The organism is Variovorax sp. VRV01, from assembly GCF_014852545.1.
GTDB classification, from domain to species: Bacteria; Pseudomonadota; Gammaproteobacteria; order Burkholderiales; family Burkholderiaceae_C; genus Variovorax; species Variovorax beijingensis_A.
This window is the reverse complement of the sequence record NZ_JACVBS010000015.1, coordinates 1-172,622: the sequence shown is the minus strand read 5'-3', so window position 1 is coordinate 172,622 and position 172,622 is coordinate 1. Positions and strand designations below refer to the sequence as shown.

At 64.0% G+C, this 172,622-nt stretch carries 141 protein-coding genes and 5 pseudogenes; 81 read left to right on the top strand and 65 right to left on the bottom strand.

The annotated features are described in order from the left end of the window. Positions 1-383: 383 nt before the first annotated feature. Positions 384-1,079: a hypothetical protein gene (locus tag IB278_RS24430; RefSeq protein WP_192326058.1), complete on the top strand. Its 696-nt coding sequence runs from the start codon at positions 384-386 to the stop codon at positions 1,077-1,079. Between the two features lie 83 nt (positions 1,080-1,162). Here IB278_RS24430 and IB278_RS33930 read toward each other — a convergent pair whose 3' ends face one another. The 5 genes from IB278_RS33930 to IB278_RS24405 all read right to left on the bottom strand — a co-directional run bounded on the left by IB278_RS33930 (position 1,163) and on the right by IB278_RS24405 (position 3,494). After that, a complete protein-coding gene (locus IB278_RS33930) occupies positions 1,163-1,444 on the bottom strand; it encodes a DUF6959 family protein (RefSeq protein WP_164547973.1) in 282 nt (93 codons plus the stop codon). Between the two features lie 64 nt (positions 1,445-1,508). Beyond that, positions 1,509-1,841, bottom strand: a complete 333-nt coding sequence (locus tag IB278_RS24420) for a DUF6572 domain-containing protein (protein ID WP_192326054.1) — start codon at positions 1,839-1,841, stop codon at positions 1,509-1,511. 157 nt (positions 1,842-1,998) lie between these two features. Continuing rightward, positions 1,999-2,454, bottom strand: coding sequence for a GNAT family N-acetyltransferase (locus tag IB278_RS24415; protein ID WP_192326052.1), 456 nt, complete (start codon positions 2,452-2,454; stop codon positions 1,999-2,001). A 74-nt stretch (positions 2,455-2,528) separates the two neighbouring features. Beyond that, on the bottom strand, positions 2,529-2,810 hold the full coding sequence (locus IB278_RS24410; RefSeq protein WP_192326050.1) for a hypothetical protein: 282 nt from the start codon (positions 2,808-2,810) through the stop codon (positions 2,529-2,531). 54 nt (positions 2,811-2,864) lie between these two features. After that, positions 2,865-3,494 carry a DJ-1/PfpI family protein gene (locus IB278_RS24405; protein ID WP_192326048.1) on the bottom strand — a complete coding sequence of 210 codons (630 nt, stop codon included), beginning with the start codon at positions 3,492-3,494 and terminating at the stop codon, positions 2,865-2,867. A 197-nt stretch (positions 3,495-3,691) separates the two neighbouring features. Here IB278_RS24405 and IB278_RS24400 point away from each other — a divergent pair, with 197 nt between their 5' ends. The 5 genes and pseudogenes from IB278_RS24400 to IB278_RS33925 all read left to right on the top strand — a co-directional run. Further along, entirely contained in the window at positions 3,692-4,315 is a 624-nt protein-coding gene (locus tag IB278_RS24400) for a tyrosine-type recombinase/integrase (RefSeq protein WP_192326046.1), read from the top strand. Between the two features lie 301 nt (positions 4,316-4,616). Further along, on the top strand, positions 4,617-5,534 hold the full coding sequence (locus tag IB278_RS24395; RefSeq protein ID WP_192326044.1) for a LysR family transcriptional regulator: 918 nt from the start codon (positions 4,617-4,619) through the stop codon (positions 5,532-5,534). Positions 5,535-5,666: 132 nt separating this feature from the next. Next, positions 5,667-6,989: an arylsulfatase gene (locus tag IB278_RS24390; protein WP_318646703.1), complete on the top strand. Its 1,323-nt coding sequence runs from the start codon at positions 5,667-5,669 to the stop codon at positions 6,987-6,989. A 40-nt stretch (positions 6,990-7,029) separates the two neighbouring features. Further along, positions 7,030-8,007 carry a Bug family tripartite tricarboxylate transporter substrate binding protein gene (locus IB278_RS24385; protein ID WP_192326040.1) on the top strand — a complete coding sequence of 326 codons (978 nt, stop codon included), beginning with the start codon at positions 7,030-7,032 and terminating at the stop codon, positions 8,005-8,007. A 419-nt stretch (positions 8,008-8,426) separates the two neighbouring features. After that, positions 8,427-8,706, top strand: a pseudogene (locus IB278_RS33925) (IS630 family transposase); the annotation flags it as partial. A 24-nt stretch (positions 8,707-8,730) separates the two neighbouring features. Here the strand turns inward: IB278_RS33925 and IB278_RS24380 are convergent. Continuing rightward, positions 8,731-10,659, bottom strand: coding sequence for a WD40/YVTN/BNR-like repeat-containing protein (locus IB278_RS24380; RefSeq protein WP_192326038.1), 1,929 nt, complete (start codon positions 10,657-10,659; stop codon positions 8,731-8,733). A gap of 308 nt (positions 10,660-10,967) precedes the next feature. Beyond that, the gene (locus tag IB278_RS24375; RefSeq protein WP_192326036.1) at positions 10,968-11,891 is read right to left on the bottom strand and encodes an SOS response-associated peptidase family protein; all 924 of its coding nucleotides are present in this window, start codon (positions 11,889-11,891) and stop codon (positions 10,968-10,970) included. Between the two features lie 260 nt (positions 11,892-12,151). Between IB278_RS24375 and imuA the strand changes: the two genes are divergently transcribed. From imuA to IB278_RS24350, 5 genes are all read left to right on the top strand, one after another. Then, positions 12,152-12,901, top strand: a complete 750-nt coding sequence (gene imuA, locus IB278_RS24370; RefSeq protein ID WP_318646702.1) for a translesion DNA synthesis-associated protein ImuA — start codon at positions 12,152-12,154, stop codon at positions 12,899-12,901. Next, on the top strand, positions 12,843-14,201 hold the full coding sequence (locus IB278_RS24365) for a Y-family DNA polymerase (protein ID WP_192326032.1): 1,359 nt from the start codon (positions 12,843-12,845) through the stop codon (positions 14,199-14,201). The genes imuA and IB278_RS24365 overlap by 59 nt, the downstream gene beginning before the upstream one ends. Before the next feature lie 10 nt (positions 14,202-14,211). Continuing rightward, on the top strand, positions 14,212-17,334 hold the full coding sequence (locus IB278_RS24360; protein ID WP_192326031.1) for an error-prone DNA polymerase: 3,123 nt from the start codon (positions 14,212-14,214) through the stop codon (positions 17,332-17,334). 271 nt (positions 17,335-17,605) lie between these two features. Beyond that, a complete protein-coding gene (locus IB278_RS24355; protein WP_192326029.1) occupies positions 17,606-17,947 on the top strand; it encodes a hypothetical protein in 342 nt (113 codons plus the stop codon). A 104-nt stretch (positions 17,948-18,051) separates the two neighbouring features. Then, complete coding sequence (locus tag IB278_RS24350) at positions 18,052-18,324, top strand: hypothetical protein (protein ID WP_192326027.1); 273 nt, start codon at positions 18,052-18,054, stop codon at positions 18,322-18,324. Positions 18,325-18,531: 207 nt separating this feature from the next. Here IB278_RS24350 and IB278_RS24345 read toward each other — a convergent pair whose 3' ends face one another. Further along, positions 18,532-19,323, bottom strand: coding sequence for an SDR family NAD(P)-dependent oxidoreductase (locus IB278_RS24345; RefSeq protein WP_192326025.1), 792 nt, complete (start codon positions 19,321-19,323; stop codon positions 18,532-18,534). A gap of 65 nt (positions 19,324-19,388) precedes the next feature. Beyond that, positions 19,389-20,348, bottom strand: coding sequence for an alpha/beta fold hydrolase (locus IB278_RS24340; protein ID WP_192326023.1), 960 nt, complete (start codon positions 20,346-20,348; stop codon positions 19,389-19,391). Positions 20,349-20,468: 120 nt separating this feature from the next. Here IB278_RS24340 and IB278_RS24335 point away from each other — a divergent pair, with 120 nt between their 5' ends. After that, positions 20,469-21,395, top strand: coding sequence for a LysR family transcriptional regulator (locus tag IB278_RS24335; RefSeq protein ID WP_192326021.1), 927 nt, complete (start codon positions 20,469-20,471; stop codon positions 21,393-21,395). A gap of 200 nt (positions 21,396-21,595) precedes the next feature. Here the strand turns inward: IB278_RS24335 and IB278_RS24330 are convergent, their stop codons facing one another. Beyond that, positions 21,596-22,324, bottom strand: coding sequence for a LysR substrate-binding domain-containing protein (locus IB278_RS24330; RefSeq protein WP_192326019.1), 729 nt, complete (start codon positions 22,322-22,324; stop codon positions 21,596-21,598). On the opposite strand from IB278_RS24330, the gene tnpC reads away from it, so the two are divergent. From tnpC to IB278_RS24310, 4 genes are all read left to right on the top strand, one after another. After that, a complete protein-coding gene (gene tnpC / locus IB278_RS24325) occupies positions 22,220-23,479 on the top strand; it encodes an IS66 family transposase (protein ID WP_318646701.1) in 1,260 nt (419 codons plus the stop codon). The genes IB278_RS24330 and tnpC overlap by 105 nt on opposite strands. Before the next feature lie 28 nt (positions 23,480-23,507). Then, on the top strand, positions 23,508-24,026 hold the full coding sequence (locus IB278_RS24320) for a hypothetical protein (protein ID WP_192326017.1): 519 nt from the start codon (positions 23,508-23,510) through the stop codon (positions 24,024-24,026). 135 nt (positions 24,027-24,161) lie between these two features. Further along, on the top strand, positions 24,162-24,668 hold the full coding sequence (locus IB278_RS24315; RefSeq protein WP_412556335.1) for an IS66 family transposase: 507 nt from the start codon (positions 24,162-24,164) through the stop codon (positions 24,666-24,668). After that, a complete protein-coding gene (locus IB278_RS24310; protein WP_192326013.1) occupies positions 24,665-25,168 on the top strand; it encodes a hypothetical protein in 504 nt (167 codons plus the stop codon). The genes IB278_RS24315 and IB278_RS24310 overlap by 4 nt, the downstream gene beginning before the upstream one ends. Before the next feature lie 102 nt (positions 25,169-25,270). Here IB278_RS24310 and IB278_RS24305 read toward each other — a convergent pair whose 3' ends face one another. Together IB278_RS24305 and IB278_RS24300 are read right to left on the bottom strand one after the other, a co-directional pair. Then, positions 25,271-26,167, bottom strand: a complete 897-nt coding sequence (locus IB278_RS24305) for a LysR family transcriptional regulator (protein ID WP_192326011.1) — start codon at positions 26,165-26,167, stop codon at positions 25,271-25,273. Then, positions 26,161-27,093 (bottom strand): LysR family transcriptional regulator, encoded by a 933-nt coding sequence (locus tag IB278_RS24300; protein WP_192326009.1) that lies wholly within the window; start codon positions 27,091-27,093, stop codon positions 26,161-26,163. Before IB278_RS24300 ends, IB278_RS24305 begins: the two co-directional genes overlap by 7 nt. A 178-nt stretch (positions 27,094-27,271) precedes the next feature. On the opposite strand from IB278_RS24300, the gene IB278_RS24295 reads away from it, so the two are divergent. From IB278_RS24295 to IB278_RS24225, 15 genes and pseudogenes are all read left to right on the top strand, one after another. After that, complete coding sequence (locus tag IB278_RS24295) at positions 27,272-28,096, top strand: transporter substrate-binding domain-containing protein (RefSeq protein ID WP_225613126.1); 825 nt, start codon at positions 27,272-27,274, stop codon at positions 28,094-28,096. A gap of 25 nt (positions 28,097-28,121) precedes the next feature. Further along, a complete protein-coding gene (locus IB278_RS24290) occupies positions 28,122-28,820 on the top strand; it encodes an amino acid ABC transporter permease (RefSeq protein WP_192326007.1) in 699 nt (232 codons plus the stop codon). Between the two features lie 3 nt (positions 28,821-28,823). After that, positions 28,824-29,558 carry an amino acid ABC transporter permease gene (locus IB278_RS24285; protein WP_192326001.1) on the top strand — a complete coding sequence of 245 codons (735 nt, stop codon included), beginning with the start codon at positions 28,824-28,826 and terminating at the stop codon, positions 29,556-29,558. Next, a complete protein-coding gene (locus IB278_RS24280; protein ID WP_192325999.1) occupies positions 29,533-30,261 on the top strand; it encodes an amino acid ABC transporter ATP-binding protein in 729 nt (242 codons plus the stop codon). The genes IB278_RS24285 and IB278_RS24280 overlap by 26 nt, the downstream gene beginning before the upstream one ends. Before the next feature lie 9 nt (positions 30,262-30,270). After that, positions 30,271-31,527 carry an NAD(P)/FAD-dependent oxidoreductase gene (locus IB278_RS24275; RefSeq protein ID WP_192325997.1) on the top strand — a complete coding sequence of 419 codons (1,257 nt, stop codon included), beginning with the start codon at positions 30,271-30,273 and terminating at the stop codon, positions 31,525-31,527. 48 nt (positions 31,528-31,575) lie between these two features. Continuing rightward, positions 31,576-31,956, top strand: a complete 381-nt coding sequence (locus IB278_RS24270; RefSeq protein WP_192325995.1) for a RidA family protein — start codon at positions 31,576-31,578, stop codon at positions 31,954-31,956. Positions 31,957-31,970: 14 nt separating this feature from the next. Beyond that, on the top strand, positions 31,971-33,191 hold the full coding sequence (locus IB278_RS24265; protein WP_192325993.1) for an aminotransferase class I/II-fold pyridoxal phosphate-dependent enzyme: 1,221 nt from the start codon (positions 31,971-31,973) through the stop codon (positions 33,189-33,191). A gap of 28 nt (positions 33,192-33,219) precedes the next feature. Further along, the gene (locus tag IB278_RS24260; protein WP_192325991.1) at positions 33,220-33,894 is read left to right on the top strand and encodes an RraA family protein; all 675 of its coding nucleotides are present in this window, start codon (positions 33,220-33,222) and stop codon (positions 33,892-33,894) included. A gap of 5 nt (positions 33,895-33,899) precedes the next feature. After that, positions 33,900-34,946 (top strand): D-cysteine desulfhydrase family protein, encoded by a 1,047-nt coding sequence (locus IB278_RS24255; protein WP_192325990.1) that lies wholly within the window; start codon positions 33,900-33,902, stop codon positions 34,944-34,946. 60 nt (positions 34,947-35,006) lie between these two features. Next, a complete protein-coding gene (locus tag IB278_RS24250; protein ID WP_192325988.1) occupies positions 35,007-35,999 on the top strand; it encodes a Bug family tripartite tricarboxylate transporter substrate binding protein in 993 nt (330 codons plus the stop codon). Positions 36,000-36,024: 25 nt separating this feature from the next. Continuing rightward, positions 36,025-36,204: pseudogene (locus tag IB278_RS34310) on the top strand (biotin carboxylase N-terminal domain-containing protein); the annotation flags it as partial. Positions 36,205-36,382: 178 nt separating this feature from the next. Further along, positions 36,383-37,318 (top strand): annotated as a pseudogene (locus tag IB278_RS24240) (OB-fold nucleic acid binding domain-containing protein); the annotation flags it as partial. 374 nt (positions 37,319-37,692) lie between these two features. Beyond that, the gene (locus tag IB278_RS24235) at positions 37,693-38,949 is read left to right on the top strand and encodes a hypothetical protein (RefSeq protein WP_192325984.1); all 1,257 of its coding nucleotides are present in this window, start codon (positions 37,693-37,695) and stop codon (positions 38,947-38,949) included. Next, on the top strand, positions 38,939-39,505 hold the full coding sequence (locus IB278_RS24230) for a hypothetical protein (protein ID WP_192325982.1): 567 nt from the start codon (positions 38,939-38,941) through the stop codon (positions 39,503-39,505). The genes IB278_RS24235 and IB278_RS24230 overlap by 11 nt, the downstream gene beginning before the upstream one ends. Further along, a complete protein-coding gene (locus IB278_RS24225) occupies positions 39,493-41,436 on the top strand; it encodes an ATP-binding protein (protein WP_192325980.1) in 1,944 nt (647 codons plus the stop codon). The genes IB278_RS24230 and IB278_RS24225 overlap by 13 nt, the downstream gene beginning before the upstream one ends. 536 nt (positions 41,437-41,972) lie before the next feature. Here IB278_RS24225 and IB278_RS24220 read toward each other — a convergent pair. Beyond that, positions 41,973-42,545 (bottom strand): XRE family transcriptional regulator, encoded by a 573-nt coding sequence (locus IB278_RS24220; protein WP_192325978.1) that lies wholly within the window; start codon positions 42,543-42,545, stop codon positions 41,973-41,975. 261 nt (positions 42,546-42,806) lie between these two features. Here IB278_RS24220 and IB278_RS24215 point away from each other — a divergent pair, with 261 nt between their 5' ends. Next, positions 42,807-43,112 carry a helix-turn-helix domain-containing protein gene (locus tag IB278_RS24215; RefSeq protein ID WP_192325976.1) on the top strand — a complete coding sequence of 102 codons (306 nt, stop codon included), beginning with the start codon at positions 42,807-42,809 and terminating at the stop codon, positions 43,110-43,112. A gap of 227 nt (positions 43,113-43,339) precedes the next feature. On the opposite strand, the gene IB278_RS24210 is transcribed toward IB278_RS24215, so the two are convergent. Together IB278_RS24210 and IB278_RS24205 are read right to left on the bottom strand one after the other, a co-directional pair. Continuing rightward, a complete protein-coding gene (locus tag IB278_RS24210; RefSeq protein ID WP_192325974.1) occupies positions 43,340-44,749 on the bottom strand; it encodes a DUF2130 domain-containing protein in 1,410 nt (469 codons plus the stop codon). Positions 44,750-44,751: 2 nt separating this feature from the next. Next, positions 44,752-46,632: an ATP-dependent nuclease gene (locus IB278_RS24205; protein WP_192325972.1), complete on the bottom strand. Its 1,881-nt coding sequence runs from the start codon at positions 46,630-46,632 to the stop codon at positions 44,752-44,754. Positions 46,633-47,494: 862 nt separating this feature from the next. On the opposite strand from IB278_RS24205, the gene IB278_RS24200 reads away from it, so the two are divergent. Then, the gene (locus tag IB278_RS24200) at positions 47,495-49,774 is read left to right on the top strand and encodes an McrB family protein (RefSeq protein ID WP_192325970.1); all 2,280 of its coding nucleotides are present in this window, start codon (positions 47,495-47,497) and stop codon (positions 49,772-49,774) included. A 5-nt stretch (positions 49,775-49,779) separates the two neighbouring features. Beyond that, the gene (locus IB278_RS24195) at positions 49,780-51,336 is read left to right on the top strand and encodes a DUF2357 domain-containing protein (RefSeq protein WP_192325968.1); all 1,557 of its coding nucleotides are present in this window, start codon (positions 49,780-49,782) and stop codon (positions 51,334-51,336) included. Positions 51,337-51,529: 193 nt separating this feature from the next. Here the strand turns inward: IB278_RS24195 and IB278_RS34305 are convergent. Beyond that, positions 51,530-51,814 (bottom strand): annotated as a pseudogene (locus tag IB278_RS34305) (cupin domain-containing protein); the annotation flags it as partial. A gap of 126 nt (positions 51,815-51,940) precedes the next feature. On the opposite strand from IB278_RS34305, the gene IB278_RS24190 reads away from it, so the two are divergent. The 11 genes and pseudogenes from IB278_RS24190 to IB278_RS24140 all read left to right on the top strand — a co-directional run. Further along, the gene (locus IB278_RS24190; RefSeq protein WP_192326069.1) at positions 51,941-53,041 is read left to right on the top strand and encodes a Fic family protein; all 1,101 of its coding nucleotides are present in this window, start codon (positions 51,941-51,943) and stop codon (positions 53,039-53,041) included. After that, positions 53,041-58,377: a DEAD/DEAH box helicase gene (locus IB278_RS24185; RefSeq protein WP_192325966.1), complete on the top strand. Its 5,337-nt coding sequence runs from the start codon at positions 53,041-53,043 to the stop codon at positions 58,375-58,377. The genes IB278_RS24190 and IB278_RS24185 overlap by 1 nt, the downstream gene beginning before the upstream one ends. A gap of 9 nt (positions 58,378-58,386) precedes the next feature. Then, positions 58,387-61,173, top strand: coding sequence for a helicase-related protein (locus IB278_RS24180; protein WP_192325964.1), 2,787 nt, complete (start codon positions 58,387-58,389; stop codon positions 61,171-61,173). Between the two features lie 102 nt (positions 61,174-61,275). Further along, entirely contained in the window at positions 61,276-65,298 is a 4,023-nt protein-coding gene (locus IB278_RS24175) for an N-6 DNA methylase (protein ID WP_192325962.1), read from the top strand. Further along, positions 65,295-66,743, top strand: coding sequence for an SMEK domain-containing protein (locus tag IB278_RS24170; RefSeq protein WP_192325960.1), 1,449 nt, complete (start codon positions 65,295-65,297; stop codon positions 66,741-66,743). Before IB278_RS24175 ends, IB278_RS24170 begins: the two co-directional genes overlap by 4 nt. Continuing rightward, entirely contained in the window at positions 66,743-68,164 is a 1,422-nt protein-coding gene (locus tag IB278_RS24165; protein WP_192325958.1) for an argonaute/piwi family protein, read from the top strand. The genes IB278_RS24170 and IB278_RS24165 overlap by 1 nt, the downstream gene beginning before the upstream one ends. A gap of 15 nt (positions 68,165-68,179) precedes the next feature. After that, a complete protein-coding gene (locus IB278_RS24160) occupies positions 68,180-69,526 on the top strand; it encodes an AAA family ATPase (RefSeq protein ID WP_192325956.1) in 1,347 nt (448 codons plus the stop codon). Further along, a complete protein-coding gene (locus IB278_RS24155; RefSeq protein ID WP_192325954.1) occupies positions 69,507-70,049 on the top strand; it encodes a hypothetical protein in 543 nt (180 codons plus the stop codon). Before IB278_RS24160 ends, IB278_RS24155 begins: the two co-directional genes overlap by 20 nt. Then, positions 70,046-70,747 (top strand): RNA ligase family protein, encoded by a 702-nt coding sequence (locus IB278_RS24150; RefSeq protein ID WP_192325952.1) that lies wholly within the window; start codon positions 70,046-70,048, stop codon positions 70,745-70,747. Before IB278_RS24155 ends, IB278_RS24150 begins: the two co-directional genes overlap by 4 nt. Next, positions 70,744-71,538 (top strand): HNH endonuclease, encoded by a 795-nt coding sequence (locus tag IB278_RS24145; RefSeq protein WP_192325950.1) that lies wholly within the window; start codon positions 70,744-70,746, stop codon positions 71,536-71,538. Before IB278_RS24150 ends, IB278_RS24145 begins: the two co-directional genes overlap by 4 nt. A 331-nt stretch (positions 71,539-71,869) precedes the next feature. Beyond that, positions 71,870-72,409 (top strand): annotated as a pseudogene (locus tag IB278_RS24140) (tyrosine-type recombinase/integrase); the annotation flags it as partial. Between the two features lie 312 nt (positions 72,410-72,721). Here the strand turns inward: IB278_RS24140 and IB278_RS24135 are convergent. The 13 genes from IB278_RS24135 to IB278_RS24075 form a co-directional block, all read right to left on the bottom strand. Beyond that, positions 72,722-74,065 (bottom strand): lipase family protein, encoded by a 1,344-nt coding sequence (locus IB278_RS24135; protein WP_225613125.1) that lies wholly within the window; start codon positions 74,063-74,065, stop codon positions 72,722-72,724. 2 nt (positions 74,066-74,067) lie between these two features. Next, complete coding sequence (locus IB278_RS24130) at positions 74,068-75,471, bottom strand: MmgE/PrpD family protein (RefSeq protein WP_192325948.1); 1,404 nt, start codon at positions 75,469-75,471, stop codon at positions 74,068-74,070. Between the two features lie 69 nt (positions 75,472-75,540). After that, entirely contained in the window at positions 75,541-76,560 is a 1,020-nt protein-coding gene (locus IB278_RS24125; protein WP_318646700.1) for a phosphoglycerate dehydrogenase, read from the bottom strand. Then, positions 76,557-78,689 (bottom strand): hydantoinase/oxoprolinase family protein, encoded by a 2,133-nt coding sequence (locus IB278_RS24120; protein WP_192325946.1) that lies wholly within the window; start codon positions 78,687-78,689, stop codon positions 76,557-76,559. Before IB278_RS24120 ends, IB278_RS24125 begins: the two co-directional genes overlap by 4 nt. Next, on the bottom strand, positions 78,686-80,362 hold the full coding sequence (locus IB278_RS24115; protein ID WP_192325944.1) for a hydantoinase B/oxoprolinase family protein: 1,677 nt from the start codon (positions 80,360-80,362) through the stop codon (positions 78,686-78,688). The genes IB278_RS24120 and IB278_RS24115 overlap by 4 nt, the downstream gene beginning before the upstream one ends. Continuing rightward, entirely contained in the window at positions 80,355-81,398 is a 1,044-nt protein-coding gene (locus IB278_RS24110; RefSeq protein ID WP_192325942.1) for a LysR substrate-binding domain-containing protein, read from the bottom strand. The genes IB278_RS24115 and IB278_RS24110 overlap by 8 nt, the downstream gene beginning before the upstream one ends. An 8-nt stretch (positions 81,399-81,406) precedes the next feature. Then, positions 81,407-82,660: an MFS transporter gene (locus IB278_RS24105; RefSeq protein WP_192325940.1), complete on the bottom strand. Its 1,254-nt coding sequence runs from the start codon at positions 82,658-82,660 to the stop codon at positions 81,407-81,409. A 118-nt stretch (positions 82,661-82,778) separates the two neighbouring features. After that, a complete protein-coding gene (locus IB278_RS24100; RefSeq protein ID WP_192325939.1) occupies positions 82,779-84,452 on the bottom strand; it encodes an AMP-binding protein in 1,674 nt (557 codons plus the stop codon). A 5-nt stretch (positions 84,453-84,457) separates the two neighbouring features. Then, the gene (locus IB278_RS24095) at positions 84,458-85,519 is read right to left on the bottom strand and encodes an AbrB family transcriptional regulator (protein WP_192325937.1); all 1,062 of its coding nucleotides are present in this window, start codon (positions 85,517-85,519) and stop codon (positions 84,458-84,460) included. Positions 85,520-85,567: 48 nt separating this feature from the next. Continuing rightward, complete coding sequence (locus tag IB278_RS24090) at positions 85,568-86,551, bottom strand: Bug family tripartite tricarboxylate transporter substrate binding protein (protein ID WP_192325935.1); 984 nt, start codon at positions 86,549-86,551, stop codon at positions 85,568-85,570. A gap of 68 nt (positions 86,552-86,619) precedes the next feature. Further along, positions 86,620-86,928 carry a DUF4387 domain-containing protein gene (locus IB278_RS24085; protein WP_145747052.1) on the bottom strand — a complete coding sequence of 103 codons (309 nt, stop codon included), beginning with the start codon at positions 86,926-86,928 and terminating at the stop codon, positions 86,620-86,622. A 3-nt stretch (positions 86,929-86,931) separates the two neighbouring features. Further along, complete coding sequence (locus IB278_RS24080) at positions 86,932-88,347, bottom strand: acyclic terpene utilization AtuA family protein (protein ID WP_192325933.1); 1,416 nt, start codon at positions 88,345-88,347, stop codon at positions 86,932-86,934. Between the two features lie 77 nt (positions 88,348-88,424). Beyond that, positions 88,425-89,513, bottom strand: a complete 1,089-nt coding sequence (locus IB278_RS24075; protein ID WP_192325931.1) for a porin — start codon at positions 89,511-89,513, stop codon at positions 88,425-88,427. 241 nt (positions 89,514-89,754) lie between these two features. On the opposite strand from IB278_RS24075, the gene IB278_RS24070 reads away from it, so the two are divergent. The 4 genes from IB278_RS24070 (at position 89,755) to IB278_RS24055 (ending at position 93,594) form a co-directional block, all read left to right on the top strand. Continuing rightward, on the top strand, positions 89,755-90,555 hold the full coding sequence (locus tag IB278_RS24070; protein ID WP_186454280.1) for a GntR family transcriptional regulator: 801 nt from the start codon (positions 89,755-89,757) through the stop codon (positions 90,553-90,555). Positions 90,556-90,704: 149 nt separating this feature from the next. After that, positions 90,705-91,550, top strand: coding sequence for a MipA/OmpV family protein (locus tag IB278_RS24065; protein ID WP_192325929.1), 846 nt, complete (start codon positions 90,705-90,707; stop codon positions 91,548-91,550). 15 nt (positions 91,551-91,565) lie between these two features. After that, complete coding sequence (locus tag IB278_RS24060) at positions 91,566-92,252, top strand: response regulator transcription factor (protein WP_192325927.1); 687 nt, start codon at positions 91,566-91,568, stop codon at positions 92,250-92,252. Further along, complete coding sequence (locus IB278_RS24055; RefSeq protein ID WP_192325925.1) at positions 92,221-93,594, top strand: ATP-binding protein; 1,374 nt, start codon at positions 92,221-92,223, stop codon at positions 93,592-93,594. The genes IB278_RS24060 and IB278_RS24055 overlap by 32 nt, the downstream gene beginning before the upstream one ends. Positions 93,595-93,625: 31 nt before the next feature. Here IB278_RS24055 and IB278_RS24050 read toward each other — a convergent pair whose 3' ends face one another. After that, entirely contained in the window at positions 93,626-93,811 is a 186-nt protein-coding gene (locus IB278_RS24050) for a hypothetical protein (protein WP_145747059.1), read from the bottom strand. A gap of 378 nt (positions 93,812-94,189) precedes the next feature. Here IB278_RS24050 and IB278_RS24045 point away from each other — a divergent pair, with 378 nt between their 5' ends. The 5 genes from IB278_RS24045 (at position 94,190) to IB278_RS24025 (ending at position 98,057) form a co-directional block, all read left to right on the top strand. Continuing rightward, positions 94,190-94,918 carry a phosphatase PAP2 family protein gene (locus IB278_RS24045; RefSeq protein ID WP_145747060.1) on the top strand — a complete coding sequence of 243 codons (729 nt, stop codon included), beginning with the start codon at positions 94,190-94,192 and terminating at the stop codon, positions 94,916-94,918. Positions 94,919-95,705: 787 nt separating this feature from the next. Continuing rightward, positions 95,706-96,107, top strand: coding sequence for an aspartate 1-decarboxylase (gene panD / locus IB278_RS24040; protein WP_145747062.1), 402 nt, complete (start codon positions 95,706-95,708; stop codon positions 96,105-96,107). A gap of 294 nt (positions 96,108-96,401) precedes the next feature. After that, on the top strand, positions 96,402-96,794 hold the full coding sequence (locus tag IB278_RS24035) for a VOC family protein (RefSeq protein ID WP_192325923.1): 393 nt from the start codon (positions 96,402-96,404) through the stop codon (positions 96,792-96,794). Positions 96,795-96,902: 108 nt separating this feature from the next. Beyond that, positions 96,903-97,304: a DUF2845 domain-containing protein gene (locus IB278_RS24030; RefSeq protein ID WP_225613124.1), complete on the top strand. Its 402-nt coding sequence runs from the start codon at positions 96,903-96,905 to the stop codon at positions 97,302-97,304. Positions 97,305-97,655: 351 nt separating this feature from the next. Continuing rightward, on the top strand, positions 97,656-98,057 hold the full coding sequence (locus tag IB278_RS24025) for a GreA/GreB family elongation factor (RefSeq protein ID WP_145747063.1): 402 nt from the start codon (positions 97,656-97,658) through the stop codon (positions 98,055-98,057). Between the two features lie 44 nt (positions 98,058-98,101). On the opposite strand, the gene IB278_RS24020 is transcribed toward IB278_RS24025, so the two are convergent. Together IB278_RS24020 and IB278_RS24015 are read right to left on the bottom strand one after the other, a co-directional pair. Then, complete coding sequence (locus IB278_RS24020) at positions 98,102-98,752, bottom strand: hypothetical protein (RefSeq protein WP_192325921.1); 651 nt, start codon at positions 98,750-98,752, stop codon at positions 98,102-98,104. A 61-nt stretch (positions 98,753-98,813) separates the two neighbouring features. Beyond that, positions 98,814-101,186, bottom strand: coding sequence for a DNA polymerase II (locus IB278_RS24015; RefSeq protein WP_192325920.1), 2,373 nt, complete (start codon positions 101,184-101,186; stop codon positions 98,814-98,816). Positions 101,187-101,300: 114 nt separating this feature from the next. Here IB278_RS24015 and IB278_RS24010 point away from each other — a divergent pair, with 114 nt between their 5' ends. Both IB278_RS24010 and IB278_RS24005 read left to right on the top strand, forming a co-directional pair. After that, positions 101,301-101,660 carry a copper-binding protein gene (locus tag IB278_RS24010; protein ID WP_192325918.1) on the top strand — a complete coding sequence of 120 codons (360 nt, stop codon included), beginning with the start codon at positions 101,301-101,303 and terminating at the stop codon, positions 101,658-101,660. Between the two features lie 61 nt (positions 101,661-101,721). Further along, a complete protein-coding gene (locus tag IB278_RS24005) occupies positions 101,722-103,182 on the top strand; it encodes a GGDEF domain-containing protein (protein ID WP_192325916.1) in 1,461 nt (486 codons plus the stop codon). A gap of 25 nt (positions 103,183-103,207) precedes the next feature. Here IB278_RS24005 and IB278_RS24000 read toward each other — a convergent pair whose 3' ends face one another. Then, entirely contained in the window at positions 103,208-104,470 is a 1,263-nt protein-coding gene (locus tag IB278_RS24000; protein ID WP_145747068.1) for an MFS transporter, read from the bottom strand. 310 nt (positions 104,471-104,780) lie between these two features. On the opposite strand from IB278_RS24000, the gene IB278_RS23995 reads away from it, so the two are divergent. The 3 genes from IB278_RS23995 (at position 104,781) to IB278_RS23985 (ending at position 107,939) form a co-directional block, all read left to right on the top strand. Continuing rightward, positions 104,781-105,203, top strand: a complete 423-nt coding sequence (locus IB278_RS23995; RefSeq protein ID WP_410000821.1) for a tripartite tricarboxylate transporter TctB family protein — start codon at positions 104,781-104,783, stop codon at positions 105,201-105,203. Positions 105,204-105,213: 10 nt separating this feature from the next. Then, positions 105,214-106,734, top strand: coding sequence for a tripartite tricarboxylate transporter permease (locus tag IB278_RS23990; protein WP_145747070.1), 1,521 nt, complete (start codon positions 105,214-105,216; stop codon positions 106,732-106,734). A gap of 149 nt (positions 106,735-106,883) precedes the next feature. Then, entirely contained in the window at positions 106,884-107,939 is a 1,056-nt protein-coding gene (locus tag IB278_RS23985) for an RNA methyltransferase (RefSeq protein WP_192325914.1), read from the top strand. Here IB278_RS23985 and IB278_RS23980 read toward each other — a convergent pair. Both IB278_RS23980 and IB278_RS23975 read right to left on the bottom strand, forming a co-directional pair. Then, positions 107,906-108,658, bottom strand: coding sequence for an alpha/beta fold hydrolase (locus IB278_RS23980; RefSeq protein WP_192325912.1), 753 nt, complete (start codon positions 108,656-108,658; stop codon positions 107,906-107,908). The two genes, IB278_RS23985 and IB278_RS23980, sit on opposite strands and share 34 nt — an antisense overlap. Positions 108,659-108,739: 81 nt before the next feature. After that, positions 108,740-109,129 carry a hypothetical protein gene (locus IB278_RS23975; protein ID WP_192325910.1) on the bottom strand — a complete coding sequence of 130 codons (390 nt, stop codon included), beginning with the start codon at positions 109,127-109,129 and terminating at the stop codon, positions 108,740-108,742. Between IB278_RS23975 and IB278_RS23970 the strand changes: the two genes are divergently transcribed. Both IB278_RS23970 and IB278_RS23965 read left to right on the top strand, forming a co-directional pair. Continuing rightward, the gene (locus tag IB278_RS23970) at positions 109,128-109,397 is read left to right on the top strand and encodes a hypothetical protein (protein WP_192325908.1); all 270 of its coding nucleotides are present in this window, start codon (positions 109,128-109,130) and stop codon (positions 109,395-109,397) included. The genes IB278_RS23975 and IB278_RS23970 overlap by 2 nt on opposite strands. Beyond that, positions 109,369-109,962, top strand: a complete 594-nt coding sequence (locus IB278_RS23965) for a winged helix-turn-helix domain-containing protein (RefSeq protein WP_192325906.1) — start codon at positions 109,369-109,371, stop codon at positions 109,960-109,962. Before IB278_RS23970 ends, IB278_RS23965 begins: the two co-directional genes overlap by 29 nt. Here the strand turns inward: IB278_RS23965 and IB278_RS23960 are convergent. From IB278_RS23960 to IB278_RS23930, 7 genes are all read right to left on the bottom strand, one after another. Next, on the bottom strand, positions 109,914-111,686 hold the full coding sequence (locus IB278_RS23960; RefSeq protein ID WP_225613122.1) for an SMP-30/gluconolactonase/LRE family protein: 1,773 nt from the start codon (positions 111,684-111,686) through the stop codon (positions 109,914-109,916). The genes IB278_RS23965 and IB278_RS23960 overlap by 49 nt on opposite strands. Positions 111,687-111,768: 82 nt before the next feature. Continuing rightward, positions 111,769-112,761 carry a Bug family tripartite tricarboxylate transporter substrate binding protein gene (locus IB278_RS23955; protein ID WP_192325904.1) on the bottom strand — a complete coding sequence of 331 codons (993 nt, stop codon included), beginning with the start codon at positions 112,759-112,761 and terminating at the stop codon, positions 111,769-111,771. Positions 112,762-112,784: 23 nt separating this feature from the next. Next, positions 112,785-113,783, bottom strand: a complete 999-nt coding sequence (locus tag IB278_RS23950; RefSeq protein WP_225613121.1) for a Bug family tripartite tricarboxylate transporter substrate binding protein — start codon at positions 113,781-113,783, stop codon at positions 112,785-112,787. A 24-nt stretch (positions 113,784-113,807) separates the two neighbouring features. Further along, on the bottom strand, positions 113,808-114,404 hold the full coding sequence (locus IB278_RS23945; RefSeq protein ID WP_192325902.1) for a 2-dehydro-3-deoxy-6-phosphogalactonate aldolase: 597 nt from the start codon (positions 114,402-114,404) through the stop codon (positions 113,808-113,810). Next, positions 114,401-115,312 carry a 2-dehydro-3-deoxygalactonokinase gene (locus IB278_RS23940; protein ID WP_192325900.1) on the bottom strand — a complete coding sequence of 304 codons (912 nt, stop codon included), beginning with the start codon at positions 115,310-115,312 and terminating at the stop codon, positions 114,401-114,403. The genes IB278_RS23945 and IB278_RS23940 overlap by 4 nt, the downstream gene beginning before the upstream one ends. Further along, entirely contained in the window at positions 115,309-116,496 is a 1,188-nt protein-coding gene (locus IB278_RS23935) for a mandelate racemase/muconate lactonizing enzyme family protein (protein WP_192325898.1), read from the bottom strand. The genes IB278_RS23940 and IB278_RS23935 overlap by 4 nt, the downstream gene beginning before the upstream one ends. Further along, positions 116,493-117,413, bottom strand: coding sequence for a dihydrodipicolinate synthase family protein (locus tag IB278_RS23930; RefSeq protein WP_192325896.1), 921 nt, complete (start codon positions 117,411-117,413; stop codon positions 116,493-116,495). The genes IB278_RS23935 and IB278_RS23930 overlap by 4 nt, the downstream gene beginning before the upstream one ends. A 191-nt stretch (positions 117,414-117,604) precedes the next feature. On the opposite strand from IB278_RS23930, the gene IB278_RS23925 reads away from it, so the two are divergent. From IB278_RS23925 to IB278_RS23915, 3 genes are read left to right on the top strand one after another with little or no spacing between them, the layout of a single operon-like run. Then, entirely contained in the window at positions 117,605-119,551 is a 1,947-nt protein-coding gene (locus IB278_RS23925; protein WP_192325894.1) for an ATP-binding protein, read from the top strand. A 9-nt stretch (positions 119,552-119,560) separates the two neighbouring features. Further along, entirely contained in the window at positions 119,561-120,031 is a 471-nt protein-coding gene (locus tag IB278_RS23920; RefSeq protein ID WP_192325892.1) for an AAC(3)-I family aminoglycoside N-acetyltransferase, read from the top strand. Between the two features lie 6 nt (positions 120,032-120,037). After that, on the top strand, positions 120,038-120,826 hold the full coding sequence (locus IB278_RS23915) for a hypothetical protein (protein ID WP_192325890.1): 789 nt from the start codon (positions 120,038-120,040) through the stop codon (positions 120,824-120,826). Positions 120,827-120,838: 12 nt separating this feature from the next. On the opposite strand, the gene IB278_RS23910 is transcribed toward IB278_RS23915, so the two are convergent. Further along, positions 120,839-121,717, bottom strand: a complete 879-nt coding sequence (locus IB278_RS23910; protein ID WP_192325888.1) for an aldo/keto reductase family oxidoreductase — start codon at positions 121,715-121,717, stop codon at positions 120,839-120,841. A 116-nt stretch (positions 121,718-121,833) separates the two neighbouring features. On the opposite strand from IB278_RS23910, the gene IB278_RS23905 reads away from it, so the two are divergent. The 3 genes from IB278_RS23905 to IB278_RS23895 all read left to right on the top strand — a co-directional run bounded on the left by IB278_RS23905 (position 121,834) and on the right by IB278_RS23895 (position 123,564). Then, complete coding sequence (locus IB278_RS23905; RefSeq protein WP_192325886.1) at positions 121,834-122,730, top strand: LysR family transcriptional regulator; 897 nt, start codon at positions 121,834-121,836, stop codon at positions 122,728-122,730. 20 nt (positions 122,731-122,750) lie between these two features. Continuing rightward, the gene (locus IB278_RS23900; RefSeq protein WP_192325884.1) at positions 122,751-123,239 is read left to right on the top strand and encodes a GNAT family N-acetyltransferase; all 489 of its coding nucleotides are present in this window, start codon (positions 122,751-122,753) and stop codon (positions 123,237-123,239) included. 184 nt (positions 123,240-123,423) lie between these two features. Next, positions 123,424-123,564 (top strand): TRIC cation channel family protein, encoded by a 141-nt coding sequence (locus IB278_RS23895; RefSeq protein WP_225613120.1) that lies wholly within the window; start codon positions 123,424-123,426, stop codon positions 123,562-123,564. 25 nt (positions 123,565-123,589) lie between these two features. On the opposite strand, the gene IB278_RS23890 is transcribed toward IB278_RS23895, so the two are convergent. After that, the gene (locus IB278_RS23890; RefSeq protein ID WP_192325882.1) at positions 123,590-124,081 is read right to left on the bottom strand and encodes a RidA family protein; all 492 of its coding nucleotides are present in this window, start codon (positions 124,079-124,081) and stop codon (positions 123,590-123,592) included. Between the two features lie 30 nt (positions 124,082-124,111). Continuing rightward, positions 124,112-124,528, bottom strand: coding sequence for a cupin domain-containing protein (locus tag IB278_RS23885; RefSeq protein WP_145747088.1), 417 nt, complete (start codon positions 124,526-124,528; stop codon positions 124,112-124,114). A gap of 125 nt (positions 124,529-124,653) precedes the next feature. On the opposite strand from IB278_RS23885, the gene IB278_RS23880 reads away from it, so the two are divergent. Further along, positions 124,654-126,198, top strand: a complete 1,545-nt coding sequence (locus tag IB278_RS23880) for a winged helix-turn-helix domain-containing protein (RefSeq protein WP_192325880.1) — start codon at positions 124,654-124,656, stop codon at positions 126,196-126,198. A 359-nt stretch (positions 126,199-126,557) separates the two neighbouring features. Here the strand turns inward: IB278_RS23880 and IB278_RS23875 are convergent, their stop codons facing one another. Beyond that, on the bottom strand, positions 126,558-127,355 hold the full coding sequence (locus tag IB278_RS23875; protein ID WP_192325878.1) for a DUF899 domain-containing protein: 798 nt from the start codon (positions 127,353-127,355) through the stop codon (positions 126,558-126,560). Between the two features lie 149 nt (positions 127,356-127,504). Between IB278_RS23875 and IB278_RS23870 the strand changes: the two genes are divergently transcribed. Continuing rightward, positions 127,505-128,485 (top strand): Bug family tripartite tricarboxylate transporter substrate binding protein, encoded by a 981-nt coding sequence (locus tag IB278_RS23870; RefSeq protein ID WP_192325876.1) that lies wholly within the window; start codon positions 127,505-127,507, stop codon positions 128,483-128,485. A gap of 12 nt (positions 128,486-128,497) precedes the next feature. Here IB278_RS23870 and IB278_RS23865 read toward each other — a convergent pair whose 3' ends face one another. From IB278_RS23865 to IB278_RS23840, 6 genes are all read right to left on the bottom strand, one after another. Next, complete coding sequence (locus IB278_RS23865; protein ID WP_225613119.1) at positions 128,498-128,971, bottom strand: nucleoside deaminase; 474 nt, start codon at positions 128,969-128,971, stop codon at positions 128,498-128,500. Positions 128,972-129,142: 171 nt separating this feature from the next. Then, positions 129,143-129,913 carry an SDR family NAD(P)-dependent oxidoreductase gene (locus IB278_RS23860; RefSeq protein ID WP_192325872.1) on the bottom strand — a complete coding sequence of 257 codons (771 nt, stop codon included), beginning with the start codon at positions 129,911-129,913 and terminating at the stop codon, positions 129,143-129,145. Between the two features lie 20 nt (positions 129,914-129,933). Beyond that, complete coding sequence (locus tag IB278_RS23855) at positions 129,934-131,805, bottom strand: TRAP transporter large permease subunit (RefSeq protein WP_145747093.1); 1,872 nt, start codon at positions 131,803-131,805, stop codon at positions 129,934-129,936. Between the two features lies 1 nt (position 131,806). Then, positions 131,807-132,826 carry a TRAP transporter substrate-binding protein gene (locus IB278_RS23850; RefSeq protein WP_145747094.1) on the bottom strand — a complete coding sequence of 340 codons (1,020 nt, stop codon included), beginning with the start codon at positions 132,824-132,826 and terminating at the stop codon, positions 131,807-131,809. An 18-nt stretch (positions 132,827-132,844) separates the two neighbouring features. Next, positions 132,845-134,248 carry a four-carbon acid sugar kinase family protein gene (locus IB278_RS23845; RefSeq protein WP_145747095.1) on the bottom strand — a complete coding sequence of 468 codons (1,404 nt, stop codon included), beginning with the start codon at positions 134,246-134,248 and terminating at the stop codon, positions 132,845-132,847. A 7-nt stretch (positions 134,249-134,255) separates the two neighbouring features. Continuing rightward, positions 134,256-135,530: a ribulose-bisphosphate carboxylase large subunit family protein gene (locus tag IB278_RS23840; protein WP_192325869.1), complete on the bottom strand. Its 1,275-nt coding sequence runs from the start codon at positions 135,528-135,530 to the stop codon at positions 134,256-134,258. A gap of 134 nt (positions 135,531-135,664) precedes the next feature. Here IB278_RS23840 and IB278_RS23835 point away from each other — a divergent pair, with 134 nt between their 5' ends. After that, a complete protein-coding gene (locus tag IB278_RS23835; protein ID WP_145747097.1) occupies positions 135,665-136,549 on the top strand; it encodes a LysR substrate-binding domain-containing protein in 885 nt (294 codons plus the stop codon). 476 nt (positions 136,550-137,025) lie between these two features. On the opposite strand, the gene IB278_RS23830 is transcribed toward IB278_RS23835, so the two are convergent. The 9 genes from IB278_RS23830 to IB278_RS23790 all read right to left on the bottom strand — a co-directional run bounded on the left by IB278_RS23830 (position 137,026) and on the right by IB278_RS23790 (position 154,379). Continuing rightward, positions 137,026-137,457, bottom strand: coding sequence for a hypothetical protein (locus IB278_RS23830; RefSeq protein WP_192325867.1), 432 nt, complete (start codon positions 137,455-137,457; stop codon positions 137,026-137,028). 400 nt (positions 137,458-137,857) lie between these two features. Further along, on the bottom strand, positions 137,858-138,454 hold the full coding sequence (locus IB278_RS23825; protein ID WP_192325865.1) for a hypothetical protein: 597 nt from the start codon (positions 138,452-138,454) through the stop codon (positions 137,858-137,860). A gap of 45 nt (positions 138,455-138,499) precedes the next feature. Beyond that, the gene (locus IB278_RS23820) at positions 138,500-140,215 is read right to left on the bottom strand and encodes a ShlB/FhaC/HecB family hemolysin secretion/activation protein (RefSeq protein ID WP_192326060.1); all 1,716 of its coding nucleotides are present in this window, start codon (positions 140,213-140,215) and stop codon (positions 138,500-138,502) included. Positions 140,216-140,383: 168 nt separating this feature from the next. Beyond that, positions 140,384-140,605 carry a hypothetical protein gene (locus IB278_RS23815; RefSeq protein ID WP_192325863.1) on the bottom strand — a complete coding sequence of 74 codons (222 nt, stop codon included), beginning with the start codon at positions 140,603-140,605 and terminating at the stop codon, positions 140,384-140,386. 92 nt (positions 140,606-140,697) lie between these two features. After that, positions 140,698-141,078 carry a hypothetical protein gene (locus tag IB278_RS23810; protein WP_192325861.1) on the bottom strand — a complete coding sequence of 127 codons (381 nt, stop codon included), beginning with the start codon at positions 141,076-141,078 and terminating at the stop codon, positions 140,698-140,700. Positions 141,079-141,145: 67 nt separating this feature from the next. Beyond that, the gene (locus IB278_RS23805) at positions 141,146-141,823 is read right to left on the bottom strand and encodes a hypothetical protein (RefSeq protein ID WP_225613118.1); all 678 of its coding nucleotides are present in this window, start codon (positions 141,821-141,823) and stop codon (positions 141,146-141,148) included. A gap of 90 nt (positions 141,824-141,913) precedes the next feature. Continuing rightward, the gene (locus IB278_RS23800; RefSeq protein WP_192325857.1) at positions 141,914-151,966 is read right to left on the bottom strand and encodes a hemagglutinin repeat-containing protein; all 10,053 of its coding nucleotides are present in this window, start codon (positions 151,964-151,966) and stop codon (positions 141,914-141,916) included. 368 nt (positions 151,967-152,334) lie between these two features. Beyond that, on the bottom strand, positions 152,335-152,676 hold the full coding sequence (locus tag IB278_RS23795; RefSeq protein WP_192325855.1) for a DUF2958 domain-containing protein: 342 nt from the start codon (positions 152,674-152,676) through the stop codon (positions 152,335-152,337). 764 nt (positions 152,677-153,440) lie between these two features. Then, on the bottom strand, positions 153,441-154,379 hold the full coding sequence (locus IB278_RS23790) for a LysR family transcriptional regulator (protein ID WP_192325853.1): 939 nt from the start codon (positions 154,377-154,379) through the stop codon (positions 153,441-153,443). 138 nt (positions 154,380-154,517) lie between these two features. On the opposite strand from IB278_RS23790, the gene IB278_RS23785 reads away from it, so the two are divergent. From IB278_RS23785 to IB278_RS23755, 7 genes are all read left to right on the top strand, one after another. Then, on the top strand, positions 154,518-154,889 hold the full coding sequence (locus tag IB278_RS23785) for a DsrE family protein (protein WP_192325851.1): 372 nt from the start codon (positions 154,518-154,520) through the stop codon (positions 154,887-154,889). A 29-nt stretch (positions 154,890-154,918) separates the two neighbouring features. Further along, positions 154,919-155,842, top strand: a complete 924-nt coding sequence (locus IB278_RS23780; protein ID WP_192325849.1) for a pyridoxamine 5'-phosphate oxidase family protein — start codon at positions 154,919-154,921, stop codon at positions 155,840-155,842. A 9-nt stretch (positions 155,843-155,851) separates the two neighbouring features. Next, the gene (locus tag IB278_RS34230) at positions 155,852-156,763 is read left to right on the top strand and encodes a PDR/VanB family oxidoreductase (protein ID WP_192325847.1); all 912 of its coding nucleotides are present in this window, start codon (positions 155,852-155,854) and stop codon (positions 156,761-156,763) included. Positions 156,764-157,269: 506 nt separating this feature from the next. Further along, complete coding sequence (gene yghU, locus IB278_RS23770; RefSeq protein WP_192325845.1) at positions 157,270-158,145, top strand: glutathione-dependent disulfide-bond oxidoreductase; 876 nt, start codon at positions 157,270-157,272, stop codon at positions 158,143-158,145. 219 nt (positions 158,146-158,364) lie between these two features. Continuing rightward, positions 158,365-158,979 (top strand): glutathione transferase GstA, encoded by a 615-nt coding sequence (gene gstA, locus IB278_RS23765; RefSeq protein WP_192325843.1) that lies wholly within the window; start codon positions 158,365-158,367, stop codon positions 158,977-158,979. A 26-nt stretch (positions 158,980-159,005) separates the two neighbouring features. Beyond that, complete coding sequence (locus IB278_RS23760) at positions 159,006-160,097, top strand: alkene reductase (protein ID WP_192325841.1); 1,092 nt, start codon at positions 159,006-159,008, stop codon at positions 160,095-160,097. A 117-nt stretch (positions 160,098-160,214) separates the two neighbouring features. Continuing rightward, positions 160,215-160,559 carry a carboxymuconolactone decarboxylase family protein gene (locus IB278_RS23755; RefSeq protein WP_021004317.1) on the top strand — a complete coding sequence of 115 codons (345 nt, stop codon included), beginning with the start codon at positions 160,215-160,217 and terminating at the stop codon, positions 160,557-160,559. A 78-nt stretch (positions 160,560-160,637) separates the two neighbouring features. On the opposite strand, the gene IB278_RS23750 is transcribed toward IB278_RS23755, so the two are convergent. From IB278_RS23750 to IB278_RS23740, 3 genes are all read right to left on the bottom strand, one after another. Next, the gene (locus IB278_RS23750; RefSeq protein ID WP_018907319.1) at positions 160,638-161,546 is read right to left on the bottom strand and encodes a LysR family transcriptional regulator; all 909 of its coding nucleotides are present in this window, start codon (positions 161,544-161,546) and stop codon (positions 160,638-160,640) included. A 65-nt stretch (positions 161,547-161,611) separates the two neighbouring features. Then, positions 161,612-163,000 carry a glutathione-disulfide reductase gene (gene gor / locus IB278_RS23745; protein WP_192325839.1) on the bottom strand — a complete coding sequence of 463 codons (1,389 nt, stop codon included), beginning with the start codon at positions 162,998-163,000 and terminating at the stop codon, positions 161,612-161,614. A gap of 293 nt (positions 163,001-163,293) precedes the next feature. Then, positions 163,294-164,238, bottom strand: a complete 945-nt coding sequence (locus IB278_RS23740; RefSeq protein ID WP_192325837.1) for a LysR family transcriptional regulator — start codon at positions 164,236-164,238, stop codon at positions 163,294-163,296. 207 nt (positions 164,239-164,445) lie between these two features. Here IB278_RS23740 and IB278_RS23735 point away from each other — a divergent pair, with 207 nt between their 5' ends. The 4 genes from IB278_RS23735 to IB278_RS23720 all read left to right on the top strand — a co-directional run bounded on the left by IB278_RS23735 (position 164,446) and on the right by IB278_RS23720 (position 171,622). Next, entirely contained in the window at positions 164,446-165,621 is a 1,176-nt protein-coding gene (locus IB278_RS23735; RefSeq protein ID WP_192325836.1) for an efflux RND transporter periplasmic adaptor subunit, read from the top strand. After that, positions 165,618-168,824 (top strand): efflux RND transporter permease subunit, encoded by a 3,207-nt coding sequence (locus tag IB278_RS23730; RefSeq protein ID WP_192325834.1) that lies wholly within the window; start codon positions 165,618-165,620, stop codon positions 168,822-168,824. The genes IB278_RS23735 and IB278_RS23730 overlap by 4 nt, the downstream gene beginning before the upstream one ends. Then, entirely contained in the window at positions 168,821-170,338 is a 1,518-nt protein-coding gene (locus IB278_RS23725; protein ID WP_192325832.1) for an efflux transporter outer membrane subunit, read from the top strand. Before IB278_RS23730 ends, IB278_RS23725 begins: the two co-directional genes overlap by 4 nt. A 195-nt stretch (positions 170,339-170,533) precedes the next feature. Then, positions 170,534-171,622: an NADH:flavin oxidoreductase gene (locus IB278_RS23720; RefSeq protein ID WP_192325830.1), complete on the top strand. Its 1,089-nt coding sequence runs from the start codon at positions 170,534-170,536 to the stop codon at positions 171,620-171,622. A 545-nt stretch (positions 171,623-172,167) separates the two neighbouring features. Here the strand turns inward: IB278_RS23720 and IB278_RS23715 are convergent. Beyond that, the coding region (locus IB278_RS23715; RefSeq protein WP_318646699.1) for an enolase C-terminal domain-like protein at positions 172,168-172,622 on the bottom strand (455 nt) is incomplete at its 5' end.

Below are 172,622 nucleotides of genomic sequence, written 5' to 3'. Positions count from 1 at the left end.
GATGGGCTCAACCCACTTCCTCACCAAGACGCTGCCGCACGTGAGCACCGAAATGAGCCTGCACGTGTTGGCATACAACCTGAAGCGGGTGATCGCGATCCTCGGTATTGCCAGAACGATGAAGGCGATCAGGCTGGTGGGGGCGTGAGCACTCTTCAAGTGCCCTTTGCGGCTTGCGCAGCCACGCTCGATCGAACCACCCGCGCGTTTGTGCAACGGGACCACCGGATGACTCGGTGCGCCGAGGACGCCCACATGGGCGCGGGTTCGGCATACTCGCTAGTCAAAGCCGTTTCCACACGGCCTCGGCCGCATCCTGCCACACGTATTCATCTTTGGCAGATCTCGAACCAAGGCCGCCCGTGGCTCGGCTACAGTAAGCCATGGGCGATCCGACAAATGACATCTTCTGGGAAAGTGCTGGGGAGGCCAAGATCAAATTGCGGCCACCGACCCGTATTCCGCTCTCTCAAACCGCTATCAAAGAGACCATCCGCTCGCTCATGCATGGTGTGATGGCGATATATGCGACTTTCGACGAGCACACTCGCGTGTACGAGAGGCTCGCAGAAGTTTCTGTTTTTGACGGGACAGGCGCTACGTTCCATGGCGTATATCTAACAAGCGAGGGACCTCCCACCTACTGCATACGACGGGGCCAGTGGAATGGGAAAAATGAAAGCCTCGAAGGGATGCTTGCCGATTTCTCAGCCCAAGTTCTCTTTTTCGAGGCCAGTTCTCTGGGGGAAGGGCAGTCCACGATCTTAGGATTGGATCCGGCGGAGATTGATGAAGGTGACTTCGTGATCGTTCCTGAGTCTCAACGGACCCGGGGCAACTCAAAGGTCCACTATTTGCTGCTCGATCAGGTAAAGCGGACTCAGCGCTCATATCGGAAAGGGTCGGCCAAGAACGAACGAGTGGAGACGCTGTTCGATGAACTCGGTGCAGTCTTTGCGCAGCTCCAGTCGCCCTCGAACAGGACGCCAGTTCCGACAGAAGTTGAAATCAAATATTCGGCGCACTGTGATCGAGTGCTGCAACAAGCGACCTGCGGCCGGTTTCCTGACCTCACATGAGAAGCACTCCGTAGGCTTTGTCTCATAAAGTCCGGCTATCGATGTCACTGGAGCGAACGACTGGTCCTGGCCGGATGGCGGCGTCAGCCGCTCGACGTATCAGTGAACGGTAGTTTGATCGCGTGGGCTGCGAGCACTGTTTTGTAGTGGTTCAGAAGGCTCTCAAGATGATCTGCAACATCGGCGAGATCTGCAGCAGCCTCCTCGTCGAGGAGATGGGCACTGCGTTGGACGCGACGAACCGACTGCCGAAGACCGTGAAGCGTATCGCCTTGAACCAAGCAGCCGGGAAAGTGACGGTCCGGGTGCCGTAGAACTGCGGCGTTGCTTGTATCGGAATAGATTTCGACCTGCTCTTTTCTCATGATCTAGTGTGTACCGGGAAGGTCAGCTTCTGGCCGACTGTAGCCGGTGAACCGCTACGCAGAATCATCGGCGTAGCCGCCGGTGGACGGAGCCTGACGCAAGGACGCTCCGTAGGTTCGCGACGACACCCGCGGCCTGCCTTAGGAAGCGTTCGGCCTCCACAGTTGGGCGGAACCTCGTGTACACATCGATGACCAACGGACGGCCTTTGGCGTTTGGGTATGAAGCATAGATTTCACCGGACTCGATGAAGCCAAGGTACACGTTGATTTTTTCCTGCAGGAGACGGAGGTGCTCCGTGTCCCAAGGCAGATGGTCGATGATGCTCAGCCGAACCTCGCCGGTCTCCGTGTCGATGCCGACGGCGTCAACGGTTGCGGTGTTTTCAACAGTCATCAGGAGGTTCGCGGGAAGGTCCGGTTGTGGCCGGTGGGGGAAGTCTAGCCTGCGCACCGAAAGCCGTCCTTGCAGGAAATGATGGCCGCTGCCCCCGTTACTGTCTGGCAGCGTGATTCATCTGACCAAGCTCAACGGGCGGCACCGGTCTTTAAGATCAGACCGCCAATAACTTGCTCATATAGACGGTGACGCCATCCATGAATGGCTCCTCGCGATCGATGGCAAAGCCGTGTCGCAGATATAGATCGACGTTCGACTCAAACAGCTTGTTTGTAAAGAGCCGAAGCCCTTTGAGTCGCAGCGCCAGTCCCGTGTCCCGCGCTCGTTCCAAGAGGATACGAGCATAGCCACGGCGCTGGAAAGTCGGTGCGACCGCGAGATTCTCGATGAGTAACCAGTCTGGCTCTGGGATCATCTCGACGAGGGCGGCGAGCTTGCCGTCAACCTCCAATAGGTCGACCAGATGCTCCCTCACCGCTGACTCGTAGTCCGCCTTCATCGGGAGGGGTTCGCGTCCGATCACCGGAACCCACTTCGCATACGCGGCCCGGGTCAGCAAACCGACGGCCGCCGCATCTTTCTCTCCCGCGCGTCTGAATTGCAAGCTCATATGTGAAAAGTCCATGTGAAAGGATCGCGCGAACGCCCGGTGTTGACCGAGATGAGCCGGAACATGCTCCGACATTAGGTCATCGGCGGCGCCGGCAGAGTCGGCACCACATGGCTGTAAAAGTAGCCAACTGCCCTCCAGGTGGCTTCCCACTGCGTCGCCGCTGCGAGAACCTTCTCGTCTTGATAGAAGATGCGTCGATGCCTTTGCTCGAACTCTGCGAGACCGTGAGGGGCGACGATGGTCCACGTCCGGTCGGCGGCTTTCCAGTAGCGCCAGGTTTCGGGGGATGACGTCTTGCCGCCATACCCCAACGTCAGCCATCGCCTCTGATGCCCGTCGGCGTCCATGCTCATGAGTGAACCTCTACATCTATTGGGAGGCTGTCCGACCGTCCGATGTTGGCCGGGTCAAGCCGTGGGCCTTAGGTACGCAGGCGCCTGCGCATGCTTCTCGTATGCTCCGTAGCGAACGGCCGATGGGTAGTACTCCGCTGAGAACTGCACCTTGCCCGCAGCATCGGCGCCGGCCTCGCTTGCGATGAACGCCAGCATGAGGTCAATGCCCGCTGAGACGCCTGCTGATGTCCAGACGGCTCCATCTTTGATGTAACGCTCTTCAACCACCTCCACATCGCCGAGAGCACGCAGGCGGTCAAGAGACCCCCAATGGGTGGTAGCCTTTTTTCCGGAGAGAAGCCCTGCGGCATGGAGGATGAAGGCGCCGGTGCAAACGGAAAGCACCGCCATGCAGGTCTTTGCCTGGGTGGAGACGAATTCGACCAAGGCAGGGTTGCTGACCTCCGTCCGTGTCCCCTGGCCGCCTGGAACCAACAGGTAATCAAGAGCCGGACAGTCCAGAAATGAAAAGTGCGGATTGATTGATAGGCCCTTGGCACACCGCACCGGCCCCGAGGATTGAGCAACCAATAGGCAATTGCTCGGGCCCTCCGCGACTTTGGCCCACATGGTGACCATTTCCCAAGGCCCAACGAAGTCAAGTTCTTCCACGTCATCGAAGACCAGGATGCCGAAATTCATGGAAGAACCCTTTTGGGGCGCGTGCGCGCGACTTTGAGGAAGGATATGACAGCTTCTGGCCGATTGTGCCCTTTGCCGCAGGTCAGGTATAGCCGCGACAGCTGATGCCTTACCCATGGAAAGCAAGCGCTGCATCAAGGGCAACTGCACTCCGGCGCGCGCATGCTGAGGCTCCCTCAACTCGATGGGAGACCATCATGGGATCATCAAACACTGCAACCTGTCGCGGGCCCTGGAACAAGGGCAAGATCGTCGGCCAGAAGGCGCCTTTCAAGCTGAAGGACATTTGGGCGCTGCGAGTGCGGCTGCAACTGGAGGGCCGAGTGCGCGAGCTCGCTCTCTTCAACCTGGGCTTGGACAGCAAACTGCGAGGCTGCGACCTTGTCAGCCTGAAGGTCAGGGACGTGTGCCACGGAGAGCAGGTTGCCCCACGGGCAACCGTGATGCAGCACAAGACGCAGCGTCCGGTGCAGTTCGAGCTCACGCCCGGAACCCGCGAGGCTGTGCAGGCATGGATCCAGCGCACTGGACTGCGATCGGACGACTTCCTGTTCCCGAGCCGATTGCACGACTCGCCGCACCTCGGCACCCGGCAGTACGCCCGGATTCTTGGTGGCTGGGTCAGGGAGCTTGGCTTGGACCCTGCCGACTACGGAACGCACTCGATGCGACGGACGAAGGCGACGCTGATCTACCGGCGGACGAGGAACCTCCGCGCGGTGCAGTTGCTGCTCGGCCACTCCAAGCTTGAGTCGACCGTCAGATACCTGGGCATCGAGGTGGATGACGCCCTGGAGATCTCGGAGCAGACGGAAATTTGAGTAAGCGTCGATTGCGCGACGCAGATCGGTCCGCCTTGCTGCGGCAGTGAGGCGGATCGACGTGCCGCCGGATGGCTCGATTGCAACGCACAGCAGTCATTCAGCGGGCCGCACCGACTGACTGCAACCAGTGTGAAGCCGACCTCGAACTCTGACTTACACGGCTGCCCCCGGCTAGGACCGTACCTCCGTCACTGCGCTCAGATCGTTGGATAGCGCAGCACAATTTCGCACCAACCCGGGTCGAACACGCTCGTAGTTCCAAGTTTCGGCAGACAGTGTGATCAGGCAGACTCGGTAAATGAGCTTCTCTCCAGCCGACATCGCGTATTTCCTCGAAGTGGCCCGTCAGGGCCACGTCGGCCGTGCGGCCGAGGCCGTGGGTGTGACGCAGCCCGCGGTCTCAAAGGCGATCCGGCGGCTGGAAGACGCTGTTGGTGTCGCGCTGTTCGAGCGCGGCGCGCACGGCGCTCGCCTCACCGCCGAGGGCCAGCTCTTCCTCGAATCGGCACGACGCTTCGATTCCGAGCACATGGAACTGATGCGTTCCGCCACCGAGCTGCGCGCGCAGCATGCGGGCCTGTTGCGCGTCGGCCTGACCAACGCTGCGAGCGACGGCCCCGTCGTGCGCGTGCTGTCGGAGATGGTGCGCCATCGTCCCGGCCTGCGCTTGGCGATGGTCATCGGCAAGTCAGATGCGCTCAACGATGCGGTGGCAAAGGCCGAGCTCGACGTGGCCGTCGTGCCGTCCTACCCGGGCATCTCCTTCAGCTGTGACCAGCTGGCCCTGAGCGAGGACACGGTCCGCGTCGCCGCGCGCATCGACCATCCACTCGCACGGCGGACCGCTTTGACGCTAGCCGACCTGGCCGATTGCGCCTGGGCCATGCCGAGCCGACAGAGCGCCGCGCGCCGCCTGGTGATCCAGATCTTCGAGCAGGCCGGCGAGCCCGCGCCGCGCGTCACGTTGGAGGCCGACTACATGTCGGACGCCGCGATGGGACTGATCGCCGGTACCGACCTGCTGGGACTGGTGCCTGCCTCGGTCATGAGCGCCTGGCGCGGGCGTGTGGACGCGCTGCCGTTGCCGATGCTCGAACTGCGGCGCACGCTGGTGCTGCTCACGCGGCCGCAGGCCAGGTGGTCGCCGCTGATGACGACCTTTCGCGATCAACTGCTGGCGAACCGCGTGCCGCCTGCTGTGGCGATCGCCCGCTGATCCTCGCGTCAGTCGTCGTGCGGCGCGCCTGCCTGGCATTCCCACTGGTTATCGGATTCTCCATCCACGGGAATGGCATCTGGCCCCGGTCTCGCTAGATTGAAGTACCCAGAGCTTCAGCGAGAACAGACCGTGAATCCACCCAACATCGTCCTCATCGTCGCCGACAACCTCGGTTGGGGCGAGCTCGGCTGCTACGGCGGCGGCGCGCTGCGCGGCGCACCCACCCCGCGCATCGACGCACTCGCCCGACAAGGCCTGCTGCTGCAGAACTTCAACGTCGAAAGCGACTGCGTGCCGACCCGCTCCGCGCTGATGAGCGGGCGGCATCCGATCCGCACAGGCTGTCTGCAGTCGGTGCCGCCGGGACTCCCGCAAGGACTCACGCGCTGGGAAGTCACGCTTGCCGAACTGTTGTCAGCGCAGGGCTATGCCACGGCGCACTTCGGCAAATGGCACCTCGGCGACATCGAAGGCCGCTACCCGTCAGACCGTGGCTTCGACGAGTGGTACGGCATCCCGCGCACCACCGACGAAAGCCAGTTCACCTCGACGGTCGGCTTCGACCCGTCGGTCGCCGACATCCCGCGCATCATGCGTGGCCGTCGCGGGGAGCCGTCGGAGATCGTGAAGGTCTACGACCTCGACAGCCGCCGCGGCATCGATGCCGAACTCGTCGAACACTCGCAGGCCTTCATGCGGCGCCACCATGCAGCGCACAAGCCTTTCTTTCTGTACCTGCCGCTGGTGCACCTGCACTTCCCAACGCTGCCGCATCCGGATTTCGCGGGGCGCACCGGCGCCGGCGACTTCGCGGATTCGATGGTCGAGATGGACCACCGCGTCGGCCAGATCGTCGACGAGGTCGAGCGGCTCAGCATCGCGGATGACACGCTCTTCATCTTCTGCAGCGACAACGGCCCCGAGTTCCGCGCGCCGTACCGCGGCACCGCCGGCCCGTGGCGCGGCACGTACCACACGGCGATGGAAGGCAGCCTGCGCGTGCCGTTCATCGCGCGGTGGCCGGGCAAGATCGAGCCCGGCCGCATCAGCAACGAAATGGTTCACGTGACCGACCTCTTCACCACGCTGGCGGCCGTTGCCGGCGCGTCGCTGCCGGACGACCGACCCATCGATGGCGTTGACCAGCGCGCCTTCCTGTTCGGCGAGGCGGAGAAGTCGGCGCGCGAGGGCTTTCTGTTCTATATCAAGAACGACCTGCGCGCGGTGAAGTGGCGCGACTGGAAGCTGCACTTCTACTGGGAGCCGGAGGTGAACGAGGGCAAGGGCAAGCTCGAGTCGCCCTACCTCTTCAACATCACGCGCGACCCGAAGGAAGAGACCGACGTGCTGGTCTTCAACACCTGGGTGCTCGGCCCGATCCTGCGCATGGTGCAGGCCTTCAACAAGAGCTGCCAGCAGTTTCCCAACACGCCACCGGGCAAGCCCGACTGAGCGCAGTCGTTCGTCCATTCACCACCTTCAGGAACCTCGCATGTCCACACAGTTCTTCCCTCGTCGCGCGTTCGTGGCCGCGGCCGCCGCACTGTGCCTGTCCGCAACGGTGCTCGCCGCCGGCGACCCGGGCGCCTGGCCTAACGCCAAGCCCATCACCTGGATCGTCGGCTTCCCGCCCGGTGGCACCGTCGACGTGCTCACGCGCGTCGCCGCGCGCAAGCTCGGCGAGAAAACCGGGCAGTCGGTGGTGGTCGAGAATCGGCCAGGCGCCTCGGGCGCCATCGCGCTGCAGGCTGCGGCCAAGGCCGCACCGGATGGCTACACCCTCATCACCGTACCCGGCCCAGTGCTGTACGCGACGCAGCCGCCCGAGGTAGGCAAGGAACTGGTGGCGGTCGCCACGCTGGCGCAGGGGCCGATGGTGCTGGTGAGCGGCATGCCGAACGCGCCTGCGAACCTGAGCGAACTGATTCAGGCGATTAAGAAGAGTCCGGCCACGTGGAGCTATGCGACGTCCGGCAACGGCACGTCGCAGCACCTGGCCGGCGAACTCTTTAACGTAAGCGCTGACACGGCCATGACGCATGTGCCTTACAAGGGCGGCGGCCAGGCGGTGGTCGACGTTGTGGGCGCGCAGATCCCGCTGGGCATGCTCGGCGTGACGCCGGTGCTGCAGCAGATCAAGTCCGGCAAGCTCAAGGCTTATGCGGTCACCACCGGCTACCGCATCGAGAGCCTGCCCGACGTGCCGACCATGAAGGAGGCCGGGCTGAAGGACTACGACGCCGCGCAGTGGTACGTGGTCGCGACACCGAAGGGCACGCCAGCGGCACAGGTGCAACAGCTCAACGTCTGGGTCAACGAGATTGCCGCGTCGGCCGAGCTCAAGCCCTCGCTGGTGGCCAGCGGTTCCATCGCAGGCAAGGGCAGTGCGAAGGAGGCGCAGCAGTTCATCGAGCGCGATACTCAAAAATGGAGGGCGCTTGCAAGTAATGCAAAGCTGGACCTTCAATGAAGTCGGACTGCACACAAACCATCCCCGCGTAGCACGGCCCCCTTGAAGGACCGCTCCGGGTCGGGCGCGATGCCGCTTTGGGCGCCAAGCGGCGCTTAGATTTGGCGGATCTGAAGACCGCAATGCAGCGGTTGCGGTCACTGGGCATAAGTTGACGACTTAGCGTTGACCGGCATCGAGCAGACGTTGGGCGCTGCGGTAGCCACAGCAAAGGCCGATGTCCAATTGCTTCACCCATCTCTTGTCTAATGAATTGGCGTGCCGAGTGCAAGAAGCTCCGCATGCTCGCCAGCGCATCGACGCCAAATTCATGAATCGAGCCAAGGACTGGACGCCGCTACATCAGAAAGCAGTGGCGCGAGGGTTAAGTTGCGTACACATCTGTGAAAAATCCGCGAACACATTTCTGAACATGGACGATCAAGGCCTGGTTGGCGACTCGCCCGCGCTGGCACGTGCACTTCATTCCGACCTAAAGCTCCTGGCTTAATCAGGTTGAATGTTTCTTCGCCCTCATCACCGACAAGAGCACCCACCGCGGCTCATCCTCCCGCGCCCAGCAGCTCGTGCAACCCATCGGGCGCTCCACCACCGCTTACAACCCCCCAATGCCAGCCCTTCGAGTGGACCGCCATCGCCGAGCCGATCCTTGGGAAGCTGCATCGACTTTGCTCATGTATCGACGGAACAGGCCACTAGCGTGCGAGGAGCCGCGAAGCGGATTCAGCGAATGACGAATGCCACATTGGCCAACACATAACCGACGGGCAGGAACACGCCGCCTCCCACGTATTGCAGCTCCAGCGAGTCCTGTTGCCCTCCGGAAATCGACCCGGCCGTGCCGAGGGTGGTCGAAGCGCGACGCGTGCCGAGATGGATGGCTGAGCCCGACTTGGCGGCGGCCACCTTCAGGCCGTCGGCGCTGCTCGCGACCGCAGTCCAGGCACCGGCGTCGCTCGTCGCACGCCAGGTCCGGCCGCTGTCGCTGGACTCGTAGAGGCGACCACCGCTGGTGGCGGCCACGACGTAGCGGCCGTCAGCGGACGTGGCGATGCTTCGCCATTCCCGGTTGACGCTCTGCGCTTCCCACGTGGTACCCGAATCGGTGGAAACCCAGACGGCGCCCGTGTCCACGGTGGCGTACAGGATGCTGCCGTCCGCCGACGACGCCGCCGACCACCAGAATTGGCCGCTCGCGCGCGCGGTCCAGCTCACGCCATAGTCGGTCGAGACATACAGTTGGGCGCCATTGGTGGCCGCCACCAGAACCCGGCCATCGGCCGAAGAGGCCACGGCGCGCCAGGCTCGGTTCGACTCACGCGCAGTCCAGCTGCTGCCGCCGTCCGAGGACGTCCAGATCTGCCCGAGGTAGGCGGTCGCGACCAGGCGCGACCCGTCGGCGGAACTGGCCACCGCGCTCCACGCTCGGGACGATCCGTCGTTGGACCATGTGCTGCCGCCGTCGGTCGAGCGGAAAAGCGCACCGCCGTTGGTTGCGGCGAGCACCGCAAGTCCATCGCTGGAAGAAGCGACGCCACTCCAGGTCTGTCCCGTGAGGCGCAGGCCCCAGGTCGCACCGGAATCGCTCGAGGTGTACAGATCGCCGCTGCTGGATGCTGCCGCCAGACGGGTGGCATCAGCGGACGAGGCGAGGCTGCTCCAGCTGCTGGTGAGCGCCACCGAGCGCCAGTCGAAGTCCGATCCGCCGGGCAGGCCGCGCGTGTCGATGCGCTGCCCCGCGTTCTGCGCGATGGTCCACCCGCCGCTGCCTACCCCCGCAACCTTGATCCAATCGCCCACCGTGGGTGCGGGCGGCAGGGTGAGCGTGACGCCGGTGCCCGAATTCGCCTGATAGCCGGTGTTCGACTCGGTCTGGACACTCGAGGCAGTGACGTTGACCCAGCGCGTGTCGGCCGGCGCGGCCGCGCACACGTAGGCCGTGGCCGTGACCTCTGCGGCGTCGAGCACGCCGTTGGCGTTCAGGTCCAGCCCGGACTGCACGCGTTGACCGCCATAGGTGCAGGTGCCGCCCGGTGCTTCGGCGGCGAATGCGAGCAGGCTGTCGCGGCCATTCGACCCCGCAGCGCCCGTCGCACCCGGCCCACCGCCGCAGACGTAGGCCGAACTGGTCACCTCCGCATCCTCGAGCACGTCGTTGCGGTTCAGGTCCTTGCCGGCCAGCACTTGCGAGCCGCCTTGCGCGCAGTTGCCGCCGGCGGGCTCGGCCCGCATGCGCACCAGCGTGCTGAGGCCATCCACCCCGGCGGTGGCGTTGCAGATGTACTGGGTGGACGTGACTTCGCTGTCCGCGAGCACGTGATTGTTGTCGGCGTCCAGGCCGGCCTCGACGCGTGCGCCGCCCAAGGTGCAGTTGCCGCCGACAGCCTCCGGCTTGACGCGCATCAGCACAGTGGATTCGCCGGATGTGCCGGCGGGCGCAGGAGTGGCGGGCTGCGGCGCGGTGGGAACGAAGAATGCCGCGTTACCCGCGCCACCTCCGCCTCCGCCGCAGGCGAACAGTGCCATAGAGGCGGTCAGCCCTGCGGCGAGGCGGGCATTGCGAATGATGCGGCAGGCGGGTCTGGACGAAGGCATGAGCGGCTGCAATGGATATACGAAGGGACTTGGGGTGCGCGGCGAAACGCAACGCAACGGATTGTAAGAAATTGCTGCCATGCAATGGATCGCAAGGAGTTGGTAAAGGGACGCGCCGCACGTGCCTGGAACGAAGCGTTCGTTGCATCGATTGGAGCCTGGCGCCATCCGACCTTCGCGCAGCGCGCCGCTGAACTTTCGCAAGTTTGTTTTCGCGCCATTGGAACCGCGCGAGTGTGTCGCTCTGGCATCTATCCATGGGCTCGCGACCGGCTGATTTGGGCCCGATTGCGACGTTCATGCGTTGGACCTGAGGACCGGCCGTCAGTGAAAGGGACCTCGGCAAGCGGCGGCCGCGCAGGTTTCTATGCCGCCAACCTGTGCTCGTAATACGGCCGCTCGCGGTCATCGAGGATCGCGTACGAAGCCTCAAGATTCGCGCGATTCGGCTTCAGCCAGGCGTCGACGTTCTCCGGCTTGATCGGGATGATGCAGCGGTCGTGGCCGGCGGCGGCGATCTCTTCCGGCGGTTCATCGGTGATCGCCGCGAACGAGAGCAGGTCCGGCTCGCCCGGTCCCGACCACTCCGACCAGAGGCATGCCACAAGCATGTCCTGCTGCGGCCGCGGCCTGAATTCAAGCACCACATCCTCGCCGTCCCGCTTGACGTGCTCGTAGAAGGCATTGACGACCATGATCCCGTGCGAAAAGCCGAAGACCTCCTTCCAGAACCCCTCCAGGTTGTCGCGCCGGGCGTTGTAGGTGCCCGGATAGAGGATGTCGTATTTCGCCGGCTTGCCGGCGGGTCGGCATTGGTAGCGCATGGGCTTGACCACCCGCTGGCCGTCCTCCCAGATCATCACCGGCGCGTACACCCCCGGAAAGATCCGCGCGTCCCGCGGCTCGAACTCGACCCGCCTGAGATCCGCCAGCTTGCCCAGTCCCCATTCGACCTTCGCGGTGGCGATCCGCAGGTCCTCCGTCGCCTTCTTCGTCGTCTTGACCTGGAGCTTGCGCTCGGCATCGGCCAGGCGTTTGCGCTGCGTGAAGAGGTCCTGCTCGAGCTTGGTGGCCTGCTCGGCATTGAAGGCATCGATCAGGCCCTTGATCTCCCGCTCTTCGTCCGACTCCGGGTCCATGAAGGCCGCGTCCATGGCCTTCGGAATCTTGATCCTGGGATTGCCCTGGCGCTCGTAGTACAGCTTGGCAAAGGCCCGCAGCGACAGGACGCCGCCGAACAGGCGGAAGAACCGCTTGTAGTCCGCACGGATCTGGGCTGAGTAGCACATGCGGCCCATTGTGGCGAGGAGGCCGCTCGGCCGGGACCGGGTTTCATCTAGGCGATCGTCGGGGAGATTTTTTCACCTGGCGAGATCGCGGACAGAATTTGTAAACCTTCTTGCTCACTTCCCGGACCGGAAGGATACTGTATATCCATACAGTTATCGGAGTCCTTGTGGCCATCCCCCTGTCATGGGCCGATGGCAGCGAAGCGCCCTCGCCCGCTCAGATTTCCTCTCGGCCAGCGCAGCCACGGCGTCCGTCGGTCGTGCTGCCCCACGCCATCGAATCCGCGGTCTGGCACGGCGATGCACTCGGCACGCCCGTCACCTCTGCCGTCGGCACGGGCTTCGACCGCCTCGACGCCGAACTGCCGGGCGGCGGCTGGCCGTGCCAGTCCCTGACCGAGGTGCTGCAGGTCCAGCCCTCGGTGCTCGAATGGCGACTGCTCGCCCCCGCCATGCGCACGCTGGTCGCGCAGGGCAAGCAGATCGTGGTCATCGGCCCGCCGAAGGCGCCCCATCTGCCGGGCCTGCGCCACCTGGGCCTCGACGAGCGCCACCTGGTCTGGATCGCCGCCGACAAGCCGGTCGAGCGCCTCTGGGCGACCGAGCAGCTCATCAAGGCCAATGCCGCCGGCATGCTGGTCAGCTGGCTGCCGCAGGCCCGCCAGGAGCAGATCCGCCGGCTGCAGGTCTGCGCCCAGGGCTGCGACGGTCCGGTCATCCTGTGTCGGCCGGCCGCCGCCGAGCACGAGGCCTCGGCCGCACCGCTGCGTTTGCAGGCGCGGTTCGGCATCGACTGGGAACTGCGCATCCACCTGCTCAAGCGCAAGGGGCCGCCGCATGAGGGGGAACTGACGCTTCCCTCGGTGCCCGGCGGTCTCGAGGCCATCCTGACGCCGCGTCTTCGCCATCCGAGCCGCCTGATCGCGGCGCGCCAATCCCGGGAGCTTTCCCATGTTGTGGGCAGCCCTTCTTCCCGACAGCCTGCCAGCCGACCCGCAGCCGCGCACTGAGGCGCTCGATGGCCTCGCGACGTGGTGCCTGCAGTTCACGCCCCGCGTCGCGGTCCTCGAAGCGCTGCTGCAATGCCCGGCCGTCGTCATGGAACTCGAACAGAGCCTGCGCCTGTTCGGCGGCAAGCGCCGCCTGGTCGAGCGCTTGCGCGAGGAATGCCCCGACCTGGGCGTCCGGCAGCTGAGCTGGGCACCCACGGCTCTGGCCGCACTCGCGGTGGCAAGGGCGGGCTTGTCGAATGGCTTCGCCAAGCCGCTCGCCCAGCTGCTCGATGCGCTGCCGATCGAGACCCTGACGCAGGTCGCCGCCCACCAGGCGACGCTCGCCCGCCTCGGCTGCCGGACCTTGGGCCAGGTGCGCGCCTTGCCGCGCGGCGGCCTGAGCCGCCGCTTCGATGCCCAACTGCTCGCGACCCTCGACCAGGCCTACGGGCTGCGCCCGGAGACCTATGCCTGGGCCCAGCTGCCGGAGACCTTCAATGCCAGGCTCGAGCTGATGGCGCGCGTCGAGCATGCGCCGGCCATGCTGTTCGGGGCGCGCCGCCTGATGCTGCAGATGGCCGGCTGGCTCATGGCGAGGCGATCCGGCGTAACCGCCTTCACCTTGCGCTGGTGCCACGACGCGATGCGCGCCAAGGCCGCCGGCGACGGCGGCGAGCTCACCGTGCGTACCGCCCAGGCCACGCGCGACACCGAGCACCTGATGCGGCTGCTGGCCGAGCACCTGGGCAAGGTCGAACTGCTCGCGCCCGTGGGCGACCTGGAGTTGCTGGCGACCGAGGTGCAGTCGCTCGAGGAGAAGAGCCTCTCGATGCTGCCGGAGGCAAGGCAATCGGGCGAGAGCCTGGCGCTCGTGCTCGAGCGCATCGCGGCCCGCCTCGGTCCCGACCGCGTGCTGCGCCCGGTCCTCCTCGAAGACCACCGCCTGGAGTGGATGTGCCGCTGGCGCCCGGCGCCCGAGCCCGCGCCCGCGCCCGCGCCGCGCGCGGCGTGCCGCATGGTCGACGTGCCCCAGCCGACCTTCATCCTGCCCAAGCCGCTGCGGCTCGCGACCCAGCACAACCGTCCGATCTACCAGGGCGTGCTGCAGCTGCTCGCGGGACCGCACCGCGTCGAGGGTGGATGGTGGGACCGCACGACCATCGAGGGCGAGGGGAACACCGGTGCGCAGGAGACCACGCGGCAGGCTTCACGCGACTACTGGGTGGCCGTGAGCGAGCATGCCGGCGTGCTGTGGATCTTCCAGATGCGCCTGGCGCAGGACGAGACGGCGTGGTTCCTGCACGGCACCTTCGCCTGAGAGACATGCCATGGAACTGCCCGACTACGCCGAGCTGCGGTGCGTGAGCAATTTCAGCTTCCTGCGCGGCGCCAGCCAGCCGGACGAGCTCGTCGAGCGCGCCAAGCAGCTGGGCTACTCGGCGCTCGCCATCACCGACGAATGCAGCCTGGCTGGCGTGGTACGCGCGCACGTGGCGGCCAAGGAGCACGACCTCAAGCTGCTGATCGGCAGCCAGTTCCTGGTCGAGCCGGATGAACGCGTCGACGGGGATGCGCCGCCGTTCACGCTCACCGTGCTGGCCTGCGATCTGGCGGGCTACGGCAACCTCTCGGCGTTCATCACCCAGCTGCGGCGCAGCTCGGAGAAGGGAAGCTACAGGCTGCAGCTCGCGGAGATCCGCGGCGCCGAACTCGCCGGCTGCGTGGTGCTGGCCTCGCCCAAGCGCATGGCGATGCCGGCGCAGCTGGCTTGGCTCGGGACCTGGCTGCTGCGGGAGTTCCTCGGCCGCTGCTGGTTCGCCGTCGAGAAGCTGCGCCTGCTGGACGACGAGATGTGGTTGCACCGGCTGGGCGAGGTCAGCGCGGCCACCGCGATCCCGCTCGTGGCCGCAGGCGACGTGCATTTCCATGTGCGCTCGCGCAAGCCGCTGCAGGACGTGATGACCGCGACACGCCTGGGCAAGCCGCTGACCGATTGCGGCCTCGAACTGCAGCCCAATGCGGAGCGGCATCTGCGCACCCGGCTGCGACTCGCGCAGACCTATGCGCCCGAGCTGCTCGCGGAGACGCTCAAGGTGGCGGCGCGCTGCAGCTTCAGCCTCGACGAGCTGCGCTACCAGTACCCCGACGAGGTGGTGCCCGCGGGCGAGACGCCTGCTGGGTACTTGCGCCGCCTCACCTACGAGGGGGCCGGCCGCCGCTGGCCCGATGGCATTCCGGCCAAGGTCCAGGCGCAGATCGAGCACGAGCTCGCGCTCATCGCCGAACTGAAGTACGAACACTACTTTCTCACGGTGGCCGACATCGTGATGTTCGCGCGATCGCGGCACATCCTTTGCCAGGGCCGCGGCAGCGCCGCGAACAGCGTGGTCTGCTACTGCACCGGCGTCACCGAGGTCGACCCCGGCCGGATGAGCGTGCTGTTCGAGCGCTTCATCTCCAAGGAGCGCAACGAGCCGCCGGACATCGACATCGATTTCGAGCACGAACGGCGCGAGGAGGTGCTGCAGTACCTCTATGCCAAGTACGGGCGCGACCGCGCCGCCATCACCGGCGTCGTGATCAGCTACCGGCCCAAGAGCGCGATCCGGGACGTGGGCAAGGCGCTGGGGATGTCGCTGGAGACGGTGGACGCGATCGCCAAAGGGCATCAGTGGTGGGACGGTCGGGCGGTGATGCCTGAGCGCCTGCAGGAGGTGGGCCTGTCGGCGGAGTCGCTGCAGGTGCAGCAGCTGCTGCACCTGACCGCGCAGCTGATCGGCTTTCCGCGGCATCTGAGCCAGCACACGGGCGGTTTCGTGCTCACGAAGGGACCGCTGTGCCGCATGGTGCCGATCGAGAACGCCTCGATGCCCGAGCGCACCGTGATCGAATGGGACAAGGACGACCTCGACGCACTCGGACTGCTGAAGGTGGACTGCCTGGCGCTCGGCATGCTGACGGCGATCCGCAAGGCGCTGGATTTGATCGGGCTGCGCAAGGGCTGCGTGTTCGGCATGCAGGACATCCCACCCGAGGACAGCCCCACCTACGACATGATCTGCAAGGCAGACACGATCGGCGTGTTCCAGATCGAGAGCCGCGCGCAGATGAGCATGCTGCCGCGCCTGAAGCCGCGCTGCTTCTACGACCTGGTCATCGAGGTCGCGATTGTGCGGCCGGGCCCGATCCAGGGTGGCATGGTGCACCCGTACCTGAACCGGCGCCAAGGCAAGGAGCCCGTGGTCTATCCGAGTGAAGCCCTGAAGGAAGCGCTCGGCCGCACCCTGGGCGTGCCGGTGTTCCAGGAGCAGGTGATGCAGATCGCCATCCTGGCGGCGGGCTTCACGCCGGGCGAGGCGGACGGCCTCAGGCGCTCGATGGCGGCCTGGAAGCGCAAGGGCGGGCTGGAACACTACTACGCGAAGATCGTCGACGGGATGACCGCGCGCGGCTACGAGGAGAGCTTCGCGAAGGCCATCTTCGAGCAGATCAAGGGCTTCAGCGAGTACGGCTTTCCGGAAAGCCATGCCGCGTCGTTCGCGCTGCTGGTCTACGCGAGCTGCTGGATCAAGTGCCATCACCCGGCGGAGTTCCTGGCGGCCATGCTGAACTCTCAGCCGCTCGGGTTCTATTCGCCGTCGCAGCTCGTGCAGGACGCGCGGCGCCATGGCGTCGAGGTGCGGCCTGTCGACGTGATGTACAGCGACGTGGACTGCACCTTGGAAGACCTGGCGCATGAACCGGCCGTGCGGCTCGGGCTGCGCATGATCGGCGGGCTCAAGTCCGCCTCGGCCGACCGCATTGTCGAGGCCCGTGGTCACCAGGTCTTCGACAGCACGGAAGACTTGGCGCTGCGCGCGCGGCTCGAACTGCACGAGATGAAGCTGCTGGCTGCAGCCGATGCGCTGATGAGCCTGTCGGGTCACCGGCGCCAGCAGGTCTGGGAAGCCGCGGGGCTCCGGTCGGCGCCCGGGTTGCTGCGCGGCGCGCCGGTCGACGAGGATTTTCTGGAGCTCGATGCGGCGCCCGAGGGCGAGGAGATCGTCTTCGATTACGCCTCGACGGGGCTGACCTTGCGCAGGCATCCGCTCGCACTTCTGCGCGAGCGCCTGGCGCGGCGCGGCCTGATGACGGCGCGGGATCTCGAGGGGATCGAGAACGGCGGGCAGGTGAGCCACTGCGGCATCGTGACCTTGCGCCAGCAACCGGAGACCGCGAAGGGCACGATCTTCGTGACGCTGGAAGACGAGACGGGCGTGGTGCAGGTGATCGTGTGGAAGAGCCTCCGGGATGCGCAGCGCCAGCAACTGCTCGGCGCGCGGCTCATGGCCGTTCATGGCACATGGCAGCGCGAGGGAGCGGTGAAGAACCTGGTGGCGGCGCGGCTGGAGGATCTGACGCCCTTGCTGGGACGGCTGGCGGCGGCGACGGTGAGCCGGGATTTTAGGTAGGGAAACACACCAAAGGTGCGGAGGGCCTGGTAAAGGTCACAGGGACTGCGCTCTCACTTCCGATGGTTTGCGCCGAGCCAATGCCGCCGGGTGACCGGCTCCTATGCAGCGGAAGCCGACCTTCGGGCTATGCTTACATCCGGCCGCTGTCGGCCAAAACCGGTCTGTCGTCACGATTGGCCAATTGTTGTGAAGCGCAGCGCTCGCTCGTCGAGTCCCTAATCGCTACAGTCGATAGAAACGCTGGTTCAGCCGACCTATCGCCACTCTCATGCAATTGATCTTCGGTCCATCGAACTCTCGATACACCTACACCGGGTCGCCAGTCCCACACAACGACTTGGCCTACGAGATTGCGGTCAATACGCTTGGCGAAGCATTGGCTGCTTATGAACTCCGTTTCAACGCAACAATCGTTCCGTTCGCTGGCAGCCCCGATGACCCGCATCTGGCTGAGCCGAAGTACTTCACCTTCCAAGGCAGAGGCCAAGCTGCAAGCAGCTTGGTCGATATCCATATACACCGCGACGGGAAGGAGATCTGCCCAAAGCAAGATCTCAACTTTCGGCTGCTCGCCGGAGATCTTGTCGAACTTGGGCAGCTCATTTGCTGATACGGTCGCGGCCGGCCAGGACCAGCCGCTCGAGCCCGAGGCAGAATTTGCCCGTGAGCGGACGTTCGCCCGCCCAAATCCGAAACTGGCCGAGGAAAAGGCTCATGAACGAGATACCCGCCGAAGAAGTTTCTAGATGCCTTGCGAGGCTTGCCCAGGGCGACAAGCTCCCGTTGTTGCTACGCGAGCTCGGGCAGCGGTACGGCGCAACCAAGTCGGCTCTCGGATTCTTCGTCACTGATCTGGTCAGCGAAGGCCCTTTAGAGGCCGCGCAAGCAGTTTGGACGTGGGACGCCGCCAGCGTAGGCAAAGGACTGAGCGATGATGACCTCGTCGCTGAACTGAATTTCTTGAAGGTGCGTTTTCGCGAGAGTTGACCGGTCGTCGCTATGGCACAGTTCGGCCACAACCTGACATCCTGAGCCGCCTCGGAGTTCCTTCAGGGAACTCAAATGCGGCACGCGCGGAAGGTGATTCATTTGGTCATGGCAAAACCAGCCGACGTCCACCCGCCAAGGAACAGCAAGCCGCAACAGTAGCGCTGACTGACAAGTTCGTTGGCCATGCCATTCATCCTGCCTTCGTCAGAAGGCACTCTTGACGACCCCACCGTCGACACGAAGGGCCGCGCCCGTCGTTGCCGACGCGAGCGGACTTGCCACGTATGCCACGAGCGAGGCCACTTCTTGCGGCGTGGCGAAGCGCTTGATCAACGATGTCGGGCGGATGTGCTGGAAGAACTCTGCCTCGACTTGCTCGAAGCTCTTGTCGCTCGAACGCGCGAGCCCTTCCACGAAGTCACCGACGCCACGCGATCTCGTCGGGCCCGGAAGCACGCTGTTCACGGTGATGTTCGTACCGGCAACCGATTCCGCAAGCCCGCGCGCAACTGCGATCTGCGCGGTTTTCGTCATACCGTAGTGGATCATTTCGGTCGGTATCTGAACTGCGCTTTCACTCGAGATGAAGATGATTCTTCCCCAGTTTGCCCGCTTCATCTCCGGTAGCACGAGCCGCGCAAGGCGCACGCCGCTCAGCACGTTGACGTCGAAAAAGCGCTGCCAGTCTGCATCGGAGATGTCTTCGAAAGCTTTGGCCTCGAAGATGCCCAGGTTGTTGACAAGGATGCCGATGCCGGGGTATCGGCGCACGACCTCTTCGGCCGCGTCGGCGCGGCTGAGGTCACCGGCATAGCCGAACACCGTGCCCTTCGTTTCCGATCGGATGCGCGCCACCGCCTCGTCGACTGAAGTCTGCGATCTGCCGTTGACGACGATGCTGGCACCCTCTTGCGCCAACGTGTGTGCGATGGCGTAGCCGATGCCGGCGGTGCTGCCGCTCACCAGGGCGAGCTTGCCATTGAGTTGAAGTTCCATGTCGAATCCTTTTGGTCGGTTGAATGTGAGTTTCGATTGGGTTCTGCTGTGTGGCGCGTGTGCCCTCAGCCCAGGAAGGTGAGCAACGCCGGGATGACCTGGTCGGGCGCCTCTTCCATCAGCCAGTGTCCGGAACCCTTGATGATCACGCCTTGCACATTGGTCGCGACCATCTTGCCTTGCTCGATCAGGAATGTCCCGCCGGCCTTTTCACCGGAGAGCACCAGCATCGGCATGGGCAGCGGGGTCTTGCCCAGTTCGGCGAACTCGGCGGCGTCCTGCTCGAAGGCCTTGAAGTATTCGAATCCGGCGCGCATGCCGCCGGGTTGGGCGTAGGCCCTGGCATAGAAGCGGCGATCGGCTTCGGGCACCGAATGCCGGGGGTCGGCTGCAAAGTCGTTCCAGAAATGCTCGAAGTAGATGCGCTCGCGCCCACTCACCAGCGCCAGCGGCGTGGCGCCGTGGAAATGAAAATGCCAGAGGTCGCGCAGAAGCCAGACGTGCTGCCAATCGCCGATGCCGGGCAGGAACGCGTCCATGAGTATTACCTTGTCGGTCTCCGCAGGGAACTGGGCGGCATAGGCGTAGGCCACCATCAGCCCGATGTCATGTCCGACGATGCTCACGTTATGGATGCCGAGCGAGCGAACCAGTTCGTGGATGTCCACGGCCATGTTTTTCTTGCCGTAACCCGTCTCGGGCTTTGACGAATCGCCTGCACCCCGGAGGTCGGGCACGACCACGGTGTGCGTTTTTGTCAGCAGCGGCATGAGTGGGTTCCACATGTGTCCGGTCTCGGCATAGCCGTGCAGCAGCACGATGGCCGGTCCGCTGCCGCCGATGCGGTAGTTGATGCGGGTGCCGTTGACCTCCGCGCTGCCTGAGCGGAAGCCGCGCACCGCGTCGGCGGCAGGGGCGGCGTTCGCCGTGGGGGCGATGGCCATGGCGGCGCCGAAGGCGACTGCGCTGGCGATCAGTGCGCGGCGGTTGGGGGTGGGGGTGAAGGTCGCTTGGGTGTCGGTCATGGTGAGTTCCTTTGGGTGGGTTGCTGGGGTGACGTGAATTTATGATTCAGCTTCACTTCCAGAAAGGCTCCAAAAGTGGTTTACTCATTCAGCTTTCCTGAATGATTGGATACGACGCCCATGGACCGATTGCGTGCTTACGAGGTGTTCGTCACCGTGGTCGCGCGTGGCAGTTTCACCAAGGCCGCCGACACGCTGGACACTTCCCCGGCCAACGTGACGCGCTACGTCAGCGAGCTGGAAGCGCACTTGCGCACGCGACTGATCAACCGCACATCGCGCCGCTTGTCACTCACCGAAGGCGGCGAAGCGTTGTTCGACCGGGCCAAATCGATTCTTGAAGAGGTGGCGGAGACCGAGGCGCTGGCGACCACGGCGTCACTACAGCCGCGTGGGCGCCTGCGCATAAACGCGCCACTGAGTTTCGGCAGCCTCGTGCTGGCGCCCCTGTGGCCGAGGTTCATGGCGAAGTATCCCGATGTCGAACTCGACATCGCGCTCATCGACCGCGTGGTCGATATCGTTGAGGAAGGCTACGATCTGGCCATTCGCATCTCGCGGACCACATCCGGAAACCATATTGCGCGCCGCCTGGGCTGTTCGGAAAACCTGGTCTGTGCCTCACCCGAATATCTTGCGATCCATGGCATGCCCAAGGTCCCGGCGGACCTTTCGCGGCACCTGTGCCTGGGCTACACGTACGGTGCGACATCCGATGAGTGGCAATTCGCCGGCCCTGGCGGGACGCTGGAATCGGTACGGGTCCGCTGGGCAATACGGGCCAACAACGGCAGCACCGCTCGCGCGGCGGCCATCGCCGGCGCCGGTGTGATCTGGCAGCCGAGTTTTGTGATTGGTGAGGATGTGCGCGCTGGTCGATTGATCGAGGTCATGCCTGCCTATCGCATGCCTCCCATCGACATCTTGGCAATCTACGCAAGCCGTCGCCACCTCAGCGCGAAGGTGCGGGTGATGGTTGATTTTCTGGTTGATGCCTTGCGGGCCACGCCGCCGCAGGATGGCGAACTGGCACCGCTTCGCCAGTGACCGTCATGGTCGTCAGCAGGGCTGCTTCAGGCTCGTTCCAAGCCTTCGGTTCTAGTGACCGCTTTCGGGGAGGCCCGATGTCCGCAACGGGCGGCCCTAGGCGGACATCGGGCCTTCCCGAGAGCGGTCATGAAAGCAGAAGGCTTGAGATGGCCCGAAGACGCTTGGCCAGTTTGCCGGGTTCGCGGGCAGTTTATGCACTAGATGGCCGTTTCAGTGGTTTTGCACACTGCGGCGGCCCCTCCTAGCAGCCATTCGCGAAATTGCGTCATGGCCGGTGATGGAGCCTTTGACTGCAGTCGAGTGAGCCAGTAGCTGCCCACCCTGACCTCTACGGCGAAGGGCCGAACGAGTCGACGCATCTCCAGATCGTGCTGCAACATGCTCGCCGGAAGCAAGGCAACACCGGCCCCCTGCGCGGCCGCTGCCGCTAGCGCCAGGGAGGAATCGAGCACAGGCCCTCGCATAGTCCTAGGCGATGCGCTCGCTCCTGCCGCGGCAAACCATCGGCCCCACTCGTCGCTGCGATAGGAGCGCAACAGCGTTTCTCCCAAGAGGTCTGCCGGGCTGGCGAGCCGTTGCGCGATCGAGAGGGTACAAAGGGGAGTCAGTGGCGCGTCGAGCAGCAACTCGGCATGCGTTCCGTGCCAAGCGCCCTCGCCAAATCGGATGGCGAAATCCAGGCCCTCTCCCGCTAGGTCGACCTTGTTGTTGTGAGTCATGAGGCGCAGGTCGACAAAGGGATGGTTCTTCTGGAACGACTCGAGTCGGGGCATCAACCAGCCCACCGCAAACGTGGAGACTGCTGCAACAGTAAGGGGAACGTGGTGAGCGCCGCCGCGGGCAACTGCCAGGCCTGCGGCCGCGGTCTTCGCGAGATCGGCCAGGACGTCTCGGAGGTACTCGACTACGAGCCGGGCAGCTTCCATGTCGTGCGCCACGTTCGCCCCAGGCTCGCCTGCACGCGCTGCAGCACGATCACCCAGGCGCCCGCACCAAGTCGCCCCATCGATCGCTGCATGGCCGGCTCCGGCCTGCTCGCGCACGTGCTGGTGAGCAAGTATTGCGACCACACGCCCCTGTACCGGTTGTGCCAGATCTACAGCCGTGAAGGCGTGGATCTGCAGCGCTCGACCCTGGCCGACTGGGTGGCGCAGGCGGCACGCCTGCTGAGCCCGCTGGCCGACGCCATCGGCCGCTACGTGTTGGCGGCTGACAAGATCCACGGTGACGACACGCCGATCCGCGTGCTCGGCGGCGCCGGTGCCAAGGCGCGCACTGGACGCCTGTGGGTGTACGTGAGGGATGACCGCCCCAGCGGCGACACAGCGCCGCCGGCGGTGTGGTTCCAGTACTCGGCGAACCGCAGGGGCGAACACCCCGTGCGCCATCTGCGGCACTTCAAGGGAATCCTGCAAGCGGATGCCTTCGCTGGCTACCACCCCTTGTATGAAGACGGCCGGGTGGTCGAGGCGGCATGCTGGAGCCATGCACGGCGCAAGCTGTGGGACATCCACGAGCGCCAGCACAAGCTCGGCGGAACGCTGGCGCACCAGGCGCTGCAGCGCATCGGCAAGGTCTTCGGGGTGGAAGCCGAGATCCGAGGCAAGCCGCCGCACGAGCGAATGCGGGTTCGCCGGGAACGCACCGCTGCAATGCTGGGCGACCTGAAGGCATGGTTCGACACCGCGCTGTCGCAGGTCTCGGCGAAGTCGCCGATGGCGTTGGCGATCGGGTACTCGCTGAGCAACTGGACGGCGCTGACGCGCTTCGTCGACGACGGCCGGATCGAAGCGCACAACAACGCGGCCGAGCGCGCGCTGCGCGGCGTGGCGATCGGCCGCAAGAACTACCTGCATCTCGGCTCGGACAACGGCGGGCACAGCGCGGCGGTGATTTACACCTTGATCGGCTCGGCCAAGCTCGTCGGCATTGATTCGCAGGCCTACTTGCGCCACGTGCTCGAACGCATCGCCGACCATCCGAGCAACCGTATCGACGAGTTGCTGCCGTGGGCGGTCGCCAGTGAGCTTGCCAAGGCGGCGCCGACGAGCTCACAGCCGACTGACAAGCTCGCGGCCTGAGCGCATCGCCGCTGGCAAAATCGCCAGCATGCGTGTCAAGCAGATCGAAGATCTCCCCATGGCCACCAGCGCTGAGCTGTACCAGCTCAGCTGGGTCATCGAGCAACTCATGGCCGACCCCAGGCGCATCGTGCAGGCGCGCTCGCAGTTGCACATGGGCCAACTGGTGAAGTACTGGGACTGGGGGACCGGCAAGCTGCGCGAGGCTCGCATCGCGGCGATGAAAGACCGGCAGGTCACACTGATCGATGAGCAAAGCAAACAGCGCTTCAGCGTGCTGTATGCGGCCGTCGTACCTGTCGATGATCAGCAGGCAGCCACGTCATCCTCACCCGCGACTGCCGCACCGCTGAGGCCGCCGCCGGAGATCCATCACAAACAGGACTTCCGCGTCGGCCAGCGCGTGAGCTTCACCGACCAAAGCTTCAAGCGCCATGTCGGAGAAATCGTTCGGATCAACCAGCGCACAGCCACCGTCCACTGCGACGGCCGCGCATGGCGCGTGGCGTTCGCTCTGCTTCAGCACGTCACAGACATCACGCCCTAAACCATCCAGCCGTCAACAACGGCCTCGCGCGGACTATTACGGTTGATCCGCGGCTGTATCCGGACCGCTTGGGCGCCGCCTGCGCCGCGCACGCGCGGCCGCAACTTCGAAGAGCTGACGCACGACGGCACCAGCGTGGTGGGCCTGGAGGCAGTGCGTCGCTTCGCGCGCATCTACGGGGTCGAGGCACAGCTCAAAGAGCTCAGCGATGACGAGCGCCGGGCGCAACGTCAGCAACTCGCCAGGCCGCTATGGGAAGAGCTCAAGCACTGGCTACAACTGGAGCGCCGGCTGGTGGCCGACGGCGGCCCGACGGCCAAGGCCATCGACTACACGCTGGGGCACTGGGCCGCGCTGACGCGGCACTTGGATGACGGCGCGGTCGCCATCGACAACAACCACCTCGAGCGCCAAATCAAGCCGTGGGCCATGGGGCGCAAGGCATGGATGTTCGTGGGCAGTGAACTGGCTGGCCAACGCGCCGCCATCGTGATGAGCCTGGTGCAGTCGGCGCGCCTGAACGGCCATGACCCCTGGGCCTACCTGCGCGATGTGCTGCAGCGCCTGCCGACGCAGCGCGCCAGCCAGATCGAGGACTTGCTGCCGCACCGATGGCAGCCAGCGTCCAACGCGGCACCATGACCTTGCTCACGCAGGCCGTGATGGGCCGGGCGAACATCGACGTCGACCGCATGAGCGCGCAACAGAAGGTTGAGCTGGCTGACGAAATCTACGTCCAGCAGCCCAACCTGCTGGCCTCCATTCTTGTGTTGCCTCGCTACGGAGTCGACATGCTGCAGCTTGAGGTGCCGATCCACGTTCTGCTGGTCGCCTTCCAGGCCATGAAGCACTGCGGGCACGCCGTGCCGACGATCTCTGAAGACGTCCAGGAAACCTGCTTGCAGCGGCTGACGGCGACGATGCAGTTCACCGAGGGCGTGCCGCCAGACCTCGTCGCGCAGATGATCACGAAGTTCTGCGTCGACCATCCCGAGCGCTACCTGCTCGCGTTCGTGTACGGCTACCTTGGCGAGCACGACTTGCTGGGCGTGCGAACTGACGCCGAGAAGTTCTTGCTGCTGGCTGCCCTCAACCTCGTGGAGTGCGTTGCCTACGTCGGAGCGCAGCTGCAGTCCAAGTGACCCGCGTGCGGCCGGTCAAGATGGGATGGCTGGACGCTCACGGTGAACTCTTAATTCCTTGTTGATACCCTGCTGCGGGTATCTGCCGATTGAGAGGGACGGTCAACGTGTTTGGTGCGTGAGCGAGAACGAGCGCCGCGCAATGTCCGCCACGCCGTAGCCCAGTGCCGAGTGCAAGTGCTTGAGAAAGCAGAAGTAGTAGAGCACCTGCGGCGCGGCCGGCTCTGTCTGCACCAACTGCAACTGGCCACGCTCGATTTCCTGTGTGAACATCGCCACCGGCAGGCAGCTGATGCCCACACCGGCAGAGATCAGCCCGGCCAGCGCATTGATGTTGTTGCCGCCGTAGATGCGGTCGGGCTGAACCCCCGCGCTTTCCCATAACTGCGCGCACAGTTCCGTGATGATGGAATTGGCGCTCTGCTCAATGACCGTATAGGCTGCCAAATCGCGCAACGGATGTGCAACATTGGGCGCGAAGGTACCGGGCGCCGCGAACCAACCGAAGGGGGCGGCTCCCAGTTGCATGCGAACCAAGCCTTCGACGTTGGGTGGGTCGGGAAGGATCGCGAAGTCTAGCCGGCCCTCCTCCACGCGCTGGCGCAGCAGGGATGACAGGTCGATCTCCGGCTGCACCGTGACGGACGGGTAGATATCCTTCATCGCGCGGATGAAGCGGCCGAACCAGGTCAACGCAGTCAGCTCGGTCAGGCCCACATGCACGATGCGCGCCGCTTGCTGAGTGGCGCCCTTAAGCAGGTCCAGTTCCTCCAGTAGCGCGAAGAGTTGCTCGCACTCCGCCATCATTTCCTGTCCCTTGGGCGTGAGCACGTTCTTGCGCCCGCCGCTCTCGAACAGCGGCGCCGCAGCGATGGCTTCCACCTCCTGCAGCCGCTTGGTCGCGGCCGATTGCGTGATGTAAAGCTTCTCCGCCGCCTTGTTCAAGGTGCCCAGGCGCGCTACCCAGTAGAAGGTCTGGATCTGCTTGATGGTTAACATGGGCCGTCCTCCCGGCACCAGGGGGCCGGCAGCGAGTGGAATGGGGTATCAAAGTCGCAGTGAAGCCGCGCCAGATCGATCACCGCGCGATGGAAGGCGGAGACCATATCAACACGTCCAATGGCCACGTACTGCAAATCGGGCGAATTCACTGGCAACTGCACCTCGCGTAATTGTCCGCGCAATAGCGCGTCAACGGCCACTGCTCGCGGCAAGTGGGCTATGCCCAACCCGGCCGCGGCAATTCCGGACAAGGCGCTAAGGCTGTCGCTCTGAATCACGTTCGCCGGCTCCAACGCATGCGCGCGAAACCACGCATCCAACCGCCTGCCTGCACCGGACGAACTACCCTGCAGCAGCAGCGTCTGACGTTCGAGTTCCTGCAGCGACAGGCTGTGCGCGGCTTTGAAGCCTGGCGCGCAGAACCACCCAGTACTGGCAGTGCCCACCGGGATACGCGCCATCTCGGTGGTGCGTACCACGTCAATAACTATAGCCAAGCTTAGGCGTCCGGCACGTACGTCATCGTGCAACTGGGAGGAGGATTCCACTTGGACCTCAAGATGCAACCGAGGGTAGCGCGCGCGCAGGTGGCCGACGAAGCGCGGGATCCAAGTTACTGCGGCTAGCTCCGTTACGCCCATGCGAAGCGTCGGCGCCACTAGCGCGGCGCTGCAGAAGCGCTCCATCAGCGTGGCGCGCTGACGGAGCGCGGCGCGGGCCACGCGTAGCACCTCCTGGCCAGCCACCGTCAGACGCGCTGCGCGCTGATCGCGTGTAAACAAAGGCAGAGAGAACTGCAACTCGAAGTCTTGGATGAGCCGGGAAACCGCGGACTGCGAGGTGTTCAGGCTGCGGGCGGCGCCCTTAAATGACCCCATCTCCACCACGGCCACAAGGGCCTCGAGTTCACGAAAGGTTGTCACGTTTGGTCCTGGGTTTGCCCTATGTTTGATTCTCAGAAAGGAATAGACAAAGATCTGCAAATATCTCTTTACGGAATATAGACGGTTTTTGACAATACATCCACCCGACAGCGATCCGCCTAAGTCTCCTGCTCAGGCCGCTCAAGGAAACCGCCCGTTCCTCCACCTCTTGAAAGCGATGATCATGAAACTCGGCAAGCTCATTTACTCCCTGGCCATCGTTGGCCTGTTTTCTGCGGTCGGCGTGGCGCACGCGGATCAACTGGCGGATGCCAAGGCGAAGGGCACGCTTACCTGCGGCGTGGTCGGCACGTTGGAACCCTTTGCGTTCCAGGACACGGCGACGCGCGAAGTGGTCGGCTACGACGTCGACTTCTGCAGGGCCGTGGCCGCCAAGATGGGCCTGAAGGCTGAGCCCAAGGTGATCTCGCTCGAAGCACGTATTCCCGAACTCACGCAAGGCCGCGTGGACATCCTGGCCGCCGTGCTGGGCTACAACCCGGCACGCGCCGAGCAGATCGTCTTCTCCAAGGCCTACTTTGTGAGCAACCAATCGATCGCCGCGAAGAAAGGCGCCTTCAAACAGCGCGATGACCTCGCCGGCAAGCGAGTGGCCACCATCAAGGGTTCCAGCAACATCCCGCTGATGCAAAAGGTGGTGCCCACGGCGCAACTGGTGAGCTACGACGATGCGCCCTCTGCCTTCACGGCACTCGTGCAGAACAAGGTCGATGGTTACGTGCTGTCCGAATCGCTGATGCGTCGCTTCATCACCAAGCTGGGAACCGACAGCGCCATTGAGGTGCTGAGCCCGCCGGTGGGACGCGAATATTGGGGTCTGGGTCTGCGCAAGGGCGAGCCTGGACTGGAGAAGGCTGTCAACGAGGCGCTGGACTCTTTGGAAAATTCGGGGGAAGCACAGAAGATCTTCGACAAGTGGATGGGCCCCGCCACGACCTATCAGATGAAGCGCGACTTCTCGATCGAGCAGATCAAGGGTTGATCGGGTAACGAAGTCAGAGGCCGTCATGTCCATCAGTCTGAACTTCAGCTCGCTCCTGGCGGCCCCTCATCTCGACCACCTGATCGCGGGGATCAAATTCACGGGTCTGCTGACGGCCGCTAGCTGGCTTCTCGCGTTCACCCTCGGCGTGGCCCTGGCCACACTTCGCGTGAGCGGCAACCCGGTCGCCGAGCGGCTCGTCGCTGCATGGGTGTCCTACCAACAGAACGTTCCCATCCTTGCACACCTGTTCGTGTGGTACTTCGGCATCCCTACGCTGCTGCCCGATTCAATGCAGTCGTGGATCAATGCCAACAACGGCGAGCTGATCTTCGCCTCCATCGCCATTGGTTTGTGTATGTCGGCCTACTTCTGTGAGGACGTCCGGAGTGGCCTGCGTTCTGTGCCGCACGGCCAGCACGAAGCAGCCCGTTCGCTGGGCCTCAGTTTCCTTAAGACGATGCGCTTCATTGAACTGCCTCAGGCGATGCGCACGGCGTTACCACCCTTCATCAACCACACGGTGATCCTGTTCAAGAACACCAGCCTAGCCATGGCGCTTGGCGCGGCGGAGGTGACCTACGTGGTGCGTGAGATTGAGAACCAGAGTTTCCGCACTTTCGAGGCCTACACGCTCGCTACGGCGTTCTACCTCGCGGTGTCGTTGGGCCTGATGGGCATCGGCGTGATCGTCTCTAAGCGCATGCGCACTCCATCGAGATAAGCCATGCAAGAAATCTTCAACGAACATTTGCCGTCACTGCTGATTGGCCAGTACCCCAGCGGCCCACTGGGCGGCCTTGCGCTCACGCTCATTCTGTCTGTCCTTGGCCTAGGCTTGGCGTTCCCATTGTCCATCGTGCTCGCCTTGTGCAGGCTGTCCCCTTGGGCAATCTTACGTTGGCCTAGCACACTCATCGTCTACGTGGTGCGAGGCATCCCGTTGGTGATGCTGGTGTTTTGGAGTTACTTCCTAGTGCCCGTGCTGATCGGCCGGCCGACAAGTGCCTTCACCACTCTGGTCGTCACGCTGGTGATTTATCAGTCCACCTACATGTCGGAGATCGTGCGTGCGGGCATAGAGGCTCTGCCTAAAGGCCAGACCGAAGCCTCCCGCTCCCTGGGGCTGAGCTACGGTCTCACGATGCGCCAGGTGATCTTGCCGCAGGCGCTCTACAACATGCTGCCCAGCTTGATCAGCCAGTTCGTCTCCACCATCAAGGAAACCTCCATCGGCTACGTGATCAGTGTTCATGAGCTGACGTATTCAGCCAACATGGTCAATTCGTCACTGCTGACCAAGCCGCTGCAGGTCTTCGTCACGCTCTCGTTGATCTATTTCGTCGTTTGCTTTGCCCTGACTCGAACTGCGCGCGCCGTTGAGCAGCGCGTCGAGCGACGCCGTGCCCGCATCACCCCTTTCGCAGGAGTTCAAAATGATTCGCTTCTCCAAAGTCAATAAGTGGTACGGCGAGTACCACGCCCTCACGGACGTGACCGAGCAGGTCAGTAAAGGCGAGGTGGTGGTGCTGTGCGGGCCCTCCGGGTCAGGTAAGTCCACGCTGATCCGCACTGTCAACCGGCTGGAGGAGATCCAGGGCGGCGAGATTTTTCTGGAAGGCCGGAACGTGCACAGCAAGGGGCTGGATATCAATCAGTTCCGCACCCGCGTAGGCTTCGTGTTCCAGTCCTTCAACCTGTTCCCGCACATGTCGGCCATCGACAACGTCTGCCTCGCGCCGGTCAAGGTTTCTGGCGAGACCAAGGCGGCCGCGCGTGAGAAGGGGATGGCGCTGCTTGACCGCGTGGGTCTTGCGCACAAGGCCGATTCTTATCCGCAGCAACTATCCGGTGGCCAGCAGCAACGGGTGGCCATCGCCCGCGCGCTGGCAATGGAGCCACCGGTGATGCTGTTCGACGAGCCGACCAGCGCGCTGGACCCGGAGATGGTGGGCGAGGTGCTTAACGTCATGAAGTCACTCGCCAAGGAAGGCATGACCATGATGTGCGTAACCCATGAAATGAATTTTGCGCGCGAGGTCGCCGATCATGTCTGGTTCATGGATCAGGGCCAGTTGATCGAGACCGACAAGCCCGACGCCTTCTTCTCCAATCCGCGAAGCGAGCGCGCCAAACGCTTCCTGTCGGACCTGCGTTCTCACTGAGCCCTTTTTATGGCTCCCACCTCATCAAGGCCGACGGTCGCCGTCGTCGGCGGGGGCATCGTCGGCCTCTCAACGGCGCTGCAGTTGCAACTCGATGGGCATGACGTAACTGTCATCGAGCGCGATGCGCCGATGCAGGCCTGCTCGGCTGGCAATGCAGGCTACCTCTCGGAGGCCAACATCTTCCCGCCGGCCTCACCCGACATGCTGTGGCAGATGCCGCGCCTGATGCTTGCCAAGGACGGGCCGCTGGTCGTCCGGCCCAGCTACGCGCTCCACATGCTGCCGTGGGGGCGGCGCGCGCTGACTGTGCTTAAGCCCGAGGCGATGGCACGCATCACCGGAACGCTGGCGGCGATGACGCGTATGGCCTATGCATCCATCTCTGGACTGGCGGCGCAGGCGGGTGCCAGCAACCTCATCTCGCGCGACGGCGGCCTGATCGCGTTCAAAACGCAGCCGGCGCTGGACAAGAAATGCGCCGCGTTGGACACCTGGAACCGCCACGACCTGCCCGTGCGCAGGCTGTCGGCCGTCGAGATCGCGGCCCTGGAGCCCGCACTGGCCCCGGACATCGTGGGCGGCCTGTTGTTCCAGAACTCCGGGCGTTGCAGCAACCCACAGGGTCTGGGCCTGCGCTATGCCGAGCACCTGGCCGCGCAGGGTGGGCGCGTCGTGCGCGATGAGGTGGGCGCGGTCAGCCTGCAAGAGGGCGGCAAGGTAACTGTTCAAGGGCAACATCGCAGCCGTCAATACGACCGGATCGTGGTCTGCGGCGGCTACTGGAGTGGTGCGCTGATGCGGCCCTTCTTCCGCCACGTGCCGCTAGCCTCCGAGCGCGGCTACCACCTGATGCTGCCGCGCCCAGGCCTGTCGCTGACCCGGCCCGTGGTCTTCGGCGAGCCGCACTTCGCGGCGACGCCCATGGACGAAGGCCTGCGCCTGGCCGGCACGGCCGAGTTCGCGCGCTGGGATGCGCCGCCGGCCTGGGAGCGTGCCCACATGCTGCTGGCACTGGCGCGCCAGTACCTGCGCGGCCTGGACGGCGACGAGGCCAAGCCCTGGATGGGCGTCCGCCCCTCGCTGCCCGACGGCCTGCCGGCCATCGGCACGGTGCCCAGCGCACCGGCCATCCACTACGCCTTCGGCCATGCGCACAACGGCCTGACGCTGTCGGCCGTGACCGCACGCTGCATCTCCGCGCTGGTGCAGGGCACGGCACCGCCGGTGGACCTCGCGCCCCTGTCGCTTGAACGATTCAGCTGAAGAAAGCTGTCACGCCGCGCGTGATCCCACCCTCCCAAGGAAACCATCATGTCCCTGCCCATCCGCTATCCCTCGCCGCTCGCGGCCCCGCTGTCCAAGGCCGTGCGCGCCGGCGACTTCCTGTTCCTGTCGGGCCAGACTCCCAAGAACGCCGACCTGACGCCGCTGCGCGGCGACATCCAGACGCAGACGCGCAACGTGCTCGACGCCATCGCCGCCAGCCTGGCCGAGCACGGCCTGGGCATGGAGCACGTGGTGCGCGCGACCTGCTGGCTGTCCGATATCAAGCACATGAAGCCCTTCAACGAGGTCTATGCGACCTATTTCATCGAGGGTCTGCCGGTGCGCAGTACGGTCGAGGCCAAGCTGTCTCAGGACGTGGACGTGGAAATCGAAGTGACCGCCTGGTCGCCCCTCAACAAGGGCTGAGGAAGGGACTGAACATGAACACGACCCCCTCCATCGTCGCGTCCCGCCTGGGGCAGGTGAAGCCCTCTGCCAGCATCGCGGCCAAGGCCAAAGCCGATGCCCTGCGCGCTGCCGGCCGCACCATCGTGGACTTCACCGTCGGCGAGCCCGACTTCCCCACGCCCAAGCACATCGTCGAAGCCGGCGTCCGCGCGCTCGGCGAGGGCCACACACGTTACGTTGCCTCGGCGGGTACGCCGGCGCTGCGCAAGGCGATCATTGGCAAGCTGCAGCGCGAGAACGGCTTGGCCTACGAGTTGCCCGAGGTCGTGGTGGGCAGCGGTGCCAAGCACATCATCTTCAACGCCTTCACCGCCTCGCTGAATGCGGGCGACGAGGTCGTAATTCCGGCGCCGTACTGGGTGTCCTACCCCGAAATGGTGCTGATCAACGGCGGCGTACCCAAGATCGTGGACTGCCCGGCGGACACCGGCTTCAAGCTCACGCCGGCCGCCCTGGAAGCCGCCATCACGCCGCGCACGCGCTGGCTGGTGCTGAACTCGCCGAACAACCCCACTGGCGCGGTGTATTCAGAAGAAGAACTGCGCGGGCTGGGCGAGGTGCTGCTGAAGCACCCGCAGGTATGGGTGATGACCGATGAGATCTACGAGCATTTCATCTACGGCGGCGCGCGCCACTGCTGCATCCTGAACACCACGCCCGCGCTGCGTCCGCGCACACTGGTCATAAACGGCGTGTCCAAGGCCTACGCCATGACCGGCTGGCGCATCGGCTACGGCGCTGGCCCGGCCGAGCTGGTCAAGGCCATCACGCTGCTGATCACGCAGAGCACCACCTGCGCCACTGCCGCCGCACAGGCCGCTGCGGCAGAGGCGCTGAACGGCCCGCAGGAGTGCGTGTCCGAGGCCGCCAAGTTGTTCGAGGGCCGGCGTGATCGCCAGGCGCGGCAGCTGAGCGCGATCGATGGCATCGCCTGCGACCTGCCGCCCGGTGCCTTCTACGTGTTCGCCTCGGTCGCCGGTCTGATCGGCCGCACCACGCCATCAGGCACCGTGCTCAGGACCGACCAGGACGTGGCCAGCTACTTCATCGAGCAGGCCGGCGTCGTGACCATCGACGGCACCTCTTACGGCCTGTCGCCCTATCTGCGCTTCTCGTTTGCCACTGCCACCAGCGAGATCGACAGGGGCTGCCAAGCCATTGCGGCCGCCGTAGCCGAACTGCGCAAGCCCTGATCCACCCTTTATCCCCAGGAGACCTTCCATGTCCTACCAGTCCACCGCCGAATTCGAGCGTGTCACCCCCGAGCAGATCGCCCGCGCCCGCAAGTTCCAAGCCGCCATCCTGTGCGACGTGGCCGGCCGCCGTGGCACCATGGACGCACGCATCCGCGCGCTGAACCCCGCCATGACCGTCTGCGGCCCAGCCTACACCGTCGAGGTGCGTCCCGGCGACAACCTGATGTTCCACGTCGCGCTGGCGGTGGCCAAACCCGGCGATGTGATCGTCGTGGACGGCAAGGCTGACAGCACCTGCGCGCTGTTCGGCGACCTGATGGTCACCCAGGGCGCGGCGGCCAAGCTGGGCGGCTTCGTTGTGGACGCGGCCTCGCGCGACACCGCCGAGCTGGCCCAGGGTGACTTCCCGATCTTCGCGGCCGGCACCAACCCCTGCGGCCCGACCAAGGGCCTGCCGGGGCGCCTGAACATCCCCGTCTCGGTGGGCGGCGTGGCGGTGAACCCGGGCGACCTGGTGGTGGGCGACGTCGATGGTGTGGTGGTGATCCCGCGTGGCGAGGTCGAGGCGGTGCTGGCGGCGGCGCAGAAGAAGGTCGAGGTCGAGGCCCAGCGCATCAAGGAGATTGAGGAAGGCATCCTCGTCTCGCCCTGGCTGGACGACGCGCTGCGCCAGGCCGGCTTGCCTGTTCTGGGTGCTTGACTGCAATGGCATTGAGCCTGGAGCAAGTGCCCGTGGCGCAGACGGGCGTCTACCCGACGCCGCTGCAACCGCTGGAGCGCCTGTCGCGTCAATTGGGCGGCGCGCGGCTGTGGGTCAAGCGCGACGACCTGACCGGGCTGGCCTTCGGCGGCTCCAAGACGCGCTCGCTCGGCACCTTGCTCGGGCGCGCGCTGGCCGAAGGAGCCAACACCGTCATCACCTGCGGCCCTACCACCTCTAACCACGTCCGCCTGACGGCCGCCGCCGCCAACCAGCTCGGCCTGAAGGTCGTGTTGGTGCTGCGCCAACCCAAAGACGGAGCTCCGGCATTACAAGGGAATATGCTGCTCAACCAGGTGCTGGGCGCGCGGCTGGTGTATGCCGAGGTAGATGGGCTTGCGGGCCTGGAGCCGGTGATGGAACAGGTGGCCGAAGCATTGCGCGGCCAGGGGGCGAAGCCCTTCATCATCCCCGGCGGCGGCTATTCGCCAACGGGTGCGCTGGGCTACATCGGCTTGGTGCAGGAACTGGCCCAGCAGTCGCAGGCCGCAGGCTTTGGCATCGACGCCGTGGTCTTCGCTTCCGGTTCGGGCTGCATCCAGAGCGGACTGCTCCTGGGCGCGCTGGCCACCGGCACGCGCCTGCCGGTAATCGGCCTGACCATCAACCGCAGCGTGGCCGAACTGGTCCCGCGCATCCACCACGACGTGCAGGCCGCCGCCGCGCTGATCGGCCTGGACGGTCATCTGCCCGCGGACGCGGTGCAGGTGCTGGACGACTACATCGGGCAAGGCTACGCCATTCCGTCCGAAGCGGGCATGGAAGCCATCGATCTGCTCGCACGCGAGGAAGGGCTGCTGCTGGACCCGTGCTACACGGGCAAATCCATGGCCGGCGCGATGGACCTGGCGCGGCTTCGCTTCAAGCCGGGACAGAACGTGGTTTTCATCCACACGGGTGGCACGCCGGGCATCTTCAGCTACGCCGACGCACTCGTGCGCCCGCATGGCGACGCCGCCCACTCGGCGCAACTGGCCGGATCGGCCCACTGAAAGCCTCCCGCACAAGCCAACGTGACCCACATCCATCGTCAAAGGAAAAGAGGAGACACCATGGACCGAAACCATCCCAGCCGCAGGCGCTTAGTCGCCGCCGCAGTCGCCACTGTGGCGGCCGCGCCCTTGTCCGGCCTCGTGCATGCGCAAGCGGCCGCGTCCGGCGGCCCCCTCACACTGGTCGTGGGTTGGCCCGCTGGCGGCCCATCGGACAACGTAGCGCGCTTGGCTGCCACCCACATGGCCGCGGCCCTGGGCCGCACCATCGTGATCGACAACAAGGCCGGTGCCGGTGGGAACATCGGCACCGACGCGGTCGCGCGGGCTCGCCCCGATGGCAACACGCTGCTGCTGGCCACAGTCGCCTCGCACGGACTGAATTCGGTGTTGTACTCCAAACTCAATCATGACCCGATCAAGGACTTCGCATCCGTCGGCCTGATCACTTTGTCGCCCTGCGTGTTGCTGGTACCGGGCAGTTCGCCGTTCCGCTCGGTGGACGATCTGGTGCGTGCGGCCAAAGCGCAGCCAGGCAAGCTCAACTATGGCTCCGCCGGCGTGGGATCCACGCAGCACCTGGCCGGCGCGAGCTTCAAGCAGGTGACGAACATGGATGTGGTCCACATTCCATTCAAGGGCACGGCACTCGCGATGACCGAGCTTATGGCCGGTCGCGTGGACTTCATCCTGACCACCGGCGCAATGCCCTTCGTACGTTCGGGCAAGCTGCGGCCCCTCGCGGTCGCGGCGAGCCAGCGGCTGCCGGCTTTGCCCGAGGTTAAGACCTTCGACGAATTGGGCTTCAAGGGACTCCACGTGGAATCTTGGTACGGACTGGTCGCGCCGGCCGGCACGCCGCTGGTGGTGCGCCAGCAGCTCAATGCAGCACTCAACACCGCCTTGCAGAAACCCGAAGTGCAGCAGCAGTTCGTGGGACAAGGCGCGCTGGCCGTCAAGCCGGCCAGCATCGACGAGTTCTGGCGTTTCGTTGTCCAACAAATGCCGCTCGCGGCCGAGCAGGTCCGGATTTCCGGGGCCAAGGCTGAGTGAACCTGACTGAGAAAACTGCCCCATCATCACTGTCGCACGCTCTATCCGCTCCCTGTTGATTGCCAACCGCTCCGAGATCGCCATCCGCGTGATGCGCGCCGCCTCGGAAATGAACATGCGCACGGTCTCGATCTACTCGCGCGAGGACCGGCTTGCGCTGCACCGATTCAAGGCAGACGAAAGCTACTTGGTGGGTAGGAACCGATGCTTCGGCGCACACCACTCCTGTCCGAGCGCTTGCATCTGGTTACTTCGAAGCAGGATTTCGCAGGCTCTAAGCGAGCGAGTGCGAGCGTTACGCTGAAGAAAGTGCTTGCACGGCCGCTGATCCTTCCGCCAGCCCCGCATGGCGTGCGTCTACTGCTAAAGCGGAAGGCCGATCTCCGGAGAGCCACGCGGCGTCGTTCGCGCTGCTGGTCTACGCGAGCTGCTGGATCAAGTGCCATCACCCGGCGGAGTTCCTGGCGGCCATGCTGAACTCGCAGCCGCTCGGTTTCTATTCGCCGTCGCAGCTCGTGCAGGACGCGCGGCGCCACGGCGTCGAGGTGCGGCCGGTCGACGTGATGTACAGCGACGTGGACTGCACCTTGGAAGACCTGGCGCACACACCTGCCGTGCGGCTGGGGCTGCGCATGATCGGTGGGCTCAAGTCCGATTCGGCCGACCGCATCGTCGAGGCGCGCGCGCAGCAGGTGTTCGACAGCACCGAGGATTTGGCACTGCGTGCGAAGCTGGAATTGCACGAGATGAAGCTGCTGGCGGCAGCCGATGCGCTGATGAGCCTGTCGGGCCACCGGCGCCAGCAGGTCTGGGAAGCGGCGAGTCTGCGTGCGGCGCCCGCGCTGCTGCGCGGCGCGCCAGTGGAGGAGGATTTCCTGGAACTCGATGCCGCGCCCGAGGGCGAGGAGATCGTGTTCGACTATGCCTCGACCGGACTGACCTTGCGCCGGCATCCGCTCGCACTGCTGCGCGAGCGCCTGGCGCGGCGCGGCCTGATGACGGCGCGGGATCTCGAAGGGATCGAGAACGGCGAGCAGGTGAGCCATTGCGGCATCGTGACCCTGCGTCAGCAGCCCGAAACCGCGAAGGGCACGATCTTTGTGACGCTGGAAGACGAGACCGGCGTGGTGCAGGTGATCGTGTGGAAGAGCGTCCGGGACGCGCAGCGCCAGGAACTGCTGGGCGCGCGGCTCATGGCCGTGCATGGCACATGGCAGCGTGAGGGGGCGGTGAAGAACCTGGTGGCGATGCGGCTGGAGGATCTGACGCCCTTGCTGGGGCGGTTGGCGGCGGCGACGGTGAGCCGGGATTTTAGGTAGGAAAACACACCAATGATGCAGATGACCTAGTAAAGGTCGCAGGGACTGCGCTCTCACTTCCGATGGTTTACGCCGAGCCAATGTCGCGGGTGACCGGCTCCTATGCAGCCAGCGGATGCTGCCATTTGCCGCCGCCGCGCGGACTCGCGCTGCCTGCTACCAGGCAGTGGTTGGATCCAGCGGCAGGCGCTGGCCGAATGGCGGCTTTGCGAGGTACTGCGGTTACTGCCATTCACGAGACGGCTCGCGCGTGTGCGTTCAGACAATTCGTCTTGATGCCCAGCTAGGTCAGTCGCTGGGCGATTTCACTCCATCTCTCATGTACATTCCAAAAAGGGGGAACGATAGAAAACGAAGTGGATGGAGAGGGGCCCATGACAGCGGAAGAATGCGCCAACAGCGTTGAGCACATCAGCCGGGAGGCTGGCGACAAGACGAAAGGTTTTCGTTTTCAGAAGCTCCGGGCAGCAATCCGTTTTCTCCAACGGGTTCAGGAGAACAGCGATGGCCAAGTCCATTGCGCCATGGAGCTTCTAGAGGACTCTGTGCTGTATGACGGCAACAGCGAATCGCTCATCAGCGGCGAAGAAAACAAGTACTACGGCTCGCGCATCAGCTTCAATTCGGCGGCGTTGAAAAACACGTTGGTCGCGTTTCTCGACCTGTACTTCACGTTCGTTCGCTCCGGTGACCTGAAGCTTGGTGTGTACGCCTCTGCAGAAATCGCCCAAGAGCGCATCGCCGCTGATTTCCGGCAGAAGCTAGGCTTGGATCCAAAGCAGAAGCACTACGACATCCTCAAACGGCTTACTCGGGGTGAAGACCTTGATGATGAAGAGAAATTGGTTGCCTTCGCGATAGTTAAGACTGAGTATTTCAAGCAGTACCCGGACACATCTAAAGGATATCGGGCCTTACTTGAGGGAATGGCGCAACCGGAGTTCTCAGCCTTCATAAAGTCAATTGATTGGACGCTGACCGACGAATCTAACGAAAGCCTTGAGGCGACTGCGCTCCACTTAGTTCGAACTTGCCGGTTCTTCAACCATCGCCACCGTGGACTTGAACAGTTCATACTTTCCGCTCTGCTAGATGGGCTCGAAAAGAGGTCCGGGGCCCGGGCTATAACAGACCGCCTATTAAGTACGGACTCGCTCAAAAATATTTTCAACGAAATTCTCTTGGGGCCGACCGAAGACGAACGAACCGATGACCCGGCCTGGGACGAATGGTCCGAGATTGAGAAATCTGATTTCAGAAACCTCTCCGAAAAAATTAAGGCAGTCTGCCCCGATTTCAGCGCTCAGATACTGAAAGCGCTCGCTCGAAGTTGCAGCTTGGCAAGGGGAGTGGAAGCAGAAGGACAGAGGGAAATGAAGGCCCTCCTTCGCAGAATACTTGATGCGTGTGAATTACATCTCCTCACTAATCATCCGACATCCTCGGCGCTCACCCAGAAGCAGGTACTCGACATGATTGAGGAGTTGGCAAAGGTTGCCGAGCATCACGTTGCCAGCTTGAGAGGCCGCTATCGCTATGCCTTACGTGACGCTCATTCGATAAAGGGAGCAGTACTCACGCTGTTTGATGACTGCTACTTGGCCTTCGATGAGGTCGAAGTTGAAGAATAATACTGAACAATCGCCGGCCGACGGGTCAAGGGGGCCGCATAAGAACAAGCGTCCGCTGTTTTTCATCTCTGGCGAAGACTTTTACTTTGTGGCCTATTCCATTCTCTTGGTTCTTCAATATCTCGGAGGAAGTGCAAGGCGCGTAAAGGATCATCGCAAGATTGCGTACTTAATTCAATTTCTCGGCGACTCTCGACTTATCGATCTATTGGAAAGGACTCAGGGAGTCGGCGTTGCAAATGCCATCGATCGCGAACTTCTTTTTTCGAGTTATACCAGCGCGGAATTGCATAAACGCGAAGTTTTCAAAATAATATTCTCGATGGAGCGCCGGGGGTTCCTGCGGATGCAGCGAACTGACAGCCCCGAGATGCTCGACATCACCTTGATTAGCGATGGCGTTCCGCAAGGCTTCTTCGAAAGTGACTCATTCACCGACGAGAGGGCTAACGCCGAAAAATTGAGGAAACTCGTTCCACGCCTATCGCTCTTAACGTTCGAGAGTTTGTTGGACCGCCTTTACAAGGATAGAGGAGTTCGCGTATGGGCTTCCTGAGCATTAAGAAAGTCGAGTACATCGGCGACAAATACTACTTCCAGTCTCCGACGTTCGATGACGGCGTATCTATAATTGAAGGGCCGAATGGGACCGGAAAGTCTACCTTCTTCAACCTCATCTATTACGGGCTTGGCGGCAGGGTTGAGGAATTTGACCCTACTTCGCCAGAAGTGCACATCGAGGTTGTAAATGATTCAAATAACCTTATCCGCCTCGTAATTGAGATAGACAGTGAGCTATTTACTCTCAGCCGGCGACTGCGCGACAACACCATCACTGTAATCAAGGCCATGCAGGAGGTCGACGGCGTCGCAGCGGAGCTGCAGGCCGACACATATCCAATATTCCGACGAGAAGAGACGAAGACCTTCTCCGATTGGCTACTTGAGAAGTTGAGCATTCCTGTCGTCGACATCTTCCAGGGCGGGAAGCAGTTCAAGCTCAACTTTACAGACCTTGCACGGTTGATTTATCACAATCAGAGCCCAGATCCACACGGAATTTATAAACCGGCGGACGCAGCCAGCTTTGTCTCTGATTCTTTAGAGATTCGTCGCGCCATATTTCAGATTCTGATTGGCAAAACCTTGATGGAACTCTATGCAGCCATTGGCTTACAGAAGAATGCCGAAAGAGATTTTCTTGCGGCGAAATCTGTGCATCAGGAGTACGAAGACATCGTTAATCATTTGCTCCGTGCCAGCGGAATTAATGAGATATCCAACGTCAAAGCGCTTAACGAACGAATTGAGGAACTTGAAACTCAGGTTGCCTCGCTGCTGATTTCCCGGAAGGCGTTTTCTCGCGGTCAGCTTGGTAGTGCACAAGCACAGCTAGCCCTTGATGCAGAACTACGGCAGGCCCGTGAATTGGAGGTTCAGCGGCGAACCATTGACGAACACCGCGAGCAGTTGACTGATGAAGCTGGTCGCCTTGTCGATGTTGAGCGGGCGCTAGAAGCTGATATCCAGAGAATCAACAAGGTCATATATGCGCATGGCCAGCTCAATCTATTCTCACGCGACACCTGCCCCTATTGCTTGAACGATGTCTTGCGGACTCCCGGTCATTGCGTTTGCGGGCAGGCGGTGGAAGAGCAGGATTACCAGCGATTCTTTTATAGCCCCGCCGAGTATTTTGAGATTCTAAAAGGAAAGACCAAGGCCCTCGAAACCTTGCGGCTGGCGATACGTGGCGTTCGAGAAGAGCACGCGCATTGGAACGAGGAGCGCGACAGGGTTTTGCGTGATATTTCTGCGAAACGGAAGCGAATCGAGGAAGCCGGCGCTAGCCCAGATAGAGTCGAAAAAGCGATGGAAGAACTCGACGAGAAACTTCTGGAGTCGCGGGAGAAACTCGCCAAGTGCCAAGAAGCATTCAGACTGGAGAGCAAGCTCGGGTCCCTCTTGAAACGGCAAAATGACAAGAAGACTCTGCTCGACAGGACAAAGCTTGAAGTGCAGCGCCTCGATGGCGAATCAAAGATCGAATTGCAGAATCAGATTGGTGAGTTTGATCGGGTCTACAATGACTTCATGACGTCCGTGGTCGCCGATTGCAGAAGTGCGGCCATCGACCGACAAACGTACTTGCCGATTATCAACAACGGCCAGTATCGGGAGCACAGCGCCAAGGTTCCAAAGCGTTTTCTCTACTATCTAGGTTTGTTGCAGTTGGCGCTACTTTCGGACATTCCGTTCCCGCGCCTCCTCTTGGTCGACACCCCTGAGACAGCTGGTATTGACTTTGAGGGACTCGTAAAGATGCTTCGGCAGATTGAGGCGCTTGAGAATCCGTCGAGCAAGCCGTTTCAAATTCTGTTCTCCACAGGAGTCGGGAAGTATCCGCCAGAGTTTGCTTCGAAAGTTGTCCTGAAGTTGTCGAAGGAGGACCGACTCCTGATTCCTCGGGACAAGCAGGCGTCCTGATTTGAGTGGATGATTGCGGTGCCGGTTGTCGACCAGAATCGACTTGGGTGGCGGCCACCTGATGGCAAAGCAGCAGTTCGATCAACAGGACGCGGGCCTCTACCGACTTGTTCTGATGTCGCACGTTCCCGACGCAAAGGCGTGTGTATCGGCGCGTGAGCGCAGCACAACTCGCTGCGCGAGTTCCAGCGCATCAGGAACTGACGGAGTCCGACTTCGACAGCGATAGCCACTGCGGCGAGCAGTGCTTCCAAACTTCCAAATCATCCTGGAAACCAGGCGGCGCGCAAACCAGAATCGGCGCGCCGTTGAGATGGGCTTTCATGCACTTCACTAAACGTCGAATGTCCGGTGGTGGTCGGCACTGTCGTTCGACCTGCCAACTGCGGCTGACTGAGTTCAGTCTGAAGCAGGCATACCCGAAGGCTGCTACCCGGCCGAGGTGATGGGAGTGGAATCGGCTAGCGAATTCGCAGGGGGACCATCGAATGGGCATCCGCGTCGCCCCGCGGCGCGGCAGGGCGGCCAAGAACAGCCTACTCTCGCAGCGTGAATACCACCGACAGGTAAGAGACCGGCTGGGTCCGAATGGCCTCGATCCCATGCAGTGCGGTCGCATCGAACAACAACGAGTCCCCTGCCCTCACCTCCACAGTCCTGCCGCCATAGCGGTAGCTGACCTCCCCGGACAGGAAGTACAGGAACTTGAGACCCGGGTGCTGGAAGGTCACGTAGGGGTCGGCGCCAGGCAGCAGCGTGACCAGGTACGGCTCGACGAACAGGTTGCCCGACAGCAGGTGGCCCAGCAGCTCATAGCGGTAGTCCGCCACCGCGCCGATGCGATCGACCAAGACACCCTGTCCTGCACGCACATGGCAGAAGTCCGTGCGCCGCGCCTGATCGCTGAAGAAGCGCGACGCCGGCACACCAAGACCATTCGCGAGACGCTCCAGCGTCTCTACCGAAGGCGAGACCAGCCCGCGCTCGATGCGCGAGAGCATCGAAGCAGAAATCCCCGAGGTCTTGGCCAGTTCGCCGCCAGACACCTCGGCCGCCATGCGCAGCGCCCTCACCTGCGCGCCGATGCGAGCCGCGGACAGGCTGCGCACGATAGGTGCGGGCTGCCGCGGCCGGGCTCGCGTGACAGAAACCGGCAGCCGTAGAGGTCGTGCCGTTGGTAGAGGCGAAGCGATCTGTCGACGCGTCATTTGAATCTCACTCCGCTCCAGATAGTTGAGCTGACGAGAAAAGAAATCTGATCGAAACAAACACACTTTGCGTTTTGTTTTCAGCAATTTTGCCAGAATCCGCCTCGTAACCAAACTGATAGTTTGTGTACTCTTAGTGTTGGAGATTGAAAACTTGGGCGCATGCCCCGAGTAGTTGCAAACAAGCCCCAGCCACTGGACTCCGCGTCCAGCAAAGAGCTGGAGCGTCTGCAACAAGCATTTGGCGAGCATTTGCGCGCCCTACGGCACGACCGCCTCATCACGATCGAGCAGCTTTCGGAGTCGGCCGGCTTGCACCCCAACTACGTTGGCTCCGTTGAACGCGGCGAGCGCAACTTGTCGCTCTTCAACATTTGGAGGCTGGCTGGCGGCCTGGAGGTTTCGGTCTCACAACTTGTGGAAACGCTGCCCGCGCGGGTGGTCAAGCGTGTCCGCCGAGCCGGCTAGCAACCCACGGCAACGAACCGCGCCGGTTCGGCAATCCCGTTGCCGCATTGAACGTCCTGCGCGACGTGGGCATCGCCATCGGCCAATTCGATACCAACCCGCTGAAGAACTCGCGCGGGGTCCACTTAGGGCGCGGATAGCCGCTTGGCAGAAGCAGGACCAGGCCTGCCACGCAATCGCCGATGTGCCCGGCTTAGGTAGGCTGATCCCCGCATTGAGGACCTGACTCATCCGACATCCATAGGACCAGGATTCCTGAGTTCGGCGAACTTGGCCGCCATCGTCGGATTGGCTCTAGTCAGCTTCTTGATCGTCACGTCCTGGGCCTTGTCGTTTGCAAGACGAAGGTTCCGATCCGTGCCAAGCAGGGCTTCCTTCGTCTTCTGCAAGTGGTCGATCGACTTGTCGATCTCATCGATCGCCGTTTGGAAGCGCCGGGAGGCGAGGTCGTAGTTTTTCGCGAATGCGTTCTTGAACGTATCGAGCTCGGTTTCGAAGTTCGTGATGTCGATGTTTTGCGTCTTAAAGAGCGCAAGCTCCGACTTGTACTTGAGCGAGTTCATCGCCGCATTCCTCAGCAGCGTGATGATTGGAAGAAAGAACTGCGGCCGGACGATGTACATCTTCGGGTAGCGGTGGAACACGTCGACGATCCCGGTGTTGTAGAGTTCATTTTCGGGCTCGAGAAGGGAAACCAGCACTGCATACTCGCACCCCTTCTCTGTACGATCCTTGTCGAGCTCCTTCAGAAAGTCCTCGTTCTTGTTTTTCGTCGCGGTACGATCACTCTCGTTCTTCATTTCAAACATGATCGAGACGATCTCAGTGCCAGCCTCATCCGAGTCGCGAAAGATGTAATCGCCCTTGCTGCCAGTCCGTGCGTCGTTGTCCTTCTCGAAATATGCCTTCGGAAACGCCATCGATCGAATGCGGTTGAACTCGGTCTCGCAGTGCTGCTCAAGGGTTTCACCAACCATCTTGGTAGACAGGCGAGCCTTCAAGTCCCGGAGGCGCTCGATTGCATCATCGCGATCCTTGATCTGCGTCTCGTACTTGTCCCTGAGTGAATTCTCGGCGAGTTGCTTCTCAAGTTCCACCCGTTCGAGGCCGCTTTTCAGTTGGTCCCGCTCCTTCTCGACCGCGCTGACTGCCTCGGTGATCGCGAGCCTCTGCGCAACCACGATGGCGTCAAGCTTGGCCTTCAGGCCCTGAATCTCCACTTCCTTTGTAGCGGCTCCTCTCTCCAGTTCGCTCACGTGCCTTGCCTCAGCTAGTTCGGACGCAGACCGCTTGTCATGCTTCGCCTGCTCAAGTTCATTCGCGAGTGCATCACGTTCTTTCTCCACGGCGCTGAGGGCCTCGCTCACAGCGAGTTTCCGCGCGAGGTCACCGGCCTCGAGCTTCGCCTTGAGTTCCTGGATCTCGCCGTCCTTGGCGGCGACAGCCTTCTGCGATTCGCTGGCGACCTTCGTTTGGGCGAGTTCGACGGCGTTACGCTTGTCCTGCTCGGCCAGCTCAAGCCGCTCGTGCAACTGCCTCTCGAAGTCGCTGTCGCGAACCTGCTTCAGGATGTCCGCGTACCCGGCCTCGTCGATCTTGAATGCTTTCCCGCAGTGCGGGCAGATGATTTCATGCATGACTATTTGCCCTCCGCCCTGGCCAAGATCTGCATGAGCATCTCTGGCACGGCTCCCTCAGCCTTAAGTGTTGCAGTCCGGTACGCGAGTTGATTCTTCGAGAGGTTGATTCCTGCGGCAGCCGCGACGGCCTTGCAGGCCCTGTCCCAATCGGGCCAGCTTGCGGACAGGAACGCTTCAAGATGATCCTCAAAGATCGCTACCTCGTTAGTAACGATGGCAGGTGGAAAGTCCGCTTCAACTCGACCGAAGTACTTCAACACCGCGCGATTCGCCTTTACATGGCCCACCCGCTCTTCCTCGATCTTGTCTGGCTTTTTCCCTTTGGCCACAGCGCGCGCTTCAAAGCCGCCATCTGCGTCAAAAAGCGCGTAGACCGGGATACCAATCGACGTCAGGATCGCATGTGCGAGCGGTATCGACGATTTGCCTCCTATGGGGACAATCGAGACGCCAGCGGCCTCAAGCGAGCCTAGCGCGGTTCTATCACCAATGCCGTAGAACACCGACGATTCTGTCGTGCCTTCGACGAGGAAAGCGCGATGCGCGAAGAGCGCCACGGCAAGGTCATCCGCAACAATGCCGTCAATCTGGCGATCAACTGTATCGGCGCTTAGTACCCCGTTCAGTTTGGTCTTCACTCCAGCAACGGTGACGAGGTGGACAGTCACCACAGGAGTCTCGTCAGACGACCTCGTCAGTCGCCTGACCTGATCGAAATGTCGTGCCTCAAGGAAGTAGGGGCTATGAGTCGCGTATGTGACCTGGATGCGCTTGGCGGCATCCTCGGCGAGCGACCGGAGCACCTTCGCGAACGTCTGTGCCTGGATCGGATGCTGAAAGAGTTCCGGCTCCTCGATTGCCAAGCAGATGACACCCTCTGCCGAAGCCGCACCTGACTGGGCCAAAAGTTGAAGCGCCGAGATCAGAAGCGTGCGCTGAAAGCCATGTCCCTGTCGCTCGACGGCCGTCTCAGTTGTGCCATCCAGCACGGCCACATCGAACGTAGTGCGAGGTGCTTTTAGTTCCACCTCTGCAGGAGAAACCGTGACAGCCCGACCGGGCGAGTAGGTCGCGACAACCTCGTTGAGTTGCTTCGTCATGACCTCGAGCTGCGCCTTGAACTTCTCCTCGTAGACTTTCTGCTGTTTCGCTCGCGACTCCTCGACGATGTTCGCTATTTCCTCATCAGCGGCAGCACGATCGACCGAACGCTCAAGAATTCGGCCGATGATGCTCGACTTTCCGTCGATCGACTCCTCGCTTGCCCGAAGATCAGCGGTGACCAAAACGAAGTCGAAAAGGCCACTCATCTTGCCGCCACTGTTAAAGCCGAAGAAGTTGGTCTGCAGGAACTCCGGCGCTTCGATGAGCTGGTCGGTGTGACCAGCCTCCCAAGTCGTCATAGCTTGGTTGGCGGCTTCGGCATTGCTCCAGGCGGGGAGGCCAAGCGACGGATCCGAGGTCCGCAGCTCGTTGTAAGCGGGCTTTTTGTCGGTAGCCGATACCTTGCCGCGGACGGCGTTGAACGGCGCGTAGCTCTTCGAGTTTGCAGACAGGCTTTCGGCTCCGTCTGAGCCGCGACGCTTCCAGGCTGTGAAGGTCGTGACCCCTGCGGGAGCGTACTTGCCGAGCGCAGTGCGATCCTTTTCGGTGAGATCGGCGAATGTGACCTGAACCTCGATTTCTTCGTCAGTCGCTCCGAAAGAGCAATCTTTCTCCGTCAGCGACCCAGGCTTGCCGTTGAAGTACCAGTCGAGCGCGCGAAGCACAGTTGACTTGCCAGCACCGTTCGGCCCGATGAACGTCGTGACGGAATCGAAGGGAATCGTCACGTCCTTCAACGTGCGGAAATTCTTGATGCGAACGGATTGAATCCTCATGTGCAACTCCAATTTGTGCCTGCGTAACGAAGTGCTAGACGCTCCCGAACGCATGCAGTTGGTTGCACAACTACAAGTAGATCAAACGTCTTGAGCAAGCGATGATGTCTGAACCCGCCTGAAGCAGAACTCTGGCGCCGGCTCAAGGTCTGCAATCAGTCCGAATGGAAATTTCGATTCAGCTGCGCCAGCGACCTATCATCGTCAGATTCTGACGCGGATTCGATGCTCGATGCCTCGCGCTCATCCCACGTTCATGGGAGAGCGCTCGTAAACCCCTGCTTGGCGCGCCGAAAGGTGATCGTGGATGGGGAGGGTGACCTGACCTGGGAGCCGGCGCGGCAGAAGCGAGACGATCGCGCAGAAGCTTGATAGATTCGGGCGCAAGCCAATCAGTTACCTGCCCTACGAGCCGCAGCAGCAAAGACTGCTTCCCGACGCACTGCAAGACTGGTTGCCCGAAGGACATCTTGATTCCTCGGTTTTGGTCTGGTGGAAAGAAGATTGCACAGTTGCGCCGCCTCAAGGCGGTGGTCCTTCGTCATCGCCGTGGCCATCCGGTTCCGCACAGCTTTGCGCGCTGACGGCGCTGTAGCCATCCGGCGTCACTTGAGCACAAGGTTCGCGTTCCGCCTATGAACGAGCGCAATGCCTGCCATTGAAGCTTTGGGCTTGGCGCATTGAGCTAGAACTTGGACCTTAAGGGTGGCATCATGCGCCGCCGGGTGAGCCTTGGAATCTTCGATAGTGTCCACCGACGGGTTGAACTGCACCCCAGAAGTTGAGCGGGTTTCATGGCAACGTCGGATCAGCGCGCCGAGTGAAAATACCGCAGAGAACACAAAAGCCAGAAGGAAAATGCGTGACTGATAACGTGGAAAGCCCGTCGAGTCTTCAAAGCTTGTCATCAGAAGTTCTTTCGGGAGAAGCAGCAAGCCCCAACGCGATTAGCTGGTATCGAGCAACCGAAAATTTCCTGCGGATGGTTCAGGACAACATTCCGGAGAATCTGGAGAATGCCGAATTCCTTGACCGACTATTCAATGACGAGTCCATTTCGTCGACGGGCCAAGGGCGCATCAAGCTTCATGCGGCGCTAAGCGACGCCGCATTTCGTGCGTGGTTCGCCGGGCAGGTGCGCGATCCACTTCCGGAGGACCTGAATGCGGCGACAGTCGCGTTGCAGGAGTTCCATGACGAGCTTGCTTCCAGGCTGAGAGTGTTGTGTGGCAAGACTCCGTGGCTGAAACTTCGCCGAGCGCTTTGTGCGCTATATCCGTCTCGCTTCACGTCGATAGTGAACAACGAAGACGCCCTCTTTGACTTGTACAACAGGCTCACTGGTGCTCGTGCGAGCCACTTTGTTTCCGCCAGTATTGCGGTCCGCGGTGCCGTCGACGCTGTGCTGCCTGCGTATGACGCGAAAGACCTTTACGAAGTAGCTCGACGGATCAATCTGCCATGGATTCTGCTCCAGCGTGCGATCGAAAAGTCGAATAGCTCAGCTCCGCCAAACGCTGCCGAAGCTCTCCTTCAACAGACAACCCGCCCTGAAGTCCTGGTGCCAGTGCAAGTCACCTTGCGGCGAAAGGGCCTGACCGGAATGGGCGGAGGATTCGCGGCCCTCCTGGACATCATCGACGATCTCAAGGATGGATTGACCCGGATCGAGTTCGAAGCTCGCGTCCGCGAGGCCAATCCCCGGCTAGGCGATGCAGCCGTAGGAACCACCATCAACGTCATTGCTCGCGAGTTCGATCTTTGCGTACGCGAGAGCGACGGGTACCGGTTGAACGCCAGGGGGGAGGCTCTTCGGGAATCTCGCGATCCTGACGTGCTTGCGGACCACCTCCTCACCAAGGTCCTTGGTTTGGACAATGTTCTCAAGCTCTTGGAGGAAGGTGCTCAAGACAGTCAAGCGTTAATCAGCTTCCTGAAAGAGGTCAATCCGGGCTGGACCACAAATTTCGCGCCAACCTCCCAGCTTGGGTGGCTGCGAGAGTTGGGCTTGGTGAACTACCAGGACCGCCGGTATTCGTTGACCGAGCGAGGCCATCGATGGGCGAAGATGGTGACTTGGATCCCCGAAAAGCTACCGTCGGTAGCGGGTCCTGGTCCGGTCGAAGACTTTCCAGAGCAGGCCCCTGGAGCATTGAGCCTGCCAAGCTTTACAGAGGTGAAAAATCGGCTCAGGCGCACGACAGAGGGCCAGTACGCATTCAACGCGAAACTGGTCGTTCAGCTCCACACCGGTCTGTGGTTCCATCCAACGCGACACCTTGCTGTATTGACCGGCATCTCGGGATCCGGCAAGACGCAATTAGCTTTGCAGTACGCACGGGCACTCACCGACAGTGCGGAATTGGACTCGCCTTTCATCGAAGTGATCCCGGTACAACCGGGTTGGCATGACCCGAGCCCTCTGCTCGGATACGTCAATCCGCTACAAGATGCCTCGTATCGGAGCGCTCCATTCCTTGAACTCGTACTGAGAGCTGCCGCCGATCCCAGTCGGGTGTATGTGGCGATCCTCGATGAGATGAATCTCTCTCATCCAGAGCAGTACTTTGCGCCAATCTTGTCTGCGATGGAGTCCCGCGTCGCATTGAAGCTGCATCAGATGGTCGACCCCTCCGTATCTGTTCCGCGAATGGTTCCTTATCCTTCCAATCTGGCGATCATCGGCACGCTGAACATGGATGAGACCACGCACGGCCTCTCCGACAAAGTCCTGGATCGCGCTTTCACATTGGAGTTTTGGAACATCGATATCGACTCCCACCCCGCTTGGGCGAATGCGCTGATTGCCGAGGATCTGAAGATCCAGGCTAAGGCAGTCTTGAATGGACTCGAAGCGGCCTTGAGCCCCTGCCGCCTGCATTTCGGGCTGCGAACCGTGGACGACGTTCTGGGCTATCTAAGTTTTCATGCTCAGATGCCGGATGCGGTGCCGAGTGCACTAGATGATGTGGTCTACGCGAAGGTACTACCCAAGCTCCGCGGAGAGGCCGTACCTCGCTTTCAGCAAGCGCTCAAAGCAGTGCTCGACGTATTGGAAACACACCGCCTTACCAGGTGCAGCGAGAAGGTGAAGGCCATGCAAGAAGACCTGAAGTCCGGATCAGCACGTTTCTGGCGCTGAGTTCGATGCTTCGCATACGCCACGTGCTTGCACCGGAATCGTCTGCTTGGACGTATGTGGATGCAGGCTCAACTGCATCTGGCTTCCACGAAGATTCGCACTACTCGATCGAACTGATCACTCAACCGAATGCACGACTCTTTGTCGACGACATTGAGTTAGCTTTTACTCGCGCTGGGCTCTGCAGATGGAGCCCATCCTTCTACGCCGGGCGTGTCAACGTTTGTACCATTGAAAACGGGTTGAAGCTTGAGTGCTCGTTCGACGTTAGCCCGAGCGTTTCCAAGTCAGGTGATGCACACTTTACCGAGATGGTGGAGCGGATTCGCGCTTTCGACCAAACTTTGCTGAGGGGTCTATCGTCTGGAACCATGGCATTCGGACGGGACGGTCAGCCTGGCCTGTTCACCAACGAGGTACTGCTGACTCGGATGCGATCACACGGCCCAGCATTCCTGGAGGCACTCACCGCTTTGAGAGCATCGCCCCACAGTGCGCTCTCATCGGAACGACGCCCTATGCCGCTCGTACGCATGCGGAGTTTTCACCCCACTACGCTCCAGGATCGCCGGCTCGTTGCACTCATCGCGGGCATTTCGTCAGCACGAGAGAAGTTGGACACCATTCAACTGCAAAGTCGTGAGTCCCAATCGACCGTCGATACACCAGTCAACCGCTCACTCTTGGCTCTGTTGAAGCGTTTTCGATCGACGATCGCTCATCTTCGTGAAACTGTTGAATCCCTGCAGCTTGGCGGGTCGAAGGAAGATCAGCTTCCGCGCGTTGAAAGGCGACTTGCGGTTCTCGCAGAGCTGGAAGACGGCGTTTCAAGAATCCTTCGTACAGATCCATTCACGCGGATATCGCGCGCTGAAACCAGCGCGACTGGGCTCGCGCAGATATCGGCGCATCCCCGCTATAGCCGCCCCTATCGATTGGGGTCTCAGGCAATGATGACCGGCGTGGAGGGAGATGAGGCACCGGATGACCTGCACGTTACCCACACTTGGGGAATCTACGAAACTTGGTGCTTTGTTGAGCTGCTGCGCGCATTGGAGGAAGTTGCCGGCGTTCGCTTGACTCCCGTCGAGCCCCAAGAAATCACGGCTCAGCTGGCGTTCGGTGCAGTCTTGAATGATGGCCGTGTTGTTGAGGCGCTGTTTCAGGCGGAGTTCCCCTCCGGTGCTCGCAGGACCGCAGCCGACAAGGTCGCCTGGAGCATCTCCCGTGAGCGGCGTCCCGATATCGTCCTAGCTCTGCGAGACGACGCTGGGGTGAACGCACTCGTACTCGACGCAAAATGGCGAAGCGGGCAACAGAACGTTCTGGAGGCCATGCAAAGCGCGCATATCTATCGAGATTCTCTGAGGATCGGCGCATCACGCATCTCTGGGTGCTTGCTGCTATTGCCAGCGAAGACTGAATGCGGCTGGCTGGAAGCAGCGGACTTTTTCCGAGAACATCGCGTCGGAGCTGTTGCCGATTTCAGTGTTGACGGGGCCGGTCGCGGCTCTCTGCGTTCCGTGCTCCGAGACTGGTCATGCGCCTCGGAAAGCAACTGATCGAAAAGCGCCTTCCAAGCAAAACCGCTAATTCGTTTGGCCGCCTGGACGGCGACACTCATCTTGGCCGGGTGAACGACAAGCATGATGGTGAGGAGTCTAAGGCGGCGTATCCGCGCGGCCGCGGCATGACAGTGCCGCCAAGAACAGCCTACTCTCGCAGCGTGAACACCACTGACAGGTAAGAGACCGGCTAGGTCTGGATGGCCTCGATCCCATGCAGTGCGGTCGCGTCGAACAGCAGCGAGTCCCCTGCTAACACCGCAACCGACTTGCCGCCGTAGGGTACATGGCCTCCCGGAAAGGAAGTACAGGAACTTGAGGCCCGGATGCTGAAAGGTCACATAGGGATCGGCGCCGGGCAGCAATGTGACCAGGTAGGGCTCGACGAACAGGTTGCTCAGCAGCTCGTAGCGGTAGTCTGACACCGCCCCGACGCGATCGACGACAAGCCCTGCCCCGCACGCACATGGCAGAAGTGGTGAGTCGAGTATCGGATGATGCGGGGAGCCAACCAACCGCTTGGCACCGGCTGCAAAACTGGCAAGAGCGCTATCCGCCGCCAGGGAAATAATGGGTGTAATTGGATGTAGTATTGGGCGACATGATTGCCGCCCACGCCATCCAGATCACCCCGGAAGTCCTGAAGCTCATCGCAAGCATCGATGAGTTCAAGGGCGCATGGCGGGCGCTCGGCACCCTCGCGCCGGACCGGCTCTTGGCCCTGCGTCGGGTGGCCACCATCGAGAGCATCGGTTCGTCCACCCGTATCGAGGGCTGCAAGCTGTCGGACTTAGAGGTCGAGCGCCTGCTGTTCAACCGCCAGAACAAATCTTTTTCGACTCGCGACGAACAGGAAGTGGCCGGCTACGCCGAAGTCATGGAATTGGTGTTCTCGTCCTGGCAATACACCACGCTGACCGAAAACTACCTCAAGAAGTTGCACCGCAATCTGCTAGCTCACAGTGAGACGGATGCTTGGCACCGCGGCAGCTACAAGACTCTCGCGAACAATGGTGTCGCCTTCGATAAAGATGGCAAGCAGTCTGGTGCCGCATTCGAAACCGCCACGCCCATCCACACCCCGCGCCTGGTGACGGAGCTGGTCGCCTGGTTCAACGAGGAGCGTGACGCGGCGCGATTCCACCCCCTGTTGCTGATAGGCACCTGGGTCGTGACCTTCCTGGAGATCCATCCCTTCCAAGATGGCAACGGCCACTTAAGCCGGGTGCTGACAACTTTACTCCTGCTACAAGCCGGCTATGCCTATGTGCCCTACAGCTCGCTCGAAAGTGTGATCGAGCAGAGCAAGGAGGCCTACGACCTAGCGCTGCGGCAGACGCGGAAAACCATCCGTACGGAATCGCCAAATTGGCAGCCCTGGCTGATTTTCTTTCTACGCGCACTGGCCGAGCAGGTTCGTCGCCTCAACCGCAAGGTAGAGCGCGAAAAGCTCGTACTCGCCACACTGCCCGAACTTTCGCTGCAAATCGTGGAATTCGCGCGGGAGCATGGGCGCATCACCATGGGCGATGCGATCAGACTGACTGACGGAAGCCGCAACACGCTCAAGCAGCATTTCCGTGTCCTGGTGGAACGTGGGCATCTCGCGCAGCATGGGGCAGGCCGAGGTGTCTGGTATCAGTTCGCGTCGTCACCCGATGCCCCACGTAGCAACCACCAAGAAGAACAAAGAGGCAAGTGATGGACAACGTCTTCAGTTTCAGAGATCAACTGATCGCGGAATACAGCAGCTTCTCGCGCAGCTTCAGCCGCATCGCCTCCGATGACATCCTTCGCACCGTGGAGCAGGAATATGCCCGCGGCCGTTACTGGCCTGAGCCGCTGATTCAGATCAATCCCAACTACAAGCGCGACACCACCGTTCAGCAATTGGCTCATCAAGGCATGCTGCATGCCGATTGCGCGCATATCTTCCAAGTGGGCAAGACGGAGGGGGTGACTGCAGATCTGCACCTGTATGTTCATCAATTGCAGGCACTGGCTAAGGCCCAGGGTCGGCAAAGCTATGTGGTCACCACCGGCACAGGGTCGGGCAAATCGCTGTCGTTCTTCATTCCGATCATCGACCGTATCGTGAGAGCCAAGGCAGCCGACCCGAGCAAACGCACGCGGGCCATTGTGATTTACCCCATGAACGCACTGGCCAACAGCCAGTTGGAAGAACTCGACAAGTTCTTGCACGGTTACCCGGAAGATCAAAAGCCATTTACGGTCGCTCGCTACACCGGGCAGGAAAGCTCTACGCAGCGGCAGGAAATCGCCAGCAATCCGCCAGACATCCTGCTCACCAACTTCATGATGCTGGAGTTGATCCTGACCCGATTTGAGGCGGTGGACAGGCAAGTGGTGGAACATTGCGCAGGGCTGGAATTCCTGGTCCTCGACGAACTGCACACATATCGCGGCCGGCAGGGCGCCGACGTGGCCTTGCTCGTGCGACGGCTTCGCGAGCGCTTGAATGCCGAAGAATTGGTGTGCATTGGTACTTCCGCCACCATGTCGTCCACGGGCACTCAAGCTGACAGAAACCAGACTGTTGCCAATGTGGCCAGCTTGCTTTTTGGTGCGCATATTTCCGAGAACGATGTCATCGGCGAAACGCTGGAGCGAGTCACGAACCCAGGCAAAGGAATTCCTGCCGTCAAACCACTCCTCAAGCCGGCGCTACTAAAGGAAATCCATCACTGGCCGGACTTCGCCGCCTTCAGTGATGACCCATTAGCTGTATGGGTTGAACTGAACCTTGGAATTGAACTGCCCGCCAACGAACCGCCCCGACGCGCCAAACCCATGACGCTGCGCGATGCCGCCTTGCGGTTGGCTAGTGATGCGCAATGCACTTTTGAAGAAGCGAGCGCCGGACTTCAGCGCTTTCTGGTTGCCGCACATGCTGTTCGAACAGCGCAGGGCCGTGCGCCATTTGCCTTCAAGCTCCACCAGTTCATCAGCGGGCCAGGCAAGGTGCTGGCGACCCTGGAAGCTGAAGGCGTGCGCCATATCACGCTGGATGCCCAGCGCTACGCGCCGGGGCGGCAGGAAGAAGGCACGGAGCTCTACCCCGTTCACTTCTGCCGCGATTGCGGACAGGAATACCACCCAGTGTGGCGCTCTGGCCAGTCGCAAGTGGAATACACCCCCCGAGAAATCGACGACATTTCTGGCGACGACGACGAAAACGCGCGCTACGGCTTCCTGTGTCCGGCCGACATTCGTCAGTCCTACCGTGGAAACATTGAAGATTTGCCCGAAACGTGGCTGGATCTGGCCAAGGCCGAACCCAAAGTCAAAAGCACCTACCGAAAATCCATCCCGGAAGATGTCCGCGTCACTCCACAGGGGCGGCAGACTGTGCAAGGCCAGGACAAGGAGTACTGGTTCATTCCGGGCAAGTTCCGTTTTTGCCTGAACTGCGGCCAAACCCATGAAGTTCATGGCAAGGACATCAACCGATTGGCCAGCCTATCGGGCGAAGGCCGGTCCTCGGCCACTACCATTCTGACACTGAGCGCCCTCCGGCAACTCTTTGCCATGCAGGACATCCCGGCTGGCCAGCCCGACCCGCGCAAGCTGCTCGGCTTCACTGACAACCGGCAGGATGCCGCACTGCAAGCCGGTCACTTCAACGACTTCGTGTTCCTGCTCACGCTGCGCTCCGCCCTCATTGGCGCGCTGCAGAACCACCACGGCGTGCTCACCGAAGAAATGCTCGCGGATGCAGTCTTCAAGGCACTCGGATTCGACCAAGCCGACTTCACCACACTGGCCGAGTACCTGCGCACACCAAAGCTGATGGGTCTCGCACGCCAGGATGCTCAGCGCACCATGCGCTTCATCATCGGCTACCGTCTGCTGCGCGATCTGCGGCGTGGTTGGCGCTTCAACAATCCAAATCTCGACCAGTTGAACCTGCTCTCCATCGCCTATCGCGGGTTGAATGAGTTCTCACAGGAATCCCAACTATTTACAGGTCGCTCAGCACTCGCCGCCATCGAGCCAAGCCAACGAGCCGCTCTGGCGCGAACGATGTTCAACCACATGCGGCGCCACCTCTGCCTGGAGACCCGCTATCTAGACTCGGTGGAACAAGAAAAAGCTAGGGCCACGGCGCACCAGCACCTGAATGAACGATGGGCCTTCGCTGCCGATGAAAACCTGGAAACCGCCAGATACCTGATCCTGACAAAGCGTCCCGAGTACAAAGGCAAACCCCGCAACGACCTAGTCCCCGGCGGATCACGCTCCCGTTTGCTGAAAGACATCAAGTCGGCGGACTTCTGGAAGAGCGGCAGCGCCGCGGCCCTGGTCAAAGGGTGGAAAGAGCCGCAGTGGGTCGAGCTTCTGGAACATCTACTCCAAGCCGCCAAGGACCACGGCTACGTTCAACGATTCGAGGTGGATCGGCAAACCGTTGGCTGGCGTCTCAACGCGTCGTCCATGGACTGGCTGCTGGTGGAGGAAACCCAGGCCACTGACGACGGCAAGCACAACCAGTTCTTCCGCAACCTGTACCTGGCCTTGGCCCAAACCCTGCGTCAACAGGGCCATGCTCTGTTCGACTTCGAGGCCCAGGAGCACACAGCCCAGGTGGACCCCTCCCGACGCCAACTGCTGGAGCAGCGATTCCGCTACACCGATAAAGACCGCCGTGACTGGTCGGAAAACCCCGCTCATGAAGCGCCTTTGGAGCGCCTGCCCGTGATGTTCTGTTCACCCACCATGGAGTTGGGCGTGGACATTTCGGCACTGAACACGGTGTATCTGCGCAATGTACCGCCGACTCCAGCCAACTACGCCCAGCGCAGCGGCCGTGCCGGGCGCTCAGGCCAGCAAGCGCTTGTCATCACGTATTGCGCGGCCCTCAGTCCGCACGACCAATGGTTCTTCCACCATGCTACCGAGATGGTGCATGGCATCGTCAGACCACCGACGCTGGACTTGGCCAACCGAGACCTGGTCGAAAGTCATCTGCACGCTGCATGGCTGGCGGCGCTGCAGGTGCAACTGGACACCAGCATCGGCCCGCTGCTGGACTTGGAGCAGCCAGGCAAGCCTCTGCAAAGCGCCTTGCGTGAGAGGCTCCTGGCGCCCGAGGCCCACGCACGCGCCCTGCAAAGCGCCCACGCGTTCATGGCGCAGCTCACCCCAGTGCTGCAAGGCAGCACGTGGCTCTCTTCCAACTTTGTGGAAGAAGCCATTCAGCGTGCAGCGCAAGACTTCGATGCCGCCCTGCAACGTTGGCGCGTGCTCGTGGACGCCACGCGCAAGCAGATGGACATGGCCGACCAGGTGGTCAAGAGCTATACCACCACCCATGCTGAAAAGCAGAATGCCCAGCGCCGCTATGGCGACGCGGCCCGCCAGTACGCCGTGCTACTCAAGCCGGGCAACGGCCAAAACGCAGACTTCTATACCTACCGCTACCTTGCCAGTCAGGGCTTCCTGCCCGGCTACAACTTCCCCCGCCTGCCGCTCATGGCCTGGATCCCTGCCAAAGGCGGCGCCACAGCCAAAGGCAAGGACGATGAAGGCAGCATGGTCAGTCGCCCGCGCTTCCTGGCCCTGTCCGAGTTCGGCCCACGCAGCCTCATCTACCACCAAGGCCGCATGTACCGCGTTGTGCGCGCCAAGCTCAATGTAGGCTCAGCCGACCACATCTCAGGCAACAGCACGCTGGCCACGGTGGCCAGCCGCGTGTGCAGCCAATGCGGCTATGCGCATATGGGTGAGGAGACTGGCATCGAACCACACCACAACACATGCGAGAACTGCGAGGCCCTTCTCACCGACCTGGATTGGGTGCGCAACCTGTACCGCATCGAAACCGTGGAGACCGTGCCCGTCGAGCGCATTTCAATCAATGACGAAGACCGTCAGCGACAGGGCTTCGAACTGCAAACCACCTACCGCTTTCTGCCCGGCCCCGATGGCAAGATCGCACAGCACAAGTCTCTCGTCTTGGGCGGCGCGGAAGGCAGCGGCGAAACCGATGTTCTCGCCGCGCTCACCTATGCCCCGGCGGCGCAAATCTGGCGCATCAACCGCGGTTGGCGCCGTCGCAAAGAAAAGGGGCAGCTCGGCTTCTACATCAACCCAATTACCGGACAGTGGAGCAAAAAGGACGAGCCCGGCGCCACCACCGACGGCTCCGAGCCCGAAGGCGATCTGCTGGACAAAGTACCCAATCAGCAAATCGTGCCGTTCGTGGAGGACCATCGCAACATCCTCATCCTCGCCCCCAGAATTCCCCTAGACATGGAGGCCATGGCCACGCTGCAGGCTGCTCTCAAACGCGGCATTGAAATGACCTTCCAGATCGAAGAGTCCGAGCTCGTGGCCGAATCCTTGCCCAAGCAACACGACCGCAAGGCGCTGCTGTTCTACGAGGCCGCCGAAGGTGGTGCGGGCGTGCTCACGCGCCTGGCAACGGAATCGGGAGCCATGGCTCAGGTTGCCGCTGCCGCACTGAGGCTGATGCACCACGACGCCCCCACCGGCCCCTGGACAGTCGAAGGCCTGGATGCTCTGGAACACAAGAACAAGTTCGGCCAGAGCATTTGCGAAGCCGGCTGCTACCAGTGCCTGTTGTCGTACTTCAACCAGCCCGACCACAACCACATCAATCGTCGCAATGCTCAAGCCATTGAAATGCTTGTGGCTCTGGCCAATGCGCAGGTGAGGCCTGCGGACCCGGAGCAGCCCGCTTTCATCGCAGCAACAACGGCGAACGGAGCCAACCAACTCGCTCCGGATGCAGGCCATGGCGAACTCTTTGCTCAATGGCAGGAAGCGTTGCACGCTGGAAGCCACCGCGAGCCCGATCAGTACCAAGTGCCTGCACTGGGCGGCGAGCTCACCGTAGCAGGCCAATACAAGGCCGCGCGCACGGTGGTGGTCCTGGTGCCCCCCAGTCCAGCACAAGTGGCAGCCCTGATGGATAAGGGCCAGGCAGTGCTGGACATGTCTAACCCTCAGCACTGGCACGAACAGTTCGCCAGCCATCCGCATGTTTTCAGCTAGATCATCCGCATGACCACCGCGAACCACGACCTCATGGCTGGCAATCTGGTGCGCGCCCGCGGGCGCGAATGGGTGGTACAGAGCGACTCGCGGTGTGACTGGCTGCGCCTGCGCCCATTAAGCGGTTCCGACGAAGACAGCATCGTCCTGATTCCAGAGCTGGAGCTCCAACCCGTCGAACCCGCCACCTTCACCTGGCCCGATGCCGCACGCGCCGGCAACCATGCCGCCGCCTTGCTGCTGCGAGATGCCTTGCGTCTGACCCTGCGCGCCGGTGCGGGCCCGTTCCGCTCTTTCGGCAACATTGCCGTGGAGCCGCGCGGCTACCAGCTCGTGCCACTGTTGATGGCATTGCGCATGTCCACCGTGCGCCTGCTGATTGCCGACGACGTTGGTATCGGCAAGACTATTGAAGCAGGTCTGATTGCCCGCGAGCTGATGGATCGCGGTGAAATCACGCGCCTAGCCGTCTTGTGCCCGCCGCATCTGGTCGAGCAATGGCAAGGTGAACTGGAAACTCGTTTCAACCTTCAGGCTGTTGCGCTGACCTCGGCCTCCGCCGCCCGCATCGAGCGCGAACTGCCGCATGGTGTGCGCCTGTTCGACCACCACCCTGTGGTGGTGGTCAGCCTGGACTACATCAAGAGCGAGCGGCATCGCGAGCAGTTCCTTGCCACCGCCCCTGAGTGCATCGTCGTTGACGAGGCCCACACCTGCGCCAGCAGCGGCGCGGGTAAGCAATTGCGCTTCGAACTGCTGCAACGCCTTGCTCGTGACGAGCAACGCCACCTGATCCTACTCACCGCCACGCCGCACTCTGGCGATGAGACCGCCTTCTACAACCTGCTGTCGCTGCTCGACCCGCGCTTTGCCGCCTTACAGGGCCGGATAACGGCCGCCGATCCGCTGCGGCAGGAACTGGCCCGCCACTTTGTCCAGCGCCGCCGCAAAGACATTGTTCAATGGCAGTCTGAAACCCATGACGGACGCGGCTTTCCCCGCCGCATGAAAACCGAGCTCACTTATCAGCTTAGCGGCGATTGGGGCACGTTCTTCGACGCCGTGCAGGATTACTGCCGCGAGTTGGCCGAAACCATTGAAACGCGGGAGCAAGCTGGTGGCGCTCGCCTCATCTGGTACGCCACCTTGGCGCTGCTGCGCTGCGTGGCCTCGTCGCCCGCTGCCGCCGTGAAGGCACTGACCACCCGGCTGGAAGGCGCACTACCGAATGACACTCTCCTCAGCGATGAACGCCTGTACGACGGCGAAGCCGACGACCTCTCCATCAACGACCTGGAGCCGCCCGCCCAGTTGCAGGATGCCGGCCGCCTACAAAGCCTGATTGCCGACGCGCAGCGCCTTTCCGGCAAGGCTGGTGACCCCAAGCTGGCTGCACTCATCCGTCATATCGGCCTTCTGGTGAAGGATGGCTACCACCCCGTGGTGTTCTGCCGCTATATCGCAACCGCCCACTACGTCGCCGAACACCTCGAGGCCGCCTTTCCCAAGGCCACGATCGAAGCCATCACCGGCGAATTCACGCCCCAAGAACGCCGCGAGCGCGTTGACGACATGGAGAATGCCGAGCAACGCATCTTGGTCGCCACCGACTGCCTTTCCGAAGGCATCAACCTGCAGCACCTGTTCACTGCTGTCGTCCACTACGACCTGGCCTGGAACCCCACCCGCCATGAACAGCGCGAAGGCCGCGTCGATCGCTTCGGCCAGCAGGCCGACGAAGTGCGCTGCACCATGATTTACGGGCAGGACAACCCGGTGGATGGCTTCGTGCTCAACGTCATTCTCAAGAAAGGCGAGGCCATCCAGAAGGAACTCGGCGTGCTCGTTCCCATGCCCGAGGACGAAGCCCGCATCAATCAGGCGCTGGTCAAGGCCGCACTGATGAAGCGCAGCGACAGCCGCATCGCCTCGCCACAAGTCGCGTTCGATTTCGGCGAGCCGGAGCAACTGCTCGCCCCATTGCAAGCCCAATGGCGCGACGCGTTGGAAAAAGCCAAGACCAACCGCACCGTGTTCGCCCAACGCCGCATCCGCCCCGACGAAGTGCTGCCCGAATGGCACAAGCAGCAGCAGACCCTGGGTACCCAGGCCGACGTGCAGCGCTTCCTGCAAAGCGCCTGTGTGCGCCTGGGCGCCCCGCTGGAGATCGGGCGCAAGCAGACTGCACGCTTCTTACCGCAACACCTGCCCGAAGCCCTGCGCCAGCGCTTGGCCGATGAGGGTATCGACGCACCTCAACTCATCGATTTCAACGAACTGCACCGCAGCCACCCCCTGGTCAGCGTGCTGGCCCAGCACATGCTGGAAGATGCACTTGGTGGCGAGCACCCACTGGCCGCCCGCTGCGCCGCCACCCTCACCAATGACGTGAAGGTCGTCAGCACTCTCTATCTGCTGCGCCTGCGGCACCAACTCAGTTATGTGCGCCGCCGCGAACCCTTCCAAATGATGGCCGAGGAAACCGTGGCCTTGGCCGTGCATGGTCGCAACGCCCCGCAATGGCTGACCGATGACAGCGCGAGTCGCCTGCTCGAATGCGTACCCAGCGGCAACTTGCCGCCCGAGGCTGCTCAGCGCGAAATCCGCGCCGCACTCGAGTTCTTGGCCGCGCAGCCGCAGCAACTGCAAGCGCTGGCCCAGCAACGCGCCGATGCGCTACTGGTCGACCACCAGCGCATACGAGAGGCCACCCGCGACGTGGGTCAGTACAGCGTCAGCCCCTGCCTGCCGGTCGATGTGATGGGCGTGTACGTGCTGCTACCGGATGAGCTCTGACCATGCTCGGACGCACCATGACTGAAGCGGCGGACAAGATCCGCCACATCGGTCCCACCAACGGCGGCCATTGGGAAGTCGTCGCAGAGGCCTGCCAATAACATGAAACGCATCCGCAAGACCCAGGCCACGCTAAATCTGCCTACCCTCAAGCTGGAAGGCGGGCTGTTCCTGCCCGACCAACTAGAAAAAGCCGCCCAGGGCCGAGCCAGCGCACAGCTTGAGGCCGATTACGGCACCCCCAAGGGCGTCAAGCTCAAGGACGAATACAGCCGTGCCTTCCAAATCGCCTGCGCCCAATGGCAGCATTTCGCCGCGCAAATGGAGCGCACCGACGTCGATGCCGCACACGTCACCACCGCTTTCGTCCACGAACTGTTGCGCGACGCCTTCGGCTACGCAGCCTTGCACGCCGCGCAAGGGCAGCAGGTGGGCGAATTGCGCTATCCGGTCAGCCTCGTTGCCGGCCATCCACCTGGAGGAATGCCGGTGCTAGTGGCATCGCATACCCAGCCACTGGACGATGCCGACACTCGCTTTGCCATCGCCGGCTCGGGCAGCCGCAAGAAAGCTCCCTTCCTGGCCCTGCAGGAACTGCTCAACGCCAGCGAAGCGCTGCAATGGGGCATCGTCAGCAATGGCAAACAGTTGCGCCTGCTGCGCGACGCCGCCAGTCTCACCCGCCCCAGCTTCCTCGAAGTGGATCTGGCCGATCTGCTCGGCGGTGCACGCTATTCCGAATTCGCCAATGTCTGGCGCCTGCTGCATGCAAGCCGTGCCCCGCAAACCACTGCCACCTGTATTTGGGAGCAATGGCGCAACGAAGGCCAGGAGGAAGGCACTCGTGTGCGCGATGGCCTGCGCAACGGCGTCGAGCAAGCCCTGCTGACCTTCGGCGCGGGCTTCCTGCAACACCCCGCCAGCCACGCCCTGCGCACCGCCCTGCACGATGGCACCCTGAGCAAGGATGCCTACTTCCAGCAACTGCTGCGCCTCATTTACCGGCTCATCTTCATCTTCACCGTGGAAGAACGCGGTGTGCTGCACCCACAGGATGACAACGCCCACGCACTGGCCGCCCGCCGCGCCTACGCCGAAGGCTATGCCCTGACCCGCCTGCGCGAGCTGTGCCTCAAGCGCCGTGCCCGCACCCGCCATGAGGACCAATGGCAGGCCATCCGCATCGTCTTTCGCGGTCTGGCGCGGGGCGAGCCACGCTTGGCACTGCCTGCCTTGGGTGGCCTGTTCGCGCCCGAACAATGCCCCGATCTAGATGCTGCCAGGCTGGACAACGCTCACCTGCTCACCGCCTTGCAGCACCTGCGGTGGGCCGTAGTCGCGCAGGGTAAGGGCAGCAGCCTCACCCCGGTGGACTATCGCAACATGGGGCCGGAGGAGTTGGGCAGTGTGTATGAAAGCCTGCTGGAGCTGGTGCCCGTTATCGACCTGCCCGCCCGCAGCTTTGACTTCGTAGGCCGCACCGAGGAGGGCAGCACCGCCGGCAACGCCCGCAAGCTCACCGGCAGCTACTACACCCCCGACAGCCTGGTGCAGGAGCTCATCAAAAGCGCGCTCAACCCCCTCATCGAGCAGCGCCTGGCCGCCAACCCGGCCAAGCCCATCGAAGCGCTGCTGGCCATCCGCGTCATCGACCCCGCCTGCGGCAGCGGTCACTTCCTGCTCGCCGCCGCCCGCCGCCTTGCAGAAAAGCTGGCCCAGTTACGCAGCCTAGAAAGCGGGCAAGAAGGCACCATCAAGCCGCAGGACTACCGCCACGCCCTGCGCGAAGTGGTGGCCCACTGCATCTACGGCGTGGACCGCAACCCAATGGCCATTGAACTGGCGCGCATGGCTTTGTGGCTGGAGAGCTACGAGGAAGGCCGCCCCTTGGGCTTTCTCGACCACCACCTGCAAGTGGGCGACGCCCTGCTCGGCCTGACCGAGTTGCACGCGCTGGAACGAGGCATCGCCAAGGACGCCTTCAAGCCCCTCAGCGGCGATGATAAGGACACCTGCAAACAACTGGCCAAGACCAACGCTCAATCGCTCAAGCAACTGAACAACGAGCGCACCGGCCCGCAAAGCCGCTTGCACCTGGACAACGCCAGCAGCCTGGCCGAACTGCAAGCGCTCGAAGCCCTGCCCGAAGACAGCACCGAACAGATCGCCGCCAAGGCCAGCGCCTGGGCGGACTACCTGCGCCTGGCACGCAACAACCACTTGGCCCAGGCCGCCGACCTGCTGCTGGGCGCCTACCTGTTGCCCAAAACCGAAGGCACGGCCCAAGCCATCCCGACCACCGCCACGCTCTACCTTACCCTGCTGGGCAGCGCACTGCCGGCCGACCAGCAACCCGCGCTGGCCGCCGCCCGGCAGGCCTGTGCGGAAGCACGTGTCTTCCACTGGCCGCTGGCCTTTCCGCAGGTGTTCGCGCACGGCGGCTTCGACTGCGTGCTGGCCAACCCGCCTTGGGAGCGCATCAAGCTGCAGGAAGAAGAGTTCTTCGCCACTCGCCACCGCGACGTGTTCGAGGCCCGCAACAAGGCCGAACGCGCCCAGCGCATCCAGTGGCTCAGCGAAGGCATGCTGGTGCGCCACCTCTACCCCGACCTGACGCACGCAGCACACGAGGACGAAGCCGAGCAGCGCCTGTATTGCGAATTCATCAGCGCACGCCGCACGGCGGAAGCCGCCAGTCTGTTCGCCCACGTCAAGGAAGAAGACGGTGGTCGCTATCCGCTTGCGGGTGTAGGGGATGTGAACACCTATGCACTGTTTGCTGAGACCATCTCGCAGATTCATTCAACAACAGGGCGAGGAGGTTTCATCGTTCCGTCCGGTATTGCTACCGACGACACTACAAAAAGATTCTTCCAGTTCTTGGTGAACAACCAGAAACTGATTTCTCTATTTGGCTTCGACAACGCCAGAAGAATTTTCCCTTCGGTTCATCCAGACACGCCGTTTTCTCTCGTGACGATAGGTGCAACGGATGGCCCTGCTGATCTTGCGCATTACCTGTTGTCTGTTGAGGATTTAACCGACCCTCGCCGCCGCTTCGCTCTCACGCCCGACGAATTCCGCCTCATCAACCCCAACACGCTGACCTGCCCGGTGTTCCGCAGCGAGCGCGACGCGGAGCTGACTAAAAAACTCTATCGCGCCGCGCCAGTGCTGATGCGTGACGCTGTGATCGCAGGCGAGGGCAAGCAGGCCATGACCGTGAAGCCCGCGCAGAACCCGTGGGGCATTTCGTTCATGGCCATGTTGCACATGTCGAATGACAGCCACCTGTTCAAGGACGCGCCTGCCCCCGATCGCCTACCGCTTTATGAAGCCAAGCTCATCCACCAGTTCGACCACCGCTGGGCTACCTATGCGGAAGATGGCGGCAGCCGAGACGTCACCGCCATTGAAAAAGCCTCGGCGGATTTCACAGTCGCCCCGCGTTACTGGGTCAACCGCAGTGAAGTGGAAGAGCGCCTGAGCGACAAGGGTTGGCAGCACGGCTGGTTGATGGGCTGGCGAGACATTACCAATGCCACCAACGAACGCACGGTGATTGCTTCGGTGGTGCCGGTGGCAGGGGTCGGCAACCAATTGCCACTCATGTTGTTTGCCGAGCGTGAAGATTCGCGGCCGTTTGCTGCCTTGCTGGGAAACCTTGATGCGCTGGTGTTCGACTTCGTGGCTCGCCACAAGACGGGCGGCACGCATATGAACTACTTCATCTACAAGCAGCTTCCTGTCCTGCCGCCTGACCGATACACCGAAGCCGATCTCGCCTATATCGTCCCGCGGGTACTCGAACTCACCTACGCTGCTCACGACCTAGTCGACTGGGCCAAAGACCTGGGCTACGACGGCCCGCCCTTTTCATTCGATGCAGACCGCCGCGCGATCCTGCGCGCCGAACTCGACGCCTACTACGCCAAGCTATACGGCCTCACTCGCGACGAACTGCGCTACATCCTCGATCCCGCCGACGTCATGGGCCTGGACTACCCCAGCGAAACCTTCCGTGTGCTGAAGGACCGTGAAAAGCGCGAGTTCAACGGGGAATACCGAACACAGAGTCTGGTGCTCGAAGCTTGGGACAAGCTGGAACGCGGGGCACTCAGATGAAGATTCTCGACCTGCAGAACGAATTCCGCGAGTTGATCGCCCAACTTCGACATGAAATCGAGGCAGCCAGCGCGATGGGGCAGTTTGACGCGCACAAGGTGTCAGAGAACCTCATGTGCGGCCTCTTGCGCGAGCTGTGCGATTGGTCCGCACTGCGCAACTTGAATACTGAGCAATCGAACTTCCCCGGAATCGATCTGGCAGACGATACACACCGCGTGGCCATCCAGATAACAGCCACTGCCGATATCGGCAAGGTCAAGTACACCTTGGAGCAGTTCGTCAGCCATGACCTACACCAGCGCTACGACCGACTGATCGTCTACGTGCTCACGGCAAAACAAGGCAGTTACTCACAGGCTGCGATTGAGGTAGCGTGCGCCGGGAAACATCAGTTTTCAGCCGGCACAGATGTTTGGGACTACAAAGAGCTTTGCTCCAAGGCTGCTGATGCCGAACCGCACAAGCTGCAAGCGGCGCTGAACCACTTGAAAGCCTACTTGCGTGGCGTCCCCGTTGGCTTGGCGGATGAGGATATTGATCCGCCCTTGGCGCCAGCAGAATCATTGACGGCCAATCTTGTAGAGCTCTATTTCCCTAGTACTCTTTACATTGCACGTTTAAGCGTTGATCTCGTGGAGCGGCACGGCAAAAGAAAGCCGGGTTTATGGCGAGAAACGATACGGGAGTTCAACCAAGAGAACGATTCTGCTGTCCCCTCTGCCTATGTTATTCACAGCGGCAACTTGGTCTCATTTTTCGACTTGACTGATCGGGACAATCCGTACAAGCACCTGATCGAGTCAGGAACAACAGAAGCGCACCGCCCTGGTGACTACTGGACCATTGACGAAGATCACGAACGTGTCTTCAAGTCACTATTGCGATTCTCGTTGCAGCAGCGCCTATTCAAAGAGCGTGTGCGATGGGAGAACGACGGCGGCGAATTTGTCTTTTTGCCCCTGGAAGACGGACTCAACCAGCGGGAAGAGACATGGCAGGGAGAGAAGAAGGCCAAGCGCACCGTCTTCGCAAGGCGATTTAATAAGAAAGATCGCTCTAAAGTTTATCTACAGAAGCATCTGTCGTTTGCAGTGGAATTTTTGCTCTTCGGTGATCTCTGGTTCATGGCGATAACTCCCAGCTGGTTCTTCAGCTACGGCGCTGCTTTCAAGGAATCTGGATTTAGCCAAGACAACCTCAGTTGGATTAAGCGCCAAGAAAATAATCAGCAAGTTATGAATCATTTTCGGTTCCTATCTGCGTGGTTGCGTACCATCGACGACGAGGACCTCTTCTCTGAAAAGAAGCTGACTGATTCATTTCTCTCGTTCGGATCAGCACTCACGCTGGGCGGAGCTCCTTCCCTGGAGGAGTCAGGGTGGGCAACGTTGCCGTCTGCCAGTGAAGAGGATTCGGAAAATCCAACAAGGATGTTCGGATAATGAAATTGGTGCATGTCAACGAGCCAAGGCTTGAATTCTTTGAGGGTTCGCATGTTTGCCCACGGCGCGGAATTGCAGCCTACGGTGTATATGACAAGAGGTCTCTGACCCGAAGAACCAGAATTCTTCTTGGCGCTATCGGGACAAGCAAAGATCTCGAAGAACTTTCGAGTTTGCTTGAGCGAATGAAATCACCGATTTCTGCTGATGTTGACGCGCACAAAGGAAACCTCTTCCCAGAATTTTGCGGCTTTAATGAAGACGCAGGATTCTATGCCGAATTTTCATTTAATCAGGACCTAGGTCGGCCGCTAAGGCATTTAGACATTGAGAAAATAGCAAAAATCAAGGACCGTACGCAACGCATAGAGGCGGCAATCGATCTCTACTACGAGGAAATAAAATTCCTCGCACAGAATCGGCCTGTTGATGTCATCGTTTGCGTGCTCTCTAAGTCCATCTTCGATGCAGTCAGCAAGGATTCGGCTGTTGAAGGTGATGAAAAACTGGAAGAGAGCATTGAAGTCCAGGTAGAGCTTAATTTCCGGCGCGCACTGAAAGCAAAGGCCATGCATCTGGGCAAACCGCTGCAATTGGTGCGGGCAGACTCGCTGCTGTCTGGCGCAAAAAGTCAGCAGGACGATGCAACGAAGGCCTGGAATCTGGCGACCGCGCTGTATTACAAGGCGGGAGCAACCAATCCGTGGCGATTAGAAAAAACTGATGGGAATACGCTCTCCTGTGCATTGGGTATTGCGTTCTACCGAAGCAGAGACAAGAAGACACTTAATACCAGTTTGGCTCAGGTTTTTGATGAGCTGGGCAATGGATTGATTCTCCGAGGCACTCCTGTGCACCTAGAAAAAGGAGATCGGATCCCACGGTTGTCCGAAGAGCAGTCATACACCTTGTTCAAGGCTGCCCTTGATGAGTACCGCAATGCGATGCGGACATATCCTGGGCGAGTAGTTGTTCACAAGACGTCTAATTTCTCTGATCCTGAAATGTCCGGATTCATGAGCGCAGCACTGGATCTCCGAATTGACACAGTTGATTTCGTGACAGTTATGGATTCGCGTCTCCGTCTTTTCAGGGCTGGCGCATATCCACCCTATCGCGGCACATCCCTTGTCCTTGATGAGCAACGGCAATTGCTCTACACACGTGGCTCCATCTGGTATTACAAGACGTACCCTGGGATGTATATACCTCAACCTCTTGAGCTACGAATCATAAGATCAGAGCAAAGCCCTGCATTTCTTGCCAAAGAGATTCTTGGGTTGACAAAAATGAACTGGAACAACACCCAACTGGATGGGAAGTACCCCATTACGCTCAGTTGCGCAAGAAAGGTGGGGGAGATCATGAAATACTTGGAAGAGCATGATCGACCACAGATTCGGTACGGCTATTACATGTAATGACCGGAAAATAAAATGCTGACCCATCTGAAGCTCGAGAACTTTAAAATTTGGCGCAGCACTGGCCCCGTTCGGCTGGCACCCATCACGCTGCTGCTCGGCACCAACTCTTCCGGCAAATCCAGCATGATCCAGAGCTTGCTGCTGATCCGGCAAACGGTCAAAGGCGACGATCCCAATCTGGATCTGAACCTCGGCAATCCCGATGCCGATGACTCGGTCACCATGGGTCAGTTCAAGGACTTGCTCTGCCGTCACAGCGCGGCGACCGAAAGCACATCTGCCACGCAGGTGGGGATTGAATTCCGCTGGGCGGACTCTCCTGATACTGGCGGCTCAACGCTGTTTTCGGCGCGCTACGGCAAGGGCCCAGCTGGCAGCGCCGAGCTAGCCTATCTCCGACTTGGAAAGGACGATGAGGGCTTCACGGTCGCACGTCGCAAGCCAGGCATCTACCGCCTGAGCTTGGGCACCCGAGCCAAGGCTCTGGGTCAGAGCGCAGACTATCGGCCGCAACGCTCTTTCGCCTTCTCGGCCTCCACATTGAATAAGTTGGGGGACATCGGCGAACTGATCAAACCGATTGGCCCGGCCTTGCTTGATGAGTTGGGGCGCATCATTTATCTGGGGCCCGTGCGACGCCTGGCGCAGCGAGACTATGTGTGGGGTGGGCGCATGCCCGCTCACATTGGCGACGATGGAGCCAAGGCCGTGGATGCCTTGATTGCCAGCGGTGTCGTGTTTCAACAGGCCAAGAAGCGCAATCAAGCCCTGCCCCCCGAAGCGAGTCTGTTTGACCAGACGATCCACTGGCTCAATGAGATGAATCTGGCCGACGGCCTCAGCATTCGCGCTCTGGGAAGCTCCGCGCGCTACGAACTGATGATCGAGAAAGACGGTCAGGCCAGCAATCTGAAGGACGTTGGCGTGGGGGTGTCCCAGGTCATCCCCGTCATCGTGGCGGCGCTATTTGCCAAGCCTGGGCACGTCGTGATTTTGGAGGAGCCCGAGAGCCATCTCCATCCGCTGGCACAACGCAAGCTGGCAGAGCTGTTTGCCCAAGTCAGCAATCGACGCAAAGTCCAGTTCATCCTCGAAACTCACTCCGAGCATCTCTTCCGACGCATGCAGACTTTGATTGCACGCGAAGAAGTTTCCATTGCCGATGCTGCGATGTATTTCGTCGAACGGGAAGGCAAGAGCGCGCGGCTGTTGCCGTTGGAGGTCGATGACTTTGGGCGAGTAAGAAACTGGCCCAAAGAATTTTTCGGTGACGCCCTAGGTGAAACCCGCGAGCAAACTGCATTGGCCATCAAGCGCGCCAAAGACCTGAGGGCCCAAGATGGCACTGTTCCTGGTTGATACCAATGTGATGCTCGCTGCCAGCGCGATCTCTAATCTGTCCAGTGTCGCCGCCCGAGCCATGCCGCGTGAAATTGAGTTGCGCGAGTTGGTATACGAATGGCTGGTTACCTTCGATCTCTCGGACGACCGGATCGTACTGGATGACGTTGGCTTGGTGCGAGCGGAGTACGAGCGCAACATGCCCTACAACTGGCGTGAGCAGGAGTACGGCATGCAAGTGCTTCAAAACAAGATTGATCGAATGCAGGTCGATCACGTTCCGATCGAAACATTTGAGGGCAATGGCGAACACATAGCCGTTCTTGAACCTGCGCACGAGGCCATTGTTCCCGACAGGGAGGACCGGAAATGGGTAGCGTGTGCGTTGGCAGCACTGATCCTGTTCGGTGAATCACCCCCCATCGTTTACGGGGCGGAGACAGACTGGTACATTGCCAGAGCACAGTTGGAGGTGCTCGGAATTTGCTTTCAGCCATTGCTGCCTACCGATTGGTACCGGGTCAAAGTGGACCGGCAATGACGACCGACTTCTTCCGCTTTCCACACACCCCACACTTGGCGTGGCTCGGTCAGGACGCACCACGCGACGACAAGGTGCTTTCACCTGACGAAGCCCAGGCCTTACTGGCAGGCGACGTGGTTGTGGAGGAAAAGCTTGATGGCGCCAATCTCGGCTTCTCGCTTGCGCCCGATGGCAGTCTGCGAACGCAGAACCGTGGGCAGTATTTGGCCGAGCCCCATGCCGGGCAGTTTGCCCGGCTGCCCGCATGGTTTGCCCAGCATGGCGACGCGCTGTGCAGTGTTCTGACGCCCGACATCATCATGTTTGGCGAATGGTGTGCCGCGCGCCATTCGCTGGACTATGCCACGTTGCCGGACTGGTTCCTGCTGTTTGATGTGTACGACCGCCGCGCAGGGCGCTTCTGGAGCAGTTCACGCCGAAATGCGCTGGCTGCCTCGGCAGGAATGGCCACGGTGCCCCTGGTGGCGAGTGGAAAGTACACCGTTATTGCGCTGAAGCAATTGGTGGCGACGACCACCAGCCGCTATCGCTGTGGGCCGCTGGAGGGCGTGGTCATTCGCCGTGAGTCGAATCAATGGTGCGAGGCGAGAGCGAAGCTCGTTCGAGCTGACTTCGCGCAGGCCATTGAGACGCATTGGCGCAAGCGCGCTATTGAATGGAATCAGGTGAGTTCAAACTGCGGCGCACAACGATGAACCCGCTGCAGCGCACCCTGATCGAGAAAGCCGGCCACGACAACGGCTTTGAGCACGTGCTGGTGCAAGAGCCCGCCGTGGTTGCAATGGCTTCAGCGCGCCATCAAGCCTGCGCGGTGGTATCGGTGTCAACCAGCGGCGGTTTCAACATCCTTTTTCAACCGGCTTCCCCTGCATTGCTTCCGGAACTGCATCGGACATTCGAAGGCGCTGCGGCATCCGTGGATTCGTTCAATGTTGCCACCGTGGCAGATCTGGCTTTGCTGTTGCGCCGCGCTGCCAGCTTGTCGCAGGCACTGCCCAGCCAGGCGGCGCAGGATTACCAGGCCGAGGTCGCGGAAGCGCTGGACAAGCTCCCCGCCGGTAGCCGTGGTACCGAGGTGGAGCGCCTAGTGCGCCAGCGGGTGGGTCAGGACAGGTTCCGTACGGCGATGCTGGGCTACTGGGGCGGCGCTTGCGCCGTCAAGAAGGTGAGCATTCCTGCGGTGCTGCGTGCCAGCCACGCCAAACCCTGGGCCGACTGCGCCAGCGATGAGGAGCGGCTCGATGTTTTCAATGGATTCCTGCTGTGCGCCCATCTCGACGCGCTGTTCGATCGATTTCTGATCAGTTTTGACGAGGCCGGCTGGATGCTCGTCTCGCCTTCGATCTCCACCAAAGATGGCGAGTTGCTCGGCCTGACCGACCCCCTGCAGTTGCGTTGGCTGGCCCCCGAGCACGCAAGCTACCTGCGATACCACCGTATGCGCTTCAACGGGACGCCGAACGCGGAAACCGGGAACGACATATGAGGTTCTGGGCTGGGTGTTGAATTCCGCCGATCTCTGACCCCAGGGGGCAGCTCTTGATGTCGCTTGACACAAGTTTCTGCCCACGCCATGCGGCGCGCGCGTTCCTGACGCAGATCGGCGGTTCGAAATGAACGCCGAGATCAGTACTGCTCAGCTTGATCTCGGAAGGCCGTCGACCGTAGCGTCGACAAAATCGGCTCGGGGGGTCCTCATTCGATGCATCCAAACTATGCATTGACATTTATCGGTACTTATGGCGGTATCTTTTTTCTTCCAGCCCAAAGAATCCAATATTCATGCGGATTTTTGACACACCTGCGATTCCTGTCGAACCGTTGCCGCGCTGAAGCTTTCCCCGCTGCTGTTTGTCCAGCCTGGCGAGTTGCGCACCGCGGAATGGGCCGAGATCGACCTGGACGCGGCCGAGTGGCGCATCGCCGGCCCGAAGATGAAAATGAAGGTCGATCACGTCGTGCCGCTGGCAACCCAAGCGGTCGAGATCCTGCGGAACCTCCACCCGATCACTGGCCACGGACGCTACGTCTTTCCCAGCATTCGCACGGGTGAGCGCCCAATGAGCGAGAACACGATCAATGCCGCTCTGCGCGGGATGGGGTACAGCGCCGAAGTCCACACGGCCCATGGCTTCAGGGCTACCGCGCGAACCATCATGGACGAGGTGCTCGGCGAGCGCGTGGACTTCATCGAGCATCAGCTTGCCCACACGGTCAGGGATGCCAACGGTCGTGCGTACAACCGCACCGCCCATCTCCCCGCGCGCCGGCAAATGATGCAGCGCTGGGCGGACTACCTGGACAAGCTGCGCATCGGTGCCGACGCGACTCCTTTAAAGCCGCGTCAGATGGCATAGCGCCAAGTCCGCGCGCTCCTGCCAATCCAGCATCTAGGCAACGCACCTGTCTGATCTTGACGACGTTAGCCGAAAACCCGCGCTTTCCCGCAGCCGCCTGCTGGCGGAGCTCGCTGCGGGAGACGGAGAACCACCAGGCTGCTCGCGCACAGGTACGCGGGGTTTGCGTCCCGCATTGCAGCTGTGCCATGAAATTCGCTCAGATGCCCTAGATCGACGCACGCCTGACGTTCGCGGCGACTGACCCCGATGCCTGGATCTTGATCTTGAGCGCAGTTGCTCAGAAGTGCTGACGATGTCACCGACATGGCTTCAATCGTCATTGAAAATCAGGCCCTCTTGCCGCCCCCCCGGGGGACCCGGCGGCGCGATCTTCGAGCAGTTGCCCGAGACCTTCTTTTTCGCCATCACCGTGCGCGCAAAGGCCATCGAGTCACCGAATGACCCGTGCAATGCGCCGTCATGCCCGTGGCCCTCGTAGCGAATCCAAACCACGTCGTTGCCGGACGCGCACAGTGCTGACACGGCAGCGTACTGGCGCATGGGAGTGATGGTTGCATCGGCCAGGCCGGTTCCGACGAAGAGCGGCACGCCGATGTTGCCCATCGGCATGTCCGTCACGGGGATGCGAAGTTCCTCCAGGCGTTCCATCGAGATCGACAGAGCCTCGCTCAGGTCTCCGATACGCAGCTTCCTGGCGAGTTTCATGACCTCCCCCGTACAAGCGGTGCGTGCCGTCTCGAGGAGCTGGCGGCCCTTGTCGCTGACGATGTCGTCGATCTGGGGACCATCGTCGCGCAACCCTCCTGCTGCGAAACTGAGGAACATGTTGCTCGAGTTGCGCGTCGGCAGTGAAACCGGCCCCGTCGGGAATGTGCTGACAAGTCCGGTTGCCACCGCGCCAAGCACCTTCAACTCTGGCGCGTAGTCGCGCGCGAGCCTCGCCGCCCCCAGCGCAGCCCCGGAGCCCTGAGACTGGCCCGAAATGATGACCCGGTTCGAGATTTGCGCGGGCCGCGCCGCAATGGCCGCCCGGGCGGAATCCAGCACCGAACGTCCCTCGACCTGCCAATTGAGATAGGGATGTGGGCCTGGGCCGCCCATACCTTGATAGTCCGTCACGACCACGGCAAAACCCGCCTTGAGCCAACGATTGATGTAGGAGGCATCGCGCGGACGGAATCCGGTCCACGAAGGCGCACACGCATCCGCGATGCCGAGCGTCCCGTGGGCCCAAGCCATGAGGGGCCAGCCTGCGGCCGGTGCCTTTCCGACGGGCAGGAAGAGCGTGCCACTGACTGGTATTTGGCCTGATTGCCAGCGCGCATCGGTGGACGTGTAGAGAATGCGCCGGCTTTCACCGGCGGCGTCGATCTCCGGCTGATCCGGCATCGCCTCCTCCCGCAGAAGTACGCCGGGTGCATCGGGCAACAGGCCGGCGGCCCGGTAGAACGGTGAGAGGTCCATGTCACCTGCTGTCGGTCCCACGGGCAGACGCCCCAGTGCGAGCGCTGCGCTCGAGACGGCCATGAAGGCGAAGGCCAGCACGCTCATGACCACCCGGCGAGACGCGCGGGCAGGAGGCTCGCTCACAGCAGATGTCGCGTGTGGCAGCACCGTGCCGCCGTACTTTTTCTTTCCGTTGGGCTGCTTCATCCTCATGCCTCCTGCCGCGCGGCGACGGCCTGTGACTGGCTGGACATGGCGTCGAACAGCAGCTCGTAGGCCGTCTGGTTCGCCAAGTCGGAGACGAATTCGAGCACGCGGTCCTGGGCGGCTCGGCCGAGGTGCGGCGCGGCCATGCGGCGAAACTTCCGCTCGAAGTCGTCGTCGGTCATTGGCGTCTCCAACGATCCAGGGCCGCTGATCCGCTCGCTGCTGAACTCTTCGCCCGATGTCAGAACCACAGTCACCCGGTTCGCGAGGTGCTTGGGAAACAGCTGCGTCAGCGCAGCGTCCTCGCTGACCGTCGTCTTGCCCATGAGCGCAATGGCGCGCGGATCGGCGATCCGGTGCGCCGAATACGAGTCGATCGTGATATCGCCATCCAGCAGCGCCCGCGCCACGTTGTACGGCAGGCTGTGGTCGGCGGTTTCTCGTGTCCGGGGCCGCCACTTCTCGGGCGTGTCGGCCAGCACGCGCACGTTGAACTCCGAGGTTTCGATGCGAATTGCGGCAATGGCGTCGATGTCGGCAATCTTCCGTCGCAGGTCAATTCCCGCCCATACCGCGGTATGCAGTTCCCCGTTGGTCGGGAAGGTCTTGGTGAGCGAGCGCAGGATCGCGAACTGTCCGTTCTCGCGGCTGCCGAAATTTCCGACGTCGAGTTCGAACTCGCCCGTCACCTGCTTGAAGAACCCCATCTCGCCCTCGAACACCGGAGCCGGCCCCGTCATTCCGTGGCGCGCGAGCCTGGCGGCGAAGATCGCATTTCGCGCGGCGTTCGCCGCCGAGCAACCCTTCCAGTCGGACAGCGATCCCGACCGCACCTGGCGCATCGCAATGTGCGCGCTGACTGCGATGTTGATCGCCTGCTCGGTTTGCGCTTCGTCGAGCTTCATCAGCCTGGAAGCCGCCGCGGCCATCGCGACATTGATGTAGTTCACCTGGTCCCAGCCGCGCTTGTTCAGACTGGCTGCGTCCTGCAGCCTCATCTGGATTTCGTAGGCAACGACGATGGCCGCGATGAGCTCTCTGCCGGTCGATCCTTCGGCCTCCGCCAGCGCCAGGCATGCTGGAATGTTGTCGCTCGGATGCCCGGGCTCGCGCGCCATGTAGCCGTCGTTGTAGTCCAGAAAGCGCACCATGACGCCGTTGGCAAACGCGGCCAGCTCAGGTGTCGTCCGAAGGCGGGTCCCCAAGACGGTGGAGGATGGCTGCGGCGTACGGGATGCCACCGCCACGGCGATCTTCACCGGGTCCGCGCCATAGCCCCCCAGGATGCAGGCCAGGCTGTCGATGACACGTCTGCGCACACAGGCGTTCACCTGCTCGGGGATATCGTCCACAGAAAGTTCGACGGCATATCGCGCGATACGTCGGGCAAGCGGCAGGTCAGACATGCATGGGCCTTGTCAGTTGTTCGGGAAATCTCATTGCGAGGTCTTCTGGAGCGTGGCGTGGCACGCGGGTCATGTCGATCCCGCGCGATGGCGCCCGTCGGCGACCACGCAGGCAGGCGGCGGCGCCCCACCTTCCAGCACCGCAACGACGCATTGCGCCGCGATCCGGTTCGTGCGCAGCAGGCCCTCGCGCGTGGATGCGCCCGAGTGCGGCGTCGCAATGACGTTGGGCAATGCGATCAGCTCGTTGGTCACGCTCGTGCAGGAAGGGTCGGACTCGCTGAGGAAGACATCCAGTCCCGCACCGGCAATGCGGCCGGCCTTCAGGGCATCGAGCAGCGCGGCGTCGTCCACCAGGCCGCCGCGGGCCGTGTTGACGAGGATGGCCGTGGGTTTCATGCGCGCGAGCGCCTCGGCATCGATGAGCATGCGCGTTGCGGGCGTCAGCGGCGCATGCAGGCTCACGACGTCGCTCGAGGCCAGCAACTCGTCGAGGTCGACATGCGCGACGCCCATTTTTCGGGACCACGCCTCGTCGGGGGTTCCCGTCACCGCGAGAATCCGCGCCTCGAAGCCCTGCAGGCGCTGCACGACGCCGCGGCCGATGCGGCCGAGCCCGACGATGCCCACGGTCTTCCGATAGAGATCGGCCCCGGTGAGGATGGTCCACGACCCCGCGTTCATCTGCATCTGCGATTCGCGCAGCCGATGGCTGACGGCCAGCATCAGGGCCAGGGCATGGTCGGCGACGCAGGCGTCGTTGCCCCCCACGGCAATCGCGCCCACCTTGCCGAGGTCTGCCACGGCCGCGGCGTCGACCCGTTCATGGCCCACGCCGCGGCGAGCAATGACCTGCAGCCTGGGCAGTTTGCTCAGCAACGCCCGGGTGACGCGCGCATGGCCGACGATCCAGCCGTCGGCATCCGCGAGCATCTGCACGAGGGCGTCCTCGGTGAGCTCGCCGTCGGCCTCGCCGGGCGGCAGCTCGGCCAGGCGGACCTCGCATCGGTGCGACTTCAGGTAGGCAATGGTCTCGTCGTCGAAGAACCTCTGCGTGACCACCACGGTCCGCATCGCTTGATCGTTCACCTGGCGTCCTCCATGCTCAGTTCGGCCCTTGCCTGCGTGGCGGCGCGTCCGCCGTGGTCGATGTCGACGACCAGGTTGAAGAAGCGGTCGACCGTGAAGCTGCAGTCGGGGCCGAAGCTGCAGCTCGACTCCCTTTCCTCGACCACGGCAGGGCCGGCGATTCGCACACCCGGCGCGAGCACATAGCGGTCGTAGACCCTGGCCTTTCTGAAGCCGAAGCCGTCGAAGTACACCTCCCGTTCGCCGCGCAGCGCCTCGCCTTGGACGCAGGAATAGGCCAAGGTGATGTCCTGCGCCGGCAGCGATGCCTGCAGTCGCCAGTTGACGGCCTCGATGGCCACGCCCTTGACCACTCGGCCAAAGCGGGCCAGGTAGGCGGCGTTGAATGCCTCCTTGATCTTCCCGACCTTGGAAGCATCAAGCGGCCCGCCGGGCAGGTCCACGGTGACATCGAAGCCCTGGCCGACATAGCGCATGTCGGCCTGCCGGCGGATGGCGATCTCACCATTGCCGAGCGCGGCGCTGGCCAGCAGGTCCCGGCTCGCGGCTTCCATCCGCGCGAACAAGGCGTTGACCACCGGCCAGTCGGCGCCATCCAGGCGCGTCAGGTAGCCGCGCACCTCGTCGACCGCGGGTGCAGCGACGAGGAATCCGAGTGCGGAGATGACCCCCGCGCCCATCGGCACGATGAGGCGCGGAACCTTGAGCAGGCGCGCAAGCGCATAGCCGTGCACGGCGCCTGCGCCGCCAAACGCCATGAGCGAGTGCGCCCGCGGATCCTTGCCCTTCTCGGCGAGGTGCATCCGCGTTGCCGCGGCCATGGTCTCGTTGGCGATGGCCTGGATGCCTCGGGCCGCATCCATCGCGTCGATGCCCAGACGGTCGCCCAGCCGGTCCTGCATCGCCCTCCTGACGGCTTCCAGCGACAGCGCCATCTCGCCACCCAGGAAGAACTTCGGGTTCAGATAGCCGAGCACCAGATCGGCATCGGTGACCGTCGGCTCGGTGCCGCCCCTCTCGTAGGCGACCGGACCCGGCTGCGCGCCTGCGCTTCGCGGTCCGACCTTCATGAGCCCATTGGCATCGACGGCGGCGATGGACCCGCCACCGGTACCGATCTCGATCAGATCGACCACCGTGAGCTTCAACGGCAAGCCCGAGCCCTGCTTGAACTTGCGGATGCGGCCGGCTTCGAACTCATGCTTGAGGTTGGGCTTGCCGCCCTCGATCAGGCACATCTTCGCGGTGGTCCCCCCCATGTCGAAGGAGATCATGTGGTCTTCACCGATCTGGCGCGCCACGAACGCGGCGGCCATGGCACCCGCTGCGGGGCCGGACTCGATGAGGCGCACCGGGAAGCGGCGGGCGTCCTCGACGGTCGTGATGCCCCCACCCGACAGCATGATGTAGAGATCGCCTTCGAAACCGATGCCTGCCAGGTCGCTCGCAAGCCGGCCCAGGTAGGCATGCACGCGAGGCTGCACGTAGGCGTTGACGCAAGCGGTGTTCGTGCGCTCGTACTCGCGGATTTCCGGCGCCACCTCCGAAGACAGGGTCACCAGCAGGTCCGGATACAGCGCGCGGACCGCCTCCAGTGCGCGCCGCTCGTGGTCCGGATTGCGGTACGCGTGCATGAACGCGATCGCCAGCGCTTCGATCCGCTCCGTCTCCACGAGCCACCGCACTTCGCGCACCACGTCGTCGAGGTTCAGCGGTTCATGCTCGACGCCGCTGGCCAGCAGCCGCCCCCGCACGGGGCGGCGCAGCCGTCGTGCAACGATCACGGGCACCGGAGGCAGGAAGAGGTCGTCGACGTCGTAGCGGCTCTCGCGCCCCATTTCCAGGACGTCGCGGAAGCCCTCGGTACACAGCAGCCCGATCTTCGCGCCCGTGCGCTCCAGCACGGTATTGGTGATGAGCGTGGTCCCGTGAACGATGCTGCCGATCTGGGCCGCACCGGTATTCGTCTCGGCCAGCAGCCGCTCGATGCCCTCCACGATGGCCCTGCTCGGCGCATCGGGCGTGGTCAGGCGCTTGCCGATTCGCGTGACGCCACGCGAGTCGTCGTGCAGCACGAAGTCGGTGAAGGTGCCGCCGATGTCGACGCCGATGCGGGTGCTGCGCTTCACCGGGCATCTCCATGCACCTGCACGGAGGCCTGCGGATAGACCTTGCGGACCTGCTCCAGAGAAACGAAGCCGTCCGCGACGTCTGCCACCACCGCGGCGATGTCCCGCTGCGCCGGATCCCCGAACCCTCCCCCGCCGGCAAACCGGATCACCACGCGGCCCCCGGGCATCAGCGTGGACTGGGACTTGAGACTTGCAGAGGTGCCGTCGGGCAAGATGACCTGTGCGACCGCGCCCGGCATGCCACCGTGCAGCCCCAGCGCGGGATGAGACTCGCGGTCTCCAAGCATCCCCATCATCACGGTTTGCCCGGCAAGACTCTGGACGATGCACTCCTGGCCCAGGCCTCCGCGGAACCGGCCAGGGCCACCGGAGTCCTGCCGATACTCCTTCCGGGTCAGGAGCAGCGGCACCACCGCCTCGAGCGCCTCGATGCTTCCGGCACCCGAGTTGGTCGGAAAGGCCGTCGTGGACAATCCATCCTGCCTGGACGATGCGCCCATGCCGCCGCTGGCGAACAGGATCTGGCCGAAGCGCTCGCCCGCGTCGTTCACGCCCGCGAACCCCAGCCGGAAGGCTGGCGCACCGCCGCTGTCGGCGATGACCTGTTCCGGAACGCCCTTGCCCAGGGCCTGGTAGATCGCGCATGACAGCAGATGCCCGGTCAGATGGCGCGCGGCGACTGCCGCCGGGTATTGCGCGTTCACGATGCTGCGCTCGGGCGCCCGCACTTCGATGGCCCGGTACGAGCCCTCGTTCCTGCGCGTGAGCGGATCCACCGCACACTTGATCGGGTAGACCGAGTAGGCCCGCGTGTAGTTGATCGTGCAGTTCGTGCCCTTGTCGACCTGCGCGGAAGTGCCGTCGTAGTCCACCACCATTTGATCGCCTGCAACGGTGATCGTGCAGTGGATGCGGGTCGGATGGCCCGGAAAACCGTCGGCCTCGATGGTCGAGACATAGTGGCCGTCGGGAATCGCCGCGATGGCCTTGCGCATGGCCGCGTCGGCCTTTTCCAGCACGGCCGCCGAAAGTCGTTCGAAATCAGGCTCGCCGCTGTCGTGCAGGAAGTCGGCCGCGCGTTCGCAGCAGACCCGGTTCGCGGTGCACTGCGCCTCCAGATCGCCGAGCACCTGCTCCGGCAGTCGCACGTTGTTCAGGAACAGTTCTACAAAGGGCTCGTTGCGTTCGCCAGCCCGATACAGATGCATCGGTGGAATGCACACGCCTTCCTCGAAAAGATCTCGACAGGTGGCCGACAGGTTGCCGCCCACGTCGGGCGAGTGTGCGGCGCAGCCGGCGAAACCGACGATTCGCCCCTGGTGGAACACCGGGCTCACCACCGTGATGTCCGGCAGGTGCCCGGTGGCGATCCAGGGATGGTTGGTGAGGACGCAGTCGCCTTCGCGCCACGTCCCGAGCGGAAACTTCTCGAGCATGGCCCGGATCGTTCGCGGGATGATTCCCGCGAAGGCGGGGATGCCGCCGCTGCACTCCGCGATCGACTCCCCGCGCAGGTTCGTCAGCACGATGGCAAAGTCGTTGGACTCCCGAACGATCGTGGAGAAGGCGGTGCGAAGAAGCGCGGTAGCGCCTTCGTCGACGATCGCGACGAGCCGGCTCCACCATATCTCCAATGTAATGGGGTCGATGCCGTCTGCTTGCTCATTCATGCGTGGTCTCCGGGTCTTCATGAGGAAAGACTGGATCGTAGGAAGGGGGTGGGCCCTTGTGTTTAGCTTCGTGCGACAGGTCTTTCGCGGCACACGAAACCTCTGCGGTCGCAGCCCTGCCGATCGGGCCCGGCGAGTGTCGTTGCGGCTGCGCCGCGCCAGCGCCGACGCAGCGCCGCAGGAAGGCGCGCGCCGCGCCGCTGAGCCCCTGCTTCGAGCGTGCGCCCACCAGCATCTGGCGCGCGGCCCAAGGCTCGTCGAGCCCGACCAGCGCGATCGAGAAGCAGTCCCTGTAGTTCTCCACGATCAGCCGCGGCGCAATACAGATTCCCAGGCCCGCATGGACCATCCTGCAGGCCGCATCGACACTGCCGACGCGGATCCGCACGCGGTAGTCGACACCGCCCTCGGCCATCAGCTTCTGGCTCAACGAACTCTGGGTCTCGGTGCCGATGTGGCCGTAGACCAGCGTCTCGGCAAAGCGCACGCGGGCCTGCGCCGTGAGGTGGTGTCCTCTCGGCACGACGACGCAGAGCTCGTCGCGGCGGTACGGAAACGTGACCAGCCCGTTGCCCGCGACCGGTTCGAGAAAGATCCCCAGGTCGGCCCGCCCGTCCAGGACCGCCTCCACCACCTTCTGGCTCGTGCCTTCCGTGAGGTCGATGGCCACCTCGGGGTGCGCGTCCGAGAACGACCGCAGTTCCTGCGGCAGGAACTCCGCAACGGCGGATGCGGTGGCCGCGATTCGCAGCAGTCCGTGGATCCCGCGGGAATAAAGCAGCAAGTCGCTTTGCATACGCTCGACGCCGTAGATGATCTCCCGCGCATGCTGCAGCAGCGCCCGACCGGCCGGCGTGAGCGACATGCCGCGGGCCCGCCGTTCGAAGAAGCGCGTCCCGGCCGAGGCCTCCAGGTCGGAGATCCGTTTGCTCAGCGCGGCGATGGCGATGTTGCACTTGTCGGCAGCGGTCGTCAGGCTGCCGCCATCGGCGACCGCCAGGAAGAGCTTCAGCGTCGTGAACTCGAACTGCTTCATGGCAAGGCTCAGACGCCCTCCGGCTGTTCGCGCGGCCGGGGCGCCGCGCCGCGCACCACCTTCAGCATCAGCAGCGCGGACAGGCAGGACAGCACAGCGGCATGCAACATCATGTAGCGCCATGCCGTCAGGTCGACCAGCAGGCCGAGGAAGGCCGGCATCAGCGTCTGGCCGATGGCCGCGGCGGTCCAGTACATGCCCGTGTAGGTGCCCAGGTACGCCTGGTTGGGCGCGATGCTCCAGAGGATCGCGACTGCATTGATCGCGAAGGCGGCCCATCCGACGGCAACCAGGGCCATGGCCGCCGCGACCTGGACTGTGCTCGTCGCGAAGAAGACGGCCACGCAGCCGAGAGCGACGACGATCATGCCGAGCATGCAGACCACGGCGCGGTTCGTCCGGTCGGCAATGATCGCCACCGGAATTGCGGCCACCAGGAACGCGATCCCCGCCGGGAAGCCGATGGAACCCGCGGTGCCTCGCGTCAATTCGAGCACCTCCATCACATAGGGGGTCAGCTGGGACCGGATCGCCGTCCAGGTGCCATTCGCACCGAACACGGCCAGCAGGAGCAGCAGCCGGCGCCTGTCGGGCGAAGTAAAGACATCCAGGACCAGCTCTTTCAGGTTGAGCTGCGCGTGGTCGTCGGCGCTTTGTACCGGACGATGCGCCTCTTGGGAGGACAGCGCCCTGCATGCGACGTACATGCCGATGACCAGGAGCAGTGCTGGAATGAAGAATGCAAGCCGCAAATCCTTGTCCACCACGATGAAGCTGATGGCGGCGGACGCAAGGATGGTCAGCGCCACGCCGATGCGAGCCACCGCGTTGCCCTTGCTCCGATGGTTCGGGGCCTGGTAGTCGGCCGTGAGCGACTCCGTGATGGACTTGAACCCGTTCGCCACGAACGCGAAGCCGATCATCGCGACCAGCAGCATCTCGAACGAGATCGCCCACGGAATGAGCGCAAAGAGCACCGCGGCCACGGGCGCACCGATGAGCAGGAAGCGGAACCGGCTGCCGCCCTTGGCCTTGTGCTGGTCGGACATGTGCGCCATCCAGGGCTGAACGAAGATCCCCAGCAGGTTGTCCACGCCCATCAGCAGGCCGATCACAGCCGCACTGCTGATGTACTGCCTGAGCGAGGCGGGAACCTGCGCGTCGTAGAAGTTCCAGACCGACTCTTGGGCGAACATCGCCAGCGCCACAAAGAAAGCGGCCTTCTTGTTGAAGCGGTTGATTTCAGGATTCCGGGTGGCCATTGCTTGATACCTTTTCGCTTCACGGTCGCGGCCACCTTGTGGCAAAGACGGGATTCCAGACACGGTCGTCTCCGCCCCCGGGACCAAGTCCAGCGAGGGTTCCGAGTGGTTCTTGGGGCTAGGTGGGCGCGGCTCGCAACTCGCGGCGAAGGATTTTTCCGACCGAGGACTTGGGAAGCTCGGTGCGGAACTCCACGAGCTTGGGCCGCTTGTAGGCCGTCAGGTTTTCCTGGCAGTGGCGTCGGATGGCTCCCTCGCTCGGCCCATCCGCCTTCTTCACCACCACGAGCTTCACGGCCTCCGCAGTGCCTGGATCCGGCACTCCCACCACGGCGCATTCCAGGACGCCCGGGATCCTGGAAACGACGTCTTCGATCTCGTTGGGATAGACGTTGAAGCCACTGACGAGAATCATGTCTTTCTTGCGATCGACGATCTTGTAGTGGCCACTGTCCGTCCGGATGCCGATGTCGCCGGTACGGAAGAAGCCGTCAGGGGTCATGCACTTTTCGGTTTCATCGGCACGCCGCCAGTAGCCGGCCATGACCTGGGGTCCGCGCACCGCGATCTCGCCAGGCTGCCCCGGGGCAACCGGTGCGCCGCTGTCGTCGATCAGTGCGATCTGCGTGTTGGGCAGCGGCAAACCGATGCTTCCCGTGTAGGAGGCGCTGTCGACCGGATTGCAGGTGACCGACGGGCTGGTCTCGGACAGGCCATAGCCTTCGCAGATCGGGCAGCCCGTCTTCTCCAGCCACAACGCTGCGACTCCACTTTGAACGGCAGCGCCCCCACCGACGGAAAGGACCAGATTGCGCCAGTTCACCGTGTCGAAGCCGGGATGGTTCGCCATCGCGGCGAACAGCGTGTTGACTGCCGGGAAGCTGTGGAACGTCATGCCCTGCAACTCCTTGAACACGGCCTTCAGGTCGCGCGGATTGGGAATCAGGATGTTCCTGGCACCCATGTGCAGCCCGAGCATCACGCAGGCGGTGAAGCCGAACACGTGATAGATGGGCAGCGCGCAGACCAAAGTCAGTTGCTCCCGCGGAGGAACCTTCTCGAGGGCCGGGACGTACCATTCGGCCGACTGCAGGATGTTGGCGACGAGGTTGCGCTGCAGAAGCATGGCGCCTTTGCTGACGCCGGTGGTACCGCCCGTGTATTGCAGAACGGCCAGTTCATCGGGCAACGGCGTGACGCGCCGCAGTTGACGTTTCCGCCCTGCGGCGAGCGCCGAGCGGAAGCCGGCCGGGTTCGGCAAGGTGAACCGTGGCACCAGCTTCTTCACCTTGCGCACCACCTGATTGACCAGCAGGCCCTTGAGGCCGAGCAGGTCGCCCAGGGTCGCGACGACCGTGTGCCTGACCTCCGTGCGCGCAATGACCGCCTGGAGGGTGGCCGCGAAGTTCTCGAGGATGACGATGGCCTTCGCGCCCGAGTCGACCAGTTGATGCTCGAGCTCGCGCGGCGTGTACAGCGGATTGACATTCACCACCACCAGCCCCGCGCGCAGGACCGCCGCGACGGCAATCGGGTACTGCGGCACGTTGGGCATCATCAGGGCCACGCGGTCGCCTCGCGCCAGGCCGATGGACTGCAGATAGGCGCCGAATGCCCCCGACCATGCATCCACCTGCCCGAAGGTGAAGGACCGCCCCATGAAGGTGTATGCCTTCGAATGGGCGTGCCTCGCGAACGCGACATCCATGAGCTCCACGAGGGAGCTGTATGGCGCGACGTCGATGTCGCTGCGCACGCCGCTGGGGTAGAGGTGCTGTTGCTCGTTCTTCATCTGGTTTACCTGGGTACGCAATATCTGGCCACGAGCCGCGCCATCGGCGGCGCGAGGATCGTGACGACGATGAGCCGCATCACCTGCACGGCAAGAATCACCGGCACGCAGGCATGCATGCCGTGAGCCACCGCCACGGCGGCATCGATGCCGCCGGGCATGATGGCGAGGAAGGCCGTGAGCGCATCCACGCCTTCGAACGAGCGAAGGATCGGCCACATCAGCGCGATGCACGAGCCCGTCATCAGAAGGATTCCGAGCAGCATCGCCGGCATCAGGTGGAGGCTGTCGAGCAACACCTTCTTGTTGAAGCGCAGCCCCGCATAGCAGCCGCCGACGGCGAACGCCACCGCCGCGACCGCCGCGGGAATCTGCACGCTGCTCAGCTGTGCCAGCTGCGTTCCGCTGCCCACGACGAGGGGCAACCAGAACGCCGCCTGCCGCCACTTGGTTGCGATGGCGACCGCAACACCTGCGGCGATCAGCACGGCCAGCACCGCGATCACATCGGCAGACACCGCACCGGAGAGGAACACGGTCGCCGGCGGCGAAGCGGCGGGCTCGCCACTCGTCCCGACGAGCCCCGCGACCGCGACGGCCGTCAGCGTCACGAAGACGATGCGAAGGTGCTGCATCAGGGCGATCACGCGCGGGTCTGCCCCTTGCTGTTCTCCCAACATCATCATGGTCGAGGCCGCACCCGGGGACAACCCCCATATGGCGGACTGCCCCGGCAGCCAGCCACGGTGCGTGAACACCACGGCGACGATAGCTGCAGCAACAACGCTCAGGACGTTCACTGCCAGTACCACCGCCCAGTGGTCCGCGATCAGTTGCAGCAGGTCCCGGCTGACGACAGAGGCGACCATGCAGCCGAGCACCGCTTGAACGGGCAGGAAGATGCCGGGCTTCAGTTCCAGGCCCGCGCCGCTCAACGCGAAACCGATGGCCACGAGCATCGGCGCCAACAGCACCGCACCGGGAACATGCAGTGCGCGCAACAGCACCACGGACGCGCCGGCGCCCGCCATCAGCAGCGTCCATTGGAGGATTGTCTTGGGTGGCATGGATCGTCGCGAACGCGCTTGCAGCAGTCGGTGCGGATGTCGCAGCGCTCAATCGGCCTTGATGCCGGCTTGGGCGATCAGCCGGCCGTATTCGGTGAAGTCGCGCTGGAACAGGCTCTCGCAGTCCGTGACCGTGCCTCCGATGACGGCACCGCCGCTGTCGGCGACAAACCGCTCGAACTCCGGCGCGCGAAGCGCGTTGTTGAATTCGGCATTGAGGCGCTGGACGATGGCCGTCGGCGTTCCCTTCGGCGCGATCAGTGCCAACCAGCCATCGACCTCGAAGCCTGGAAGGCCGGACTCCGCCAGCGTAGGCACCTCGGGCATTGCCGACAGCCGCTTGAGCGTGCTGACGCCCAGCGCCCGGACCTGCCCGGCCTTGATCAGCGGAGCCGCTGCCACCCACGGAAGGAACCCGGCCATGACCTGGCCTCCGGCCAGGTCCGTCGAGTACGCGCCGATGCCTTTGTATGCGACATGGAGCGCCTTGAACCCGCCCTTCAGCGACATCAGGGCGCTCGCGATGTGCAGCGGCGTACCGTTGCCGGGGTTGCCCATCGCGACCGACTGCTTCTCCGGGAGCGACCGGGCATACGAGACGAACTGCTGGACGTCCTTGGCGGGCAGGCTCGCATGCACGACGAGGATCAGCGGACCCGAGGTGAGTGCGACGACGGGCTGCACGTCCTGGACAGGATGGAAGCTGGCCTTGTAGAGATGCGGCGTGATGCAATGGGTCGAGGCCACGATGGCGAGCGTGTAGCCGTCGGCGGCACTGCGGACCAGCTGCGCGGTCGCGATCAAGCCCGCGGAACCCGGCTTGTTCTCGACGACCAGCGCCTGGCCCAGCGGGCCTTCGAGCACGGGGCCGAGGCGCCGTGCGGTCGCGTCGATGGCGGAGCCCGGCGAGACCGGCAGGACCAGCTTGATGGGCTTGTCGGGATAGCTTGAACCCCAGGCCGATCCCAGCATGGCGCTGCCGAGCGCAGCCGCAACGAATGTCCGCCTTTGCAGCACGTGGTGTGGGTTCATCTTCTGTCTCCTGCTTTCTTGTTCAACGCGGATCACCTCTTCGAGCGGCAGGCCTCCAGGCCGACCGTCTACCTGAGCTCGATATCGAGCAGTCGCACGTATTGCTGGCCGGAATGCATGTCGCGCTCGACCATTCCGCCTTGAGGGCTGGCTCGCGGAAAAGAGATCTTCAAGACATGCAGCGAGTCGACCGGAATACGCTTGACCAGGTTCGGGTCCACGCCATACAGCCGATGGAAGAGGTCCGCGGACAGCTCTTCGCAGTCGCGGTACTTCCGGTACTTTTCCTCCCCATCGAAGAAGAGATCCACCGTGACCCAGAACGGGCCGGCGACCTTGGAGCGGATGTGGTGACAGACTTCACGAAGCTTGGGCATGGCTCAGTTCCTTCCGGGTTCCGTTGCGGCCGCGATGGTTTTTCGATCCGTACCGTCCGCCCAGACCATGCGAACCAGCGACAGCGGGTCGTCGATGGCAACAACATGGTTGAGCTTGAATTCGAAGACCTGGCCGCGCGGAACGTCTGCCGGGCTGAAGGCGAAGCCGTAGCTCGGCAGCTCCTTGTTCATCACCATCGGGTAGTGGAAGAAGTAGGGGTTGCATGCATGAGCAATCGCGTTGGCCAGTTCCTGGGTGCCGGCCGTGGCAACCAGCAGCACGCCGATTTCCCGCGGCGGCGGAACGTTCACCGGCACATCGCCCGTCACGGCGTTCCAGCCATACATGCGAAGCGAGATGTGGAACTCACCGAGTTCCTCCGCCGGAATCGACTTGCGGGTGCGTTCGTAGAGTGCCTCCAGCAGGCGGTCGTGGAACGCGTTGACATTGTTGAGAACGTCGGGATCCTGGATGCCGATGAGCATCAGCGTTTGGTAGTTTCCAGCGGCCGCGCCTTCAAGCTTCATCGTGTAGGGCTGCGTCACCCACTTGGCGCCTTCCACTCGGACGGCACGCTCGCCGTGCGCTGCGTACACTGCGCCGGTGACGTCAAGAACCCCACCCGGTTCGTGGAGAAAGTGAGGGTCGCTGTTTTCATACAGCATGTGCTTGGACACGCTGTGCGGCGTGCAGCGGTTGGTCGTGGACAAGGGCTCGACCTCGAAGCCCCTCTCATCAATTGTCAGCAGAACCCCTGCGCCGTCGGCTGGGTTGAGACAGCACTGGGCGCCGCATTCGGCAATCTTTCCCGCGTGCCACGAAGCTCCCCACGGCGCGCCCTTCCAGATCGGATAGCTGGCCAGGACGGCCGTGTCGGTGGACCTCCCGCCGATGACGATGTCTGCGCCGGCCTCGAGCGCGGCAATGAAGGGCTCCACGCCCATCAGGCCGACGATGTGCTCGCAAGCGTCGATGGCCGAGTCTTCCAGCGGGCCCAGCGGCGGCAATGGCCGCACCTTGCCTTGCCGGTTGAACGCCTTGAGGCTCGCCTTCTCCTGTTCGGAGTACAGCAGCGCGATCTTCGGCGCGATGCCAAGCTCCCGCGCGAGTTCCAGGAGGATGTCACGGGTCCAGTCGACGTTGAGGTCTCCGCCCGCCTGGCCCGCCGTGCCGACGATGATCGGAATGCCGGTCTTGGCATGAGCGCGCAGCAGGATGCCCAGGTCACGCTTGACCGCTCCGCGGTTGTTCTTGGATTTGCCCAGCGCAAGATAGGCCGCGCCGCTGTCGGTGGAGCCGGCATCCGTTGCAATGACGTCGGCGCCTTTGGCCAGCCCGTACTCGATTTCGCTCTCGCGGACCCCGGACCCCAGGGATCCGCAGGGAACCATCACCTTCACACTGCCTTGCAGGGCCATGACTGTCTTTCTTTTCAAACGATTGGAAGGTCGTGTCGACCTGCGCGGCTCTGCCCGCTCAGGTTGAACGAAGGAACTCAGAAGTCGTGACGGACCCCGATGGCATAGCCGGAAGTGGAAGAACGCGTCGGGTCCCGGCTCAGTCCGGCGATGTTGACGGGGTCGAGCCTGTAGCCATCCGAGAAGGCGTTGCTGAAGAGCGAAAAGCTCAGTGCCGTGCGCCGGGAGAGTTGATAGTCGACGGCGGCAATCGCGGTCTTCTTCTTGCCGTCGCGGCCCGCCACGTTGTTGATGTTCTTGCCGCGGTCCAGCGTGTACGAGAACTTGAAGATGAACGGAGCCATGTCATACCGCAAGCCCGGCGTGATCAGCGTGTTGGCCTGTTCCGGCCGCCCCCTGGCAGCACCGTCGAGCGTGGCCCTCGCCACATTCAGGTAGAGCCTCGCACTGCTGCCCAGGCGAAGCTGGCCGCCCGCGCCGAGGACCGTGTGCTCGGGATATTGACCCGTTGCCGCAAGCGTCGGCGACTTGAAGGTCACGCCGTAGAGGGCAATGGTGTAGGCATTCGTGATCCGGGCCAGGTCGAAAGCCATGCTTCGGCCGGAGCCTTCATTCGGCGCGGCACTCAAAGCCGCCGTAATTCCCGCCGGGCCGTCCCAGCGGACCTTGATGACGTCGTCGCTGCGCGAATCGTTGCCTGCAAACTTGTTGACGCCAAAAAGCGCCAGCGGCGTGACGTGCAGGCTCGCCCCACTCACGCTGAAGACATCCAGGCTTCGCGTGACACGGTCCGTGGAGGCATGGAACTGGCGACCGAACGTCAGCGTGAACGCCTCGTTGGCAAGGCCGACGGTCGATTCGCGATGCCAGAACTTCCCTCGGGAACCCACCTCTCCGGTGTCCGTGTCAACGTTGGTTTCGAGACGGAAGATCGCTCTCAGGCCACCGCCGAGGTCCTCGCTGCCACGAAACCCCAGGTAGGACCCGTTCAGCAAGTAGTTGCTGACCTCGGTCGTGGCGCCGGTCTGACCGGACTTGTGCGAGATGCCGGCAGAGATCCGACCATAGATCTGAACGCTGCCCGTCTGCGCAAAAGCAATGCCACTCACGGCAAGCGTAGCGCCCCCTGCAACCGCAATGCGGCGCCTCATCGTTGCGTTCTTCACAGTGTCTCCTCAGGCGGATGAATTGGTTTTTTTGGCCGAATGTCAGGCGCCCGGGCCGCTTGCAAATCGGTGGGGTGATTATGCAAGCATGATGTCATAATTACATGTCAGTGAAAACCCGCTCCACCGGTCCATCCCGGGGGCACGCATCCCCTGGTGTTCACGCACGACCTTGTTGGGACGCGCGACGGACCTCGCCGACAATGCAACCTCCAGCCACGAGATGAGTCGAGAAGACACAATGTCAGTGATCCTTCGCCGCGAACGCGGTGACCTCTTGCATCGCCAGCTGTTCCTGGCTCTTCGGGAACAGATCAGGCGGGGCGTCTACAGGGAAGGCGACCCGATACCCAACGAGGACCAGCTATGCCAGTCCTTTGGTGTCTCGCGCATCACGGTGCGGCGCGCGGTAGCGGATCTGGTGGAAGAAGGATGGCTGGAGAAGCGCCTCGGACGAGGCACCTTCGTCAAGCAAACAGCGGCCAAGCCTCAGAACCGCACCGGCTCCACATTCACGGAGTCCCTGGCGAAACGGTCAAAGCAGACGAAGGTCACCGTCCTCGAGGTATCGAAGTGCTCGCCGCCGCCCCTGGTCGCAGCGGCCATGGGGCTGGCCGAGGATGCGCAGGTGATGTACGCCAGCCGTCTTCGCTCCATATCCGGTGTTCCCCTGCTCTTCATCGACTCCTGGGTGATGCCGGAGTACGCAGGCTCCATCAAGAATGACACGCTCGAGAGACGCTCGATCACCGAGATGCTGTTGTCAGAGGGCGTACGGTTTCGATACGTGACCGAGGAGATTTCCGCTGTCGCCGCGGATCCTCACGTGGCGGCGAGCTTGCATGTGGAGGTCGGTTCACCGTTGCTGTGCGTTGCACGTCTCGTCAGCAAGGACGTGGGCAAGACGGTGATGTACCTGATGGCTTACATGACATCGGAGCGCAGTCGCGTCGTGTTCAGCCACGAAGAGCAAGACCTCGACCGCATGTACGAAGCCAAGCTCATTCACGACATCCATGGCTACGGCGCTGACCAAGGATGATCCTGGCTTCCCGGTCCAGCTGTGGGTCTGCGCGCTTTGGAAGGTAGCGGCATACGAGCAGCATCGGCGCGCGGCCGACCCCGGTAAGAATTCGGTAAGACCAGTGCATCGACGATCGGAGCTCCCTCACAACCCTGATTGGCTCCGCCATGCCGCGTGCTTCGTCGACTCGTATCCTTTTCGCTTTCCCCCCATTGCTTTTCAGTGCTTCGCTGACGCTGCTTACTTCGCCTGCCACGTGGGCGCAGGAAGGCAGCCTCGATCAACCTCCGGCCGCCGCCGGGTCGCAGCCTCGGCTGTCGGCCGATGCCTCTCGCTGGGGCATCGGCATTGCCGCCGGCGTCAAGCAGCAGCCGTACACCGGCGCGGGCACAAAGACCCAGGGCATTCCACTCATTTTCTATGAAAACCGCTATGTGCGAGTGCTTGGTGCGGGTGCGGAACTCAAGCTGCCGGAGGTCGAGCTGGGCGCCAATTCATCCTTGTCCTTCGGTCTGCGCGCCAAGTACGGCCTCGGAGGCTACGAGCCGAGCGATGCATCCATTCTGGGGGGTATGCAGGAACGCAAGGGCAGCGTGTGGCTCGGCGCCGGCGTCACCTGGCACAACGAGATCGCCGACGTCTCGGCCGAATGGCTCGGCGATGCCTCGGGCAAGAGCAAGGGCCAGCAGTTTCGGCTCGGCGTGCAGCGCGATTTTCGCGCGGGCAGTTTCACGGTGACCCCACGGGTGGCCGCCAACTGGCTGGATAAAAAATACGTCGACTATTACTACGGCGTGCGCACCGAAGAGAGCCTCCCCGGACGTCCCGCATACCTGGGCGCTTCGACCGTCAACACGGAGATCGGACTGCGTGTGGGCTACACGATCGATTCTCACCAGGCGGTGTTTGTCGACGTCAGCGCCACGCAACTGGGCAAGCAGATCAAGAACAGCCCGCTGGTCGACCGATCGAGCCAGACGTCGCTCTCCGTGGGCTATCTCTATCGTTTTTGACGCAACGCCGGCCGCATGAATCGCATCGCGCTGATCGAGGACCACGATCGCATGGCCACCTTGGTGTGCAAGGCGCTTCTCGGCGCGGGCATCGAGGCCGATGTGTTCGGGCGCATCGATGTCGCCTGGCACGCGCTGCGCCGGACGCCGTATGCAGCGTTTGTGATCGATCGCGGGCTGCCCGATGGCGATGGCCTCGAACTGGTGCGGCGGCTGCGCGCAGTCGGCACGCGTACGCCGTGCCTGATGCTGACGGCGCGGGATGCCCTGCATGACCGCGTCGATGGCCTGGAGTCGGGCGCCGACGACTACCTGGTCAAGCCCTTTCCGATGGAAGAACTCGTCGCGCGCGTGCGCGCGCTGCTGCGGCGCCCGGCCCAACTGCTGAGCCTGTCGCCTGTGTATGCCGACATCTGCGTACGCCCCGAGAGCGGAACGCTGACCTGCAACTGCGATGCCGTCACGCTCGCGGCCGCCGAGCTTCAGATCATGCTTTGCCTTGTGCGCAGCGGCGGCCAGACTGTGCGCCGCAGCGCACTCGAATCAGCCGCGTGGGGACTTTCGGAGGCTGTCACGCCCAATGCCCTCGATGTGGCGCTGCATCGCCTGCGTAGAAAGCTGCAGGCCGTGGGCTCGGCGCTGCAGATCATCACTGTAAGGGGACGTGGCTATGCGCTTCGTGAAGCTTCACTGGCCACATAGCCTCGGCACACGGCTGCTGGCGACGTACGTGGCCGGCATCCTGGTCTGCATCGTGGTGATCGTGGTCGTGAGTGCTGCCACGCTGCTTCTGCGCGGGAACACCTTGAATGAAGGAATCTCCACCCATGCGCGGTTGATCGGGCGGCAGCTGCAATTCGATGCGACAGGACGCCCGACCGGATTAAACGAATCGGAACTCGCGACCTGGTTGTATTCAGGCATGGGGAAAGAGACATCCGTTCGCGTACTCGACGCGGCCGGCGACGTCGTGATGCCGGCAATGCAGGACGCTCTAGCGCTGCTCGAGGAAGGCAAGGGCTTCGAGCCGCGTGACCATACGTTCGATTCGGTTTCAGACGGCCTTGCGGTGCGTGCCGCGACACATAGCCTCGATCACGAGGGGCAGCGATGGTATGTGCAGGTGGCGGTGAGCCAGCGCCTGATCGAGGTCATGGACCGCAGCGTCGGTCTGCCAGCCCTCGGGCAAGGCATTCTGCTTGCGTGCCTCGCGTCGGTCCTGGTGTTCGCCGTGGCCATGCATTTCACATTGGGCCGCATGCTCAGGCCGCTGCGGATAGCGTCCGAGAGTGCCGCACGCATCACGCCGCGCACGCTCGACGCCCGCTTGAGCGTGCAAGGACTGCCCTCGGAGATGATGCCGCTGGTCGAGGCCTTCAATCGCGCGCTCGACCGCCTGGAAAGCGGTTACGTCGCGCAGCAGGATTTTCTTGCGGCGGCTGCGCACGAGCTCAAGACACCGCTCTCGTTGATCCGTGGGCAGATCGAACTGGGCGGCGACAGTGATGCCACCTTCGATCGCGGTGTCTTGATCCGCGACGTGGATCAGATGGCCCGGCACGTCAGTCAACTTCTGCACCTGGCCGAGGCGACGGAGTTGTGCAACTACGAGGTCGGCCTTGTCGGTGCAGCCGCACTGGTTGACGAAGTTGGCGACTATCTCGAACGACTTGCCGCACGCCGCGAGGTGCATCTGGACTTGCGGGTCGAGCCGGACTCGCTGTCCTGGCAGGCTGACCGAGGTGCGCTCTTCACGCTATTGAAGAATCTCCTGGAGAACGCGATCCAGCATTCGCCACCTCATGGCGTGGTACGGCTTAGGGCCGACGCACGGCGGATCTCGGTTCGCGACGAAGGCGCCGGTATCCCGACTGGTGATCTGCCGATGATTTTCGATCGCTTCTGGCGGGGCGCGGGCCGGCGCGACGAAGGCGCGGGACTGGGCCTCGCCATATGCCGGGAGATCGCACTGGCGCACGGCTGGCGATTGACAGCACACGCGGCATCGCCCGGGACGGACTTTGTGCTCGCATTCGCACCGTAACGACGATTGCTGCTTCGGCGCTGTCAAGGATTCAGTGTTCGAAGCAAAGCAGCAACCAGAAGGTGATGGCGCCGTCATCAATGAACCGCTGAAGCTTGAGCGCGACGGCGATCAGCGCAAGGCCAGTCAGGACGTCCAGCAGCCAGGTATCGAACAACCATGACCCGAGGCTTCGGGCCCAACGGAATCTCGCGAAGAGCTTGACGGTCAGTCGCATGTCGACGAGCTGAAGGGCTGAGCCGCAGACTTCGGTTTTCGGTGCGGGCGGGTCAAGGCCCCGTCGAGCGCATTTGGCGTCACGGCGAAACTCTTGGGCCGCAGGGAACGGGGACGATAGGGGCACACAGCATGACGAGGTCCGATGGTGATGAAGCCTGAATGCTCGGCCCATCGGCCTTACCCTCGGCTTACCTGGCGAATGGCATCGCACCTTCGAGCTGGGCAGGTCCGGTAAGGATGCAGCAAGGCTAGGGGGTGGAGCATCCGGACACGATCAAACCGGAGCCCATGTGTCCTCAGTTCTTCTTTCCGAAACGGCGGCGCCCTCCTCCTCCGCCCCATCCGCAGCAACGATGCCGAGCGATGGCTTCGCGGGATGACGAGCAGCCCTGGCGACAGCGGCCGCAATGACACTTCGGCTGCTTGTTTCCTGAAGTCCATCGGCGCGCTGCTTGGCGGCGGCGTCGCCATGGCGGTCTGGTTGGACGCCGCAGTCATCCGGGTCATCCACGCGCATCTGACAGCGGAGTGCTCCGACCTCTTCGACACGGTCAGCGATGTCGCCGACGCCCGCTTCTATGGAACCGCTGCGTTGGGCATCTACGCCTCAGGCCTTCTTGCGTTGTCGGTGCCGGCGCTGAGGCACTGGAAACACCGTTGTGAGCATTGGGTCCGCGCAAGCCTGCTGATGCTCCTGACTCTGCTGACAGGCGGCTTCTTGACGCTGGTTCTCAAGCATGTTGTCGCTCGGGCCCGTCCTTTCCTGCTCCTGGAGAACGGACAGTACGGCTTCGCCGCGCCCTTTGCCGGCGCACCTTTCAACTCGTTTCCGTCAAGCCACGCGTTCACGGCGTTTGCCGTTGCGTTCGTCCTCGCCGACCTTTTTCCGAACTGGCGCAAATGCTTGTTGACGGTGGCAGCCATCCCAAGCACCTGCCGCGTTCTCGCGCTCGAGCACTTTCCGAGCGACGTGATCACGTCCGCGGTCATTGCCGCGTGGTGCGAGGGCTTCTGGGCATCGCGCATATTTGCACCTCGATCGAACTGGCCGTTGCGGCGTCCCTGGCACTGGCGCAGTGCCCCGGCACCAGAGCAAAGGCGATGATCGCGAAAGACCCAGCAGCAACTCAAGCCAGAACTTCGTCAGCAAGGGGCAGCCGACGCACCTGCCTGCCAGACAAGGCCGAGGCAGCTGCTGCCAATGCCGGCGCAAGCGGTGGTACGCTGGGCTTCAACCTGCCCAGGGTTGATGGCGCGCCCGCAATCGATAGCCACGTGCGCTTTCACGACCTTGATGCTGGCCCAGGCAACCCAACGGGGCCACCACAGCGTAGGAGGTTCCGATGGCTCAGGACACCCGCCACGGAGGGTCCATCGCCCCAACCTCGCCGCACGTGGAAACGCGCGCGGCACACCTGCCGCGTGCGTTCTCTCTCGCACACCCAGGCCCCGGCCTCACAACCGTGTCCCGCCGCAAAAACAGCTCGCATCGATCATGCGCGGTCTCCGGCTATTTGACGACTGGAACGCCTCGAGCACCTCCGTGACCACGCGACGCTTGAACCGCGCAAGGCGCAGCGCACCGAATTGGCGATGGTGGTGTGCCCGCGGCGCGCGCCCCAGGCGGTGGCCCGGCGTGCCTGCATCGTGTTGACGACCGCCGAGGCGTCTTGCATGAAGCCATCGGCGAACGATCCGGCCTCGTCGCGAAGGGTGCGCAACATTCCCGGCCGCCAGCTTGCCGATATATCAGGCGAGGCAAGGGCCGCGAAGCTCACCCGGTGAGGATCGGGCTATCCTACGGCCGCCGCGCGTGCGGCACCCGTCGTTCCGCCGTGCTCACCGAGGGACGCCGGTCCGACCACCTTGTCGCAAAGAGAAAGAGTCCGCTCATGTTCCGCACCCTGCTCAAGTCCAAGATCCACCGCGTTGCCGTCACCGACTGCGAACTGCACTACGAAGGCTCCTGCGCCATCGACGAAGACCTGCTCGACGCCGCCAACCTGGCCGAGAACGAACAGGTCCACATCTGGAACATCAACAACGGCGAGCGCTTCGTCACCTACGCGATCCGCGGCGAGCGCGGCACCGGGATCATCTCGGTCAACGGCTCGGCCGCACGCCGGGCCTCGGTGGGCGACCTGATCATCATCGCGGCGTTCGGCCTGGTGCCCGAAGACCAGGTGGCGGGCTACAAGCCCAAGCTGGTGTTCGTGGACGCGGCCAACCGCATCAAGGAAGAGCGCGCGCACATTCCGGTGCAGGCAGCTTCGGGCGAGACCATCGCGGCCTGACGCGGCGACGCAAGGGACGGGCCGCGCGCGCAAGTCGCTCCCGACGAAGAAGTGACGGGAAGCCTGCATCGCCTGAATGCCCTCCACGCCGTCCGAAGAAACGCGGCAGGATTCGGACACCCGAGCTCCCGCAAGAGGCGCGATGAAGAAGGTCTCCCTCGTTGACGCCGCCTGCGAGCTCGGCCGTCGCCTTGCGCCGCAGAGGCTCGCGCCCCGCCGGACGACGGCCAGAAGCCGTGGTCCGCGGGTCGGGCAGAATTTGCCGGGCCGACCACCACACCCAGAGGACATCCGATGTCGCAAGCCAACCAACTGCGCCCGTTTTCGTTCGTGCTGGCGGTGCCGGATCTCGAACGAAACACCGCCTACTTCAGGGATGCCCTGGGCTTCGAGGCGCAGTGGCCGGAAGGAACCGGGTGGCAGCTTCTTTCGCGAGGAGATGTGCGCATCATGATCGGCCATTGCCCGGACGCCATCCCACCGTCTGCGACGGGCGACCACAGCTATTTCGGATATCTGCATGTGGATGACGTCGATGCACTCCATGAAGAATTCGTCCGGCACGGCGCGTTGATCCTGCAGCCGCCGGCAGACAAGCCGCATGGCGTGCGAGAGTTCGCGGTCGCCACGCCCGACGGGCACCGCCTCATGATCGGTCAGGACCTGGCACCGCGGGCGGGAAGCTGAGCCAGCTTGCCGCGCGAGAGCCGACGGACGTTTCGAACCTGGCTCGGAGCGGCCGACGAACGCGCCTCGACGCGAAAGCAGTACAGTGACGGGCACAGGATTCCTTCGATGGTCAGCATGAAGCGCTCCCGCACCCGGCCTGTGTTGTTGCGTCCTCGCCGCTGGGCCTCCCGGCTGGCCGCGGCATTCACGGCCATCCTTGTGCCCTCCGCTGAAGCCTCCCAATCCATGGGCTGCAACGGCTCCCTCGTGAGCAAGGGGGACTCGCCTGTGTCGCTGCTTCAGAAGTGCGGCGAGCCGATCTATCGCCAGAGCGTCTGCGTGCCGATGCTGCAGCTGGGCTGGGTGGTGACGCCCTATCGCGCGGGCAGCCCCAGTGCGATGCTTGCGAATCAATGCGTGCCCATGGAGGAGTGGACGTACGACCGGGGACCCGGTGCGTTCTTCGGGATCGTACGCATCTACAACGGCGCGATCGAATCCGTGCGCGACGGCGACCGCAACCGATGAAGGCCAGGCCATCGGAGGAGCCGGGCCGTTCATCGACGCAGGACACGGCAATCTGGCAAGAACCCTGAGGGCATTGCTTGCCCCGCCACGACACGCTGAATAGACTACGCAGCATGTCGACTCCCCTCGTCCTCGCCCGCACCGGCGCGGCGCTGCTTGCCGCAGCGGCGTGTGCGCGTGCACGCGCGGCCTTGAAGGCGGGCCGCAGGCCACCGCCCGCACATTTCTAGGCCCGGCGGTCGCTTCCTTTCTTCCTTCCCTTTCAGCGCAACCATCCACCGCCGGGCCCCAGTCCCGCGCGTCCGCGGCCACCGTCGTTGATCGACGGGTCCGCACGAATGGAGTGCGTCAATGCATGCAACGATCCACGGCGAGCGCACGCTCACCGAACTTGACTTCGCCCGCCTGAACAAGCTGCCCAGGCTCAACCTGCCGCCGAGCCTTGCGGATCTTCTGGACTGTGCCGAGGTGACCAGCTCGAGGGCCGTGCCCGGCAACATCGTGACGATGTGCTCGCGCGTCGAGATCGTCGACACGCACACGCGTCGGCGGCAGACGCTGACCATCAGCTATCCCGAAGAGGCCAGGCCCGCGGCCGGCCTCATCTCGGTGCTGTCGCCGGTCGGAACCAGCCTGCTCGGCCTGAAGGTGGGAGACACCGCCAGGTGGCAAGCCCCGAACGGAGAGGCATGCGCCGCGGAGATCGCGGCGATCCTCTTTCAGCCCGAGGCGACGGGCGACTACACCACGTAGGCGGGCCGTCGAACGCCGGCGTCCATGCCTTCATCGATCCCGGCTCAGGAGGACGGGCGGGACAGCGTTGCCAGCTTCTTCTTCGCGCTTTGCAGGAGGCCGACCCGCTCGACGGGCGGTTGGGCCTTGGTGTCTCCGAGCGCGATGATCTCGAGCGCGCCAGCCGCTGCCAGCTTGGACGCGAGCGGGTCGCGCACCGCCAGGCTGTTGAACCTGTGGTTCGATATGACGTGCACCTTCAGGTGACGGTGGATGGTCTTCGACAGCTTCTGGCAGGCGGCTGCCATGGCGGCTTCATCGGGTATCGACTGGCCGTGCACGACCAGGAGCTCCACGGTGCCGTCCTTGTCCTCTCCCAGCAGGAAGGCACGCAGGACCGAATCCTTGAACTTGCTGCGCAGCATCGAGCGCAGCGGTTCGGCGGCGGCGAACGACTTCAGCGCGATGCTGCGCAGTTCATCGTGGAAGACGAACGAGCGGTCGAGCGTGAGGGTGTCGGACCCGTCCGCCTTCGGCTTCTGCCTCTTCAGGATGCCGCTGCCGACGAGGTGCTCCAGGATGCGCGCCGCATCGGCGGGATCGAGCTTCGAACGCCGGGCGAGCTCGTCCGGCGCAAGCGGTTGGTCGGGCGCCGCGTAGACGACCTTCAGGAGCTTCTGCACCTCGGGGGAGAAAAGGAAATCTGCGGCACTCATCTTTTTCTGGATCCGGACAAAGGATCGCATTATCGGGATGAATATCGTCGGCCATGGCGGTCTAGAAGAGCCCGCGTTGCGAAGTCGTCAAGGCCATGAAGCTTTCTCCCATGGGCTGAAGAATGGCGTCGGCAATCGGCTGGAGCTGCCGCGTGAGGTAGTGTTCGTAGTCGATGCGCGAGTGACGGGTTTCCAGCGGCTCCGGCCCGTTTCGGGTCATGACGTATTCGATCCAGCCGCCCGTCTGGTACTGCATGGGCCGGCCGATCCGGGCATTGTGTTCGTCCGCGATGCGCGCGGCCCGGACCTGCGGCGGCACGTTGACCAGGTAGGCGTCGAGCCGATGGCGCAGGCGCTTGCGGTAGATGAGCAGGTCGTCCTTGGCGCCGGCCAGCGTCGACCGCGCATAGTCGGTGACGAACGCCTTGTAGGGCTCGCCCTGGAAGATGCGTGACAGCAGGCCCTGCTGGAACTGCCGCGCGAGCGGGGTCCAGTCGCTGCGCGCCATCTCGAGGCCGCGGTACACCATCTCCTCCTGGCCCGCGGCATCCACACTGAGGCCTGCGTAGCGCTTCTTGCTGCCGACCTCCGAGCCGCGGATGGTGGGCATGAAGAACTTCTTGTAGTGGGTGTCGACCTCGATTTCGAGAAAGCTCTCCAGGCCCTGTTCCTCGCGCAGCGTGCGCGTCCACCAGCCGTTGATGTCGGCCGCCAGGCTGGCCGCGACGGCGTGCGCCTCCTCGTTGGTGTGGGCGCGCCTGAGCCAGACGAAGATGGAGTCGGTGTCGCCATAGATGGCTTCGTAGCCCCGCTGCTCCACGAATTCGCGCGTGAGCTTCATCATCTCGTGCCCGCGAAGCGTGACGGCGGACACCAGCTTGGGGTTGAAGAACCGGCACTCGGACGCACCCAGCACGCCGGCGAAGGAGTTCATGAGCAGCTTCAGCGCCTGCGACAGCGGCTCGTTCTTCGCCCGCTTGGCCTCGTCCCGGGCGCGCCAGAGGGTGGTCACGATCGCGGGCAGGCAGTGCCTGTCGCGCGAGAAGACGGTGCCCTGCGGGCCCTTGACGAGCCCGGCCGGCTCGCCGGCGTTCGAGCCCTCGACGAGGCCCACCGGATCGACCAGGAAGGTCCGGATGATCGAAGGGTAGAGGCTCTTGTAGTCCAGCACCACGACGGAGTCGTAGAACCCCGGCTTCGAGTCCATCACGTAGCCGCCGGGATAGGCCTTGCTCGCAATCTCGCCCACGTTCGGCGCCACGTAGCCCAGCCGATGCATCCGCGGCAGGTAGTGGTGGCTGAACGCGGCAATGGAGCCACCGAAGTGGTCGGCCTGCAGGCCGGTGGTCTGGGCCCGCTCCATCATGAACTGCAGCAGCTTCGCCTTGTCGAAGATGCGCAGGACCAGCTCGCAGTCGCGGATGTTGTAGCGCGCGAGCGCGGGCTTGTCTTCCTGGTAGCGCCGCTCGATCTCGGCCATCTTGTCGTACGCGTCGCCGATGGATTTGCCTTCACCGAGCAGCGCCTGCGAGACGGTCTCGAGGCTGAAGGACGGGAAGCTCCACACCGCGGCCTTGAGTGCGTCGATGCCGTCGATGACGACCCGGCCCGGTGTCGGCGCGAACAGGTAGCCCTGCTTGCCCGGATGGGTGCGCCATTCGATGGGGCGGCGCTCCCGCCCGAGCAGGAGCTGCACGCCGCAGTCGTCGGCGGTCTTCTGCAGCACCCGCAGGTCGAACTGGATGACGTTCCAGCCGATGATGACGTCGGGGTCGTTGCGCTCGAACCAATCGTTGAGCTGATCGAGCATGTCTTTGCGGGACGGGCAGTAGACGAGCGAAAAATCCATGGGCCCGCCCGGCTCCGGCGGCGGTTCGCCCAGCATGAAGACGACACGCTCCGGCGTGCCGTCCAGCGCAATGGAATAGAGCGCTTCGTGCTGGCTCGTCTCGATGTCCAGCGACACGACCTTCAGCACGGGGCGGTATTCGGGCGCGGGCCTGAGCTTGCAGTCGACGATGGTGGCGTGCGCTGCCCGCCCTCCTTCCACCCGCACGCCGGCGGTGATGAAGCGTTCCATCAGGTAGCGGTCGTGCGGGCGCACGTCGGCTTCGAGCAGGGGAATGCCCTGGGCCTGGAGGGTGCGTGCCAACCGGCCGAGCTGGCGGAAGTGCGTCGCATAGACACCGAGCACCGCTTCCTGCTGGAAGGTCTTGAGCGCGAGCTCGCGCAGCTGCACGCCCGGCATGGCCGCGAGGTGGGCCTGGACCGCCGCCCTGTGCCGGGTGGCGACGAACGCGACGCTGCGCCGTGAGGTCAGGACCACTTTCCTCGGTCCCGCATCGGTGGCCAGCCAGTACGCGATCTCCGTGCCGGCGGGCGCGTCACGCCAGTGGCGCGTGAGGATGAAGCCCTGGAGTTCGGTGAATGTCACGAGAGAGCTTGAAGGTTCGGGCAAGGCGGGAGGACGGACGGGGGCACAGGCGATTTTCGCCCGGCAGCGGGACGGGTTTGGCAGAATCCCGGCAACTTCACTTCCTCCACGAACATGCTGCGCTTCGTCCTCATGACTGCGTTGGGCCTCGCCACCGTGGATGGAGCGGCCGCTCAATCGGCGGAGCCGCGGCCGGCCGAAGCCGCTGCAGAAGCAGTGCCGGTGACCACGTATGCGCGCCTCGTCTCCGCCAGCCAGGAGGCCGACGGCAAGCTGTATGTCCGGCTGAAGCTGCTACCAAGGGCCAAGCTTCCTTTCACGGTCCAGAGATTCAGGGTGAGGGACCGGACGCTGCTGGCCGGCATTGCGGAGGGTTCATGGGTGAGGTTCACCGCAAGGCACATCGACGGCGAGAACACGTTGACGTCCATCCGCATCACCGCCGAATGCAAGCGCTTCCAGGAATGCGGCTGAGGCTTCAGCCGGCCGGGGAGTGCATCATTGCGGGCACAATCCCGCGCACGAAGGAAAACCCATGCCGTCCTCCACCGACTACGAATCGCTGTTCGAGTTTGCGCCGATGTCGCTCTGGCTCGAGGACTACAGCGGGCTGCGCCAGCTGTTCGACGCCTGGCGCAGCGCCGGCGTCGTGGATCTGGTGGACCACCTGAATGCCGAACCGCAGCGCGTGCGCGATTGCATGGCACAGCTGAAGGTGCTGAGCGTCAACCAGAGCACGCTCACCCTCTTCGGTGCCCAGAGCCAGGCCGAGCTGCTGTCCCGGCTCGACAGCATCTTCCGTGACGACATGACCGCTCCCGTGATCCACGAGCTGGACCAGCTCTGGCGCGGCAATCTCGGCTTCGGCAACCAGACGGTCAACTATGCGCTGGACGGCCGCCGGCTCGACGTGCATGTGCGCGTGCAGGTGCTGCCCGGACACGAGGCGACGTGGGATCGCGTGCTGGTGTCGCTGGACGACATCACCGAACGCGTGCAGGCCGAGCGGCTGCGCCTGGAGAGCGAGCGCTATGCGCGCGAGCTGTTCGAACGTTCGCCGGTGTCGTTGTGGGTGGAGGACTTCAGCGCGGTCAAGATCCTGCTCGATGACGTGCGCAAGCGCGGCATCAGCGACTTCACGACCTTCATCAAGGTGCACCCGGAGTTCATCACGCGCTGCATGCGCGAGATCCGCGTGATCGACGTCAACCGGGAAACCCTGCGCATGTTCGGCGCGGCCGACAAGGACGAGCTGCTGGAGAACATCTCGGACATCTTCCGCGACGAGATGCACGACTCCTTCGCCGAACAGCTGCAGGACCTCTGGAGCGGCAAGATGCTGCAGCAGCGGGAGGTCATCAACTACGCGCTGACGGGCGACCTGCTCAACATCCACATGCAGTTCGCCGTGCTCGAGGACCGGCTCGCCACCTGGGACCTCGTGCTGGTGTCGCTGATCGACATCACGGCCAGGAAGAAGGCCGAGGCCTACCTCGAATACCTGGGCAAGCACGACGTGCTGACGCAGCTGCGCAACCGCGCCTTCTTCTCGGAAGAGCTGAACCGGCTGTCGCGCAAGGGGCCGTGGCCGGTGTCGGTGCTGGTGATCGACTTGAACGGCCTGAAGCCCGTCAACGACGAGGAAGGACACGCCGCCGGCGACGCGCTGCTGCGGCGCGTGGGCGAGGTGCTGAGCAAGGCGGTCGACGAGCCCGGCTGGCCCGCGCGCATCGGCGGCGACGAATTCGCGGTCGTGCTGCCGAAGACAGACGAGCGCGGGGCGGAGGCCATCCGCGACCGCATTGCCTCCATGCTCGACCTGAACAACCAGTTCTATGCGGGCCAGAGCGGCCGCTTGCTGAGCCTCGCGGTCGGCGTGGCGACCTGCGAGGCCGGCGACCTGCTCGATGCGGCGCTGCAGCGCGCAGACCGCGCGATGTACGAGGAAAAGGCGCGCCACTACCGCGACAGCGGGGCCGAGCGCCGGCGCGACTAGGGCGCGCCGGCGGCGATGCCGGTTTTCACTCCGCGTCGAGCCGGTCCCGCCGCATGGCGCGCCAGAGCGCGAGGTCGTAGCAGATCTTGAGCAGCCCGCAGGCGACGAGCGGCAGCGAGATCCATCCGGCCGCGAACAGCGCGCCGCTGAGCGTCGGGCTGATGGCCGCGGCCAGGCTGCGCGGCACGGCGGTGAAGCTCGCCGCGGCGCTGCGTTCGGGCGGCGTCACGACCGCCATCACGTAGGCGGTGCGCGTGGGCACGTCCATCGACGACAGCGCACTGCGGACCATCAGCAGGCCGAGCGCGATCGGCAGGCTCGGCGCCAGCGCGGCCAGCACCAGGCAGACATTGGCGGGCAGGTGCGTGAAGACCATGGTGTTGAGCAGGCCGATGCGCCGGGCCACCACGGGGGCGGCAAGCTGCGACGCCGCGCCGAGCAGGCCGGTCCAGAAGAAGAACACGCCGGCCTGGGTCAGCGAGAAGCCGAAGCGCTCCAGCAGCCACAGCGACATCAGCGCATTGACCATCAGTCCGCCGGCAAAGGCATCGACGCTGAAGAGCGCCGCCAGCCGCACCACCACGCGGCGCGACGGCCCGAGGGGTGCCGGTGCCACGGGTGCGCTGCCCGCCTCGTGGACGCCGGCGTGGTCAGGCAGCTTGCGGTAGAGCCAGAAGACGGCGAGCCCGATCGCGGCGTAGACCGCGAACATGCCGCGCAGCGCGTCGGGCCGCGCGAAGTGGCTGTGCCGAACCAGCCAGTCCGGCACGGCGGCCGCGAGCGCACCCATGGCCGCACACAAGGCACCCAGCAGGCTGTAGCGCGCGAACAGCGCGGTGCGGGCATGGCCTTGCGCCGCCGCCGCAAGGCGCGCGTGCTCGAGCGGAAGGAACACGCTGACGTCGCCGGAACTCGGATTGAGCGTGCCGACCAGCGCGACCACCAGCAGCGGCCAGAACGAGGACAGGCCCGCAAAGCCCAGCCCGGTGGCGGCCATCAGCAAGGCGGCGCCGCGCAGCAGCCGCCCGCCCGCGAAGCGGTAGCCCCAGGCGCCCACCGCGAGCGTGGCAAGGGCCGAGCCCAGCATGGTCGCCGTGCTGACGATGCCGACTTCCAGCGTGCCCAGGCCGATCGACAGCAGGTAGGCCGGCAGCAGCACCGCCATGTAGCCGTCGCCGAAGGCGCGCAGCCCCCGCGCGGCGAGCAGGGGCAGTGCATCGGCGCTGACGCCTGCGGGCAGCAGGCGCGCAAGTCCGGTGCGCGGCGAAGGCGATGGTGCCGCGCTCATGGGCGGGGCTCCACGGCGTGTGCGGGGGGTGAATCAGGCAGGGCGGTGTCCACGGATGGCTCCATCACGGGTTGCCAGCGCTTGGACGGGACACCGTCTGGTTGTGCAGGCCGGGAGGCTGTTTTCCCGGCAAGGCCATGCTAGCAGAGACCCCATCGCGGTACGTAGTTCCCCTCAGCTTCTCGTCAGATTGCGATCAGCTCGGCGCAAGACCATGTGACCGTCCGGAGTTCCATCCGGATGGAGACAAGCCCGGGCGGAGTCCACCTGCGCCGGTTGCGTTCGACAACCCTCAATACATCGGGAACGTATGAGAAACAGAAATCTTGTCAGGGGACTCTTCCTCATGGCAATCGCGCTGGCCTTCGGCCTCACGGCGCTTCGCTACCCCATCGGAGACCTGAGCCGCGCCGGCGCGGGTCTTTTCCCCGCCATGGTGAGCGGCCTGCTGCTGCTGATCGGCGTGTCGACCGTCGTGCGCTCGTTCTTCGTGGAGCCGGTGAAGCTGGACCTGCACTTCAAGAACATCGCGCTCATCCTCACGAGCCTGTGCGGCTTCGCGCTGATCTCCATGTACCTGAACATGATCGCGGGCATCGTCTTCATGGTGTTCTGCTCGGCGTTTGCCGGCAGCTCGAACTCCTGGGTGCGCAACCTCAAGATCTCGGCCGGACTGATCGCCATGGCGCTGGCGCTTCAGAAGCTCCTCGGCCTCAACCTGCCGCTGTTCTGAGGAGACGACGATGGAAGTCCTGAACAACCTGGCGTTCGGCTTTTCGCACGCCCTGACCTGGCACAACCTGATGTACTGCGCCATCGGCTGCACGGTGGGAACACTGGTCGGCCTGCTGCCCGGCCTGGGGCCGCTGGCCACCATCAGCCTGCTGCTGCCGCTGACCTATTCCATTCCCACCACCGGTGCGCTGATCATGCTGGCGGGCATCTACTACGGTGCGCAGTACGGCGACAGCGTGAGCGCGATCACGATGAAGATCCCGCATGCGAGCAGCATCGTGGCCTGCATCGACGGCTACGCGATGACGCTCAAGGGCAAGACCGGCCTGGCGCTGTTCACGGCCGGCTTCTCCAGCTTCATCGGCGGCACGGTCTCGATCCTGGTGCTGTCGTTCCTTGCGCCCGTGCTGGGCGAGGTCGCCTTCCTGTTCGGCCCGGCGGACTACGTCGCGATGATGCTGGTGGGCTTCGTGTGCGTGAGCTTCGTCACCACCGGCAGCCTGCTCAACGGCCTGGCGATGTGCATGATCGGCGTGCTGCTCGGCACCATCGGCACCGACGTGAACAGCGGCATGGCGCGCTTCACCATGGACATGCCCTTCCTGACCGACGGCGTGGGCATCGTGAGCATCGCGCTCGGCTGCTTCGGCATTGCCGAGATCACCAAGAACCTCGACTCCCGCGAGGAACGCTCGCCCTTCAACGGCAAGATCAACCTCATTCCGACCTGGGCCGAGTTCAAGCGGATCATCCCCAGCGCGCTGCGCGGCAGCGTGGTCGGCTCGTTCCTGGGCATCCTGCCCGGCGGCGGCCCCACCATCGCGCAGTTCGCGGCCTACGCGCTGGACAAGAAGGTCAGCAAGTACAAGCACGAGATCGGCACCGGCTGCATCGAGGGCGTGGCCGGCCAGGCCGCAGCCGACGAAGCGGCGGCGCGCACGAGCTTCATCCCGCTGATGAGCATCGGCATTCCCGAGAACGCCGTGATGGCGCTGATGCTGGCGGCCTTCATCATCAAGGGCATCCAGCCCGGGCCGAACATGATCGCGAGCCATCCGGAGCTGTTCTGGGGCCTGGTGGCCAGCATGTGGATCGGCAACGTGTTCCTGCTGGTGCTGAACGTGCCGCTGGTGCGCTACTGGCTCTCGGTGTTCAAGATTCCGTACAGCGTGCTGTTCCCGTCGATCCTGTTCTTCTGCTGCATCGGCACCTACAGCGTCAACAACAACCTGGACGATGTGTTCATCACCGCCGCGTTCGGCTTCATGGGCTACATGTTCATGCGGCTCGAGCTCGACGCCGCGCCGCTCATGCTCGGCTTCATCCTCGGGCCGATGCTCGAGGAGAACTTCCGCCGCGCGATGCTGCTGAGCCGCGGAAGCTTCGGCACCTTCGTGTCGCGTCCCATCAGCGGCACCTTGCTGAGCCTGATCGGCGTCTTCGTCGTGTGGCAGGTGGTTTCGTTCGTGCTGCAGGCCCGAAAGAAGGTCGCCGTTGCGCCGCCCATGGCGCTGGAGCCGCAGGAGTAGCAGCGAAAGAAAGCCGCGGTCTGGCAAGCACCCTCAGCTTGCCGGCCATTCTCAAGCCTCGTGGCCCCACGGCGGGTGGGGTCAGCGAACCGGCTTGGCAAAATCGCAGGTTGCTTCAATTCCTTCACGGGCACCAAGGCGACCAGCGCATGCGAATCCACGAACTGAAACAACGGCTGCGGGAAGCCGGCGCGGGCCCCAGCCACGAGCAGCGCATCCTGCGGCTGTGGTCCCATGCGCTGCCGCGCAACAGCGGCAGGCGCCTGCCGGCGAGCTTCTTTCCTTCGTCGCTGCTGGCGGCCCTGCCATCGATCGAAGCCGAACTCGCGGGACTGGCGCGCATCCATGCGGTGCATCCCGGCGCCGATGGGTCCGAGCGGCTGCTCGTCGCGCTGGCCGACGGCCAGACGGTGGAGAGCGTGCTGCTGCCGCGCGACGGGCTGTGCGTCTCGTCGCAGGTGGGCTGCGCGGTCGGATGCCGGTTCTGCATGACGGGACGCGACGGGTTGCTGCGCCAGGTGGGCAGCGCCGAGATCATTGCCCAGGTCGCCCTCGCGCGCATGCGCCGGCCGGTGCGCAAGGTGGTGTTCATGGGCATGGGCGAGCCGGCCCACAACCTGGACAACGTGATGGAGGCGATCGAGCTGCTCGGCACGGTGGGCAACATCGGCCACAAGAACCTCGTGTTCTCCACGGTGGGCGACCCGCGCGCGTTCGAGCGGCTGCAGCAGGCGCGCGTCAGGCCTGCGCTGGCGCTCTCCTTGCACACCACCAGGGCCGACCTGCGCAAGAAGCTCCTTCCGCGCGCGCCGAACATGACGCCCGAGGAACTGGTCGGCGCGGGCGAGCGCTACGCCCGGGCCAGCGGCTACCCGATCCAGTACCAGTGGACGCTGCTGGAAGGCGTCAACGACGGGCCGGAGGAAATCGAAGGCATCGTGAGGCTGCTCTGCGGCAAGTTCGGCGTGCTGAACATGATTCCCTTCAACGCCGTGGAAGGCGTGGCCTTCAGCCGCCCCTCGCTGGAGCGCTGCGAGCAGATGGCGCGCACGCTGCACCAGCGCGGCGTCCTGACGAAGCTGCGCCATTCGGCCGGCCAGGATGTCGACGGCGGGTGCGGCCAGCTGCGGGCGCGCGCAGCCGAGGCAAGGGTGGTGCCGATTCGGTTCGCTCAGCTGAGCGAGGCCACCCAATTCCAGACCTGAGCGGGCGCTTCGACCATCACGTTGTGGCCGTGCGGCCCGAGCTCGCGCGCATCGGGGTCGATCTCGCGGGTCTGCGCCATCGTGACCAGCGCGTCGTGCTGCCCTCGGGCGAGATGGACAGGGCAGCGCGCGAGCGCCGCCAGTTCGGGCACCGGCGGCTTGCCCACGGCATGGGCCCGGGGATCCATCGCAAGACGCCAGCCGTCGTCGTCGCGCGCGATGCCCCGCGCAGCGACGGCTGCCGCCGCATCCGCGATTCCGGCAAGGCCGCAGACCTTGAGGTACCTGTCCCACGCTTCTTCTTCCGTGGCGAATTTCCTGGCCGGCTGCGACGCCAGCGCCTCCATGCGGCGCAGCTCTTCGTCGCTCCACGCAAGCTTGATGCCGGCTGCGAACACCCGGTGCGGCGCGACGCCGAACCAGCCCGTGGCCAGCGCGAGCGCAATCACCCCGCCGAGTGAATGCCCGAGCACCACGAGACGGCCCTCGGGATGGAGGTGCGGCAACGCGGCGCGCGCCACGCCGGCGGCGTACTGGCCCATGGCATAGGCGTCCTGCCGGTCGGACCGGCCGTGGCCAGGCAGGTCGAGCACGAGCCAGCGGCCGCGCCAGCAGGCACCGGCCTCGGCGCACATGGGCGACCACACCGCGCCCGTGGCGCCCATGCCGTGCAGCATCAGGAGCAGGTCCGGGCCCTCGCCGCCTTGTTCGATGTACATGTTCATTGCCTCCGTCGCATCTGCGACGGCGCAAGAATACTTGCCCCTGAAGGCTTTGCGTGCGGCGCCGGATACCTTCGGCTACTCGAACGCAATCTCTGCAACAAGTGGCGAGTCGGGCTCCTTGCCCAGCGCATTGGCGAGCGTGCTGCCCTGGCGGAACCAATAGCGGCAGCCGGTTCGAGTGAGCATCGTGACGCACATCAAGCCGTCGGACCGGACCACCCATGTTCCCGAGGCCCTGCCCGGACCGCTCCTGTTGACGAACTCGACACGGCCGTCAGGCCGGAAGATCCAGTGCGACACCATGCCCGTCGACAGGTTCCTCGACTCGATGCTCTTGTCGATGAGCACGCTCTCGATCTCGGCCTTGCCCAGATAGACGCGCTCCTCGGCTGCAGTCACGTGAGCGATCGGCGGGAAGAGCGCCATCGCGCCGAAGAACATCGAGCAGAAGATTCGGACTTGCATGATTCGCTCCATCGAGCGCATAGGTACCCATGCGGCGAACTCCCTGGCCTGTGGCGAATGCCACCCATCCACGATAGGCGAAGCCAGCGGATTCTTCATGATCGAACTGCGAAGATGTGGCGATGATTTCGCGAAGAGAAAAGTCTTCATGACCTTCCGGAGCGAAGCAAACAGGAACAAAATCTCCGAGCGGTTCGCTGTGTTCAATGCCACTGCCGGCAATCTCGAGAGATGCGTTTATGTACGAGCGGCAACCACCAGCCAATGAGCAAGATCTGCCCGCACCTGCAAGCTCGCGGGACCGCGCCGGAGTCGCGGCAGCCGTTCAGTTCGCGGACTTCCAGTTCGATTTCGAACGCGGCCAGCTGCGGCAGGGTGGCACGCTGATACCGCTCAGCCCCAAGCCCGATGCGCTGCTGCGCTTCTTCCTCGCCCATCCCCAGCGCCTCATCAGCAAGACGGAGCTGATGGACAGCCTGTGGCCGGACGTGGTGGTCACGCACGACTCGCTCGTGCATTGCATCGGCGAACTGCGCAGCCGCCTGGGCGATCACGGCGCGACACTGATTGCGACATCTCCGCGGCGCGGCTACATGTTCGACGCCGAAGTCCTGCCCGTGAAATTCGATCGCGCGGATCCGCCCGCGCACCGACCGGAAGCAGCCGCGGCGCCGGTGCAACGCAACGGGTGGCTTGCGGTCGCCGCACCGCTGTGCGTCAGTGCGGTCGGCATTGCGGTGGCGATCTACATGGCTTCGGCGCCACGGCGCGCAAGGCGCGCGCCTCAGCCGGCGAAGGCCGCCTCGGGCAAGCCCCGCGCATCCGGCAGCTGAATGGCGAACAGCGAGCCGGACTGCGGCGCCGTTGCCAGCTGCTCCTCGCTGAGCCGCAGCGATGCGCTCGTGACAAACAGCGTGTCCAGGTTGTCGCCGCCGAAGCAGCAGCTGGTGGGACGCGGAACCGGCACGCGCAGGCGCTGCATGAGCTGGCCTTCCGGCGAGAAGCGCGCGATCTGCCAGGCGTCCCAGAGAGCGACCCACAGGCAGCCCTGGTCGTCGACCGTCAGGCCGTCGGGCTTGCCGTCGGAGGCTGCAATGGTGATCAGCGGGCGCCGGTTGCCAACGGTTCCGCCAGCGAGGTCGAAGTCGTAGCGGTAGATGGTCTGGCGGTACGTGTCGGTGACGTACATGGTCTTGTTGTCGGGGCTCCAGCCAATGCCGTTGGGCACCGTGAAACCGGTGTCGACCTGCTTCCAGCTGCCGTTCGCCTCGATGCAGAACAGGTGGCCCCGGTTGGCCGCCGCGGCCATGTCCATCGAACCGACCCACAGGCGGCCGCGCCGATCGCACTTGCCGTCGTTGTAGCGCACATTGGTGCGGCCCGCCTCAGGGTGGCAGAACGCCGTCAGCCGCCGCGTGGAGAGATCGAGGGCCATGACCCCTCCTGGCGTTGCCACCAGCAGACCACCACTGGCCTTGGGCACGACCAGGCTTGCCATGGTTCCGAGCGGCGTCTCGGTGTCCGCGCCCGTCGCGGCGTCGTAGCGGTGCACCGAGGGCGTGAGGATGTCGACCCAGTAGAGCGCATGGTCGCGAGGCGACCACACCGGTCCTTCGCCCAGCAGCGAACGCACTTCGCTCACGCAGCGCACCTCGACGGGCAAGGTGGTTTCGGGCGGCGCCTGGGTTGCAAGGGACACGGCCTTGCCCGCGGCGCTGTGGGTGATGCTGCGCGAGGCGCCCATCAGCGCGGACGACAGGGCATGGGCGCGCGCGGCGTCCAGCCGGCTCGCATCGGTGGCGATGGCGACGGCGCCGATCGGGCGGCCTTCGTAGTCGAAGATCGGCGCGGCCACCGCCGCGCGATCGGATGCGCGCTCGCCCTGCTCGATGGCATAGCCGCGCGCGCGCACCAGGTCGAATTCGGCATGCAGTTCGGCCGGCGCCACGATCGTGCGCGGCGTGAAGCGCTCGAGATCGAGCGCCTGGACCAGCCGCCGCTGGCCCGAGGGATCGAGGTTCGCCGCAATCGCCTTGCCCGCCGCCGACGCATGCACCGGCAGGCGCTGCCCGACGGCGGAGCGCGCGCCCGGGGCCTCGGCCCCGGGTTCGCTGGCAAGGATGACCACGCAGGTGCCGTCGAGCACCGTGAGCTCCACGGTCTCGCCCAGCGCGTCGCGCAGCCGCGCGAGCTCGTCCTGCGCCGCCACGCGCAGGTCGAACTCGCTCCATACGTCGTGCGCCAGCTCGAGCAGGCGCAGCCCGAGCTGGAAGGTCTTGTCGTAGGCGTTGTGCCGCAGCAGCCCTTCGCGCACCAGCGTCGCCAGGATGCGGTGCAGCGTGGCCTTGGGCAGGTCGCAGGCGCGCAGCAGGTCGGTGAAGGTCATCGGGCTGCGGCGCGCCGAGACGATGTTCAGCAGATGCATCGCCTTCTCCAGCACGCCCAGGCCCGAAGCCGAAGGCTTGGCGGCGTCGGCGGCCTGGTGCTTCGTTTCGGTTGCCGGAGGGTGGGCTGCGCTGTCTCGCCGGGAGACGGCTCCGGTGGTGCGACGTGTCATGAATGCGTGGAGAAGGGTTCCAGAGGCGGAACGTGCGCCGGATTCTAGTTCGGGCCTGCTGCGCGCCAGCCGCCGGCCCGGCTCATTCGAGCCTGATGCCGCGGCTGCGCACCACGTCCGCCCACCGCGCCGTTTCGCTGCGCACATACGCGCGCAGCTGTGCGGGTGTCGACGCTGCCGGGGTGACGCCGAAGCCGGCGAAGCGCTCGCGCACCGCCGGCGTGTCCATGGCTTCGCGCAGCAGCTTTTCGAGCCGCTCCACGCCCGCCGCGGGCACGTTGCGGCCCGCAAAGAGTGCGGCCCAGCCGGCGATGACGAACTCCTCGCCGAGCGAGCGCAGCACCGGCACGCCGGGCAGGTTCGGCAGGGGCTGCGCCGAAGTGACGGCCACCGCGCGCAGGCGGCCGGCCTGGACCAGCGGCAGCGCGACCGGCAGATTCATCACGCCCACGGAGACGGTGCCCGCCGCGACATCGGGGATCAGCACGCTGTCGCCCTTGTAGGGCACCGGCAGCAGGCGCGTGCCGAGCTTGCGGTTGAGCAGCTCGGTGGCCAGGTGCGAGAGCGTGCCGACGCCGCTGTTGCCGGCGCTCAGCTCGCCCGCGCGGCCGCGGGCCACAAGGTCGTCGAGGCTGCGCACGGGCGAGCCGGCGCCCACGGCCAGCACCAGCGGCTGCGTCGAAATCATGCCCACCGGCTGCAGGTCCCGCTGCACGTCGTAGCCCAGGTCGCTGCGCAGTGCCGGCAGGATGGTCATGGTGGTGCTGCCCATCAGCAGCATGTGGTCGTCGCTGCTCGCGGCCACCATCGCGGTGCCGGTGATGCCGCCCGCGCCCGGGCGGTTGTCGACCACCAGCGGCTGGCCGATGCGCGGTGCGATCAGCTCGGCCAGGATGCGCACGGAGCCGTTGCCCGCGCCGCCCGGCGCAAACGGAACGATCACGGTGACGGGCCGCGTGGGCCACGGCGCCTGCGCGCGGGCGGGCACGGGCCAAAGCGACGGCGCCGCCGATGCGGCCAGCAGGCCGAGCAGGGCGCGGCGCGAAAGCGCAAAAGCAGTTGCCGAAGCTCGCATGGCCTGGTCCCGGTTCCGGCGGCTCATTCGGCCTTGATGCCCGCGTCGGCCGCGAGCTTCCTGTAGAAGGCGGCTTCATCGCGCAGGCTCTTCGCGAACTCCGCGGGACTCGAGCCCACGCGCACCACGCCGCGCTCGCGCAGCTGGGCCTCGGTGCCGGGCAGGCGCAGGAACGCCTGGATCTCGGCCGCGAGCTTGTCGACGATGGCCGGCGGCGTGCCGGCCGGTGCCATGACGCCATGCCAGGGATTCATCTCGAAGCCCTTCACGAACTCGGCGATGGGCGGCAGATCGGGCGCGAAGAACACCCGTTGTGCGGTCGAGACGCCAAGCGCACGCAGCTTGCCCGATTGCACCTGCGGCCAGGAGGTGGCGGCCGCATCCATGGCGGCATCGATCTGTCCGCCGAGCAGGTCGGTCAGCATGGGCGCAGAGCCCTTGTAGCCGACATGGACCATCGAGGTGCCGGTTTTCTGCATGAAGAGTTCCATGCCCACGTGCAGCGCCGAGCCCGCGCCGGAAGAGCCGTAGCTGAGCTGCCCCGGGTGCGCCTTGAGGTATGCGAGGAACTCGGGCAGCGTACGCGCCGGCACCTTCTGCGGATTCACCACCAGGATCAACGGCGTGATGCCCACCATCGTGACCGCCGCGAAGTCCTTCACCGGATCGTAGGGGAAGGCCTCGGGCCGCACGGCGGGATTGATGGCGTTGGCCGCGACATTGCCCATGCCGATGGTGTAGCCGTCCGGCGCGGCCTTGGCGACCACCGCCATCCCCACGCTCGAACCGGCGCCGGGCTTGTTGTCGACCACCACGGGCTGGCCCCATCGGGTCTGCAGGTGGGTGGCGATCATGCGCGCCATGGCGTCGGCGGCGCCGCCGGCCGGCACCGGCACGATGAACTTGATCGGCTTGGCCGGATACGCCGCCGGTGCAGGCTGCGCCTGCGCGCTGCCGAAAGCGGGAAGCAGCGCGCAGGCAAGTGCGAGGCGCAGGACGGTTCGCTTGTCTTTGTGGAACATGATCTTTGTCTCCTTGGATTTCCTTCAGGCCGCCGACCAGCGCGCGATCAGCGCCCTTGCGCGGCGAGCCAGTTCGTCGATCGAAATGCCCGGCGTATAGAGGCCGGACCCGATGCCGACCCCCGATGCACCGGCCGCCTTGAAGGACCCGATGTTGTCGACGTTGACGCCGCCGACGCTGAACATCGGCGTCCCCGCAGGAAACACCGCGGTCCATGCCTTCAGTGCCGCAGTCCCCAGCAGCTCGGAGGGAAAGAGCTTGAGCGCGTCGGCGCCCGCCTGAAGGGCCGCAAAGCCCTCGGTGGGGGTGGCCACGCCGGGCATCGAATACACCCCGCGCGCCTTGGTCCGGCGCACGACTTCGGCGTCGAAGTGGGGCGACAACACCAGCTGCGCGCCAGCGTCGACGGCGCGATCGACCTGCGCGGCCGTCAGGACGGTGCCTGCGCCGATCTGCAGGCGGTCACCGAATTCGCGCGCGAGAGACGCGATGCCGGCGAACGCCTGCGGCGAATTCAGCGGCACTTCGATGCAGCGAAGCCCGCAGGCTTCCAGCGCATGCCCCACCTGGAGCACCTCGCCGGGCGCGATGCCGCGCAAGATGGCAATGACCCCGTTCATGCCATGTCCCTGGCAAGCCCGGCCGCGATGGCGACGCGCCACTGCCCTCGCGTGGTCGACCCGTCGCTCGCGCGGCGCGTGTCCACCCCGGCGATGCCGAGCGCGGTTTCGTAGCGGCTGCACAGGTCGTCGTCACCCAGCAAGGTGACGCTGCGCTGCGGGTGCCGCGTGGTCGCGCCCGCGATCTCCAGGCCGATCAGGATGCCCGAGAGATAGTCGGGCAGGCCCTCCGGCTCGATGTCGCCCATGAGCCCCGCGGTGCGCGCCGCGAACACCACGTGCAACGCGTTGCCATGTTGCGCCAGGCCCAGCCTGACGCCGGCATCGAAGGCCTCGGGCCGCGCCGTGCCGAACGCCATGAGCCGGCCGAGGATGCCGTGCTTCGTCAGCAGGCCGTAGAACTCGCCGGTCATGAAGGTCTCGAAGCGGTCGACCTTGCCCTGCTCGCCCAGCCAGGCCCATTTGCTGTGCGTGCCCGGCAGCACGCAGCAGTCGCCGGCCGCAAGGCCGGCGCCCCAGAGCTGGGTTTCCTCGCCGCGCATCACGTCGTGCACACCGTCGATGCCGACGCAACGGATGCCGGGCACGATGTGCAGTACCGCACCGGGCCTGACCTCGACCCGCACCAGCTGCGACGCGGCGGCCGGCAGCCCTGCCGGACAGGCGACGTAGGGCGCCTCCTGCCAGCCTTGGCGGCTGCCGATCATGCCGCTGGCAATCAGGGGCACCGCATGCGTGTCGATCCAGTCGCTGCACAGCGCCAGCAGTGCTTCGGCGAAACGCCGGTCGGGCACGGCCATCACACCGCCGGCTGCGCTGCGGGCCTCGAGGAGGCCGCCATGCGCATCGAGCAGGCTCGCGCGCAGGTTGGAAGTGCCCCAGTCGATGGCGATCAACGACGCCTTCATTGCGAAGCGCCTTTCTTTCTCAGGAACTGCCAGACTTCCGGGGCGGGCTCGATGCCCAGGCCCGGGCCCTCGGGCAGATGGAAGGCCCCGGCGTCGCAGCGCATGGCGGTCTGGACGTACTTCAGGTTGCGGTCGAAGACCGAGTGCTGGTATTCGTGCATCGGCGCATTGGGCAGCGCCGCCGTGGCGTGCAGGCTGGCGGCCTGGTAGATGCCCAGGCCGATGCTGGCGTGCGGGATCACTTTCATGTGAAAGGCATTGGCCATGCGGCCGATCTGCATGAACTGGCTGATGCCGGTGTGCCCCATCTCGGGCTGCACGATCGACATCGCGCGCCGCTCCAGGCGAGGGCGGTATTCGAAGACCGTGCGCCATTCCTCCCCCAGCGCGAGCGGCACGCGCACGCTCGCGCCCACATGGGCCTGGCCCTCGATGTCCTCGGGTTGGCAGGGGGCCTCGACGAAGTAGGGCCTGTAGGGCGCGAGCTGGTCGATGAGCTGCACCGCTTCCTGCGCGCTGAACTTCCAGTGCAGGTCGACCATCAGCCGGACGGCATCGCCCAGGCCCTCGCGCAGCGTTCGCATCTCGGCCACGATGCCGTCGAAGGAGACGGCCGCGTGGTACTTGAAGGCATCGAAGCCCTTGGCGACGAAGCCACGCGCGAGTTCGAGCCGGGCCGCGAGGGTCGGCCCCGGAAGGCCGGACACGTAGGCCGGCACGGTCTCGAGCCGCTGGCCGCCGAGCAGCTTGACCACGGGCTGGCCCAGCAGCTTTCCGAACAGGTCCCACACCGCGATGTCGACCCCTGCGATGGCGTCGACGTAGAAGCCCCCGAAGAAGCCGCGCACGCGCATCAGGTCGTACAGGTCTTCCTGGATCACCACCGCGTCGCGCGGATCACGACCCACGATCACCGGCCCGATCACGTCGTCGATGATGCTCGTGACGGCGTCGGGTGCCACGATGCCGTAGGTCTCGCCCCAGCCGACGGTGCCGTCGTCGGCGGTGATCTTGATCAGCACCGACATGTCGGCCGACGGATAGATCGCGCGATTGCCGCTGCGCACGAGGTAGCCGCGCGCGTTGATCTTCTCGCCGGGCCCCAGAGGCCCGAGGTAGGGCGTGTCGCGCGGCAGCGAGATGATGAAGCTCTCGACCTGCGCGATCTTCGCGAAGCCGGTCATGGCAGCTGGTCCTGCGGCAGCAGCAGGTCCTCGATGTCCGCCAGGAACGCATCGACATCCGCCATGTCGAACGCGTCGAGCAGGGGCCCCGGCATGCGCTGGCGCGTGTCGGCAACGAGGCCGCGCTTCTTGAGCACGTATTTCGTCAGCGACCAGCGAAACACCGCCTGCACGTTCAGCACCGGCAGCATGCGCGTGAAAAGCGTGCGGACCCGATCGGCGTCGCCCTCGCGATGCGCCTTGAAGAGCGCGGTGTGCACCTCCGCCAGCTCGATTGCAGGCATGGTGCCGGCCGCGCCCCGGCGCAGTTCATCCGTGATGTAGCGCCCGCCGGCGCCGCCGAAGACACCCAGCAGATTCGGCGGCGCCTTGTCGCGCAATACCGAGAGACGCTGCCCGCTCGGCAGCGTTTCCTCCTTGACATAGCGGATCGACGGAACGGCCGCCAGGACCTCGAGCACCACCTCCGGGTCCAGCCCCGCGCCCACCGGGGGCGGCACGTTCTGCAGCATGAGCGCGACCCCCTCGGCCGCCTGCGCGACCTCGCTGAAGTAGGCGATCTGCTCGGCAGCACCTTTCCGATCCGGCGGCACCGCCACCATCAGCGCCGCCGCGCCGCGTGCGCTTGCCTGGGCCGCGAGGCGCACGGTCGTCGCGGTGTCGCTGCTCGAAACGCCCGCAATCACCGGCACGCGGCCCGCCACCTCGGACAGCACGGCGTCCAGGAGCGATTGCCGCTCGTCGGGCGCGAGCTGACCCACTTCGCTTGCGACACCCGGGTAGGTCATGCCATCGACGCCGCACCGGATCAGATAGTCGACCAGCCTGCGCAGCGAAGCTGCATCAGGCCGCCCCTGGGCATCGAAGGGGGTGGGAAGCACAGGAAATACACCAGTCAAAGAAGGACGCACGGCCATGAAAGTTCTGCAGTTAGTTCCAATGAATGGAAATTATCTTTCTGGCAGCCTTCAATGCAATTGGGTATTAACCCCTACGCAGCCCCGGTCTGCGGACGCGCACTGCCTCCCGATGTGCCCGCGGCGCGAAGGAAATTTGTCGATCTTTTCCATTTAATGGAAAACTTTGTCGGGCACATAATTGTGTCCTGATGAAACCATCCCGCGTTGCCCTTGGCCGGTGGATCGCAACGCTGTGGCTGGCCCTGCTCCTCGCCGTCCTGCCTGGTGCGGGCGCCACCGAGCCCTCGGCAGCGGATGCAGCAGCGCCGCAGAGCCATGGCGCTGTGCACATCACGCGGGCCGAACTGCTGTCCATTCCAGGCATGGGCTATTCCGCCCCGCCGCGGCGCAGCGAGGATGCCGGGCTGCCAAGCGACGGGTGGCAAGCAGTCAGCCTCCCGCGCACGGCCGGACGGGAACTGGTGCCCACATCCGCGGGCGGCGTGCGCACGGTCACCGATTGGTACCGCATCGATCTGTCCGGGTCGGCGCCCTCGGCGCAGCCGCGCCTTCTCTACCTTCCGCGCTGGAAGACCCTGGGCCGCATTGCGGTGTACGGTGACGGCGTGCTGCTGTATCAATCGCAAGGCAGCGCCGTCCACAACGGCTACAACCATCCACTGCTGCTGCCGCTGAACGCGGCCGCCCACACGCCTTCACCTTCGACCGTGCTGATCCGCGTCGACCGCCTGCGCAGCAGCGGAAGCGGGTTTTCGACGGTGTGGGTGGGCGACCAGGATTCGCTGCGCTGGCGCTACCAGGGCCGCCAATTGCTGCAGGTGCTGCTGCCGTTCATGGGCAGCGCCGCGTTCCTGGCGGTGGGCGCCTTCGCGTTCGCGGTGTGGCTGGTCAAGCGGCGCGAATCGCTCTACCTGCTGTTCTTTGCCATCTCGGCGGCTGCCTTCCTGCGCACGCTGCACTACTTCGTGACCGGCGACCACCTGCTGATGTCGGACGAGTGGTTCGAATGGATCACCGTGGCTTCCCTGCTCTGGCTGATCATCTTCATCCACCTGTTCCTGCAGCGCCTGCATCAACAGCCCTCGCCCTGGCTGACCCGTTCGTCGGTGGGCCTGGCACTGGCGTCGAGCATTGCGACGCTGCCCCATGCGTCCGCGGCGGTGCCCAGTCTCTACCTGTTCACGCCGCTGCTCAACCTGGCCGTGCTGCCCATTGCGATGCTGATCTTCGCGGTGAACCTGCGCAAGGCGCTGCGCTCCAAATTCCCCGAGGGGCGACTGGTGGCGGGCTGGGCCGTGCTGGCGCTGGCCTTCACCTCCTATGACGGGCTGCTGCAGAACAACCTGGTGAGCCCGGAGAGCGTCTACACCTCGCCGTACGCCATCATCAGCCTGTTCTTCATCTTCTCGTACATCATGTTCCAGCGGTACACCGGCGCGTTCGCCGAAGTGGCCCGCCTGAACAAGGGCCTGGCCGAGCGCCTGCGGGCGCGCGAAGCCGAGCTGGAGCAAAGCTACCAGCGGCTGCGCGTGATCGAGAACGAGCAGATGCTCGGTGCCGAGCGCCGGCGCCTGATGCAGGACATGCACGACGGGCTCGGTTCGTCGCTGATCAGTGCGATCCGTTCGGTGGAGCAAGGCGCCATGACCGACACCGAGATCTCCGGCGTGCTCAAGGGCTGCATGGACGACCTCAAGCTGGCCATCGATTCCATGGAGAGCGTGGACGCCGACCTGCTGCTGCTGCTGGCGACCCTGCGCTTTCGCCTGGCGCCGCGCATCGAGAGCGCCGGCCTCGCGCTGCGCTGGGACGTGCAGTCCGTGCCCGCGCTGCCCTGGCTGGACCCGGGCAGCGCGCTGCACATCCTGCGCATCATGCAGGAGTGCGTGGCCAATGTGCTGCGCCACACGCGGGCCACCATCATCCGCTTCAGCACCGCGACCGAGGGCCAGGGCGTCTGCGTGATGATCGAGGACAACGGCTCGGGCTTTGCCGTGGAGGAGGCCCTGCGCCAAAGCGGCCGCGGCCTGCGCAACCAGCAGCGGCGCGCAGGGGCCATCGGTGGCACGGTGCGCTGGGAGTCCGGCAGTGACGGAACGCGCTTCACGCTCTGGCTGCCGCTTCTTCGTTGCTAGGATGGCGCCATGTCCAGCTACACAGTCCAGCAGCTCTCGGCTGACGACGGGGCACTGATGAATGCGCTTCTCGGCGTTTTCGGCGAGGCCTTCGGCGATCCGGATACCTACGGCACCCGCCGCCCTCGCCCCGCCTACCTCCGGCAGTTGCTGGGCAGCGGCTATTTCATTGCGCTGGTGGCGCGCGAGGGATCGCAGGTCATCGGCGGCCTCGCGGCCTACGAGCTGAAGAAGTTCGAGCAGGAGCGCAGCGAGATCTACATCTACGACCTGGCCGTGGCCGCCGAGCACCGGCGCACAGGCGTGGCGACGGCGCTGATCCGCGAGCTCCAGCGCATCGGCGCCGAGCGCGGGGCCTGCGTGATCTTCGTCCAGGCCGATCCACCCGATGCGCCGGCGGTCGCCCTGTACGCGAAGCTCGGCGTGCGCGAAGACGTGCTGCATTTCGACATCCCGGTGCCGACGGCGCAGGCGTCCTGAGATCCAGTGGCTCTCACACGCGACAACTGGCCCGACCGGGCAGCCGTCCAGGCCTCGCTGGCAGCCCGCTTCACGCTGCCACCCCTGCCCGCGCCGGTCCAGGACTGGTTCGCGTGGTGCCGCCGCATGGGGACCCAATCTCTCGTGCTGAAGGAACCGGGCTGGCGCGAGGATTCGGAGGGCGTGCTCACCGGTTCGGGCGCTGTCGACGTGCCCAGCCTCATGGCAGAAATGGAAGGCTACCGTTTCATCCTGAACCAGAAAGCCAGCACGCCCGAACATCTGGTGTGGAGCGACGCCGTGGATGCGGGCCAGTGGCAGGCGCACTGGGTGGTCCTGCAGAACGCGGATGGCGACCCCTTGATCGGCGACATCAGCCAGCCCGAAGTGCCGGTGCTGTGGGACTGGCACGGGAGCGGGCGCTGGTCGCCGCAGCCGCTGTTCCCGAATCTCCAGATGCTGATGGAGCGCATCGAGGTGCATGCGCCGCCTTCGCTGCCGAGCGACGATTCGCCGACGGTCTTCCGCACGGTGCATCTGACGGACCTGGGCAGCGAGCCCTTGCGGGTCCTGACGGCGCTCAAGTCGCATCCGCACTACAGGCATCTCGCGGGTGCAAGCCTGCTGAAGCTCAAGCATCAGCTGCCGCTGAAGCTGCTCGACGACAGCGTCAGCCTGGCCCTGAAGGACGACCTTGTCCACCGCTTCGAGGCGCTGGGCGCCCGAGTGGAAGTGACCGAGCGAATCCACCGACGCGCCGACGGGAATGCGCAGCACCTGGCGCCGTCGGACTGACGCCCGGTGCCCTCACCCGGCCGCGGAAGCCGCCACGCGGTCCAGCGCGTCCATCGCATCGTCCGGCAACTCCAGCTTCGCCGCGGCCAGGTTCTCGCGCAGGTGCCCGACCGAGGAGGTGCCGGGAATCAGCAGGATGTTGGGCGAGCGGCGCAGCAGCCAGGCGAGCGCCACCTGCATCGGCGTGGCACCGAGGCGCTGCGCCACGCCGGAGAGCCCGGAAGACTGCAACGGGGTGAAGCCGCCGAGCGGGAAGAACGGAACGTAGGGAATGCCGTCGCGTGCCAGCTCGTCGATCAGCGCGTCGTCGCTGCGGTGCACGAGGTTGTACTGGTTCTGGACGCAGGCGATGCGGCAGATGCGGCGGCCTTCGGCCACCTGCGCGGGCGTCGCGTTGCTCAGGCCGACATGGCGCACGAGCCCCTGGCGCTGCAGATCGGCCAGCGCCGCGAGCGGTGCCTCGATCGATCCCTCGGCCGGGCCGTGCACGTCGAACATGAGCCGCAGGTTCACGAGCTCCAGCACGTCCAGGCCGAGGTTGCGCAGGTTGTCGTGCACCGCCTGCGCGAGCTCCTCGGGCGAGAACGCCGGCAGCCAGCCGCCGGTGTCGCTGCGGCGCGCGCCGATCTTGGTGACGATGGCAAGGTCCTTCGGGTACGGCGCGAGCGCCTCGCGGATGACCTGGTTGGTGACGTGCGGGCCGTAGAAGTCGCTGGTGTCGATGTGGTCGACGCCATTCGCGACCGCTTCGCGCAGCACGGCCACGGCCGCCTCGCGGTCCCTGGGCGGGCCGAACACGCCGGGGCCGGCGAGCTGCATGGCGCCGTAGCCGAGCCGATGGACGGTGCGGTCGCCGAGGATGTAGGTGCTGGGGGTTTGCGTGCTGGACATGGTGTCTTTCCTGAGGTGCTGGAGTGATGGAGCGGGGTCGTGAAGCGCAGTCTAGGCAGCGCTTCGCTGCTTGATAACCCACCATAATCGGCACAGGCTGTGCGGAATTCCAAACAATGAACGTCGACCTCGGGGATCTGAACGCCTTCGTGGCGGTGGCGGGGGCCAAGGGCTTTCGCGAGGGCGCGCGCCTGAGCGGCACCAGCGCATCGGGCCTGAGCGAGGCGGTGCGCCGGCTGGAGGCCGAGCTCGGCGTGCGGCTGCTTCACCGTACGACGCGCAGCGTTCGGCCCACGGAAGCGGGAGAACGCCTGCTCGAGCGGCTGAGGCCCGCGCTCAATGAAGTCGAGGCGGCGCTTGACGTGGTGAACGGCTTTCGCGACCGGCCGGCCGGCACGCTCAAGCTCAACGTGCCGATCAGCGCCGCGCGGCTCGTGCTGCCGTCGATCGTGCCGCGCTTCCTGGCCGCCTATCCCGACATCTCGCTCGAAGTGATTGCCGAGGACGGATTTGTCGATGTGCTGGCAGCCGGCTGCGATGCCGGCATCCGCTACGACGAACGGCTCGAGCAGGACATGGTCGCCGTGCCGATCGGCCCGCGCTTCCAGCGCTTCGCCGTGGCCGCCGCGCCCTCCTATCTCGATCGCCACGGCCGGCCGGAGCATCCGCGCGACCTGCTCGGCCACGCCTGCCTGCGCGGGCGCTTTGCCAGCGGGTCGATGCCGCTGTGGGAGTTCGAGCGCGACGGCGAAACCTTGCGCGTCGACGTGACCGGGCGGCTGATCGTGCGCATCGGCTCGTCGGCCGATCTGGCGGTGGACGCGGCGATCGCCGGCACCGGCGTGATCTACCTGTTCGAGGACTGGCTGCGGCCCCACTTCGACAGCGGCGCGCTCGAGCCGATCCTCGAACCCTGGTGGCCACGCTTCTCGGGCCCGTTCCTCTACTACCCTGGCCGCCGGCTGCTGCCGGCGCCGCTGCGGGCATTCGTGGATTTCATTCAGGGCGCGTAAGGACGACGCATTCACCATCCATGAACATCGAGCAAGCACGCGCCTCGGACGCGCACGAGATCGCCTCCGTCCTGCAGGAGGCCGCGCAATGGCTCTCCGACGGCGGCAGAGCACTGTGGTCAGGTGCGGAGATCGGCCACGAGCGCGTTCTGCGAGACGCGAGCTCGGGGTTGTTCCATGTCGCACGCGAAGGCGGGCAGTTGGCCGGCGTGATGAAGTTCGAACTGGAGGATCCCGTCTTCTGGCCCGAGATCGCGCCTGGCACCTCGGCCTTCGTTCACAAGCTGGCCGTCCGCCGGGCGTGGGCGAAGAAGGGCGTGTCGACCGAGCTGCTGACGTTTGCCAGTGCACGCGCCCGGGCTCTCGGCCGGCCATACCTTCGCCTGGACTGCGTCGCGGACCGGCCCGGGCTGCGAAATCTCTATGAGCACTTCGGCTTCGCGCTGCACAGCATCATCCAGAAGGGCGCCGTCTCGTTCGCGCGGTACGAGCTGCAGACGACACAATAGCTGCGGCAACAGGGCGGAGGCCTGGTCGCCAACGAGCGCCTGGTCGGCAAGCTCAAGGCGAGCCAGGACGAGGCGCTGCAAGACAGGCTGGGCACCGTGAGCGGGCTGGCCGCCGAAGGAATCGAGAACGCGACGGCCATGGCGCTCCTCGTCGAACGCGCCGCCCAGCGGCTGCGCTGACGGGATGGCCATGCTGCTGTACCTGCTCGATCTCGCCGGCATCGCGGTGTTTGCCATCAGCGGCGTGCTGGCGGCGGGCCACGCGGGCCTCGACTGGCTGGGCGTGATGGTGGGGCTTCCAGCAAGTAAGCCGCCCTCGCAATAACTTGGAAAGGCCGCTTCCTGGGCCTTCAGCAGTCGCCTCCGTCGATCTCGACCTCGGCCTCGCAGTTCACCGGCGCGTTCAGCGGAATGACCATTCCGATCGACGAGCGCGCATGGGCGCCGACCTCCGGGCCGAAGAGTTCGAGGATCAGGTCGGAGTAGCCGTTGGTGACGCGCGGCGTCTCGTAGAAGCCGGGCGCCACGTTGACCATTGCGAACACCCGCAGCCAGGCGGTGATGCGGTCCAGGTCTCCCAGGGCGCGCTGCAGGCTGGCCAGATGCGCCAGCGCGACCAGGCGTGCCGCGGCATAGCCCTGCTCGGGCGAAACCTCGGCGCCCACCTTGCCCAGCGGGCCGGCCAGGCGGCCGTCCGCCTGCAGCGGCACCTGCCCGGACACGAAGGCCCTTCGGGCGCGCACCCGCACCCATTCGAAAGGCAGCCTCAGCCCGGGCGGCGCCTGCAGCGGCCGAGGCAGCTGCAGGCCCATCGCGGCGATCCTGGTTTCGATGATTGCCATGTCCGTCTCCTCGAAGTTCGACCGAGCTCCTCAAGGCACCAGCGCGTCGAGTTCCGGAAGCAGGAGCACGCTCTCCTGCGCCGCCGCTTCGTTGCGCGCGCCGACGAACACGGCCGGCGTGCTGCCTCGATTCACCGCCACGTGGGGCATGCCGGCCGGGATGTACAGATAGTCCCCCGGCCGCGCCACGTCGCGCCGCTCCAGCCGCGGGCCGGTCCACAGCTCGACCTCCTCGCCGCTGACCATGTAGTGGGCCGACTCGTGCCGCTCATGCGCATGCGCCTTCGTGCGCTCGCCCGCCGGCAGGGTGACCATGCCGAGGAACAGCGAGGTGGCGCCGGTGGCCTCGGCGCTCACACCGGGCGCGTAGCGCGAACCCTGGGTGCTCGTGTAGGGAGCCGAGCCACGCACGACGAATCGGGCTTCGGTGGAAGTGCAGGCGTCCATGGTGTGCCTCCTTGGCAATTGCGGGCAACTCGCCCATAGCGGGACAATGAAGCCTCGGGGCCGGCATGTCACCGAAGCCGCGGCGAAATCTTGCGAAATCCTGCGAAACGAGCCATCCATCCACCATGACGAAGCGCTTCTCGTTCGGCCCCTTCCTGCTCGACAGCGCGCGCGGCACGCTCACGCGCGACGGCGCGGCGCTCGCCGTGGGCCAGCGCGGGCTGCACATCCTGCTGGCATTGCTCGAAGCGGGCGGCGAGCCGGTGTCCAAGGCCGAGCTGATGCGCCTGGCGTGGCCCGGGCTGGTGGTGGAGGACAGCAACCTTTCGGTGCAGGTCACTGCCTTGCGAAAGCTGCTCGGCACGCCGCCGGCCGGCGAGGCGGAGTGGATCGTCACCGTGCCGCGCCTGGGGTACCGGCTGCCCGCCGTCTCGGCGGTCGAGGACACGCAGCTCGCGCCCCTCGAGCATGGCGAGCCCGACCGCGGCGGCCGGCCCGGCATCGCGGTGCTGCCATTCACCCATCTGGGCGACGACCCCGCGCAGGAATATCTTGCCGACGGAGTGACCGAGGCGCTCATCACCGCGCTCACGCGTTTTCGCTGGTTCTCGGTGACCGGCCGCAATGCGAGCCAGGTCTACAAGCTCAAGCGGGTCGACAGCCGCACGGCCGCCGCCGAGCTGGCCGTGCGCTACCTGGTGGAGGGATCGGTGCGCAAGTCGGGTGCGCGCGTGCGCATCTCGACGCAGTTGGTCGACGCGCCGAGCGGCGGCTGTCTCTGGGCGGACCGGCAGGACTTCGCCGACGCCGACATGTTCGAGGTGCAGGACGCCATCGCACTGCAGGTGGCCGGCGCCATCGAGCCCGAGCTGCTCAGGAACGCCGGCGCCCTGGCGGCGCGCCGGCGCAGCGGCAGCGTCAGCGGCTGGGACCTCGTGGCCCGGGGCTCCTGGCTGTTCCACCACGTCACGAAGCCCACCCACCTGAAAGCGAGAGAGCTGTTCCGGCAGGCCAGCCAGATCGACGCCGAGCTCACCGAGGCGCGCCTGTGGCTCGGGCGCGTCAACGCCGGCCTCGTCGCCTATGGCTGGAGCGACGATCCGGCGGCGGACCTGCGCGAGGGCCACGCCGCCGCACTCGAGGCCGTGCAGCTCGACGAGAAGAACCCCTACGCGCACTACGCGCTGGCGATCGTCGCCGTCTACGCGGACGACTTTGCGCTCGCCCTGCGCAGTGCGCAGAAAGCCGTCGAGCTGAGCCCGAGCTTTGCACTGGGCCACCTCGTGCACGGCATGGCAGCCCTGTATTCGGGCCATGCCGGGCTTGCGGTGCAGTCCCTGGCGCATGGCCTGCGGCTGAACCGCTACGACCCGCAGAACTTCGTCTGGTACAACGTGCTGGCGCTCGCCTTCCTGTTCGACAACAAGCCCGAGGACGCACTGCAGCGCGCACTGGCCGCGCTTCAAGTCCGGCCCGCCTGGCGTCCGGCGATGCGCACCCTGGCCGCGGCCAACGCCGCATTGGGCCTTGACGAAGCGGCAGCCGCGTGGACCCGGCACTGGTCGCAAGCACCGACGACGACCGCCGATGCGCTGCAGCCACTGTGGCGATGCAACCCCCGCTGGGCGGAGGACATGCGCCGCCTGCTTCATGAGCCCGGCGAGGTGTGAAGCTCCAATAGCTTGTATCCGGTGTTCATCCGGATGGGGTTTGAGGGACTGGAAGTCGCCAAACACCCAATCCACCCAGGACGCCCAACCGCATGAACACCCATCAGCATGCCCGCCTTGCCTTTGCCCGCCGAATCGAGACGGTCAAGCAGATGACTTTGGCTGTTCGTGGCCATCGCCGATCACGCACGCATCGCCTTCACGGCCATGCATCCGGATGAGAAGAAGCGAGTTCCAGACTCTGTGACCAGAAACAGTCTATGTCGTTGATTCGCAAGGAGCGGCGACTGCCGGCACTCATGGCCATTCTGATCGGCACCATGACCGACGCCGCCGCCCGGCGAAGCCACCGCTGCGGCTCATCGCTTCGCGTTCAGGCTCTGCTCGCGGAACGCCGCCTCGCCGGCGGTGGAGATCTCGACCCACTTCTTGTCGGGCACGGCCTCTTCGGCGTAGTTGTCGTGCCAGTTCCACCACTTGTAGGTGGGCGTCTGGGGATAGCCCTCGGGCGAGTCTTCCCACACCTCCTGCCGGCCCAGCGGCGTGATGTCGAGGTAGTTCCAGGTGTTGCCCATCTGCTCGTCGCCGCGGTTGTTGAGGAAGTAGGTGCGGAACACGCGGTCGCCGGCGTCGCGGTAGAACACGTTGGTGCCGTGCCATTCGTGCACGCCGAAGTCGGCGTCGAAGCTGTCGGTGAGCGTGAACCACGGGATCTCCCAGCCCATGCGCGCCTTCAGCCGCGCAATGTCCGCCTGCGGCGCACGCGAGACGAAGACGAGGGTGGTGTCGCGGGCGTTCAGGTGGGCGACATGGGCGACCTGGTCGGCCACCATGGAGCAGCCGCGGCAGGCGTGGTCGGGCCAGCCGAACACGCCGGGCTCGAAGAAGGCGCGATAGACGATCAGCTGGCGCCGGCCGTCGAACAGCCCGGGCAGGCTGACCTTGCCTGCGGGTCCTTCGAAGGCGTAGGCCTTGTCCACGGCCATCCACGGCATGCGCCGCCGCTCGGCGGCCAGCGCGTCGCGCGCGCGGGTCTGGGCCTTTTCCTTCACGAGCAGTTGCTGGCGGGCCGCTTCCCACGCGTCGGGCGAAACGACCGGTGGCGTGTGCATGGCGGGCTGGCCGCCCTTCTGTGCGTTCTCGGTGGAAGTCGTCATGGCTTGAATCTCCTGGTTGGGCGAGAAGAAAAGTCTGGCACCGGGCGTCGAGCGGCGGGAGTAACAAGTTTGGCGGGATTGCTGCTTTCCGCGTCGGGCCCGGTTCCTGCTATCCGGTGGTTTCCCCATCGCCAGCAGAGGCCAACGCCATGACCACCCGCTTTCGCTCCACCCGCCGCACTGCGCTGCACATGCTCGCGGCGGGCGCCGCCTTGCTCGCCCTCCCCGCCTTCGCGCAATGGCCCGACAAGCCGATCAAGATCATCGTGACCTTTCCGCCGGGCGGCTCCAGCGACGTGCTGGCGCGCCTGCTGGCGGAACAGCTGTCGAAGAAGCTGGGGCAGCCCGTGGTCGTGGACAACAAGCCCGGCGCGGGCGGCACCATCGGCGGCGCGCAGGTGGCCGCGGCCGCACCCGACGGCTACACGCTGATGCTCTCGAACACCACGCCGATCGCGCTCGGCCCCTTCACGCTCGACAAGCAGCCCTACGATCCGGTGGCGGCCTTCAGCCACATCGCCTACCTGGGCGCCGCGCCGCTGGTCATCATGGCCAGCAAGCCGTCGGGGTTCAAGAGCTACGCGGATTTCGAGGCGGCCGGACGCAAGGACGGCCGCATGGACTTCGGCTCGGGCGGCCCCGGTTCGATCGGCCACATCCACGGCGAGCTGCTCAAGAAGATCACCGGAATCAACATGGTGCACGTGCCCTATCGCGGAGGCGCACCGATGACCACCGACCTGATCGCCAACACCATTCCGGTGGGCATCGACGTCATCACCGCGTACGTGCCCTTCTTCAAGAGCGGACAGCTCGTGCCGCTGGCCGTGACCGGCGCCCAGCGCTCGCCGCTGATGCCGGACGTGCCAAGCATCGCTGAACTCAAGCAGCCGAAGCTGGTGCTCGAGAACTTCTTCGGCCTGTCCGGACCGGCCAGGCTGCCGGAGGACGTGGTGGCGCGGCTCAACGCGGCCTGCAACGAGGTGCTGGTGATGCCCGAGATCCAGAAGAAGCTCACCGAACTGGGCATCGTGGCCAAGCCCGAGACCGTCGCCGCATTCAACGGCTTCGTGAAGGAGCAGGTGAACGTGCTGGGCCCGACGGTCAAGGGCGCGGGGATCAAGCTCTAGCCAGGCAGGCCCTCAGCGCTTGCGCGGCGCCGCCCAGGCGGCCAGCACCTCGGTGGCTTCATCGGCCAGGTGCTGCTGCGCCGGCATCTTGCGCAGGGCCAGCGGCGCGCCCGCTTCCGCCCGGAGATCGTCCACGTCGATCGGGTGGCGAGCCGCGGCCGGCAGCCCGTCGAAGGCCTGGCCCGCCTGTTCCATGGAGGCGGCGTAGAAGAGTTCGCGGATGCCGGCGATGCGCATCGCCGCCACGCACAAGGCGCATGGCTCGCACGAGGTGTACAGGTCGCAGCCGGCAAGGTCGACGCTGAGCAGCCGCCTGCAGGCATCGCGGATCGCCTCGACTTCGCCGTGCGAGGTCGGATCGAAGTTCGCCACCGAGTGGTTGAGCCCCTCGCCGACGACCTGCCCGTCCTTCACGACCACGGCCCCGAACGGCTCGGTGCCGGGCGTTTCGAGGGCCTTGGCCGAAAGCGCCAACGCCCGCCTCATGAAAGTTTCCTGGTACATCGCCTTCCTTCTCCTCGTGTGGGATGGCAACTTCAATGCGAGGCTGCCAGCCAGGCTGATTTGGTCGATTCAAGGCGCAGCTTGCAGTGGATCGAGGTCCAGCACAAGATGGTTCGCAGACCGCTCCTCCTTCCGTGTGGGCGCGAGCCAGAATTACAGTCCGCGTGCACCTGACGCGAGGAAGCCGCCGTCGACCGGCATGGAGATGCCCGTGACATAGCGCGCATCGTCCGACACCAGGTAGACCACGGCCGAGGCGATTTCCCCGCAGGTGCCGTAGCGGTTCATCGGGATGGCCTTCGAGTACTCCGCGCGGAACCGGGCCGTGTGCAGCGCCTGCGTCATCGGCGTATCGACCGGACCCGGCGACACCGCGTTGGCCGTGATGCCGTGCTCGGCCAGCTCCACCGCCATCTGCCGCGTCAGCGCGATCACGGCGCCCTTGGACGTGCCATAGGCGGTGCGGCCGCTGCCCACGGCCCGCATTCCGGCGACAGAGGCTACATTGACGATGCGGCCCCACCCTCGCTTCAGCATCAGGCGTGCCGCCGCCTGCGAGCACAGCAGCGTGCCCGTGACGTTGACGTTCATCGTCGCCAGGAAGTTGTCCAGCGGGAAGTCGAGGAAGGGGAAGACTTTGGCGATGCCGGCGGAGTTGACCAGGATGTCGCAGCGGCCCTGCTCGCGCTCGACCTGCTCGAACGCAGCGGCGATCGACTCCGGCTTGCCGACGTCCAGCCGGAGCGCGCTCGCCCGGCCGCCTGCGGCGTGCAGTTCGCCCGCCGTGGCCTGCGCTGCATCGAAGTCGAGGTCTGCCACGAGCACCTGATGACCGAGGGCTGCCAGGCGGGCGCAGACCTCGGCGCCGATGCCCTTGGCACCCCCGGTGACCAGGGCGACGCGTGTTTCGGAAGTGTGTGTCATATCAAGGATGGAGTGACGGTTTACAGGAAGCCGATCGAGATCCACGGCAGCGCCGCGACGATCACCAGGCCGATGAACAACGCGAGCATGTAGGCTCCGATCGGTCGAATGCCCTCGTCGGGATTGACGCGGCCGATCGCGCAGGCGGCGTAGTAGCCCACGCCGAAAGGCGGCGCGAACAAACCGAGGCCCATGGCGAGGATGACCACCATCGCGTAGTGCACCTCGTGGATGCCGACCGCCCTGGCAATCGGAAACAGCAGAGGGCCGAACAGCACGATGGCCGGGATGCCTTCGAGCACGCTGCCCAGCACGATGAAGGCGATGACGGAGACCGCCATGAAGCCCGCGGCCCCGCCGGGCAGCGCGCGCATTGCTTCGCTGAGCGTGTGCGAGAAGCCCGATTGGGTCAGCCCCCAGGCCATCGCGGTGGCTGCGCCGATGATCAGCAGGATCGAGCCTGACAGGCTGGCGGTGTCGACGAGCATCGGATAGATCCGCTTCCAGTCGAACTGCCGGTAGATCAGCAGTCCGGCGACTACCCCGTATGCGATGCCGATGGTTGACACCTCGGTGGCCGTTGCGATGCCCTCCACCACCGCGGCACGGATGATGAACGGCAGTGCGATGGCCGGCAGCGCGATCACGAACGCCCGGCCGATTTCCGTGCGGCTGGCGCGCCGCACGCCGCTCAGGTCTTCATGCCGGTAGCGCGCCCACACCACCGCCACCAGCGTCGCGGCCAGCACCAGGCCGGGCAGCAGGCCGCCGGTGAACAACGCGGCGATCGACACGCCGGTGACCGAGCCGATCGTGATCAGCACGATGGACGGCGGGATGGTCTCGGTCTGCGCGCCGGTGGCCGACAGCAGCGCGACGAGGTCGCCTTCCTTCGCGCCGCGCTTCGTCATCTCCGGGAACAGCACCGGCGCGACGGCCGCCATGTCGGCCGCCTTCGAGCCGGAGATGCCGGAGACGAGGTACATGGCACCCACCAGCACGTAGTGCAGGCCGCCGCGCACGTGGCCCAGCAGGCTGGCGAGGAAGGCCACCATCGCACGCGCCATGCCCGTCATCTCGATCAGTTGGCCGAGGAAGACGAACAGCGGCACCGACAGCAGGATCAGGTGGCTGACGCCTTCATCCATGCGGCCGACCACGATGAGCACCGGCGTGTGCGTGGTCAGCATCACGTAGCCGAGCGTGGCCAGGCCGAAGGCGAACGCAATCGGAACGCCGGCAAACACCGCCCCGGCGACGACGACCACGAAGAAGACCACCAGGTTGGTGTTGCCGAGCTGTCGCCACACGGGCTGCAGCAGGGTCATCACTGCGATGATCGCGACGACCAGCCCGACGGCCGCCGCCACCTGGCGCGGCCGGCCCACCGCGGCCAGCCGCAGCACCGCCAGCAGCGCCATCGCGCCGAAGCCCGCGGCCATCGCGGCGACGCGCCAGGAGTTCTGGAGGTCGAGCGCCGGCGTGCGCATCATGGCCTCCTCCACCGCGTACTCCCACGCATGCGGCAGGATGAGCAGCAGGAACGCCAGTGCCGCCGTGGTGGCCAGCACGTCGAGAAAGGCGCGCCTGGAAGGGTCGAGCTTGCCCACCACCGCCGTCATGCGCATGTGCTCGCCACGCTGGAAGGCCACCGCCGAGCCGAGCATCGCCAGCCACAGGAACAGGATCGAAGCGACCTCGTCCGACCAGATCAAGGGGTGATGGAACACGTAGCGCGCCACCACGCCGGCCAGGAGCACGGCGATCTCGGCGGCCACCAGCAGGGCGACGGGCACGCCGAGCAGGCGGCCGAGCCCCTGCTGCGCGCGTGTCGCCCAGGCCGCGACGACCCCGCGCTGCGGGTTGTCGTCGGAAATCGAGGCGGCGTGCATGTCAGCCCAGCCTGCCGGTATGTTTCTCGAGCAGGGCCCAGGCCTCCTCGCCGTACTTCTGCTTCCACTCGCTGTAGAAGCCGGAGGCCGTCAGCCGCTCGCGGAAGGCGTCGAGCTTCGGATCGTTGAAGGCCAGTCCCTTGGCGCTCAGTTCGGGCCGCAGCGACGCGTTGAGCTTCGCACCGTCGGCGCGCATGTCCAGTGCGGCCTGGTTCAGGTGCTTGGCGACGATCGGCCGAGCCTTCTCCGGCATGCGCTCCCAGAGCTTCCGGTTGGTCATGCACCACCAGCCGTCCCACATGTGGTTGGTCATGGAGCAGTACTTCTGCACCTCGTAGAGCTTGGCGATCGAGATGATCGTCAACGGGTTCTCCTGGCCATCGACCACCTTGGTCTGCAGCGACGAATAGGTCTCGGCAAAGTTGATGGACGCCGGCGCCGCGCCGAGGTGCTTGAACAGCGACGTCCACAGCGGGCTTACCGGCACGCGCATCTTCAGCCCCTTCAGATCGTCCGGCGTGTTGATCGGCCGCACGCTGTTCGTGATCTGCCGGAAGCCGGAGCTCCACACGGTGTCCATCGCCATCAGGCCCACCTTGGGAAACTGTGCACGCAGGAACTTGCCGAGATCGCCGTCCAGCGCCTTGTTCACGGCCTCGTCGTTCGCCCATGCGAAACCCAGGCCCCACATCGAGGAGATGGGAACGAGCTGCGACAGCACGTTCACGCCCGAGACGGTGAAGAACTCCAGCCCGCCGGCGCGCAGCTGCGAGAGCATGTCGGCGTCGTTGCCGAGCTGATTGTTGGGGAAGACGTTGATCTGGATCTGGCCGTCGGTGTCCTTCAGGATGCGCTCGCTGGCCTCCATCGCGCGCACGTTGAGCGGGTGCGTGGCCGGCACGTTGGTGCCGAATTTGTAGGTGAACTCGGCGGCATGCGCGAAGCGCGGAAGCACCAGCGCCGGAGCGCTGATCAGTGCCGCGCCCGTTGCGAGGGCGCGGCGGCGGTTGATCGATGTCATGGTCGAGTCTCCTGTCGGTCAGTGAAGTGGTTGACGAGCGTCGGCCGTGCCGCGCAGCGCCTTGACGAAATAGTCGGGCTGGCCCATCTGGCCGCCCTTGAGCGCAATCTCGAGCTGCGCCAGGTGCGGCTCGCGCGAGATGGCGCGGCACAGCGGTGCGCCCGGAGCAAGCCGTGCGACCACGCGCAGCGCCTTCGGTGCGAGTCGCTGTGTGATGTGGCTGGAGGTGTCGCCGCCCGACAGCAGCAGTCGCCGAATCGGATGCGCGCGCAGCAGCGTGTCCACCAGCTCACCCAAACGCTGTCCCAGCAGGCGGCCACCTTCGTGGCGGGCCTGCTCGCGGCTCATGCCCTGGCCGGCCAGCGCGGCCAGCATCGCCTCGATGCGCGGATCCTGCGGACCGCGCGCGCTGTGCAGCATCACGCTGCGGCCGGCGCGCAATGCGAGCAAGGCGTGTTCAGCGAGACGGGCGACTTCCGCACCCGGGTCGCGCGCAGCGACCAGCGCGGCGGCATCCACGGCCAGCTCGACGAAGCCATCGGCCAGCGCCGCATCGATCTGCAGCGCGCTCAGCGGTGAAGCACTGCCCGAGACGGCCAGCACCTGGGGCACGCCGCCAAAACATTCGTGTGCAGCCGGGGTGGCCGGGAGCACGCCAGCCTCGCGCCACCACTGTGTCAGCGCGTACTCGAGCCCCGAGCCACCGACGCAGAACAGAGGCGTCTTGCGGCCGCGCACCAGACCGTCGAGCAGCCGGCCGGTCTCCGTGAGTTGCTCGGCGGTCGTGCCGTCGATCAGCACCGCGCCCCCCGCTGTCGCGTCGACCAGCCGATGAAGCTCGGTCGCCATCGCCTCGCGTTCGAGCGTGAACAGCGGCAGGTTGAAGCCGGCAAGGCGCATCGAGGTCTGCGCGCCGATATGGCGCGTCAGATCGGCCTCGTGCATCGGCGTGACCGGGTGCACGCTCATGATCGGATGGCGATCGATGCGATGCACGCGCCCGTCGGTGCCGGAGCGGGCGAACAGGTTGCCGAAGGCGCAGTAGCGGCCCAGCGCCGGTGTCGCCGCCACGATCGGGATCGCGGTGTCGCCGAAGGATGCGCGCGACAGCGCCATCACATGGCCGATGCTTCCGATGGCCGGCGAGCTGTCGAAGGTCGAGCAGACCTTGTAGTGCACCAGCGGGACGGGCAGCCTCGACATCGCGGTGAGCACGGGAAGAAGCTGCTCGTCCATTTCTGGCGGCGACATCGCGCGGCTCGCGCCTGCCACGCCGATGGCATCGAAGGAGCCCAGTTCATGCAGCGTCTGCTCATCTGGCACTTCGAGAAACAGCGCGCAGTCGAGACCGGCGAAGGCCAGGACCTCGAGCGCATCGGTGGAGCCGGTGAAATCATCACCGTAGAAGGCCAGCTTCAACATGCGCGCCTTACAGGTTGCCGAAATGAACCAGCGCGCGTCGAAGCGCGGGATGCGATTCGGCGTATGTGCCGAGCCCGATGCCTGCCACCGCCGCCTCCCAGCCCTCGCGCATGCTCGCCATGCCGGCGGCGATACCGTCGGGGTGGCCGATGATTCCTCCCCCGGCCAGATGCATCAGGTCGACGGCGCCGAGAGCGCCATACAAGTCGGGGGCCAAGCCCGCCCACTGCCCTGACGAGAAGACCGGCATCAGCGGCTGCAGCCCGGCCCATGGCGACAGGCACGCGCGGGCGGAGGCGACCACCGAATCGTCGGGCTCCCAGAACTTGCTGCGGATGCCGTTGACATGCAGGTGGTCCACCCCCGCCATGCGCCACAGCTTCTGGTAGGCCTGAAACGAGAAGCCGAGCCCCGGATGGCGTGTGAGCGCGCCCCAGCCGTTGCGGTGGCCGTGGATCGGCAGTTGGGCGTGGCGGCGCAGGTGCTCGACGGCCGCGAAGCCGACCCAGTTGACGCTCACCATCACGCAGCTGCCGCCCGCGGCCAGCACGGCGTCGTGGCGGCGCAGCATCTCGTCGACCGAGCCCGAGATGTTGATCGCGTACATCGGCATCCGGCCCAGGCGGTCGGCATGGCGCTGCAGCACCGGCATGACGGCGCGCAGGCGCTCGTCGAACGGCGCATACGGCGGATCGGCCATCAGCTCGTCGTCCTTGATGAAGTCGATGCCAGCCGCGCAGAGGCTGTCGACCAGCTCGGCTGTCTGGACTGGCGTCAGGCCGATGCTCGGCTTGATGATGGTGCCGATCAAAGGCCGGCCGTGGACACCGGCAAGCCGTCGCGTGCCGGCAACGCCGAACGCCGGGCCGGCGAACCGGGCGGCGTAGTCAGGCGCAAGGTCCAGGTCCAACAGGCGCAAGCCGGTGACTTCCCCAAGCTCGTACAGGTTGCCAGCCACCGTGGCCAACAGGCTGGACAGGTTGGCGCCGACATTGGCGACCGGGAACGCGATCTCGATCTCGGCACGATGGAACACACCACCGTGCGGCCGACGATCGACGTACGCGCTGGGCAGCGTGGGCTGCAGCGCCGGCGCGAGCGGTTCGATGCGCACGACGCGGGCGCGCGAGCGCTCCTTCAGTTCGTCTGTCTCGCCCGGCAGCGCGAGGAAGGTGCCGCTGGATTGCTCGCCGGCGATCACCTGCGCGATCTTCTCGGAGGCGACCGAGCTTTCGACGAAGTAACGGGCGCTAAACTCGGCGCGGGGGGCTGGATTGGCCATGGGGTTGTGAGGTTCTCTCTTGACTGACCCGAACAGTAGTTGAGCTCGCCCTATGTGCCAAACGATATGATCTCCCCGCGCTGTGATGAAAGCTCACATGACATCCGGGTTGACCCGAAGTAGGCGACTGCAGCATGACCACGTCCCATCGTCTTTCGCTGAACGCGTTGCGCGCGTTCGAGGCGACGGCGCGTCTGCGCAGCTTCAGCGCTGCGGCCGAAGAGTTGTCGGTCACGCATGGCGCGGTGAGCCGCCACATCCGCATGCTGGAAGACTCGTTGGGTTTGGCCCTCCTCCAGCGCACCGCACAGGGTGCGATACCGACGGCCGAGGGGCAGCGGCTGGCGGAGGGACTCTCGACCGCCTTCGGCCTGATTCAATCGAGCGTCGAACAACTGAAGCCCGGCCCGCTCACGCTGGCGTGTTCCGAGTCGATCATGATGTACTGGCTCATCCCTCGGCTGAACCGCTTCAAGGAGGCCCATCCGGACGTCGAGCTTCGCTTCAACATGAGCCATGGGCCGATCGACTTCGCCCGCGACAGCGTCAGCGTGGCCATTCGTCTGTCATCGATCGAGCCTCCCAAGGATGTCGTGCGCACGGACGTCGCGAATGAGTGGATCGGGCCGGTCTGCTCGCCCGAGTACCTGCGCCACAAGCGGATTGAGTCGGTCGAAGATCTCGCTCGTGCACGGCTGATGGTCTCGCGCACCCGTCCGACGGCCTGGGCCGACTGGGCCAGTTGCAGCGGCCATTCGAAACTGGCGTTGCACGTCGACGAGTCTTTCGACCATTTCTATCTGCTCATCCAGGGCGCCCGCTGTGGCTTGGGCCTGGCCAACGTGCCGCGCATGCTTGTCCGTGACGATCTGACGAGCGGCACGTTGGTGGCGCCGCTTGCATTTGTGCGCGGTCCGAACCGGCTGTCGATCTGGGTTGCGCCTCACCTCAGCCGCCGACCGGATGTGGTCAAGCTGGTTGACTGGCTGCACGACGAATTGCGTGGGACGGAGCCGTAACTCGCCGTCCTCGGTACGACCGGCCATGCAGGCGGTCAGGTTCCCTTTTTTTCTCGGATCGCGCGTGGCGCCGCATGCGCGCGGGAAGCGGGAAGCGGGAAGCGGGAAGCGGGAAGCGGGAGTCACGCGACTTGATCGTTGAATTCCGCCGATCTCTGACCCGATGGCAATTGCACTGGCAGATCGGCACCAAACCGATTTGATTCGCACTGCCTATCAGCCGCGCTTCGCCGTGCAAGTTCGAGTCACTTGCATCGCCTGCGCCAACCACCGATAGCACAGGCACGTAAACACCTGGTTATCAGTGCTTGGCTGCCCGTTACACCCCCCTCACGCCGGAATTTGCAGGGCGGCCGGGTGATTCAGCCACCCGCCCCTACTGAGTTGCCTACGGCGGCCGGGAATCTGAACCGCCCAGACCGATGCGCTGGCTGGCCGGCGTATCCGGAACAACAACATTTTCCGATTCTCTTTTTTCACCGCCTTGACTGATCGGTGTCCGTCACGGAGACAGTAGTCCCAGTTTCATCTTCGATCCAGCCACGCCATGTGCCACGGCCCCTCGAGGCTTTGACCTCGTACTGGATCACGTACGTTCGACCAGGAAGCGCCACGAATTTCAGGCGGATGTGGTCGGCCCGGAACTGCGGGTGCGTCCTGAGGCCGACCACCACCGCGTGCTCGCCGGGCGAAAGCTCCCAACGAACGACCGGGCGGAGAACATGTGGGACCTGTTCGCCGTCGATCGAAGCCAAATACGTCGCGGCGCGCGGCCCTGACTCGACGATGGCGAGGCTGGACAATGGTTGCGTCTCCGTGCCAGGAAGGCGATACGGTGCGGCAGCGCAGCCCGCGAGCATCGCGGCGGTCAATGCGAGAGTCACCACGGCCTTGAAGTTTTTGTTCATGCTGACTTCTTTCTCTTGCTTCATTACCGATCGCTCTTGATCAATCTGGGGTCGAGGCCTGCCTCGGCACCTTTCCCCGTTCGACAGGTTTCAATTGCGCGCCGTGACGCCAGCTCGAAGCATCGAGCCAATTCCGCACGTGCGCCTGCTTCCTTCGCTCGGCGCTGCGCCGCCGCCTCGACCTGGAACCCCACGAGCCACTTCATGAGCAACACCAGGACGACCAGGAGGCCGATCAGAGCACCGACGAATGTCGATCGCCAGCTGCGAGTGCCTGAAGCCCGACCACCGGAGCCCTCGACTGTCTCGATTGCATGGGAATACCGCACCTGCGATTCACCGCCATGGACGCGCCGGCGCTTCTGAACTTCGACGGGTGCTTGCACTGCACGGCCAGCCATCAAAGACCCGATTCCCATGGCATGGTGTCATCCGTGCCGCTGGCGCCGCAATACGTCCAGGGCTCCGAACGTCCGTCACCGTCATAGCGCGAACCAAACCGAACGTTGTACACCGCCAGCGGTGACTGGGGAGATGGCCTGCGCAGCAGCCGACCTAGCCAACCTTGGGGCGATGGCGTCTCGGCACTGAACATGCCCAGCATGACCTCAAGTTCACGTCGCCACTCGGGTCCAGTGACAACCATGCTACCGATCTGATGGGTGTCGAGATGAACATATTCAAAGCCGCTGTCCTGCAACACCGAGAGGAACTGATCACGCCAGCGCGACTGGAGCACCGGGAAATGTTTGCTCAGAAACGACCAACGCGAACCGAGCAATGCGGCAGCCGCCTCTGTCCGTTTTACCAGGTAGGGCCAGACATCGGCAGGCTCCTGAGAATGCGCGTCGTTGTCAATATCCGGCGTATCGAACAGCCCCAGCCACAGAATCGGGAGATGGTACTTGGAGAGCAGATACGGAGAATCGTTTGACAGCGCCCCTCGCCCGGGTGGCATCCTGGTGTTTGAAAAGTAGAGTTCTGAATAGCTGCCCATGTTTGGCTTCAAAACGAGTCGACTGATGTCCCAATCAAAAGGATTTCAAAAGCTCGCGTTGAGATTGAATCCGAAGGTGGTTTTGGCTGTGCGATACCCCTCCGGCTTGCGGATCGGCGCGCCCATGAAGAAGTCATAGCTCAGCTTGCTCCACTGCCCCCGCACCCCGATGACCGCGCCCGCCAGGCTGCGGCCCAGCAGGTCCGCGGTCGAGCGCCCGCCGACATGCCCGTAGTCGGCGCCGACATACAGCTCCGCCCCGCTCTGCCCCATGGCCCAGCCGATGTCGTTGCGGATCAGCCAGCCGCGCTCGCCCATCAGGCTGGTCTCGCCATCGAAGCCGCGCACTGTGTAGCGCCCGCCGATGGCGAAGCGGTCCTGCGGCGTGAGCGGCGTGCGGTTCCACTGCGCACGCACCAGGCCGGAGTAGCGCAGCTTCTGCTCGCCCAGCTTGAAGGGCGCGTTCAGGCTCAGCTCGGCCGTGTACAGCCGCATGCGCGAGGTGCCCTCGCCGAATTGCTCCTCAGGTGCCGCAATGGCGCCGAAACCGCCGGTGCCGTGCTTGTAGGCCAGCGTGCCTTCCAGTGTCGCGTCGCCGATGAACTCCTTGTGGTTCAGCCCCAGCTCCCAGCCGCCCACCACCCGGTGCTGCACCTCGACCTCCGTGTCGTCCACGAAGTTGCGCGATTCGCGTCGGAAGCCCTTGAGCGCCAGCGTCGTCTTGCGGCGCTGGTCGCGGTAGATCAGGCGCGAGAGCTTGACCTCTGCGTTGTTCGTCTTGCCGGCATACACATAGTCCTGGTTCAACCCGGCCACGCGCTGGTGGTACTGGCTGTTGGAGGCCGTGAGGCCCAGCATCCAGTAGCCATAGGGCAGCGAGTAATGCACCGTCTGGCCTTCGGTGCCCTTGCCCGGATCGCTGAAAACGTGGCCGTTTATGTTGTGGTTGGCGCTGACGTAGAACAGGTCGTTCAGGCCGAAGGGGTTGTCCACCGACACCGTGGCGCCGGCCTGATAGCGGCCGGTGGCCTCGGTGCCGCTGTCGTCCAGGCTCAGGGTGACACGCCACTTCTTGGCTTGGACGTACTTGACCACGAGGTCGCTGTCGCCGGGCCTGGCATCGGGCGCGGTCGAGGGCTCGATCTGGATGTCGGCCTCGGCCGTGGGCGCGCGCTTGAGGTTCTCCAGGCCCTGCTCGATGTCGCGCAGGTTCAGCAGGTCGCCGACCCGCGCGGGAATGGCGGTGGCCAGCAGGGCGGAACTGCCGAGCAGGGTCGAGGAAGAATCCGGCGTCAGGCGGATAGCTGCGATGCGTCCTGGCACCAGCGACAAGGTCAGGGTGCCGGTGGAGAGATCCTGTGGCGCGGCCAGCACCCGCGTAGTGACGAAGCCGCGCGCAATCACCGCCTGCTGGGCGCGCGCGAGCACCACCTTCACGCCTGCGGTGCCAAGGCAGCGGCCGAGGGGTGAATCGTTGCCCTCGGGCCCTGAAAGATCAGAGACAGCCCATTGGAAGGCCTCGAATTGCTCGCCGACCAGAAGCACGCGGTCGATGCGAAAGCATGGGGCTTCGGTCTTGGGGATACGTGCCACCGGTGCAGGCGGTGCCGCCTGCAGGCGCTGGTCGACGGTGCGCTCGTTCTGCTCGCGCAGGGCGCGTTCGCGTTCCTGCTGGCGTTGCTGTTCGACGAAAGGCTGGGGCGTACTGGGCACTTGGGCTTGAGCCAACAAGGGGCCGCTCAGCAACACGCCGGCCAATATGCTACGTGAGTTCGCTTTCAAGTTCTCTCCCTCGATTTCCTTTTTTCCGCATCGTTGCACATCTGAATTACATCTGCCGTTTCGATACGCAATGATTCAGGTGCATTCGACGGGTTATTTCTTGGTCAATACGTCCATAGACAGTCCGACAACGTCAGGACAAAAATGTCACCATTGACCCTTGTACTTTCCGGCTAACCACATCGCCGCTGTCGCAACAAAGCTAGTGCCAAGAACAACAAGGAGCAGATTGAAAAGCTCAGATGAACTGACAGAAAAATAAAGCGCCCCATGGATTGCCCAGCGAATTAAGGGCATGACAAGCAAGGTAGCCAATGAAAAGCCGATGCTGAAAATGAACAGGCATGCCAAGAACAGAACCAAGAGCATTCTCAAACTGATGTCTCACTCACAAGAGATTGCGAAAAAATAGTGCCATCACGAATTCAAGGAGCACGAAACTTTTATTGCAAGGCACGCCTTTACGTAGACAACCCAGGCCGTTCTATTGCCTCCAAGGAATCGAACGGTCCGGCCTGCCACATTATCTGGCCAGCACGAAATTGACGAATCCATGTATCAAAAACATCCTCGCCAATGCCTCTCGCATGAAACGTCACATCCGGAATCTTCAGGGATATCGCCTGCAGCAAATCGACGAGTCCCAAGCCAATTTGATTAAACCCGGCGCTGTCCAGCCCCCGTCCCTCCGCTGCAATTTGCAAATCTTCAAGCACATCTGTGCTCCAAGCGAATCCTTCAAAGCACTCCTTCGCAGCAGCCATAAAATCTTCCACAGCAAGCGATCCCACGGCGTAATCTCCGTCATCCCACGACAAATCCAATCGCGTGTAATAGCTCACTTTTCAGTGCTCCTCAAATGCTTTGGCGACTCCGCCGACAAACAGATCCACCAGACGATTTAATTCGTTAGACAAAATCAGGACGAATAACGCCAGGCATATTCTCATAGGCCGCGAGTATCGTTTGAAGTGGATTTTCACCATCAGAATAGACAATCTTCAGCCATGTCGCCGCCCGCATATATTGCCCACCCCCAAGCCACTTCTCCTCCAAATAAGCTTGCAGCATCTTGCGCCCCGCCCTCAATAAGTCTTCCGCTTCGAATTGCTGTCGTGCCAGGTGTAGGCATCTAACATACCCAAAATCACAGGGCTTGAGCGCCTTTTTTAGGGATATTTCTTTTGCACCCTTCCAACGCTCGTACATGACGATTCCTGCTTCGAGAGCGCCTTCCTGATTTCCACTTTGACATGCGAATGCCATGAAGTCATCCAAACCATCTTGCAGAATTTCTTTGTCCTTCCAAGGACGCGTCTCGTGTCTCCAAGCGGATTCTTCATAAAGGCGCGCTTGATTCCACGCGGCGTCGTTATTGCGTCCTGTTTCCATCCATTCCCCAATGGCCTTGGCCTGATACAGAGCTGCGCGATGAAGGTCATGATTCACCCCAAATTTCTCGTCCTCTTCGATTGCACGATTCAGCCAATCATTGCTCCGGCGGACTATAGGTGCTACTTCAGAATGAAAACCGACCAGCCATGCGCGGATGCATTCGCTAAGCTCGGATGCTGCAACATTGCCCATGGGCCGCTCAACGGCATACTCGGTCCGTAGGGCTCGTGCCACAGCGCCGGGCGTTATCTCGCGAGTTCTAACAGGATTGAATTTCATTTCTTAACATGGAACGAAGTTGCAAAACTTCACCGGAACGGAATTTCTGGCTCGGCCCGAGCCAGTGGTGTTTGTCGTAAAATTTCCGTTTTGTAAATTGACGATCGCGGCGTCTTTTACTGGTTGCGGCAGGCTGGAGTTTTCAATCTGCTCTCGGGCCCTTGTAATTGCATCGTTGAGCGCTGTCGAGCCTGGTTCGAATGTCGGGCTTGATTGGATGATGCGGCTACTGCCGCGGTACTTATTGTCCCACAACGAGACTTCGCCATTGTTGCTGTTGACCGAGGTGACGTCGGCACCATGAGACCCAATAACATCACCATAGCTAATCACCGTTTCGCCGGGCAATTTCACAACCTCGTTAGCCAACCTCAATTCTTCAACATATCCGTTTCGATGAGAGTTTGCGATATTGGGATTGGACGAATTCAGTGCATTTGGCGTATAGCCCAGCCCTGCAACGGGGTCCGGCAATCGCGGATCGAGCTGAACGCCGTTGGTGGCGCGCGGCGGCTCCCCATTCTGGTTCATCACCACCGTCCCAGGCAGAGGGCCGTTGTTGGGCGTTGACGTTGACGTGTCCCCAATCGTCGGGTTCGAAGCTCCGTAGCCCGGGCTTCCTTGTCCGGGAAGAACTGTCCCCGGGGTCGTGGTGTTGCCACCTCCGACAGCGATAGGCACATTGATCATCGGATCTGGCGGAGGCAATGGATCTCTCGGATCAACCGGGATAGCGGCAGCGCCGGTTGGCTCGGGTGCTCTGACCTGCGAGGTGTTGATCGCGAGCATCATGGACGTGGTCAGCAAGGCAGAACAGGCCCGCGACTGTGCACACATGACCGCCAAGGCCTGTGCGTCCGCGGTCAAAGCGTTCCAGCCCTGCTGCAAAAACTGTGTGGAGATTTGCCCAATCCGCATGAGCAAGTTGATGCTGTTATTGCTTGCCTCATTGAAAGACCCAGCCGCGCCGGCGGTGCCGCCCACCGCTCCTCCAATTGCCAAGGCCACAGCTTGCGTCAGGCCCTGCGCGACAGCCTCGGGCAGATGAAGCCCGTAGATCACTCCACCAATTTCGGTGATGCTGAGCGATGCCGCAACCGCCCCAGCGGCACCACCTCCACCTCCCGTGAGCGCACCAACGCCCCCGTGGATTGCCGCACGATAGGCACCACCGGGACCCCACAGCCGCATGCCTTCAGCGTCTCCGTTGTCGGACGCTTCCCGGAACTTCCCGTCGGCATAGCTGCCGGCGGCACGTGAGGCCTGCGAACCGAACTGCGCCGTGAGTTGTACCTGCGCCCCCACATCGCGCATGGCCCGGTCGAAGTTCGTCTGCCGCAGCGCATTGGTGCCGTCGACTCCTGTGCGCACACCCGTGTTGCCCGCGATGCCAGAGATGCCGCTCTGCGTGGTGCTGGATTGGTTGACGTCGCTGCTGCCGACGCCCAGACCGCCGCTGCCGGAGGTGCTGACGCTCACGCTGTACCCGCTGCCCTGGAAGGTGTCGTGGTTCTGCAAGTCAGTCATCGTCAGGCTGCCAGTCGAGAAACTGTTCCTGCCGCCGGTCACTGCCGTGTCCGTGCTGCTGATAACGCCGCCGATGAGATTCGTATTACCTGCGACATTCACACCGAAGCCGCCACTTCCCGCAAGGAAGCCGCTTTGCTGTGTGGCGCTCGCGAAATCCCCGTCGCCTCGCATGTTGTGCGCACCAATGCTGACGCTCCCTCCAGAACACATATAGATGCAGAAGCTCCCGCTGAAGCTGCTTCCGCTGTTCTCGCTGTGGTATGTGCTGGTGTCCTGAAGCGTTTCGATGTGCAGGTTACCCCCCACCTGAGCATTGATGCGACTTCCAGAAACCGTCGCGCCTCGAACGGTGGTATCACCGCCGCTGGCGATATTGACGATTTGGCCGGCGTTGATGGTGGTGTTCGTCCATACGCCATCCGTGCCGTTGTCGCGCCCGCTCTGGCTGCCTGCCGCGATCTCCAGCGTGATGCCGTTCGTGTCACCGAAACTCACGCCCACGCCGATGCTCGAGTTGCTGCTGCGGCTGGTAGAGCTCTGCTCGTGACTGTTCGCCGCTGCCTCGAGCGTCACGTTGTTGTCCGCTGAGAGATTGACGTTCTTGCCGGCGTCGATCTCGCTCCCGCGTATGAGGACGTTGGAATCTCGCCCACCGCCGGTAGCGGTGATCGTGACGTTGCCGCCGGCTTGCACGCGCGAGCCCGCCGATGTATTGCTGCTTTGGGTGCTGGTGGTCTCGCTCGAACTGCTGCCGATCGTCAGCGTTGCCCCCATGCTGACCACCCCGGTGCCATCCTTGCTTTGGGTCACAGCCTGTTTTGCGATGTCCTGGTATGCCGAATATCCGCTCATCGCGATACTCGCGGCGCCCAGTGCGCGCATGCGGTCGTCCTTGGTGTCGCCCATGGCCTCCGATGTTTCTTCGACATTCCGCAAGAGGTCGATCAACGGCGCCTTGATTCCCAGCGTGATCCCGCCTTGAGAGAAGCTCTGCGTGCTCTCGCTGCGGCTCGTCTCGCGCGCCTCGACGATCTGCACGTCACGCGCCTGAATGTCGATATCACCGCCCGGCGCGACCACATCGCTGCCCACCTGGCTGTAGCGGTTGCCTGCGGTGATGATGACATTGCCCGCGATGGCGCCCACGGTGCTGCCCACCGCCGTGCTCTCCGCGCGGTTGCTGGTGCTGCGCATGTCCTGGTGGCCCCACGTCCAGCCCGAACTCGCATCGAACATGCCGCTCTTGGACTCTTCGCGGACATACTGGCTGTCCCGGGTCTGCGTCGCGGCCTCGATGGTGATGTTGTTGCCCGCCCAGAGTTCGGTGCCCTGGTCGCTCACCACGTTCGAGCCGCGGATGCGGATGTCGTTGCCCGCATCCAGCACCACGGTCTTGCCACCCAGGCTGCTGCCGATGACCCCGGTCGAACCGAAGGTGCCTTGCTCCATGCTGCGGTCGCTGCCCCAGAAGCCGCTGTCCTCGGTGCGGCGTCCCACATTGAGCGCGGAGGTCGACTGGCCGGCATCGATGGTGATATCGCGTTTGGCAGCCACTTCGAGCGCGCCATCCGCGCTGTTGACGGTGGCGGCGCGCACGTTGACGTCTCGACCGGCATGCAGGCTGATGTCTCCGCTGGTCTCGATGCGGGTGCCGACCTCCCGCGTGCTGGCCTCGGCGCGGTAGTTGCCGGCGTCTCGAACGGTGGCATCCTGTCTGGCGGTCGTGACGGTGCCCAGGTTCAGGTCGCGGCCGGCGCCGATCTCGGTCGTGCCTTCCTTGCCGTTGTTGGCGACGAGGGCGCCGATCAGGTTGACGTCGCGCCCGGCCGAAGCCACCAGCACGCCCTTGGAGCCGGTCACGTACAGGCCGGCGACGCGGTCGACGATGGTGGCGCCGCGCAAACTCGCGGCCCCGGGCGCGAAGTCCAGCGCCGGCGCGCTGGTGCTGGTCGTGCTGCGCACATTGATGTCGCGTCCCGCCTCGATCTTGAGCTGGCTCACCGCGTCGATCGTGCCGCCGATGTTGTTCAGATCGGTCCGGGCCTTGAGATCGAGGCTGCCGCCGGAGATGCGGCCGTTCAGGTTCTGGATGTTCTCCGCGGTGATCTTGACGGTCTCGCGCCCGGCAACGGTGCCGCTGTTGACGAGGTCGCCATCGAGCTTGATGTTGACCTGCTTGCCGGCCAGCAGGGCACCCGAGCCGTCGATGTCGCCGTTCTTCACGCGCACATAGACCTGCGGCACGAGCACGCGCTGGCTGCTGCCGTCCGGCAGCGTGACGGTCTGCTCCACGAGCCAGACGATGTCGCTGGTCAGCTGCGCCATCTGGGCATCGCTCAGCGCAATGCCCGGCCGCAGGCCGTATTGCCGCGCAAAGGTGAGGCCGGCGTCCATGAGGGCGGTGTACTGCGCCTCGTCGCTGTCGTAGCCGTCCAGGTAGCGGTAGCCCGTCAGTTGGGCCACCTGCTCGCGGATCAGGCGCTGCTCGTAGTAGCCGTCGCCCAGGCGCTTGAGGGCGTTGTTGGGGTCCTGCCCCAGGTTGTTCAACAGGTAGTCGCTGCTGAGCCAGTTGTGCCGGTTCGCAAAGCGCGGATCGGTCTCGATCAGGTAATGGCTGGAGGTCTCCGGATGCGTGCGGAACAGGCTGGCCGTGGGCAGCGTCAGGCCCGGCCAGGTCGTACGCACGACCTGTGTCGTTTCCGAACTGGCCGCCAGGTTCACTTCGATGATCGGGTGGACGATCGGGCCTGCCGCGCCACCCGTGCCAGCGCCAGGCGCATTCACCGGGGTGCCGGTGCCACCGGCCACGCCGGTGGGGCCGCTCCCATTGACACCGCTGGCACTGGCCACGCCCTGGCTGGTATGGCCGGGCGTCAGGGTGCCGGTCGACCCGCCGCTGCCGACCACGGTCACATTCCCTTCCTGCCGTGCGGCAGCCAGGGTCACGGTGATGGGAACGCTGGTGTTGTACGGAGTGACCTGCGTCGCGTCGCCCGTCCCCGCCTGGAAGTGCTGCCAGCCGTTGCGCGTCTGCGCGCCCGAGACCTCCACGTTGTTGTTGGCGATGGTGCCGCCCGTGACGTTGAGCGCGCCGCCGGCCAGGATCTGGCTCATGTCGTTGGTGCCGCTGCCGACGGCAATGTCCATCTTGCCGCCCGCGATGATCCGTCCGGGCGATGAGGTCTGCAGCACCGGGGTGGTGGTCGACTCGGTGTAGACCCAGGCGTAGTAGGAGCGCGCGTAGTTGTCGTAGACGTCCCGGATGAAGGCCTCGGTCGCGGCATCGAGGCGCTGGTGAGCATCCAGGTAGGCGGCGCGCTGCGTATCGTCGGCCGGCGTGTCCGTGGCCGGCGGCGTCACGCCGAATGTGGCCCAGATCGGATCGGTGCGCGAATACCAGGCACCCGGCTCCGTATAGGACTCGGTCTGATCGATGTTCACCTGGCGGGTGCCATGCAGGTCGCTGCTGTTGCGCGGCGGGTTCGCGTAGTAAGTCCCGTACCGGGACAGCGGATAGCTGGCGGACGGCACCAGGATGCCGGAGAACTGGCCGGACACGGGCCCTGCCGCGTAGCTGACGAAACTGGGCCACAGCACGCCCATCAGGTGCTCAAAATCGACGGAGGGCCCCCCCACACTCACGAAAACCAGCTGGCTCGGGTCGTAGCGCGTCGCGCTGCCGGGCAGTGCGTATTCCGTGTGCTGCTTGCCGTCGGAGATGGTCTGGGTCGTCCACGTCACGCCGCCGTTGGTGTTGTTCAGGACATTGGCCTTGATGTCCATGTCCTGCACGGCCTCGATGGTCGCCGCGTGGTTGTTCAAAACGCCGGCGGCCTCGCTGGCCTTGCCGTCCACCAGCTTGCCGCCGATGTAGAGGTTTCCGGCGCTGAGGATCAGCGCGCCGTTGCGGTTGTTGACGGTCCCGGCGCCGATGTCGAGGCGATCGCGCGCGGCGATGGTGCCGGCCGAGGCCACGCCGTTGACGGTTTCGGTGTCGTTGTTGAGCGTGCCGACGCCGATCGAGATCTGGTCGCCATAGATGCGGCCGGTGCCGAGGTTGTCCAGCGTGGTGGCGTTGATGCGGGTGGTCTGGCCGTCGATCACGCCACGGTTGGTGACCGTGCCGCTGGCGTTCAGCGTGGTGGTCTTGCCCTGGATGTCGCCGGTGGCGGTGTTGTCGATATCCTTCGCGGAGAGCGTCAGGTCGTTGCCGGCGGCGAGCCTGCCGCCGTTGGTGATGTCGCCGGTCGTCGAGATCGTCAGGTTGTGGTTGGCGACGGTTTCGCTGCCCGCCGCGAAGGTGATGTCCTCGGTGACTGCCAGCGTCATGTCGCCCAGCGACAGGAGCTTGCCGTCCCATGTGACCGAGCCGGCGTCGAGAACGACGTTCTTGCCGCCGACGAGGGTGCCGCCGGTGTTGCGCACCGACAGGGTCTTGGCCGCGCCGGGGTCTCGGATCGTGAGCGTGTCACCAGCGGACACCAAGCCAGCGCTGTTGTCGATGTTCCCGTTGCTGCTCAGCGTGGTGTTCTGGTCGGCACGGATCGCGCCGGAGGTATTGACGATCGACTGCGCAGCGATGTCGACGTTCTGGCCTTCGATGCCCTGCTCTGTTCCCTGGGTGTTGATGTTGACGACGCTGCCGGCACCGAGCGTCGTCGTGGCCGTCGAGCGGATCAGGCCGCCGGTGTTGGTCAGTGTCCCGGCGTTGATGCCGAGATTGCCCACCGCCAGGGTCTGGCCGCCGGTGTTGTCGTATTTGGCACCGTGGGTGTCGATAGCCACCGTGGACTGCCCGAGCACCATGCCCCCGCCCGTGTTGGAGAAGGCCTGCGTATCGGCAACCAGCGCATTCTTCGCGCCGATGAAGCCGGCTGCGTTGTCCACGTCCCCCACGTTCATCAGCGTCAGCGTGTCCGCGCTCGTGATGCCGCCCGCCGCGTCTTCGGGCGTGGTGCGATAGCCATTGGCGTTGGTGTTGATCAGTGCCTTGCCGTCGGTATCGATGGTCAGGGCTCCGCCAGACTGAATCAGGCCCGCGTCGTTGTTTAGCGCCCCCGAGTTCACAGCCGCGGCGGTGGTGGCAGCCAACGTGCCCTTCGCACTGTTGTCCAGTGAATTGCCGCGCGTGTTCACGGACAGGCTGTTGCCGAAGATCTTGCCGCCGACATTGCTCAGTCCGCCATTGACCAAGTTCGTTGCGGCGCCGGCCTGCAAGGTGCCACCGTTGTTGGTCGTCGCACCGGTCGTCGTGACGCTCAGGTTGCCGTTGACGGCGGCCACGGTTCCGCGGGTGTTGTCGAAGGTGCCAGCCACAAGCGTCGTGTTGCCATTGGCCGCCAGCATGCCGCCGACGTTGGTCGCGGCGCCGCCGATGGTGGCGGTCAGATCGCTGACAGCGGTCACGCTGCCGGCATTGTTGTTGAGACTTCCGGCGGTAACGGTGGTGCTGCCGCCCGAACCGATCGCGCCCTTGTTGCTGTTGTCGAGCAGGCCGCCCACGGTCAGGGCGAGGTCGGACGTCCCGGCCGCACGGATGGTGCCGGCCTGGTTCGACAGGCTGCCGGCTGCGATGTTGGTGTTGCCGTTGCTGGCCAGCGTGCCGCCGCTGTTGTCCAGTGCGCCCACCACCGTGATGCGCGTGGTCTCAGTGCCGGTCTGCACGATCTGGGCGCCGGAGCGGTTGCCGAGCGACCCGGCGTCGATGGTGATCTGCTGGGCGCTGACCGCAGCCTTGGCGCCGTCTTGGTTGAAGGCGCCCGTTATGTGGACCGCCAAAGCGCCGTTGCCGGTGATCTGGCCGCCGGTGCCGCTGTAGCTGCCGCCCGCGATGGCGAGCGTGCCGGCGCCGGCATGCTCGATCTTGCCGCCAGCGTTGGTAATGGTTGCGCCGCTCAGGCTGAGGTTCTGCCCGTTGCTGGCGATGCGTCCGCCGTCGTTGTTCAGGGTGCCGCTGGTGGCGATGGTGGTGGCGCCCGTGCTGGTCTGCACGATCTCGCCGCCGTTGGTGTTGGCGATGTTCGAGGCGTTGAGGTCCAGTTGGCCGGCACTGAGCGTGCCCGCGTCATTGACCAACGTCTGGCCAGACTCGGCGTTGGCCGTGATGCGGAGGGTGCCTTGCGTGGCGACCGTGGCTTTGCTGCTGGTGACCACGTTGCCCTGCGTGGCAGTGACCGCGATGTTGGATGCGCTGGTCTGGCTGGCCGACAGATCGACGCCTGCGCCCTGCAGCGCGGCATTGCCGGCTGCCAGGTTGGTGCCGTGGGCGACCATTGCGCCGGTGCTCGTCACGTCCAGGTCGCCCGCCCCGCCGAGCATGCCGTCGCTTTGGATACCCGCACCCAGCACCCCCGTGCTGCCGCCTTGCAGGCTGCCGGCCGTGATCGTGGCGTGGCGGCCGGCGGTGACGCTACCGTCATTCACCAGCGCGCCGCCGATCGCGACATGGATATCGTTCGCGCCGCGCAGGCTGCCGCTGTTGCTCAATGAGCCCGCTTGGATGTCCAGATCCGTGGCCGCGTTGATGCTGCCGCCGCTGCCGTTCACCATCTGGTTGGTCACTGCGAGCTGCACGCCGGCCTGGGCGGACTGGATGCTGCCGCTGGTGTTCTCCAGCGAGCCGCTGCTCAGCGTCAGCGTCTGGTTGGAAGCCAGGATGCCGCCGCTGTTGAGGGTGGCTCCGCCCACGCTCGCGGTCAGCGCGCCCGTCGCCGAAATCGATCCGCGCGTGTTGTCCGCCTTGTCGCCGACCGCGAGGTGGGCATCGGTCGCGCTCGTCAGTACGCCGTCGACGTTGAGCAGGTCGCCGCTGGTGGCGATGTTCAGCGAGCCGGCATTCAGCCGGCCGCCCGAATTGTCGAACTGGCCGACGGTGGCCGTAAAGCCATTGCTGACATTCAGCGTGCCCCCCTGATTGTTGAAGGTGGGCTGGTTGACCGTCATGCTGGCGACGCTCAGGGTGCCGCCCTTGTTATTGATGTTGGCGCTTTGCAGCTCGATCGGGCCGCCTGCATAAATGCGGCCGCCGTCATTGAGAATCACGCCCGCTGCTGTGACGGTCCCGGGCGATGGCGCCACATACGGTGCGGGGGAGACCGTGCCGCCGGTTCCTGCGCTTCCACCCGTGCTGGGCGTGCTTGGGCTGGTGGTGCCGCCATCGGTACCGCCACCTGTGCTCGGACCCGTGCCACCACCGGGCTGCGACGGGGTGTCCGGGACCGGCTCCAGCCCGACCACGCCGCCGGCCGTGTTGCTCAGGATCGGTGCCGAAATCGTCAGCCCCGTGCTGCTGGTCTGGCGGATCGTGCCGCCATTGCGGTTGTCGATATCGCTTGCCGTGCTGGCGAGTTCCAGCCGTGCGCCTTCGAGCGTGCCACCCTTGCCGTCAAGCGAGTTGGTCAAGCTGTCTTGCGAGGCAATCTTCAGATTGCCGCCGCTGCTGATGCGACCACTGTTGCCCAGACTCGCGGCCGCGAGGTTCATATCGGCCGTGCCCTGGATCGTGCCGATGTTCTCCAGGCGTCCGGCGCTGGTGACGACCACCTGGCCCGCACCCATCAGCGCGGTGGCGCCCGGTGCAGCCTGGATGGTGCCGGCATTGCGCACGCCGAGGCCGGCCTCGGTGCCCACGAGCACGATCTTTCCGGCATACATGCCGCCGAGGGCGGCCACGTCCAAGGCAAAGGTGGGGGCCGCACCGGTGCCGGTCGTCGGCGTGATCTGGCTGTGGTCGGCGCTGACCGCGTTCGCACCCGTCACCACCTTCAGCTCGCTGGCCCAGATCCCTGCATTGGCTTCCACGGCACGCGCAAGGATCGCGGCGTAATCCGTCTTGCTCGCATCCAGGCCTGCACCGTTGATCGTGATGGTGCCGCCCCGCACCAGGAAGCTGTCGAGGCCGCCGAACGCATTGAGCTGTGGCGTCCCGGTCGTGAGCGTTGCACGGCTGGCGTTGATGAAGCCGGCACCGTCGACGCCGATGCCGGCGGGGTTGGCAATGATGACCTCCGCGCGCTGCCCCGCCACTTCCATGTATCCGCGAAGCTGGCTCGGATTTCCGCTGTTGACCTCGTTGAGGATGATGCGAGCCGGCCCGCCCGCGAGGTAGGGATTGCCTTGGACGATGCCGCCGAGCTGTGTGGCTGCGTTGACGCGGCTGTTGTTGAAGATGGCCCCGTTCGGGGCCACGTTGAACTGGTTGTAGACGTTGCGGGACACACCCGCCGCACTCGGGGTCTGCACGTTGATCAACGGGACGCCGTTCGGCGCGACGAGCACGGTGGGGCGCAGGTTGCCGGGAACATTGGGCGCCCCGACGATCTGGGCAAGCGCAGACGGGGCCATCAGCATGCCCGCAAGGACGGCTCCCACGAGCATCGGCGCAAAGGCCGCCGCACCGGCGAACGCGCCGCTTGCAACGGTGGTCGCCTTCGACGATCCCTTGCCGGTGCTCTTCGCGGTCTCCTGAACCACCATGCGCAGGCCGCGCCTGGCGTTGAAGACGATGCGATGCAAATGGCGATTCATGTCTGGTGCTCCCTCTAGGATTGGCTGCCGGACATCGTTATTTCTGTGACAAGATGCTTCGGCGGGCCGATTATGGGAGGGCAGCGTCCTCGTTCGTGCGGTACTTATTCACGAATCAGAGATACTTGAAAACTGGCGTCCACGGATGTAAGGCGCAGGCATTACACCGACAGCATTTATGTTGGACCGGCACCACGATCGGGCGTGAAACGTGGCGCCACAGAAAGGGGCGGCGTGCGAATAGCGGGGGGTACTTCGCCGCATGGGCTTTGCACCATGAATTCGGTCGATCTCACCGTCAGGGCATTCGGTTTCGGCGCCGCTGCAATCCTCGTGAGGCGAGTCGATTGAGGCCAGTTCAGACGGCCTCAGTCAGTGATCATTCCGTCGCGTTGCGCGTCTGCCAGGTAGGCCGACAACCTTTTGCGCGCTTTGTAGTGCGGCTCGGTCGCCACTTGCAGGCCTCTCGGCCCTTTGATGCTCGCCAACATCGACAGGCTCACTAAGCCAAGTTCGGGAAAACCGGTGCCAACATCAATGAGCCCGTAAGCCAGGTCTCCGTCCACGTCCAGAGCAGTCAAGACCCACGATAGGCCGGCATCCGGTGTGTAAAGCTTGAGAACGGGATAGGGATCGGTGTCCTCGCCGCGAGCGCGGGCCGCGCCATTGGAGAGCATCTGGCTGCGTTGCTCTTCGGTCAGCAAGAACATGGAATCTCCAAGGATCGGGCACCCGCTGTTCTTCAGCGACGCGCCAACCGATTTCCAGTGACGGTTCGCTCGGGCTAACACAACTGTGTAGACATTCTCGACAGCAGAACGGTGGCTCTGCGTCGGTTGCGGGTTGCTTCTTACATACCTCAAGTTCCAAAGAACAGCGAGGCCCGACACCCCTCCTTCGCAGCATCTCCATGGCGAATGTGCGCCGCGCATGCGTGCCCAAAATTGCCGGCTTTGAACTGGCGGTACATGCTTCGAGCCTTCAGCCGGTTGAACGGGCATCAGCGTTCCAGCAGATGCGAGGCCTGTCCACAGCCGATCAGGCGAGTACGCATGACCTCTGAAGCGACACGGCCCTGTTCACGAGCGGGAGATCAACCTACGATAACCAAAGGCACGTCAACGCCCTAGTACTGCCGGTTGACCCGCCTACGCCAAGCTCCCCTTGTATTCCGACGGTGAGTACATGACGACCAGCGCAGTTGCAGGCCCTGAAAGGCTGTGCCTGCGATGCGGAATGCGGGCATCGAATGCAGCGTGTCGCCGGACTCCAGTACATGGGTCGGCATTGCCCGGCTGCGAGAGGCTGTGATGCGGCCGGCACCGTCTTAAACGCAGTTGCTGAACTCGTGGCGGTCGGCGTAACCGGGACTCGGCCAGTCAGAACGAACGAATCGCTGTCCTCGCGGAGCATCGCGCCGTAAACGGCCGAAGCAGTCCGCGTTGGCCTGGAACGCAGCAGAGAGACTCCGGGGTCAGCAGACGTCCATAGCGCAACGCTGAAGAAGGCCCTCTCTTTGACGGCTCAAGCGCTCGCGAAGTCCCGAATACAGATGCTCTACCATAGTTGACAGTCGTGGCAGACCGTGGCGATTGCGCGGATACACCAGGGCCAGGGGGCGAGTTGGTGGCTCGTGCGCCTGCAACACCGGCACAAGGTCGCCGCGCTCGAACGCGTCTTGCACCTGATAGTGTAGAAAGCGCCCAAATCCCTGACCCGCAATACAAGCAACCAGACTGGCGCCGACGGTGTTGCAAGTCATCTGGCCCTCGACCTTGACGCGCGCGGGTCGACCATTCACAGCGAAGTCCCAGACTGCCGCATCGCCTAACCCCGCGAAAAGAATGCAAGGCCGCCCGGCCAGATCCTTTGGAGTGTTCGGCATACCTTGAGTAGCAAGCAGCGAGGGGCTCGCGGCCACGACCTGCCGAATATCGGTCACATGGCGCGCGACGAGTGACGAGTCTGTCAGTGGCGCAATACGAATTGCCAAGTCGATGCCCTCTTCGACGAGATTGACGACACGGTCTAGGAGAAGCAATTGCACGTCCACGCGCGGATGGAGCTTCAAGTAGCCTGCAACGAGCGGTGCGACATGCAGTTCGCCGAAGTTGACGGAAGCCGTCAGCGTGAGACTTCCTGTCGGTTCGGCGTGAGCCCGGCTCATCGCTTGCTCAGACTCGGCGATAGCCATGCGAATGGCCGTCGCGTGATCGCGATACGCCAGCCCCTCCTCCGTGATGATCACCCGCCGTGTAGTGCGATTGAAAAGCCGCACGCCGAGATGGTTCTCCAAGGCGGCGAGCGTCCGAACGACGCTGGGTAGCGACTGGGACAGCGCGTCGGCGGCGCGAGTCAGATTGCCGCGCTCGGCTATCGCGAGAAAGACGTCGATCGCGTGCAGTAGGTCCATGCGTTCCAGATTACTGCGTCTAGCGCAGTACTTAAATGGCTTTCGCAGCATTTATCTATTCCATCTGGAACAATAAATTTGCCTTCGAGGCGGCACCTCATCTACCTCCAGTCATCGCCGCCATCGAAAGGAAACCCTGTGAAAACCATCATTGTTGTCTTCTCCGATCCCAAGTCCGGCAGTGAGGAGGCCCTGGGCCGCGTCTTCAACGCCCTGTTTCTTGCCTACGAACTGAAGGAAAAGCAACGGGACTTCGATCTCGTCTTTCAAGGCGCGGGCGTTCGCTGGCCCGCAGAACTCGCGCAACCTGAGCATCCTGCCCATGCGCTCTACAAGGCCGTGCTGGATCGAATCGTGGCCTGCGGCGGCTGCGCCGACGTCTTCGGTGCAGCCGGCAGCCTTGCGCCGACGGGCATCAACCTTGTGCGCGACAAGTCGATCCCCGGCACGACCGGCGTGCTGGATCTGTCGCAGCACCTTGACGCCGGCCACCGCCTGGTGACCTTCTAACGGCACGCGCTCGCGCTTCGGATCGACACATGGACGACACCCTCTTTCATCCTGGCGAGCGGATGGTGCAGGAGCGGACCGGAGAGCGCGCCATCGCGCTGCTCAATGGGCGCAACATCTCTGCGCACATCCCGGCTGCCGCCAGCAACTTCGTCGCCCAGCAGCGGTGGTGTGTCATCGGCGCGGCCGACGAGAGCGGCTCTGTCAGTGCCAGCCTGTTGACCGGCCAGCCCGGCTTCGTGCAGACCGCAGACGAACTCGCCGGTCTGCGCATGGCGCTCGATGATCCACATGATCACTTGCGAGCTGCTGCGCCGATCGGCACGCTACAAGCAGGCCAGTCGATCGCCGTTTTGCTCATCGACTTGCAGACGCGCAGGCGCTTGCGAGTGAACGGGCGCGTCGCCTCGGTGTCGGCCAATTTGCTCGACGTGACGGTGGGGCAGGCCTTTCCGGTCTGCCCCCGGTACATCCAAAAGCGCGAGCCGGAATTCGACAGCCCCGATACCGCGTGGCCGCAGGCGCTGCCAGTGGCGGGCTCTGCCCTTGACGGGGCGGTCGCGAAATGGATCACCGCCGCAGACACGCTGTTCATTGCGAGCCTTGGCCCGTCCGGCGAAGCCGACGTGTCGCATCGCGGCGGCCGGCCCGGTTTCGTGCAGATCGCCGGCAACGTGCTGCGTATCCCGGACTACAACGGCAACAGCATGTTCAATACGCTGGGCAACCTCGCGGTGGACTCGCGCTGCGGCCTCGTCATGCCCAATGAAGACGGGGTGCAGCAACTGCAATTGAACGGGCGCGCTCGGGTCTGCTTCGATGTGCCCGACGACGCCGAATCGACCGGCGGCACGCGGCGGTGGATCGAATTCACCCTCGAGTCCTGGCGCATCTCGCCGCTCAACCGGCCGTTGCGCTGGCGCCTCATCGAGGCCTCGCCTTTCAATCCTTGAGCAATCAACGTGGAACCGTTTGAATTGATTGTCGTCGGCAAAGAGATGGTTGCTGCGGACACTGTCAAGCTGAGACTGCAGCGCGCCGATGGAGGGCCCCTGCCCGTTGCGCAGCCGGGCGCGCACGTCGTGCTGGACTTGGATGGCCGTGTGCGACGCTTCTCGCTCCTTGACGCCGACTCGGCGCCCGCGCACTACGAGATCGGCGTGCTGCGCACGGCGAACAGCCTGGGCGGCTCGCACTTCGTGCATGACCGGCTCATGGTGGGCGATCGCCTGAGCCTGCTGGCGGTAGCCAACGAATTCGCGCTGGACACCGGAGCACCTCATGTTTTGCTGCTCGGCGGAGGCATCGGCATCACGCCTTTGCTTAGCATGGCTCTTCGGCTCAGCGCCCAAGAACGCAGCTTCGCACTGCACCAGGTAGTCCGCGATTCGTCGAGGCAGTGGCCAAAGCCGCCGAGCCTGCAGATGTTCGTTCACATCGGCCGTGCCGGCCTGGACCTGCGAAAGCTCCTTGCGGAGCAACCGGCGGGAGCGCATGTCTATGTCTGCGGCCCGACGAGCCTCACTGATACGGTGCGCACAGCTTCCCGCGGACTCGGCTGGGAGACGCACCGCATCCACGCCGAGAGCTTCGGCATGGCTGCCGACGCGAGGGACGCACCGCTGCGCGTGACGCTCACACAGTCAGGTTTGACATTGGACGTCGCCCCCGGTACGTCGCTGCTTGATGCGTTGCTTGCCGCGGGCGTTTGGACAAGCTACGAATGCCGCCGTGGTGTCTGCGGCTCGTGCCTCACAGAGGTCGTTCGAGGACGGCCCATCCACCGTGACACCCTTTCCCCCGGCCTGCGCGTCGGCGGAATGTGCACGTGCGTCTCTTGGGCCGTGGGCCCGGAACTTGAGCTCAACCTGTAATCGCGAACTGCCGACCCCTGTCCTTCCGAGGGATGCGGCCTCGCGCGTTGTCCAGAGCGGCTCGGCACGGGGTTACCTCGCATACCAAGCGAATCCAGCGTTCGTGTAACCCGATGGCCGCACAGCCTGCACAACCAGCGCACCGAAATCGAAAGCGGTCTGGATCTCCGTTGGCACTGTTCCGCTGACTGAACGGTGAATTCGTCTTCAACTGGTTTATCAATTTAACCGTCTCTGTAGAATTTTTTGCATGCGGTACGAAACCAGTCAATCGGCTAATTATTCTTTAAAAAGTATCTAAAAAGTTTGAGCATCGGGGATCTCACTTCCGCCATTGCGGTGCTCATGGTGGTTGACCCGGCAGTGCCGACAACGCAATTCGAGAGTGACGGCGACCCTTCTGAATAACACAACGATCAAAGTATGCAAGTCACTAGATGCTCACCCATTGAATTCGCCACCTCGAACCGCCTAATTCCGAATGCCTGTCTCACACGGAGCAACCGATGACCGATTCCATAGTTCCAAATCAACCTGCCGACTATGTTCCAGCCAAAGTCTGGAGCCCGAAGAACAACTATGGCGGTACGTTCGGCAGCATCAATCGCCCGGTTTCTGGCGCGAGGTTCGAGAAGGAGTTGCCGGTCGGCAAGCATCCTCTGCAGCTGTACTCGCAGGGGACCCCGAACGGACAGAAGATCACAATCATGCTGGAGGAGCTTCTGGCGGCAGGGCATCGAGGCGCCGAATACGACGCGTGGCTGATCGATATCTTCAAAGGCGATCAATTCGGAAGCGGCTTCGTGGACATCAATCCCAATGGCAAGATTCCGGCGCTCGTTGATCACTCCACGGATCCAGTCACGCGCGTCTTCGAGAGCGGTTCCATCCTCGTTCATCTTGCAGAACGATTCGGCGCTTTCCTACCGACCGAAGGTCGGGTGCGGACGGAGACGTTCAACTGGTTGATGTGGCAGATGGGCTCGGCCCCCTTTGTCGGCGGAGGACTGGGCCACTTCTACGCCTATGCACCGCTAAAGATCGAGTATGCAATCGACCGATACGCGATGGAGACCAAACGGCAGCTGCATGTGCTGGACACGCATCTGGCCACGCACGAGTTCCTCGCTGGGGATCAGTACACGATCGCGGACATGGCGGTCTGGCCGTGGTATCCAGGCAGCCTCTATGGCGTCTACAACACGCACGAGTTCCTGGCCGTCGAGGAATACACGCATCTGCTGCGCTGGTACAGGGCGATAGCAGCTCGCCCCGCAGTCGCGCGCGGCTGGGTCGTCAACCGCGTTTCCGGAGAGCCGGGCACCTTCCTTCGCGAGCGCCACGACGCCAAGGACTTCGAGTCATTACAGCAAGTCAAATAGTCACCGCTCCCAGCCCCAGGCTGCACGACCACCCCACCCGCACGCGTCGCGCGCCCTGGTCCGGGCTCTCAAAAATTCAACCGTGTCTCCCAGGGCGATGCCTTCGCCCTTGGAGCTGCCGCATGGACATCCCCGCGGCGCACGCAAGCATCCAGGCAATTTTCCAGTCCAGCAGACCGCCATACCCAGCGGCGTTTTCCAACCATCAAGGCTTTTTTTATGAAACTGTATTACTCCCCTGGCTCTTGCGGGCTTGCTTCGCAAATCGCACTGCGAGAGGCCGGACAGGCGTACGACCTGATCAAGGTCGACTTCAAGACAAAGACGACGGTCGAAGGCGACTACCTGAAGGTATCGCCCAAGGGCTTCATCCCTGTGCTGAAGATGGACGACAGCGACCTGCTCACCGAGGGGGCGGTCATTCTGCAGTGGATCGCAGACAAGAACCCGGCCGCCAAACTCCTGCCACCCTTCGGAACCCGCGAGCGCTACACGGCGCTGGAGTGGCTCAATTTCGTGGCAAGCGATCTGCACAAGGGCATGGCCGTGATGTTTTCGCCATTCCTCGATGAAGCAACGAAGAAAAGATTTGCGGATGGCAACCTGACCAGCAAGTTCGAATACATCGACGAACACCTGTCCCGGAACGACTACGTCCTGGGCGCGCAATTCTCGGTCGCCGATGCGTATCTCTACAACGTCCTGTCATGGCCGTCGAGGGTAAGGATCGACATCACCGGCTATGCCTTCATCCAGAAGTTCATGGCACGCATGGAGCAACGGGCCAGTGTGCGCGCGGCTTTGCAAGCCGAAGGCCTTCTGGCGAACGACTGAAATCCAAGCCCTCCCGAGGAACCTTCATGCCGACACTTTTCGATCCCATCGCGCTGGGCGCGCTCAACGCGTCCAATCGCACCTTCATGGCGCCGCTGACCCGGGCGCGCGCCACCCGCGACCATGTGCCGACGCCGATCATGGCCGACTACTACGCGCAGCGCGCCACGGCCGGGTTGATCATCGGAGAAGCCACTGGCATTTCGCGCCAGGCCGTTGGCTGGCCCTATGCACCAGGACTGTGGTCCTCTGAGCAGGTCAAGGCCTGGATGCCCGTCACGCAGGCGGTGCATGACAAAGGCGGGCTCATCTTCGCGCAGCTTTGGCACATGGGCCGCATGGCCCACTCGGCCGTGACGGGCCGTCAGCCTGTATCGGCCAGTGCCACGGCCATGCCGGGAGATGCGCACACCTATGAAGGCAAGATGCCGTTCGAAATCGCAAGACCGCTGGCGACCGAGGAAATCCCAAGCCTGATCTCCGACTATGTCAGCGCCGCAAGCAACGCCATGGCCGCGGGCTTCGACGGCGTTCAGATCCACGCCGCCAATGGCCAGTTGCTCGATCAATTCCTGCGGGACGGCACCAACGCTCGGACTGACGAATACGGCGGCAGCATCGACAACCGGGTGCGGTTGCTGCGCTTGGTCACGCAAGCCGTTGCAGACGAAGTGGGCGCCGATCGCACGGCCGTGCGCCTGTCCCCCAATGGCGAGAGCTACGGCGTGGACGACAGCAACCCGGCGCCGCTGTTCACCGCCGCGGCGGAGATGCTGAACGCTATCGGTATCGCCTTCCTGGAGTTGCGAGAGCCTGGCCCGGACGGGACATTTGGCGCAACCGACGTCCCCAGACTGTCGCCTCAGATTCGCAGGCATTTCAAGGGCGCCCTGGTGCTCAACAGCGACTACGACGTGGCGCGCGCCAAGGCCGACCTCGACAGCGGCTTGGCCGATGCGATCAGCTTCGGGCGTCCCTTCCTGGCCAACCCTGACCTGGTCTGGCGCCTGCGCCACGGCGCACCGTTGACCAAGGACGAGATGGCGACCTACTACAGCCAGGGAGCTGAGGGCTACACCGACTACGAGACGCTGATGTGCAGCAAAGCCTTTGATTGAGCGGCTGGCCGCTGCCCGCGCCATCCCGCAGTGAGTTGGGACAGCGAAATTTCTTCCATTCCCGCCGGACGCCAGGTTGGCGCCGGCACCCACAACCTTAGAAAAGGAACAAGAATCATGATGCAAGATTGGAACGGCTACCGGACGTCTCTGCTGGAGCGCGTGGGCGATTTCGCCAAGCAAAGTCCCGACGTGATGCGCGGGATGGCGGCCCTGGACAACGCCGCCGCAAAAACTGGCCATCTCGAGCCCAAGATCCACGAACTGATCTCCCTGGCCGTCGCCGTCACCACGCGTTGCGACGGCTGCATCGCCGTGCATACCAAGAAGGCCGCGGAGGCTGGCGCCTCGCTCGAGGAAGTTTCCGAGGCACTGGGCGTGGCCATTGCGATGAACGCCGGAGCGGCGCTCACGTATTCGGCCCGCGTGGTCGAAACGTATCAGCAACTGCCCGGCAAGTAAGCCGCTGCAGGAAGCGCCTTTGGCTTCGTCCCCGGTGGCCGCAAGTTCTTGCCTGTGCCGGCGGGTGGCAGCCCTTCGTCAGCGCATGGTGGCGTGGTTCAGGAACAATTGCGCTACCCACTCGACGAACACACGCACCTTGGCCGAAAGGTGGCGGTTCTGCGGATACACCACGTGGATCGGCAGTGGTTCGTTGGTCCAGTCGTCCAGGACGGATACGAGCCGCCCGTCTTTGAGCATTGGCGCCATCAGGAAGTCTGCCATCTGCACGATACCCAACCCGGCCAGCCCTGCAGCCGTGTACGCATAGCTGTCGCTCAATGCGATGTGACTGGACAAGGCGACCTGGATCTTCTCGCCGTCCTTCTTAAAGTACCAATCGAACATCTTGCCCGAGCGTGCGGAGAAATAATTGACGCAGCTGTGGTGTACCAGATCGTTGGGATGCATGGGCCGGCCATGGCGTTTGAGGTAGGCCGGCGAGGCACAAGTGGTGTAGTGCATCGTGCCGACGCGGCGCGCGATCAGGCTGGAATCGGTCAGGCGACGGCCTCCGCGAATCGCGCAATCTACCCCTTCCTCGACCAGGTCCACCTGCCGGTCGCTGCAACCCAGTTCGAGCCGGATGTCCGGATACCGCTCGACGAAGTCGGGAAGCGCGGGAATGATCACCTCGCTGGCCAGGCCGGTGGGGGCGTCGATACGCAGCCTTCCCGCGGGGCTGCCCCTTGTTTGAGACACGCAGTCTTCGGCTTCGCGCACCTCCGACAGAATGCGCATGCAGCGTTCGTAGAAGGCGGCGCCTTCAGCGGTGACGCTGACGTGCCGTGTGGTCCGGTTCAGAAGCTTGACCGACAGCGAACCTTCCAGCGACTGGATCAAGGTTGACACCGTCGCTTTGGGAAGTTTCATGTTCTCGGCCGCGCGGGTGAATCCGCCGGTGTCCACGACCTGGACAAACACTTCCATCGCCAAAAATTTGTTCATCCGTGGTCCTGAGCGAATCGGGTGACAGGGGTCCGCGCCGCAAGGCGCACTCGAGCCATCAAGGTTCAAACGCGCACGCCGTCCCTGACGCGGTAGCTCGGCTGGTACATGGTCACGAGTTCCTCGGTTGCAGTGGGGTGGACAGCCATGGTCCGATCGAAGTCATCCTTCGTGGCCCCTGCCTTCAGGGAGATGCCGAGCAACTGCACCATCTCGCCGGCCTCGTGGCCGAGGACGTGGGCGCCGACCACCTTGCGGCTTGCGGCGTCGACGATGAGCTTCATGAGCATCCTTTCCGTGCGGCCCGAGAGCGTCGCCTTCATCGGACGGAACTCGGCGCGATAGACCGCGATCTCGGAGTACTTTTTGGCGGCCTCTTCTTCCGACAGGCCCACGGTGCCGATCTCCGGCTGCGAAAAAACGGCCGTGGGGATCAGGTCGTGATCGGGCGAGGTCGGATTGTTCTTGTACTCGGTCTCGATGAAGCACATGGCTTCATGGATGGCGACGGGTGTCAGCTGCACCCGGTGGGTGACGTCTCCCAGCGCAAATATGTTGGGCACATTTGTGCGGGAGTAATCGTCCACGACGATCGCGCCAAGCCCATCCACCTTCACACCGGCAGCTTCCAGGCCCAACCCTTGCGTGTTCGGCTCGCGGCCGAGCGCCAGCATGACGGTGTCGACCGAGATCGACTCGCCGCACATCGTTCTGACCAACAAACTGCCGTCAACCTTCTGTTCCACCTTCTCCATGACGTCGGTGAGAACGATGCGGATGCCCTTGTCGACCATGGCTTTGTGCAAGCCCTGGCGCAGCTCGTGATCGAAACGCGACAAGATCTCCTTGCCGCGGTAGATGAGCGTTACAGCCACACCAAGGCCGTGGAACACGTTGGCGAACTCGACCGCGATGTAGCCGCCGCCGGCAATCAGTATCGAGCGCGGCAGCTGCGGAAGATCGAAAGCTTCGTTGGACGAGATGCACAGCTCATGGCCAGGGAGCGCTGCATGGGGGTTCGGCGTGCCGCCTGTGGCAATGACAATCCTGTCGGCGGTGACGGTCTGGCCGGTTTGCACCAGGCGCACGGTGTGCGCGTCGACCAACTCGGCGCGGTCGTCGATGATCCGGGCGCCGTTGCTCTCGAGCCCACGCCGGTACAAGCCTTCGAGTCTTAGGATTTCCTTGTCCTTGGCGGCAAGCAAGGTGTCCCAGTCGAACGTGGTCTCGCTGACTTTCCATCCGTACCCTGCAGCATCCTCGAAGTGCTCGCGATACTGGGAGGCGTACACGAAAAGCTTCTTGGGAACGCAGCCCCGAATGACGCAGGTGCCGCCGAACCGGTACTCTTCCGCGATCGCGACACGTTTGCCCAGCGCGGCAGCAACACGCCCGGCCCTCACGCCGCCCGAGCCACCTCCGATCACGAACAGATCGTAGTCATACGCGGCCATGAAAGATTCCTTTTTTTTGACTGACGCGCGAAGGCGCGCAAAGCGCCCTCTCGTCGAATTTCGTGGCGGTCTGGTGATCGACCCATGGGCTTCGCCGCGTCCTTTCCCCGCCAAGTGGCTTTGAGCGTCAAGCGACACAGCGTCGTCGCACCCACGACCTTGAGCGCGAATTCTGAGCATGTTCCAGCACTCGATAAAGACCCCGGCGACGAATTGAATGTTCAGGCGACTGAACAACGGCGTGCACAACCAGCCGCGTGACATATGAAACCGAGCGTCAGGGTATCCTGGGACTAAGCTTGCCATCGTGCGGACTCGTAGGAGTCGACCCGCCATCCGGCTTCCTCCCTGCGCACGACTTCTGCAACCCAGTCTGCGAACGCTCGCACGGTCGGGGACAACTGACGATTCTGGGGGTATAGGACCGAAAGCGGCACAGTCGGCGACGCGTAGTCGGCGAGCACCTGCCGAAGGCGGCCGCTCAGAAGGTAGGGCCGCACCATGTAGCTCCCCGCACGGATGAGCCCAAGGCCTTCGAGGCCGCATGTCACGTAGGCATCCGTATCGTTGACGATGAGACGTTCTCGCATCCTGACGCTGCGGTGCTCGCCATTCACCTCGAAATTCCAATCCAAGGTGCGCGCGGTGCGGCTGGACAGGTAGCCAACCGCCTCGTGGTTCGCCAGATCCTCCAGCGATTTTGGCGTGCCGTGACGGGCCAGGTATTCCGGCGAGGCGCAGGTCACCCATTCGAACGAGCCGATGCGCTTTGCTACGAGTGTGGTGGAGTCCTCGGGCGTCCCCGCTCGAATGACGCAATCGATACCCTCCTGCACGAGCTCCACAGTGCGGTCAGACGCCGTCAGCGTGAGTTCGACCTCCGGAAAGCGAGACTGAAAGTCCTTGATGCAAGGCAGGACGACCAAGCGCGCGAGCGAGAGCGTCATGTCGACCCGCAGGCAGCCTCGAGGCTGCCCAGCTCGTCCTGGGAAGCTGGACTCGACGCCTTCTAAGTCCGCAAGCAAACGCCTGCATTGCTCGAAGTACAGCGTGCCTTCCGGTGTCAGGCTGATGTGGCGCGTGGTCCGCTGCAAAAGTCGCACGCCCAAGAACTTCTCCAAGTCCTTCACGGCTCGCGTGACCCGGGATTTGGGCAGGAACAGGCTGTCCGCAGCTCGAGTGAAGCTGTGCATTTCGACCACGCGGGCGAAGATCTGCATCGACTGGAGGCGGTCCACGGGCTTCTCTCCTTGTAGGGCCACTATTGCACGACACGGAACTAGGTGTGGCTTGCACCGCGAGAAATTCCATTTTTATCGCATTGGCAGGGGGCGACGACAAGTGATTGTTCCAACGGCGGCAACAAAGTAACCCAGGTCCCGGGCTCGATCTTCATGCGCCACACGCACAGACTGCAAACCGTTCAATTTTGTAGAGCACGTCGCATGAAAACCCTCAAGAAACAGCACCTGGCGGTCGTCACGACCGCCGTTGCGGTGGTCGTTGCTGGCAGCATGTTTTGGAAGCACGGTTCCGAAGCGCATGCTCAAGCCGCCGCCGCACTCCCCATCGTCAAGTACCGGCCAGCCTTGCAGCGCTCGGTGTCCGATGCGCAGGACTACACGGGGCGGCTCGAAGCCGTGGACCTCGTCGACGTTCGCGCCAAGGTACCGGGCTCGCTGCTCGCGGTGCACTTCAAGCCGGGCCAGCATGTTCGCCAGGGCGACGTTCTTTTCGTCATCGACCCAGCACCGTTCGAGACCCAGGTGCGCCAGGCGCAGGCCACCCTGGCAGGTGCCGAAGCACGGCAACGGCTGGCAGACACGGAGCGCGCCCGCGGACAGCGGCTGCTGGAGTCGAATTCGATCGCGCGCAGGGAGTTCGACACGCTCGACAATGCGGCGCGCGAGGCTGCCGCGTCACTGAAGGGAGCGCAGGCCGCTCTCGCGCAGGCTCAACTGCAGCTCAGCTACACCCAGGTTCGCGCGCCTATTGCGGGACGGATCTCCCGGGCGGAAGTCACCTCGGGCAATGTGGTGACGGCAGGCGGGGAAGCGACCCCGCTCACCAGGATCGTCTCTGACAGCAAGCTCTACGCATCCTTCAACGTGGACGAGCAGAGCTACCTCCAGATCATCGCCCCTTCGCTGAGGGCGGGCACGCAGCCTGTAGCGAAGGTCGGTTTGGCCACCGACACCGACTTTCCCTACGCGGCGTCCATCGAAGCGATCGACAACCAGATGGATACCCGGTCGGGAACCGTGCGGGTTCGTGCGCGCATCGACAAGGTGAATCCCGAGATGCTTCCCGGTCTGCGGGCGCGCATCCGTCTGCAAGGCGGTGCCCCCTACAACGCCGTGTTGGTGGACGAGGCCGTCGTCAGCACCGACCAGGACCGGAAATATGTTCTCGTCGTCAATGCGCAGAACAAGGTCGAGCGCCGGGTCGTCGACCTCGGCGTGCTGCAAGGAACGCAGCGGGTCGTGCGCAGCGGGCTCGCCCCGGGTGCCAAGGTCATTGTAGATGGCGCTTTCCGCGCGTCCCCCGGTGCGTCGGTGTCCGCAGTCGCTGCAGAGGCCCCGGAGGCCTCCGCCGGCGCCACCAACGGAGGCAGGTCGTGAACATCTCGAAATTCTTCATCGACAGGCCGATCTTCGCTGGCGTCCTGTCTGCGCTGATTCTCCTTGCAGGGCTCGTAGCGTCGTTCAACATGCCGGTCTCGGAATACCCGCAGGTCATCCCGCCGTCGGTCGTGGTGCACGCGCAATACCCGGGCGCCAACGCCAAGACGATCGCGGAAACCGTCGCGGCACCGTTGGAGCAGTCCGTCAACGGCGTTGAGGACATGCTCTACATGGACTCGAAGGCCAGCGGTGACGGTCACCTGTACCTGACCGTGACCTTCAAGCTGGGAACCGATCCGGACAGGGCCCAGCAGCTGGTGCAAACCCGCGTCTCCCAAGCCCAGGCGCGACTGCCCGAGGACGTGCAGCGCCTGGGCGTGACCGCGGTCAAGAACCTGCCGATGATCACCATCGCCGTGCACATGGTGTCGCCAAAGGGAACCTACGACAACAACTACATCAGCAACTACGCCATCCTTCACGTGAAGGATCGTCTGGCCCGGATCACGGGCGTCGGCGACGTGGCGATCTGGGGGCCCGGCGGCTATGCGATGCGTGTCTGGCTGGATCCGGCCGCTTTGGCCGAGCGAGGACTGAGTGCGAACGATGTCGCCAGCGCCATTCGACGCCAGAACATCCAGGCCGCTGTCGGAACGATCGGAAGTTCACCCACCTCCGCGGACACCGCCTTCCAACTCAACGTCAACGCCGATGGCCGGCTCAAGTCGCCCGAGGAGTTCAAGTCCATCGTCATCAAGTCCGATGCCCGTGGAGCGATCACGCGCCTGGGCGACGTGGCGCGCGTGGAACTCGGCGCCGAAGACTACGGCATCCGCGCCACGCTGGACAACGCGCCCGCCGTCGCCGTGACAGTGCAGGAATCACCCGGCGCGAACTCGCTTCAGATCTCCCGCGACGTGCACAAGGCCATGAAGGAGCTCGAGAAGGATTTTCCCGAAGACGTGGTTTATCGCATCGTCTATGAACCGAGCCGTGCAGTCCAGTCCGGCATCGACGCGGTCATCGAAACGCTGCTGGAGTCGGTGGCGCTGGTGGTGCTGGTCGTGTTTCTCTTCCTGCAGACCTGGCGCGCTTCCATCATTCCGCTTATCGCGGTTCCCATTTCGATCGTCGGCACGTTCACCTTCCTGCTGCTGGCGGGGTACTCCATCAACACGCTATCGCTCTTCGGCCTTGTGGTGGCCATCGGCATCGTGGTCGACGACGCCATCGTAGTTGTCGAGAATGTGGAGCGGAATATCGCGCGCGGGCTAAGCCCGCGAGAGGCGACCTACCAGGCCATGCGCGAGGTGAGCGGGCCCATCATCGCCATCGCGTTGACGCTCTCCGCTGTTTTTCTTCCACTGGCGTTCCTCAGCGGCTTGACTGGAGAGTTCTATAAGCAGTTCGCGGTCACCATCGCCATCTCCACGCTCATCTCGGCGGTGAATTCGCTGACGCTGTCGCCGGCGCTGTCGGCCTTGCTGCTGAAGGGACATGGCGATGCGCCAGACGCGGTGACCCGGGTAACGCAGAAGGTGTTCGGCCGCTTCTTCGGGCGCTTCAATCGCACCTTCGATCGCACCTCAGAGGCATATGGAGGAGGCGTCGGCCGTCTGTTGCGGCACAAGGGGGCGTTGCTCGTCGTGTACGCGCTCTTGCTGGGGGGAACCTGGTGGCTTACCGGTCATGTCCCGGGTGGGTTCGTTCCTGCACAGGACAAGGAGTACCTCGTGAGCCTGGCGCAACTGCCCGAGGGCTCGACGCTGGACCGCACCGAGGCGACCATGAACAAGATGAATGCCATGGCGCTCAAGCACCCTGCCGTCCTTGGAACATCGAGCTACAGCGGTCTTTCGATCAATGGGGTGACCAAGAGCTCGAGCACGGCTCTGACCTTTGTCTTGCTCAAGCCGTTCAAGGAGCGCAAGGGGATCAGCGCCGACCAGGTCGCGGCCGACCTGGGCCGTGAGTTCGGCAGCATCGGACACGCCTTCACCGGGATCTTTCCACCACCGCCGGTCTACGGCCTCGGAACCCTGGGCGGCTTCAAGCTGCAGATCGAGGACCGGGCGGACCTGGGTTACGACGAGCTCTACAAGGCGACACAGGCCTTCATCAAAAAGGCGTCCGAAGCGCCAGAGCTCGGCCCGCTCTTCTCGACTTACAACGTGAACGCGCCCCAGCTCAAGGTGGACATCGACCGCGCGAAGGCACAGCAGCTGGGTGTGGATACGCCGGCGGCCTTCAGTGCGATGCAGTCGTTCCTTGGTTCCTACTACGTGAACGACTTCAACTTCCTGGGCCGCGTGTACCAGGTGCGCATGCAGGCCGACGGCCAGTTCCGCTCCAAGCCGGAAGACATCGGGCAACTGCACGTTCGCAGCGAGTCCGGGCAGATGGTTCCGCTCGCGTCGTTCGCCAAGGTCAGCCAGACGTACGGCCCCGACCAGGTCAGCCGCTACAACGGCTTCACGTCGGCCGACGTGGGCGGCAGTCCCGCGCCGGGCTACTCGTCGGACCAGGCGATGGAGGCCATCCAGCGGATTGCGGCTGCAACCTTGCCACCGGGGATGACGTTCGAATGGACCGACCTGACCTACCAGCAGATCATTGCCGGCAACAGCGCGGTCTGGATTCTTCCGCTCTGCGTTCTCTTGGTGTTCTTCGTATTGGCGGCCCAGTACGAGAGCCTGACGCTGCCGCTGGCCATCATCCTCATCATTCCGATGAGCATCTTCTCCGCGCTGCTCGGTGTGTGGCTCACGAAGGGCGACAACAACATCTTCACCCAGATCGGACTCATCGTGCTTGTCGGCCTGGCGTCGAAGAACGCCATCCTGATCGTCGAGTTCGCGCGCGAGCTCGAGATGGCGGGAATGTCCACGTTGAAGGCCGTGATCGAGTCCTGCCGCTTGCGGCTGCGGCCCATCCTGATGACGTCGCTGGCCTTCATCATGGGCGTGATCCCACTCGTTCTTTCGACAGGCGCAGGTGCAGAAATGCGCCAGGCGATGGGCATCTCGGTGTTCTTCGGAATGATCGGCGTCACGCTGTTCGGCCTGTTTCTCACACCGTTCTTCTACGTGCTCGCCCGGGCGCTTGGAGGAGGAAGGCCGCTTCGATCTGCCTCGCATCACGAGGCGCCCGTGATCGCCCCGCATCACCTTGGAAATCAACAGCCGGAGGTTCAGGCATGACCTGCCCAACCCGAGCGATTCAGCAACTGTCCAGAAGTGCGCTTGCCTTGGCAGCAAGTCTGTTCCTGCTGTCTGCGTGCTCCCTCACGCCCGTCGAGAATCGTCCCGGCATCGACATCCCCGCGAAGTTCGCGGAGTACGAGGGACGCACGCTCGCGCTCCAGCCCACGGAAGACCCAGGCCGGTGGCGGCCGGCAGAACCGGCAGACCAGCAGGCGCCATCTCCATGGTGGGGTGTCTTCGGCGACCCTGTCCTTGTGCAACTCGAGGAGGAGGCGCTCAAGGCGAATCCGGATGTGTCCATCGCGATGGCAAGGCTCAAGCAGGCACGCGCACTGATTTCGCAAAGCGAGTCGGCGCAGCTTCCCGAAGTGGGCGTCGGTTTCGGCCCCACTCGGCAGCGCATCAGCGGCACGGCTGCGGGGCGCGGAGACGGCGCACCGGGGTCCACGCAAACGCTGTGGCGCGCACAGGCCTCCGTCGCCTACGAGGTCGACATCTTCGGCCGGGTTTCTTCAGGCGTTGCCGCCGCACGTGCCGATGCGGCCCGGCAGCAGGCGCTGGCGCACCAGATGCTGCTGCTGGTCCAAGCCGACGTCGCAAAGACGTATTTCAGCCTGCGACAGTCCGAGGGCGAGCTTCGCCTGCTCCGGGACACCGTGAAGCTGAGACAAGACGCCATGTCGCTGTTGGAACGAAAGCTCGATGTGGGCGCTGTGGCCCCTTACGTCGTTGACCAGGTGAAGACTGAATTGTTCTCGGCCCGCTCGGAGCAACTGGCTGTCGAACGGCAGCATGCCCTGGCCTTGCATGCCTTGGCGATCCTGCTGGGCAAGCTGCCTGCGGCGTTCTCCGTCGATGCGCGGCCTCTGGACAACGTCACGGTCCAGCTTCCGCAAGGCATGCCCTCGACGTTGCTCGAGCGCAGGCCGGACATCGCAGCCGCCGAACGCGCCATGACCGCGGAGAACGCGCGCATCGGCGTTGCGAGGGCAGCATTCTTTCCGGCGCTCTCGCTGACGGGGTCCCTGGGCTACGAGTCGGCCGACCTGGGAAACCTAGCCAATTGGTCTCAACGCACGTTCCTGCTGGGTCCCCTGGTGGGAACGGTCTTGAGCATGCCAATCTTCGATGGAGGAAGGCGAAGCGCCGAAGTGGCCCGCGTGCGCGGCGTCTACGAGGAGAGGGTCGCCGAGTACCGCAAGACGGTGCTCCAGGCCTTCCGCGAGGTTGAGGACTCCCTGGTCTCGATAAGAACCCTTGACGAGCGGATCATCCAACAGCGGGGAGCAGAAGACGCATCGTCTGGCGTTGCGCAATCAGCCAAGGCGAGATTCGACGAAGGCGACATCGACTACCTGGTCGTGGTCGATGCCGAGCGCACTCGCCTGCGCAGCCGCCAGTTGCGCATCCAGGCCGAGGGTGAGCGCGCGCGCGCGACCGTTGATCTGGTCAAAGCGCTCGGCGGTGGCTGGGACCTCTCAAGGGCCGAGAAGTCCGACATCAAAGGCTGATCCGACGGTGTCGCCGGAGCGGCCGAGGCTGCCTCCTTCCACACGGCCGCATGCCGCACTCGAATTCAAGGCATTTGTAGCTGCGCGTTTGAGCGATTGCATCCGCCGCGGACGCAGTCCTAGTTTGGGTGCGGCTGGTCAACGGTCGCCGCCCGATCCCGATCTGCATTTCTAACCAATTTTTGGAGCTTTCCTGTGTCTGTTTCTGATCTCTTCAAACCGCTCACTCTCCTGCACGGCCCGGCGATGAGGAATCGCTTCATGCTGGCGCCGCTGACCAACCAGCAAAGCGAGCTCGACGGCACTGTCTCCGTGTACGACCATTTCTGGATGGAGCAGCTGTCTCAAGGTGGCTACGCGTTGATCCAGACTTGTGCCACGACCGTGGAAGCGGGCGGCATTGCGTTTGCGCGGCAGTTGGGAATCCACGGCGATGAACACCTGCCAGGCCTTACCCGGATGGCCACAACCATTCGGAGCGGTGGTGGCCTCTCGGCGGTTCAGCTGCACCATGCGGGCCACCGCGCCAACCCGCTGCTGGGGGGCATTCCAGCTCCTGCTTCCAGTGGCACTTTGCCGGGCATTCAGGCGATCTCGACCGAAGTGGTGGAGCGGATCCGCGACAGCTTTATCGCCGCCGCGAAAAGGGCGCAACTGGCAGGGTTCGACGGCGTCGCGGTGCATGGCGCATTCGGTTGGATCCTTTCGGAGTTCATGTCGCCGTTCCTGAACGATCGCAAGGACAAATACGGCGGGAGCCTCGAGAACCGGGCGCGCCTGACCCTGGAGGTGATCGAAGGCATTCGCCGGGAATGCGGCCCTGATTTTCAGATTGGCTGGCGACTGTCGATCGAGCGGTACGGGTTGCGCTTGGAGGAACTGCGCGAGGTCACCGCATATATCTTTGATCGCGAGTTGATCGACTATCTCGACCTGGCCTTGTGGGACTCTGCGCAGGTCGTCGGAGAAGGGCCATTCCGTGGCAAGACGATGCTTAGCCTCTTCACCGAATTGCCTCGTAAGGGAGTTCGCCTGGGGACAGCCGGCAAGATCATGAGTGCCAAGCGTGCCGGCGAGTTGCTGGACGAGGGCTGCGACTTCGTGCTGATTGCCCGCGCTGGCATTCTTCAGCGGGACTTTCCTCTGCAGGTCAAGGCCAACCCTACGTACGACAGTCCAAGGCTTCCAGTGCCTGCCGAGTACTTGCGCGAGCGTGGGTTGAGCGAACGCTTCATCGACCATATGCGGGGATGGCAGACCTTCGTCTTGCACGGCTCGCGATAGGCGGGGCGGACGAATGCCCGGTCCCCGACTCGCTCCCAGCACAAGGAGGCGGGTTGTCCGCGCGATCGCCGGACTATTACGGCCATCGCAGAACGCAGGCCGGAGCAACGCCGAAACTCGGGGCCGAGGAAGCAACTGACGAAAACCAAAAGCACGTCAGAATACCGGTAGGAACTGAGTCCGCCGGCCCAACGGATCTTGCGCGCCCCATCAATGCAGCTGTTTCCACACAGCCTCAGTCTAAAGCAGCTGTTTAGCGAGCGATGCTGCCCTATCGAGCGTCGCCGATACAAACCACTTTCGCGCTGACGATGAGGCCTGAGCGTCGGCAGCTATCGACCAAGACAGCGCGCGGCTCGCGGTCCTGATGGCGAAGTTCATCATCGGTGTTCTTCAGTTGACGCCAGCGAAAATCTCCATGGAGCTTGACCTCGATAGGCCAGCGGCTGTCCGCCATTGCCTTGCGCGCTGTGTCAGTGCCGACACGGAATGCCAGGGAAGTGAGAGCGCCTGTCCCATCAGGGGTCCGCCGCGGCGAACAGGGCTCAGCGCACCATGCAGGGCCGCTTGTTGTCAAAGCTCCAATTGGGGATCAGGTATTGCATCGCCTGCGCATCGTTGCGCGCACCCAGGCCGTGCTTCAGGTACAGCTGGTGCGCCTTCTCGACCTCGTCCATGTCGAGCTCCACGCCCAGCCCGCCGCGCGTGGGCACCTTCACGAACCCGCCCTCGATCTGCAGCGGCGCCCTGGTCAGGCGCTGGCCGTCCTGCCAGATCCAGTGCGTGTCGATGGCCGTGACCTTGCCCGGCGCGGCCGCCGCCACGTGCGTGAACATGGCCAAGGACACATCGAAGTGGTTGTTCGAATGCGAACCCCAGGTCAGGCCCCAGGCCTGGCACAGCTGGGCCACGCGCACCGAGCCCTGCATCGTCCAGAAGTGCGGGTCGGCCAGCGGGATGTCGACCGACTGCAGCGACAGGCTGTGCACCATCTCGCGCC

What these genes read in the sequence shown, in the direction of transcription:
- IB278_RS24430 (WP_192326058.1), top strand. Translation starts at nt 384, where the DNA reads ATGGGCGATCCGACAAATGACATCTTCTGGGAAAGTGCTGGGGAGGCC.
- IB278_RS33930 (WP_164547973.1), bottom strand. Translation starts at nt 1,444, where the DNA reads ATGAGAAAAGAGCAGGTCGAAATCTATTCCGATACAAGCAACGCCGCA.
- IB278_RS24420 (WP_192326054.1), bottom strand. Translation starts at nt 1,841, where the DNA reads ATGACTGTTGAAAACACCGCAACCGTTGACGCCGTCGGCATCGACACG.
- IB278_RS24415 (WP_192326052.1), bottom strand. Translation starts at nt 2,454, where the DNA reads ATGAGCTTGCAATTCAGACGCGCGGGAGAGAAAGATGCGGCGGCCGTC.
- IB278_RS24410 (WP_192326050.1), bottom strand. Translation starts at nt 2,810, where the DNA reads ATGAGCATGGACGCCGACGGGCATCAGAGGCGATGGCTGACGTTGGGG.
- IB278_RS24405 (WP_192326048.1), bottom strand. Translation starts at nt 3,494, where the DNA reads ATGAATTTCGGCATCCTGGTCTTCGATGACGTGGAAGAACTTGACTTC.
- IB278_RS24400 (WP_192326046.1), top strand. Translation starts at nt 3,692, where the DNA reads ATGGGATCATCAAACACTGCAACCTGTCGCGGGCCCTGGAACAAGGGC.
- IB278_RS24395 (WP_192326044.1), top strand. Translation starts at nt 4,617, where the DNA reads ATGAGCTTCTCTCCAGCCGACATCGCGTATTTCCTCGAAGTGGCCCGT.
- IB278_RS24385 (WP_192326040.1), top strand. Translation starts at nt 7,030, where the DNA reads ATGTCCACACAGTTCTTCCCTCGTCGCGCGTTCGTGGCCGCGGCCGCC.
- IB278_RS24375 (WP_192326036.1), bottom strand. Translation starts at nt 11,891, where the DNA reads ATGTGCTACTCAGCCCAGATCCGTGCGGACTACAAGCGGTTCTTCCGC.
- IB278_RS24365 (WP_192326032.1), top strand. Translation starts at nt 12,843, where the DNA reads ATGTTGTGGGCAGCCCTTCTTCCCGACAGCCTGCCAGCCGACCCGCAG.
- IB278_RS24360 (WP_192326031.1), top strand. Translation starts at nt 14,212, where the DNA reads ATGGAACTGCCCGACTACGCCGAGCTGCGGTGCGTGAGCAATTTCAGC.
- IB278_RS24355 (WP_192326029.1), top strand. Translation starts at nt 17,606, where the DNA reads ATGCAATTGATCTTCGGTCCATCGAACTCTCGATACACCTACACCGGG.
- IB278_RS24350 (WP_192326027.1), top strand. Translation starts at nt 18,052, where the DNA reads ATGAACGAGATACCCGCCGAAGAAGTTTCTAGATGCCTTGCGAGGCTT.
- IB278_RS24345 (WP_192326025.1), bottom strand. Translation starts at nt 19,323, where the DNA reads ATGGAACTTCAACTCAATGGCAAGCTCGCCCTGGTGAGCGGCAGCACC.
- IB278_RS24340 (WP_192326023.1), bottom strand. Translation starts at nt 20,348, where the DNA reads ATGACCGACACCCAAGCGACCTTCACCCCCACCCCCAACCGCCGCGCA.
- IB278_RS24335 (WP_192326021.1), top strand. Translation starts at nt 20,469, where the DNA reads ATGGACCGATTGCGTGCTTACGAGGTGTTCGTCACCGTGGTCGCGCGT.
- IB278_RS24330 (WP_192326019.1), bottom strand. Translation starts at nt 22,324, where the DNA reads ATGGAAGCTGCCCGGCTCGTAGTCGAGTACCTCCGAGACGTCCTGGCC.
- IB278_RS24320 (WP_192326017.1), top strand. Translation starts at nt 23,508, where the DNA reads ATGCGTGTCAAGCAGATCGAAGATCTCCCCATGGCCACCAGCGCTGAG.
- IB278_RS24310 (WP_192326013.1), top strand. Translation starts at nt 24,665, where the DNA reads ATGACCTTGCTCACGCAGGCCGTGATGGGCCGGGCGAACATCGACGTC.
- IB278_RS24305 (WP_192326011.1), bottom strand. Translation starts at nt 26,167, where the DNA reads ATGTTAACCATCAAGCAGATCCAGACCTTCTACTGGGTAGCGCGCCTG.
- IB278_RS24295 (WP_225613126.1), top strand. Translation starts at nt 27,272, where the DNA reads ATGATCATGAAACTCGGCAAGCTCATTTACTCCCTGGCCATCGTTGGC.
- IB278_RS24290 (WP_192326007.1), top strand. Translation starts at nt 28,122, where the DNA reads ATGTCCATCAGTCTGAACTTCAGCTCGCTCCTGGCGGCCCCTCATCTC.
- IB278_RS24285 (WP_192326001.1), top strand. Translation starts at nt 28,824, where the DNA reads ATGCAAGAAATCTTCAACGAACATTTGCCGTCACTGCTGATTGGCCAG.
- IB278_RS24280 (WP_192325999.1), top strand. Translation starts at nt 29,533, where the DNA reads ATGATTCGCTTCTCCAAAGTCAATAAGTGGTACGGCGAGTACCACGCC.
- IB278_RS24275 (WP_192325997.1), top strand. Translation starts at nt 30,271, where the DNA reads ATGGCTCCCACCTCATCAAGGCCGACGGTCGCCGTCGTCGGCGGGGGC.
- IB278_RS24270 (WP_192325995.1), top strand. Translation starts at nt 31,576, where the DNA reads ATGTCCCTGCCCATCCGCTATCCCTCGCCGCTCGCGGCCCCGCTGTCC.
- IB278_RS24265 (WP_192325993.1), top strand. Translation starts at nt 31,971, where the DNA reads ATGAACACGACCCCCTCCATCGTCGCGTCCCGCCTGGGGCAGGTGAAG.
- IB278_RS24260 (WP_192325991.1), top strand. Translation starts at nt 33,220, where the DNA reads ATGTCCTACCAGTCCACCGCCGAATTCGAGCGTGTCACCCCCGAGCAG.
- IB278_RS24255 (WP_192325990.1), top strand. Translation starts at nt 33,900, where the DNA reads ATGGCATTGAGCCTGGAGCAAGTGCCCGTGGCGCAGACGGGCGTCTAC.
- IB278_RS24250 (WP_192325988.1), top strand. Translation starts at nt 35,007, where the DNA reads ATGGACCGAAACCATCCCAGCCGCAGGCGCTTAGTCGCCGCCGCAGTC.
- IB278_RS24235 (WP_192325984.1), top strand. Translation starts at nt 37,693, where the DNA reads ATGACAGCGGAAGAATGCGCCAACAGCGTTGAGCACATCAGCCGGGAG.
- IB278_RS24225 (WP_192325980.1), top strand. Translation starts at nt 39,493, where the DNA reads ATGGGCTTCCTGAGCATTAAGAAAGTCGAGTACATCGGCGACAAATAC.
- IB278_RS24215 (WP_192325976.1), top strand. Translation starts at nt 42,807, where the DNA reads ATGCCCCGAGTAGTTGCAAACAAGCCCCAGCCACTGGACTCCGCGTCC.
- IB278_RS24210 (WP_192325974.1), bottom strand. Translation starts at nt 44,749, where the DNA reads ATGCATGAAATCATCTGCCCGCACTGCGGGAAAGCATTCAAGATCGAC.
- IB278_RS24205 (WP_192325972.1), bottom strand. Translation starts at nt 46,632, where the DNA reads ATGAGGATTCAATCCGTTCGCATCAAGAATTTCCGCACGTTGAAGGAC.
- IB278_RS24195 (WP_192325968.1), top strand. Translation starts at nt 49,780, where the DNA reads ATGCTTCGCATACGCCACGTGCTTGCACCGGAATCGTCTGCTTGGACG.
- IB278_RS24190 (WP_192326069.1), top strand. Translation starts at nt 51,941, where the DNA reads ATGATTGCCGCCCACGCCATCCAGATCACCCCGGAAGTCCTGAAGCTC.
- IB278_RS24185 (WP_192325966.1), top strand. Translation starts at nt 53,041, where the DNA reads ATGGACAACGTCTTCAGTTTCAGAGATCAACTGATCGCGGAATACAGC.
- IB278_RS24180 (WP_192325964.1), top strand. Translation starts at nt 58,387, where the DNA reads ATGACCACCGCGAACCACGACCTCATGGCTGGCAATCTGGTGCGCGCC.
- IB278_RS24175 (WP_192325962.1), top strand. Translation starts at nt 61,276, where the DNA reads ATGAAACGCATCCGCAAGACCCAGGCCACGCTAAATCTGCCTACCCTC.
- IB278_RS24170 (WP_192325960.1), top strand. Translation starts at nt 65,295, where the DNA reads ATGAAGATTCTCGACCTGCAGAACGAATTCCGCGAGTTGATCGCCCAA.
- IB278_RS24165 (WP_192325958.1), top strand. Translation starts at nt 66,743, where the DNA reads ATGAAATTGGTGCATGTCAACGAGCCAAGGCTTGAATTCTTTGAGGGT.
- IB278_RS24160 (WP_192325956.1), top strand. Translation starts at nt 68,180, where the DNA reads ATGCTGACCCATCTGAAGCTCGAGAACTTTAAAATTTGGCGCAGCACT.
- IB278_RS24155 (WP_192325954.1), top strand. Translation starts at nt 69,507, where the DNA reads ATGGCACTGTTCCTGGTTGATACCAATGTGATGCTCGCTGCCAGCGCG.
- IB278_RS24150 (WP_192325952.1), top strand. Translation starts at nt 70,046, where the DNA reads ATGACGACCGACTTCTTCCGCTTTCCACACACCCCACACTTGGCGTGG.
- IB278_RS24145 (WP_192325950.1), top strand. Translation starts at nt 70,744, where the DNA reads ATGAACCCGCTGCAGCGCACCCTGATCGAGAAAGCCGGCCACGACAAC.
- IB278_RS24135 (WP_225613125.1), bottom strand. Translation starts at nt 74,065, where the DNA reads ATGAAGCAGCCCAACGGAAAGAAAAAGTACGGCGGCACGGTGCTGCCA.
- IB278_RS24130 (WP_192325948.1), bottom strand. Translation starts at nt 75,471, where the DNA reads ATGTCTGACCTGCCGCTTGCCCGACGTATCGCGCGATATGCCGTCGAA.
- IB278_RS24115 (WP_192325944.1), bottom strand. Translation starts at nt 80,362, where the DNA reads ATGAATGAGCAAGCAGACGGCATCGACCCCATTACATTGGAGATATGG.
- IB278_RS24110 (WP_192325942.1), bottom strand. Translation starts at nt 81,398, where the DNA reads ATGAAGCAGTTCGAGTTCACGACGCTGAAGCTCTTCCTGGCGGTCGCC.
- IB278_RS24105 (WP_192325940.1), bottom strand. Translation starts at nt 82,660, where the DNA reads ATGGCCACCCGGAATCCTGAAATCAACCGCTTCAACAAGAAGGCCGCT.
- IB278_RS24100 (WP_192325939.1), bottom strand. Translation starts at nt 84,452, where the DNA reads ATGAAGAACGAGCAACAGCACCTCTACCCCAGCGGCGTGCGCAGCGAC.
- IB278_RS24095 (WP_192325937.1), bottom strand. Translation starts at nt 85,519, where the DNA reads ATGCCACCCAAGACAATCCTCCAATGGACGCTGCTGATGGCGGGCGCC.
- IB278_RS24090 (WP_192325935.1), bottom strand. Translation starts at nt 86,551, where the DNA reads ATGAACCCACACCACGTGCTGCAAAGGCGGACATTCGTTGCGGCTGCG.
- IB278_RS24085 (WP_145747052.1), bottom strand. Translation starts at nt 86,928, where the DNA reads ATGCCCAAGCTTCGTGAAGTCTGTCACCACATCCGCTCCAAGGTCGCC.
- IB278_RS24080 (WP_192325933.1), bottom strand. Translation starts at nt 88,347, where the DNA reads ATGGCCCTGCAAGGCAGTGTGAAGGTGATGGTTCCCTGCGGATCCCTG.
- IB278_RS24070 (WP_186454280.1), top strand. Translation starts at nt 89,755, where the DNA reads ATGTCAGTGATCCTTCGCCGCGAACGCGGTGACCTCTTGCATCGCCAG.
- IB278_RS24065 (WP_192325929.1), top strand. Translation starts at nt 90,705, where the DNA reads ATGCCGCGTGCTTCGTCGACTCGTATCCTTTTCGCTTTCCCCCCATTG.
- IB278_RS24060 (WP_192325927.1), top strand. Translation starts at nt 91,566, where the DNA reads ATGAATCGCATCGCGCTGATCGAGGACCACGATCGCATGGCCACCTTG.
- IB278_RS24055 (WP_192325925.1), top strand. Translation starts at nt 92,221, where the DNA reads ATGCGCTTCGTGAAGCTTCACTGGCCACATAGCCTCGGCACACGGCTG.
- IB278_RS24050 (WP_145747059.1), bottom strand. Translation starts at nt 93,811, where the DNA reads ATGCGACTGACCGTCAAGCTCTTCGCGAGATTCCGTTGGGCCCGAAGC.
- IB278_RS24045 (WP_145747060.1), top strand. Translation starts at nt 94,190, where the DNA reads ATGACGAGCAGCCCTGGCGACAGCGGCCGCAATGACACTTCGGCTGCT.
- panD (WP_145747062.1), top strand. Translation starts at nt 95,706, where the DNA reads ATGTTCCGCACCCTGCTCAAGTCCAAGATCCACCGCGTTGCCGTCACC.
- IB278_RS24035 (WP_192325923.1), top strand. Translation starts at nt 96,402, where the DNA reads ATGTCGCAAGCCAACCAACTGCGCCCGTTTTCGTTCGTGCTGGCGGTG.
- IB278_RS24030 (WP_225613124.1), top strand. Translation starts at nt 96,903, where the DNA reads ATGGTCAGCATGAAGCGCTCCCGCACCCGGCCTGTGTTGTTGCGTCCT.
- IB278_RS24025 (WP_145747063.1), top strand. Translation starts at nt 97,656, where the DNA reads ATGCATGCAACGATCCACGGCGAGCGCACGCTCACCGAACTTGACTTC.
- IB278_RS24020 (WP_192325921.1), bottom strand. Translation starts at nt 98,752, where the DNA reads ATGAGTGCCGCAGATTTCCTTTTCTCCCCCGAGGTGCAGAAGCTCCTG.
- IB278_RS24010 (WP_192325918.1), top strand. Translation starts at nt 101,301, where the DNA reads ATGCTGCGCTTCGTCCTCATGACTGCGTTGGGCCTCGCCACCGTGGAT.
- IB278_RS24005 (WP_192325916.1), top strand. Translation starts at nt 101,722, where the DNA reads ATGCCGTCCTCCACCGACTACGAATCGCTGTTCGAGTTTGCGCCGATG.
- IB278_RS24000 (WP_145747068.1), bottom strand. Translation starts at nt 104,470, where the DNA reads ATGAGCGCGGCACCATCGCCTTCGCCGCGCACCGGACTTGCGCGCCTG.
- IB278_RS23995 (WP_410000821.1), top strand. Translation starts at nt 104,781, where the DNA reads ATGAGAAACAGAAATCTTGTCAGGGGACTCTTCCTCATGGCAATCGCG.
- IB278_RS23990 (WP_145747070.1), top strand. Translation starts at nt 105,214, where the DNA reads ATGGAAGTCCTGAACAACCTGGCGTTCGGCTTTTCGCACGCCCTGACC.
- IB278_RS23985 (WP_192325914.1), top strand. Translation starts at nt 106,884, where the DNA reads ATGCGAATCCACGAACTGAAACAACGGCTGCGGGAAGCCGGCGCGGGC.
- IB278_RS23980 (WP_192325912.1), bottom strand. Translation starts at nt 108,658, where the DNA reads ATGTACATCGAACAAGGCGGCGAGGGCCCGGACCTGCTCCTGATGCTG.
- IB278_RS23970 (WP_192325908.1), top strand. Translation starts at nt 109,128, where the DNA reads ATGATTCGCTCCATCGAGCGCATAGGTACCCATGCGGCGAACTCCCTG.
- IB278_RS23975 (WP_192325910.1), bottom strand. Translation starts at nt 109,129, where the DNA reads ATGCAAGTCCGAATCTTCTGCTCGATGTTCTTCGGCGCGATGGCGCTC.
- IB278_RS23965 (WP_192325906.1), top strand. Translation starts at nt 109,369, where the DNA reads ATGTACGAGCGGCAACCACCAGCCAATGAGCAAGATCTGCCCGCACCT.
- IB278_RS23960 (WP_225613122.1), bottom strand. Translation starts at nt 111,686, where the DNA reads ATGACACGTCGCACCACCGGAGCCGTCTCCCGGCGAGACAGCGCAGCC.
- IB278_RS23955 (WP_192325904.1), bottom strand. Translation starts at nt 112,761, where the DNA reads ATGCGAGCTTCGGCAACTGCTTTTGCGCTTTCGCGCCGCGCCCTGCTC.
- IB278_RS23950 (WP_225613121.1), bottom strand. Translation starts at nt 113,783, where the DNA reads ATGTTCCACAAAGACAAGCGAACCGTCCTGCGCCTCGCACTTGCCTGC.
- IB278_RS23945 (WP_192325902.1), bottom strand. Translation starts at nt 114,404, where the DNA reads ATGAACGGGGTCATTGCCATCTTGCGCGGCATCGCGCCCGGCGAGGTG.
- IB278_RS23940 (WP_192325900.1), bottom strand. Translation starts at nt 115,312, where the DNA reads ATGAAGGCGTCGTTGATCGCCATCGACTGGGGCACTTCCAACCTGCGC.
- IB278_RS23935 (WP_192325898.1), bottom strand. Translation starts at nt 116,496, where the DNA reads ATGACCGGCTTCGCGAAGATCGCGCAGGTCGAGAGCTTCATCATCTCG.
- IB278_RS23930 (WP_192325896.1), bottom strand. Translation starts at nt 117,413, where the DNA reads ATGGCCGTGCGTCCTTCTTTGACTGGTGTATTTCCTGTGCTTCCCACC.
- IB278_RS23925 (WP_192325894.1), top strand. Translation starts at nt 117,605, where the DNA reads ATGAAACCATCCCGCGTTGCCCTTGGCCGGTGGATCGCAACGCTGTGG.
- IB278_RS23920 (WP_192325892.1), top strand. Translation starts at nt 119,561, where the DNA reads ATGTCCAGCTACACAGTCCAGCAGCTCTCGGCTGACGACGGGGCACTG.
- IB278_RS23910 (WP_192325888.1), bottom strand. Translation starts at nt 121,717, where the DNA reads ATGTCCAGCACGCAAACCCCCAGCACCTACATCCTCGGCGACCGCACC.
- IB278_RS23905 (WP_192325886.1), top strand. Translation starts at nt 121,834, where the DNA reads ATGAACGTCGACCTCGGGGATCTGAACGCCTTCGTGGCGGTGGCGGGG.
- IB278_RS23900 (WP_192325884.1), top strand. Translation starts at nt 122,751, where the DNA reads ATGAACATCGAGCAAGCACGCGCCTCGGACGCGCACGAGATCGCCTCC.
- IB278_RS23895 (WP_225613120.1), top strand. Translation starts at nt 123,424, where the DNA reads ATGGCCATGCTGCTGTACCTGCTCGATCTCGCCGGCATCGCGGTGTTT.
- IB278_RS23890 (WP_192325882.1), bottom strand. Translation starts at nt 124,081, where the DNA reads ATGGCAATCATCGAAACCAGGATCGCCGCGATGGGCCTGCAGCTGCCT.
- IB278_RS23885 (WP_145747088.1), bottom strand. Translation starts at nt 124,528, where the DNA reads ATGGACGCCTGCACTTCCACCGAAGCCCGATTCGTCGTGCGTGGCTCG.
- IB278_RS23880 (WP_192325880.1), top strand. Translation starts at nt 124,654, where the DNA reads ATGACGAAGCGCTTCTCGTTCGGCCCCTTCCTGCTCGACAGCGCGCGC.
- IB278_RS23875 (WP_192325878.1), bottom strand. Translation starts at nt 127,355, where the DNA reads ATGACGACTTCCACCGAGAACGCACAGAAGGGCGGCCAGCCCGCCATG.
- IB278_RS23870 (WP_192325876.1), top strand. Translation starts at nt 127,505, where the DNA reads ATGACCACCCGCTTTCGCTCCACCCGCCGCACTGCGCTGCACATGCTC.
- IB278_RS23865 (WP_225613119.1), bottom strand. Translation starts at nt 128,971, where the DNA reads ATGAGGCGGGCGTTGGCGCTTTCGGCCAAGGCCCTCGAAACGCCCGGC.
- IB278_RS23860 (WP_192325872.1), bottom strand. Translation starts at nt 129,913, where the DNA reads ATGACACACACTTCCGAAACACGCGTCGCCCTGGTCACCGGGGGTGCC.
- IB278_RS23855 (WP_145747093.1), bottom strand. Translation starts at nt 131,805, where the DNA reads ATGCACGCCGCCTCGATTTCCGACGACAACCCGCAGCGCGGGGTCGTC.
- IB278_RS23850 (WP_145747094.1), bottom strand. Translation starts at nt 132,826, where the DNA reads ATGACATCGATCAACCGCCGCCGCGCCCTCGCAACGGGCGCGGCACTG.
- IB278_RS23845 (WP_145747095.1), bottom strand. Translation starts at nt 134,248, where the DNA reads ATGTTGAAGCTGGCCTTCTACGGTGATGATTTCACCGGCTCCACCGAT.
- IB278_RS23840 (WP_192325869.1), bottom strand. Translation starts at nt 135,530, where the DNA reads ATGGCCAATCCAGCCCCCCGCGCCGAGTTTAGCGCCCGTTACTTCGTC.
- IB278_RS23835 (WP_145747097.1), top strand. Translation starts at nt 135,665, where the DNA reads ATGACCACGTCCCATCGTCTTTCGCTGAACGCGTTGCGCGCGTTCGAG.
- IB278_RS23830 (WP_192325867.1), bottom strand. Translation starts at nt 137,457, where the DNA reads ATGAACAAAAACTTCAAGGCCGTGGTGACTCTCGCATTGACCGCCGCG.
- IB278_RS23825 (WP_192325865.1), bottom strand. Translation starts at nt 138,454, where the DNA reads ATGGGCAGCTATTCAGAACTCTACTTTTCAAACACCAGGATGCCACCC.
- IB278_RS23815 (WP_192325863.1), bottom strand. Translation starts at nt 140,605, where the DNA reads ATGCTCTTGGTTCTGTTCTTGGCATGCCTGTTCATTTTCAGCATCGGC.
- IB278_RS23805 (WP_225613118.1), bottom strand. Translation starts at nt 141,823, where the DNA reads ATGGGCAATGTTGCAGCATCCGAGCTTAGCGAATGCATCCGCGCATGG.
- IB278_RS23800 (WP_192325857.1), bottom strand. Translation starts at nt 151,966, where the DNA reads ATGAATCGCCATTTGCATCGCATCGTCTTCAACGCCAGGCGCGGCCTG.
- IB278_RS23795 (WP_192325855.1), bottom strand. Translation starts at nt 152,676, where the DNA reads ATGTTCTTGCTGACCGAAGAGCAACGCAGCCAGATGCTCTCCAATGGC.
- IB278_RS23790 (WP_192325853.1), bottom strand. Translation starts at nt 154,379, where the DNA reads ATGGACCTACTGCACGCGATCGACGTCTTTCTCGCGATAGCCGAGCGC.
- IB278_RS23780 (WP_192325849.1), top strand. Translation starts at nt 154,919, where the DNA reads ATGGACGACACCCTCTTTCATCCTGGCGAGCGGATGGTGCAGGAGCGG.
- yghU (WP_192325845.1), top strand. Translation starts at nt 157,270, where the DNA reads ATGACCGATTCCATAGTTCCAAATCAACCTGCCGACTATGTTCCAGCC.
- gstA (WP_192325843.1), top strand. Translation starts at nt 158,365, where the DNA reads ATGAAACTGTATTACTCCCCTGGCTCTTGCGGGCTTGCTTCGCAAATC.
- IB278_RS23760 (WP_192325841.1), top strand. Translation starts at nt 159,006, where the DNA reads ATGCCGACACTTTTCGATCCCATCGCGCTGGGCGCGCTCAACGCGTCC.
- IB278_RS23755 (WP_021004317.1), top strand. Translation starts at nt 160,215, where the DNA reads ATGATGCAAGATTGGAACGGCTACCGGACGTCTCTGCTGGAGCGCGTG.
- IB278_RS23750 (WP_018907319.1), bottom strand. Translation starts at nt 161,546, where the DNA reads ATGAACAAATTTTTGGCGATGGAAGTGTTTGTCCAGGTCGTGGACACC.
- gor (WP_192325839.1), bottom strand. Translation starts at nt 163,000, where the DNA reads ATGGCCGCGTATGACTACGATCTGTTCGTGATCGGAGGTGGCTCGGGC.
- IB278_RS23735 (WP_192325836.1), top strand. Translation starts at nt 164,446, where the DNA reads ATGAAAACCCTCAAGAAACAGCACCTGGCGGTCGTCACGACCGCCGTT.
- IB278_RS23725 (WP_192325832.1), top strand. Translation starts at nt 168,821, where the DNA reads ATGACCTGCCCAACCCGAGCGATTCAGCAACTGTCCAGAAGTGCGCTT.